Source organism: Streptomyces sp. NPDC006872, assembly GCF_040635845.1.
Classification (GTDB): Bacteria; Actinomycetota; Actinomycetes; order Streptomycetales; family Streptomycetaceae; genus Streptomyces.
Map to the genome: position 1 here is coordinate 54,936 of NZ_JBEYIL010000015.1, position 221,949 is coordinate 276,884.

General features: G+C 71.2%; 206 protein-coding genes, 1 tRNA gene, 1 pseudogene and 1 riboswitch (1 of these 209 cut by a window edge). Of the genes and pseudogenes, 83 read left to right on the top strand and 125 right to left on the bottom strand.

Annotated elements, in window-relative coordinates; all coding sequences use genetic code 11:
• Together ABZ725_RS36155 and ABZ725_RS36160 are read left to right on the top strand one after the other, a co-directional pair.
• A protein-coding gene (locus ABZ725_RS36155; RefSeq protein ID WP_358806643.1) for a glycoside hydrolase family 15 protein crosses the window boundary here: on the top strand, positions 1–579 show its final stretch. It extends 1,209 nt beyond the left edge of the window; 579 of the gene's 1,788 nt are visible here — the last part of the coding sequence; its start codon lies off the left edge, out of view; it ends in the stop codon at positions 577–579.
• A gap of 5 nt (positions 580–584) precedes the next feature.
• The gene (locus ABZ725_RS36160) at positions 585–1,340 is read left to right on the top strand and encodes an SDR family oxidoreductase (protein ID WP_358806644.1); all 756 of its coding nucleotides are present in this window, start codon (positions 585–587) and stop codon (positions 1,338–1,340) included.
• Between the two features lie 47 nt (positions 1,341–1,387).
• On the opposite strand, the gene amaP is transcribed toward ABZ725_RS36160, so the two are convergent.
• The 5 genes from amaP to ABZ725_RS36185 are packed head-to-tail and all read right to left on the bottom strand — an operon-like array spanning position 1,388 to position 3,740.
• Positions 1,388–1,966, bottom strand: a complete 579-nt coding sequence (gene amaP, locus ABZ725_RS36165; protein ID WP_358806645.1) for an alkaline shock response membrane anchor protein AmaP — start codon at positions 1,964–1,966, stop codon at positions 1,388–1,390.
• Positions 1,967–1,971: 5 nt separating this feature from the next.
• Positions 1,972–2,610: a DUF6286 domain-containing protein gene (locus tag ABZ725_RS36170; RefSeq protein WP_358806646.1), complete on the bottom strand. Its 639-nt coding sequence runs from the start codon at positions 2,608–2,610 to the stop codon at positions 1,972–1,974.
• A complete protein-coding gene (locus tag ABZ725_RS36175) occupies positions 2,607–3,023 on the bottom strand; it encodes an Asp23/Gls24 family envelope stress response protein (RefSeq protein WP_358806647.1) in 417 nt (138 codons plus the stop codon). Before ABZ725_RS36175 ends, ABZ725_RS36170 begins: the two co-directional genes overlap by 4 nt.
• A gap of 5 nt (positions 3,024–3,028) precedes the next feature.
• Positions 3,029–3,214: a hypothetical protein gene (locus ABZ725_RS36180; protein WP_351764570.1), complete on the bottom strand. Its 186-nt coding sequence runs from the start codon at positions 3,212–3,214 to the stop codon at positions 3,029–3,031.
• A 43-nt stretch (positions 3,215–3,257) separates the two neighbouring features.
• Positions 3,258–3,740, bottom strand: a complete 483-nt coding sequence (locus ABZ725_RS36185) for an Asp23/Gls24 family envelope stress response protein (protein WP_351908336.1) — start codon at positions 3,738–3,740, stop codon at positions 3,258–3,260.
• A 96-nt stretch (positions 3,741–3,836) separates the two neighbouring features.
• On the opposite strand from ABZ725_RS36185, the gene ABZ725_RS36190 reads away from it, so the two are divergent.
• A complete protein-coding gene (locus tag ABZ725_RS36190) occupies positions 3,837–4,556 on the top strand; it encodes a nucleopolyhedrovirus P10 family protein (RefSeq protein WP_358806648.1) in 720 nt (239 codons plus the stop codon).
• Between the two features lie 210 nt (positions 4,557–4,766).
• On the opposite strand, the gene ABZ725_RS36195 is transcribed toward ABZ725_RS36190, so the two are convergent.
• From ABZ725_RS36195 to ABZ725_RS36205, 3 genes are all read right to left on the bottom strand, one after another.
• Complete coding sequence (locus ABZ725_RS36195) at positions 4,767–5,570, bottom strand: enoyl-CoA hydratase/isomerase family protein (RefSeq protein ID WP_358806649.1); 804 nt, start codon at positions 5,568–5,570, stop codon at positions 4,767–4,769.
• 119 nt (positions 5,571–5,689) lie between these two features.
• Positions 5,690–5,911: a helix-turn-helix domain-containing protein gene (locus ABZ725_RS36200; RefSeq protein WP_004002281.1), complete on the bottom strand. Its 222-nt coding sequence runs from the start codon at positions 5,909–5,911 to the stop codon at positions 5,690–5,692.
• A gap of 347 nt (positions 5,912–6,258) precedes the next feature.
• Positions 6,259–7,857, bottom strand: coding sequence for an ABC-F family ATP-binding cassette domain-containing protein (locus ABZ725_RS36205; RefSeq protein WP_358806650.1), 1,599 nt, complete (start codon positions 7,855–7,857; stop codon positions 6,259–6,261).
• A 248-nt stretch (positions 7,858–8,105) separates the two neighbouring features.
• Here ABZ725_RS36205 and ABZ725_RS36210 point away from each other — a divergent pair, with 248 nt between their 5' ends.
• Positions 8,106–8,519: a VOC family protein gene (locus ABZ725_RS36210; protein ID WP_358806651.1), complete on the top strand. Its 414-nt coding sequence runs from the start codon at positions 8,106–8,108 to the stop codon at positions 8,517–8,519.
• A 27-nt stretch (positions 8,520–8,546) separates the two neighbouring features.
• Here ABZ725_RS36210 and ABZ725_RS36215 read toward each other — a convergent pair whose 3' ends face one another.
• From ABZ725_RS36215 to ABZ725_RS36225, 3 genes are all read right to left on the bottom strand, one after another.
• Entirely contained in the window at positions 8,547–9,983 is a 1,437-nt protein-coding gene (locus ABZ725_RS36215; protein ID WP_358806652.1) for a hypothetical protein, read from the bottom strand.
• Positions 9,984–10,174: 191 nt separating this feature from the next.
• Positions 10,175–11,329 (bottom strand): alpha/beta hydrolase, encoded by a 1,155-nt coding sequence (locus tag ABZ725_RS36220; protein WP_358806653.1) that lies wholly within the window; start codon positions 11,327–11,329, stop codon positions 10,175–10,177.
• A 94-nt stretch (positions 11,330–11,423) separates the two neighbouring features.
• On the bottom strand, positions 11,424–12,155 hold the full coding sequence (locus ABZ725_RS36225; RefSeq protein ID WP_358806654.1) for a class II aldolase/adducin family protein: 732 nt from the start codon (positions 12,153–12,155) through the stop codon (positions 11,424–11,426).
• Between the two features lie 122 nt (positions 12,156–12,277).
• On the opposite strand from ABZ725_RS36225, the gene ABZ725_RS36230 reads away from it, so the two are divergent.
• From ABZ725_RS36230 to cobI, 10 genes are all read left to right on the top strand, one after another.
• Complete coding sequence (locus ABZ725_RS36230) at positions 12,278–13,051, top strand: lysozyme (protein WP_358806655.1); 774 nt, start codon at positions 12,278–12,280, stop codon at positions 13,049–13,051.
• Between the two features lie 153 nt (positions 13,052–13,204).
• Entirely contained in the window at positions 13,205–14,413 is a 1,209-nt protein-coding gene (locus ABZ725_RS36235) for an inorganic phosphate transporter (protein WP_358806656.1), read from the top strand.
• A gap of 34 nt (positions 14,414–14,447) precedes the next feature.
• Positions 14,448–14,669: a hypothetical protein gene (locus tag ABZ725_RS36240; RefSeq protein ID WP_358806657.1), complete on the top strand. Its 222-nt coding sequence runs from the start codon at positions 14,448–14,450 to the stop codon at positions 14,667–14,669.
• 167 nt (positions 14,670–14,836) lie between these two features.
• A riboswitch (cobalamin riboswitch) is annotated at positions 14,837–14,972 on the top strand.
• A 98-nt stretch (positions 14,973–15,070) separates the two neighbouring features.
• Entirely contained in the window at positions 15,071–16,036 is a 966-nt protein-coding gene (locus tag ABZ725_RS36245) for a cobalamin biosynthesis protein (protein ID WP_358806658.1), read from the top strand.
• Entirely contained in the window at positions 16,033–17,544 is a 1,512-nt protein-coding gene (locus ABZ725_RS36250; RefSeq protein ID WP_358806659.1) for a cobyric acid synthase, read from the top strand. The genes ABZ725_RS36245 and ABZ725_RS36250 overlap by 4 nt, the downstream gene beginning before the upstream one ends.
• A complete protein-coding gene (gene cobN / locus ABZ725_RS36255) occupies positions 17,541–21,194 on the top strand; it encodes a cobaltochelatase subunit CobN (RefSeq protein WP_358806660.1) in 3,654 nt (1,217 codons plus the stop codon). The genes ABZ725_RS36250 and cobN overlap by 4 nt, the downstream gene beginning before the upstream one ends.
• Complete coding sequence (locus ABZ725_RS36260; protein WP_358806661.1) at positions 21,191–23,200, top strand: putative cobaltochelatase; 2,010 nt, start codon at positions 21,191–21,193, stop codon at positions 23,198–23,200. Before cobN ends, ABZ725_RS36260 begins: the two co-directional genes overlap by 4 nt.
• Positions 23,200–23,799, top strand: coding sequence for a cob(I)yrinic acid a,c-diamide adenosyltransferase (gene cobO, locus ABZ725_RS36265; RefSeq protein ID WP_351908366.1), 600 nt, complete (start codon positions 23,200–23,202; stop codon positions 23,797–23,799). Before ABZ725_RS36260 ends, cobO begins: the two co-directional genes overlap by 1 nt.
• A gap of 4 nt (positions 23,800–23,803) precedes the next feature.
• Entirely contained in the window at positions 23,804–25,213 is a 1,410-nt protein-coding gene (locus ABZ725_RS36270; RefSeq protein ID WP_358806662.1) for a cobyrinate a,c-diamide synthase, read from the top strand.
• Positions 25,198–25,959, top strand: coding sequence for a precorrin-2 C(20)-methyltransferase (gene cobI / locus ABZ725_RS36275; protein ID WP_358806663.1), 762 nt, complete (start codon positions 25,198–25,200; stop codon positions 25,957–25,959). The genes ABZ725_RS36270 and cobI overlap by 16 nt, the downstream gene beginning before the upstream one ends.
• Before the next feature lie 26 nt (positions 25,960–25,985).
• On the opposite strand, the gene ABZ725_RS36280 is transcribed toward cobI, so the two are convergent.
• Positions 25,986–26,714 (bottom strand): ZIP family metal transporter, encoded by a 729-nt coding sequence (locus ABZ725_RS36280; protein ID WP_351908372.1) that lies wholly within the window; start codon positions 26,712–26,714, stop codon positions 25,986–25,988.
• A 110-nt stretch (positions 26,715–26,824) separates the two neighbouring features.
• On the opposite strand from ABZ725_RS36280, the gene cobM reads away from it, so the two are divergent.
• From cobM to cobC, 6 genes are read left to right on the top strand one after another with little or no spacing between them, the layout of a single operon-like run.
• Positions 26,825–27,643, top strand: coding sequence for a precorrin-4 C(11)-methyltransferase (cobM, locus tag ABZ725_RS36285; protein ID WP_358806664.1), 819 nt, complete (start codon positions 26,825–26,827; stop codon positions 27,641–27,643).
• A complete protein-coding gene (gene cbiE / locus ABZ725_RS36290; RefSeq protein WP_358806665.1) occupies positions 27,640–28,905 on the top strand; it encodes a precorrin-6y C5,15-methyltransferase (decarboxylating) subunit CbiE in 1,266 nt (421 codons plus the stop codon). The genes cobM and cbiE overlap by 4 nt, the downstream gene beginning before the upstream one ends.
• The gene (cobJ, locus tag ABZ725_RS36295; RefSeq protein WP_358806666.1) at positions 28,902–30,605 is read left to right on the top strand and encodes a precorrin-3B C(17)-methyltransferase; all 1,704 of its coding nucleotides are present in this window, start codon (positions 28,902–28,904) and stop codon (positions 30,603–30,605) included. Before cbiE ends, cobJ begins: the two co-directional genes overlap by 4 nt.
• A 23-nt stretch (positions 30,606–30,628) precedes the next feature.
• The gene (locus ABZ725_RS36300) at positions 30,629–31,216 is read left to right on the top strand and encodes a precorrin-8X methylmutase (protein ID WP_358806808.1); all 588 of its coding nucleotides are present in this window, start codon (positions 30,629–30,631) and stop codon (positions 31,214–31,216) included.
• Positions 31,213–32,145, top strand: a complete 933-nt coding sequence (locus ABZ725_RS36305; RefSeq protein WP_358806667.1) for a sirohydrochlorin chelatase — start codon at positions 31,213–31,215, stop codon at positions 32,143–32,145. Before ABZ725_RS36300 ends, ABZ725_RS36305 begins: the two co-directional genes overlap by 4 nt.
• Entirely contained in the window at positions 32,135–33,229 is a 1,095-nt protein-coding gene (cobC, locus tag ABZ725_RS36310) for an Rv2231c family pyridoxal phosphate-dependent protein CobC (RefSeq protein WP_358806809.1), read from the top strand. Before ABZ725_RS36305 ends, cobC begins: the two co-directional genes overlap by 11 nt.
• Positions 33,230–33,304: 75 nt before the next feature.
• Here cobC and ABZ725_RS36315 read toward each other — a convergent pair whose 3' ends face one another.
• From ABZ725_RS36315 to ABZ725_RS36335, 5 genes are all read right to left on the bottom strand, one after another.
• A complete protein-coding gene (locus ABZ725_RS36315; protein ID WP_358806668.1) occupies positions 33,305–34,288 on the bottom strand; it encodes an SCO1860 family LAETG-anchored protein in 984 nt (327 codons plus the stop codon).
• Positions 34,289–34,484: 196 nt separating this feature from the next.
• Entirely contained in the window at positions 34,485–35,576 is a 1,092-nt protein-coding gene (locus tag ABZ725_RS36320; RefSeq protein ID WP_358806669.1) for an amidohydrolase family protein, read from the bottom strand.
• A gap of 21 nt (positions 35,577–35,597) precedes the next feature.
• Complete coding sequence (locus ABZ725_RS36325) at positions 35,598–36,392, bottom strand: amino acid ABC transporter ATP-binding protein (protein WP_358806670.1); 795 nt, start codon at positions 36,390–36,392, stop codon at positions 35,598–35,600.
• Positions 36,389–37,222: an amino acid ABC transporter permease gene (locus ABZ725_RS36330; protein WP_351908392.1), complete on the bottom strand. Its 834-nt coding sequence runs from the start codon at positions 37,220–37,222 to the stop codon at positions 36,389–36,391. The genes ABZ725_RS36325 and ABZ725_RS36330 overlap by 4 nt, the downstream gene beginning before the upstream one ends.
• The gene (locus ABZ725_RS36335) at positions 37,219–38,070 is read right to left on the bottom strand and encodes an ABC transporter substrate-binding protein (RefSeq protein WP_358806671.1); all 852 of its coding nucleotides are present in this window, start codon (positions 38,068–38,070) and stop codon (positions 37,219–37,221) included. Before ABZ725_RS36335 ends, ABZ725_RS36330 begins: the two co-directional genes overlap by 4 nt.
• Before the next feature lie 174 nt (positions 38,071–38,244).
• Between ABZ725_RS36335 and ABZ725_RS36340 the strand changes: the two genes are divergently transcribed.
• Positions 38,245–39,366, top strand: a complete 1,122-nt coding sequence (locus tag ABZ725_RS36340; RefSeq protein WP_358806672.1) for an aminotransferase class V-fold PLP-dependent enzyme — start codon at positions 38,245–38,247, stop codon at positions 39,364–39,366.
• 48 nt (positions 39,367–39,414) lie between these two features.
• Here the strand turns inward: ABZ725_RS36340 and ABZ725_RS36345 are convergent.
• The 3 genes from ABZ725_RS36345 to ABZ725_RS36355 form a co-directional block, all read right to left on the bottom strand.
• Positions 39,415–39,487: transfer RNA gene (locus tag ABZ725_RS36345), tRNA-Ser, on the bottom strand.
• 78 nt (positions 39,488–39,565) lie between these two features.
• Positions 39,566–40,939, bottom strand: coding sequence for a hypothetical protein (locus ABZ725_RS36350; protein WP_358806673.1), 1,374 nt, complete (start codon positions 40,937–40,939; stop codon positions 39,566–39,568).
• An 84-nt stretch (positions 40,940–41,023) separates the two neighbouring features.
• On the bottom strand, positions 41,024–41,497 hold the full coding sequence (locus tag ABZ725_RS36355) for a hypothetical protein (protein ID WP_358806674.1): 474 nt from the start codon (positions 41,495–41,497) through the stop codon (positions 41,024–41,026).
• 54 nt (positions 41,498–41,551) lie between these two features.
• Between ABZ725_RS36355 and ABZ725_RS36360 the strand changes: the two genes are divergently transcribed.
• The 5 genes from ABZ725_RS36360 (at position 41,552) to thpD (ending at position 45,547) form a co-directional block, all read left to right on the top strand.
• Positions 41,552–42,079: a DinB family protein gene (locus ABZ725_RS36360; RefSeq protein WP_358806675.1), complete on the top strand. Its 528-nt coding sequence runs from the start codon at positions 41,552–41,554 to the stop codon at positions 42,077–42,079.
• A gap of 258 nt (positions 42,080–42,337) precedes the next feature.
• On the top strand, positions 42,338–42,847 hold the full coding sequence (gene ectA, locus ABZ725_RS36365) for a diaminobutyrate acetyltransferase (RefSeq protein ID WP_358806676.1): 510 nt from the start codon (positions 42,338–42,340) through the stop codon (positions 42,845–42,847).
• Positions 42,848–42,914: 67 nt separating this feature from the next.
• On the top strand, positions 42,915–44,186 hold the full coding sequence (gene ectB / locus ABZ725_RS36370; protein WP_358806677.1) for a diaminobutyrate--2-oxoglutarate transaminase: 1,272 nt from the start codon (positions 42,915–42,917) through the stop codon (positions 44,184–44,186).
• Between the two features lie 57 nt (positions 44,187–44,243).
• Entirely contained in the window at positions 44,244–44,648 is a 405-nt protein-coding gene (locus ABZ725_RS36375) for an ectoine synthase (protein ID WP_358806678.1), read from the top strand.
• Between the two features lie 5 nt (positions 44,649–44,653).
• The gene (thpD, locus tag ABZ725_RS36380) at positions 44,654–45,547 is read left to right on the top strand and encodes an ectoine hydroxylase (protein WP_358806679.1); all 894 of its coding nucleotides are present in this window, start codon (positions 44,654–44,656) and stop codon (positions 45,545–45,547) included.
• A gap of 39 nt (positions 45,548–45,586) precedes the next feature.
• On the opposite strand, the gene ABZ725_RS36385 is transcribed toward thpD, so the two are convergent.
• The 4 genes from ABZ725_RS36385 to ABZ725_RS36400 form a co-directional block, all read right to left on the bottom strand.
• Positions 45,587–46,639 carry an aminotransferase class V-fold PLP-dependent enzyme gene (locus ABZ725_RS36385; RefSeq protein ID WP_358806680.1) on the bottom strand — a complete coding sequence of 351 codons (1,053 nt, stop codon included), beginning with the start codon at positions 46,637–46,639 and terminating at the stop codon, positions 45,587–45,589.
• 96 nt (positions 46,640–46,735) lie between these two features.
• Positions 46,736–47,452 carry a DsbA family oxidoreductase gene (locus ABZ725_RS36390; RefSeq protein ID WP_358806681.1) on the bottom strand — a complete coding sequence of 239 codons (717 nt, stop codon included), beginning with the start codon at positions 47,450–47,452 and terminating at the stop codon, positions 46,736–46,738.
• Between the two features lie 125 nt (positions 47,453–47,577).
• Positions 47,578–48,186: a DUF1349 domain-containing protein gene (locus ABZ725_RS36395; protein WP_358806682.1), complete on the bottom strand. Its 609-nt coding sequence runs from the start codon at positions 48,184–48,186 to the stop codon at positions 47,578–47,580.
• 205 nt (positions 48,187–48,391) lie between these two features.
• Complete coding sequence (locus tag ABZ725_RS36400; protein WP_358806683.1) at positions 48,392–49,921, bottom strand: aldehyde dehydrogenase (NADP(+)); 1,530 nt, start codon at positions 49,919–49,921, stop codon at positions 48,392–48,394.
• A 123-nt stretch (positions 49,922–50,044) separates the two neighbouring features.
• Here ABZ725_RS36400 and ABZ725_RS36405 point away from each other — a divergent pair, with 123 nt between their 5' ends.
• From ABZ725_RS36405 to ABZ725_RS36415, 3 genes are all read left to right on the top strand, one after another.
• Entirely contained in the window at positions 50,045–50,818 is a 774-nt protein-coding gene (locus tag ABZ725_RS36405; protein ID WP_358806684.1) for an IclR family transcriptional regulator, read from the top strand.
• 3 nt (positions 50,819–50,821) lie between these two features.
• On the top strand, positions 50,822–51,292 hold the full coding sequence (locus ABZ725_RS36410; RefSeq protein WP_358806685.1) for a GNAT family N-acetyltransferase: 471 nt from the start codon (positions 50,822–50,824) through the stop codon (positions 51,290–51,292).
• A gap of 96 nt (positions 51,293–51,388) precedes the next feature.
• A complete protein-coding gene (locus ABZ725_RS36415) occupies positions 51,389–52,846 on the top strand; it encodes a penicillin-binding transpeptidase domain-containing protein (protein WP_358806686.1) in 1,458 nt (485 codons plus the stop codon).
• 54 nt (positions 52,847–52,900) lie between these two features.
• Here the strand turns inward: ABZ725_RS36415 and ABZ725_RS36420 are convergent, their stop codons facing one another.
• Entirely contained in the window at positions 52,901–54,352 is a 1,452-nt protein-coding gene (locus ABZ725_RS36420) for an NCS2 family permease (protein WP_358806687.1), read from the bottom strand.
• Positions 54,353–54,609: 257 nt separating this feature from the next.
• Here ABZ725_RS36420 and ABZ725_RS36425 point away from each other — a divergent pair, with 257 nt between their 5' ends.
• From ABZ725_RS36425 to ABZ725_RS36435, 3 genes are all read left to right on the top strand, one after another.
• On the top strand, positions 54,610–55,173 hold the full coding sequence (locus ABZ725_RS36425) for a SigE family RNA polymerase sigma factor (protein ID WP_351908427.1): 564 nt from the start codon (positions 54,610–54,612) through the stop codon (positions 55,171–55,173).
• On the top strand, positions 55,170–56,051 hold the full coding sequence (locus ABZ725_RS36430) for a hypothetical protein (protein ID WP_358806688.1): 882 nt from the start codon (positions 55,170–55,172) through the stop codon (positions 56,049–56,051). Before ABZ725_RS36425 ends, ABZ725_RS36430 begins: the two co-directional genes overlap by 4 nt.
• Positions 56,052–56,136: 85 nt before the next feature.
• Entirely contained in the window at positions 56,137–56,970 is an 834-nt protein-coding gene (locus tag ABZ725_RS36435) for a pectate lyase (protein ID WP_358806689.1), read from the top strand.
• A 121-nt stretch (positions 56,971–57,091) separates the two neighbouring features.
• Here the strand turns inward: ABZ725_RS36435 and ABZ725_RS36440 are convergent, their stop codons facing one another.
• Positions 57,092–58,246 carry a right-handed parallel beta-helix repeat-containing protein gene (locus tag ABZ725_RS36440; RefSeq protein WP_358806690.1) on the bottom strand — a complete coding sequence of 385 codons (1,155 nt, stop codon included), beginning with the start codon at positions 58,244–58,246 and terminating at the stop codon, positions 57,092–57,094.
• 278 nt (positions 58,247–58,524) lie between these two features.
• Between ABZ725_RS36440 and ABZ725_RS36445 the strand changes: the two genes are divergently transcribed.
• Positions 58,525–60,738 carry a family 43 glycosylhydrolase gene (locus tag ABZ725_RS36445; protein WP_358806691.1) on the top strand — a complete coding sequence of 738 codons (2,214 nt, stop codon included), beginning with the start codon at positions 58,525–58,527 and terminating at the stop codon, positions 60,736–60,738.
• Here ABZ725_RS36445 and ABZ725_RS36450 read toward each other — a convergent pair.
• The 20 genes from ABZ725_RS36450 to ABZ725_RS36545 form a co-directional block, all read right to left on the bottom strand.
• A complete protein-coding gene (locus ABZ725_RS36450) occupies positions 60,735–61,532 on the bottom strand; it encodes an HAD family acid phosphatase (protein WP_358806692.1) in 798 nt (265 codons plus the stop codon). The genes ABZ725_RS36445 and ABZ725_RS36450 overlap by 4 nt on opposite strands.
• A 109-nt stretch (positions 61,533–61,641) precedes the next feature.
• Positions 61,642–62,757, bottom strand: coding sequence for a chondroitinase-B domain-containing protein (locus ABZ725_RS36455; RefSeq protein ID WP_358806693.1), 1,116 nt, complete (start codon positions 62,755–62,757; stop codon positions 61,642–61,644).
• 38 nt (positions 62,758–62,795) lie between these two features.
• Complete coding sequence (locus ABZ725_RS36460; protein WP_358806694.1) at positions 62,796–63,971, bottom strand: dienelactone hydrolase family protein; 1,176 nt, start codon at positions 63,969–63,971, stop codon at positions 62,796–62,798.
• Positions 63,958–64,992 carry a pectinesterase family protein gene (locus tag ABZ725_RS36465; RefSeq protein WP_358806695.1) on the bottom strand — a complete coding sequence of 345 codons (1,035 nt, stop codon included), beginning with the start codon at positions 64,990–64,992 and terminating at the stop codon, positions 63,958–63,960. Before ABZ725_RS36465 ends, ABZ725_RS36460 begins: the two co-directional genes overlap by 14 nt.
• A gap of 1 nt (position 64,993) precedes the next feature.
• Positions 64,994–66,112 carry a pectinesterase family protein gene (locus ABZ725_RS36470; protein WP_358806696.1) on the bottom strand — a complete coding sequence of 373 codons (1,119 nt, stop codon included), beginning with the start codon at positions 66,110–66,112 and terminating at the stop codon, positions 64,994–64,996.
• Positions 66,113–66,190: 78 nt separating this feature from the next.
• Positions 66,191–67,525 (bottom strand): pectate lyase, encoded by a 1,335-nt coding sequence (locus ABZ725_RS36475; RefSeq protein WP_358806697.1) that lies wholly within the window; start codon positions 67,523–67,525, stop codon positions 66,191–66,193.
• A 91-nt stretch (positions 67,526–67,616) separates the two neighbouring features.
• Positions 67,617–68,411 (bottom strand): rhamnogalacturonan acetylesterase, encoded by a 795-nt coding sequence (locus ABZ725_RS36480; RefSeq protein WP_358806698.1) that lies wholly within the window; start codon positions 68,409–68,411, stop codon positions 67,617–67,619.
• Positions 68,412–68,502: 91 nt separating this feature from the next.
• Positions 68,503–69,840: a sugar ABC transporter substrate-binding protein gene (locus tag ABZ725_RS36485; RefSeq protein ID WP_358806699.1), complete on the bottom strand. Its 1,338-nt coding sequence runs from the start codon at positions 69,838–69,840 to the stop codon at positions 68,503–68,505.
• A 91-nt stretch (positions 69,841–69,931) separates the two neighbouring features.
• The gene (locus ABZ725_RS36490; protein ID WP_358806700.1) at positions 69,932–71,956 is read right to left on the bottom strand and encodes a pectinesterase family protein; all 2,025 of its coding nucleotides are present in this window, start codon (positions 71,954–71,956) and stop codon (positions 69,932–69,934) included.
• Positions 71,957–71,989: 33 nt separating this feature from the next.
• A complete protein-coding gene (locus ABZ725_RS36495) occupies positions 71,990–73,513 on the bottom strand; it encodes a family 43 glycosylhydrolase (protein WP_358806701.1) in 1,524 nt (507 codons plus the stop codon).
• On the bottom strand, positions 73,510–74,364 hold the full coding sequence (locus tag ABZ725_RS36500; RefSeq protein ID WP_358806702.1) for a PmoA family protein: 855 nt from the start codon (positions 74,362–74,364) through the stop codon (positions 73,510–73,512). Before ABZ725_RS36500 ends, ABZ725_RS36495 begins: the two co-directional genes overlap by 4 nt.
• Positions 74,364–75,542 carry a Gfo/Idh/MocA family oxidoreductase gene (locus ABZ725_RS36505; protein WP_358806703.1) on the bottom strand — a complete coding sequence of 393 codons (1,179 nt, stop codon included), beginning with the start codon at positions 75,540–75,542 and terminating at the stop codon, positions 74,364–74,366. Before ABZ725_RS36505 ends, ABZ725_RS36500 begins: the two co-directional genes overlap by 1 nt.
• Positions 75,539–76,840, bottom strand: coding sequence for a pectate lyase (locus tag ABZ725_RS36510; RefSeq protein WP_358806704.1), 1,302 nt, complete (start codon positions 76,838–76,840; stop codon positions 75,539–75,541). The genes ABZ725_RS36505 and ABZ725_RS36510 overlap by 4 nt, the downstream gene beginning before the upstream one ends.
• An 8-nt stretch (positions 76,841–76,848) precedes the next feature.
• A complete protein-coding gene (locus tag ABZ725_RS36515) occupies positions 76,849–77,748 on the bottom strand; it encodes a carbohydrate ABC transporter permease (protein WP_358806705.1) in 900 nt (299 codons plus the stop codon).
• A complete protein-coding gene (locus ABZ725_RS36520; RefSeq protein WP_351908463.1) occupies positions 77,745–78,680 on the bottom strand; it encodes a sugar ABC transporter permease in 936 nt (311 codons plus the stop codon). Before ABZ725_RS36520 ends, ABZ725_RS36515 begins: the two co-directional genes overlap by 4 nt.
• 194 nt (positions 78,681–78,874) lie before the next feature.
• Positions 78,875–80,632, bottom strand: a complete 1,758-nt coding sequence (araD, locus tag ABZ725_RS36525) for an L-arabinonate dehydratase (RefSeq protein ID WP_358806706.1) — start codon at positions 80,630–80,632, stop codon at positions 78,875–78,877.
• Positions 80,629–81,540 carry a dihydrodipicolinate synthase family protein gene (locus ABZ725_RS36530; RefSeq protein WP_358806707.1) on the bottom strand — a complete coding sequence of 304 codons (912 nt, stop codon included), beginning with the start codon at positions 81,538–81,540 and terminating at the stop codon, positions 80,629–80,631. The genes araD and ABZ725_RS36530 overlap by 4 nt, the downstream gene beginning before the upstream one ends.
• Positions 81,537–82,211 carry a GntR family transcriptional regulator gene (locus ABZ725_RS36535; protein WP_351908469.1) on the bottom strand — a complete coding sequence of 225 codons (675 nt, stop codon included), beginning with the start codon at positions 82,209–82,211 and terminating at the stop codon, positions 81,537–81,539. Before ABZ725_RS36535 ends, ABZ725_RS36530 begins: the two co-directional genes overlap by 4 nt.
• Before the next feature lie 132 nt (positions 82,212–82,343).
• Positions 82,344–83,105, bottom strand: a complete 762-nt coding sequence (locus ABZ725_RS36540; RefSeq protein WP_358806708.1) for an MBL fold metallo-hydrolase — start codon at positions 83,103–83,105, stop codon at positions 82,344–82,346.
• A 95-nt stretch (positions 83,106–83,200) separates the two neighbouring features.
• Positions 83,201–83,794 carry a TIGR03086 family metal-binding protein gene (locus ABZ725_RS36545; RefSeq protein WP_358806709.1) on the bottom strand — a complete coding sequence of 198 codons (594 nt, stop codon included), beginning with the start codon at positions 83,792–83,794 and terminating at the stop codon, positions 83,201–83,203.
• Positions 83,795–83,913: 119 nt separating this feature from the next.
• On the opposite strand from ABZ725_RS36545, the gene ABZ725_RS36550 reads away from it, so the two are divergent.
• Positions 83,914–85,146 carry an MFS transporter gene (locus tag ABZ725_RS36550; protein WP_358806710.1) on the top strand — a complete coding sequence of 411 codons (1,233 nt, stop codon included), beginning with the start codon at positions 83,914–83,916 and terminating at the stop codon, positions 85,144–85,146.
• Here ABZ725_RS36550 and ABZ725_RS36555 read toward each other — a convergent pair.
• Both ABZ725_RS36555 and ABZ725_RS36560 read right to left on the bottom strand, forming a co-directional pair.
• A complete protein-coding gene (locus tag ABZ725_RS36555; protein WP_358806711.1) occupies positions 85,083–86,246 on the bottom strand; it encodes a hypothetical protein in 1,164 nt (387 codons plus the stop codon). The two genes, ABZ725_RS36550 and ABZ725_RS36555, sit on opposite strands and share 64 nt — an antisense overlap.
• The gene (locus ABZ725_RS36560) at positions 86,247–87,188 is read right to left on the bottom strand and encodes a 5-dehydro-4-deoxyglucarate dehydratase (protein WP_358806712.1); all 942 of its coding nucleotides are present in this window, start codon (positions 87,186–87,188) and stop codon (positions 86,247–86,249) included.
• 284 nt (positions 87,189–87,472) lie between these two features.
• Between ABZ725_RS36560 and ABZ725_RS36565 the strand changes: the two genes are divergently transcribed.
• The 3 genes from ABZ725_RS36565 (at position 87,473) to ABZ725_RS36575 (ending at position 90,692) form a co-directional block, all read left to right on the top strand.
• A complete protein-coding gene (locus tag ABZ725_RS36565) occupies positions 87,473–88,282 on the top strand; it encodes an NAD(P)-dependent oxidoreductase (protein ID WP_358806713.1) in 810 nt (269 codons plus the stop codon).
• A 265-nt stretch (positions 88,283–88,547) separates the two neighbouring features.
• A complete protein-coding gene (locus tag ABZ725_RS36570) occupies positions 88,548–89,318 on the top strand; it encodes a DeoR/GlpR family DNA-binding transcription regulator (RefSeq protein WP_358806714.1) in 771 nt (256 codons plus the stop codon).
• A gap of 153 nt (positions 89,319–89,471) precedes the next feature.
• Positions 89,472–90,692: a TerD family protein gene (locus ABZ725_RS36575; RefSeq protein WP_358806810.1), complete on the top strand. Its 1,221-nt coding sequence runs from the start codon at positions 89,472–89,474 to the stop codon at positions 90,690–90,692.
• A 104-nt stretch (positions 90,693–90,796) separates the two neighbouring features.
• Here the strand turns inward: ABZ725_RS36575 and ABZ725_RS36580 are convergent, their stop codons facing one another.
• The 7 genes from ABZ725_RS36580 to ABZ725_RS36610 all read right to left on the bottom strand — a co-directional run bounded on the left by ABZ725_RS36580 (position 90,797) and on the right by ABZ725_RS36610 (position 97,816).
• Positions 90,797–91,384 (bottom strand): helix-turn-helix domain-containing protein, encoded by a 588-nt coding sequence (locus tag ABZ725_RS36580; RefSeq protein ID WP_358806715.1) that lies wholly within the window; start codon positions 91,382–91,384, stop codon positions 90,797–90,799.
• Between the two features lie 130 nt (positions 91,385–91,514).
• A complete protein-coding gene (locus ABZ725_RS36585) occupies positions 91,515–92,393 on the bottom strand; it encodes a carbohydrate ABC transporter permease (RefSeq protein ID WP_358806716.1) in 879 nt (292 codons plus the stop codon).
• Positions 92,383–93,405, bottom strand: coding sequence for a sugar ABC transporter permease (locus ABZ725_RS36590; RefSeq protein WP_358806717.1), 1,023 nt, complete (start codon positions 93,403–93,405; stop codon positions 92,383–92,385). Before ABZ725_RS36590 ends, ABZ725_RS36585 begins: the two co-directional genes overlap by 11 nt.
• Before the next feature lies 1 nt (position 93,406).
• Positions 93,407–94,714, bottom strand: coding sequence for an ABC transporter substrate-binding protein (locus tag ABZ725_RS36595; protein WP_358806718.1), 1,308 nt, complete (start codon positions 94,712–94,714; stop codon positions 93,407–93,409).
• Between the two features lie 196 nt (positions 94,715–94,910).
• On the bottom strand, positions 94,911–95,954 hold the full coding sequence (locus tag ABZ725_RS36600; RefSeq protein WP_358806719.1) for a LacI family DNA-binding transcriptional regulator: 1,044 nt from the start codon (positions 95,952–95,954) through the stop codon (positions 94,911–94,913).
• A 147-nt stretch (positions 95,955–96,101) separates the two neighbouring features.
• Positions 96,102–97,127, bottom strand: coding sequence for a 1-aminocyclopropane-1-carboxylate deaminase (locus ABZ725_RS36605; RefSeq protein ID WP_351908494.1), 1,026 nt, complete (start codon positions 97,125–97,127; stop codon positions 96,102–96,104).
• Between the two features lie 14 nt (positions 97,128–97,141).
• A complete protein-coding gene (locus ABZ725_RS36610) occupies positions 97,142–97,816 on the bottom strand; it encodes a GntR family transcriptional regulator (protein WP_351908496.1) in 675 nt (224 codons plus the stop codon).
• 161 nt (positions 97,817–97,977) lie between these two features.
• On the opposite strand from ABZ725_RS36610, the gene ABZ725_RS36615 reads away from it, so the two are divergent.
• Entirely contained in the window at positions 97,978–98,613 is a 636-nt protein-coding gene (locus ABZ725_RS36615; RefSeq protein ID WP_358806720.1) for a TetR/AcrR family transcriptional regulator, read from the top strand.
• Between the two features lie 147 nt (positions 98,614–98,760).
• On the opposite strand, the gene ABZ725_RS36620 is transcribed toward ABZ725_RS36615, so the two are convergent.
• Both ABZ725_RS36620 and ABZ725_RS36625 read right to left on the bottom strand, forming a co-directional pair.
• Positions 98,761–99,963, bottom strand: a complete 1,203-nt coding sequence (locus ABZ725_RS36620) for a YbfB/YjiJ family MFS transporter (RefSeq protein WP_358806811.1) — start codon at positions 99,961–99,963, stop codon at positions 98,761–98,763.
• 50 nt (positions 99,964–100,013) lie between these two features.
• Positions 100,014–100,322 carry a muconolactone Delta-isomerase family protein gene (locus tag ABZ725_RS36625; RefSeq protein WP_358806721.1) on the bottom strand — a complete coding sequence of 103 codons (309 nt, stop codon included), beginning with the start codon at positions 100,320–100,322 and terminating at the stop codon, positions 100,014–100,016.
• A gap of 213 nt (positions 100,323–100,535) precedes the next feature.
• Between ABZ725_RS36625 and ABZ725_RS36630 the strand changes: the two genes are divergently transcribed.
• From ABZ725_RS36630 to ABZ725_RS36640, 3 genes are all read left to right on the top strand, one after another.
• Positions 100,536–101,471, top strand: coding sequence for a LysR family transcriptional regulator (locus ABZ725_RS36630; protein WP_358806722.1), 936 nt, complete (start codon positions 100,536–100,538; stop codon positions 101,469–101,471).
• 226 nt (positions 101,472–101,697) lie between these two features.
• Positions 101,698–102,411, top strand: coding sequence for an SDR family oxidoreductase (locus ABZ725_RS36635; protein ID WP_358806723.1), 714 nt, complete (start codon positions 101,698–101,700; stop codon positions 102,409–102,411).
• A gap of 44 nt (positions 102,412–102,455) precedes the next feature.
• Complete coding sequence (locus ABZ725_RS36640; RefSeq protein ID WP_358806724.1) at positions 102,456–102,827, top strand: nuclear transport factor 2 family protein; 372 nt, start codon at positions 102,456–102,458, stop codon at positions 102,825–102,827.
• A gap of 77 nt (positions 102,828–102,904) precedes the next feature.
• On the opposite strand, the gene ABZ725_RS36645 is transcribed toward ABZ725_RS36640, so the two are convergent.
• The 3 genes from ABZ725_RS36645 to ABZ725_RS36655 all read right to left on the bottom strand — a co-directional run bounded on the left by ABZ725_RS36645 (position 102,905) and on the right by ABZ725_RS36655 (position 108,042).
• On the bottom strand, positions 102,905–104,488 hold the full coding sequence (locus tag ABZ725_RS36645) for a TROVE domain-containing protein (protein WP_358806725.1): 1,584 nt from the start codon (positions 104,486–104,488) through the stop codon (positions 102,905–102,907).
• A 507-nt stretch (positions 104,489–104,995) separates the two neighbouring features.
• Positions 104,996–106,453, bottom strand: a complete 1,458-nt coding sequence (locus ABZ725_RS36650) for an alkaline phosphatase PhoX (protein WP_358806726.1) — start codon at positions 106,451–106,453, stop codon at positions 104,996–104,998.
• A gap of 152 nt (positions 106,454–106,605) precedes the next feature.
• Positions 106,606–108,042 carry a hypothetical protein gene (locus ABZ725_RS36655; RefSeq protein ID WP_358806727.1) on the bottom strand — a complete coding sequence of 479 codons (1,437 nt, stop codon included), beginning with the start codon at positions 108,040–108,042 and terminating at the stop codon, positions 106,606–106,608.
• A gap of 384 nt (positions 108,043–108,426) precedes the next feature.
• Between ABZ725_RS36655 and ABZ725_RS36660 the strand changes: the two genes are divergently transcribed.
• Entirely contained in the window at positions 108,427–110,253 is a 1,827-nt protein-coding gene (locus ABZ725_RS36660) for an endonuclease/exonuclease/phosphatase family protein (RefSeq protein ID WP_358806728.1), read from the top strand.
• Between the two features lie 94 nt (positions 110,254–110,347).
• Here the strand turns inward: ABZ725_RS36660 and ABZ725_RS36665 are convergent, their stop codons facing one another.
• Together ABZ725_RS36665 and ABZ725_RS36670 are read right to left on the bottom strand one after the other, a co-directional pair.
• Complete coding sequence (locus ABZ725_RS36665; RefSeq protein WP_358806729.1) at positions 110,348–111,082, bottom strand: SRPBCC domain-containing protein; 735 nt, start codon at positions 111,080–111,082, stop codon at positions 110,348–110,350.
• A 17-nt stretch (positions 111,083–111,099) separates the two neighbouring features.
• Positions 111,100–111,708: a helix-turn-helix domain-containing protein gene (locus ABZ725_RS36670; protein ID WP_358806730.1), complete on the bottom strand. Its 609-nt coding sequence runs from the start codon at positions 111,706–111,708 to the stop codon at positions 111,100–111,102.
• Positions 111,709–111,851: 143 nt separating this feature from the next.
• Here ABZ725_RS36670 and dapA point away from each other — a divergent pair, with 143 nt between their 5' ends.
• Complete coding sequence (gene dapA, locus ABZ725_RS36675) at positions 111,852–112,739, top strand: 4-hydroxy-tetrahydrodipicolinate synthase (RefSeq protein WP_358806731.1); 888 nt, start codon at positions 111,852–111,854, stop codon at positions 112,737–112,739.
• Between the two features lie 44 nt (positions 112,740–112,783).
• Here the strand turns inward: dapA and ABZ725_RS36680 are convergent, their stop codons facing one another.
• Positions 112,784–114,007, bottom strand: coding sequence for a WD40 repeat domain-containing protein (locus ABZ725_RS36680; protein ID WP_358806732.1), 1,224 nt, complete (start codon positions 114,005–114,007; stop codon positions 112,784–112,786).
• Positions 114,004–114,561, bottom strand: a complete 558-nt coding sequence (locus ABZ725_RS36685) for a SigE family RNA polymerase sigma factor (protein ID WP_358806733.1) — start codon at positions 114,559–114,561, stop codon at positions 114,004–114,006. Before ABZ725_RS36685 ends, ABZ725_RS36680 begins: the two co-directional genes overlap by 4 nt.
• Before the next feature lie 151 nt (positions 114,562–114,712).
• On the opposite strand from ABZ725_RS36685, the gene ABZ725_RS36690 reads away from it, so the two are divergent.
• Positions 114,713–115,216, top strand: a complete 504-nt coding sequence (locus tag ABZ725_RS36690) for a hypothetical protein (RefSeq protein ID WP_358806734.1) — start codon at positions 114,713–114,715, stop codon at positions 115,214–115,216.
• Positions 115,217–115,291: 75 nt separating this feature from the next.
• Here ABZ725_RS36690 and dapD read toward each other — a convergent pair whose 3' ends face one another.
• The 3 genes from dapD to ABZ725_RS36705 form a co-directional block, all read right to left on the bottom strand.
• Entirely contained in the window at positions 115,292–116,281 is a 990-nt protein-coding gene (dapD, locus tag ABZ725_RS36695) for a 2,3,4,5-tetrahydropyridine-2,6-dicarboxylate N-succinyltransferase (RefSeq protein WP_358806735.1), read from the bottom strand.
• 93 nt (positions 116,282–116,374) lie between these two features.
• Positions 116,375–116,911, bottom strand: coding sequence for a TetR family transcriptional regulator (locus ABZ725_RS36700; RefSeq protein WP_358806736.1), 537 nt, complete (start codon positions 116,909–116,911; stop codon positions 116,375–116,377).
• Positions 116,911–117,231, bottom strand: coding sequence for a multidrug efflux SMR transporter (locus tag ABZ725_RS36705; RefSeq protein WP_358806737.1), 321 nt, complete (start codon positions 117,229–117,231; stop codon positions 116,911–116,913). The genes ABZ725_RS36700 and ABZ725_RS36705 overlap by 1 nt, the downstream gene beginning before the upstream one ends.
• A gap of 374 nt (positions 117,232–117,605) precedes the next feature.
• On the opposite strand from ABZ725_RS36705, the gene ABZ725_RS36710 reads away from it, so the two are divergent.
• Positions 117,606–118,325, top strand: a complete 720-nt coding sequence (locus tag ABZ725_RS36710) for an AbfB domain-containing protein (protein WP_358806738.1) — start codon at positions 117,606–117,608, stop codon at positions 118,323–118,325.
• An 81-nt stretch (positions 118,326–118,406) separates the two neighbouring features.
• On the opposite strand, the gene ABZ725_RS36715 is transcribed toward ABZ725_RS36710, so the two are convergent.
• From ABZ725_RS36715 to ABZ725_RS36750, 8 genes are read right to left on the bottom strand one after another with little or no spacing between them, the layout of a single operon-like run.
• Entirely contained in the window at positions 118,407–118,739 is a 333-nt protein-coding gene (locus ABZ725_RS36715) for a metal-sulfur cluster assembly factor (protein WP_037743875.1), read from the bottom strand.
• Positions 118,736–119,203, bottom strand: coding sequence for a Fe-S cluster assembly sulfur transfer protein SufU (sufU, locus tag ABZ725_RS36720; protein ID WP_358806739.1), 468 nt, complete (start codon positions 119,201–119,203; stop codon positions 118,736–118,738). Before sufU ends, ABZ725_RS36715 begins: the two co-directional genes overlap by 4 nt.
• Before the next feature lie 16 nt (positions 119,204–119,219).
• Entirely contained in the window at positions 119,220–120,476 is a 1,257-nt protein-coding gene (locus tag ABZ725_RS36725) for a cysteine desulfurase (RefSeq protein ID WP_351918926.1), read from the bottom strand.
• Positions 120,473–121,237: a Fe-S cluster assembly ATPase SufC gene (gene sufC, locus ABZ725_RS36730; RefSeq protein ID WP_351918924.1), complete on the bottom strand. Its 765-nt coding sequence runs from the start codon at positions 121,235–121,237 to the stop codon at positions 120,473–120,475. Before sufC ends, ABZ725_RS36725 begins: the two co-directional genes overlap by 4 nt.
• Positions 121,238–121,244: 7 nt before the next feature.
• The gene (locus ABZ725_RS36735) at positions 121,245–121,565 is read right to left on the bottom strand and encodes a bifunctional 3-phenylpropionate/cinnamic acid dioxygenase ferredoxin subunit (RefSeq protein WP_358806740.1); all 321 of its coding nucleotides are present in this window, start codon (positions 121,563–121,565) and stop codon (positions 121,245–121,247) included.
• The gene (gene sufD, locus ABZ725_RS36740) at positions 121,565–122,749 is read right to left on the bottom strand and encodes a Fe-S cluster assembly protein SufD (RefSeq protein ID WP_358806741.1); all 1,185 of its coding nucleotides are present in this window, start codon (positions 122,747–122,749) and stop codon (positions 121,565–121,567) included. Before sufD ends, ABZ725_RS36735 begins: the two co-directional genes overlap by 1 nt.
• A 56-nt stretch (positions 122,750–122,805) precedes the next feature.
• Positions 122,806–124,230: a Fe-S cluster assembly protein SufB gene (sufB, locus tag ABZ725_RS36745; RefSeq protein ID WP_358806742.1), complete on the bottom strand. Its 1,425-nt coding sequence runs from the start codon at positions 124,228–124,230 to the stop codon at positions 122,806–122,808.
• On the bottom strand, positions 124,227–124,970 hold the full coding sequence (locus tag ABZ725_RS36750) for a metalloregulator ArsR/SmtB family transcription factor (RefSeq protein WP_358806743.1): 744 nt from the start codon (positions 124,968–124,970) through the stop codon (positions 124,227–124,229). The genes sufB and ABZ725_RS36750 overlap by 4 nt, the downstream gene beginning before the upstream one ends.
• Before the next feature lie 184 nt (positions 124,971–125,154).
• Between ABZ725_RS36750 and ABZ725_RS36755 the strand changes: the two genes are divergently transcribed.
• The 4 genes from ABZ725_RS36755 to ABZ725_RS36770 all read left to right on the top strand — a co-directional run bounded on the left by ABZ725_RS36755 (position 125,155) and on the right by ABZ725_RS36770 (position 128,825).
• Positions 125,155–125,955 (top strand): AAC(3) family N-acetyltransferase, encoded by an 801-nt coding sequence (locus ABZ725_RS36755; protein ID WP_358806744.1) that lies wholly within the window; start codon positions 125,155–125,157, stop codon positions 125,953–125,955.
• A gap of 87 nt (positions 125,956–126,042) precedes the next feature.
• Complete coding sequence (locus ABZ725_RS36760) at positions 126,043–126,966, top strand: ABC transporter ATP-binding protein (protein ID WP_358806745.1); 924 nt, start codon at positions 126,043–126,045, stop codon at positions 126,964–126,966.
• A gap of 50 nt (positions 126,967–127,016) precedes the next feature.
• Positions 127,017–127,748 carry an ABC transporter permease gene (locus ABZ725_RS36765; protein ID WP_358806812.1) on the top strand — a complete coding sequence of 244 codons (732 nt, stop codon included), beginning with the start codon at positions 127,017–127,019 and terminating at the stop codon, positions 127,746–127,748.
• A 66-nt stretch (positions 127,749–127,814) separates the two neighbouring features.
• Positions 127,815–128,825 (top strand): COX15/CtaA family protein, encoded by a 1,011-nt coding sequence (locus tag ABZ725_RS36770; protein WP_351918913.1) that lies wholly within the window; start codon positions 127,815–127,817, stop codon positions 128,823–128,825.
• 28 nt (positions 128,826–128,853) lie between these two features.
• On the opposite strand, the gene ABZ725_RS36775 is transcribed toward ABZ725_RS36770, so the two are convergent.
• The 4 genes from ABZ725_RS36775 to ABZ725_RS36790 form a co-directional block, all read right to left on the bottom strand.
• The gene (locus tag ABZ725_RS36775) at positions 128,854–129,606 is read right to left on the bottom strand and encodes a nucleotidyltransferase domain-containing protein (RefSeq protein WP_358806746.1); all 753 of its coding nucleotides are present in this window, start codon (positions 129,604–129,606) and stop codon (positions 128,854–128,856) included.
• An 18-nt stretch (positions 129,607–129,624) separates the two neighbouring features.
• Positions 129,625–130,731 (bottom strand): amidohydrolase family protein, encoded by a 1,107-nt coding sequence (locus ABZ725_RS36780; protein ID WP_351918909.1) that lies wholly within the window; start codon positions 130,729–130,731, stop codon positions 129,625–129,627.
• Between the two features lie 92 nt (positions 130,732–130,823).
• Positions 130,824–131,153: a hypothetical protein gene (locus ABZ725_RS36785; protein ID WP_358806747.1), complete on the bottom strand. Its 330-nt coding sequence runs from the start codon at positions 131,151–131,153 to the stop codon at positions 130,824–130,826.
• Positions 131,154–131,252: 99 nt separating this feature from the next.
• On the bottom strand, positions 131,253–132,170 hold the full coding sequence (locus tag ABZ725_RS36790; protein WP_358806748.1) for a heme o synthase: 918 nt from the start codon (positions 132,168–132,170) through the stop codon (positions 131,253–131,255).
• Positions 132,171–132,561: 391 nt separating this feature from the next.
• Here ABZ725_RS36790 and tkt point away from each other — a divergent pair, with 391 nt between their 5' ends.
• Genes tkt through pgl form a run of 5 tightly spaced genes read left to right on the top strand, consistent with a single transcriptional unit; the run spans position 132,562 to position 139,275 of the window.
• Positions 132,562–134,649 (top strand): transketolase, encoded by a 2,088-nt coding sequence (gene tkt / locus ABZ725_RS36795; RefSeq protein ID WP_358806749.1) that lies wholly within the window; start codon positions 132,562–132,564, stop codon positions 134,647–134,649.
• Positions 134,650–134,683: 34 nt separating this feature from the next.
• Complete coding sequence (gene tal / locus ABZ725_RS36800; RefSeq protein ID WP_358806750.1) at positions 134,684–135,802, top strand: transaldolase; 1,119 nt, start codon at positions 134,684–134,686, stop codon at positions 135,800–135,802.
• A 4-nt stretch (positions 135,803–135,806) separates the two neighbouring features.
• Positions 135,807–137,345: a glucose-6-phosphate dehydrogenase gene (zwf, locus tag ABZ725_RS36805; protein WP_351918901.1), complete on the top strand. Its 1,539-nt coding sequence runs from the start codon at positions 135,807–135,809 to the stop codon at positions 137,343–137,345.
• On the top strand, positions 137,342–138,496 hold the full coding sequence (gene opcA / locus ABZ725_RS36810) for a glucose-6-phosphate dehydrogenase assembly protein OpcA (protein ID WP_358806751.1): 1,155 nt from the start codon (positions 137,342–137,344) through the stop codon (positions 138,494–138,496). The genes zwf and opcA overlap by 4 nt, the downstream gene beginning before the upstream one ends.
• Complete coding sequence (gene pgl, locus ABZ725_RS36815; protein ID WP_351918898.1) at positions 138,493–139,275, top strand: 6-phosphogluconolactonase; 783 nt, start codon at positions 138,493–138,495, stop codon at positions 139,273–139,275. Before opcA ends, pgl begins: the two co-directional genes overlap by 4 nt.
• 39 nt (positions 139,276–139,314) lie before the next feature.
• Here the strand turns inward: pgl and ABZ725_RS36820 are convergent, their stop codons facing one another.
• The 13 genes from ABZ725_RS36820 to uvrC all read right to left on the bottom strand — a co-directional run bounded on the left by ABZ725_RS36820 (position 139,315) and on the right by uvrC (position 156,031).
• The gene (locus tag ABZ725_RS36820) at positions 139,315–140,193 is read right to left on the bottom strand and encodes a hypothetical protein (RefSeq protein ID WP_358806752.1); all 879 of its coding nucleotides are present in this window, start codon (positions 140,191–140,193) and stop codon (positions 139,315–139,317) included.
• A 131-nt stretch (positions 140,194–140,324) separates the two neighbouring features.
• Complete coding sequence (pgi, locus tag ABZ725_RS36825) at positions 140,325–141,974, bottom strand: glucose-6-phosphate isomerase (protein ID WP_358806753.1); 1,650 nt, start codon at positions 141,972–141,974, stop codon at positions 140,325–140,327.
• 59 nt (positions 141,975–142,033) lie between these two features.
• Complete coding sequence (locus ABZ725_RS36830; protein WP_358806813.1) at positions 142,034–143,227, bottom strand: MFS transporter; 1,194 nt, start codon at positions 143,225–143,227, stop codon at positions 142,034–142,036.
• 255 nt (positions 143,228–143,482) lie between these two features.
• Entirely contained in the window at positions 143,483–143,818 is a 336-nt protein-coding gene (locus tag ABZ725_RS36835; protein WP_003957010.1) for an RNA polymerase-binding protein RbpA, read from the bottom strand.
• 211 nt (positions 143,819–144,029) lie between these two features.
• Positions 144,030–144,266, bottom strand: coding sequence for a preprotein translocase subunit SecG (gene secG / locus ABZ725_RS36840; RefSeq protein WP_351918892.1), 237 nt, complete (start codon positions 144,264–144,266; stop codon positions 144,030–144,032).
• A 95-nt stretch (positions 144,267–144,361) separates the two neighbouring features.
• Positions 144,362–145,138, bottom strand: a complete 777-nt coding sequence (tpiA, locus tag ABZ725_RS36845; RefSeq protein WP_351918891.1) for a triose-phosphate isomerase — start codon at positions 145,136–145,138, stop codon at positions 144,362–144,364.
• A 6-nt stretch (positions 145,139–145,144) separates the two neighbouring features.
• Complete coding sequence (locus tag ABZ725_RS36850) at positions 145,145–146,356, bottom strand: phosphoglycerate kinase (protein ID WP_358806754.1); 1,212 nt, start codon at positions 146,354–146,356, stop codon at positions 145,145–145,147.
• A 134-nt stretch (positions 146,357–146,490) separates the two neighbouring features.
• Positions 146,491–147,501, bottom strand: a complete 1,011-nt coding sequence (gene gap / locus ABZ725_RS36855; protein WP_358806755.1) for a type I glyceraldehyde-3-phosphate dehydrogenase — start codon at positions 147,499–147,501, stop codon at positions 146,491–146,493.
• Positions 147,502–147,730: 229 nt separating this feature from the next.
• Entirely contained in the window at positions 147,731–150,685 is a 2,955-nt protein-coding gene (locus tag ABZ725_RS36860; protein ID WP_358806756.1) for a M14 family zinc carboxypeptidase, read from the bottom strand.
• 186 nt (positions 150,686–150,871) lie between these two features.
• A complete protein-coding gene (gene whiA, locus ABZ725_RS36865) occupies positions 150,872–151,861 on the bottom strand; it encodes a DNA-binding protein WhiA (protein WP_351920778.1) in 990 nt (329 codons plus the stop codon).
• The gene (gene yvcK, locus ABZ725_RS36870; RefSeq protein WP_358806757.1) at positions 151,852–152,919 is read right to left on the bottom strand and encodes a uridine diphosphate-N-acetylglucosamine-binding protein YvcK; all 1,068 of its coding nucleotides are present in this window, start codon (positions 152,917–152,919) and stop codon (positions 151,852–151,854) included. The genes whiA and yvcK overlap by 10 nt, the downstream gene beginning before the upstream one ends.
• Positions 152,916–153,923, bottom strand: a complete 1,008-nt coding sequence (gene rapZ, locus ABZ725_RS36875) for an RNase adapter RapZ (protein WP_351920775.1) — start codon at positions 153,921–153,923, stop codon at positions 152,916–152,918. The genes yvcK and rapZ overlap by 4 nt, the downstream gene beginning before the upstream one ends.
• Positions 153,920–156,031 carry an excinuclease ABC subunit UvrC gene (gene uvrC, locus ABZ725_RS36880; protein ID WP_358806758.1) on the bottom strand — a complete coding sequence of 704 codons (2,112 nt, stop codon included), beginning with the start codon at positions 156,029–156,031 and terminating at the stop codon, positions 153,920–153,922. The genes rapZ and uvrC overlap by 4 nt, the downstream gene beginning before the upstream one ends.
• A gap of 309 nt (positions 156,032–156,340) precedes the next feature.
• Between uvrC and ABZ725_RS36885 the strand changes: the two genes are divergently transcribed.
• From ABZ725_RS36885 to ABZ725_RS36895, 3 genes are all read left to right on the top strand, one after another.
• Complete coding sequence (locus ABZ725_RS36885) at positions 156,341–157,321, top strand: hypothetical protein (RefSeq protein ID WP_358806759.1); 981 nt, start codon at positions 156,341–156,343, stop codon at positions 157,319–157,321.
• A 143-nt stretch (positions 157,322–157,464) separates the two neighbouring features.
• The gene (locus ABZ725_RS36890) at positions 157,465–158,547 is read left to right on the top strand and encodes a LacI family DNA-binding transcriptional regulator (RefSeq protein ID WP_358806760.1); all 1,083 of its coding nucleotides are present in this window, start codon (positions 157,465–157,467) and stop codon (positions 158,545–158,547) included.
• Entirely contained in the window at positions 158,544–159,455 is a 912-nt protein-coding gene (locus ABZ725_RS36895; RefSeq protein ID WP_358806761.1) for a carbohydrate kinase, read from the top strand. Before ABZ725_RS36890 ends, ABZ725_RS36895 begins: the two co-directional genes overlap by 4 nt.
• Positions 159,456–159,515: 60 nt before the next feature.
• Here ABZ725_RS36895 and uvrA read toward each other — a convergent pair whose 3' ends face one another.
• Positions 159,516–162,593 carry an excinuclease ABC subunit UvrA gene (gene uvrA, locus ABZ725_RS36900; RefSeq protein ID WP_358806762.1) on the bottom strand — a complete coding sequence of 1,026 codons (3,078 nt, stop codon included), beginning with the start codon at positions 162,591–162,593 and terminating at the stop codon, positions 159,516–159,518.
• A 223-nt stretch (positions 162,594–162,816) separates the two neighbouring features.
• Here uvrA and ABZ725_RS36905 point away from each other — a divergent pair, with 223 nt between their 5' ends.
• The 5 genes from ABZ725_RS36905 (at position 162,817) to ABZ725_RS36925 (ending at position 167,097) form a co-directional block, all read left to right on the top strand.
• The gene (locus ABZ725_RS36905) at positions 162,817–163,503 is read left to right on the top strand and encodes a maleylpyruvate isomerase family mycothiol-dependent enzyme (protein WP_358806763.1); all 687 of its coding nucleotides are present in this window, start codon (positions 162,817–162,819) and stop codon (positions 163,501–163,503) included.
• 9 nt (positions 163,504–163,512) lie between these two features.
• Positions 163,513–164,169 carry an MBL fold metallo-hydrolase gene (locus ABZ725_RS36910; protein WP_358806764.1) on the top strand — a complete coding sequence of 219 codons (657 nt, stop codon included), beginning with the start codon at positions 163,513–163,515 and terminating at the stop codon, positions 164,167–164,169.
• Between the two features lie 368 nt (positions 164,170–164,537).
• Positions 164,538–165,422, top strand: a complete 885-nt coding sequence (locus ABZ725_RS36915) for an ABC transporter substrate-binding protein (protein ID WP_358806765.1) — start codon at positions 164,538–164,540, stop codon at positions 165,420–165,422.
• Positions 165,419–166,348 carry an amino acid ABC transporter permease gene (locus ABZ725_RS36920; protein ID WP_358806766.1) on the top strand — a complete coding sequence of 310 codons (930 nt, stop codon included), beginning with the start codon at positions 165,419–165,421 and terminating at the stop codon, positions 166,346–166,348. The genes ABZ725_RS36915 and ABZ725_RS36920 overlap by 4 nt, the downstream gene beginning before the upstream one ends.
• Entirely contained in the window at positions 166,345–167,097 is a 753-nt protein-coding gene (locus ABZ725_RS36925) for an amino acid ABC transporter ATP-binding protein (protein WP_358806767.1), read from the top strand. The genes ABZ725_RS36920 and ABZ725_RS36925 overlap by 4 nt, the downstream gene beginning before the upstream one ends.
• A 69-nt stretch (positions 167,098–167,166) precedes the next feature.
• Here ABZ725_RS36925 and aroQ read toward each other — a convergent pair whose 3' ends face one another.
• A complete protein-coding gene (gene aroQ, locus ABZ725_RS36930; RefSeq protein ID WP_358806768.1) occupies positions 167,167–167,640 on the bottom strand; it encodes a type II 3-dehydroquinate dehydratase in 474 nt (157 codons plus the stop codon).
• A 99-nt stretch (positions 167,641–167,739) separates the two neighbouring features.
• Here aroQ and ABZ725_RS36935 point away from each other — a divergent pair, with 99 nt between their 5' ends.
• Positions 167,740–168,786: a S66 peptidase family protein gene (locus tag ABZ725_RS36935; protein WP_358806769.1), complete on the top strand. Its 1,047-nt coding sequence runs from the start codon at positions 167,740–167,742 to the stop codon at positions 168,784–168,786.
• A 103-nt stretch (positions 168,787–168,889) separates the two neighbouring features.
• A complete protein-coding gene (locus ABZ725_RS36940) occupies positions 168,890–170,206 on the top strand; it encodes an MFS transporter (protein WP_358806814.1) in 1,317 nt (438 codons plus the stop codon).
• A gap of 74 nt (positions 170,207–170,280) precedes the next feature.
• Here ABZ725_RS36940 and ABZ725_RS36945 read toward each other — a convergent pair whose 3' ends face one another.
• The 7 genes from ABZ725_RS36945 to ABZ725_RS36975 all read right to left on the bottom strand — a co-directional run bounded on the left by ABZ725_RS36945 (position 170,281) and on the right by ABZ725_RS36975 (position 179,894).
• Positions 170,281–171,381 (bottom strand): ionic transporter y4hA, encoded by a 1,101-nt coding sequence (locus ABZ725_RS36945; protein WP_358806770.1) that lies wholly within the window; start codon positions 171,379–171,381, stop codon positions 170,281–170,283.
• A gap of 119 nt (positions 171,382–171,500) precedes the next feature.
• Positions 171,501–171,815 carry a hypothetical protein gene (locus ABZ725_RS36950; protein ID WP_358806771.1) on the bottom strand — a complete coding sequence of 105 codons (315 nt, stop codon included), beginning with the start codon at positions 171,813–171,815 and terminating at the stop codon, positions 171,501–171,503.
• Between the two features lie 126 nt (positions 171,816–171,941).
• Positions 171,942–172,943 carry a TerC/Alx family metal homeostasis membrane protein gene (locus ABZ725_RS36955; RefSeq protein WP_358806772.1) on the bottom strand — a complete coding sequence of 334 codons (1,002 nt, stop codon included), beginning with the start codon at positions 172,941–172,943 and terminating at the stop codon, positions 171,942–171,944.
• Between the two features lie 231 nt (positions 172,944–173,174).
• Positions 173,175–175,214: a TerD family protein gene (locus ABZ725_RS36960; RefSeq protein WP_358806773.1), complete on the bottom strand. Its 2,040-nt coding sequence runs from the start codon at positions 175,212–175,214 to the stop codon at positions 173,175–173,177.
• A gap of 57 nt (positions 175,215–175,271) precedes the next feature.
• Positions 175,272–175,850 carry a TerD family protein gene (locus tag ABZ725_RS36965; protein ID WP_358806774.1) on the bottom strand — a complete coding sequence of 193 codons (579 nt, stop codon included), beginning with the start codon at positions 175,848–175,850 and terminating at the stop codon, positions 175,272–175,274.
• Between the two features lie 161 nt (positions 175,851–176,011).
• Positions 176,012–178,150 (bottom strand): excinuclease ABC subunit UvrB, encoded by a 2,139-nt coding sequence (gene uvrB / locus ABZ725_RS36970; RefSeq protein WP_358806775.1) that lies wholly within the window; start codon positions 178,148–178,150, stop codon positions 176,012–176,014.
• An 877-nt stretch (positions 178,151–179,027) separates the two neighbouring features.
• Entirely contained in the window at positions 179,028–179,894 is an 867-nt protein-coding gene (locus ABZ725_RS36975) for an MHYT domain-containing protein (RefSeq protein ID WP_358806776.1), read from the bottom strand.
• A gap of 271 nt (positions 179,895–180,165) precedes the next feature.
• Between ABZ725_RS36975 and ABZ725_RS36980 the strand changes: the two genes are divergently transcribed.
• The 3 genes from ABZ725_RS36980 (at position 180,166) to ABZ725_RS36990 (ending at position 183,118) form a co-directional block, all read left to right on the top strand.
• Complete coding sequence (locus ABZ725_RS36980) at positions 180,166–181,038, top strand: glycerophosphodiester phosphodiesterase family protein (protein ID WP_358806777.1); 873 nt, start codon at positions 180,166–180,168, stop codon at positions 181,036–181,038.
• Between the two features lie 60 nt (positions 181,039–181,098).
• A complete protein-coding gene (locus ABZ725_RS36985; RefSeq protein ID WP_358806778.1) occupies positions 181,099–181,653 on the top strand; it encodes a methylated-DNA--[protein]-cysteine S-methyltransferase in 555 nt (184 codons plus the stop codon).
• Positions 181,654–181,780: 127 nt separating this feature from the next.
• A complete protein-coding gene (locus ABZ725_RS36990) occupies positions 181,781–183,118 on the top strand; it encodes an MFS transporter (RefSeq protein ID WP_358806779.1) in 1,338 nt (445 codons plus the stop codon).
• Here ABZ725_RS36990 and ABZ725_RS36995 read toward each other — a convergent pair.
• The gene (locus ABZ725_RS36995; RefSeq protein ID WP_351915785.1) at positions 183,109–183,549 is read right to left on the bottom strand and encodes a VOC family protein; all 441 of its coding nucleotides are present in this window, start codon (positions 183,547–183,549) and stop codon (positions 183,109–183,111) included. The two genes, ABZ725_RS36990 and ABZ725_RS36995, sit on opposite strands and share 10 nt — an antisense overlap.
• A 111-nt stretch (positions 183,550–183,660) precedes the next feature.
• Between ABZ725_RS36995 and ABZ725_RS37000 the strand changes: the two genes are divergently transcribed.
• Complete coding sequence (locus ABZ725_RS37000; RefSeq protein ID WP_358806780.1) at positions 183,661–184,569, top strand: pseudouridine-5'-phosphate glycosidase; 909 nt, start codon at positions 183,661–183,663, stop codon at positions 184,567–184,569.
• On the top strand, positions 184,554–185,597 hold the full coding sequence (locus ABZ725_RS37005; protein ID WP_358806781.1) for a PfkB family carbohydrate kinase: 1,044 nt from the start codon (positions 184,554–184,556) through the stop codon (positions 185,595–185,597). Before ABZ725_RS37000 ends, ABZ725_RS37005 begins: the two co-directional genes overlap by 16 nt.
• Positions 185,598–185,617: 20 nt before the next feature.
• Here ABZ725_RS37005 and ABZ725_RS37010 read toward each other — a convergent pair whose 3' ends face one another.
• Entirely contained in the window at positions 185,618–186,412 is a 795-nt protein-coding gene (locus ABZ725_RS37010; RefSeq protein ID WP_358806782.1) for a methyltransferase, read from the bottom strand.
• A gap of 234 nt (positions 186,413–186,646) precedes the next feature.
• Between ABZ725_RS37010 and ABZ725_RS37015 the strand changes: the two genes are divergently transcribed.
• Positions 186,647–187,774, top strand: coding sequence for a magnesium and cobalt transport protein CorA (locus ABZ725_RS37015; RefSeq protein ID WP_358806783.1), 1,128 nt, complete (start codon positions 186,647–186,649; stop codon positions 187,772–187,774).
• A gap of 109 nt (positions 187,775–187,883) precedes the next feature.
• Here ABZ725_RS37015 and ABZ725_RS37020 read toward each other — a convergent pair whose 3' ends face one another.
• The 3 genes from ABZ725_RS37020 to ABZ725_RS37030 all read right to left on the bottom strand — a co-directional run bounded on the left by ABZ725_RS37020 (position 187,884) and on the right by ABZ725_RS37030 (position 189,554).
• Complete coding sequence (locus tag ABZ725_RS37020) at positions 187,884–188,318, bottom strand: CBS domain-containing protein (RefSeq protein WP_358806784.1); 435 nt, start codon at positions 188,316–188,318, stop codon at positions 187,884–187,886.
• Between the two features lie 136 nt (positions 188,319–188,454).
• The gene (locus tag ABZ725_RS37025; RefSeq protein ID WP_358806785.1) at positions 188,455–188,856 is read right to left on the bottom strand and encodes a PPOX class F420-dependent oxidoreductase; all 402 of its coding nucleotides are present in this window, start codon (positions 188,854–188,856) and stop codon (positions 188,455–188,457) included.
• A 56-nt stretch (positions 188,857–188,912) separates the two neighbouring features.
• Positions 188,913–189,554 (bottom strand): uridine kinase, encoded by a 642-nt coding sequence (locus ABZ725_RS37030; protein ID WP_358806815.1) that lies wholly within the window; start codon positions 189,552–189,554, stop codon positions 188,913–188,915.
• Positions 189,555–189,636: 82 nt separating this feature from the next.
• On the opposite strand from ABZ725_RS37030, the gene ABZ725_RS37035 reads away from it, so the two are divergent.
• From ABZ725_RS37035 to ABZ725_RS37045, 3 genes are all read left to right on the top strand, one after another.
• A complete protein-coding gene (locus tag ABZ725_RS37035) occupies positions 189,637–190,350 on the top strand; it encodes a DUF2293 domain-containing protein (RefSeq protein WP_358806786.1) in 714 nt (237 codons plus the stop codon).
• Between the two features lie 119 nt (positions 190,351–190,469).
• On the top strand, positions 190,470–190,949 hold the full coding sequence (locus ABZ725_RS37040) for an anthrone oxygenase family protein (RefSeq protein WP_358806787.1): 480 nt from the start codon (positions 190,470–190,472) through the stop codon (positions 190,947–190,949).
• A 104-nt stretch (positions 190,950–191,053) separates the two neighbouring features.
• Positions 191,054–192,541 carry a glutamate synthase subunit beta gene (locus ABZ725_RS37045; RefSeq protein ID WP_358806788.1) on the top strand — a complete coding sequence of 496 codons (1,488 nt, stop codon included), beginning with the start codon at positions 191,054–191,056 and terminating at the stop codon, positions 192,539–192,541.
• Positions 192,542–192,612: 71 nt separating this feature from the next.
• On the opposite strand, the gene ABZ725_RS37050 is transcribed toward ABZ725_RS37045, so the two are convergent.
• Positions 192,613–193,113 (bottom strand): carboxymuconolactone decarboxylase family protein, encoded by a 501-nt coding sequence (locus ABZ725_RS37050; protein ID WP_358806789.1) that lies wholly within the window; start codon positions 193,111–193,113, stop codon positions 192,613–192,615.
• Positions 193,114–193,160: 47 nt separating this feature from the next.
• On the opposite strand from ABZ725_RS37050, the gene ABZ725_RS37055 reads away from it, so the two are divergent.
• A complete protein-coding gene (locus ABZ725_RS37055; RefSeq protein WP_358806790.1) occupies positions 193,161–194,621 on the top strand; it encodes a PLP-dependent aminotransferase family protein in 1,461 nt (486 codons plus the stop codon).
• A 170-nt stretch (positions 194,622–194,791) separates the two neighbouring features.
• On the opposite strand, the gene ABZ725_RS37060 is transcribed toward ABZ725_RS37055, so the two are convergent.
• From ABZ725_RS37060 to ABZ725_RS37070, 3 genes are all read right to left on the bottom strand, one after another.
• A complete protein-coding gene (locus tag ABZ725_RS37060) occupies positions 194,792–195,604 on the bottom strand; it encodes an SAM-dependent methyltransferase (protein ID WP_358806791.1) in 813 nt (270 codons plus the stop codon).
• Between the two features lie 86 nt (positions 195,605–195,690).
• Positions 195,691–195,966 carry a DUF397 domain-containing protein gene (locus ABZ725_RS37065; RefSeq protein ID WP_358806792.1) on the bottom strand — a complete coding sequence of 92 codons (276 nt, stop codon included), beginning with the start codon at positions 195,964–195,966 and terminating at the stop codon, positions 195,691–195,693.
• Positions 195,967–196,827 carry a helix-turn-helix transcriptional regulator gene (locus tag ABZ725_RS37070; protein WP_351915814.1) on the bottom strand — a complete coding sequence of 287 codons (861 nt, stop codon included), beginning with the start codon at positions 196,825–196,827 and terminating at the stop codon, positions 195,967–195,969. It abuts the gene before it with no gap.
• A 267-nt stretch (positions 196,828–197,094) separates the two neighbouring features.
• On the opposite strand from ABZ725_RS37070, the pseudogene ABZ725_RS37075 reads away from it, so the two are divergent.
• From ABZ725_RS37075 to ABZ725_RS37085, 3 genes and pseudogenes are all read left to right on the top strand, one after another.
• Positions 197,095–197,766 (top strand): annotated as a pseudogene (locus ABZ725_RS37075) (ATP-binding protein); the annotation flags it as partial.
• Between the two features lie 248 nt (positions 197,767–198,014).
• Positions 198,015–198,467: a hypothetical protein gene (locus tag ABZ725_RS37080; protein WP_358806793.1), complete on the top strand. Its 453-nt coding sequence runs from the start codon at positions 198,015–198,017 to the stop codon at positions 198,465–198,467.
• 279 nt (positions 198,468–198,746) lie between these two features.
• Positions 198,747–200,636: an ABC transporter ATP-binding protein gene (locus tag ABZ725_RS37085; protein ID WP_358806816.1), complete on the top strand. Its 1,890-nt coding sequence runs from the start codon at positions 198,747–198,749 to the stop codon at positions 200,634–200,636.
• Positions 200,637–200,681: 45 nt separating this feature from the next.
• On the opposite strand, the gene ABZ725_RS37090 is transcribed toward ABZ725_RS37085, so the two are convergent.
• Both ABZ725_RS37090 and ABZ725_RS37095 read right to left on the bottom strand, forming a co-directional pair.
• Positions 200,682–200,858 carry a hypothetical protein gene (locus ABZ725_RS37090; RefSeq protein WP_351915818.1) on the bottom strand — a complete coding sequence of 59 codons (177 nt, stop codon included), beginning with the start codon at positions 200,856–200,858 and terminating at the stop codon, positions 200,682–200,684.
• A 286-nt stretch (positions 200,859–201,144) separates the two neighbouring features.
• Positions 201,145–202,524: an amidohydrolase gene (locus tag ABZ725_RS37095; protein ID WP_358806794.1), complete on the bottom strand. Its 1,380-nt coding sequence runs from the start codon at positions 202,522–202,524 to the stop codon at positions 201,145–201,147.
• Positions 202,525–202,647: 123 nt separating this feature from the next.
• Between ABZ725_RS37095 and ABZ725_RS37100 the strand changes: the two genes are divergently transcribed.
• Positions 202,648–203,592: an endonuclease/exonuclease/phosphatase family protein gene (locus tag ABZ725_RS37100; RefSeq protein ID WP_358806795.1), complete on the top strand. Its 945-nt coding sequence runs from the start codon at positions 202,648–202,650 to the stop codon at positions 203,590–203,592.
• Here ABZ725_RS37100 and ABZ725_RS37105 read toward each other — a convergent pair.
• The 4 genes from ABZ725_RS37105 to ABZ725_RS37120 form a co-directional block, all read right to left on the bottom strand.
• Positions 203,589–205,496 carry an FUSC family protein gene (locus tag ABZ725_RS37105; protein WP_358806796.1) on the bottom strand — a complete coding sequence of 636 codons (1,908 nt, stop codon included), beginning with the start codon at positions 205,494–205,496 and terminating at the stop codon, positions 203,589–203,591. The two genes, ABZ725_RS37100 and ABZ725_RS37105, sit on opposite strands and share 4 nt — an antisense overlap.
• Positions 205,497–206,003: 507 nt before the next feature.
• The gene (locus ABZ725_RS37110) at positions 206,004–206,735 is read right to left on the bottom strand and encodes a hypothetical protein (protein ID WP_351915826.1); all 732 of its coding nucleotides are present in this window, start codon (positions 206,733–206,735) and stop codon (positions 206,004–206,006) included.
• A gap of 70 nt (positions 206,736–206,805) precedes the next feature.
• On the bottom strand, positions 206,806–207,615 hold the full coding sequence (locus ABZ725_RS37115) for a nucleotidyltransferase domain-containing protein (protein WP_358806797.1): 810 nt from the start codon (positions 207,613–207,615) through the stop codon (positions 206,806–206,808).
• A gap of 18 nt (positions 207,616–207,633) precedes the next feature.
• Complete coding sequence (locus ABZ725_RS37120; protein WP_358806798.1) at positions 207,634–208,017, bottom strand: hypothetical protein; 384 nt, start codon at positions 208,015–208,017, stop codon at positions 207,634–207,636.
• A gap of 227 nt (positions 208,018–208,244) precedes the next feature.
• Here ABZ725_RS37120 and ABZ725_RS37125 point away from each other — a divergent pair, with 227 nt between their 5' ends.
• Positions 208,245–208,520 carry a hypothetical protein gene (locus ABZ725_RS37125; protein WP_358806799.1) on the top strand — a complete coding sequence of 92 codons (276 nt, stop codon included), beginning with the start codon at positions 208,245–208,247 and terminating at the stop codon, positions 208,518–208,520.
• A 49-nt stretch (positions 208,521–208,569) separates the two neighbouring features.
• On the opposite strand, the gene ABZ725_RS37130 is transcribed toward ABZ725_RS37125, so the two are convergent.
• The gene (locus ABZ725_RS37130; RefSeq protein ID WP_358806817.1) at positions 208,570–209,283 is read right to left on the bottom strand and encodes an aspartate/glutamate racemase family protein; all 714 of its coding nucleotides are present in this window, start codon (positions 209,281–209,283) and stop codon (positions 208,570–208,572) included.
• Between the two features lie 23 nt (positions 209,284–209,306).
• A complete protein-coding gene (locus ABZ725_RS37135) occupies positions 209,307–210,785 on the bottom strand; it encodes an NCS1 family nucleobase:cation symporter-1 (protein ID WP_358806800.1) in 1,479 nt (492 codons plus the stop codon).
• A 153-nt stretch (positions 210,786–210,938) separates the two neighbouring features.
• Between ABZ725_RS37135 and ABZ725_RS37140 the strand changes: the two genes are divergently transcribed.
• A complete protein-coding gene (locus tag ABZ725_RS37140) occupies positions 210,939–211,604 on the top strand; it encodes a GntR family transcriptional regulator (RefSeq protein WP_358806801.1) in 666 nt (221 codons plus the stop codon).
• 134 nt (positions 211,605–211,738) lie between these two features.
• Here the strand turns inward: ABZ725_RS37140 and ABZ725_RS37145 are convergent, their stop codons facing one another.
• A complete protein-coding gene (locus tag ABZ725_RS37145; protein ID WP_358806802.1) occupies positions 211,739–212,422 on the bottom strand; it encodes a class I SAM-dependent methyltransferase in 684 nt (227 codons plus the stop codon).
• A gap of 176 nt (positions 212,423–212,598) precedes the next feature.
• Between ABZ725_RS37145 and ABZ725_RS37150 the strand changes: the two genes are divergently transcribed.
• Positions 212,599–212,865 carry a DUF6343 family protein gene (locus tag ABZ725_RS37150; RefSeq protein ID WP_351915838.1) on the top strand — a complete coding sequence of 89 codons (267 nt, stop codon included), beginning with the start codon at positions 212,599–212,601 and terminating at the stop codon, positions 212,863–212,865.
• Positions 212,866–212,905: 40 nt separating this feature from the next.
• Here the strand turns inward: ABZ725_RS37150 and ABZ725_RS37155 are convergent, their stop codons facing one another.
• From ABZ725_RS37155 to rpsA, 4 genes are all read right to left on the bottom strand, one after another.
• Complete coding sequence (locus ABZ725_RS37155) at positions 212,906–213,286, bottom strand: tetratricopeptide repeat protein (protein WP_358806803.1); 381 nt, start codon at positions 213,284–213,286, stop codon at positions 212,906–212,908.
• A 66-nt stretch (positions 213,287–213,352) separates the two neighbouring features.
• Complete coding sequence (gene coaE / locus ABZ725_RS37160) at positions 213,353–213,958, bottom strand: dephospho-CoA kinase (protein ID WP_358806804.1); 606 nt, start codon at positions 213,956–213,958, stop codon at positions 213,353–213,355.
• A gap of 145 nt (positions 213,959–214,103) precedes the next feature.
• A complete protein-coding gene (locus ABZ725_RS37165; RefSeq protein ID WP_351915844.1) occupies positions 214,104–215,042 on the bottom strand; it encodes a PAC2 family protein in 939 nt (312 codons plus the stop codon).
• Positions 215,043–215,327: 285 nt separating this feature from the next.
• On the bottom strand, positions 215,328–216,827 hold the full coding sequence (gene rpsA, locus ABZ725_RS37170) for a 30S ribosomal protein S1 (protein ID WP_351915846.1): 1,500 nt from the start codon (positions 216,825–216,827) through the stop codon (positions 215,328–215,330).
• 380 nt (positions 216,828–217,207) lie between these two features.
• On the opposite strand from rpsA, the gene ABZ725_RS37175 reads away from it, so the two are divergent.
• Positions 217,208–218,029, top strand: a complete 822-nt coding sequence (locus tag ABZ725_RS37175) for a class I SAM-dependent methyltransferase (protein ID WP_351915862.1) — start codon at positions 217,208–217,210, stop codon at positions 218,027–218,029.
• 37 nt (positions 218,030–218,066) lie between these two features.
• A complete protein-coding gene (hrpB, locus tag ABZ725_RS37180) occupies positions 218,067–220,592 on the top strand; it encodes an ATP-dependent helicase HrpB (RefSeq protein WP_358806805.1) in 2,526 nt (841 codons plus the stop codon).
• On the opposite strand, the gene ABZ725_RS37185 is transcribed toward hrpB, so the two are convergent.
• Positions 220,582–221,574, bottom strand: a complete 993-nt coding sequence (locus ABZ725_RS37185; RefSeq protein ID WP_358806806.1) for a DUF3068 domain-containing protein — start codon at positions 221,572–221,574, stop codon at positions 220,582–220,584. The genes hrpB and ABZ725_RS37185 overlap by 11 nt on opposite strands.
• Before the next feature lie 50 nt (positions 221,575–221,624).
• Positions 221,625–221,759 (bottom strand): SPW_0924 family protein, encoded by a 135-nt coding sequence (locus ABZ725_RS37190; RefSeq protein WP_351915852.1) that lies wholly within the window; start codon positions 221,757–221,759, stop codon positions 221,625–221,627.
• Between the last annotated feature and the right edge of the window lie 190 nt (positions 221,760–221,949).

Below are 221,949 nucleotides of genomic sequence, written 5' to 3' on the forward strand. Positions count from 1 at the left end.
AAGGTGATGGTGTGGGTGGCCGCCGACCGGGCCGTCCGCGCGATCGAGGAGCACCCCGAGCTGGGCGGCGACCTGGCGGGCTGGCGGGCGATGCGCGACGAGGTGCACCGGGAGGTGTGCGAGCAGGGCTACGACCCGGAGCGCAACACCTTCACCCAGTACTACGGCTCGGCCGACCTGGACGCCTCCCTGCTGCTGATCCCGCGCGTCGGCTTCCTGCCGCCGGACGACCCTCGGGTCGTCGGCACCGTCGACGCGGTCCGCGCGGAGCTCGGGCGCGGCGGCCTGGTACGCCGCTACAGCACGGAAGGCGCGACCGTCGACGGTCTGCCGGGCGCCGAGGGCGCCTTCCTGGCCTGCTCGTTCTGGCTGGCGGACGCGCTGCACATGACGGGCCGTACGCAGGAGGCGCGGGAGCTGTTCGAACGGCTGGTGGGCCTGGCCAACGACGTGGGGCTGCTGGCGGAGGAGTACGACCCGGCGGCCGAACGGCACCTCGGCAACTTCCCGCAGGCCTTCAGCCACATCGGCCTGGTGCACACCGCCTTCGCCCTGTTCGACGGCGAGGAGGCAGGATAGGGACCATGGATCTTGGACTGAAGGACCGGGTGTACGTCGTCACCGGAGCCACGCGCGGCCTGGGCAACGCCGCCGCGCGCGAGCTCGTCGCGGACGGCGCGAAGGTCGTGCTCACCGGCCGTGACGAGAAGCGCACCGCGGAGGCGGCCGCCGAGCTGGGGCCGAACGCCGTCGGCGTGGCCGTGGACAACGCCGAGCCGGAGGCGGCGGCCCGGCTCATCGCCGCGGCCCGGGAGGCCTTCGGCGGGTTCGACGGGGTGCTGGTGAGCGTGGGCGGGCCGCCGCCCGGGTTCGTCGCGGACAGCACGGACGAGCAGTGGCAGGCCGCGTTCGAGTCGGTGTTCCTCGGCGCGGTCCGGCTCGCGCGGGCGGCCGCCGCCGAGTTGGAGGCCGGCGGGGTCATCGGGTTCGTGCTGTCGGCGTCGGTGCACGAGCCGATCCCCGGGCTGACGATCTCGAACGGGCTGCGGCCCGGGCTCGCGGGGTTCGCCAAGTCGCTGGCCGACGAGGTGGGGCCGCGGGGGATCCGGGTGGTCGGGCTGCTGCCGTCCCGGATCGACACCGACCGGGTGCGGGAACTGGACGCCCTCTCGGCCGACCCGGCGGCCACCCGGACCGCGATGGAGTCCCGCATCCCGCTGCGGCGTTACGGGACTCCGGAGGAGTTCGGCCGGACGGCGGCGTTCCTGCTGTCTCCCGCCGCCTCCTATCTGACGGGCGTCATGCTGCCGGTGGACGGCGGGATGCGGCACGGGTTCTAGCCGGCCCTTCAGGGAACGGGAGGGGAGCGCGACCGGGCCGGCGGCGGTCAACTCACCCTTTCCGCCTTGTGCTTGGCCGCCTTCAGACGGACCTCGGCCGGCAGCGCCGCCAGCGCCGCCGAGTTCCTGGCGTGCGTCAGCGCGTGTGCCGTGAGCTCGTCGAGGACGGTCGCCGGGTCCACATGGGGTTCCAGCAGGAGCCGCACCCGTGCCTGAGGCGCCTCCCGCCGGCCCGTCAACGCCACGTGCGCGTGGGCGACGCCGGCCGCCCGGCCCGCCTCGCCCGTGAGCACGCCCTCCAAGGCGCGGCCCCGCAGCAGGGCTCCCGCGCCGTCGCCCGTGTCGACGAGGACCTCACCGAGCCGACGGCGGCGCAGGACCGCCGTCAGCCACCACAGGGCGAGCAGGACGAGCAGGGCCAGGGCGGCGATGACCGTCGGCCACCACCAGGCCTCGTCGCGCCAACGCGTGCGTTCGGCGGCGCTGAGGAGGACGTCGTGGCGTCCGTCGTGGATCCACCAGGACGGCGGGGAGACCCCCAGGCCGACGGCCAGCACCGCGCCGCCGACGGCCAGCAGCACCAGTCCGACCAGACCGAGGAGCACCCGGTTCACGGTCGCGGGCATCGCGCTCACCCCTTCTTCCCGGGTCGCCGCACATGGACCGAGAGCGCGGGCGGCCGGGTCAGGCCCAGGCCGCGGACCGCGTCGGTGAGGACGGTGTCCAGGTCGGCGCGCACGTCGTCCAGGTCGCGGAAGTGGCAGACCGCGCGGACGTCGGCCTTCCGGCGGCCGGTGCGGACCCGTACCGACTGCACGCCGGCGACCTCCATGGCCCGGTCGCGCAGCACCAGCGCGGCGGCGGCCCGCTGGAGCCCGGCGCGGACGTCGGGCTGCGGACGGTTCATCGGCAGGACGTCCCGCAGCCCCGGGGTGACGGCCAGGAGGATCAGCCATCCGCCGAGGGCCGCCGCGATCCCGGCGCCGACCAGCACCCAGATGTCGTCGAGGGGGCGCTCGGCGAGCTGCCGGGCGAGGTTCCGCCGCCAGGCCATGGCTTCCCGGTCGGCGCGGACGGCGGCGACGTCGTAGAGGAAGCCGCCCGCGACGACCAGCAGCGCCACCGCCACGATGCCGGCCGGCACGCGGCGCGCCGACCAGAAGCGGTGACCCGCGGGCCCGCCCCGACCGGGGTGCTCGTCCGGTGGCGGCGCCTCCTTCTCCAGAACAGGCGCAGTGCTGCCGCCCCGCAAGCTTCCGGGCTCGCTCATCGCGTCCTCCCGTGTGCCGTGCCGGGGGCCGATGTCAGGTGCAGCCGTTCGACCTGGACGGCGACCTCCGGAACTTCCATTCCCACCAACGCGCCTACCCGCTCGGTGACATGACGACGCACCTCATGACAACGGGCGCCGATGTCGGTCGGATAGTCGAGTTCCAGATGGATCCGGACGTGCGCGGCCTCGACGGGCGTCCCGCCGCCCGAACGCTGGGAGTGGGCGCGTACGACGACGGTGGCGTGCGGGCGCCCCGCGTCGGCCGGCAGCGGGCCGACCGCCTCGCGCGCGGCCTGGGCGGCGATCTTCGCCACGACCCGGTCGGCGATACGGGTCGCGCCGCGTTGCCCCGGCGGGACGACGGTGGAGCCTGTGCCGACGGCGTCGCCCCTCGCACTGCCCTCGGTCACGGACGTCACCGGCGCCGGTCGTCGCGGGTGCGGAAGAAGTCGCCGAGTTCCAGGTCCCCTTCCAGGAACCGGCCGACGACGAACCCGATGGCGCCCAGTGCCGCCACCAACAGGAAGGCCCCGAACCCGCCGAAGTACCCGGCGAAGCCCAGCGCCATGCCGGCGATCATGCCGACCACGGCCATGCTCAAGGTGCTCTCCCCTCGACGGTCCGGTCACCCGGCCGTGTGTGCGTCACTGGATCCGGGGCTCCGGCTCCTCGTCCTCTTCGTCGGGCAGCTTGACGTCGCTCACCGCGATGTTGACCTCGACGACCTCCAGGCCCGTCATCCGCTCCACGGCCGCGATCACGTTCTCCCGCACGGCCTGCGCGACATCGGCGATGGCCACCCCGTAGTCGACGACGATCTCCAGGTCGAGCGCGGTCTGCACCTCGCCGACCTCGGCCTTCACCCCTCGGGTCACGGACTTCGAGCCGCCCGGCACCCGGTCGCGCACGGCGCCGAAGGTGCGGCTCAGCCCGCTGCCCATCGCGTGGACGCCGAGCACGTCCCGGGCCGCGAGGCCTGCGATCTTCTCCACGACCCCGTCGGCGATGGTGGTCCGCCCACGGGTCGCCGGGGCCCCGCCGCCGCGCTTCACGGCCTTGCGGGTGTGCAGCGGCTCGGCGCCGCCTTCGGGGGTCTGCGTCCGGTTCTGTTCCGCCTGATCGGTCATCGCCGTAGGTCCTCACATCCGGTTCGGCTCTCGTCCCTTCGACCACGGTAAGCGCGGTTGCCCGACCGCGCTCAGGTCATGCGGCAGGCTGGAGCAATGACTGGGGACGGATGGACGAGCGCGGTACGGCATCAGCTGGGCCTCGGCAGGCTGCTCCCGCTGGGCGGACCGCGGGACGGCGCGTGGATCACGGAGGCGGCGGCGGAGGCGGTGCTGCGGCGGGCGGTGCGGACGGTGCCGGGCGTGCGGCTGGGAACGCTGCGGCTGGGGCCGGCGGATCCGGAGGCGGAGTTCGAGTCCGTGGTGCCGGCTCCGCCGAGCGGGCTGGCGCCGGGACCGTTGCGGGTGACGGCGGAGTGCGCGGCCGGGCCGTCCGAGCCACTGCCGACGGCGGCCTCCCGGCTACGGGACGCGTTGGCGGCGGCTGCGGCGGACCGGCTGGGGCTGGCGGTGTCGGAGGTGGACCTCAGGGTGACGGCCCTCCTGGACGAGGACCCGGGGGCCGAGCCCGAACAGTCCCCCGCGCCGGTACCGGCCGGGCCCGACCTGACCGGAGACGAGGCACTCGCGGCCACGGCGGCGCTGTCCGTGCCGGGCGTGACGGGTACGAGCGCCGTCCTCGGACGGGGCGTCCGCATCGAGGAGCACCAGGACGCGACCACCGCGGCCGCGCTGCCGCGCCGCCACGCGCGCGTGGAGATCACGGTCGCCGCGGACCGCCCGGCCCTGGCCGTGACCCGCGCGGTCCGCACAGCGGTCGCGGAGGCCCTGCCGGACCACCCGACGGTCGCGGTGCTGGTGACGGCGGTGAGCTGACGGCAGCCGACTTGCCGCCGCCGGCGGCGGCCGGCCGGCACCGGCGGGCTGACCGGCGACCACTGACGGCTCTGGCAGCGGCAGCCACGTCACGGCCGTCGGTCGGCCGCTGCCGTCGGCTTGCGGCGGGCTGCCGACAGTGGGCAGCCGGACGCGGTCGGTCGGGGGCGGTCAGTCGGACGCGGTCGGTCGGACGCGGTCGGTCGGGGGCTACTCGCCGATGCCGGCCAGGTCGCGCAGGCGGCGGGCCTGGGCGGCTCGTTCCGCGGCGCGCTGGTCGTCGTAGGTGCGGTCGCCCGCGCCGCGCAGGAGGGCCTTGGTCTCGATGACCGCCTCCCGGGGCGCGGCCAGGACGGCCGCGGCCAGCTCGCTCGTGGCCGCGTCGAGCTCAGGCGCGGGCACGGCGAGGTTGGCGAGCCCGGTGCTCACCGCTTCCTCCGCGTGCACGAACCGGCCGGTCAGGCAGATCTCGACCGCACGGCCGTAGCCGACCAGCGAGACGAGGGGATGCGTGCCCGTCAGGTCCGGCACCAGACCCAGGCTGGTCTCGCGCATGGCGAACTGCACGTCGTCGGCGACGACGCGCAGGTCACAGGCGAGGGCCAGCTGGAAGCCCGCACCGATGGCATGGCCCTGAACGGCGGCGATGGACACGACGTCGTTGCGCCGCCACCAGGTGAAGCCCTCCTGGAACTCCGCGATGGCGGCGTCGAGTTCGGCGTCGCCACTGCGTGCGAGATCGATGAAGGACCGCTCGCCCTCGATCCCCTCGGGCGTGAACATCTGCCGGTCGAGCCCCGCGGAGAAGGACTTGCCCTCGCCGCGCAGCACCACCACGCGGACGGAGCCCGGCACCAGCCGCCCGGCCTCGGCGAGCGCCCGCCACATCGCGGGACTCTGCGCATTGCGCTTGGCCGGGTTGGCCAGCGTCACCGTCGCGAGCGCGTCGTCGACGGTGAGCCGTACGCCGTCCTTGTCGAGCAGGGGAACGAGTTCCTGGTCGGGCGTGGCCATGGGGCGCCTCCGATGGGTGCGGTCAGCTAGCGGTCAGCTAAGTGACTGCACAGTAACCACCCGGCCGCTCGGAAGAACGACCGGGTGGCCACCATCGAAGCCGGTGGGCCGCCCGGGGGTCAGGACGAGGCAGCCTTCTTGCCTCGCGTCGCCCCGCCACGCCCACGAAGCGTGACGCCCGACTCGCTGAGCATCCGGTGCACGAAGCCATACGAGCGGCCGGTCTCCTCGGCCAGTGCTCGGATGCTCGCACCGGAGTCGTACTTCTTCTTCAGGTCTGCCGCGAGCTTGTCGCGCGCGGCGCCGGTTACCCGGCTGCCCTTCTTCAGAGTCTCGGCCACCCGTGCCTCCTCATGGGAAGTGCGCTCTGGTCCCCTCATGATCACCCCTCCGGAGCCCGATGGCCACCCATTCGGCAAGGTCCGTGCGACAGGGTTTTGACGACAGGAGCGCTCACCCACAAGTGGAATCTGTGATTCCACCCAGCGGCGTTCGTGGGGCCGAACGGGTTGTTCCGAGAAGTAGCAGGTCAGAGACGCGCAACGGCCGATCCCTTGTCGACAAAGGGATCGGCCGAGAAATCGATGTAGGACACACCTCGATACGAGGAGATCTCACACAGATGATGGATCACCGGTAGGCCGAATGATCCAGACGAATGATCCAACGCTGTGGATCACGCATTCGATCAGGCCAGAGCGACCAGATCCGCGTAGTCGGAGCCCCACAGGTCCTCGACGCCGTCGGGCAGCAGGATGATCCGCTCGGGCTGCAGCGCCTCCACCGCGCCCTCGTCGTGGGTGACGAGGACGACCGCGCCCTTGTAGGTGCGCAGCGCGCCGAGGATCTCCTCGCGGCTGGCCGGGTCGAGGTTGTTGGTCGGCTCGTCGAGGAGCAGCACGTTGGCCGAGGAGACCACGAGGGTGGCGAGGGCCAGCCGGGTCTTCTCGCCGCCGGACAGGACGCCGGCGGGCTTGTCGACGTCGTCGCCGGAGAACAGGAACGAGCCGAGCGTCTTGCGGACCTCGACCAGGTCCAGGTCGGGGGCGGCGGAGCGCATGTTCTCCAGGACCGTGCGCTCCGGGTCGAGCGTCTCGTGCTCCTGGGCGTAATAGCCGAGCTTGAGACCGTGACCGGGGACGACCTCACCGGTGTCGGGCGTCTCCACCCCGCCCAGCAGCCGCAGCAGGGTCGTCTTGCCGGCGCCGTTGAGGCCGAGGATGACGACCCGGGAGCCCTTGTCGATGGCCAGGTCGACGTCGGTGAAGATCTCCAGAGAGCCGTACGACTTCGACAGGCCCTCGGCCATCAGGGGCGTCTTACCGCAGGGCGAGGGCTCGGGGAAGCGGAGCTTGGCGACCTTGTCGGCCTGGCGGACCGCCTCCAGGCCGGAGAGCAGCTTGTCCGCGCGGCGGGCCATGTTCTGCGCGGCGACCGTCTTGGTGGCCTTGGCGCGCATCTTGTCGGCCTGCGAGTGCAGCGCGGCGGCCTTCTTCTCGGCGTTCTGCCGCTCGCGCTTGCGGCGCTTCTCGTCGGCCTCGCGCTGCTGCTGGTAGAGCTTCCAGCCCATGTTGTAGACGTCGATCTGGGAACGGTTGGCGTCCAGGTAGAACACCTTGTTGACGACCGTCTCGACCAGGTCGACATCGTGGCTGATGACGATGAAGCCGCCGCGGTAGGTCTTGAGGTAGTCGCGCAGCCAGACGATCGAGTCGGCGTCGAGGTGGTTCGTCGGCTCGTCGAGGAGGAGCGTGTCCGCGTCGGAGAACAGGATGCGGGCCAGTTCGACGCGGCGGCGCTGACCGCCGGAGAGCGTGTGCAGGGGCTGGCCGAGCACCCGGTCGGGCAGGTTGAGCGCGGCGGCGATCGTCGACGCCTCGGCCTCGGCGGAGTAGCCGCCCTTGGTGAGGAACTCCGTCTCCTGGCGCTCGTACTGGCGCATCGCCTTGTCGCGGGTGGCGCCGCTGCCGTTGGCGATCCGCTGTTCGTTCTCGCGCATCTTGCGGATCAGGGTGTCCAGCCCGCGCGCGGAGAGGATGCGGTCGCGGGCGAGGGTGTCGAGATCGCCGGTGCGGGGGTCCTGGGGCAGGTAGCCGACCTCGCCGGAGCGGGTGACGGCGCCGCCCGCGGGGATGCCCTCGCCGGCCAGGACCTTGGTCAGGGTGGTCTTGCCGGCGCCGTTGCGCCCGACCAGACCGATCCGGTCGCCCTTGGCCACGCGGAAGGAGGCGTTCTCGATGAGGATGCGGGCACCGGCGCGCAGCTCGATGCCGGAGGCGGAGATCACGGACAGACTCCAGTGCGGGGAAGTTGGCGGGATGGGCGGCTGAGGACGTTCCCGCCGTCTAATGCGCGAGGAGAATGGCCATGACGCCAGTCTAACGGGACCGTGCAAGGACTTTTTTCGGTTCTGGTGTTCGATCACGGATCGGGGGGCGTTCCCGGGGCACGGGTCGTTGTCAGTGCCGGGTGCCATGCTGGGCGAGAGGTGAGCAAGGCGACAGATCCGGCATGCGGCACAAGGGAGTGATCGGCATGGCAGGCACGAACGGCGGGCGTCCCAGCATCTACCCGACGGTGTTGTACGCCGACGCGAAGGCGGCGATCCGGCAGCTCACGGAGGCCCTGGGCTTCACCGAGCTGTCCGTGTACGAGGGGGAGGACGGCTCGGTGGTGCACGCCGAGCTGGTGCAGGGCAACGGCGCGGTGATGCTGGGCTCGAAGGGCACCGGCAGCGTCTTCGACACGGCGATGAAGAACGCGGGCACGACCGGCGTGTACGTCGTGGTGGACGACGTCGACGCACACCACCGGCGGGCCGTGGAGCACGGCGCGGAGATCCTGATGCCCCCGACCGACCAGGACTACGGCTCCCGGGACTACATGGCCCGGGACATCGAGGGCAACCTGTGGAGCTTCGGCACGTACGCGCCCGAGATACAGGGCTGAGAGCCCCGTCGGGGCTCTCCCGGGCGGTCAGCTGCCCCCGGTGTGCACCTGGAAGGCGGCCCGGCGGACGGCCTTGGCCAGCGCCGGGTCGGGGTGCGCGGCGGCGAGCGCCACCAGCACCTGCACCGTGCGCGGGTGTCCGACGGCACGCACCTCGGTCAGCAGGGCGGGCACGGTCGGCTGCAGCGCGGACTCCAGGTGCCGTACGAGCATCGGCGCCTCGCCGTGGTCGGCGACGGCCGCGGCGGTGTCGACCCACAGCCAGGTGGCCTCCTCCCGGGTGAGCACCTCGTGGGCGTCCTCCGGGTCCACGCCGTCGTGCTCGGCGAGCCACAGCAGCGCGTACGGCCGCAGGGCGGGCTCGTCGACGACCGCGCGGACGTCGGGCTCGGCGGGGGCGCCGACGACGCGCAGCGCCTCGAAGGCGAGGCCGCGCAGCAGGGCGTCGTCCCCGCGGGCCGCGAACAGCAGCTCGCCGACGGCGCTGCCGACGGTCCGGGCCGCGAGCCAGGCGCGGTACTCGGCGCGGGCCGCGTTCGGGCGGAGCTGGGCGCAGCCGCGGAGCATGCCCTCGGCCGACTGCTCGATGTTGCCGGCGGGGCTCTGCGCGGCGACGCAGATCTGCTCCAGCTTGACCCAGACCGCCCAGCTGCCCAGCGGGGTCAGCGTGGCCTGTCCGGTGCCGTAGGTGAGGGCGCCGACGGAGGCGAGGGCGTGCAGTGCCCAGTCGAGGAGGGGGGCGAGCTCGGCGTCCTGCGCGGGCTCCGCGGGGTCGGTGTCGGCGACGGGGACCGCGGCGAGCGGGGTCGCGGCTTCGGACCCGGCGCCGTAGGGGACCTCGCAGCGTTCGGTGCGCAGTTCGGTGACGCGCTGGCGCAGCAGGTCCAGGAGCTGTTCCACGGGGACGGGCCCGGCGGACAGCTGGAGGAAGGAGAGCACCTGAGGCATGGCCGAGACGACCTCGGCGACCGCGGCGGGCTCCTGGTCCGCGGGTTCCGGGGAGGCGAGCGACCAGGCGTCGAACAGGGCGACCCAGCCGCGCAGCACGGCGCTGTCGTCCCGGTCCCAGGCGCGCAGCCGCCAGCCGGGGCGGGCGCTGTCGCCGTGCACCTCGACGAGACCGGCGAGGCGGGCGGTGTCCCAGTCGGCGCGGATCCGATCCGTGGTCAGGCCCAGATCACTGGCCGCCCGTTCGGCGGTCGTGTCGGAGAGCGTGGCCTTGCCGTCGGTGGTCGCGGCGTCTCGGCCGGGGCCGAGGGCGTTGTCGGCCCAGCGGGCGACACGCGCCGCGGCGGCCAGTCCGGAGCGCGCCATTCTGGCCAGCTCAGCGGGGGCCGGGGTGCCCTCCGGCGGGCGGGGTGCAGGGCGGCGCGGGCGCCGCTCGTTCACAGCTGAGGGGGCGGCGGCCAGGGGTCGCGGGCGGACGAGTCGAAGCCTGGAGTCGCGCGGGATACGGGACGTCACGGGTGCAGTCTTCCGGTTGACGGTCCGAAAACCCAAACGGAATGTCACGGCGGGCTACGGGACTGGCCAACGCACGGGGTTCGGCGAGGGCCGGAGAGGCGTCTTCCGGCCAGTGGTACGGCCTTAAACGGAACCTCCGGGACCGCTCCGGGCGCATCGGCCGCGGGCTCACATGAGCGGTCGCCGCAGGGTCACATCAGTGGGGTGAGGAAGCGGCGGAGGGCCTCCTCGTAGGCCTCGGGGTCGGCGTTCCACATGGCGCCGTGCGGGGCGTGCGCGACGGTGTGCAGGGCGACCAGGTCGGGGCGGCGGTCGGCCAGGCGACGGGAGACGCGCCAGGGGGCGACGGTGTCGTCGGGGCCGTGCAGGATCAGGGTCGGGACCCTCAGCCGGGCCGGATCGGCGGCCGCGTCGCCGAGGTCTCCGGAGCTGCGGGAGCCGCCGTAGCTGCCGCGCAGGCTGGTGCGGCCCTCGGCGGCGCGGACGGCGAGCGGCAGCAGGGCGCCGGGAGTGTGCCGGGCGGCGGCGAGGGCCCGCAGCGTCGCCCGCCAGTCGAGGACCGGGGAGTCGAGCACGAGCCCCGAGACGAGGTCGCGCAGCCCCGAGTCGGCGGCGGCGCGCAGTGCCATGGTCGCGCCGGTGGACCAGCCGAGCAGGACGACGCGTTCGGCGCCGTAGCGCACGGCGTACCGCATCGCCGCGTCCAGGTCGCGCCACTCGGTCTCGCCGAGGTGGTTGAGACCGTCCGGGGACCGGGGCGCCCCGAGGTCGCCGCGGTAGGCGAGGGCGAGCACGGGGAAGCGGCGGCGGTGCAGAAAGGCCATGACGTTCAGCGCGTGTTCCCGGGTGGTGCCCAGGCCGTGCACGGCGATCACCCAGGTGCGCCGGGCGCCGGGGACGAACCAGGCGGGCAGGTTGCCCAGCTCGCCCGGGATGTCGATGTCGGCGTGGTCGAGGCCGAGGGCGCTGCCGGGGTTGCCGATGTGCAGGTTCGGGGTGAGCCAGACCGCGTCCCGGGGGTTCAGGGTGCCGTGCGTGACGCGTTCCAGGCGGCGTACGACGGTGTCGGCGGAGTGCGGGGCGGTGGGCAGGACGGCGCCGACGACCGCGTGGGAGCCGTTCCCGGAGAGCCCGTAGGTGCCGGGACGCAGGGCGGCCAGGTCGCGGGTGAGGGTGATCTGTCCGGCGGCCGTGCTGTGCACGGTGAGCCGGGGTTCGGTGGGCAGGGGCCGGCCGGGCGGCGCCTTCAGCGCGGCGTCGCTGGCGAACCGGCCGACGGCGACGCCGGCCGCGCCGGCGGCCAGGACTGCGGTGACGGCGGCGGCCGTCGCTCTGACAGTGCGCACCCGTCCAGTGTCCTGGCCATCCCTGCGAGCGGCCAGTGGTGCGGTCGGCGAGAGTGACGGGGGCCGGTGGGAGCAGGGCCGGTGGGGAGCAGGGTCAGGGCCGCTGCCCGTACCCCCGGAGCCGCTCCCCCGCCTGCGCCACCTGTTCCTCCGTCAGTAGGGTGGGGTTCCGGCCGGGCAGCGACGAGGCCGTCAGCCACAGGCGGCACATCCACTCCAGTTGGGCCGTGCGGTCATAGGCCTGGTCGAGGGTGGCGCCGTAGGTGAGGGTGCCGTGGTTCTGCAGCAGGCAGCCGGTGCGGTCCGCAAGGGCCTGGAGCATGTTCTCGGCCAACTCCTCGGTGCCGTACGTGGCGTAGGGGGCGACCCGGACGGGTCCGCCGAGCGCGGCCGCCATGTAGTGGACGCGGGGAAGCTCGGTGACGAGGGTCGAGACGGCCGTGGCGTGCACGGCGTGGGTGTGGACGACCGCCCCGGCGTCGGTGCCGCGGTAGACGGCGAGGTGCATGGGCAGTTCGCTGGTCGGGACCAGGCCGCCGAGCACCTGACGGCCGGTGAGGTCGACGCCGGTGACGTCGTCCGGGGCGAGCCGGTCGTAGGGCACGCCCGACGGTGTGACCAGCACGGTGTCGCCGACGCGCACGGAGACGTTGCCGGAGGTGCCGACGACCAGTCCGTCGGTCACGGTGCGGCGGGCCGTCGTCACGAGCGCCTCCCAGGCGCGGGCCTCCTCGGGGACCGCACGCCTCCCCCGCCGCTCCGCCGCACCCTGTGCGCCGTCCCCGGAGTCCCGGGCGTCCCCCTGCTCGCGCCGCTGCTCAGCCATGCCGCGCTCCTCCCCTTGAGGTGATTTGGCCGGAGATCGACGAACACCCACCGATATTCGTGGATCTTCCCCTAACCTCTGGTTCGTTTTCGTTTCGTGCACGCCGCCGTTCCGGGGGAATCATGGCTCGCGCCCACGCTCCGTCGCCCACGCCGTCCACGCCGTCCGGGTGTCGCCGCGGCCTCGCGTGGGCGGCCTGTGCCGTGGCGCTCGCCGCCGCGGGGACCGCGCTCGCCCAGGCGCCCGCCCGCGCGGCGGAGCAGCCGAGGGGGCATGACGTCTCGTCCCACCAGAAGACCGTCGACTGGCAGCGGGCGAAGGCCGCGGGGGCGGGGTTCGTCTACGTCAAGGCGACCGAGTCCACCTCCTACCGCAATCCGTACTTCGACGCGCAGTACGAGGGCGCCGGCGCGGTCGGACTGCTGCGCGGCGCTTACCACTTCGCGTTGCCGGACAAGGGCTCGGGCAAGGCGCAGGCCGCGCACTTCGTCGGCAACGGCGGCGGCTGGAGCACGGACGGCCGGACCCTGCCGCCCGCCCTCGACATCGAGTACAACCCCTACGGCGGCTCGAACAAGTGCTACGGCCTGACCAAGGCGCAGACGGTCGCCTGGATCAGGGCCTTCAGCGACGAGGTGCACCGGCTCATCGGCCGTCGCCCGGTGATCTACACGACGACCCACTGGTGGAATCTGTGCACGGGCGGCAGCAGCGCCTTCGCCGCGGATCACGCCCTGTGGATCGCCCGTTACCGGTCCGCCGACGCGGGCGTTCTGCCGGCCGGATGGTCGACGTGGACCTTCTGGCAGTACGCCGACAGCGGCAGCCTGCCGGGTGACCAGAATCTCTTCAACGGCTCCGCCGACGGGCTGCAGAGGTTCGCAAAAGGGGACTAGCCGTGCGGCGTCTGTGCCGCCGGCGGCACAGAGAAGAAACAGAGCCCCGCTCCCGCCCCAATGGACACCGTCAAGCCCCCTTCAGTTCACCTTCCGTTCACCCAGGTTACTTACGTTCAACCGGCCGATTACTTCGAACGATTGCCTGGGTAAATGGAAAGCTTCTCGCTGATCCTCGCGATTGTGGTGGTAACCGCACTCGCGTTCGATTTCACGAACGGTTTCCACGACACCGCCAACGCGATGGCCACGACCATCTCGACCGGTGCGCTCAGACCCAAGGTCGCGGTGGCCATGTCCGCCGTGCTCAACCTCGTCGGCGCGTTCCTCTCCGTGGAGGTCGCCAACACGATCTCCAAGGGACTCGTCGACGAGACGGGCATCCGGCCCGAGGTCATCTTCGCCGCACTGGTCGGCGCCATCCTCTGGAACCTGCTGACCTGGCTGGTGGGCCTGCCCTCCAGTTCCTCGCACGCCCTCATGGGCGGTCTGATCGGCGCCACCATCGCCTCGGCCGGCATGGGCGCGGTGCACGGCGACGCCCTGGTCACCAAGGTCCTGATCCCGGCCATCGCGGCCCCGATCGTCGCGGGCATCGCGGCGATGCTGGCGACCCGCCTGTCCTACACCCTCGGCAAGAAGGCCGACGGCAAGGCCGCGGCGAAGGGCTACCGCGCCGGCCAGATCGCCTCGGCCGGCCTGGTCTCGCTCGCCCACGGCACGAACGACGCGCAGAAGACGATGGGCATCATCACCCTCGCCCTCGTCGCCGGCGGCGCCGTGGCCCCCGACTCGGATCCGCCCACCTGGGTCATCCTCTCCGCGGGCCTCGCCATCGCGCTCGGCACCTACCTCGGCGGCTGGCGCATCATCCGCACGATGGGCAAGGGTCTGACCGACCTCCAGCCGCAGCAGGGCTTCGCCGCCCAGACCAGCGCGGCCACGGTCATCCTGGCCTCCTCCCACCTCGGCTTCTCCCTCTCCACCACCCACTCGGTCTCCGGTGCGGTGATGGGCGCGGGGCTCGGCCGCAAGGGCGGAGTGGTCCGCTGGTCGACGGCGACACGGATGTTCGTCGCGTGGGGCCTGACGCTGCCGGCGGCGGCCCTGGTCGGCGCGCTGGCCGAGTCCGTGACCGACCTGGGCGACTGGGGCACCGCGGTGGTCGCGATCTTCCTGGTGGCCTCCAGCGCGGCGATCTGGAAGATCTCGCGGCGCGAGGTCATCGACGCCTCCAACGTCAACGGGACGGAGGAGCCGGCGGCGATCCCGACGGCGCCGGTCACCGACAGCCTGACGGCCACCATCCCGTCCCCCGCAGCCACCGCCACGGCCGTCGAGCCCACGGCCCCGGCCGTCTGAGCCCGCGCACCCGGTACGAAGGAAGAGAAGCAGCATGAAGATCGACTGGGCGGCCCTGGGCTCCGTCTTCGGCGTCAGCCTCGTGGTCACCGTGGGTCTGGTGACCCTGTTCACCCTGGGCGTCATGGGCCTGTCGCGGCAGGAACGCGCAACGGCGGAGGGCGGCTCGGCCACCCTCGCGGTGACGGGCGCGTACGCGTGCTTCGTCGCCTGCGCGGCTGCGGTGGCCTACGGGATCTCGTTGATCGTGGCCTGACGCTCGGCCAACGGCACTCACCGCCCTGTGCGGCTCTTCGACGAGCCGCACAGGGCGGTCCGTTTTTTCCTCCGCGAGCCGGGTGCGAGTGGCGGCCGTCGTAGTGGCGGTGTGGGGTTCTGCACACTCTCCCCGCGCAGGTCAACGGCAAGTTGACGGCCGTTCCGGGCCCGTGGTGGACTGCCGGAGCCATCAACGGCGGTAGGAGAGGAAGCCGGTGCGAATCCGGCGCGGTCCCGCCACTGTCACCGGGGTAGTAAGCCCCCGGGAGCCAGGAACTCTCCCCGCCGGTCTAGTCGAACCAGGGCGCGGACACCCTGAGTGAGGACATATCGCTATGCTCGCTGGGCCGTTGAGGTACCGCACCGGTTCGCTGCCCGACCCCACGGCCGGCTGAGCCCGTGCGTGCCGATCGCGTCTTCGCGTACGGCGCCGCCGCCGGCCTCCTCGGCGATCTGTTCCTCGGCGATCCCCGCCGAGGGCATCCGGTCGCCGCCTTCGGGCGGGCCGCGGGTGGCGTGGAGCGGGTGTTGTGGCGGGATCATCGGGGGTGGGGCGCCCTGCACACCCTGGTGTGCGCCGGGAGCGCCGTCGGGCTGGGGGCTGCCGCCTCGCGCGGCGGACGGTCCTCCGCCGCCGTCTCCGTCGTCCTCACCTCCGCCGCCACCTGGGCCGTCGTCGGGGGCTCCTCCCTCGTCCGCGAGGCGCGGGGCATCGGGCGGGCCCTCGAAGCGGGTGACGTCGACGCCGCGCGGGAGCGGCTGCCGCATCTGTGCGGGCGGGATCCGCAGGCGCTGGACGCGGACGGGATCGCCCGGGCCGTGGTGGAGTCCGTCGCCGAGAACACCTCCGACGCCGTCGTGGGGGCGCTGGTGTGGGGGGCCGTCGGCGGGGTGCCGGGGCTGGTCGGGTTCCGGGCCGTCAACACCCTGGACGCCATGGTCGGGCACCGGTCTCCGAGATACCTGCGCTTCGGGTGGGCCTCCGCTCGGCTCGACGACCTGGCCGGGTGGCCGGGGGCCCGGCTGACCGCTGTGCTCGCCGCCGTGGCCGGGGACGATCCGCGCGGGGCCGTTCGGGCCTGGCGGGCGGACGCGGGCAGGCATCCCAGTCCCAATGCCGGGCCCGTCGAGGCGTCGTTCGCCGGGGCGCTCGGCGTGCGGCTGGGCGGGACCCTGTCGTACGGCGGCCGGGTCGAGCACCGGCCCGTGCTCAACGCGGCGGCCGGGCGGCCCGTCGTCGCCCGGGACATCGAACGTGCCGCGCGGCTCTCCCGCCGGGTCGGCCTCCTCGCGCTCGGCGTGACCGTCGCCGCGCGCGCTCTCGCCACGACGGTGAACGCGAAAGCGAAGGGGCGTACTTCATGACGGGCGGCGGTCTTCTGGTCGCCGGCACGACCTCCGATGCCGGCAAGAGTGTCGTCACGGCCGGGATCTGCCGGTGGCTGGTGCGGCAGGGGGTGAAGGTCGCGCCCTTCAAGGCCCAGAACATGTCCCTGAATTCGTTTGTGACGAAGGAAGGCGCCGAGATCGGGCGGGCGCAGGCCATGCAGGCCCAGGCCTGCCGGGTCGAACCGACCGCGCTCATGAATCCCGTGCTGCTGAAGCCGGGCGGCGAGCAGAGCAGTCAGGTCGTGCTGCTCGGGAAGCCCGTCGGGGAGATGAGCGCCCGCGGCTATCACGGGGGACGGCAGCAGAGACTCCTGGGAACCGTTCTCGACTGTCTCGCCGAGTTGCGGGGCACGTATGACGCGGTGATCTGTGAGGGGGCCGGTTCTCCCGCCGAGATCAATCTTCGGCGGACCGACATCGTCAACATGGGGATCGCCCGGAATGCCGGGCTTCCCGTCCTCGTCGTCGGCGACATCGATCGTGGCGGGGTCTTCGCGTCCTTCTTCGGGACCGTCGCGCTCCTCTCCCCCGAGGATCAGGCACTCGTCGCCGGGTTCCTCGTCAACAAGTTCCGGGGGGATGTGAGCCTTCTGGAGCCGGGCCTGGACATGCTGCTCGGGCTCACCGGGCGGCGGACCTACGGGGTGCTGCCGTTCCGGCACGGGCTCGGGATCGACGAGGAGGACGGGCTTCGGGTGTCGCTGCGCGGGACCGTGCGGGAGTCGAACGTCTCCCCGCCCGTCGGCGAGGACGTGCTGCGGGTCGCCGTCTGCGCGGTCCCCCTCATGTCCAACTTCACCGACGTGGACGCGCTGGCCGCCGAGCCGGGCGTCGTCGTGCGGTTCGTGGACCGGCCCGAGGAGCTCGCCGACGCCGACCTCGTCGTCGTCCCCGGCACCCGGGGCACGGTCCGGGCCCTGGAGTGGCTGCGCGAACGCGGCCTCGCCGAGGCCCTGATGCGCAGGGCCGCCGAGGACCGGCCGATCCTCGGCGTCTGCGGCGGCTTCCAGATCCTCGGCGAGCACATCGAGGACGAGGTCGAGAGCCGGCAGGGTCACGTGGAAGGTCTCGGACTCCTTCCGGTCCGGGTGCGGTTCGCCCGGGAGAAGACCCTCACCCGGCCGGTGGGGGAAGCCCTCGGCGAGGTGGTCGAGGGGTACGAGATCCACCACGGGGTCGCCGAGATCCTGGGCGGAACCGCCTTCCTGGACGGCTGCCGGGTCGGCCAGACCTGGGGCACGCACTGGCACGGCTCGCTGGAGTCGGACGGCTTCCGGCGGGCGTTTCTGCGCGAGGTGGCGGCCGCCGCGGGCCGCCGGTTCGTGCCCGCCCCCGACACCTCTTTCGCCGGGCTGCGCGAGGAGCAGCTCGACCGGCTCGGCGACCTGATCGAACAGCACGCGGACACCGACGCGCTCTGGCGGCTCATCGAGTCGGGCGCGCCGCAAGGACTGCCTTTCATTCCACCGGGAGCGCCCGCATGAGCACAGTGTTGTTGTTGTCGACCGCCGACACCGATCTGTTGGCGGCCCGGGCCGCTTCCGGCGCCGACTACCGGATCGGCAACCCGACCCGCATCGGCGTCGCGGACGAGTTGCCCGCTCTCCTGGACGGCGCCGACCTCGCCGTCGTCCGGCTGCTCGGCGGGAAGCGGGCCTGGGAGGACGGGCTGGCCGCGCTGAAGGCGTCCGGCATCCCGACCGTGCTGCTGGGCGGCGAGACCGTGCCGGACGCGGAGTTGATGGCCGAGTCCTCCGTGCCGGCCGGCGTGGTGGCGGAGGCGCTGCGGTATCTCGTCGAGGGCGGGCCGGCCAACCTGACCGAGCTGGCCCGGTTCCTGTCCGACACCGTGCTGCTGACCGGCGAGGGGTTCGTCGAGCCGCAGAAGATGCCGGAGTACGGCGTGCACGGCGAGCGGCCGTCTCTCGACGGGCGGCCGACCGTCGGCGTGCTCTTCTACCGGGCCCACGAGCTCAGCGGCAACACCGGATTCGTGGACACCCTGTGCGACGCGATCGAGTCGAAGGGCGCCAACGCCCTCCCCGTGTACTGCGGTTCGCTGCGCGGCGCGGACCCCGCGCTGTACGAGATCCTCGGCCGGGCCGACGCCCTGGTCGCCACCGTCCTCGCCGCCGGCGGCACGCACGCCTCGCAGGCCTCGGCCGGCGGCGACGAGGAGGCCTGGGACATCGGGGCGCTCGCCGACCTCGATGTGCCGGTGCTGCAGGGCCTTTGCCTGACCTCGTCGCACGCCGCGTGGATGGCGTCCGACGCGGCCGTGTCCCCGATGGACGCGGCGATGCAGGTCGCCATCCCCGAGTTCGACGGGCGGCTGATCACGGTCCCCTTCTCCTTCAAGGAGCAGGGCCCGGACGACGTTCCCGTGTACGTCGCCGACCCCGAGCGGGCCGCACGCGTCGCCGGAATCGCCGTACGGCACGCGCAGTTGAAGCACAAGCCGAACGCCGAGAAGAAGCTGGCGCTCGTGTTCACCGCCTATCCGACCAAGCACTCGCGGGTCGGCAACGCGGTCGGACTCGACACCCCGGCGTCCGCGGTGCGGGTGCTCGACGCGCTGCGGGACGCCGGATACGCGGTCCAGGGACACCCGGACAACGGCGACGAGCTGATCCACCGGCTCATCAACGCCGGTGGCCACGACGTCGAATGGCTCACCGAGGAGCAGCTGGCCGCCGCTCCCGCGCGGGTGCCGCTCGCCGACTATCAGGCGTGGTTCGACCAGCTCGACCCGGAGTTGCGCAGCGGGATGCTCCAGGCGTGGGGCGAGCCGCCGGGCAGCCTGTACGTCGACGGGGACGACATCGTGTTGGCCTCCCTGCAGTTCGGGAACGTCGTCGTGATGATCCAGCCGCCGCGCGGCTTCGGCGAGAACCCGATCGCGATCTACCACGACCCCGACATGCCGCCGTCGCACCACTACATGGCCGCCTACCGCTGGCTGGACAACAGCTTCGGCGCGGACGCCGTCGTCCACATGGGCAAGCACGGCACGATGGAATGGCTGCCCGGCAAGGGACTCGGGCTCAGCGGCGGCTGCGCCCCGGACGCCGTCCTCGGCGAACTCCCGCTCATCTACCCCTTCATCGTCAACGACCCCGGCGAGGGCACCCAGGCCAAGCGGCGCGGGCACGCCACGGTGGTCGACCACCTCGTGCCGCCGATGGCGCGCGCCGACACCTACGGCGACCTGGCCAAGCTGGAGCAGCTCCTCGACGAGTACGCGCTCGTCTCCGACCTGGACCCGACCAAGGCCCCGGCCGTGCGGGCGCAGATCTGGACGCTGGTGAAGGCCGCCGAGCTGCACCACGACCTGCATGTGGACGACCAGCCGGACGACGAGGCCTTCGACGAGTTCGTCATGCACATCGACGGCTATCTGTGCGAGATCAAGGACGTACAGATCCGGGACGGCCTGCACATCCTCGGCGGCGGTCCGGTCGACGAGGCGCGGGTGAACCTCGTGCTGGCCGTGCTGCGGGCCTCGCAGGTGTGGGGCGGCACGGCGAACGCCCTGCCGGGGCTGCGGGCCTGTCTCGCCGAGCACTTCGGCCTGGTGGAGAAGGAGCTGCTGGCCGAGCCGGGCGCGCCGGTGAAGGCGCCGGTGGAGCTGACCGACCTGGTCGAGGGTCCGGCCCGTTCGGCCGCCGACGCCATCGACCTGCTGGAACAGCTGTGCCGCCGGTTCGCGGAGGGCATGGAGGAGCGGGGCTGGGCGACGGCCGCGGTCCCCGCGCTGGTACGCGAGGTCGTCGGGGTCGAACTCCCGGACGCCGTCGCGGTGCTGGAGTTCGCCTGCACCGAGGTCGTGCCGCGGCTGGCGAAGACGACCGACGAGATCGACCACATCCTCAAGGCCCTCAACGGCGGTTACGTCCCGGCGGGCCCGTCCGGCTCGCCGACCCGCGGGCTGGTCAACGTGCTCCCGACCGGCCGCAACTTCTACTCCGTCGACCCCAAGGCCATTCCGTCCCGGCTGAGTTGGGAGGTCGGGCAGGCGCTCGCCGACTCCCTCGTCCAGCGCTACCTCCACGACACCGGGGAGTATCCGAAGTCCGTCGGCCTGACGGTGTGGGGCACGTCCGCGATGCGCACCCAGGGCGACGACATCGCCGAGATCCTGGCGCTGCTGGGCTGCCGCCCGGTGTGGGACGACGCCTCGCGCCGGGTCACCGGCTTCGACGTGGTCCCCCTGGAGGAGCTGGGCCGGCCGCGCATCGACGTCACGGTCCGTATCTCCGGGTTCTTCCGGGACGCGTTCCCGCACGTCGTCGGGCTGATCGACGACGCGGTGCGGAGGGTGGCCGAGCTGAACGAGCCCGTCGACCAGAACTTCGTGCGCGCCCACGTCGACGAGGACGCCGCCGAGCACGGCGACCGACGGCGCGCGACGGCCCGTATCTTCGGCTCCAAGCCGGGGGCGTACGGGGCGGGGCTGCTGCCGCTGATCGACGCCCGCAACTGGCGCTCCGACGCGGACCTCGCCGAGGTGTACGCCGTCTGGGGCGGCTACGCCTACGGGCGCGGGCTCGACGGGCGGGCGGCGCGCGGGGACATGGAGACGGCGTTCAAGCGGATCGCGGTCGCGGCGAAGAACGTCGACACCCGCGAACACGACCTCGTCGACGCCGACGACTACTTCCAGTACCACGGCGGCATGGTCGCCATGGTCCGGCATCTGACGGGGGCCAACCCCGAGGCGTACGTGGGCGATTCGGCGACCCCGGACCATGTGAAGACCCGCACGCTCGGCGAGGAGACGCACCGGGTGTTCCGTGCCCGGGTGGTCAACCCGCGCTGGATGGCGGCCATGCGCCGGCACGGCTACAAGGGCGCCTTCGAGATGGCGGCGACCGTCGACTACCTCTTCGGGTACGACGCCACCGCCGGGGTCGTCGACGACTGGATGTACGAGAAGCTCAGTGCCGAGTACGTGTTCGACCCGGAGAACCAGGACTTCATGAAGAAGTCCAACCCATGGGCGCTGCGGGGCATCACCGAGCGGCTCCTCGAAGCCGCCGACCGCGGGCTGTGGGCGGAGCCGGACGCGGACACGCTCGAGCGGCTGCGCGCCACCTACCTGGAGCTCGAAGGCGATCTGGAGGGCGACAGTTGAGTACCCCGTTCCCGTTCACGGCCGTGGTCGGTCAGGACGATCTGCGGCTCGCGCTGCTGTTGAACGCCGTGTCCCCGGCGGTCGGCGGTGTGCTGGTGCGCGGCGAGAAGGGCACCGCCAAGTCCACGGCCGTGCGGGCGCTTTCGGCGTTGATGCCCACGTTGGACGTCGTCTCCGGGTGCCGGTTCTCCTGTGATCCCGGCTCCCCCGACCCCGCCTGCCCGGACGGGCCGCACGAGCCGGGGGCGTTCGAGTCCCGGCCGGCCCGGATGGTCGAGCTGCCGGTCGGCGCGTCCGAGGACCGGCTGGTCGGCGCGCTCGACATCGAGCGGGCGCTAGCCGAGGGCGTGAAGGCGTTCGAACCCGGGCTGCTGGCCGACGCGCACCGCGGCATCCTGTACGTCGATGAGGTCAACCTGCTCCACGACCATCTCGTGGACCTGCTGCTGGACGCCGCCGCGATGGGCGCCTCCTATGTGGAGCGCGAGGGTGTCTCCGTCCGGCATGCGGCGCGGTTCCTGCTCGTGGGGACCATGAACCCCGAAGAGGGCGAGCTGCGGCCGCAGTTGCTCGACCGGTTCGGGCTGACCGTCGAGGTGGCCGCCTCGCGGGAGCCCGACCAGCGGGTCGAGGTGGTGCGCAGGAGGCTCGCGTACGACGACGATCCGGAGGGCTTCGCGGCGCGCTGGGCCGACGAGGAGTCCGCCGTACGGGCGCGGATCGTGGCGGCGCGGGAGCTGTTGCCGTCCGTGCGGCTCGGCGACGGGGCGCTCCGGCAGATCGCGGCGACCTGTGCGGCCTTCGAGGTGGACGGCATGCGCGCCGACATCGTGATGGCGCGGACGGCGGTCGCGCTGGCCGCCTGGGCCGGGCGGACCGACGTGCTCGCCGAGGACGTACGGCAGGCGGCGCTGCTGGCGCTGCCGCACCGGCGGCGGCGCAACCCCTTCGACGCGCCCGGCATGGACGAGGACAAGCTGGACGAGACGCTGGAGCAGTTCGCGGGCGAGGACGAGGACCCCGATCCCGACCCTGATCCCGGCGGGCCCGGCGGCGGGGACGGCGGGCAGCCGCCGCCGTCCGACGGGGACGGCCCCGAGGGCGGTGACACCGCCGCGCGGCCCGAGGCCGGGGAGGGCGGGGAGCCGCAGCCCTCCGGCGCCGGGGAGCAGTCCGCCGTGCGGGCCGCCGAGCCGTTCCGTACGAAGGTGCTGAGCGTGCCCGGGATCGGCGAGGGGGCCGCGGGGCGGCGGTCGCGGGCGCGGACCGAGCACGGACGGACCACCGGGGCCCGGCGGCCGCAGGGGGCGCTCACCAAGCTGCACCTGGCGGCGACCGTGCAGGCCGCCGCTCCGCATCAGCGGGCGCGGGGCCGGTCCGGGCGCGGGCTGGTGATCCGGCGGGACGATCTGCGGCAGGCGACCCGGGAGGGGCGGGAGGGCAACCTCGTGCTGTTCGTCGTGGACGCGTCCGGGTCGATGGCCGCCCGGCAGCGGATGAGCGCCGTGAAGGGGGCGGTGCTGTCGCTGCTGCTCGACGCGTATCAGCGGCGGGACAAGGTGGGTCTGGTGACGTTCCGGGGGGCGGCGGCCGAGGTCGCGTTGCCGCCGACCTCGTCCGTCGACGCGGCCGCCGTCCGGCTGGAGTCGCTGCCCACCGGCGGGCGGACGCCGCTGGCCGCCGGGCTGCTCAGGGCGCATGACGTGCTGCGGGTGGAGCGGCTGCGCGATCCCGCGCGGCGGGCGCTGGTCGTGCTGGTCACGGACGGGCGGGCCACCGGTGGGCCCGAGCCGGTCGCGCTGGCCGGTCGGGCGGCCCGGCTGTTCGCCGCGGAGGGCGTCGCGTCCGTGGTCGTCGACTGCGAGTCGGGGCCGGTGCGGCTGGGGCTCGCGGCGCAGGTCGCGGGTGAGCTGGGCGGCAGCGCGGTGACGCTCGACGAACTGCGGGCGGAGTCGATCGCCGGGCTGGTCAGGGACGTTCAGGGGACTTCGAGGAGGGCCGCGTAATGCCGCAGGGGCAACCGAGTGTGGTGCCGGACGACGGGCTGACGACGCGTCAGCGACGGAACCGGCCGCTCGTCGTCGTGCACACGGGCATCGGCAAGGGCAAGTCGACCGCGGCCTTCGGGCTGGCGTTGCGCGCCTGGAACCAGGGCTGGCCCATCGGGGTGTTCCAGTTCGTCAAGTCGGCTAAGTGGAAGGTCGGCGAGGAGAACGCGCTGCGGGTGCTGGGCGCCTCCGGCGAGGGCGGGTCCGTCGACTGGCACAAGATGGGCGAGGGCTGGTCCTGGGTGCAGCGGGACTCCCAGATGGACAACGAGGAGAAGGCCCGCGAGGGCTGGGAGCAGGTCAAGCGGGACCTCGCCGCCGAGACGTACAAGCTGTATGTGCTCGACGAGTTCGCGTACCCGATGCACTGGGGGTGGGTGGACGTCGACGAGGTGGTGGAGGTGCTGCGGGAGCGGCCCGGGACCCAGCATGTGGTGATCACCGGGCGGAACGCGCCCGAGAAGCTCGTCGAGGTCGCGGATCTGGTGACGGACATGTCCAAGGTGAAGCATCCGATGGACGCCGGTCAGAAGGGGCAGAGGGGCATCGAGTGGTGACGCCGTGCTGACCTCCCCCTCTTCCGTCCCTCGGCTGGTCATCGCCGCGCCCTCGTCCGGGAGCGGGAAGACCACCGTCGCCACGGGGCTGATGGCCGCGTTCGCCGCGCGGGGGCTCGCCGTGTCCCCGCACAAGGTCGGGCCGGACTACATCGACCCCGGGTATCACTCACTCGCCACCGGGCGGGTGGGGCGGAACCTCGACGCGTATCTGTGCGGGCCGGAGCTCGTCGCTCCGCTGTTCCTGCACGGGGCTCGGGGGTGTGACATCGCCGTCGTCGAGGGGGTGATGGGGATGTACGACGGGGCCGCGGGGGAGGGTGAGCTGGCGTCCACCGCGCATGTGGCGAAGCTGCTGCGGGCGCCGGTGGTTCTCGTGGTCGACGCGTCGTCCCAGTCGCGGTCGGTCGCCGCGCTGGTGCACGGGTTCGCTTCGTGGGATCCGCAGGTGCGGGTCGGGGGCGTGATCCTGAACAAGGTCGCCTCGGACCGGCACGAGGAGTTGCTGCGGGAGGCGTTGGAGTCGGCCGGGGTGCCCGTGCTGGGCGCCTTGCGGCGCGCGCCGCAGGTGTCCACGCCCTCTCGGCACCTCGGGCTGGTTCCTGTCGCCGAACGGCGGGGGGCTGCGGTCGACTCCGTCGGGGCGATGGCGGCGCAGGTGTCGGCCGGATGTGATCTGGAAGCGTTGCTGGGGCTGGCGCGGAGTGCGGGTGCGTTGTCGGGTGCGGCGTGGGATGCGGCTGCGGTTGTGGGGGCTGCCGCCCCCAGGCCCCCGCTTCGGCCCGAAGGGCCTCGTCCTCAAGCGCCGGACGGGCTGGTGATCGCCATCGCCGGAGGTGAAGCGTTCACCTTCTCCTACGCCGAGCACACCGAACTCCTGACCGCCGCCGGCGCCGAAGTCGTCACCTTCGATCCGTTGCGCGACGAGTCCCTCCCGGAGGGCGCCGCCGGGCTCGTCGTCGGGGGCGGTTTCCCCGAGGTGTACGCCGCCGAGCTGTCCGCCAACGAGCCCCTGCGCAAGTCCGTCGCCGCCCTCGCGGAGTCCGGCGCTCCCGTGGCCGCCGAGTGCGCGGGCCTGCTGTATCTGTGCCGGGAGCTGGACGGGCAGCCGATGTGCGGTGTGCTGGACGCGACCGCGCGGATGGCCGAACGGCTCACCCTCGGCTATCGGGACGCCGTCGCCGTGAGCGACAGTGTGCTGGCACCGGCCGGGACGCGGATGCGGGGGCACGAGTTCCACCGGACGGTCGTCGAGCCGGGGGCTGGTGCGGCCCCCGCGTGGGGGGTGCGTACCCCCGAGCGGCGGGTCGAAGGCTTCGTACAACAAGGTGTGCACGCGAGTTATCTGCACACGCACTGGGCGTCCGAGCCCGGTGTGGCCCGTCGGTTCGTGGAGAGGTGCCGGACGTCATGAGCAGCATGAGCAGCGTGGGCAGCAGGCTGGTCGGGGTCGGGGTGGGGCCCGGGGATCCGGAGCTGGTGACCGTCAAGGGCGTGAACGCGCTGCGGGCCGCCGAGGTCGTCGTCGTGCCCGTGATGGACAGCGGTGAGCGGGGGCGGGCCGAGGCCACGGTGCTGCACTACGTGCCCGAGGACAAGGTGGTCCGGGTCGTGTTCGCGCTGAACGAGCGGTCCGACCGGGCGCGGCGGGAGGCCGCGTGGGACGCCGCCGGGGAGCGGGTCGCCGAGTTGTTGCGGCAGCACGGGAGCGTCGCCTTCGCGACCATCGGCGACCCCAACGTGTACTCCACGTTCACCTATCTCGCGCAGACCATCCTGGGCGCGGTGCCCGAGGTCGTGGTCGAGACCGTCCCGGGCATCACCGCCATGCAGGATCTGGCCGCGCGGTCGGGCGCCGTGCTGACCGAGGGCACCGAGCCGTTGACGCTCGTGCCGGTGACCGCGGGGTCGGCGGTGCTGAAGGACGCGCTGGCCGGGCCGGGGACGGTCGTCGCGTACAAGTTCGGGCGGCAGGCCGCCGAGGTCGCCGAGGCGCTGCGGGAGACCGGGCGGCTCGGGGACGCCGTGTGGGGGTCGGCGCTCGGGCTGGCGGACGAATCCATTCGGTCGGCCGAGGAGTTGGACGGGGAGCCGCTGCCCTATCTCTCGACGCTCATCGCGCCCGCGCGGCGGGACGGCGGTCGGGGCGGCAAGCTGTGAGACCGGGGATGGCGAGGGCTCGGGTCTCAAGCGGCCAGGCCCACCACCAGCCAGATGAAGGCCGCGCCCGCGATCGTGCACAGCACGGTCGAGCGGGCGGGGTGTTCGTGGTGGGCCTCGGGGAGGATCTCGGCGGCCGCCAGGTACAGCAGTGCGCCGCCGAAGAAGCCCAGATAGCCGCCGAGCAGTTGCTCCGGGATGGTGACGAAGGCCGTCGAGGCCGCGCCGACGACCGGTGCGGCCGCGTCCGCGACCAGCATGGCCTGGGCCTTGCGGCGGGCGTTCCCGTAGAGGCTCGTGATCGTGTAGGTGTTGAAGCCGTCGGCGAAGTCGTGGGCGATGACCGCGACCGCCACGGCGGCGCCCATGCCGCCGCCCACCTGGAAGGCCGCGCCGATCGCGATGCCGTCCATGGCGCTGTGGCCGACCATCGCCGCGGCCGCCGTCAGGCCCACCTCGGGGGTCCGGCCGTCATGCTCCTCGGCGCCGTGGGCGGCCTGGCGCACCGCCAGCAGGCGTTCCACCAGATGGGCCAGCAGGAAGCCCGCCACGAAGAGCAGCAGCGCGGCCGGGACGCCGAAGACCTCGGTGCCGGCCGCCTCCAGTGCCTCCGGCAGCAGGTCCAGGCCGACCACGCCCAGCATCAGGCCGCCGGCCAGGCCCAGCACCAGGTGGCGGCGGTCGGTCACGCGTTGTGCCGTCCAGCCGCCGGCCAGCGTCATGAGGAACGCGCCGAGCGCGACGAAGACCGCCATAGGCCCTTGCTATCCGATGAACCCCCGATCGCGCACATCCGGCCACGGCCCTGACATCCGTTACGACCCGTTGCGACCCGTTGTGATCTGCTAAGAGAGGACCTGAATCCATGGCCGATGCCCCCACCGGCAAGGTGACCTTCGTCGGTGCCGGCCCCGGCGCCGCCGACCTGCTGACGTTCCGTGCCGCGCGTGCCATCGCGGAGGCCGACATCGTGATCTGGGCCGCGAGCCTGGTCCAGGCGGAGGTTCTCGAACACGCGCGCGAGGGTGCGGAGATCCTCGACTCGGCGACCATGTCCCTGGAGGACGTCGTCGCCGTGTACGAGCGGGCCCGGCGGGAGGGGCTCAAGGTCGCCCGTATCCACTCCGGCGACCCCGCCCTGTGGGGCGGGACCCAGGAGCAGCTCGACCGGTGCCGGGAGATCGGCGTCGGCACCGAGATCGTCCCCGGCGTCTCCTCCTTCTCGGCCGTCGCGGCGCTCGCCCAGCGGGAGCTGACGATCCCCGAGGTCGCACAGTCCGTCGTCCTCACGCGGCTCGGCGGCGGCAAGACGCCGATGCCGCCCGGCGAGGAGGTGCGGGAGTTCGCCAGGCACGGCACCACCATGGCGATCTTCCTGTCGGCGGCCCGCAGCGGGCAGCTGGTGCGGGAGCTGCTGGAGGGCGGCTATCCGACGGCCACCCCGGTCGTCGTCGCCTACCAGGCGACCTGGCCGGAGGAGCTGGTCGTGAAGTGCACGATCGAGACGCTGGAGGAGACGGTCAAGGAGCACAAGCTCTGGAAGCACACCCTCTTCCTGGTCGGCCCGGCCCTCGACGCGCACGGCACCCGCTCGCACCTCTACCACCCCGGTCACTTCCACGGCTATCGCAAGGCCGACCCGCAGGCCCGCCGGGCGCTGCGCGAGCGGGGTGCCAGTACGTGATCACGGTCATCGGGACCGGCACGGGTGCGGCCCCGCCCGGCCCGGAGCAGCTGACCGGCGCCGAGCTGGTCGTCGGCGGACGGCGGCACCTGGACGCCGTGCGGGTCCCCGAGGGCGCCGAGCGGATCGTCCTCGGTCCGCTCGCTCCCGCCCTCGACACGATCGAGGAGTACGACGCGAAGGACCGGGCCGTGGTCGTGCTGGCCTCGGGCGACCCCGGGTTCTTCGGGATCGTGCGGGCGCTGGCCGAGCGGTTCGGGGCGGCGCGGCTGGAGGTACGGCCCGGGGTCTCCTCCGTGGCCGCAGCCTTCGCGCGGCTCGGGCTGACCTGGGAGGACGCCGTCGTCGTCAGCGCGCACGGGCGGGATCCGCGGACGGCCGTCAACGTCTGCCGGGCGCATCCGAAGGTCGCCGTCCTCACCGGGCCGGGCGCCGGGCCCGCCGAGCTGGGGGCCGCCCTCGCCCGTAGCGCGCCCGGGCGGGCGCTCGTGGTCGCCTCGGCCCTCGGCGACCCGGAGCGCGAGCGCGTCGAGCGGGTCTCCCCCGCCGACGCGGCGGCCCGCGACTGGGGGACGGCGGTGAGCGTCGTCCTGTGCCTGGACGAGACGCGCGTGCTCGGTCCCGTGCGGACGCTGGCCGGGGCCGGGGGCGGCGACCGGCCGGCCGGGTGGGCGCTGGACGAGGGCGACTTCGCGCACCGCGACTCGATGATCACCAAGTTCGAGGTGCGGGCGCTGGCCCTGGCCCGGCTCGGGCCGCGCACCGGCGACCTGGTCTGGGACGTGGGGTCGGGGTCGGGGTCCGTGGCCGTGGAGTGCGCACGGCTCGGCGCCGCCGTCAGCGCGGTCGAGAAGGCGGCGGACGGGGTCGGACGTGTCAGGGCCAACGCCCTCGCCCACGGCGTCGACGTGCATGTCGTCCATGGCACCGCGCCGGACGCGCTCGCCGAACTCGACGATCCCGACGCCGTGTTCGTCGGGGGCGGGGGGCGCGAGCTGCCCGACATCGTCGCCGTGTGCGCGCGGCGGGCCCGACGGACGGTCGTGGTCGCCATGGCCGCGCTGGACCGGGTGCCCGCGGTGCGCGGCGCGCTCGCCGACGCCGGGTTCGGCTGCGACGGGGTGCTGCTGCAGTCCTCGCGGCTCGCACCGCTGCCGGGCGACGTGACCCGGCTCGCGGCCACCAATCCCGTGTTCCTGTTGTGGGGCGCCAGAAGCCCCGTCGACACAAAACCCGTTGAACGAGAAGGAGTTGCTCAGTGATCGGCCTCATTTCCGCCACCGCGGCGGGGGCGGCGGCACGCGACCGGCTGGCCGCGGCGTGGCCGGACCGCACGCGCGTGTACGACGGCCGCGCGTACGACGGCGTCGGGGACGCCGTACGGCGGGCGTTCGCGGAGTGCGAGCAGCTCGTGTGCTTCCTGGCGACGGGGGCCGTCGTACGGCTCGTCGCGCCGCTGCTGTCCGACAAGGCGTCCGACCCGGGTGTGGTGTGCGTCGACGAGGCCGGGCGGTTCGCCGTCTCGCTGGTCGGCGGGCACGAGGGCGGCGCCAATGAACTCGCCCTCGCCGTGGGTGGGTTGCTGGGCGCCGAGCCCGTGGTGACCACGGCCACGGACGCCGTCGGCATCCCCGGCCTGGACACCCTCGGCCTCCCGGTGGAGGGCGATGTGGCCGGCGTGACACGGGCCCTGCTGGACGGGGAGCCGGTCGCGCTGGCCGCCGAGACGCCGTGGCCGCTGCCGCCGGTGCCGTTCGCGGAGCGCGGGGCGTACACCGTGCGGCTGACGGATCGGGCCGTCGAGCCCGATGCGCGGGAGGTGCTGCTGCGTCCGCCGTCCCTGGTCGTGGGGGTCGGCGCGTCCAAGGGTGCTCCGGTCAATGAGGTGCTCGCCCTGGTCGAGGGCGCGTTGCGGGACGCGGGACTGTCCGTCCGCAGTCTCGCCGAGCTCGCCACCGTGGACGCCAAGCGCGACGAGCCCGGCATCGTGGAGGCCGCCGCGCGGCTCGGGGTGCCCGTGGTGACGTACTCCGCCGAGGAGTTGGCCGGCGTCGAGGTGCCGAACCCGTCCGACGCGCCGCTCGCCGCCGTCGGCACCCCGTCCGTCGCCGAGGCCTCCGCACTCGCCCGGGGCGGTGAACTCCTCGTCCCCAAGCGGAAGTCGCAGCGGACGGACGGGCAGCCGGCGATGGCGACCTGTGCCGTCGTACGGCGGCCGGGGCGCGGGCGGCTCGCGGTGGTCGGGCTCGGGCCCGGCGCGCGGGACCTGCTCACCCCGCGCGCGAAGGCGGAGCTGGAGCGGGCCGCGGTGCTCGTCGGGCTCGACCAGTACGTGGACCAGATCCGCGACCTGCTGCGGCCCGGCACCCGGATCCTGGAGTCGGGGCTCGGGGCCGAGGAGGAGCGGGCCCGCACAGCCGTCGAGGAGGCCCGGCGCGGACAGGCCGTCGCGCTGATCGGCAGCGGGGACGCGGGCGTGTACGCGATGGCCTCCCCCGCGCTCGCCGAGGCGTCCGACGACATCGACGTGGTGGGCGTGCCGGGCGTGACGGCCGCGCTCGCGGCCGGGGCGATCCTCGGTGCGCCGCTCGGCCACGACCATGTGTCCATCAGCCTGTCCGACCTGCACACGCCGTGGGAGGTCATCGAGCGGCGGGTGCGGGCGGCGGCCGAGGCGGACATCGTCGTCACCTTCTACAACCCCCGCTCCCGGGGCCGCGACTGGCAGCTCCCCAAGGCGCTGTCGATCCTCGCCGAGCACCGGGAGCCGACGACGCCCGTGGGCGTCGTGCGCAACGCCTCCCGGCCGGACGGCACCAGTCGGCTGACCACGCTCGCGGAGCTCGACCCGGCGTGGGTGGACATGATGACCGTCGTGACCGTGGGCAACACGGCGACCCGGGACATCGCGGGACGCATGGTGACCCCGCGCGGCTACCGCTGGCAGGAGGAGCCCAAGTGAGCCCTGTGGACCGTGTGGACCGTATGGACCGCGTGATTCATCCGATCGAGGAGGAGTCCTACCGGCGGCTGCGCGCCCGGCTGGACACCTCGCACTTCCCGCCGTTGACCCGGGCGGTCGTGGAGCGGGTCGTCCACTCCGCCGCCGATCTGGAGTACGCGAGCGATCTCGTCCTGGACGAGGGCGAGTTGGCGAAGGCGCACACCGCGCTGCACGCCGGGGCGCCCGTGGTCGTGGACGTCGAGATGGTGGGCGCCGGGATCACCCGGCGGGAGACCGTCTGCCGTCTCAAGGACGCCGTGGCCGGGCCGGGGCTGACCCGTTCGGCGCACGCGATCCGGCTCGCCTACGAGCAGGTCGGCCCCGGCGCCCTCTGGGTGATCGGCAACGCGCCGACCGCGCTGGAGGAGTTGCTGACCCTGGACGCGGCCCCGGCCCTCGTCATCGGCCTGCCCGTCGGCTTCGTCGGCGCGGTCGAGTCCAAGGCCGCGCTGCGCGAGAGCGGGCTGCCCGCCGTGAGCAACGTGTCCGAGAAGGGCGGCTCGGCGGTCGCCGCCGCCGCGCTCAACGCCCTGCTGTACCACCCCGTTTCCACCGAGGAGAAACCGTGACCACCCCGCCCCCGCCCGCCCTGCTCATCGCCGGCCACGGCACCCGGGACGAGGCCGGAGCCGAAGCGTTCCGCGACTTCGTACGGGAGCTCGGGCGCCGCCACCCCGAACTGCCCGTGGCGGGCGGCTTCATCGAGCTGTCCCCGCCGCCGCTGGGCGACGCGGTGACGGAGCTGGTGGAGCGCGGCGTACGGCGGTTCGCCGCCGTCCCGCTGATGCTGGTGTCCGCCGGGCACGCCAAGGGGGACATCCCGGCCGCCCTCACCCGCGAGAAGGAGCGGCACCCGGGGATCTCCTACACCTACGGCCGTCCGCTGGGCCCGCACCCGGCGCTGCTGAACGTGCTGGAGCGACGGCTGGAGGAGGCGCTGGGCACCGTCGGGCGCACGCCGGACGACCTGGCCGACGTCACCGTGCTGCTGGTCGGGCGCGGCTCGACGGACCCGGACGCCAACGCCGAGGTCCACAAGGCCGCCCGGCTGCTGTGGGAGGGGCGCGGATACGCGGGCGTGGAGACGGCGTTCGTGTCGCTGGCCGCGCCGGACGTGCCGAGCGGCCTCGACCGATGCGTGAAGCTGGGCGCGCGGCGGATCGTCGTCCTGCCGTACTTCCTGTTCACCGGGATCCTGCCGGACCGGGTGCGGCAGCAGACCGAGGGGTGGGCGGCCGCGCATCCGGAGGTCGAGGTGCGGTCGGCGGACGTCATCGGTCCCGAGCCGGAGCTGCTCGACCTGGTGATGGAGCGGTACCGGGAGGCCGTCAAGGGCGATCTGCGGATGAACTGCGACTCGTGCGTGTACCGGATCGCGCTGCCGGGCTTCGAGGACAAGGTGGGGCTGCCGCAGCAGCCGCACTTCCACCCGGACGACGACGGCCACCATGACCATCACGGGCACCACCACCACGGCGGACACGCCCATGCCCACTGACCACGCCGCCGAGCACACCACCGGGCCCACCACCGGACACGACCTGCGTCACCACGGGGACTCGGAAGTCCGGGACGACGGGGCCGAGTTGATCGACCTCGCGGTCAACGTCCGTGCGGACACACCCCCGTCCTGGCTGCGCGAGCACATCGCCGGCTCGCTCGGCTCCCTGGCGGCCTACCCGGACGGGCGGGCCGCGCGGGCGGCGGTCGCGGCACGGCACGGACTCCCGGTGCAGCGCGTGCTGCTGACGGCGGGCGCGGCCGAGGCGTTCGTCCTGCTCGCCCGCGCACTGAAGATCCGTCAGCCGGTCGTGGTGCACCCGCAGTTCACCGAGCCCGAGGCGGCGCTGCGGGATGCCGGCCACACCGTGGGCCGGGTGCTGCTGCGGGAGGAGGACGGCTTCCGGCTCGACCCGGCGGCCGTCCCCGAGGACGCGGACCTGGTCGTCATCGGCAACCCGACGAACCCGACGTCGGTCCTCCACCCGGCGGAGACGATCCGGCGACTGGCCCGGGTCGGGCGGACCCTGGTGGTCGACGAGGCTTTCATGGACGCGGTGCCGGGCGAGCGGGAGGCCCTCGCCGGGCGGACGGACGTGCCCGGTCTGGTGGTGCTGCGCAGCCTGACCAAGACCTGGGGGCTGGCGGGGCTGCGGATCGGCTACGTCCTCGCCGCGCCGGAGACGATCGAGGAACTGGAGCGGGCGCAGCCGCTGTGGCCGGTGTCCACGCCGGCGCTGGCGGCGGCGGAGGCGTGTGTGGCGCCGCGGGCGCTGGCGGAGGCCGCGCACGCGGCGCACCGGGTCGCCGCCGACCGGGCGCATCTCGTCGCCGGTCTCGAGGAGTTCGCCGCCGACGGGGTGCGGGTCGTGGGACCGGCCGACGGTCCCTTCGTCCTCATACGGCTGCCCCGGGCCGCCGCCGTCCGCCGGCATCTGCGCAACCTGGGGTTCGCGGTCCGGCGCGGGGACACCTTCCCGGGGCTGGACGAGGAGTGGCTGCGGCTGGCGGTCCGGGACCGGGCGACGGTGAACCGGTTCCTTCAGGCGCTGGACCAGGCCCTGGCGCTGACTCGGGCGTGAGGAGACTGAGGGGATAGGGCGGGGCCGCGGACATCGGGGGGACATTCCGGTGTCCGCGGCCTGCGGCTCGTCCGGTCAGCCTCGGCGGCGGGCCAGCACCGCCGCTCCCCCGCCCGCGAGCAGCAGCGCCGCCGCGCCGCCCGCGATGTACGGGGTCGCCGAACTGCCGCCGGTCTGCGCCAGGTCCGCCTGTGCGGGCGCGCTCTGGGCCTTGACGTCACCGGCGGGGGCGGCTCCCGGCTCGGCGGCCTGCTCCTGCGGCTGCTCCTGCGGCTGTTCCTGCTCCTGCGTCTGCTCCTCTTCCTGTTCCTGGTCCTGTTCCTTCACCGGGGGTGTCTCACAGGTGGCCTTCGCGAGGGTCAGGGTGCCGGTGACCTCGGCGACGTTGAGGCTCAACGGGTTGACGGAGACGGTGAGTTCGAGGGCGGTCGCGGCGGCCGTGCGCGTGGTGGTCTCCCGTTGGGAGAGGTCCAGGCGGACCTCGCCCACGCCCGGCACCTTCACGTCCGTCGTGCCGCCCGCGCTCACCGACACCTTCTTGCCCAGGACCGTCACCGAGCCGAGCAGGTTGGAGGCGGCGACCGGGGCCTTGCCCGCCTCGCAGGTCGCCTTCGAGGTGACCGTGCCGACCTCGATGAGGGAGAGCAGCGGGAGGCCGGGGACGTGCAGCCTGGCGTGAGCGAGGCGGGTGGAGGCCTCGGCCTTCGTGTCGTCGACCGTCGCCTTGGCCTCGGCGACGTCCGCGCGCAGGACGCTGAAGGGCTTTCCGCCGTCGACGCCGTTCAACTCGGCCGTCAGCGCGGTCTTTTCGGCGCTCTGCGGCGCCTGCACCTCGTTGAGGGAGACGGCGAGCGGAACGTCGACGGTCTTGTCGAGCAGGGCCACGTCCAGGCCGGTGCGTAGGACGGACGCGCTCGCGCGGCCCTGGCCGTCGGTCGCGTGGGCGGTGCCCGCACCGGCCAGGGCCGCGGGACCTGCGGCCAGGGCCGTGGCCGCCGCCACGGCGGCGACGCGCCGGGTACGGGCGCGTGCGGGCATGCGGAAGGTGTTGCCGTTCAAGGGTGGGACCCCCAGAAGAGACGCTTCGGGACCTCGCAAGAATCGCGTACGAAGGGTGAACGGTCAGCAGGCCGACGCGAGTTCACTCCAACGTGAGTTTTCCGTGCACATCTTCGAATCCCCCAGCACGTACGTTCTCCACATTCCCCCGCGCCCCACGCCCCTCGCGCCCTCGCGCCCCCACGCCCCGGTGCCCTCAGCCCACCACCCGCCCGTTGAGGACCACCCGGCGCGGCGCCGCGAGCACGCCCACGTCCGCGCGCGGGTCCGTCTCGTAGACGACGAGGTCCGCCGGGGCGCCCTCCTCGAGACCGGGGCGTCCGAGCCACTCGCGCGCGCCCCACGTGGTCGCCGAGAGCGCCTCCAGCGGCGGGATGCCCGCCGTCACCAGTTCCGCGACCTCCGCGGCGACCAGGCCGTGCGGCAGCGTGCCGCCGGCGTCCGTGCCGACGAAGACCGGGATGCCGGCGTCGTAGGCGGCGCGGACGGTGTCGTAGCGGCGCTCGTGGAGCCGGCGCATATGGGCCGACCAGTTCGGGAACTTGGCCTCGCCGCCCGCCGCGAGCTGCGGGAACGTCGCGATGTTCACGAGGGTGGGGACGATCGCGACACCGCGCTCGACGAACAGCGGGATCAGGTCCTGCGTCAGGCCCGTCGCGTGTTCGATGCAGTCGATGCCGGACTCGACCAGGTCGCGCAGCGAGTTCTCGGCGAAGCAGTGGGCGGTGACGCGCGCACCGAGGCGGTGGGCCTCGGCGATCGCCGCCGCGGCCGCCTCCCGGGGCCAGCTGGGGGTGAGGTCGCCGGCCTCGCGGTCGATCCAGTCGCCGACCAGCTTGACCCAGCCGTCGCCGCGCTCGGCCTCCCGGGCGACGTAGGCGACCAGGTCGTCGGGCTCGATCTCGTGCGCGAAGCCGCGGATGTAGCGGCGGGTGCGCGCGATGTGCCGACCCGCCCTGATGATCTTCGGGAGGTCCGCGCGGTCGTCGACCCAGCGGGTGTCCGAGGGCGAGCCGGCGTCCCGGATCAGCAGGGTGCCCGCCTCGCGGTCGGTCAGCGCCTGCTTCTCGGCGACGCCCGGCTCGACCGGGCCGTGCGGCCCGAGACCCACATGGCAGTGGGCGTCGACCAGGCCGGGCAGCGCCCAGCCCGCGACGGTCCGGACGTCGCGGGCGCCGACGGGACGGTCGTAGGAGATCAGCCCGTCGACGACCCACAGCTCGTCGCGGACGTCGTCGGGCCCGGCCAGCACCCGGCCCTTCACATGCAGCACCGCGTGAACGCTCATGCACCGCACCCTAGTGACCGGCTAGTCGCTCTTGCCCACCTGGTCCGAGGTCTCCTCCTCCACCTCGGCCATCGCCGGGTCGAGGAGGCGGGAGAGGAAGTGGCGGGTGCGCTCGTGGCTCGGGGCGCCGATGACCTGAGCGGGCGCGCCGTCCTCGACGATCACTCCGCCGTCCATGAAGACGACCCGGTCGGCGACCTCGCGGGCGAAGGTCATCTCGTGGGTGACGACCATCATCGTCATGCCCTCGTTGGCGAGCATCCGCATGACGGCCAGGACGTCCCCGACCAGCTCGGGGTCGAGCGCCGACGTCGGCTCGTCGAACAGCATCACCTCGGGGCCCATGGCGAGGGCCCGGGCGATCGCGACGCGCTGCTGCTGGCCGCCGGAGAGGGAGGCGGGGTAGGCGTCCGCCTTCTCCGCCAGGCCCACGCGTTCGAGGTTCTCGGCGGCCACCTTCGCCGCCTCCGCCTTGCCGCGCCGGAGCACCCGGCGCTGCGGCAGCGTGAGGTTCTCGGTCACCGACAGGTGCGGGAAGAGGTTGAACTGCTGGAAGACCATGCCGATACGGCGGCGGACGGCGTCGATGTCGACGTCGGGGTCGGTGAGTTCGGCGCCGCCGACGAAGACCTGGCCCTTGGTGGGCTCTTCGAGGAGGTTCACGCAGCGCAGCAGCGTCGACTTGCCCGAGCCGGACGGGCCGATCACGCACACGACCTCGCCCCGGCCGATCTCCAGGTCGATGCCGCGCAGCACCTCGTTGGCGCCGAAGGACTTGTGCAGTCCGCGTACTTCGATCTCTGCAGTGCTGCTCACTTGGTGGCCTCCTGGGCCTTGGCCTCCATACGGCGCACGACGAAGCCGAGCGGGATGGTCACCAGCAGGTAGCAGAGGCCGGCGACGAGGATGGGCGTGGAGTTGGCCGTCGTACTGGCCAGGTCGCGGCCGTACTTGGACAGTTCGCGCTCTTCCAGGGTCACGCCCAGGAAGAGGACCAGCGAGGAGTCCTTGAAGAGGAGGACCAGTTCGTTGGTGAGGGGCGGGAGGATGATCCGGAACGCCTGCGGGATGACGATCGAGATCATCGCCCGGGCCGGCGAGAAGCCCAGCGAACGGGCTGCCTCCAGCTGCCCCTTGGGGACGGCCTGGATGCCCGCGCGGATCGTCTCCGCCATGTAGGCCGCGGCGACCAGACCGAGGGCGAGGGCGACCTTGCCGTAGGTGCCGCCGACGATCTCCGTGCCCGGGAAGGCCAGCGGGACGGCCACGCCGATGAAGATGAAGATCAGCAGGGCGGGCAGACCGCGGAAGATCTCGATGTAGATCCCGGCCAGCCAGCGGTACGGGCCGACGGAGGAGAGCCGCATCAGCGCGATGACCATGCCGAGCGCCAGTCCGACGGCGAAGCCGGACACCGTGTAGAGCACGGTGTTCTTCAGCGCCAGCGTGATGACGTCCGGGAACATCTCCTTCGCGATGCTCCACTGGGCGAACTGGTTCTTCAGCCTGCCCCAGTCGGCCGAGGCCGCGAAGGCGATCACGGCCGCGACGAAGACGACGTACTGCGCGCCGCGCGAGAGGCGACGCTTCTGGCGTCGCGTCAGCCCCTTCCTCCTGGGCTGGAGTGGTACGTCCGTGGAGGTCATGACGCGGCGGGCGACGCGGCCGAGTCGTCGTACGGGCCGATCCACTTCTCGTACAGCGTCTTGTACGTGCCGTCCGACTTGGCCGCACCGAGCGCCTTGTTGATCGCGGCGAGGAGCCCCGCGTTGCCCTTCTTCACCGTGAAGCCGTACTGCTCACCGGTGTTGATGTTGTCCGCGACCTCGAAGGCGGCCGCGTTCGCCTTGTCCTTCAGCCAGCCCTGGACCACCGGGTAGTCGATGACGACGGCCTTGACCTGACCGGAGCGCAGACCGTTGAGGACCGCGTCGGAGGACTCGAAGGAGACCGGGTCGAAGCCCTCCTTCTTCGCGTAGTCCTCGCCGGTGGTCTGCGCCTGGGTGCCGAGCTTGGCGTTCTTGGACTTCACGTCGGCGAGCGAGGTGAGGCCGGCCTTCTTGTCGACCAGGAGGGCCTGGGTGGCCTCGAAGTAGGGGTCGGAGAAGTCGACGTTCTTCTTGCGCTCGTCGGTGATGGTCATGCCGGCCGCGGCCACGTCGCACTCGCCCGAGTTGAGGAAGGCGCCGGTCTTGAAGTTCTCGAACGGCGTGTCGAGGATCTCCTGCTTCACGCCCAGGTCCTCGGCGACGAGGTCGATGAGCGACACGTCGAAGCCCTGCACCTTGCCGTCGATCTCCGACTGGAAGGGCGGGTAGGGCAGGTGGGTGCAGGTGGTGAGCTGGCCCGCCTTGACGAGCTCGACCCCGCCGGCGGCGGTCTTGGAGCCGCTGCCACCGTCGTCACTGGAGGTACAGGCGGACACGAGCAGCAGCCCGGCCGTCGCGGTGGTGGCGGCCAGAACGCGGGTCCGGCGCCCGGAGAGGGTGTTCACGGCGGGCCTTCCTGTAAGAGAACTATGAGTTCCGATTATAAGGAGAAGTTTGAGGCGCTCAAACCAAACCGATGGCTACGGGGCGGTTCGACCTACGAAGTCATCGATCCGGAAGGTGGGTACATCGATCCGGAAGGTGGGTACAGGGGCGGTTACTCTCGTCACCCATACCCCGTGAGCAAAGAGAGCACCGCCGTGACACACCCGTTCCTCGATCTGTCCCCGCTGAGCGCCGCCCACTTCGCCTCGATCGAGGACCGCGTGGCCCGTCTGCTGGACACCCGGCAGGACGTCGTGATCATGCAGGGCGAGGCGCTGTTGCCGCTGGAGGGCGCGATCAGGGGGACCGCCGGTCCCGGCACGGTGGCGCTGAACGTGATCACCGGTCCGTACGGGCAGACCTTCGGCGACTGGCTGCGGGACTGCGGCGCGAAGGTGATCGATCTCGCGGCGCCCTTCCACTCGGCTGTCACGGCCGCGCAGATCCGGGCGGCCTTCGCCGAGCACCCGGAGATCGACTTCGTGTCGCTGGTGCACGCGGAGGCGGCGACCGGCAACACCAACCCGGTCGCCGAGATCGGCGAGGCGGTGCGGGAGCACGGCGCGTTGTTCTACCTGGACGCGGTCGCCTCGATCGGCGCGGAGCCGGTGCTGCCGGACGCGTGGGGCGTGGACCTGTGCGTGATCGGGGCGCAGAAGGCGATGGGCGGCCCGGCGGGTGTGTCGGCGGTGTCGGTGAGCGAGCGGGCGTGGGCCCGGATGGCCGCGAACCCTTCGGCCCCGCGCCGCTCGTACCTCTCCCTCCTGGACTGGAAGCAGCGCTGGATCGACGGCGGCCGCAAGACCCTGCTGCACGCGCCGGCCCAGCTGGAGATGCTGGCCCTGGAGGCGTGCGTCGAACGGATCGAGACGGAGGGGCTGGAGACGGTGATGGCCCGGCACACGTCCGCCGCGGCGGCGACCCGTGCGGGCGCGGTTGCCCTGGGCGGCGGTCTGGAGCCATACGTCCACGACGCGGCGGACGCGGCCCCGGTCGCCACGACGCTACGCACCCCGCCCGGCGTGGTGGCGTCGGAGCTGGTGGCCCGAGCGCTGGCCGGCGACCCCACGCTGCCGCTGGCCGCGGGCGGGGGCGCCCTGGCCAAGGAGATGATCCGGGTCAACCACTACGGCGCCGACGCGACGACGGACGTCGTCCAGGCATGCCTGACCGCACTGGGCACCGCCCTGACGGAGAAGGGGCTGGCCGTGGACCTGCCGGGCGCACTGCGCGCGGCGGCGGAGGGCCGGCGGTAGAAGTCGGACCGGGGGCAAGAGCGGCGAACTCTTCAAAAGTCGTGAAGACGACGAGGGCAGGATTCGAACCTGCGTCCACCCGGGATTCGAGCCGGGCGCTCCTCCGCAGAGCTTCCTCGTCGTCGGTGTGATCATTGCCGCGGCCGCCGCATGGGTCAACTGCTTTACCGTCGCGGACCCGTGCGTGCGGTGGCGTCGATCACCACCATTCCTGGGCGGCGGCACGTTGGTGCTTGCCGGAGAAGATCCCGGCCGACCGCAGCGCACTGGCCGTCAGCGGGTCGGCGACGGCGACTCCGTGGACCAGTTCGGGCGTCCGCCGGAACGCGACGGCTTCGACTGCCGGTCTGGGGGCGGTCCAGGCGCCGGACACCGGGTCCACTCGATACCGGGCGCAGGCTGCCTCGACGAGTGAGCGTGGGCATTCCTTCTCACCCCTGAGCACTTCCCAGGGCAGCGGAAGCTCTGCCCAGACGTAGGTGTCCGGATGCAGCCCCCCGCCGCTCATGCGGTGCCAGTACGCCACGTCGGCCGCCATCAGTCGGGGCACCTTGCCGGGACAGAACCGGTCGAGGAGCTCGTCCTGGCCCAGCTCGCTCAGCAGCGCGAACCAGTGGGCCCGGGCCGTGTTCCACGCCTGTGCGGCCTGGTTCCACGTGGACGAGTCGTCGCCACGGCGCACGATCATCGTGTCCCGTTCGAGTGGGTGCCGGTTCCAGGCGTCCTCCAGCAGGTCGGCGACCTGGCGCAGGAAGCCGTTCCACCGCAGCAGCAGGTGCGTGAGGTCCTGGTCGGACACATGGGCCAGCACTTCGGCCGTGGGGTGCACGTGCGCGACGGCGTACCAGCACGTCCGCTCGGGGAAGTTCCGCAGCCGCTGGAACAGGGCCGCCGCGACCTCGTCGTAGGCCTGACGCTGCCGACCGTTGGTGAAGACGCTGCGCATGTGACCACGCGCCGTGAGGTACGCGATGAAGGCGGCCGTGTCCGGGTCGGTGGCGAACAGTTCGTACGGCAGGACGTGGGCGAGCGCGCCTTTGCCGGTCAGGGTCACTTCGCGGCGGCGCTGCTCGTGAATGACCCGGGCCAGTTTGGCTTCCATCCTGCGCAGCAGCCGGAAGCGCTTGTTGTACTGGCGCTTGGAGATCTCGCCGAGGCCCGCCGCCGTACGCTCCGCCCGGTCGAGGCGGTCCCTGCCGAAGTCGTTCTGCCCGTACGAGCGGCCGATCTCCTCGCCTGCCTGTCGGATCACCGCCTCGATGCGGGCCGGATCGTCCCCGGCGTCGCCCGGGAGTTCCGGCACGTTCGTGAACAGGGTTGCCGCTCGCAGGAGTTGTCGTTGCGCGCCGACGGGGCGGGCGAACTCCTCCCGCATGGAGGTGTAGCCGTGCCAGAGGTTGCGCAGCGAGTGCTCGGCGGCCTTGGCGAGCGCCGCCTCGGTCGCTGTGTCGAGGTCGGTCTCCTGCGCGGCGTAGAGGTCCTGGACGAGCCGGGCCACGTCTTCCGGACGCTTGCGCAGGGTGAGCGAGGTGTGCAGTTCAAGAAGCAGTCGTTCGACTACGGGCGACGGCATGGACCTCACCGTGCCATCGACACGACCAGGTCTCCACCGAATATCCGCCTGCGGCCCCTCGCTTCCCCTACTACGGGCTTCGATCTACAGACTTCGATCGGAGAGGACCGATGGGGCCACGCCCGAGGCGATGAGTCGTGCCTCCGCCCGGTTGGCGAGTCGCTTGTAGCGCGGCCAGACGGGGATTCCTGGAAACATGCCGTCCCGATGCTCGACGAAGGGTGCGGCGGCGTACTTCAACCGGCCCAGAGCCGGGGCCCAGAGCTCCAGGAAGTCCTCCTCGTCCACGTATTTCTTCTCGCAGTAGTACGCGGCGACGTCCAGGGCCGCCAGGGCCCGGTTGGCGAGTTCGTAGTCGAGCGGGCCGAGGTCCTCGACCGCGCCTTGCCGACGGTAGAGGTCGAACAGCACCTTCCGCCCTCTCTGTAATTCCGGAGAGATGAGCGTTTCGTGCAGCCTCAGGAACACATCCCGTTTGTCCGTCCGTGTCGCGTAGAGAACGGCGAGGCCGCTCACGAGCAGGGCGACGACCGAGATGACGAGTCCCGCGATCTGCATGTCCGACTCCCATCACCGGTGATCGATGTCAGTCCCCCGTGCCATCCTGCCCCGATGACCACTGACACACCCCACACCCTCCCCGACGGCCGACCCGTCCCCCTCCTCACCGGTGATGAACTCCCCATGCTGGAGAGCTGGTTGGAGTTCCATCGGAGCACGCTGGTGCTGAAGTGCGCCGGGCTGGACGACGAGCAGGTGCGGCAGGCCTCCGTCGAGCCGTCCGCGTTGACCCTGCTCGGGCTGGTCCAGCATCTCGCCGAGGTCGAACGGAACTGGTTCCAGCGGGCGTTCGCCGGACTCGACGTGCCTCCGGTCTTCGAGGACGCGAGCGGGTACGCGCTGGACGCCGGACGGGGGCTCGAGGAGGCGTTGGCCGTCTGGCGGCGGGAGATCGCGCGGGGGCGTGAGCTGATCGCCGGGCGGTCGCTGGACGACACCGGGCGGATCCTCGACGGGCCGATGGCCGGCGTCGAGGTCAGCCTGCGCTGGGTGCTCATCCACATGATCGAGGAGTACGCCCGGCACAACGGGCACGCGGACATTCTCCGGGAGCGTATCGACGGAGTCACCGGAACCTGAATTCACGGTGACTCAGGAATTCTCTTCCGGTTTCTTTGCGAGGATAGCTTTCCCGAGTTCTTCTGCCCGGATTCCCCGCTGCTAAACACGGGGAATTTCGGGCCGGTTCCGGGCGCGTGACGCATTGCACAATGAGTACGCTATGGGTGTTTTGTGTAGGTGGAAACCGCGCATATCAGGCAGCTGTCCGGGCGGCATCACGGAATCACCACGGCCCCTCCATGCGTTATTGAATTTCCCTGGGTAAGTTCCATCCGCATGACTGCCGCACAAGCAGACCTATGTATCGACCGTCCGTCGATGGCCGACGGGGCCGCGCTGTGGCGTATCGCCAAGGAATCCGGAACGCTCGATCTGAACTCGTCCTACAGCTATCTGCTGTGGTGCCGGGACTTCGCCGCCACCTCGGCGGTGGCGCGGACCGAGGGCGGCGAGCCGATCGGGTTCGTCACCGGTTACATACGGCCCGAGGACCCGCGCACCCTGCTGATCTGGCAGGTGGCCGTGGACGCCGCGCACCGCGGGCGGGGTCTCGCCGCGGCCCTGCTCGACGGGCTCACCGCGCGGCTCGTCGCCGACCGCCCGCTCGTCACCGTCGTCGAAACCACCATCACCCCGGGCAACACCGCCTCCGAGCGGCTGTTCGCCTCGTACGCCGCCCGGCATGACGCGCCCGTCAGCCGCGAGGTGCTGTTCGGCGAGGAACTGTTCCCGGACGGTCCGCACGACCCCGAGGTCATGTACCGGATCGGCCCCCTGTCCCGCTGAGCCGGCCCCTTCACCCCCCCCACACCCCACACCCCCCCACACCCCCCACACCGAGGAGTGTTTCGTCGTGAGCATCACCCAGCCCGACCTCAGCGTCTTCGAGACCCTCGAGTCCGAAGTGCGCAGCTACTGCCGCAGCTGGCCCGCCGTGTTCGACCGTGCGCAGGGCAGCCGCATGTACGACGAGGACGGTCATCGGTATCTCGACTTCTTCGCCGGCGCCGGGTCACTCAACTACGGCCACAACAACCCCGTGCTCAAACGGGCGTTGGTCGACTATCTGCTGCGGGACGGCGTCACGCACGGGCTCGACATGTCGACCGTCGCCAAGCGGTCGTTCCTGGAGACGTTCCAGGATCTGGTGCTGCGCCCGCGTGAACTGCCGTACAAGGTCATGTTCCCGGGCCCGACCGGCACCAACGCCGTGGAGTCCGCGCTGAAGCTGGCGCGGAAGGTGAAGGGGCGCGAGGCCATCGTGTCGTTCACCAACGCCTTCCACGGGATGTCGCTGGGGTCGCTCGCCGTGACCGGAAACGCTTTCAAGCGGGCCGGCGCCGGGATCCCGCTGGTGCACGGCACGCCCATGCCGTTCGACAACTACTTCGACGGCCAGATCCCCGACTTCCTGTGGTTCGAGCGGCTGTTGGAGGACCAGGGGTCGGGGCTCAACAAGCCCGCCGCCGTGATCGTCGAGACCGTGCAGGGCGAGGGCGGCATCAACGTCGCGCGTCCGGAGTGGCTGCGTGCGCTCAAGGAGCTGTGCGAGCGGCAGGACATGCTGCTGATCGTCGACGACATCCAGATGGGCTGCGGGCGCACCGGCGCGTTCTTCTCCTTCGAGGAGGCCGGGATCGTCCCGGACATCGTCACCGTGTCCAAGTCGATCAGCGGCTACGGACTGCCCATGTCGCTCTGCCTGTTCAAGCCGGAACTGGACGTGTGGGAGCCGGGCGAGCACAACGGCACCTTCCGCGGCAACAACCCGGCCTTCGTCACCGCCACCGCCGCCCTGGAGACCTACTGGGCCGACGGGTCCGCGATGGAGAAGCAGACCCGGGCGCGTGGCGAGCAGATCGAGCAGGGACTCATCTCGATCACCGAGGAGAACCTGGCCGACGTCAAGGAGTACCGGGGCCGCGGTCTGGTGTGGGGCCTGGAGTTCCACGAGAAGGCGCGGGCCGGGCGGGTCGCGGAGCGGGCCTTCGAGCTCGGGCTGCTGATCGAGACCTCCGGCCCGGAGAGCGAGGTCGTCAAGCTGCTGCCGGCCCTGACCATCACCCCCGAGGAGCTGGACGAGGGCCTCAGCATCGTCGCCCGCGCGGTGCGGGAGACCGTCTGACCTCCTCGGAACCCGCGACACGAACACCGTCACCTACCTGGGAGGCATCGCACCACCGTGATCGTCCGATCGTTCAAGGACATCGAAGGCACCGACCGGCATGTGCGGGCGGCGTCCGGCACCTGGGAGAGCAAGCGCATCGTCCTCGCCCGGGAACGCGTCGGATTCTCGCTGCACGAAACGATTCTGTACGCCGGCACCGAGACGTCGATGCGGTACGCGAACCACATCGAGGCCGTCGTCTGCATGGCGGGCGAGGCCGAGCTGACCGACCACGAGACCGGGCGGACGCACCGCATCACGCCCGGGACCATGTACCTCCTCGACGGGCACGAGCGGCACACGCTCCGCGTCCAGGAGGACTTCCGCTGCCTCTGTGTGTTCAACCCGCCCGTGACCGGACGGGAGGACCACGACGAGAACGGCGTCTACCCCCTGCTGACCGAGCCCGAGGAGGTGTGAGCAGCATGACCATGTCCACGCTCACCGATCTGTACCCCACCCGCGGCGCCGCGGAGGCGGCCGTCCCCCGCAAGGACCCCGTCGTCTGGGGCGCCCCCGACGCCCCGGGCCCGATCCCGACGGCCGGCCTCCAGACGTACGAACGCGACGGCTTCCTCGCCGTCGAGAAGCTGATCAGCGACGACGAGGTGACCGTCTGCCGGCGGGAGCTGGAGCGGCTCGTCGCCGATCCGGCGATCCGGGCCGACGAGCGGTCGATCGTCGAGCCGCGGTCCAAGGAGATCCGGTCCGTCTTCGAGGTGCACAAGCTGAGCCCCGTCTTCGCCGCCCTCGCCCGCGACGAGCGGGTCGCCGGGCGGGCCCGGCAGATCCTCGGTTCGGACGTGTACGTCCACCAGTCCCGGATCAACGTCAAGCCGGGCTTCGGGGCCGGCGGCTTCTACTGGCACTCCGACTTCGAGACCTGGCACGCCGAGGACGGGCTGCCGAACATGCGGACGGTGTCCGTCTCGATCGCGCTGACCGAGAACCTCGACACCAACGGCGGCCTGATGATCATGCCGGGCTCGCACCGGACGTTCCTCGGCTGCGCCGGGGCCACCCCCGAGGACAACTACAAGAAGTCGCTGCAGATGCAGGACGCGGGCACGCCGTCGGACGAGGCGCTGACCGAGATGGCGAGCGAGTACGGCATCCAGCTCTTCACGGGCGAGGCCGGTTCCGCGACCTGGTTCGACTGCAACTGCATGCACGGGTCCGGCGACAACATCACGCCGTTCCCGCGCAGCAATGTGTTCCTCGTGTTCAACAGCGTGGAGAACGCGGCCGTGGAGCCGTTCGCGGCGCCGATCCGGCGGCCGGAGTTCATCGGGGCCCGGGACTTCACCCCGGTCCGCTGACGGCTGTGGACCTCGGCCCCCCGGCTGCCGGCCGGGGGGTCAGCCCGCGAGCACGTCCAGCAGGCGATCGACGTCCGCGGGCGTGTTGTACAGGTGGAAGGCGGCCCGCAGGTTGCCCGCGCGGTTGGAGACCTCGATGCCCGCGGCGCTCAACTCGGGCTGGCGGACGCCGAGTCCGGGCACGGAGACGATCGCGGAGCCGGGCGCGGGCACCGGCTGGTGGCCGAGGCCGGCCAGGCCCGTGCGGAAGCGGTCGGCGAGGGCGAGGTCATGGGCCTGGACGGCGGCCACGCCGAGTTCCTCGACGAGGTCGAGGGAGCGGCGCAGACCGGCGTACGTGAACAGGGCGTGGGTGAGGTCGAACCGCCGGGCGGAGTGGGCGAGTTCGGTGACGGGGCCGTAGCAGCTGTCCCACGGGTTCTCCCCCGCGACCCAGCCCGCCAGCATCGGCGTCAGCCCGCCGAAGTCCTCCGGGACGACGAGGAACGCCGCTCCGTGCGGGCCGAGCAGCCACTTGAAGGCGACCGAGGCGGTGTAGTCGTACGCGTCGGCGTCCATCGGCAGCCAGCCGGCGGCCTGGGAGAAGTCGACGTAGGTGCGGGCTCCGTGCGCATGGGCCGCCTCGCGCAGTGCGGGCAGGTCGGCGATACGGCCGTCCGCGGACTGGGCGGCGCTGACGGCGACCAGCGCGGTGCCGGGCCGGACCGACTCGGCGATCCGCTCCAGCGGGACGGCGCGGACCTTGAGGTCGCCGCGGACGTGGAACGGGTTCAGCACGGAGGTGAAGTCGTCCTCGACGGTGAGCACTTCCGCGCCCGCGGGGAGCGAGGCGGCGATCACACCGGTGTGCGCGGCGACCGAGACGCCGAGCGCGACCCGGTCGGTCGGGACGCCGGCCAGCCGGGCGTACCCGGCCCGGCAGGCCTCCACGTCCTCGTACAGCGGAGTCAGCGGCCGACCCTCGGCCCGCAGCAGCGCCGCCGCCTGCAGGGCGGCGACGGTGCGGGCCGGCAGCAGGCCGTTGCTCGCGGTGTTCAGATAGGTGTTCTTCGGGGCGAACTCGGCGCGGACGAGGGTCTCGAACGTCTCCATGGCTCAACTGTGCGGCCGGGAGAAGTCGCAGTCCATTGCGAATTCCTACGTGGAACCCCTAAGCAACGCTTATGGCTCCGCTCCCACCTGCGCTTCTCAGGTCTGGGGCACGGCGCAGCCGTCCGGGCCGCAGGCCTGAGCGCCGCCGTCGTCGATCAGCTTCAGCGGGGAGCGGTCGCCCCAGGCCTGGGTCAGCGCCTGGGCGAAGACCTCGGCGGGCTGGGCGCCGGAGACGCCGTAGGCGCGGTCGAGGACGAAGAAGGGCACTCCGTTCGCACCGAGCTGGGCGGCCTCGCGCTCGTCGGCGCGGACCTCGTCGGCGTAGGCGGTCGGGTCGGCGAGCACCTTGCGGGCGGCCTCGGCGTCGAGCCCGGCCTCGACGGCCAGCTCCACGAGCCGCTCGTCGCCCTCGGAGAAGACGGACCGCTCCTCGGCGAAGTTCGCCCGGTAGAGGATCTGGATCAGCTCGTCCTGCCGGCCCTGCTCCTTGGCGAGGTGCAGCAGCCGGTGCATGTCGAAGGTGTTGCCGTGGTCGCGGTCACGGGTGCGGTAGTCGAGGCCCTCGGCGGCGGCCTGGGTGCCCAGGTTCTCCTCGCCGGCCTGCGCCTGCGCCTCGCTCATGCCGTACTTCTTGGTGAGCATCTTGATCACGGGCTGGACATCGCTCTTGGCACGGCCGGGGTCCAGCTCGAAGGAACGGTGCACCACCTCGACCTGGTCGCGGTGCGGGAAGGCCTCGAGCGCCTTCTCGAAGCGGGCCTTGCCCACGTAGCACCAGGGGCAGGCGATGTCGCTCCAGATCTCGACGCGCATGTCTCGGCTCTCTTCAGGTCGGGTGACTGATGTATCCGGTGACTGATATATCGCGTGACCGAATATATGAGTGAACCTTCAATCAGCTCGTTTCATTCCCGCCGTCTCCCCGCGCCGAGTCACGCTCAGCTTCCGTCCCTCAGGTCGTCCGGCCAGTCGGTCCGGAACTCGAGGTGGTCGTAGGTCACGACGCACCCCTCCCCCATCGGCGACTGCGTCATGAAGCCGACCAGAGCGGCGCCGGTCTCCTTCTCGTCACCGAGCGTGAACAGCCGGACGAAGGTCCAGCGCTTGCCGTCCCGGGAGGCGTGGAAGGCGAAGGCACGGCCGGTGCGGCTCACCCGCAGCCAGACCGAACTCCCCTCCACGGTGAAGGAGTTGGCATCGTCGGAGTGCCCCCGGGTGACCACCGTGCAGACGGTCGCCACATCCGGGGAGTACTCCAGACACAGCTTGGCCCAGGCCCGCTCGCCGACCTGGACGTACAACGCCCCCGCGTCGAAGGCCCAGTTGAACCCCACGGTGACGCGGGCGATCAACTGGAAGTCCCCCTCGGGCGCGCCGAGCAGCCGGGGCGCGTCGGCGGCGGGGTCCAGCGCCTCCCCGGTGGGCGGCACGAACCGGTCCTGCCGGGCCCCGGCCCACCCGGTCAACACCCCGCCCTCGTGGGACCAGTGCCCGTCGGGCCCATAGGTACGGAGGGGAAAAGGCAGTTCGGGCAGCGTGACGTCCATGCACTGATTATCCAGGGGGAGGACGCCCACTTGCTTGGGGGCGCGGGGAACTGCGCGGCCAGCCCCCTACCGGCCCGCAGCCCGCAAACAACCGCACCCCCAACGGCGCACCCCCAACGGCGCACCCCCAACGGCGCACCCCCAACGGCGCACCCCCAACGGCGCACCCCCAACGGCGCACCCCCAACGGCGCACCCGCGGAGCGCTACCGCTCCAGGCGCCCGTTGAACCGCCGCGGCAGCCCCAGCTCGTTCTCGTCCCGAAGCTCCACCGGCAGCAGCGCGGCGGGCGTGTTCTGGTACGCGACCGGCCGCAGCCACCGCTCGATCGCCGTACCGCCCACCGACGTGGACGTCGACGTCGTGGCCGGGTACGGCCCGCCGTGGTGCTGGGCCGGCGCCACGGCGACGCCCGTGGGCCACCCGTTGACCAGCACACGCCCGGCCAGCGGGGTGAGCTCCGCGAGGATCTCCACCCCGCGCCCCTGGCCGGCGGCCTCCCCCTCGGACAGCTGCACGGTCGCCGTGAGGTTGCCCGGCAGCCGCGACAGCACCGCCTTGACCTCACCCTCGTCCTCGTAGCGGGCCACCACGGTCACCGGCCCGAAGCACTCCTCCAGCAGCAGGTCGTGCGCACCCTCGGCGGTGAGCCGGGACGCGGGCACGGTCAGGAACCCCGCGCTGACGGTGTGCTCGCCGCCCGCGCCGGGCGTCACCGGCGACTCCACGTCGGCCAGCTCCGCGCGCTCGGCGACCCCGGCGATGAAGTTGTCCCGCATCCGGTGGTCGAGCAGCACGCCCGCGTCGGTGTCGCTGACCGCGTCCGTCAGCGACTTGACCAGCCCGTCGCCGGCCGCGCCGGAGGGCACGAGCACCAGGCCCGGCTTGACGCAGAACTGGCCGACGCCCATCGTCATGGACCCGGCGAGTCCGGCGCCGATGTCCTCGGCGCGCTCGACCGCGGCCGCCTCGGTCACCACGACGGGGTTCAGCGAGCCCAGCTCGCCGTGGAACGGGATCGGCACCGGGCGGGCCGCCGCCGCGTCGAACAGCGCGCGGCCGCCCCGGATCGAGCCGGTGAAGCCGGCCGCGGCGACCAGCGGGTGCTTGATCAGCTCGACGCCGGCCTCGAAGCCGTGCACCAGACCGAGCACGCTCTCCGGGATGCCGTGCTCGGCGGCCGCCGTGCGCAGCACCTTGGCGACCAGCTCGGACAGCGCCGGGTGGTCGGGGTGGGACTTGACGACGACCGGGTTGCCGGCCGCCAGCGCGCTCGCGGTGTCGCCGCCCGCGACGGAGAAGGCGAACGGGAAGTTGGACGCCGAGTACACGGCGACCACGCCGAGCGGCACCTTGTAGCGGCGCAGATCGGGGATGGGCGGGGTGGCGGCGCCGTCCGGGTGGTTGACGACGACGTCGAGGAAGGCGCCCTCGTCGACGATGTCGGCGAACGCGCGCAGCTGGTAGCAGGTGCGGGCGAGCTCGCCGTTCAGCCGGACCGGGCCGAGCGCGGTCTCGGCGTCGGCCACCTCGACGAGCGTGTCCTTGGCCGTCTGCAGCCGGTCGGCGGCGGAGCGCAGGAACGCGGCGCGGACGGTGCGGTCGGCGAGGGAGGCGCGCGCTTCGTGCGCGGCGCGGACCACGGTGTCGACCTCCTGGGCCGTTGCCTCCACCGCAACCTGTTCACGCTGCTTCCCGGTTCGGGGGTCGACACTCCAGACTGGTGCTGCTGCCACCGCGGGTCCCTCCACGTTTGGTACTGGCTCATTCACCAGGGTCGTTCGATATACTGAACGCTGTCTCTGATGATGAATATGCTGTCGGAGCGTATTTCCCGTCGAACGAAGGGGTCAAGGGCGATGTCGGCTGGCGAGACGGGGGGCGGAGCGCAGGTCAAGTCCGCAGTGCGGACGGTTGAGCTGCTGGAATACTTCGCCGGCCGCCCCGGAATGCATTCCCTCGCGTCGGTCCAGGAGGCCGTCGGATATCCGAAATCCAGTCTCTACATGTTGCTGCGCACGCTCGTCGAGCTCGGCTGGGTCGAGACGGACGCGACGGGCACGCGGTACGGCATCGGCGTACGGGCGCTGCTCGTCGGCACGTCGTACATCGACGGCGACGAGGTGGTCGCGGCGGCCCGGCCGACCCTGGACCGGCTCTCGGACGACACGACGGAGACGATCCACCTGGCGCGGCTCGACGGCACGAACGTCGTCTACCTCGCCACCCGCCAGTCCCAGCACTACCTGCGTCCCTTCACCCGGGTCGGCCGCCGGCTCCCCGCGCACTCCACCTCCCTCGGCAAGGCGCTGCTGAGCACGTATCCCGACGAGCAGGTCCGCAAGATGCTCCCGGAGACGCTGCCGGCGCTGACCGAGCACACCATCACCGACCGGGAGAAGCTCATCGAGGAGCTCCACCAGGTCCGTGACCAGGGCTTCGCGGTGGACCGCGAGGAGAACACCCTGGGCCTGCGCTGCTTCGGTGTGGCGATCCCGTACCGCACCCCGGCCCGGGACGCGATCAGCTGCTCGGTGCCGGTCGCGCGGCTCACGCCGGCGCACGAGCAGATGGTCAAGGACGCCCTGTTCGACGCGCGCGACCGGCTGACACTGGCGACCCGTAGGCTCTGAGGCATGCTGATCGATCTGCGTCGAGTACACGACAGCGACCTGCCGGTGTTCTACCGTCAGCAAAACGACCCCGAGGCCCTGCGGATGGCCGCCTTCACCCCGCAGGACCCGGCCGACCGGGACGCCTTCGACACCCACTGGGAAAAGATCCGCGCCTCGTCCGCCGTGCTGCGCACGATCCTGGCCGACGGGGACGTCGTCGGCAGCGCGGCGGTGTACGGGGAGCCGGGCGAGCGCGAGGTGACGTACTGGGTGGACCGGGCGTACTGGGGCCAGGGCATCGCCACGGCCGCGCTGGCGGCGCTGGTCGCCGAAGTCCCGGAGCGTCCGCTGTTCGCGCGGGCGGCCGCCGACAACGCCGGTTCGCTGCGCGTCCTGGAGAAGTGCGGCTTCCGCGCCACCGCCCGGGCCGCCGGGTACGCGAACGCGCGCGGGGCGGAGATCGAGGAGATCGTGCTGCGCCTGGAGAGCTGAACCGGCCGCAGACGCCCTGATGGTCAGATGAACGGACGATGAGAAAACGGGCGGGCGGGAACGAACCGTTCCCGCCCGTTCGTCCTTCTGTTCGCAATGAACAAGACGATCAGGCGCGCCTCGGTCTTCGCGCTGCTGCTGGTGTTCGCCCTGCTGCTCCGGGCGACCTGGGTGCAGTTCTACGAGGCACAGGCGCTCGCGGACGACACAGACAACCGGCGCAACGCGATCGAGACGTACTCGGAGCCGCTGGGGAACATCATCGTGGCCGGAGAGGCGGTCACCGGCTCGGCCGCCACGACCAGCGGCGACCTCAGATACAAGCGCACGTACACGGACGGCGAGCTGTACGCGGCGGTGACGGGCTACGCCTCGCAGAGCTACGCCCCGACCCAGCTGGAGGGCATCTACGCGGACCTGCTCAACGGCACGGACACCCGTCTGAAGACCGTGCTGGACACGGTCACGAACAAGCGGGCCGACCCGGGCAACGTGATCACCACGATCGATCCGGACGTGCAGAAGGCCGCGTACGACGCGCTCGGGGACAAGAAGGGCGCGGCCGTCGCGATCGACCCGACGACCGGCCAGATCCTCGCGGTCGTGTCGACGCCGTCGTACGACCCCTCGTCGCTCACCGACGCCAACACCGCCGGGACGGCCTGGAAGTCGCTGAACGCGGACTCCGACAAGCCGCTCACCAACCGGGCGCTGCGCCAGCCGCTGGCCCCGGGCTCGACGTTCAAGCTGGTGGTGGCGGCGGCCGCGCTGGAGGACGGGCTGTACTCGTCGGTGGACGAGAAGACCGACAGCGAGGACCCGTACACCCTGCCGGGCACACGGACGGTCCTGGCGAACGAGAACACGTCCGCGCCCTGTGAGAACGCCACGATCCGGGTCGCGCTGCAGTACTCCTGCAACAACGTGTTCGCGCACATGGCCGTCGAGCTCGGGCAGGACAAGGTCAAGGCGATGGCCGAGAAGTTCGGCTTCAACGACGAGAGCCAGGACGTGCCGGTGCGCGCGTACCCGAGCGTGTACCCGTCCGACATGGACGAGTCGTCCACGGCCCTGACCGGCATCGGCCAGTTCGACGTGACGGCGACCCCGCTGCAGATGGCGATGGTGTCGGCCGCCATAGCCAACGGCGGCAAGCTGGTCTCGCCGCACATGGTCTCGCAGATCACCAACGGCAGCGGCGATGTCCTGACGGACTACGACGACGAGGCGTCGACCACGCAGATCGTCAGCTCCTCCACCGCCGAGCAGTTGCAGTCGGCGATGCAGACGGTCGTCGAGAAGGGCACGGGCACGAACGCGATCATCAACGGCGTCACCGTCGGCGGGAAGACGGGCACGGCCCAGAACGGCGAGAACAACAGCAAGGCTCCGTACGCCTGGTTCACGTCGTACGGGAAGTCCGACTCCTCCGACAAGCAGGTGGCCGTGGCGGTCGTGGTCGAGCAGTCGGACGCGGCCCGCTCAGAGGTGAGCGGCAACGGCCTGGCGGCCCCGGTGGCAAAAGCCATGATGAAGGCGGCGCTGGAGAAGTAGACGTGAGGGGCGGCCCCTTCCGGAAGCCGCCCCTCACCTCACTGCCTCAGAACCTCACTTCACGCCGAGAACCTGCTCGATCGGGTCGATCGCGAAGTACACGACGAACAGCGCCGAAGCCCCCCACAGCAGCCAGTGGACCTCCTTCGCCTTGCCGAGCACGGTCTTGATGAGGACGTAGGCGACGAAGCCCGCGCCGATGCCGTTGGTGATCGAGTACGTGAACGGCATCACGGCGATGGTCAGGAACGCCGGGATGGCGATCTCGTACTTGTCCCAGTCGATGTTCTTGACCTGGGTCATCATCAGGAAGCCGACGGCGACCAGGGCCGGGGCGGCCGCCTGGAGCGGGACGATGGTGAGGATCGGCGTCAGGAACAGGGCGAGGGCGAACAGACCGCCGGTGACCAGGTTGGAGAAGCCGGTGCGCGAACCCTCGCCGACGCCGGCCGCCGACTCGATGTAGGAGGTCGCGGAGGACGAGGAGGCCGCGCCGCCCGCGACCGCCGCCGCGCCGTCGATGAGCAGCACGCGGCCGAGGTTGGGCACCTGCCCCTTGTCGTCGAGGAGTCCGGCCTCGGCGCTGATGCCGACGACGGTGCCCATGGTGTCGAAGAAGTCGGACAGCACGAGCGTGAAGACCAGCAGGACGACGGTGACGGCGCCGGTCTCGCCGAACGCGCCGAACAGGCTGAAGTGGCCGAGGAGCCCGAAGTCCGGGGTGTCGACGATCTTGTCCGGCAAGGACGGCGTCGTCAGGCCCCAGGACTTGATGTCGGCGATCGAGTTGATGACGATCGCGAGCACCGTCATGGTGACGATGCTGATCAGGATCGCGCCCCTGACCTTGCGGGCGAGCAGGCCGACGGTCAGCAGCACGCCGAGGCAGAAGACCAGGACCGGCCAGCCCGAGAGGGTGCCGGTGCCGCCGAGCTGCACGGGGACGGTCGTGCCCGCGACGTCGGGGATACGGGTGACGAAGCCGGCGTCGACAAAGCCGATGAAGGCGATGAACAGGCCGATGCCGACGCTGATCGCCTGCTTCAACGCCTGCGGGATGGCGTGCATGACGGCCTCGCGCAGACCGGTCACCACCAGCACGCAGATCAGCAGACCCTCCAGCACGATGAGACCCATCGCGTCGTCCCAGCTCATCAGCGGGGCGATCTGGAAGGCGACGACCGCGTTGAGGCCGAGGCCCGCGGCGAGCGCGAGGGGCAGGTTGCCGGCGACGCCCATGATGATCGTCATGACCGCGGCCACCAGGGCGGTGGCGGTGGTGAGTTGGACGGCGTCGAGCTGGTGCCCGAACTTGTCCTTGGCGCTGCCCAGGATGATCGGGTTCAGGACAAGGATGTAGGCCATGGTGAAGAACGTGGCGAAACCGCCGCGTATCTCCCGGCCGAAGGTGGATCCTCGCTCGGAGATCCTGAAGAACCGGTCGACGCTGTTCACCGCAGGTGGCGGGGCAGTTGGCCGGTCGGCCGCCTTCTTCGTCTCGGACATGGCTGGTACTCCTAGGTGCCTGGATGATCTGTGTGCGGATGCTGGCTGGATTGTTCCCTTGTTGAACCGTCTTCAGGTTTTCGCCGTGTTACGGAATCGGGCCCCCACGCAGCTTCCCGAGGTCACACGATGTTCGAACCCCCGTACCAATCCAGGAGTTGGATCACTGCTACGCTTCCGGATCTCGCCCGGCTCCTACCCGGGAAATCCGCAGGTCATCCACATGACATGCACAGTCACGCGAGAAGAGGTCACCCGTGGGCACAGTCGTCGACGACGCCGCCTCCGTGGAATTCCATGCCTTCTTCGACCGCCACTACGCCGAGCTGTCCCGGCTCGCCCACCTGCTGACCGGTGAGGCCGACGCCGCCGACGACCTGGCGGCGGACGCGCTCCTCGCGCTGTGGAACCGCTGGGACCGGGTGCGGGCGGCCGACCATCCGGTGGCGTACGCCCGCGGTGTCGTCGCCAACCTCGCCCGCACCCGCATCCGCAGCGCCGTCCGTGAGCGCCGCAGGATCGCGCTGTTCTGGTCGCAGCGCGAGGAGAAGACGGAGAACCCCGACGTCGCGGGCGTGGTGGACGTACAGTCCGCGCTGCGTAGACTTCCGTTCCGCAAACGGGCCTGTGTGGTGCTCCGGCACGCCTTCGACCTCTCGGAGAAGGACACCGCGCTCGCCCTGGGGGTCTCGGTGGGTACGGTGAAGAGCCAGACCTCGAAGGGGATGGCCGAGTTGCAGAAGCTGCTCGGCGCCAAGGGAACTCCGCTCAAGGTGCCTGCGATGGTACGCACCGGTCAGACCGGAGGAAGGGACCGATGACGATGCAGCGGGACGTGCACGACGAACTGCGCGCCCGGCTGCACGAGGCGGCCGAGGCGCACGAGCCCGACCGGGCGCGCATCCTGGCCCGGGTCGAGCGCGGCATGGCGGGGCAGGCACAGGGGCAGGACCGGTTCGATCACCGGGCGACCCGCCCGGCCCTGTGGGGCTGGACGCGGATCGTCGGCGCCACGGCGGCGGTCGCGGGCATGCTGGCGATCGGCGGCTACGCGGTGGCCTCCGCGGTGAAGGACGACACCACCCCGGCGCAGCAGACGGTCTCCGTCTCCTCGCCGCCGGTCGAGTCCCCGGACGCGACGAGCCGCCCGCCGGCCTCGCCGAAGGTCACGCCGAGTGCCGGCACGGGCGCGAAGGACCCGGTGCAGCCGAGCACCTCCGCGCCGAAGAGCTCCGCCGCGACGCCCTCCGCGCCCGCGGCCACGCTGCTGCCGGGCACCAGCGACGAGGAGGACGGCCCGCTCTGGTCGGACGGCTCGGTCGACCCGCACAGCAACGACTTCTGGGCGCAGAGCAACATCACGCTGAAGTCGTCCGAGGTGCTCACCGAGCTCACCGTGCAGTTGAAGGTCGCGCAGACCGGCGGTGTCTCGTCGGCCGGCGCCTGGCGCTCACTGCCCGAGGGCGACTTCACGTTCACGGTGGCCGAGCAGGACGGCTTCCTGGTCTACACCTGGGTGCTCAAGGAGGGCCGTACGGTCCCCGTGGGCGAGTGGGTGTTCGCCGGGCAGTACGACCACGACCGCGGCGGTCGCGACGCGAAGGACGACACGTACGCGGCCACCGGCACCTCGGACAAGCAACAGGGTTCCGTGGGCGGCGACTTCGCCTCCCACGAGAGCGACGAGGGCGACTCCTGAAAAACTTCTGAAACCGCGGCAACCCTTTCCTCACCGGTGACGACCACAAGGCGCAAGAGTCACCACGCACTTGAGGATTCGGTACATGACTGCTGCTCCAGCACAGCCGCGCGTCCGGCACCGCCGCAGGCTCACCCGTCGGCGGGCGCTGATCGCGGGGTCCACCGCCCTGGGCATCACCGGCGCGGCGATCGTCACCACGACGCTGCTGTCCACGGCGGGCGCCGCGTCCGTCTGGCCGACGGCCAAGGGCAGCAAGGCGGTCTCCTCGACGATCAAGGTGTCGGGGACCTACGACGGCAAGCTGAGGAAGTTCTACGGCTCGGGCGCGCTCGGCACCTCCGACCAGGACGAGTCGCAGGGCGCGATCTTCGAGCTGGCCGACGGCGCGGTCCTGAAGAACGTGATCATCGGAACCCCGGCCGCGGACGGCGTCCACTGCAAGGGCTCCTGCACGCTGCAGAACGTGTGGTGGCTGGACGTCGGTGAGGACGCGGCCAGCTTCAAGGGCAAGTCCGCCTCGTCCGTCTACCGGGTCATCGGCGGCGGTGCGAAGAACGCCGACGACAAGGTGCTGCAGTTCAACGGCGCCGGCAAGCTGACCGTCACCGGTTTCCGGGTCGAGAACTCCGGCAAGCTGGTGCGCTCCTGCGGCAACTGCAAGACGCAAGTCAAGCGCACGATCGTGCTGAGCGACATCGACGTCGTGGCGCCCCTGAAGGCGATCGTCGGCGTCAACGCCAACTACGGCGACACGGCCACCCTGTCGAAGATCCGTATCCAGGGCGACCCCAAGAAGAAGACCAAGACGTGCGTCCGCTTCAAGGGCAACAGCAGCGGCAAGGAGCCGACCGAGATCGGCACGGGCGCGGACGGAAAGACCTGCAAGTTCGCGTCGTCCGCCATCACCTACAAGTAGCTGCTGCTCACGCTCTCGGGCTCCCGGTTCGCCCTGGGCGGCCTGGGCCGTGCGCCCCGCCCCCTGCTCATCGCTCCGGTGAGCAGGGGGCGGCGGCGTCCGGCGCCGAGTCGGATGTCCGTCAGTTCATGGTGGATCCGATGGTCGTGGACCCGGTGGTGAGAAACGTCGTCGTCGGCAACGACCCGCCCGATCCGCGCCCGGCGTACGCGGAAGTCGCGTCCGTCGACTTGAACGCCGGCGTCGACACCCCGCCGTCCCAGTTGTTGGCCGCGGAGACCGCGCCCGACCCCAACTTGGACAACCCGCCCTTGTTGCCGACCGCAAGGTTCCGGGCCAGCCGGGCCTTACCCGTGGCGAAGTAGAAACCCGCCTCCGCGTTGGCGTACGCGGTGTTGCGGTTGAGGACGATCGCCCCGGTGTTGGAGTTCTCGGTGAACCCGTTCAGCGTGTTGTCCCAGGCCGCGTTGTTGTTGACGACGTGAGCCACCGCGACTCCCCCGCCGCCCAGCTTGAACCCGTTGCCGTTCCCCTCGAACGCGCTGTCGCTCCACCGGTTCTTCCCGTTGCCGAAGGCCCACGAGTGGTCGATGGTGACCGAGGTGGAGAACTGCCACAGGTCGAGCCCGTCGTCCGAGTTGTTGTAGAGGCGTGCGCCCGTGATCCGGTTGCCGGTCCCGGAGCCGAACTTGACGGCGATGCCGTCGGCGTTCTGCCCGTGCCCGGCGGCGTCGTAGTTGCCGTAACTGTCCAGGTTCTGCACGAGGTTGCCGACCGTGTTGTCGCCGCGGAGCGTGAACCCGGAGTCTCCGTTGTTCGCGGTGACCAGGTTCTTGAAGATGCCGCCGGTCGACGAGGTGACGACGAACCCCTGGGCCGGGGAGGACTGGAAGGTGAGGTTCTGGACGGTCCAGTAGCTGCCGTAGATCCCGGCGAGCCAGGAGCCGGCGGGCAGCTTGGAGCCGTCGATCTTCACCTTCTCGCTGCCGTAGGCCTGAAGGGTGATACGGGCCGAACCGGTGCCGCTGGCCGTCGACTTGAGGGTGGCCGTCGGGTAGTACGTGCCCGCGCGGACCTGGATGACGGTGCCGGCCGTCGCGTTCTTCACGGCCGACTCGAGCTGCGCGGTGGTGGACACCGTGACCGTCGAAGAGGCGGCCTCCGCGCCGCCGTTGGACAGACCGAGGTAGACGCCGCCCGCCCCCGCGGAGACGGCCACCGCGGCGGCGATCGACAGGGTGCGCGTTCTGCGGTGGCGTCCGGTGCTCAAGCGCACGGGGCGTTCCTTTCGCTGAGGGTGCTGGAAGGAAACGGGCCGGAGGGGCCGCCCCGGCCCGTTTCCGCACACCAGTCGCCGCCAGGCCGGGAAAGGGTTGCCGCGTCCGGCGAAAGAGATCGAAACTTTCGCTCCCTTCCCGCCCTGCCCCCACCGATTGACGCCCCGTCTTCCACTGGTGACACTCCGAAGGCACCACACCCCACAGAAACACCCAAGAGAAACCCTGGAACACCCCGGAAACACCCGGAAACCCCCACACTCACACAGGATGTGTCATGCGCCGCCTGGGTACCGTCCGCACACTGCTCCTGGCACTGTTCCTCGTCTTCCTCACCCTCCTCACCGCCCCGCCCAGCACCGCGACCTCCGGAGCCCCGCCCGTGACCCACCCGAAGTACGCCGGCTATCTCTTCGCCTACTTCACCGGCGAGGGAACGGCCGACGGCGAGCAGATCCGCTACGCGCTCAGCCGGGGCAACGACCCGTTGCACTGGCGGGAGTTGAACGGCGGCAGCCCGGTCCTGACCTCGACCGTCGGTGAGAAGGGCCTGCGCGATCCGTTCGTGATCCGCTCCCCCGAGGGCGACAGGTTCTTCCTCATCGCCACCGACCTCAGGATGTACCGGTACAGCAGCGGCGACTGGGACCATGTCCAGCGCCACGGCAGCAAGTCGATCATGATCTGGGAGTCGACCGACCTGGTCCACTGGACCGACCAGCGGCTGGTGCAGGTGGCCCCCGACAACGCGGGCAACACCTGGGCCCCGGAGGCCTATTGGGACGACAGCCGCGGCGAGTACGTCGTCTTCTGGGCGTCCAAGCTGTACGCCGACGACGACCCCGAGCACACCGGCTCGACGTACAACAAGATGCTGTACGCGACGACGAAGGACTTCCGTGCCTTCAGCGCGCCGAAGGTCTGGGACGACCCGGGCTACTCGGTCATCGACTCGACGGTCGTGAAGCACAAGGACAGTTACTACCGCTACACGAAGGACGAACGGGACCCGACCTCCAGCTCCCCCTGCTCCAAGTTCATCACCGGAGAGAAGTCGACGAGCCTCACCTCGACGCAGTACGACTTCGTCGCGGACTGCATCGGCAGCGGCTCGATCAGCCGGGGCGAGGGGCCGACGGTCTTCAAGTCCAACACCGAGGAGAAGTGGTACCTGTTCATCGACGAGTACGGCGGCCGCGGCTACGTCCCCTTCGAGACGGCCGACCTCGACTCGGGCCGCTGGACCCTGTCGAGCGACTACCAGTTGCCCGCAAGTCCCCGCCACGGCACGGTACTTCCGGTCACGCAGGCCGAGTACGACCGGCTGCTGGCGGCCTACCCGAGCACTCCGACGTCGGTCGTGGACGCGACGGCGAAGGACCAGAAGGGGTACGCCGTCGTCACGGAGGCCTCCTCGAAGGTCGTCCTGCCGATGCGGCCCGGCGCGGACCTCTCGCGGCTGGCCCCGCAGCTGTGGGTCGGCGAGGGCGCCTCGGTGAGCCCCGGGTCCGGTACCCGCCGCGACTTCCGCAAGCCGCAGACGTACACCGTGACGTCCGCCGACGGCACCGAGCGCACCTGGACGGTGGAGGCGGTTCGGACCGGAAGTCCCGTCCTGCCAGGGCTCAACGCCGACCCTGACGTGCACTATCTGAACGGCGAGTACTGGATCTACCCGACGACGGACGGCTTCCAGGGCTGGGGCGGCACCCGGTTCAAGGCGTACTCGTCGAAGGACCTCGTCCACTGGAAGGACCACGGCGTCATCCTGGACCTCGGTCCGGACATCGCCTGGGCGGACAAGTACGCGTGGGCGCCCGCCATCGCCGAGCGGGACGGCAGGTACTACTTCTACTTCTGCGCCGAGCAGCAGATCGGCGTCGCGGTGGCGGACTCCCCCGCCGGTCCCTTCACGGACGCTCTGGGCAAGCCGCTGGTGGCGAAGGGCGGTGCGTGGAGCGGCCAGATGATCGATCCGGCGGTCTTCACGGACGACGACGGGCAGGCGTATCTGTACTGGGGCAACGGGCACGGGTATGTCGTGCCGCTCAACGACGACATGGTGTCGTTCGACCCGGCGAAGGTGCAGGACATCACCCCGGAGAACTTCCGCGAGGGGTCCTTCGTGGTCGAGCGGAAGGGCACGTACTACTTCATGTGGTCCGAGGACGACACCCGCAGCGAGAACTACCACGTCGCCTACGCGACGGGACCGTCCCCGCTCGGCCCGTGGACCAAGAGGGGGACGATCCTGTCCAAGCGTCCCGAGTACGGCATCCTCGCCACCGGCCATCACTCCGTGGTGAACACGCCGGGCACCGACGACTGGTACATCGTCTACCACCGGTTCGCCCTGAACGGGCCCGGCAAGGCGGGCGGGGACGGCATGCACCGCGAGACGACCGTCGACCGCATGGAGTTCGCGGCCGACGGATCGATTCTGCCGGTGCTGCCGACCCTGGAGGGGATCAAGCCGGCCAGGAAGAACTAGCTGACGAAGTACGTCGGGTTCGGGAGCTTGTACGTCTTGTCGGCGTAGCCGCCCTCGAGGTCCGAGTACTGGTCACCGAAGTTGGCGACGATGTCGTACCCGAGGTCCTGCTCGATGTGCTTGCGGGTGCCGGACTTGTACTGCACGGTCGTGCAGGTCCAGGTGCCCGGCGTGGCGCAGGCGCTGAGGTAGGACGGCGGGTTGGCCTTGTCCTTGAGGAACACATGGTCGGCGTCGAGGTTCACATCGGCGCCGATCTTGTTCAGGTTCGCGACGGCCGCGGAGCGCTGCGCCTCGGACAGGCCCGAGTTGTAGAAGACCTCGACGCCCTTGGCCTCGGCGTACCGGACCAGCTCGGCGCTGCCGAAGACGCCCGGGCGGTCGGCCTTGTTCACGTAGTCGGCCCAAGTGGTCGAGTTGTACGTGTAGTTGGTCTTCTTCTCGTAGTCGAGGCTGAGCAGCAGCGTGTCGTCGATGTCGAAGACGACCGCGGGCTTGTCGCCCTTCTTCAGCGCCTTGCGGGCCGCCTTGTCGATCTGCTGCTTGGCGGCCTTGTCGAGCTTCGCCAGGTCCTTGGCGTACTGGCTGCTCGTGGACGCCTGGTAGACGCCGTTGGCGTCGACAGTGGTGCCGTAGTAGGTGTCGATGTCCTTGACCAGGAGCCCGATGTTGTAGGGCTCGTGGGTGCTGTTCGCGGTGGACTGGCCGGCCGTGGCCGCCCCGGCGCCGTAGAGGCCGGCACCGGCGACGGCACACGCGGCGGCAATGGCCGCGATACGCAGTGGCTTATGCATGACAGAGGTTCTACGCGCGTCACCCCGGTGGGCGCGAGACCCGTTGCCTGATCGATACCTCCTTCACAGGCAAAAATCGGGTCAAGCGCCCCGGTGGGTGGACGACTGGTCAGTCCATCGTGGCGCCGATGGTCGTCGAGCCCGTCTTGAGGAAGTTCGTCGTCGGCAGGGTGCCGCTGGAGCTGCGGGCGTTGTACGTCGTCGACGCGTCCGTGGAGATGAAGGACGGCGTCGCGATGCCGGAGTCCCAGTTGTTGCCGGCCGAGGTGACGCTCGAGCCCTTGCTGACCGAGCCGCCGCCGTTGCTCACCGCCAGGTTCTTGCCGAGCTTTGCGGAGCCGGTGGCGAAGTAGTAGCCCCACTTGCTGTTGGCGTAGGCGGTGGTGCGGTTGATGACGATCGCGCCGGTGTTGGAGTTCTCGGTGAAACCGTTTCCGGCGTTGCCCCAGGCGGCCGAGTTGTTGACGACGTGCGCGACGACCTCGCCGTCGCCGCCCAGCTTGTAGCCGTTGCCGTCGCCCGCGAAGGCCGAGTCCGACCAGCGGTTGACGCCGTTTCCGAAGGACCAGGTGTGCTCGACGGTGACGGGCGACGAGAAGGACCAGAAGTCCAGTCCGTCGTCCGAGTTGTTGTAGAGGCGGGCGCCGGTGATGAGGTTGCCGGTGCCGGAGCCGTACTTCACGGCGATGCCGTCGGCGTTCTCGCCGTGGTTCGCGGCGTCGTAGTGGCCGTAGGAGTCGATGTTCTTGACCGTGTTGTTCACGGTCCCGTCTCCGGTGAGGGTGAAACCGGAGTCGCCGCCGTTGATGGTCTTGATGTTGTTCCAGTTGGTGCCGGTGCAGGACTGGCAGACGACCGCGCTGTCCGGGGAGTTCTGGAAGGTCAGGTTGGAGACGTTCCAGTAGTCGGCGGTCAGCTTGAAGATCCAGTCGCCGTCGGGGAGCGACGAGCCGTCGATCTTCACCGTCTCCGAGCCGTACGCGGTGAGCGTGATCGGCGAGGAGGAGGTGCCGTTGGCCGTGGACTGGAGGGTGGCCGTCGGGTAGTAGGTGCCGGCGCGGACCTGGATGACGGTGCCTGCGGTGGCGTTCTTGATGGCGTTGGAGAGGTCGGTCGAGTTACTGACGACCACGGTCGCGGCCTGCGCCTGGGTGGGGAGGACGACGGCGAGTCCGGCGCCCAGGGTGAGGGCGGCGAGAGCGCTGAGAGCGGTACGACGAGACATGGAGTGCGGTCCTTTCTCGTACGGGCGGGGAGGGTGATTCACAACAGGACGGAGTCGAGCCAGGTGAAGACCTCGTCCTGCATGCGGTCGACGAAGACATGGCCGAGGTCGGGCCAGGTCTTCAGATGCAACCGCCCCTCGGCGTGACGGGAGCGCCAGACGGCGCGCAGCTTCTCGTGGGCGCTGCGGACACCGTCGGCGGGGAACAGCGGATCGAGTCCGCCGTCGAAGAACAGCATCGGCCTGGGTGCGGCGATGCTCGCCACGTCGGGGAAGTCGAGGAACCGGGGAAGCCCCGGGTGGAGCAGGTAGTACGAGGACTGCCCGCGCAGGGTGTTGTTGCCGGGCGCCATCATTTCCTTGAGGCCGGTCATCCAGCAGACGGCCGCCGCGGCCGCGAGGTCGTCGCTGAGCGCGGCCGTCTGCCAGGCGCGGAAGGCGCCCATGGAGAACCCGACGGCCGCGATCCTGCCCGGGTCGACCCGGTCGAGGCCGGCCAGGAATCCGGCGGCACGGGCGTCCTCGCGGGCCATGAGTCCGGCGAGCGAGGAGCCGAGGTTGTAGAAGTTGGAGGCGAGGGCCTGCTGTTGGTCGTAGCCGAGGGGGCCGCGGTCGCCCCAGCCGAGGGCGTCCGCGCAGAGCACGACATATCCGCGCCGGGCCAGCTCGTCGCCGACGAACCGTCCGCTGAAGTACCGCTGCGACCAGCCTTGCGCCGAGGCGAGCCGGGTGTCGTCGTACCAGGGACGGACCAGCTTCTCCTTCCCGATGTCGAACTTCGCCCCGTGGTCGTGCAGCAGGAGCACGGCCGGGAAGGGGCCGGGGCCGTCCGGGGTGAGGAGCACGGCGCGGACGCGTTCGTGGTGGGTGAGGGAGAGGGTCACCAACTCCCCGGTGTAGCCGTCCTGTTGCTGCCGCCCGCTGAACTCGGGGGCGTACGGGGTCCGGTCCGGGTCCACCCTGCCGACGATCAGCAGTTCCTCGACCTTGGCGCGGGCGGCCCGGCGCCAGGCGCGGAAGTCGCGGATCGGGGAGTTCCCCCAGGCCAGGGGGAAGGTCAGCGCGGCCTTGAGGGCGGGGTGGAAGTCGGGCAACGGACCGTCCACGACGGCGGCCTGTGCGGGTGTGGCGGCGGCTCCTCCCGCCAGCAGCGCGGCCCCGGTCCCGGCCACGAACGCCCGCCGCCCCAGCGCCGCCGGGTCATGGGCGGCCATAGGGCTGCCAGTCCCCGAGATAGGTGCGCCGGGTGTGCGTGGCCGCCTCTTCGGCGGTCAGTTGCGGACGGTTTTCGGGAACCGTTGTCACCGCGCCCGGCCCGGAGTTGGCGTGCTCTCTGAATCGCATGGTCTGCCAGGGGTAGGCGTCGCGCATGTTGACGTAAGGGGTTACGGCGTCGATCCCGGGGCCGATCCAGGTGTCCCGCACGACCAGCGAGGGCCAGGCGGTCGTCTCGTACGACGGCACCCAGGGCCGGGCGATCTTGTACGCCGCGTCCTCGGCGCCGGAGGTGATCCGGCCGCGCAGGGCGAGGAACCCGTAGGGGTTGGCCCGGGCGGTGGCCGGGGCGAAGACCATGCCCTTGGGGGTGAAGGTCACGTCCCGCTGGAGCGTGTGGAAGTGGCAGGCGTCGAAGACCGTCCGGCCCCGCCCGAAGACGAAGTCGACGTCGCCCTCGATGTAGCAGCGGTGGAAGTACTGCCGGTCGAAGGCGTCCAGCGCGGTGGTGTCCGCGAAGAGGGTGTCCTGGTGGGCGAGGAGGCGGACGTTCTCGAAGTGCGTGCGGTCGCCGGTGACATAGGCGGCCACGGCCTGGGTGCCGGTGATCTCGGGGTGGTCGGCGCGCAGCCAGTCGTTGGCGAGGGTGAGGTCGCGGACGGTGAGTCCGGGCGCGGCGGAGGTGAAGGTGGCGGAGCCCGCGGTGCCGTAGGTGCCCGAACCGTCGGGCCTCTGCGTCCCGTTGGCGTTGTCGTGGACGAGGACGGCGGCGCGTGGGTCGCGGCAGGCCCCGCGCAGGGTCAACTCCCCTTTGCTGGCGGGGATGTTGACGACCTCGCGGTAGGTGCCCGGGTGGACGACGATGGTCCAGCCGGGGCCGGTCACCGCGTCGACGGCCGTCTGGAGGGAGTCGCCGGGGCGGACGTGCAGGACACGGCGGGCTCCGGTGGCGAGGGCGGGGGTCGCGCCGGCGGCGATCAGCCCTCCGGCCATGCTCGCAAGAAGAGTGCGTCGGCGCATGTCAGCACGTGTCCTTCCACGGTCGCCAGTCGCCGAGGTAGGTCTCGCGGGTCGCCGACTCGGCCTGTTCTCTGGTGAGTTGGGGTCGGTTCTCGGGGACGGTGACGATGGCGCCCGGGCCGGTGTTGCGGTACTCGGCGAAGCGCTGGCTCTGCCAGGGGAAGGCGTCCGACATGTTGGCGTAGGGGGCGATCGCGTCGATGCCGGGGCCGAGGCGGGTGTCCCGCACGGTGAGCGAGGGACGGGCGGTGGTGTCGGAGCTGGGCACCCAGGGGCGGGCGAGCTTGTAGTGGGCGGCGGGGGCTTCGCTGCTCACCCGACCGCGCGTCACCAGGTAGCCGAGCGGGTTGGCGCCCGCGGTGGAGGGAGCGAAGACGAAGCCGTACGGGGCGGCCGCCAGGTCGGTGCGGTTCAGGGTGCGGAAGTGGCAGTCGTCGTACACCGCGGTCGCCCGGCCGAAGACGAAGTCGACGTCGCCCTCGACATAGCAGTCCGCGAAGTACTGGCGGGCGAAGACGGTCAGCGCGCGGGAGTCGGCGTACAGGGTGTCCTGGTGGCCGAGGAAGCGGCAGTGGTGGAAGGCGGAGCGGTCGCCCTGGACCTTGATGGCGACGGCCTGGGTGCCGGAGATGTCGGGGTGGTCGGCGCGCAGCCAGTCGTTGGCGAAGGTGATCCAGCGGGCGGTGAAGCCGTCGGCCTGCACGGTCGTGGTGGCCGACCCGGTGGTGCCGTAGGTGCCGCCGCCCGGCTTGGGGGTGCCGGCGGCGTTGTCGTAGACGATCACTACGTCTTTCGCGTTCTCGGAGGCGCCGATCCAGGTGGCCTCGGTGCGGGTGACGTCGAGGGCGACCGTCTCCCGGTAGACGCCCGGGGCGAGGACCAGGGTCCAGCCGCTGCCGGTGGCTGCGGCGACGGCGTCCCGGACGAAGGTGTGGTCGCCCCGGCCCAGCGGGTCGACGTACAGGGTCCGGCTGGTGAGCCGGGCGGCCGGTGAGCCGTAGCGGCCGAACGGGCGTCTGCCGGCGGCGGCCCGCGCGGGCTGTGCGGCGAGACCGAGCACGGTGGCCGTGCCGGCGACGGAGGTCGCGGCGAGGAACCGCCTTCTCGAAACGGGATGCATGCGGGTGCTCCTTGGTGGCGGTGCTGAGGGAGCCGGGGCGGAGCGAGGCGCCGCCCCGGCAGCCGTGGGGGACGGGGATCAGCCCAGGCGTCCCGCGCCCGCGCCGCAGTCGACGATCCGGGGGACCGACCTGGCGGGGTCGACCTTGGTGCGCAGGGTCGGCGTCCAGCCCGCGCCGGATTCGAGGGTCTCGGCGGGGATCTCCGCGTTGTGCACGGCGATCAGGTCGGTGAGCGTGCCGTTGACGTAGTTGTCGGCGGCGGTGACCGGCGCCACGTTCCACCGCTTCAGCACCTTGGCCGCGCTGACCCCGGTCGGCAGCGTGAACGCGTTGTGCTCGGCGACGAGTCGGGACTCCTTGCCGATGCCGAAGCTGTAGGCGAAGTCGCCGTTCGCGACGAAGTGGTTGTTGTAGGAGTCGACCTGCCCGAAGCGGACCCGGGGCGCGCGCTCGACCAGGTTCGAGAACAGGTTGTGGTGGAAGGTCACCTTCAGATGCCCTCGGTCGCCGACGGCCGTCGACTCGCTGTCGCTGTTGCCGACGAGGATCGTCTTGTCGTGCTCGGTGAAGACGTTCCAGGAAGCGGTTACGTAGTCGGCGCCCCGCACGATGTCCAGCTCGCCGTCGTGCTGCTGGTAGAGCATCCCGAAGTAGGTGGGCGCGGCGCTGTCCGGGTGCGAGCCGTCGGTGAACGTGTTGTGGTCCAGCCACACATGCGTGGAGCCGTAGACGACGGCGGTGTCGTACTCGGAGTTCCAGTTGCCCTTGGCGCCGTCGGTCGGGTCCCACTGCGGGAAGCAGTCGATGGGCGACTCGAAGGCCAGGTTCCGGACGATCACGTTGTCGACGGCCTTGATCTGCAGGCTGACGCCCTTGAACCCGGCGTTCCTCCCGATGCCCACGATGGTGGTGTTGGCGGGGATGTTCGCCTTGATGGCCTTGTCCTGGGCGGCGGCGGAGGCGCGCCGCAGGCCCTCCGGGCTGTCGTCGGGCTCGGCGCTGAGGTCGGTGTCCAGGCCCCAGGCCTCGGGCGAGTACCTGGCGAGGTAGGCGTCGAAGTCGTAACCGGTTGCGGCGAAGGCGTCACACCCTTCCGCGACGGCGTCGATGACGCCCTTGACCTTGATGATCTTCGGGGTCGAGCCCCCGGCGGCGAGGGCCGCCTTGAACTCGGCCCAGGTGGTGACGGTGTAGACGTGGTCGGCGTCGGCGGCCGATCCGCCCGTGGTCCCGGTGCCGTACGAGGCCCAGCCGTCGTTCGCGGCGAGGACCTGCCGGCCGAGGTCGCGGGCGGCGGAGCGGGAGGTGGATTCCGCCTGGGCGGCGGACGCCGTGCCGGTGACGGACAGCACCAGCGCGGTGCACCCCACCAGCGCACCAATGACGCGTCCATGACATATCTGTGTACGCACTGTGCGAGTCTCCTCTTTGCTGCGAGAGCGGTTGCGCGAACGGTTGCGAAAGCGGTTACGAGAGCGGTGAGGACAGCTGTTGTGAGAGCGGTTACGACAGCGACTCGGGCCAGCTGATCCAGGACGTGGGGATCTCGTCGTTCAGCCGACGGACGTCACACGGCGCGAGCACCCGGGTTCGCAGCAACTCCCGCGTGACGAGCCGCGCCACGGCGATCGCGCCCGGCGGATTGAAGTGCGTGTTGTCCTGTTCGGTCGCGGTCCAGTTGAAGTACGTCTTGGTCTCCTCGACCCCGAGCTCCTGCCACAGCGCGAGGGACAGGGCCTGGACGTCCAGCAGCGCCACCCGCTCCGCCGCGGCGAGCGCACGCATCGCTGCGGGGTACTCGCCGTGCGTCGGCAGGGCGTTCCCGTCCGCGTCGAACCTGCGCCGCTCGACGGGCGTGGCGAGCACCGGTCGCGCGCCCTTCGCACGGGCTCCGCCGATGTACAGGCGCAGATAGTCCTGGTAGGTCGTCCAGGGTTCGGTGTAGCGGGTCGGGTCGGTGGTCTTCTCGTCGTTGTGCGCGAACTGGATCAGCAGGAAGTCCCCCGGCCGGATGGCCGCGAGGACGGCGTCGAGCCGGCCTTCGTCGACGAAGCTCTTGGAACTGCGTCCGTTCACCGCATGGTTGGCGACGGGCCGGTCCGTCTGGAGGAAGAAGGGCAGCGCCATGCCCCACCCGGTCTCGGGCGCGGCGTCGGCGTACTTCTGGGCGGCGGTGGAGTCACCGGCGATGTAGAGCGTGCGGGGCCGGCCGTGGGCTTCGGCGGTACCGGCCGCGGCAAGCGAGAGGGGTACGGCGGCAAGGGCCGCCGAGGTGACCTGTCTGCGGGTAAGAGACAACGAACGTCCACCTCAAGTTTTTTTGGGGGCGCGGGGAACTGCGCGACCGGCCACAACGGACCCGCAGTCCCCCGCGATCGAAGCCATGCGACTACGCGTGGTTCTTCTTCCAGTCGGCCTGCGCCGTGTTCAACTGCTCAGCCACCGTGTCCAGGAAGTCCTTCGCGCTCATCTTCCCGAGCAGCACCTTCTGGAAGTTCGGCTCGTTGTCGGCCTTCGAGATCGTGTTCCAGTCGGGCAGGTAGTAAGGCAGCTGCACGATCTTCGTGGTGGTGCCCGCCAGCGCCTCGGCGGCCAGCTTCGTCGCCTCGGACTCCTGCACCCAGCTGTCCTGCGCCGCCTCGAGGTTCGCCGGCACCTGGCCCGCCGTCTTGTTCCACTTGCTGTTCGACTCGTGCGACGCGGCGAACTCGATGAACTTCCAGGCGGCCGCCTTGTTCTTGCCGGACTTGAACAGCCCGAGTCCGTCGACCGGGTTGGAGACCTGCACGCGCGTGCCGTCGTCCTGCGTCGGCGCGGGAATGCCCTTGAACTTGCCGGCCAGCGCCTTCTGGTGGTCGCCGTAGGAGCCGAGGTTGTGGCTCAGCATGCCGATGGTGCCGGAGTCCCACTGGGCGACCATCTTGGTGAAGTCGTTGTTGACGTCGGCGGCCGGTGTGTCCTTCTTGTACAGGCCGACGTACTTCTCCAGCGCGGCCACGTTCTTGGGGTCGTTGAGCGTGGTCTTGTCACCGTTCCAGAACGCGGTGATGCCGCTCTGCCCATAGGTGGCGTCCAGCGCCTGGGCGATGGATCCGGCGCCGCCGCGGATGGTGTACCCGAACGCGTTCTTGTCCTTGTCCGTCAACTTGTCGGCGGCCGCGTAGAACTTCGTCCAGGTCGTCGGCGCGTCCAGCCCCGCCGCCTGGAACAGGTCGGTCCGGTACCAGAGGGTGCCGTTGTTGGCGGAGGTCGGCACGGTGTACGTCTTGCCGTCGACGCCGGCCGCCTTGACGCCGTCGAGGAACTTGGCGTTGAGCTGGCTGTTCAGCGGGCTCTTCGCGATCCGGCCGTCCAGCGGTTCGAGGGCGCCCTGCGCGGCGATCTCGGCGAGCATGGCGGTGCCCACGCCGCCGACGTCGGGCAGTCCGCCGCCCTGGATGGCGGTGTCGTACTTGGACTGGACGCTGTCGGAGGGCACACCGACGTACTTCACCTTGATGTCCGGGTTCGCCTTCTCGAAGTCGGCGATGATCTCCTTCCAGACATCGGTACGGACACCGCCGTTGTTGTCCCAGAAGGTGATCTCGCCCTTGCCGGAGCCGTCGCCTCCCTTGTCCCCCGCGGCGCCGCTGCCGTCGTCGCCGCAGGCGGTGGCGGTCAGCGCGAGCACGGAGCCCAGGGCGACGGCCAGGGCGGCGCGCCTGCTTCTGCGGATGCTGCTCTTCATGTGATCGGCTCTCTTCTTCTGGATCCCGACGGAGATATGAAGTTGTGGGGGGTCAATGGGTGGGGCAGTGGGTGGGGCTGTGGAGGTGAGGTCAGTGGGCGGTGCCGGTGCGGGCGGACGGCGCCCAGCCGTCCGTGCCCTTGAGGTAGTTCGCGACGGTGTACGCCTTCGCGTCGGCGTCGCTCAGCTGCGGCCGGTCGGCCGAGACGGTCGCGCCGGGCCCGTGGTTGCGGTACTCGGCGAACCGCGCGTCCCGCCACGAGAACCCGCTCATGTCGGTCCACGGCGTGGACTTGACCGCCGCCGGCAGCTCGGTGTCGCGGATCAGCACCTGCGCGACCGCCGCCGGCTCCCCGCCCGGATGCCACGGCCGTCCCAGGTGGAAGGAGTCGGCCGGGGCGTCGCTGACGACCTTCGACCTGGTGATGAGGAACCCGTACGGGTTGCCCGTCCACGTCGAAGCGGCCGTCAGGTAACCGTTGTTGGTGGTCGATCCGCGACTCAGCAGCCGGATGACCGAGCGGTCGATCACGGTCGTGGCCCGCCCGTAGACGAAGTCGACGTCGCCCTCGACATAGCAGTCGCGGAGGTAGACCCGGCTGACGGTGGTCAGCTTGGGGCTGTCGGTCATCAACGTGTCCTGGTTGCCCAGGAAGGCGGTGTTCTCGAAGACGATCCGGTCGCCGGTCGTCTTCATGGCCAGCGCCTGCTCGCCGTCGAGTTCGACCGCGGCCTCGTCGAAGTCGTTGCTGAAGGTCAGGTTGCGGGCGGTGACGTCGTTCGCGGCGATCCGGACGGTGGCGCTTCCCGTCGAGCCCCCGTACGCGGCAGGCGTGTCGTGGACGATGACGGTGTCCGAGCGATCGCGTCCGGTCCCCTGGAGCAGGATGTTCGGCTTGGTCGCCGGGACGAAGACCTTCTCGCGGTACGTGCCCGGCGCGACGGCCACGGTCACGGCGTCGGCGTTGCCCTCGGGCACGGCGTCGACGGCGGACTGGACGGTCGGGTAGTCGGCCGGGACGTGCAGCGTCACAGCGGCGCCGATCCGCTTCTGCGGTCCGGAGAGCCGGGTGACCAGCGCGGGAACCGCGGCCGCGGGATCCAGCCGGTAGGCGTAGAACTCCCGCGGATCGAAGGCCGCGCCCCATGCGTCGGTCCGTCCACCGGTGTTCTTCAGGATCGACCCGCGCTGCACCAACTCGGCGGTCGCGTCCGCCTGATAGGGGTGCTGGACACCGTCGTAGTAACCGTTCTCGATGACCATCTTCGTGTGGCCCCGCGACCAGTTCCCGTACGTCCACACCGGGTCCCCGTCGACGACCTGCGCCGAGATGTAGTTGTTGTACAGGTGGGCGTAGGCGCAGTTGTCCGCCGAGGGATTGCGCTGTTTCGTGCCGGTGAACCAGTTGTGGTCGATGGTGATCTGGGTGAGGACGTTGGTCGTCCAGCCGATGCCGAACGCCTTGTTGTGGTTCGTGAACCGGTTGTAGGAGACGGTGATGTACTGGCTGTCCTTGCGGATGTCGAGCAGCCCGTCGCCCATGTGCGTGAAGCGGTTGTGGTCGATCCAGACGTGGTCGACGGTGTCCATCTGGATCGCGTCGAAGTCGGTCGTCTTGCCGTCCCAGTCGCCCTCGACATAGGAGTCGCGGATCGTCAGGTTGCGGATGATCACGTTGTGCGTGCCGGGGTTCAGGTGCAGTTCGCCGTGCACGATCTCGCCGGTGTCGCCGACGCCGATGATCGTCTTGTTCGAGGTCACGACGATGTCGGAGCCGAAGGGCTCGACGGCCACCGCGCCCTTGACCCGGATGACGTACGGCTCCTCGGCGGCCGCGTACCGCGCCAGCGAGGCCTGGTCGGCGACGGTGACGACCTTGCCGCCGGCGCCTCCGGTGGTGCCGCCGGCGAGCGAGGCGAAGCCATGGGCCCGGTCGGTCCAGCGGGCCGCCGAAGACAGAGAGGCGTCGGCGGCCACCGGGCCGGCGGCGGCCACCGGCTCAGCGGCGGCTGTCGCCTCGCCGACCGCGCCCAGGCAGAGAGCCGCCACCAGGCCGACGACGGCCGCCAGGACCGCACCCGGTCTCGGCAAGCGCTTGCTAGGGAAGTGCGTCATTGCGGCTCCCAACAGGCGTACAGGAAAAGTGAGTCAGAGAGGTCTGATCCGGAACTCGTCGAACGAGGCCGCCCCTGCGTGTCCCGTCCCGACGGGTGCGAGGGCGAAGAGGCCGAGCAGGGCGCCGACCCAGCGCCAGGGGGTGGCGGCGAAGACGGGGCCCGAGTACCGCAGGCCCTCGCCGTCGCCGACGTCGTAGGCGAACCGGCAACGGGCTCCGGAACCGATTTCTATGCGCAGTCGCGCCCGGCCCTCGGGGGCGAGCCGTGGGTGGGCCGCGTCCCGCTCCTTTTCCGCAACCGGTTCCGCGAAGCGATGCACGAGGTGGACGGCGCCGTCGGCCTCCCGCTGGAGGCCGATCCAGCCGAAGGCGTCCCCGAGGACCGCGAGGCCGGCGCGTGCTCCCGGTTCCTCGCTGTGCAGCCGCAACTCCACCTCGACGGCGGACGGGAGCCCGGGCAGGCGCTGGGTGAGCACGTTCGGCAGGGTGCGCAGATCGTGCGCGTCGGCCGTCCGTACGCAGGTCAGGCGCAGTCCGTCGGCGGAGTGCTGGGGGGCGAAGCCGTCCTGTGGGTTGGCCGTCCACGACCACTGGCGGCCGAAGCGTCCGCCGGGGAAGTCGTCGTCGGTCGCGGGCGCGGCGGGCGGCCCGGCGGGCAGGTCGGGCCGCCGGTGCTCCAGGACGGGGGCGCCCTCGTCGCCGATGACCGGCCATCCGTCCGTCCCCCAGCGCATGGGCTGGAGGTGGACGACCCGGCCGTAGGCGCCGCGCTGCTGGAAGTGCAGGAACCAGTCCTCGCCGGACGCGGTGCGCACCCAGCCGCCCTGGTGGGGGCCGTTGACCTCGGTGTCCTTCTGTTCCAGGACGATCCGCTCCTCGTAGGGGCCGAAGAAGTCCCGTGCGCGCAGCGCGCCCTGCCAGCCGGTCTCCACTCCGCCGGCGGGCGCGAGGATCCAGTACCAGCCGTCGTGCCGGTAGAGCTTCGGTCCTTCGAGGGTGAACCAGCCGGGGATCCGGTCGCCTTCGACGATCACCTTGCCCTCGTCGAGGACGGCCGTTCCCTCCGGGTGCATCCGGTGGCCGGTGAGCCGGTTCTTGACGCCGGCCCGGGACTTCGCCCAGGCGTGGACCAGGTAGGCCTCGCCGGTCTCCTCGTCCCACAGGGGGCAGGCGTCGATGAGCCCCTTGCCCTCCTTCACCAGGTGCGGACGGGTCCAAGGGCCCCGGATCTCGGGCGCGTTGACCTGGAAGATGCCCTGGTCGGGGTCGCCCCAGAAGATCCAGAAGCGGTCGTCGTGGTGCCGGAGCGAGGGCGCCCAGACGCCGCAGTCATGGCGCGGGGTCCTGAACTCGTCGGCCGGTTCGAGGCGTTCGAGGGCGTGTCCGACCAGCGTCCAGTGGACCAGGTCGCGCGAGTGCAGCAGCGGCAGGCCGGGGGCGCGGCCGAAGCTGGAGGCGGTGAGGTAGAAGTCGTCGCCCACGCGCACGACGTCCGGGTCGGACCAGTCGGCGTTCAGGATCGGGTTCGTGTACGTCCCGGGCTGCTCGTCCGTCACTGGCTGACCGCCTTCCTGACCAGTGCCGCCGCTTCGCCGCGGCCCAGGCGGCCGTCGGCGACGACGGTGACGATCCGGCGGACGGCCGTCTCGCCGGGCGGGATCGGCAACCGCTCGGCCGAGGCGAGCGAGGAGCCGACGCCCGGGTACTCGGCGGTGCGGACGAACCAGGGGTCGCGGCGGGTGGCGTCGGTGGCGCCCGCGAAGACGAGCGTCCAGCCGGCGCCCGCCAGGGCGAGCCAGTCGGCGCGGGTCCCGTGGACCGAGGCCTCGCCCTCGGCGCCGGCGGTGAAGACGTCGGGGGCCGCGTCCTCCTTCCGGGCGCGCCAGAAGAAGCCGCCGTAGGCCGCGCCGGGGCGTCCGTTCGTCGCCGGGCTGCCGATGGACAGCGGTGCGGAGGTGACGTTGGTGAGGGAGAAGGTGAAGTCCAACGCCCAGGCGGTGTCGGTGAGTTCGGTGGCCGCGACCGTACGGCGCTCGCGCAGCAGCTCGGTTCCGGAGGCGACCCAGCGCAGCTCCTCCACGAAGCCGTCGGGGTCGCGGAGTTGGAAGGAGCCGTGGCGCTGGGCGCCGTGGTTGTCGAGCTCGGTCGGGCCCTGGTCACGGACGTAGGTACGGCCGCCCCAGAAGTTGTGCCCCTCGACGTCGGGTACGGCTACACCGACGCCGAGGTGGTGTGAGTGGTCGGCCGGACTCAGTTCGGTGACCGCCGTGCCGGCCAGGGTGGTGACGGGGTGCAGGTAGGGGCGCGGGGAGAGCCGGGCGGGCAGCTCGGGCCGGGTGACGTACCGGCCGACCGGGCGGCCGGCGACACGCAGGACGACCGGTGCGTCGGGTGCCGGTGCGGTCATCAGGGGCTCACCTCTTTCGGATGCGCGGTCGTGAACGCCCAGGGGGCGCCCAGTTCGGAGTAGAGGGCGAGGGTGTCGGCGGCGGCCGCGACGAGCCCGTCGATGCCGGGGACGACGCGTCGGTCCTCGTCGGGCAGCAGATGCCAGGCGTCGTCGGGCAGTTGCACGGGATCGGGGGCGACCCGGATCGCCTCGACGACCCGCATGAACGACTCGGTGGCGGTGGGCGGGACGAGCAGCCGTGCCCCGTCGGTGAGGTGGTCGACGAGGTTCTCCAGCAGGTCGGTGCTGCCGTACTCCAGCTCCTCGGGGCCGTGGTCGGCCCGCTGGAGCAGCACGCGGTCCTGCTTGTACCAGTAGGTGATCCGGCCGCGGCTGCCGTGGACGACGACGTACGGGTCGTCGGGGTCCTCGGCGCACAGCGTGGCCGCGACGACGATCCGGAGGCCGTCGGCCGTGGTGACGCGGACGCAGGAGGTGTCGTCGGAGGCGATGGCGTTGGCGTGCGCCAGTTCTGTCTCGATGCCGGTGACGTCCTCGGCGCGGGTGGCGCCGGCCAGCGCGAGGGCGGTGGCGACGGCGTGCGCGAGCGGGTTGGTGAGCGCCCCGTCGATCACGTCGACGCCGTTCAGCCGCCGCTTGCCCGCCCAGGGCGCCCTGCGGTAGTACCCCTGCGCACGCGCCCAGGCCCCGGCGCCGCCGACGCCGTCCACGGCGCCGATCGCACCGTCGTCGATCAGCTTGCGGATCGCGGGCACGGCGTGCGAGCCCAGCGACTGGAAGCCGATCTGGCAGACCACGCCCGCCTCGGCGACCCCGTCGGCCATCCGGCGGAACTCGGCGTAGGACGGGGCGGGCGGCTTCTCCAGGAGCAGGTGGACTCCCTTGCGGGCCGCGATCAGGGCCAGGTCGGTGTGGGTCGGGATCGGGGTGCAGATCACCGCGATCCGGGCGCCGGTCGTGTCGAGGAGCGTGCCGAAGTCGGCGGACTGCTCGGGGGCGCCGAGGCCCTCGGGGATCTCGGCCGGGGTCAACGGGGTCAACTCGCAGACGCCCGCCAGCCGGACGATCCCCTTGTCCTGGAGCCGTCGGATGTTGTCCAGGTGCCAGCGGCCGTGGCCGCGCGCGCCCGCGAGAACGATCGGGACCGGTGCGTTCATCGGTTCTGCGGTGCTCATGGGATCCTCCCTGCGCCCGCGCCGCGTGCCACCTCGCGGTCGGCTGCCGCGGCGCTGTCGATCTTTCCGTGCAGGGTAGGCGTCCAGCCGACGTCCGCCGTGAGATCCCGCTCGCTGCCGCTGTTGTAGGCGTTGTGGATCGCGAGGAGATCCACGGGCCAGCCGTTGAAGAGGGTGCCGGTCTGGTGCAGGGCGGTGCCGTTCCAGCTCTTGACCAGGTCGGCGACCTCCACGTGCCCCGGGGTGTGGAAGGCGTTGTTCTCGGCGTAGATCGCGGACTCGGTCGACACGCCGAGCGAGTACCGGTAGTCGGCGCCCTCGGGGACCACGTACCGGTTGTCGTACAGGTGCACCTGACCGAAGCGGACGCGCGGGGCGCGCTGGACGACGGACTCGAACTGGTTGTGATGCACGGTTACCCGGAGTTTTCCGCGGTCGCCGGTGGCGGTGTCGCCGCTGCCGATGAGCATCGCCTTGTCATGGCCGACGAACCGGCTCCAGGAGACGGTGACCAGGTCGGAGCCGTTGGTGATGTCGAGCAGGCCGTCGTGGCGGAGGTAGTTGCGGGCGAAGTAGGTGGGCTCGTCCTCGTCCGGGTGGCCCTGGTCGCTCGCGGTGATGTGGTCGACCCAGACATGGGTCGCGCCGGTCAGCCAGATGTTGTCGTACGCCGTCTTCCAGTCGCCGAGGCCGCCGGTGTTGGGCTGCCAGACGGGGAAGCAGTCGTAGGCGTCGCGCAGGTCGAGGTTGCGCAGGATGACGTTGTCGGCGTTCCTGACCTGGAGGCTCGCGCCCTTGAGGACGGCTCCTCGGCCCAGGCCGACGATGGTGGTGTTGGAGCCGACGGGCAGCACGATCCGCTCGGCCTGCTGCGCGGCCGACGCCTGCCGGGCCTCCTCCTGCGGGCCGCTCGGCTTGGCGGCGCCCCAGGTGCGGGGGTCGTAGGCGGCCAGGTAGGCCTTCGGGCTGTAGCCGTCGGTGGCGTAGTCGGCGCAGTCCAGGCGGTCGCCGTCGTCGTCGGTGTTGGCGTCGATCGTCCCGGCGATCCTGATGATCTTCGGGGTGTCGCTGCCGCCGTCGAGGGCGCGGACGAGTCCCGCGCGGTCGGTGACCGTGTGGACGTGGGCGTCGTCGGCGGCCGCGCCTCCGGTGGTGCCTGCTCCCGCGGAGGCCCAGCCGTCGTTCGCCGGCAGGGTGTCGCGGCCGATGTCCCGGGACTCGGCGCGGGCGGGCACGCAGAGGGTTCCCAGCACCGCTGCCAGGACAGCGATCCGACGGAACCTCACCCCGTTCCTCATCCCGTTCCTCATCCCTTCACCGCCCCCGCGCTGAAGCCCGTGATCAGCCACTTCTGGATGAAGGCGAAGACGATCACCACGGGGACGGCGGCGATGATGCCGCCGGCGGCCAGCGCGCCCAGGTCGACGCTGTCCCCGCTCATCAGGGTGTTGAGGCCGACCGGAATCGTCTGCTTGCTCTGGTCGGAGAGGAACATCAGGGCGAACAGGAAGTGGTTCCAGGCGTGTACGAAGGCGAAGGAGCCGACCGCGATCAACCCGGGCCGCAGCAGGGGGAGGATGACGATCCGGAAGGCGGTGAGCCGGTTGCAGCCGTCGACCCAGGCGGCCTCCTCCAGGGAGTACGGCACGTTCCGGATGAAGCCGCTGATCAGGATCATCGAAAGAGGCAGCTGGAAAACGGTTTCGGCGATGATGACACTCGCCAGCGAGTTGATCATCTTCAGCTCGGCGAAGATCTGGAAGAGCGGCACGAGAAGCAGTGCGCCGGGCACGAACTGGGTGCACAGCAGGGCGAGCATGAAGCCGCGCTTGATCTTGAAGTCGAAGCGGGCCAGGGCGTAGCCGCCGGCCAGGGCGACGCCGGTGGTGAGCAGCAGGGTCGCCACCGCGGTGATCACGCTGTTCTGGAAGTAGATCCCGAAGTCACGCTCGTTCCAGACCTTCTCGAAGTGCTCGGAGGTCATCGGCCAGGGCACGAGCGAGGTCGAGCCGGCCGGGCGGAGCGCGAAGAGGAGGATCCAGTAGAAGGGGACGAGGGTGAAGACCAGGTAGATCGTCAGGGGGAGGTAGATCTGCCAGCGCGGGGCTTCGTCCCAGGCGTGCTTTCTCTTGGACGGCCGTCGGTCGGCGGCTTGGGGCAGGTGCACGGGGACGGGCCTGACCTCGGTGGCCTCCTTGGTGATCACTTGTCGCCTCCTCCGAACTTGCTCAGCCGCAGATAGACCATCGAGCAGAAGAGCAGGATCACGAACGCGACCGTGGTGAGGGCGGACGCGTAGCCGAAGTTGTGTGCGTCGACGCTGGTGTTGGCGATGTAGAGCGGAAGGGTGGTGGTCTCCCCCGCCGGGCCGCCGCCGGTGAGCGTGTACAGCAGGTCGACGTTGTTGAACTCCCACACCATGCGCAGCAGCGTGGACAGGACGATGGCGTCCTTCAGGTGGGGCAGGGTGATGTACCAGAACTGCTTGACGCGGCTGGCGCCGTCGACCTCGGCGGCCTCGTACAGGTCCTTGGACACGGACTGGAGGTCGGCGAGGATGAGGATCGCGAAGAAGGGGACACCGCGCCACAGGTCGGCGACGACCACCGCCGAGAAGACGGTGGAGGTGTCCGAGAGCCAGCTGGTCCCGTACTCGCCGATGCCCATGTCGGCGAGGTAACGGGTGATGCCTGTCTGCGAGTTGTAGAGCAGCACCCAGATCGCGGAGGTCAGCACGCCGGAGACGGCCCACGGGGAGAAGACCAGTGCGCGGCCGAGCGAGCGGCCGACGAAGGTCTGGTTGACGATCAGCGCCAGCGCCAGACCGAACAGCAGCTGCAGTCCGACCTCGACGAAGACCCACTTGGCGCTGAAGGTCAGCGTGTCCCAGAACTGCGGGTCGTCGGTGAAGATCTTGACGAAGTTGTCGAAGCCCGCGAAGCCGTTCCGCCACGGCTTGGTGGGGTTGTAGTTCTGCAGGCTGTAGTAGAAGACGCTGATGACCGGATAGGCGATGAAGCCCACCATCAGCAGGGCCGCCGGCGCGATCAGCAGGTACGGCAGCCTGCGCGGCGTGGCGGAGGCACGGCGCCGCCGCCCGGGCGCGGGCGGTTTCGCCACGGCTGCGGCTTGGGCCATGACTGTTCTCCGTTCTCAGTTACGTCGTGCGTGCGTGGTGCGTGCGTTCGTCGTGCGTGCGTTTGTGGTCCGTGCGTGGTGCGTGCGTACGTTTGCGGTCCATGCGTGGTGCGTGCGTCGCGCTCGTGCTCGTGCTCGTGCAGGAAGCGCTTTCCCCCTGTACAGGCGTGTGCGCTGCGATGCTTGCCGTGGCTTCAGCCCGCGTACGGGTCCGCGACCTTGCCCGGGCGGGCCAGGAACTCGAAGTCGCAGCCGGTGTCGGCCTGGGTGATCTGTTCGTTGTAGAGCGCGCCGTAGCCGCGCTCGTACCGGGTGGGCGGCGGCGTCCAGTCCGCCCGGCGTCGCGCCAACTCCTCGTCGTCCACGTTGAGTTGGAGCGAGCGGGCCTCGACGTCGAGGGTGATCGAGTCGCCGGTGCGCACCAGGGCGAGGGGTCCGCCGACGTACGACTCGGGCGCGATGTGCAGCACGCACGTGCCGTAACTCGTCCCGCTCATCCGGGCGTCGGAGATCCGCACCATGTCCCGGACGCCCTGCTTGAGCAGGTGGTCGGGGATGGGCAGCATGCCGTACTCGGGCATGCCCGGGCCGCCCTTGGGACCGGAGCCGCGCAGCACCAGCACGGTGTCGGCGGTGATGCCCAGCTCCGGGTCGTTGATGGTGCGTTGCATGGTCCGGTAGTCGTCGAAGACGACCGCGGGGCCGGTGTGCTTGAGCAGGTGCGGCTCGGCGGCGATGTGCTTGATGACGGCGCCGTCCGGGCAGAGGTTGCCGCGCAGGACGGCGACCCCGCCCTCGTCCGCCACCGGGTTGTCCCGGTGGCGGATGACGTCGTCGTTGTGGACCTGGGCGCCGGCGAGCTGTTCGCGCATCGTGTCGTACGAGACGGTCGGGCGGTCCAGGTGGAGCAGGTCCGGGATCCGGGAGAGGAAGCCGGGCAGGCCGCCCGCGAAGTGGAAGTCCTCCATGAGGTATGTCCGGCCGCCGGGGCGGACGTTGGCGAGGACGGGGACGGTCCGGGCGATGCGGTCGAAGTCGTCGAGGGTGAGCTTGACGCCGGCCCGGCCGGCCATGGCGATGAGGTGGATCACGGCGTTGGTGGAACCGCCGAGGCCCAGGACGGTCGTCACGGCGTCCTCGAAGGCGTCGCGGGTGAGGATCGACGAGAGAACACGGTTCCGGTGGACTTGTTCGACGATCCTCATGCCGGATTGCGCGGCCATCCGATCGTGCCCCGAGTCCACGGCCGGAATGCTCGACGCGCCCGGAACCGTCACGCCCAGCGCCTCCGCCGCGGCCGTCAGGGTGGACGCCGTGCCCATCGTCATGCAGTGGCCCGGTGAGCGGGCGAGGCCGTTCTCCAGCTCGGCCAGCTCGCAGTCGCCGATGAGACCGGCCCGCTTGTCGTCCCAGTACTTCCACATGTCGGTGCCGGAGCCGAGGACCTCGTTGCGCCAGTGGCCCGGCAGCATGGGCCCGGCCGGCACGAAGACCGTCGGCAGGTCGACGCTGGCGGCGCCCATGAGCAGTGCGGGAGTGGTCTTGTCGCAGCCGCCCATCAGGACGGCCCCGTCGACCGGGTAGGAGCGCAGGAGCTCCTCGGTCTCCATCGCGAGCAGGTTGCGGTAGAGCATCGGGGTCGGCTTCTGGAAGGTCTCGCTGAGCGTGGAGACCGGGAACTCCAGCGGGAACCCGCCTGCCTGCCATACGCCCCGCTTGACCGCCTGGGCGCGGTCACGGAGGTGCACATGACAGGGGTTGATGTCCGACCAGGTGTTGAGGATCGCGATGACCGGCTTGCCGAGGTGTTCCTCGGGCAGATAGCCGAGCTGGCGGGTGCGGGCCCGGTGGCTGAAGGAGCGCAGGCCCTCGGCGCCGTACCACTGGTGACTTCTGAGGTCCTCGGGACGCCGTTGAGGAAGATCGCCGGGAAGATCGTCGAAGCGCTTCATATGGACCATCCGGCTGCTATGGCGGCGACCTCGGCCCGCTCGCCCTCGGGCAGCATCCGGCTCGGCGGGCGGACCTCCCGGCGACACAGGCCAAGGGAGGCAAGGGCTTCCTTGACGACGGTGACGTTGTTCGCGGAGCCGCCCGCCGCCCTTAGCTCCTCGAAGCGCCTGATCTGTTCCCACACTTTCATCGCAGCCGGATAATCCCCTGATCGAAGCGCTTCGATCATGTTCAGCGAAACAGCCGGGGCGACGTTCACGAGCCCCGAGGTGAATCCGGTGGCGCCCGCGGAGAAGTAGGAGGGGGCGTACGGCTCGGCGAGACCGGCGACCCAGACGAAGCGCTCCAGACCGGCGTCGCGCGCGAAGGCGGCGAACCGGGAGGCGTCCGGGACGGCGTACTTGACGCCGATGACGTTGGGACAGTCGTCGGCGAGTTCGGCGAGGCGTTCGCCGAGCAGTTGCGCGTTGCGGATGTACGGGACGACCCCCAGCTCGGGCACCGCCCGCGCGATCTCCCGGTGGTAGTCGACCCAGCCGCTCTGCGAGACGTAGGGGTGGACGGGCTGGTGGACCATCACCATCTGCGCGCCCAGGTCACGGGCGTGCCGGGCGGAGGCGACGGCGGTCGGCACATCGTGGCCGACGCCGACGAGGATCGTCGAACGCTCCCCCGCCTCATCGATCGTCAGTTCCGTGACGAGCCGCCGCTCGTCGGGGGTGAGGGCGTAGAACTCGCCGGTGTTGCCGTTCGGGGTGAGGGTGGTGATCCCGCCGTCGAGCAGTCGGCGCAGCAGGGCCCGGTGGGCTTCGCCGTCGACGGAGCCGTCCTCGGCGAACGGGGTCACCGGGATCGCCACCACGTCGGCCAGGGCCGCCCGCTGGGTCTCGAACGCCACGCTGCTCATTCCTGACCTTCCTGTTCAGGTAGCTGTGCCTCTCGGTCGATCTCGGGGAACGCCCGGTGCACGAAGGACGCGATGTGGGCGTGCAGGGCGCGGCCCGCGCCGTCCGCGTCGCCGGCCAGGGCGAGCCGCAGGATCTCGCGGTGCTCGCCGGCCTCCCGTTCCCAGGAGGGCGAGGCGGCCCAGGCGACGGCGGAGACCAGGGCGGCCTGGTCGCGGACCTCGTCGAGCATCCGGCCGAGCAGCGGGTTGCCGCACGGCAGATACAGGGCGCGGTGGAACTCCCGGTTGGCCAGGGACCGTTCGGCGGTGTCGGTCGCCTCGTCGGCCCTGGTCAGCGCGGAACGCGCGGCGTCCAGGGAGGCGCCTCGGCGCACGGCCCGCTTGAGCGCCTCGGGTTCGAGGAGCAGGCGTACGTCGTAGACCTCGCGCGCCATGTCCGCGTCCACCATGCGCACCGTGACGCCCTTGTACTGGCTCATGACGACCAGTCCGGTGCCGGCCAGGGTCTTGAGCGCCTCGCGCACCGGGGTCTTGGAGACCCCGAACTGCGCGGCGAGCTCGGTCTCGACCAGGGCCTGACCGGGCGTCAGCCGCCCGGTGAGGATGCGGCGTTTGATCTCCTCCAGCACGTATTGCGTGCGGGACGGGATCGGCGTGGGCACAGAGGTCATGCGCGCCTCTCGGATCTCACGGATCTCGGGATCGGATCTCGCATATCGCGTCTCATATATGACGTACGAAGTACGACGGGTTGAAGGTAGGAGCAGCCCTGTGTTTCGTCAATGCTTCTGACAAAGGAAGCTTCAGAACGGGATGGTCTCGCCCTCGCGTGCCGTGCGGGTGGGCCCTCCGAAGGCGGTGGCGGCCCGGGCGGTCGCGTCCTTGCGGTTCAGCGTGGGTCCGACGTGGGTGATGTACAGCTCGCGCACCCCCGCCTTGCGGGCGGCCTCGCCGGCGTCCTCCGGCGTGAGATGAACCTGCGGCTCGCGTTCGCCTTCGCGATGCCGGTCGATGTCCGCCTCGCACAGGAACAGCTCGGCCCCGGAGGCGAGTTCGGTGAGCGCGTCGCACGGCCCGGTGTCTCCGGAGTACGCGAGGACACTGCCCTGGCACTCGACCCGCAGCCCGTACGCCTCGGTGTCGTGCGCCATCCGGCGCGAGCTGAGGCGCAGGTTCCAGTGCCGTACGGTGTGCCCGTCGAACAGGGCCCTGAAGTCGAGGTACTCGCTCAGGAACCGTACGTCCGGCCGGCCGAAGAAGCCCGCCATGCGCCGGGCGCAGTCGAGCGGCGCGTACACCGGGATCGGGGCCGGCGGGGCCATCCCGCCGTAGGCGAACGCGTAGGCGGCGGCCAGGAGATCGGCGCTGTGGTCGACGTGGAGGTGGGAGATCCAGATCGCCGTAAGCCGGTCAGGGTCCGTATGCCGCTGCAACTCCGCGAACGATCCCGGCCCCGCGTCCACCCACACCTCGGCTCCCGCGCCGCGCAGCAGATAGCCGGAGCAGGGGCGGCCGGGCCCCGGGTGCGGAGAGGCGGTGCCGAGAACGGTGAGGCTGAGGGGCATGCTCGGGAGCGTACGTTTCGACCCCACCGCACGCGCCCCGTTTACGCGTACGCGCCCTGTTTACGTCCGTCTGTGGCGGCCGCAGGGTGCGTCGGTCAGCGCGTCCATCCCGGGGCACGGCCACTCAGGCCGACCGTACGGTCGAGCAGGGGGGCGTCTCCCGGAACCTCGACGACGGGGCCGAAGATGCCGTCTCCGCGGTCGTTCTCGGCCGCCGCGGCGGCGAGGAAGTCGTGCGCCGCCGACAGCGCCGCCGGGTCGGGCCGGTACTCCTGGCCCGTGGCCCGCGCCAGGTCCCAGCCGTGGATCACCAGTTCGTCGACGGCGACGGCGGCCGCGATCGCGCCGGGCAGGTCCACACCGCCCGCGCGGGTCATGCCGCTCCAGGCCGTCGGGTCGCGCCAGGCCTCGGCGAGGTCGTCGAGCGCCTCGGCGAGTTCCTCGCGCCAGCCGGGGCCGATGTCCGGCAGGGCGGTCGCCGGCGGGGTGTCGGTGGTGGGGCCGAGGTCCTTGCGGGCTGCGTCACGGAAGGCGACGGCGAGGCCGGTCAGATGTCCGAGCAGGTGCCGGACCGCGTAGTCCGGGCAGGGCGTCCCGTCCGCGAGCCGCTCGTCGCGCACCGCCTGCGCGAGGAGCGCCACGATCCGGGTCTGGGGTCCGAGGTCGAGGGTGATCGTCGTGTAGGTCATACAGGGTGGACCGGCGGCGGCCCGCGAACTCATCGGTGCGGCGCCGCGAACTCCCGGCCGCGCTTCTAGGGCATCTGCCCGATGCCCGGGTGACCGCCTTAGAACCACGATGACCAGGCATGACGAAGAACTGGTCCGTGGTGCGCGTGCTGCGGGACCGCGACGCGGGGCTCTATCTGGCCGCGTCGGTGGTCTCCGGGTTCGGCACCTCGGCGCTGTGGCTGGTGTCCGGGGTGTGGGTCAAGGACCTCACCGGCTCGAACGGGCTTGCGGCGCTGTGCGTGCTGGCGCTGTGGCTCCCCACCCTGTTCGGCCCGCTGCTGGGCACCCTCCCCGATCGCACTCCCCGAAAGCCCCTGCTGGTCGCGCTCAACCTGGGCCCGGCGGCCCTGCTGCTCACCGTCCTCGCCGTGGACTCCCCCGGCCGGCTGTGGCTGCTGTTCACGGTGCTGGTGCTGTACGGCGCCGCCTCGGTGGTGGCCGACGCGGCCGAGTCCGCGCTCGTCGCCGGCGCCGTCGCACCGGAGCTGCTCGGCGACTTCAACGGGCTGCGCACGACGGCCGTGGAGGGCATGAAGCTGGTGGCCCCGCTGGCGGGCGCGGGCGTCTACGCGACCTACGGCGGCCCGAGCGTGGCGCTGCTGGACGCGGCGAGTTTCGTGTGCGCGGCGGGGCTGTACGCGTGCGTGCGGGTCCGCGAGGAGCGCCCGGAGCCCGCGACGGGCAGTTGGCGGGCGCGGACGGCCGAGGGCGTCCGCTTCCTCCGGGGGCACCCGGCGCTGCGTCCGCTGGCCGTGGCGGGCGGTACGACCATGCTGTTCGCGGGGGTCAACGGCGCGTTGGTCTACGCCGTCGTGGAGGGCCTCGGCCGCTCCCCCGCGTTCACGGGCGTGCTGTACGCCGTCCAGGGCGCCGGTTCGGTCGTGGTCGGGCTGCTCTCGGGGCCCGCGCTGCGGTGGCTGGGCGAGCGCCGGTTCGCGGCGTGCGGGATCGCCCTGACGGCCGTCGCGGTGGCCGTGCGGGCCGTCCCGTCGGAACCGGTGGTCCTGGTGTGCGCCGCCGCTATCGGGGCCGGGCTGCCCTGTGTGCTGATCGCCGCGCTGACCGCCGTCCAGCGGGAGACTCCGGACGCGCTGCTGGGCCGGGTCGCCGCCACGGCCGGCACCCTGCTGTACGCGCCGAACGTCTTCGGTCTCGCGGCGGGCGCCGCGCTCGTCGAACTGGTGCCGTACCAGCCGCTGTTGGTGCTGTTGGGCGTGACGCGGCTGGTGACGGTCCTGCCGCTGTTTCAGCGCGCCGCGAGCGCCTCGCGCACGGCGGCCAGGTCTCCGTCCGACGCCAACCCGGCGTGATACAGCCGGATCTGCGTCGCCCCGAGCTCCTTCGCCCGGGCCGCGTCGGCCGTGAGGGTCCCCGGGCTGCCGCCCATGCCGGAGACGACGCCGAGGTTGGCGGCGATGACCGCGCCCTCGCGGCGCTGCTCGGCGAAGGGCGTGAGCAGGCCGGGCCCGCCCGCGCAGGGCACCACCACACCGTCCGCGACGGACAGGATGTGCGCGGGGTCGACGCCCGGGTTGGCGCCCACGTGGTAGCTCACGGGGTCGGCGTGCAGCAGGACCTGGAAGCCGGCGGGCGCGGCGGCCCGGACGGCGGCGACGGCCGTCTCCTGGAGGGTGCGGGCGGTTTCGTCGCGCCACGCGCGCGTGGCCGCCGCCGTCTCCTCCCCGAGGAGCTTCTCGACGGCTGCCCAGCCTCCGTCGTCCGGCGCCCCCCGCCACAGCGGCTCCAGCGCCTCGCGGACGGCGGCGGCGAGCGCGTCGGCGTCCAGGCCCCGGGCGCCGTAGCCGGAGCGGCAGTCGGGGCAGAAGCAGAGCGCCATCAGGTACTGGCCGGTGTCCCCGAGGCCGACGCCGCCGGTCTTGTCGTGGGCGTGCAGATGCTGGAGGCCGTACCAGCCGAGGGACTCCAGTTCGGTGCCGCCCGCGCCGGGGCGCACGGCGGCCTCGGCGGCGAGGTCGACGAGGTACGCGCGCGTGGCGGGCTGGGCGATGCAGGGGGCCCACGGGTAGCGGTCGCCGTAGGCGTTGACGACCGAGGTGTCCGGATGGTCGGCGCCCAGGCGGGAGTTGTGCGCGAGGACCACCCAGGTGTGCACCTCCAGGCCCGCGTCCGCGAGCGCCTCGGCGGCCTCTGCGAAGGCGTCGCCGGGGGCCCAGTCGCCGGCCGGGTACGGGCGCAGGGCGCGGCCCTCCCAGCGGTCGTCCGGCGGGTACAGCACGGCCGCGTGCTCGGCGGTGACGATGCGGTGGCGCGGGTGGCGGGGGGTGAGGGCGCGGGTGGAGTGGTAGGCGGCGGCGAGGGTCACCTGTTCCACTCCGAGCGCGGCGGTCCGGGCCGGGGCCTCGGGATCGCCGATGACGTCCCAGGGGTAGACGAATGTCGACGCCTTCACCTACTTGTCCTCCTCCAGCAGCGCGCAGCCGCGTTCCAGCATCCGGGCGAGTTGTTTGACGTGATCCTCGCTCGGTTCGTGCAGCGGCGGGCGGACTTCGCCGACGTCGAGACCGCGCAGCCGGACACCGGCCTTGACGAGGGAGACGGCGTAACCGCGGCCCTGGGCGCGCAGTTCGACGAACGGCCGGTAGAACCCGTCGAGCAGGCGGCGGGCGGTGCTCTCGTCGCCGGTGGTGAGCGCCCGGTGGAAGGCGAGGGCTATGTCGGGGGCGAAGCAGAACACGGCCGAGGAGTAGAGGGTGACGCCGAGGGCCCGGTAGGCGAGCTGGGTGAGCTCGGCGGTCGGCAGGCCGTTGAAGTAGAGGAAGTCGCCGGGGACCTCGGTGCGCACGGCGCTGATGATCCGCTGCATGAGGTCGAGGTCGCCGAGGCCGTCCTTGAGGCCGATGATCCCCTCGGTGCGGGCGAGTTCGACGACGGTCTCGGGGGTGAAGACGGCGTTGTCGCGCTGGTAGACGATCGCGGGCAGCGCCGTCGCGGCCGCCACCGCCCGGTAGTGCTTCAGCAGACCCTCCTGGGCGGCCACGACGAGGTAGGGCGGCAGGACGAGCAGGCCGTCCGCCCCGGCCCGCTCCGCGAGCCTCGCGTAGCGCACGGCGAGCGCGGTCCCGTAGCCGGCGCCCGCGACGACCGGCACCCGCCCGGCGGTCTCCTGCACGGCCGCTCGTACGCAGGCCTCGAACTCCTCCGGTGCGAGCGCATGGAACTCCCCGGTGCCGCAGGCCGCGAAGACGGCGGCGGCGCCCGCCTCCACCCCGTGGCGGACGTGCGTGCGGTAGACGTCCAGGTCGAGGGAGCCGTCGGGGCCGTAGGCGGTGACGGGGAAGAAGAGCGGTCCGCTGGGGACGCGGAGGCGGGCGGCGAGCGGGGCTGACGTCACAGGCTCTCCCGGGTCCATACGCTCATGATTCCCGAGAATCACAAGCATCACGAGCAGTCCATATTCTTGAGCAGCGTCCATATTCCTGAACAAGCTCACGCTAAGGTGCCCGATCGAGCCCGGTCAAGCGCGCCAACCCCCGAGACACCAGCAGTTTTGGCACCCCTGCAGGACACTTGACGAGCACCGCCGCCGCTCCTTAGCGTGTCCATGAATGTGAACCTCGGCCATGCATGTGCCCGCTGGCGGGGGTGCCCGCTCAAGTGATCCAAGGAGACCCGAGGATGCCCGCACCGCGCACCGTCCTGCTCACCGGCGCCGCCGGCGGCCTCGGCACCCTGATGCGGGACCTGCTGCCGGCCTACGGCTACGAGCTGCGCCTGCTCGACCTGCGCCCGATCGACGGCGAGCCGGCGGCGATCGTCGCGGACCTGGCCGACAGGGAGGCGGTCCGGGAGGCCGTGCGGGGCGTCGACGCGATCATCCATCTCGCGGGCATCTCGCTGGAAGCCCCGTTCGAGAAGATCCTCAAGGCCAACATCGAGGGCACCTACCACCTGTACGAGGCGGCCCGCGAGGAGGGCGTCGGCCGTGTCGTCTTCGCCTCCTCCAACCACGCGGTCGGCTTCACGCCCCGCCCCGACGGCGACGACCCGCTGATCCCGATCGACGCCCCGCACCGCCCGGACACCTTCTACGGCCTGTCCAAGTCCTTCGGCGAGGATCTCGCCCAGCTCTACTGGGACAAGCACGGCCTGGAGAGCGTCTCGGTGCGCATCGGCTCCTGCTTCGCCGAGCCGACCAGCGTGCGCATGCTGTCGGTGTGGATGAGCCCGGCCGACGGCGCCCGCCTCTTCCACGCGGCCCTGACCGCCGAGAACGTCGGCCACACGGTGGTGTACGGCTCCTCCGCCAACACCCGGCTGTGGTGGGACCTGAGCACCGCGCGGGCGCTCGGCTACGAGCCGCAGGACGACTCCGAGCCGTACGCCGAGAAGCTGATCGCCGAACAGGGCGAGCTGGACCCGGAGAACATCGCCCACGCCTACCTGGGCGGCCACTTCGTCAGCGATCCGCCGATCTGGCCGTACTGACCGGAGAACGGACCTCGCGAACGGCGGGCGGGCACCGAACGGGCCCGCCCGCCGCCGTGTCCGGGGCACCCGCCCTGCCCGATCCCACCCGCCGCACGGCCGCCCCGCAGGTCCGAGCCGGGCAGGCCGCAGCGCGAACGGGCCCACCCGGGCCGTATCGGGCCCGCAACAGGCCTGGTCAGTGCCGCGCACCCGCTGTAGAACTTCCCCCATGGGCCCGCACCGGGCCCGAACGGGCGAGACAGCGGGAGAGCGAGGTGAGGGCATGACCCCGAGAACGGCGGAGGAGCGCCAGCGCGAGATCGTGCGCACCGCACGGGCCGCCGGCTCGGTCGACGTCGCCGCGCTCGCCGCCGAACTGGGCGTGGCCAGGGAGACCGTACGACGGGATCTGCGCGCCCTGGAGGACCACGGCCTCGTCCGCCGTACGCACGGCGGCGCCTATCCCGTGGAGAGCGCCGGCTTCGAGACGACGCTCGCCTTCCGCGCCACCAGCCACGTCCCCGAGAAACGCCGGATCGCCGCCGCGGCGGCCGGGCTGCTCGGGGACGCCGAGACGGTCTTCGTCGACGAGGGCTTCACCCCGCAGCTCATCGCCGAGGCGCTGCCCGGGGACCGGCCGCTGACCGTGGTCACCGCGTCCCTGCCGGTCGCGGGCGCGCTCGCCGAGACCGGCAACATGTCCGTGCTGCTGCTCGGCGGCCGCGTGCGCTCGGGCACCCTGGCCACCGTCGACCACTGGACGACGAAGATGCTGGCCGGATTCGTCGTCGACCTCGCCTACATCGGTGCCAACGGCATCTCCCGCGAACACGGTCTGACCACCCCGGATCCCGCTGTCGGCGAGGTCAAGGCGCAGGCCGTGCGGGCGGCCCGGCGCACGGTCTTCGTGGGCGTGCACGCCAAGTTCGGGGCGGTCAGCTTCTGCCGGTTCGCCGAGGTGGGCGCGCTGGAGGCGATCGTGACCAGCACGCTGCTTCCGACGGCCGAGGCACACCGGTACTCACTGCTGGGACCTCAGGTCATCCGGGTCTAGGCGAGCACGCCCAGCGAAACGAGTTCGACGAGCAGACCCACGCACCCACAGAACGCCTCCGCGTGCTGGAGCGGGTGGCCGAGGCCGGACCCGATTGGCCGCCGGGTAAGGGAACGGCAAAGTGGGCCCGATCGTTCACGAGGCATGACAGCTATGACCCCCGGCTCGAACATCCCACTCCCCGTCGCCCGAGTGACGGTGGACGTCGCCGCACCGGTGCGGCTCGACGTTTCGGGCCTGCTGCTCACCGGCGACGGCAAGGTGCGCTCCGACGACGACTTCATCTTCTACAACCAGCCCGCCGGCCCGGGCGTCACGTACCGCTCGGGCGGCGGCACCGCGCCCGACGCGATCACGGTCGACACCACCGCCCTCCCCCCGGGCATCGAGAAGATCGTCGTCACCGCGAGCCCGGACGCCGCGGGGCAGACCTTCCAGGGCGTCGAACCGACGGCGACGATCCGCGGCGCGGACGACAACAGCGTCCTGGCCACCTTCACGCCCCCGCAGCTCGGCAACGAGACGGCGCTGGTCGTCGTGGAGATCTATCTCCGCAACGGCGCCTGGAAGGCCCGCGCGGTCGGCCAGGGATACGCCAACGGCCTGGCCGGCATCGCGACCGACTTCGGCGTCACGGTGGAGGAGCCGACGCCGGCCGTCCAGACCCAGCCGGTCGCCCCGCCGCCGCCCGTGCAGGCGCCGGTCGCTCCGCCTGCCCCGGGCTGGGACCCGCGCACCGCCACGCCTCCGCCGCCCGCCGCTCCCCCGGCCGCGCCCGCCGCTCCCCCGGCCACCGGAAAGATCAACCTGGACAAGGGCCGGGTCAGCCTGCAGAAGAACCAGACCGTGTCCCTCGTCAAGGGCGGCCGCCCGCTGCTCTCGCAGGTCAAGATGGGTCTCGGCTGGGAGCCCGCGTTCCGCGGCAAGGACATCGACCTGGACGCCTCGGTGATCGCCTACGGCCCCCAGCGCAACCACATCGACAGCTGCTACTTCGGCAAGCTCTCCATCGTCAACGGCGCGATCAAGCACTCCGGCGACAACCTCACCGGCGAGGGCGGGGGCGACGACGAGGTGATCGTCGTCGACCTCGGCCGCCTCCCGCAGGAGGTGAGCGGTCTGGTCTTCACGGTGAACTCGTTCTCCGGCCAGAAGTTCACCGAGGTCGCCAAGGCCTACTGCCGGCTGCTGGACGCCGCGACCGGCGAGGAGCTCGTCCGCTTCGACCTCACCGGCGCCGAGCCGCAGACGGGCGTGCTGATGGCCAAGATGATCAGGCAGTTCTCCGGCGAGTGGGAGATGACGGCCATGGGCGACTTCGTGAAGGCGCGCACGGTCCGCAACATGGTGAAGCCGGGGGCGCAGGCGCTGTAGTCGGCCGCACCCGCAGTCACGCAGGCCGACGGGCGCCCGCCACCACCGGGGCGCCCGCCACCGTCACCAAGTGGGCCGCAGCCGTCACGAGTGGGCCGCCGCCGTCACCGCGTGGACCGCAGCCCCTGTGCCAGCAGCCCCTCCGTCAGCAGCGACACATACCGGCGGATGGCGCCGCCGTCCCCGTTCGCCAGCTCCGACGCCGTCGCCACCCCGTGCGCGAGCCGCAGCACGTCGATCGGCTCGACGTCCGCCCGCAGGGTCCCCTCCCGCTGCGCCGCCCCGACCAGCCGGGCCGCCGCCGCGTTCATGTTCGTGCCACAGGCGGTGACCGCGGCCGCGCTGCCGTCCGTGACGGCCGAGCCCAGCAGGGACTTCATGCCACGGACCTGGATCGTGCCGACGCACAGCTCGTTGAGCCACGCCACCAGCGCCTCGCCCGGCGGGAGCTGCGCGCCCAGTTCGTCGGCCCGTGCGGCGAGCGCCTCGACGCGGTCGAGGTAGGCCGCCTCCAGCAGCGCCTGCCGCGTCGGGAAATGCCGGTACAGCGTGCCGGAGCCGACGCCCGCCCGCTTGGCGATGTCGTCGAGGGAGGCGCCCTCCCCATGCTCGGCGAAGGCCTCGGCCGCCACCTTCAGCAAGCGCTCGTAGTTGCGGCGAGCGTCCGCGCGCATGGGTCTTCCTTGCGTCATCCAGCTGACTCCTTGCGAACCGGGGACTCTCTCGGGCGACCGGGTCCTGTCGCGCTGTCCGCATGGTCCACCAGATCACGCAGTGACACCAGACGGGCAGCAGCCCGGGGCCGCCCGTCCGGTGCCGGGTTCACATCTTCGTCGCCCCCGCCGCGAGGTCCCGCAGGAAGTGGCGCGCGCCGATCAGGAAGACGATGATCAGCGGGATCACGCTCATCAACGCCCCGGCCATCACCAGGGAGTAGTCGGTGTTGTAGAGGACGTTGAGGTTGGCCAGGGCGACCTGGAGGGTGACCTTCTCCGGGTCGATCATGACGACCAGCGGCCAGATGTAGTCGTTCCAGATGCCGATGAACGTGAAGATGCCGAGGAACGCCAGGGCCGGCCGGAACAGCGGCAGCGCGATCTGCCAGTACAGCCGGAAGAACCCGGCGCCGTCGATCCGTCCGGCGTCCAGCAGTTCGTCGGGCAGCGAGTTCTGCGCGTACTGGCGCATCCAGAAGATGCCGAAGGCGTTGGCCGCACCAGGGACGATCAGCGCCTTCAGCGAGCCGGCCCAGCCGAACTCGGCCATGGTGACGAACTGCGGCACCAGCGACAGCTGCGCGGGAATCATGTACGTGATCAGCAGCATGCCGAAGAGGAACTTCTTCGCCGGGAACTCGTACTTGGCGAACGCGAACGCGGCCAGCGAGTCGAAGAACAGCACCAGCACGGTCCCGAACACGGCGACCACGATCGTGTTGAACAGCGAACCGAAGAAGTCCACCGTGTCGAGCACCCGCCGCATGTTGTCCAGCAGATGTGGGCCGGGCACCAGCTTGGGCGGATAGCGGTAGATGTCCTGGGTGGTGCCGGAGGCCATCACCACCAGCCAGTAGAAGGGGAAGAGCGAGATCAGCACACCGAGCAGCAGCGCCACCCGGACGCAGATCCGGGTGAACCTGCTGCCGGCGCCGATGGCGAGCCCGGCGTTGCCGGTCGCCCGGTCATGGGAGTCAGCGGCCACTGCGGGCCCCCTTCCTGCGCAGCAGCTTGGGACGGTCGTCGCGGTCGGAGCCGGAGACCAGCCGCCAGTTGACGACGGTGAACACCGCGATGATCGCGAAGAGGAGCCAGCCCATCGCGGCGCCGTAGCCGAACTGGTGGTCCCTGAACGCCTTCTGCCACAGATAGAGCACGATCGTCATGCCCTCCTGGCCGGGTCCGCCCGTGGTGCCGACGTCGCCGGACTGGAAGAGCACCTGGGACTCGGTGAAGATCTGCAGGCCGTTGATGGTGGAGGTGACGGCGGCGAAGAGGATCACCGGCCGCAGCTGCGGCACCACGACCCGGAACAGGGTCTGCCAGCTGTTCGCGCCGTCCACGCGGGCGGCCTCGAAGTGCTCGGTGGGGATGGCCTGGAGACCCGCCAGGAAGATCAGGGCGTTGTAGCCGACCCACCGCCAGATGATCATGATGGACAGGGCCGACTTGATCCCCCACTCGGAGGACAGCCAGCCGACGCCGTCCAGGCCGACCGCCCGCAGCGCCGAGTTGGCCAGGCCGCCCTGGGCGAAGACCGAGCCGAACACGATGGTCATGGCGACCATCGAGGTGACGTTGGGGACGAAGTACGCCACCCGGTACGCGCCGGTGAAGCGGACCTGCGAGTGCAGCAGGAACGCGAGCACCAGCGCCAGGAACAGCATCGGCACGGTGGACAGGAACCAGATCTCGAAGGTGTTGAGCACCGAGTGCCAGAACACCGAGTCCTCGATCAGCCAGCCGTACTGCTTGAGGCCGACGAAGCGCATGTCGCCGATGCCGTCCCAGTCCTGGAAGGACAGGTACAGGGAGAAGACCACCGGGAACGCGCCGAAGACGGCGAACAGCGCGTAGAACGGGGAGATGGCGAGGAGCGGCGGGACGACTCGTCTGCGCCCGCCCGGCACACCGGAGCGGACACCGCCACGACTACGGCGTCCAGGGCGCCGCTCGTCGGCCGGCGGCGCGCCCGCCGGATCGAGAATCGTGGCCATGTCAGCTCACCCCCAGCCGGGACAGCGTGGTCTCGGCGGTGTTCACGGCGTCCCGCCAGGCCCGGTCGGCGTTCTTGCCGAGCGTCTCCACATTGGTCAGCTCCTGGAAGAACGGGGTGTTGGCGGTCTCCTCGTAGGGGCTGAAGTAGACGACCGGGGCCTTCTGGGCGGCGGGGCCGAAGACGTCGATGGGCCGCTGACCGCCGAAGAAGGGGTCGGCCCGGTGCATCGCGGGGTCGGCGTAGGCGGCCGGAGTGGTGGGGAACAGGGATATCTCCTGGTAGCTCTTGAGCTGGTTCTCCGGGCCGAGCAGCCACTTCAGGAAGGCGAAGGCGCCCTCCGGGTCACGGCAGTAGCGGGTCAGGGTGAGGTACGAGCCGCCGTAGTTGGCCGGGCCGTCCGGCATGGTCGTCAGCCGCCAGGCGCCCGACGTCTTCGGCGCGGTGTCCTTCAGTCCGTTGATCGCCCACACCGCGGTGGTCATGGTGGCGATCCGGCTGCCGCTCATGGCCGCGTTGTAGTCGGGCGTGCCGTCCCTGATCCGGGCGCTGAGGCCCTGGCGGAGGATCTCCAGGGACAGGTCCCAGGCACGTCTGACGTGCGCCTGGTCGCCGATGAAGCGGTTGTCGGCGTCCACGAACTGCTTGGTGCTCTGGAGCAGGATCTGCTGGAAGACGTTGCCGACGTTGCTCACCAGGTACGGCTTGCCGGGCGCCTTCGCCCGGAGCGTCAGTCCGGTCTCGAGGTACTTCTCCCAGGTGGAGGCGGCCTCGGCGACCTCCTGCGGCTCATCGGGCAGTCCGGCCTTCGCGAAGAGGTCCTTGCGGTAGTAGAGCGCGGTGGGACCGGCGTCCAGGGGGAAGCCGATCATCCGGCCCGACGGGGTGAAGCAGCTCTTCCACTTCCAGTCCAGGTACTGGTCGCGGACGCTCTCGGCGCCGACCGTCCGCAGGTCCAGGAACTCGTTCTCGTCGGGGAAGAACGTGGCGAGGTTGTCGGAGTTCGCGACCGTCAGGTCCGGCACATAGGCGCGGGCGGCCAGACTGGTGCGCACCTTCGAGTCGATGTCGCCGTCGGGGATCTGCGCGCCTCTCACCCGCACCCCCGGCACGCCGGGCACGGCGCGCGCGGCGGTGGAGAGCAGGGTCTCGCTCAGCGCGCCCTTCCAGTACCACAGGCTCAGGTGATCCGTGCCGGCCGAGGCCGAGCCGCTGCCGGCCCCGCATCCCGACAGGCCCAGGAGGGCGCCGCCGACGCCGCCGAGGGAGGCCCCCAGCAGACGACGGCGGGACAGCGTTCGGTGTTCCATCACGCACTCGCTTCACGAGAAGGGGAAAACGCGAGGACAACGATGTCGGCGGATGGTTCCGGGCTCTGGCCGACACCGTCAGACGGGCCGTGAACGTTCACGTGAACGTTGCCGTCGAGTATTGGGGCGGCCGAAAACCACTGTCAAGACACGTACATCGGCAATGTGTTGACACCGTGTCAGTGCGGGTGGCCGGTCAGGCGGAGGCCCGCACCACCAGCTCGGGGATCACCCAGGCGTCCGCGCCGCTCAGCGGTTCCTGGCCCGCGCGCAGCCGGGCCACCTGCTCGACGGCCAGCCGTCCCAGCCGGCGTTTGTCCAGGTGCAGGGTGGTCAGGGCGGGCTCCACCAGCTCGCCCAGCGACAGCCCGTCGAAGCCCATGACGGCGAGGTCGTCGGGGATCCGCCGGCCGCGACGGCGGGCGGCGCGCATCGCGCCGACGGCGATCAGGTCGTTGAAGCCGAAGACCGCGGTGATCTCGGGCCGGGCGTCCAGGAGGCGCTCCATGCCCGCCTCGCCGCCTGCCACGCTGTGCTCCGGAGACAGCACGATCCAGCTGTCGTCGACGGACAGGCCGTGCCGCCCGACCTCCGCCAGGAACGCCTCCCGCCGGGCACCCGGCACGGTGAGCCGGTCGCCGTCCACCATGCCGATCCTGCGGTGGCCCGCGCGCACCAGATGGGCGATCCCCTGCTCCAGACCGGCCGCGGCGTCGATGCCCACGGCCGCGAACCGGGTCTGCTGCGGGCCGCGTTCGAGCAGCACGAGCGGCACCCCGCCGAGGTGCCGGGCGAGGACCTCGTCCTCGTTCTTGAAGTAGCCCACGACCGCGTCCGCCTGGTGGGACAGCACGTCGAGCGCCTCACGCTCCCTGGCGTAGTCGATGCGGGAGTCCCACACCACGACCTGCCAGCCGCGCTGCTCGGCGGCCTCCAGCACCCCGGCGGCCACCTCGGGGAAAAACGGGTTCATCAGGTCCGGGATCACCAGCCCGGCCGTCACCGCCCCCTTGCGGACCAGCCCCCGGGCGAACCGGCTCGGGCGGTAGTTCAGCAGCCGCGCCGCCTCCAGCACGCGTTCCTTGGTGGCCGGGTCGATCTCGCCCTTGTCGTTGACGGCCCGGGAGACCGTCTGGCGCGAGACTCCGGCCAACTGTGCGACGTCATGGATGGTGGCCCGGCGGCTGGGACCGCCGGACTCGTCGACACGCGGCTCCCGCGGCTGATCGTCGGCCCACACGCTGTGCACTGTATCCGGCCATCACGTGAATGCTCCCCTGTCGTCCGGCGGGGGCGCCTCGCGGGCGACGGCCGGAGTCCCGGGTCGGAACACGCACTGCAGCCGGAGTCCCGGGCCAGAACAGCGCGCTGCAGCCGCAGTCCCGGGTCAGAACAGCGCGCTGTAGCCGTTGAGCGCGGGCTGGCCGCCGAGGTGGGCGTAGAGCACGGTGGAGTCCGCGGCGATCTCGCCGCCGGCGACCAGGTCGATCATCCCGGCCATCGACTTCCCCTCGTACACCGGGTCGGTGACCATTCCCTCGGTGCGTGCCGCGAGCCGCATCGCGGCCAGGGTCGTCTCGTCCGGGACGCCGTAGACGCCCGCGTGCCAGCGCTCGTCCAGCTCGACGTCCTCGACGGTCAACTCGCTGCGCACGCCGATCAGTCGACCGGTGCGGTGGGCGATGCGGGCGACCTGCTCGCGGGTCTCGGCGGGCTTGGCCGAGGCGTCGATGCCGATCACCCGGCGGGCCCGGCCGCCCGCCTCCTGCAACGCGGCGAACCCGGCGACCATCCCGGCCTGTGTCGAGCCGGTCACCGAGCACACGATCACGGTGTCGAAGAAGACGCCCGACTCGCGTTCCTGTTCGGCGACTTCGTACGCCCACCCGGCGAACCCGAGCCCGCCGAGCGGGTGGTCGGAGGCACCGGCCGGGATGGCGTACGGCTTTCCGCCCGCCTCCTCGACGTCCCTGAGCGCCTGCTCCCAGCTCTCCTTGAAGCCGATTCCGAACCCGGCCCGGACGAGCCGTACGTCCGCTCCGGCGAGCCGGCTGATCAGGATGTTGCCGACCTTGTCGTACACGGAGTCGGGCCAGTCCACCCAACTCTCCTGCACCAGCACGCACTTCAGCCCGGCCCGGGCGGCGACGGCCGCGACCTGACGGGTGTGGTTGGACTGCACCCCGCCGATCGACACGAGCGTGTCGCACCCCTGCGCGAGCGCGTCGGCGACCAGGTACTCCAGTTTGCGGGTCTTGTTCCCGCCGTACGCGATCCCGGAGTTGCAGTCCTCCCGCTTGGCCCAGAGGGCGGCTCCGCCGAGGTGGGCGGTGAGCCGTTCCAGCGGGTGGACCGGCGAGGGGCCGAAGAGGAGGGGGTAACGCTCGTACGAGGAGAGGGACTTGGGGGACATGGAGCCTCCTTGGCTCAGTCGGTGTCGGCCGGATCGGCCGGGTCGGCCATATCGGCCAAGTGGGCCAAGTCGGCGAGGGTCCGCCAGATCTCCGCCGTGACCCGGACCGCCTCGTCCACGTCACCGTCGGCGCAGGCCTCGATCAGGCGTCCGTGCAGTCCGGCCGAACGGCAGGTGCCGCCCTCGCCGAAGCGCCGGCGCTCCAGCCGCCGGATGAGCGGGGTGTAGCGGGCTACGGTGGCGGCGGCCGCGCGGTTGCCGGCGGCCCGGACGAGGATGTCGTGGAGTTCGTCGTCGGCGCGCAGGGCGGCGTCGACGTCACCGGCGCCGACCGCGGCCGTGAAGCGCTCGTTGGCCGCGCGCATGCCTTCGACGTCCGCCGCGAACAGCCGGGGCACCGCGACCCGGGTGACCAGCTCGTGCATCGCGCCGACGACGGCCGCCGCGTCCCGTACGTCGGCCGCGACGACCGGGGTGACCCGCGTGTAGCTCTGCGGCTTGCTCTCCAGCAGCCCCTCGTCGACCAGCCGCGCGAACGCCTCCCGCACGGGCGCCCGGGACAGTCCCAGCCGCTCCGCGAGATCGGCGTCGCGGACCACCGTGCCGGGGGCGATGTCCCCGGCCACGATGGCGTCCCGGATCGAGGCGTAGGCGCGGTCCCTGAGGAGGGTGCGGGGTACGGCTTCCATGAACTGAAATGTTAGATATCAGTCTGCCGGGCGGCAAGGGCCCGGCTCGCGAAGAGTCCGGCCGGCGAGGAGTCCGGCTCGCGAGGCGTCCGGCTCGCGCCGTGCAGGACAGGTCCGGTAGCCGCCCGGTCCAGTAGACGACCGGTCGTACACTCGATGTCATGGGACGGACCAGCGATGCCCGGGAGAAGATCCTCAGCGCCGCGCAGACGCTGATCGAGCTGCGCGGCTACTCGGCGCTGGGGGTGGCCGAGATCTGCAAGACCGCCGGGGTGCCCAAGGGCAGCTTCTACTACTTCTTCGAGTCCAAGGAAGCGCTCGCGCTGGCCGTCGTCGACGAGCACTGGGCGGAGCAGCGGCGGGCGTGGACGGCCGTGCTGACCGGTGCCGCGGAACCGCTGCAGCGGCTGCGGCGGCTGTTCGAGGAGACGGAGGCCGGGCAGCGTGCCGGGCAGCGGGGCTGCGGAACCGTGGCGGGGTGCCTGTTCGGGAACCTCACGCTGGAGCTGAGCAACCAGACGGAGGCCGTCCGCGTCCGGCTCCAGGAGATCTTCGAGGCGCAGGTCGAAATGGTCGAGGCGGTCGTCGCCGAGGCGCTCGGGCGCGGTGAGATCAGTGTCGCCGACACCGGAGCGGCCGCACGGGCGGTCGTCGCCCAGCTGGAGGGCCAGGTCATGTTCGCCAAGCTCTACAACGACACCGACCGGCTCGGCCCCCTCTGGGAGAACTGCCTGGCCCTGCTGGGCGCGGCACGCGAACCACGGGTGAGCCCGGCCGGGACCGGGGCCGGGGCCTGACGGCCAGTCCGGCTGACGATGGACAGCGGACGGCTGACGACCGACAGCTGACGGCTGACGGCTGACGGCTGACGGCTGACGGCTGACGGCTGACGGCTGACGGCTGACGGCTGACGGGAGGCCGGTCGCCGTCCGAAGGCGGTTTCGTCAGGCGTCGCCTTGGTTCGTGGCCGGTTGCCGGGGCGTGGGCCGTCGTCGTGTGCGGGTGGCGGCTGTGGGGTGCCGAAGGCCGACGCGCAGCGCCGCCGCGGCCACCGCGGACGTGAGGACCACCACGGCGGCCAGGAGCAGTGCCGGGCGGTAGCCGTCGCGCAGCAGTGGGGTGACGGCCAGTGGGCCGAGGATCTGGCCGACGGAGTAGCCGACGGTCAGCAGCCCGACCGAGCGGTGGACCTGAAGCCGGGCGCCCGTGGCCAGGGCCAGCGTGCTGATCCCGATGAAGGTCGCGCCGAACAGCACGGCGGAAAGCAGGGCCGCCGCGACACCGCTCACCAGGGCGGGCAGGGCGATGCCCAACGCCTGCACGACCAGCGCGGCGAGCAGCAGGTCGTGCAGGGGCCGGCGGCGTCCGAGCCTGGTCCACAGCGCCGAGGACGGCACGGCCGCCAGGCCGACCAGCACCCAGGCGCCGCTGCCGACCCAGCCGGGCGAGGTCTGTGCGACCGCGGCGACCAGGAAGGTGCCGGCGACTATGTACCCGGTGCCTTCCAGGGTGTAGGAGGCGAGCAGGACGGCGAACCAGCGACGCCGGTGCCTGGTCGCGGTCGGACGCCCGACCCCCTCCCCGACCGATACCGCCGATACCGGCGGTATCACCGGTACCGCCGACGCCGTCGATGCCGTCGCCGCGGGGAGTTCGAGGCGCAGTCGCCATGCCGCACCGGCGAGGAGGGCGGTGAGTGCGGCCGAGGCCCACCAGACCGCCCGCCAGTCGGCGACGGGACTCAGGCCCAGGACGAGCAGGCCGGACGCCGCGATACCGGCGCCGACCCCGCCGAAGGCCCAGCCGGGCAGGTGCGCCGGATGCCCGCGCAGGAGGCCCAGTACGGAGGTCACCGCGATGACGAACACCAGGGCGCTGGCCACCCCGGCGACCAGCCGCAGCCCCAGCCACACCGTCGTGCCGTGGGTGACCGGCATCGCGGCCAGACTTCCGGTCAGCGCGACCAGGGACGTGCGCAGGGCGGCCGGTGAGCGGACCAGTCCGGGGATCAGGGTGCCGGCGAGCGCTCCGCCGAGATAGCCCACGTAGTTGGCGGTCGCCAGGTGCGCACCGGCGCTCGCGGACAGTCCCGCCTGCGTCTGCATCAGCGGCAGGGCCGGCGTGTAGACGAAGCGGCCGACTCCCATGCCTGCGGCCAGCGCGGCCGCCGTCCGGGCGACATGACCCCAGGGAGCCTTCACGGCCTGCCGTCGGCACCGTCCCGGCCGGGGTCGTTGGGGTGGGACTCGAGCGCGGTGACGATGAGGGTCATCCACGGGCGCAGCGGCAGCGTGCCGAGCACCTTCTCGTGGAGTTCCGCCTCGTCGGCGGCGCGCCAGACGCCGATGCTGCGCAGTTCGCCGACCGGCCGCCACAGTCGGGCCAGGTGACCGGTGGCGGCCAGTTCGCGAGCCCGGACGGCTTCGGCGGCGCGCCGTTCGTCGACCTCGTTCTGGCCGGTGCCCTCGGGGACGGTGGTGGTGATCTCGACCAGGAACTCTCTCATGGTCCTGCTCCGCTCGGTCATGTCAGTTCAGTTCAGGTCAGTTCAGGCCAGGCCAGGCCAGTACAGGTCAGGTTCTCGGCGGATCGGATCGCGGCGGCCGGATGCCGTCGCGCTTCGCGATCCCATCGTCCGCCCGGCACCGCGCCGGCTGCCACGACCGCCGTACTCCCTGCTGGTAGGAACAGCCTCCTACCGGCCCGCCTCGGACGTAGCATGGCGGGCGTGGAGCTGCGCCAACTGCGGTACTTCGTCGCCGTCGCCGAGGAGCTGAACTTCGGGCGGGCCGCCGAGCGGCTCCTGATCGCCGGTCCGTCCCTGTCCCAGCAGATCAAGGCGCTCGAGCGCGATCTCGGCGTGCGCCTCTTCGACCGCGACCGCCGTTCGGTGTCGCTCACCCCGGCCGGCTCCGCCCTGCTCCCGCACACCCGCGCCCTGCTGGAACGGGCCGACGACCTCCAGGTCCGGGCACGCCGGCTGTCGGGCTCGCAGCCGGTGCGCCTCGGGTACGTCAACTGGCTTCCGGCGGACCTGACCCGACGCACCTCCGCGGCGGCCCAGGTCCACGTCGACGCATGGGTCGCGCCCTCGCACACCCAGGCCGCCCGGGTCGCGGACGGCAGCCTCGACCTCGCCGTGTGCTGGGTGCGCAACGAGGATCTGAAGCGGCACGGGCTGCGGGCCCGGCTCATCGGCGCCGACCGGCTCTACGCCGTCGCCACGGGCGCCGACACCACGGACGTGCCGGCCCGGGACACCGACGTCCTCCTCGACGACGACGTCATCTCCTGGGCGTCCTGGAACGTCTACGCCGAGGAGTTGGCGGAGGCCGGCGGGGCCCGTGAGGTGCGCATCTCCGACGGGGCGGTGACCGGTCCCGCCTTCTTCGACCATGTCCGCCGCTGCCGTCGTCCGATCGTCAACTGCCCCAAGGGGCAGACCGCTTCGCTGCCGTCCGACCTGGTCCGCCGGGAGATCGTCGCGCCGAAGGTGTACTGGACCTGGTCCCTGGTCCGGCGCGAGACGGAGGAGCGTGCGGAGGTCCTCGCCGTCGTCGACGCCCTGTGTGAGGGCGTCGACGCCGACGCCCTCGGGATCCACGCCCCGGACGCCTGGCTGCCCGCCGACGACCCGTACGCACTCCCCCGCTGACCCGTACCGACCTGCGCTGACCTGCGCTGACCTGCGCTGACCTGCATTGGGAGCCTGCTCCTCCCAGGCGGGAGGAAACAGGTCCCGACCAGGGCCCTCCTGACCTTTGACGTCGACCGACGAGCGACTTACGTTCTAAATAGTCGACCGGTCGGCTAGTAGCAGGCGAGTACCGGTCCAGTCGTCCCATCTCATCGCATCGCATCGCATTCAGGAGAAGATCACCATGAGCGTTCAGCACCAGAAGGTCGCCGTCGTCACCGGCGCGTCGCAGGGCATCGGCGCCGGACTGGTCGACGCCTACCGCAAGCTCGGTTACGCCGTCGTCGCCACCTCGCGCACCATCGCGCCCTCCGACGACGCCGACCTCGTCACCGTCCAGGGCGACATCGCCGACCCCGCCACCGCCGAACGCGTCATCGCGGCCGGCGTGGAGCGGTTCGGCCGGATCGACACGCTGGTCAACAACGCGGGCGTGTTCGTCGCCAAGCCCTTCACCGACTACACCGCGGACGACTACGCCACGGTGACCGGCGTGAACCTCGACGGGTTCTTCCACATCACCCGACTGGCCGTCGAGCGGATGCTGGAGCAGGGCGGCGGGCACATCGTCAGCATCACCACCAGCCTCGTCGACAGCGCCGACTCCAGGGTGCCCTCCGTGCTGGCCTCGCTGACGAAGGGCGGTCTGCAGTCCGCGACCAAGTCCCTCGCCATCGAGTACGCCGCTCGTGGCATCCGCGCCAACGCCGTATCGCCGGGCACCATCAAGACGCCGATGCACGCCGAGGAGACGCACGACTTCCTGGCCGCGCTGCACCCCGTCGGCCGGATGGGCGAGCAGAGCGACATCGTCGACGCGGTCGTCTACCTGGAGAACGCCCCGTTCGTCACCGGCGAGATCCTCCACGTCGACGGCGGCATGAGCGCCGGCCACTGACCGACCCGAACGCCCGCACCGAACGACCCGACCGGGAGAACCCCATGACCAGCACAGCAGACGACGAGACGGTCCTCCGCGGCGTCCTCGACCGGTGGAAGACGGCCGTCGACCGGCACGAGTCCGAGCAGGTCGCCGCCCTGTTCACCGAGGACGCGATCTTCCAGGGCCTGCACCCCTACAGCGTGGGGCGGCCGGGAGTCGAGGACTACTACGCCTCCCAGCCGCTCGGCATGACGGCCGACTACCGGATCCTGGAGACGAGACGCCTCGCCGACGGGCTCGTCCTCGGCTACCAGAGCGTGGACTTCGCCTTCACCGACCGGCCCACGCTCTCCGTCCACCTCGCGGTCGTGGTGAAGCGGGTGGCGGCGGACTGGTACATCAGCCACTACCAGGTATCCCGCCTCGGCTGACCGCGAGGCCGGTCGCAGGGCCGACCACAAGGCCGGCCCTGCCACCCGGCCCTGCCACCCGGCCCTGAGACCGGCCGTCAGGCAGCCCAGGGCCAGTCGGCGTTCCGGGCCGCTTCCAGCAGGGGCACCATCCGGAAAGCCGCGTCCGAGAGGCCGCCGAAGGTGTGGCGGTTGGCCTTTCCGGACGGACCGTGGCCCGCTCGGTAGCCGGCCAGGTTCCAGGTGTACACCGGGATGTGCGCCGGGATCTGCTCGGTCGGGTCGCCGTGGTGGTTGTAGGCGTACTGCTCGTCGGTGACGATCAGCACCCGGTCCTGGCCCCGGTAGTGCGCGCGGATCGCCGAGGTGGTGTCGGTGCCGCCCAGGTCTCCGAAGCGACCCAGGATCTTCAGCACCGACTCGCCCTTGTCGAACGTCAGGCGGCGGCTGTTGGTGCCGAACTCGACGAGGTCCGCGTCCGCCGCCCGCAGCGCGAGCGCCGTGCCGAAGATCGCCGCCGCGTCGGCCCGGTTGAGCTCCGAGCGGTCCGACAGCCGCGAGTAGAACATCGAGCCCGAGCGGTCGACGAGCACCAGCGTGCGGCCGGGCAGCGCGGGCACGTTGGCCAGCGAGTGGCCGAGCGCCTGCTCCAGCGGGTACGCCCAGCGCAGCGAGGGCGCGTGCTGGTAGGCGGCGAGGTACCGGAACGGGAACTGCCGCGAGCGCGCGACCTCCGCCGGGTCGCTGATCTTCGCCGCGACCCGTGCCGCGACCTCGTCGGACACCCCGGCCTGGTCGAAGTTGCGCAGGTTGCGGACCAGCGCCATCGCACCCATCGACGGAATCACCGCCTCCCAGGCCGCCTTGTCCATCGGGCCCTGCAGCCAGCCCGCCAGCGCCTCCCAGGTCATCCCGGCCGCCGCGAGCCGTTCGGCCCCGGCCGGCGAGGTGACCACCGCACGCCGGTCCTCGACGGGCAGCGCCATCAGCTCGCGGTGCGCGGTCAGGACCCGGTTCGAGGCGGGCGGCACGGCGGTGTCGGGGTTGTGCCGGCGGTCCAGGGCGTACTGGAACAGCTCGCCCTGCCACGGCTTGTCCGGGTCCGGCGCCGCGTGCACGAGGTTGAGGATGTCGCCGAAGCGGTAGCCCTTGGACGCGGTGTCGTACTTCAGCAGCGACTTGCCCCCGTACAGCCGTCGGACGGCGTCGGCGACGCCCCGCTTGACGGGCTTGGGGACGTTGCGGCCGTACACGCTCGTCCAGTAGGCGAGCAGCTCGCCGGGCTCGTCGGGCCGCTGCAGCACGGAGTCCACGACCTGCCGGTTCGACGGACCGTCGGTCGCGCCCGCGTCGAGGCGCGCCTTGACGTACTCGGCGGCGCCGACGACCGCGGCCGTACGGAGGTTGCCCGCGCCGCGCAGCCAGCCGAGCAGGCCGGCCGTCCAGGACGGGTCGCTGACGGCGAGCTCCCGCACGAGCTTCGCGAACCGGTCGTCGCGGTCGGCGCCGGACTCGTAGAAGGTCTTCTGGGAGACCAGGTTGGAGACGGCGAGCAGGAAGAGCTCGGAGCGCGCGTCCCGCTCGTGGCCGCGACCGCCCTGGTGGGTGCGGAGCACCCGGCCGGTGGTGGTCACGGGCGAGGTGGGCTGGGCCTTGGTCGCACGGACGTTGAAGCGAGCCATGATGAATTCCCCCGAATTCGTCGGACGACCTTTCGGTCGCGTTTCGGAGGGAGGCGCAGCAAAAGGAGGGTGCCCGAGGTCGAAGTCGACTGCGGTTGCTTATAACTGGCGCGTCTTCCGTTCCGCCACACCGCCCGAAGCGATGACGGGATTTGAACCCGCACGGGGATTCTCACCCCACCAGCTCCCGAAGTATCCGCCGCCTGCGCACCGGGCACCCACCATGTGCTGCGCCTCCCGAGATCAATTCGGCGGCGGCCTGGATTCTGTGAAAGAGAAGTAGCCGCAGCCTGCGCACCGGGAGGTGCATGAAGTTGTGGTGTCCAGAGTTCAGGTCGGCGGAACCGACATTAGGTGCTCTAACCCCTGAGCTACACCGGCGCGTTGTACCGGTGGCGGGACTCGAACCCGCGGCCGCCCCATTATCAGTGGAAGTAGGTCCTGCCTTCGCACCTGGACGTGCATCACTCTAGGAGGCGTGCCGCGGGACGGGCGAACGAATTAAATTCAGCCGCGCTTCTGCCGCTTCCAGGGGCCGGTGATGGCCAGCATGATTCCCGGGTCCTGGATGTTGGCGAACAGGGTGTGGCCGTCGGGGGAGAAGGTCACGCCGGTGAACTCGCTGTAAGCGGGCTCGTCCGCGGTGCCCATGTTCAGTTCGTTGCGGGCGATGGGGTAGGTGCGGCCGCTGTCGGTGGCGCCGAAGAGATGCTGAACGCCCTCGCCGTCCTCGGCGATGACAAGGCCGCCGTAGGGGGAGACGGTGATGTTGTCGGGGCCGTCGAAGGCGCCGTCGACGGACGGGTCGGGGTTCACGCCGAGCAGTACCTTCAGGGTCAGCGTGCGGCGCTTGGGGTCGTAGAACCAGACGGCGCCGTCGTGGTGGACGGGGCTCTCGTCACGGGCGTAGGAGGAGACGATGTAGGTGCCGCCGTCGCCCCACCACATGCCCTCCAGCTTGCGGGCGCGGGTGACCTGCCCGTCGGCGAACTGCTTGCGGACGGGCACCGACTTGGCGTCGCGGTCGGGGACGTCGATCCAGTCGACCCCGTACACCGTGCCGATCTTCGTGGCGCGGGAGAGGTCGTCGACGAACTTGCCGCCGGAGTCGAAGCACTTGAAGGCCTGCAGGACGCCGGCGTCGTCGGCGAGGGTGCGCAGCTTGCCGCGGCCGTGGTGGAAGCCGGCCGGCGGGGTCCAGCGGTAGAGCAGGCCGTTGGGGCCGGAGGCGTCCTCGGTGAGGTAGGCGTGGCCGCGCTTGGGGTCGATGACGACGGCCTCGTGCGCGTAGCGGCCCAGCGCCTTGATCGGCTTGGGGTTCCGGTTGGCGCGGCGGTCCTCGGGGTCGACCTCGAAGACGTAGCCGTGGTCCTTGGTCATGCCGTTCTGGCCGGCCTTGTCCTCGGTCTCCTCGCAGGTGAGCCAGGTGTCCCAAGGGGTGCTGCCGCCCGCGCAGTTGGTGGAGGTGCCGGCGATGCCGACCCACTCGGCGACCCGGTTGCCGGGGCGTACCTCGACGACCGTGCAGCCGCCGGAGGCCGCCGGGTCGTAGACGAGGCCCTCGGTGAGCGGGACGGGGTGCTTCCAGGCGGCGCGCGGGCCCTTCAGCTCGTGGTTGTTGACGAGCAGGGTCGCGCCGCGCGGGCCGCAGAAGGCGGCGGTGCCGTCGTGGTTGGACGGGGTGATCTCGCCGGACTCCAGCTTGGTCTTGCCGCTGTAGGTGACGATGCGGTATTCGAACCCGGCGGGCAGCGCGAGGATGCCGTCGGGGTCGGGGAGCAGCGGCCCGTAGCCGACCCCGTGGTGCCCGGTCGCCGACGCCTGCGAAGCGTCCGCGGTGTCTTCGACGTCCGTGGACGCGAGGGCGTTCGGCGCGGTGGCGAGGGCGCCGACGCTGCCCGCCAGCGCGACCCCGGCTCCGGTGATCGCGGAGGTTCTGGCGAAGTCCCTGCGGGTGAGCGACATGGTGTCTCCTGAGACGGTGGAAGTGCCGTGGAGGGTGGCGAACCTCGGTCCGGCGACACCGTCCCGCCCATGCCTGAACGGGAGTTGAACGGGGGGCGACTTCAGCGGACCCGCTTCCGTGAATCCGGTCCGGGGGCGCCCGCGGGAAGCCGTCAGCCCCCCTGCTGCGACCGCGCCTTGAACGCCGCCTTGCGCGCCTCCTTCGCGATGCGCTTGTCGGGGTGCAGACGGCCCATCGCCTCCAGGACGTCCGGCGTCGCCGGGTGATCGACGCGCCAGGCCGCCGCGAAAAAGCCGCTGTGCTGCTGGGCGAGCCCCTCGACGAGGGCCTGGAGTTCCTCGGAGTTGCCCTCGGCGGCGAGCTGGGCGGCCAGGGTGTCGATGGTGAGCCAGAAGACCAGGTCCTCGGAGGGGGCGGGTACGTCCGCCGCGCCGAGCTCGCTCAGCCACACGCGCGCGAGACCGCCGAGCTCGGCGTCGTCGAGGACCTCGCGCACGGCGGGTTCGGCCTGGGCGCCGACCAGCGAGAGGGCCTGCTGGCAGCGCAGGCGGCGCAGCGGTGCGCCAGGGTCCGAGCCGCGGGCGGCGGCCAGCAACTCCCGGGCGGCGGCGAGGGGCTCGCGGTGGGTGAGCCAGTGCTCGGTCTCGGCGAGCGCGGCGCGCGGGCCGTAGCCTGCGCTGCCGTCGAGGAGGGCGTCGGCGCCCTTGTCGGCGAGGTCGCCGACGGCCGGGGCGTCGAAGCCGGCCTCCAGCAGCCGGGCCCGCAGCCCGTAGAGGCCGAGCGGGGTGAGCCGGACCATGCCGTAGCGGGAGACGTCGGTCTCGTCGACCGGGGCGGCGGGCTCCGCGGCCCCGTCGTCGGGATCCGCCATCAGGGCCTCGTCGACGGGCTGGTAGACGACGAGGCCGATGGGCTCCAGGAGCCGGAACTGGTCGTCGAGCCGCATCATCGCGTCCGAGACCTGTTCCAGGACGTCGTTGGTGGGCTCGTCCATGTCACCGGGGATGATCATGGAGGCGGCGAGCGCGGGGAGCGGGACGGGGCCGTCGCCGGGGCCCTCCTCGTTGGCGGTCAGCAGGTAGAGGTTGCCGAGCACGCCGTCGAGGAACTCGGCCTCGGCCTCGGGGTTCCAGTCGAGCCGGGAGAAGTCGACCTGGCCACCCTCGTCCATCGCGTCCATCAGCTCGTCCAGGTCGGGGACGGCCGCGTCGGCGAGCACGGTCTCCAGGGCGCCGAGCCAGACGGCGAGGATGTCGTGCGGGGAGCCGCCGGTCAGCAGGGCCAGTTCCTCGCCGGTCGTGACGGTGCCGGCCTCCTCGTCGACGACCTCCACGAGCCCTGCGTCCACGGCGACCCGCCAGGCCTCGCTCGCGTGGCCGGCGGCGTCCTCCCCGGTCAGTCCGAGCGCGTCCGCGGCGGCCGCGAGCTGTTCCTCGACGAGGCCGCCGCCCGCGTCGACCCGGGTGTCGGGGCCGGCCCAGCGGGCGAGCAGGGCGGCTCGGGAGAGCAACGGCGTGGACAGCGCGTCGCGCGCCAGCTCCGCTTCGGGGTGCAGCCGCACCGGCGGCAGGGGGGAGCTGTCTGACATCGGCTGGTTCTCCTAGGGCGCGTGTGCCACCGGCCCGCTGGGCACTGGGCCCGCTGGGGCACTGGGCCACTCAGCCTAGACGGATATGGACCCATGCCGCCCGGTTCATCTACCCGTCGGGCTGCGTACATGGCTGAAACCTTGACAAGTGGACTGACCAGGCACGAGATTGACGCGCGTAGAAATTCACTGGACACCTGTTCACCGTATTTTCTGCTCGCGGTATTTTCTACGCGCGTCGCGCTCCGGTCACCGGTCGCGGCCCCTCGACCCCTGCACCACCCTCGTTCCACCCGGCTCCACCCAGCTGCACCTAGTTCCACCCTCGTTCCACCTCGTTCCACCCTCGTCCCGGCGCTCACGTACGTCCCCGGAGGGATTCCGTTGCCGAGCAACAAGTCCGCGCGTCTCGCCGCGCTCACCGTCGCCGCCGTCTGTTCCGCGGCCTCCACCGTCGCCCTCACCGCACCCGCGCACGCGGACACGGTGGCCGTTCACGACATCCAGGGCACGACCCGGATATCCCCGTACGCCGGCAAGGCGGTCACGGGTGTGGCCGGAATCGTCACCGGCGTGCGCACCTACGGCTCGTCCAAGGGGTTCTGGATCCAGGATCCGAACCCGGACGCCGACCCGGCCACCAGTGAGGGCGTCTTCGTCTTCACCGGCTCCGCCCCCAAGGTCGCCGTCGGCGACTCCGTCACGGTCACCGGCACGGTCTCGGAGTTCGTGCCGGGCGGCGCCTCGACCGGCAACCAGTCGATCACCGAGATCACCAAGCCGACGGTGACGGTGCTCTCCAGCGGCAACGCGGTCCCGGCCGCGACCGTCGTGAACGCGAAGTCGGTGCCGGCCGCGTACGCCCCGGCCGGCGACGCCGCCGCGAGCAACTCGGTCAACGGCCTCACCCTGGAGCCGAAGAAGTACGCCCTGGACTACTACGAGTCCCTCGAGGGCATGAACGTCCAGGTCGCCGACGCCCGTGTGGTCACCGCCACCGACCCGTACACCGAGCTGTGGGTCACGGTGAAGCCGCGCGAGAACACCACCCGCCGCGGTGGCACGCTGTACGGCTCCTACACCTCGCAGAACACCGGCCGGCTGCAGATCCAGTCGCTCGGCGCGACGGCGGACTTCCCCGTCGCGAACGTCGGCGACACCCTCACGGGCGTCACCGCGGGACCGCTCGACTACAACCAGTTCGGCGGTTACACGCTCGTCGCCAACACGATCGGCACGCTGAAGAGCGGCGGTCTGGAGCGGGAGACGACGCAGAAGCAGAAGAAGGGCGAGCTGGCGGTCGCGACGTACAACGTCGAGAACCTGGACCCGTCCGACGCCACGTTCGAGGAGCACGCCTCCGCGATCGTGAACAACCTGAAGTCGCCCGACATCGTGTCCCTGGAGGAGATCCAGGACGACAACGGCGCGACGAACGACGGCACGGTCGCCGCCGATGTGACGGTCGGCAAGCTGATCGACGCGATCGTGGCCGCGGGCGGCCCGAAGTACGACTGGCGCTCGATCGACCCGACGAACAACACCGACGGCGGCGAGCCGGGCGGGAACATCCGTCAGGTGTTCCTGTTCAACCCGCAGCGGGTCTCCTTCACCGACCGCGCGGGCGGCGACGCGACCACCGCCGTCGGCGTTGCCAAGGTGCACGGCAAGGCGCAGCTCACCGCGTCCCCCGGGCGGATCGACCCGGCGAACACGGCCTGGGCGAACAGCCGCAAGCCGCTGGCCGGCGAGTTCGTCTTCCGCGGCCGCACGGTCTTCGTGATCGCCAACCACTTCAACTCCAAGGGCGGCGACCAGGCACTGCACGCGCAGTACCAGCCCGTCGCGCGCAGCTCGGAGACCCAGCGCCACCAGCAGGCGACGCTGGTCAACGCGTTCGTCAAGGACATCCTCGCGGTGCAGAAGAACGCCGATGTCATCGCGCTCGGCGACATCAACGACTTCGAGTTCTCCGGCACCGCCCAGCTCCTGGAGGGCGACGGCGCACTGTGGTCGGCGATCAAGTCGCTGCCGAAGAGGGAGCGTTACACCTACGACTACCAGGGCAACCAGCAGGTCCTGGACCAGATTCTGATCAGCAAGTCGATCAAGCACGGCCGTGACTTCGAGTACGACAGCGTGCACATCAACTCGGAGTTCCACGACCAGATCAGCGACCACGACCCGCAGATCCTGCGCTTCGAGCCGTAGGTCCCGGTGCCGGATCCTGATCCGGCTTCGGCTTCGGCTTCGGCTTCGGCTTCGGCTTCGGCTTCGGCTTCGGCTTCGGCTTCGGCTTCGGCTGTCAACTGGGCTGGCTGAACACTCCGTTCAGCCAGCCCTGCCATGCGTCCTCGTTCGCCTTGCCGTCGGCGTCCGGCGCGAAGTCGTGGATGCTGACGCCGACCGGCGCGCCCCAGTGGTTGCGCCCGAAGACGCGGATCAGGGCGGTGTCGGTGCGCAGCCCGATGAAGTACGCGTTGCGGTAGTCGAGCACGGCGTCGAAGCCTTCCGGCCCGCTGACGCTCACCCGGTCGCCCACGCGCGCGTCGTCCGCGAGCCCGAGCGCCGGCCCCACGGCGGCGAAGGCGTCGGCCGCGGTGGATCCCGCGGGGCCGTCGAGCTGGGCGAAGGTCACCGGGCGGGGCGCGAAGTGGACGAGGTACTCGCGCAGGGTGTGCAGATAGAAGTCGGTGTGCTTGGCCGCGCCGTCGTACTGGTTGTCCCAGTCGTCGACGAAGATCCCGCTGTGCACGTACCGCACCCAGGCGCGGCGTCCGCCGTCCCGCGGCTCGACGACGTGTTCGAGCTGGTTCACGCTCTGGACCGAGAAGCCGACGTCCTCGCTGCGGACGGTGAGGTGGTGCGGCGGGTCCCAGGCGGTGACGGTCGAGCCGAAGGCCGCCGTGCCGCCCACCTTGGGCTCCGGGGCCTCCATCGGCCACAGATACCCGCCGGTGCCGTTCGTGATCGCCTCCCACACCTCCTCGGGCGTGGCGTCGACCTCGAACTCACGGACGATCTCGAATTCCTTGGACATGGTGACTCCTGTGCTGACTACTGGTCCAGTTCCGGGGTCGGCTGGTCCTTGACGGTGGGGTGTACGGCGACGACGATCCGGTGATCGCGGCCGCCCTCTGTGTCGGGGGCGTCGTACTTGCGGATGAGCGCGCCGACGCCCGCCGTCAACTCCTGGATGAAGGCGGCCCGTTCGGCTGCCGAGGCGAAGCGCACCTCGCCGTCGAGCGCATAGGTCGCCAGCCGCTTGTTGGCCTTGGTCGCGCCGGTGATCAGCGAGCCGACGTCCCGCACCAGGCGGGCGCCGAGCGCGAGCAGCCAGCGCGCGGAGAGCTGGTCGCGGAAGCGGTCCGGGTCCGGCTGCACCGCGGCGAGGGCCAGCGGCGAGATCACGTACGAGGCGGCGGTCGCCTGCATCAGCCGCTCGGTGACATTGCCCTTGCGGCGCTCGCCGGCGAGCTCGACCAGGCCGTGCCGCTCCAGCGCCTTGAGGTGGTAGTTCACCTTCTGCCGCGGCAGCCCGACCTTGCCGGCCAGCATCGCGGCCGACGCGGGCCCGGCCGCCAGCTCGGCGAGCAGCCTGGCCCGTATGGGGTCCAGGGAGACGGCTGCGGCCTCGGGGTCCTCGATCACGGTGACGTCCAACATGCGTCCACCGTCTCACCGAAAACTTTTTTTGTCCAGGAGGCTTGAGTTTTCGGCGAGAGATTGCAGAACTTACAGAGTCACTTATCAATACTTCGTAGAAAAATTAAGTAGAGCTTCACTGTGGCGCGGCCGAGACTACTCCCATGACGACAGACAGCCCCTTCGGCCGCACCCTCTGCGCGATGGTCACGCCCTTCACCGGCTCCGGCGCGCTCGACCTCGACGGAGCGCAGCGGCTCGCCGACCGGCTGGTGTCGGCCGGCTGCGACGGGCTGGTGCTCTCCGGGACGACGGGCGAGTCGCCGACCACCTCGGACGCCGAGAAGGCGGAACTGGTCGCGGCGGTACGGGAGTCGGTGGGCGACCGGGCGTCGATCGTGACGGGGGTGGGCACGTCCGACACCCGCCACACCCTCGAACTCGCCGCGGCCGCCGAGAAGGCGGGCGCGGACGGCGTCCTGGTGGTCAGCCCGTACTACAGCCGGCCCCCGCAGGACGCCCTGGAGGCGCATTTCCGGGAGGTCGCGGACGCCTCCGGGCTACCGGTGATGCTGTACGACATCCCCGGCCGCACCGGCACCCGGATCGAGCCGGAGACGGTGCTCCGGCTCGCCGAGCACCCCCGGATCGTCGCGGTCAAGGACTGTTCCTACGACTTCCTGGGCGCCCAAAAGGTGCTCGCCCGCACCGGGTTGGCGTACTACGCGGGCTGCGACGAGCACAACCTCGCGCTGTACGCGGTCGGCGGGGCGGGCTGTGTCAGCACGGTCGCGAACATCGTTCCGGACCGACTCCGCGCCGTCCTCGACGCGTTCGACGCGGGAGACACCGCCGAGGCCGCCCGGCTCCAGCAACGGGCCACCGAGCTCGTGGAGCTGGTGATGGCCTCGGGCCTGCCCGGCACCGTCACCGTCAAGGGGCTGCTGAACGACCTCGGTCTGCCGTCCGGTCCGGTCCGCGCGCCGCTGCGGCCCGCCGACCGGGACACGGTGGGCGGGCTGCGCGCGGCCTACGAACGTCTCGTGGCCTGACCGGCCCGGCCGCCGCTCACGGCCGGACCCCGGGCGAGGGCCAGTCAGCGGTCCGCAAAGATCGGCGTCCAGCGTCCGACGGTGTTGTCCTTGGGCGACCGGAAGTCGCTGAGCGGGACGACCTTGTCGCTGCCGAGCGTCACCAGCACCAGCCGATTGTGGAACTCGTCGCCGTCCGCCCCGACGTCCCAGGCGATGAGCGAGGAGTCGTCGGCCCAGGCGAGCAGTAGCTGGCCGCGCGTCTCGGTGAGCTTCTTGCCGGTCTTGGGGTCCAGGATCCAGGAGGACGACTTGTACTTCTCGGCCGCGAAGGGACCGGCGAGCTTCTTGCCGTCGGGCGAGAAGTAGGCGGCGCCGTCGACGTACCACTCCACGTACCGCCCGTCGGCGGGCGGGGCGACCTTCTTGCCCTGCCGGTCGTAGTACTGGTAGCCCGGCGCCATGGGCATGCCCGACCAGATGAGGCTGCCGTCCCTGGTGAAGACGAAGTCCTGGCGGCTGTTGAGGAAGTCGATCTCGCCGAGCTTATTTCCCGTCTTGAACTCGACCTCCCTCCAGGAGCCCTTCCCGGAGGCCACGTCGAAGACGTAGAACCCGGTGCGGGAGCCCTGCTGGACCTCGTACGAGTCCGTGGGGCCCGCCAGCTTGACCCGCAGGTCGGGGTTCTCGCCGTAGGTCGTCGCCACGAGTTCGCGGCCGTCGGGGGAGAACGCCAGCCCGCCCACGGCGTGGTCGACGGCGATCCACCGCTTGACCTCGCCGCTGGCCAGGTCGAGCAGGCCGATCCGGCTGACGGGCAGGTTCTGCTCCAGGACGGCGGCGGTCCGCAGGCCGGGGGCGACGGCGACCCACGACCACTTGGTGGTCTTCTCGTACTTCTGCGTCGTCGGGTTCAGCAGCCAATAGGTGCGCGTCGTGACCGACCACTGTGCCGACTGCGGGACGAGGGTCGTCGTGTAGTAGGCGGCCAGCGCCGTCCGCCCGGCGGCGATCAGGTCGCGCGGCGGCGACTGGTCCGGGTGGGCGCTGATCCTGGTGGGCGCCGGGACGTCGGCGGGGCGGACGTCGGTCGTGCCGGAGCCCTCCAGCGTGGGCACCGCCACGGCGACGACCACCACGGCGACGGCCGCGGCCGCCACGGTCGCGAACCTCCGGGTGCGGCGGCGCCGGCGCAGGGCGAGCACCCGGTCGGCGAGGCCGAGCCCGGTCGGCTGCTGTTCGTCGGCCTGCTCGCGCAGGGAGTCACGGACGAGTTCGTCGACGTTCACGGGCGCACCTCCGCGGGCGAGAAGTCGGGGGACGGCGCCTGCTCGGCGGCCGCCGGGCCGAGAGCGGCCAGTTCCGGTGCGAGGGAGCGCAGCCGGGCGAGGGAGCGGTGGGTCGTGGACCGCACGGTGCCCACGGAGCAGCCCAGGATCGCGGCCACCTCGGCCTCCGGCAGGTCCTCGAAGTAGCGGAGCACGAGCACGGTGCGCTGGCGCGCGGTCAGCCGGGACAGCGCCGCGCGCATCACCACGCGCAGTTCGGCGGCCGAGGACGCGTCCGGGCCGGCTCCGCCGTCCGGCGGCTCGGCGACGCTGACCTCGCGCCGGGGCCACTTCAGGCGCCAGCGGCTGATCTGCTGCCGGTAGAGGACCTGGCGTACATAGGCCTCGGGTTCGTCGATGCGGTGCCAGCGGCCGGCCGCCTTGGCCAGGGCGTTCTGGAGCAGGTCCTCGCCGGCGTGCCGGTCGCCGCCGCTGAGCAGGACGGCGGTTCTCAGCAGCGCCGACGACCTGCTGTCCACGAAGTGTCGGAAGCTCTCCAGCGCTTCGGCATCCATCGTCACCTTCACTCTTCCCCCGGGAGCGGACCTGGTGTCCGGCCCCTGTGTCCCTTGTGACGCGTGCGGCCCGCTCCCGCTATGCCTGCGCTCCACGGCGGCGCACAGAAAATTCCGGCGGGCACCGGTCCGGCTTCCGTACGGTGGCCGTATGAGTCGGCCCCTGCTCTATCTCGACGTCGACGGCCCCCTGAACCCGTACGCCGCCAAGCCCACCAAGCGGCCCGCGGGCTATACGACGATCAGGGCGTCCGTGGGCCGGGCGCGGCCGCTGCGGGTCTGGCTGAACCCCGAGCACGGCGCGGCCCTCCTGCGTCTCCCCTACGAGCTGTGCTGGGCCACGACCTGGATGGCCGAGGCCAACCGCTGGATCGCCCCGGTGATCGGTCTGCCCGAGCTGCCGTACGTCGACTTCGGCAAGGTGCTGTTCGCCCACCGGTCCGACGGCGTCCACTGGAAGACGCAGACGATCGTCGCCCACGCGGCGGGCCGCCCCTTCGCCTGGGTGGACGACGAACAGTCCCCCGCCGACACGACCTACGTCACCGCCCACCACCCGGCGCCGGCCCTCCTGCACCACGTGAGCCCCCGACTCGGCCTCCGCGACGAGGACTTCACGACCCTGACGGAGTTCGCGACGGGCCTGCCCGCATGAACCGGCCCCCATGGGGGCCGCATGCCGAAGCGCCCTTCCGCCGGCGGCGAGAGGGCGCTTCGGCATGCGGGTCGATCAGTTGTGGCTGTGCAGGATCTCGTTCAGGCCGCCCCACACCGCGTTGTTCGGGCGGGCCTCGACCGCGCCGGTGACCGAGTTGCGGCGGAAGAGGATGTTGGAGGCGCCGGAGAGCTCGCGGGCCTTGACGATCTGGCCGTCGGGCATGGTGACCCGGGTGCCCGCGGTGACGTAGAGGCCGGCCTCGACGACGCACTCGTCGCCCAGGGCGATGCCGACGCCCGCCTCGGCGCCGATGAGGCAGCGCTCGCCGATGGCGATGATGACGTTGCCGCCGCCGGACAGCGTGCCCATCGTGGAGGCGCCGCCGCCGATGTCCGAGCCGTCGCCGACGATGACGCCCGCGGAGATACGGCCCTCGACCATCGACGTGCCGAGCGTGCCGGCGTTGAAGTTGACGAAGCCCTCGTGCATGACCGTGGTGCCCTCGGCGAGGTGCGCGCCGAGCCGGACCCGGTCGGCGTCGGCGATCCGGACCCCCTTGGGGGCGACGTAGTCCGTCATCCGGGGGAACTTGTCGATGGAGGTGACCTGGAGGTGCAGGCCCTCGGCGCGGGCGTTCAGCCGGACCTTCTCGATGTCGTCGACGGCGACCGGGCCGAGCGAGGTCCAGGCGACGTTGGCGAGGTGGCCGAACATGCCGTCCAGGCTCTGCCCGTGCGGCTTCACGAGCCGGTGGGAGAGCAGGTGCAGCCGCAGGTAGACGTCGTGCGCGTCGAGCGGCTTGTCGTCGAGGGAGGCGATGACCGTGCGGACCGCGACGACCTCGACGCCCCGACGGGCGTCCGGACCGGTCGCCTTCGCCGCGCCCTCGCCGAGCAGCTCCACCGCTTTGTCCGCGGACAGCCGCTCGGTGCCGGACGGGCCGGGCTCCAGGGCGAGCGCGGGCGCGGGGAACCAGGTGTCGAGAACCGTGCCGTCGGCGGCGATCGTGGCGAGGCCGGCGGCCACGGCGCCGGTGGTGCGAGGAGCAGTCATATCGGTCATGAGGGCAACCTAACCGGCCGGGGGCCGCAGAGGCGAACCCGCACAGCGGTGTCTCAGCAAGCGGGCCGGCAACCCCTCCCACCTCGGGAGTTCCTACGGCATCAGCCGCGCCAACGCCTCCCGCGCGTACCCCTCGTCGTAGGGCACGTCCGTCAGCAGCACCTGCAGGCAGATGCCGTCCATCAGCGCGAGCAGCGCGCGTGCGGTGAGCGGGTCCGTACGGCGCACGAGGAGGGCGCTGAGGTCGTCGGCCCACTCGGCGGCGACGGGACGCAGCGCGGGGCGGCGCAGGGCGGCCAGGTAGAGCTCGTACTCCAGCTCGACGCCGGTGCGGTCGCCGGCCAGCCATTCGCCGAGCAGTCCGGCCAGTTCGGTGGGCAGGTCGACGCGTGCGTCCGCCAGCCCGCCGCGCGCCGCGACCACCTTGGCGAAGCCCTCGTTGGCCTGTCGCAGGGCGGCGATCATCAGCTCGTCGAGGGTGGCGAAGTGGTACGTGGTGGAGCCGAGCGGCACATCCGCCTCGGCGGCGACCGAGCGATGGCTGAGCCCGCTCAGGCCCTTCTCGCCGACGACCCGGATCGCCGCGTCGATGATCCGCTGCCGCCGTTCGGGGTCGTAGCGGCGGGCCATCAGTGCGCGCCCCCGAGGTTCAGTACCACCACTCCGCCGATGATCAGCAGGATGCCCGCGACCTTGGTGAGCGTCAGGGACTCGCCGAACAGGGCCAGGCCCAGGACGGCGATGGCCGCGGTGCCGGCCCCGGACCAGATGGCGTACGCGGTGCCGATCCCGACGCTCTTCAGGGTCTGGGCGAGGAGAAGGAAGGAGACGACGTAGCCGACGGCCGTCAGCAGCGAGGGCCAGAGCCTGCTGAAGCCTTCGCTGTACTTCATGGCGGTCGTCGCGGCCACCTCGGCGGCTATGGCGCCGGCGAGTGTCAGATATCCCATGCGTACGAGTGTACACAACGATGCGTACACCCGTACACATCGCTGGAGACATCGTCGTACACATCGGCACACACCCGATATCGCCCTTGTCCCAACTGGCCGCAGAGTCGAAAGCGTTATGGAAAGCGCTCCCCCAAACGGCTGAACGTGAGACACAGGTTCCACTACTGTTTCACCGTTCACATACCGGGCCATCGCAGCCGCGGCAGCCGCCAGAAGCGCCGCTGGAGGAACAGCGCATGCCAATAGACAAGTCCCGGCCGTCCCAGGAGCAGCCTTGGGAGAACGGCTGGGCCCCGGACAGTTCCCGGGCCCCCGGAACACGACGCCTTTGGTTGGCCGGCGGTCTCGCCGTGGCCACCATCGTGGCGTGCGTGACCGCAATCGCCTTGAACGACAAGCCTGTTGACGACGAGAAGGCCGCTGCCCGCGAGGGACAGACCCTGTCGGACGACGAGACGGCGGGCGGTCTGATCTCCTTCGCCACGCCCTCCGCGAGCGCGTCGTCGACGCCGACGGCGGGGAAGAGCGGCACGTCTGTGTCCGCGTCGCCGAAGACGTCGGCCTCGTCCTCGGCCTCGTCCTCGCCCAAGCCGCAGGGCAGTTCGACGCCGCACACCTCGGCCGCACCCTCCGCGTCACCGACGAAGAAGCCTGCCGACCCCAAGCCGACCTCCATCCGGCGCTCGGTCCGCTCGGTCAACTACCCCGACCGCTACTGGCATGTCAGCAACGGCGTGGTGAAGCTCGACGCGCCGCGCGGCTCGGAGTCCCGCGCGGACTCCACGTTCACCGTCGTCGCGGGCCTGACCGACAGCTCCTGCTACTCGTTCAGGACGTCCGACGGCGACTACCTGCGGCACCGCAACTTCATCCTGCGTTCCGAGCGCAACGACGGCTCCACCCTGTTCAAGCAGGACGCCACCTTCTGCTCCGTGCCGTCCTCGTACTCGGACGCCGTGATGCTGGAGTCGGTCAACTACCCCGGCCGCTTCCTGCGCCACCAGAACTTCGCGCTGCGCCTGGACCCGTACGGCTACAACACGAGCAACCGCTCGGACTTCTCGTTCCGCGTGGTGGCGGCCCTCGGCTGAGCCGAGCCGAACCCGCACACGGATGGGGCCCCCGGCGCACGCCGGGGGCCCCACTCATGTCACGTCTCTCAGATCACGTTCTCAGACGTTGAACCCGAGCGCGCGAAGCTGCTCGCGGCCGTCGTCCGTGATCTTGTCCGGACCCCACGGCGGCATCCAGACCCAGTTGATGCGCAGCTCGTTGACCAGGCCGTCGGTGGCGGACTTCGCCTGGTCCTCGATGACGTCGGTCAGCGGGCAGGCCGCCGAGGTCAGGGTCATGTCGATCGTCGCGATGTTCGCGTCGTCGATGTGGATGCCGTAGATCAGCCCGAGGTTGACGACGTCGATGCCCAGTTCGGGGTCGACGACGTCGTACAGCGCCTCGCGGAGTTCTTCCTCCGAGGCCGGCTTCATCTCAACGGTCTCGCTCATGCGGTGTTCCTTTCGGCGTCGGCTCCGCCCAGGGCCTGGGCCGTCGCGTCCTTCCATGCCATCCAGCTGAGGAGGGCGCACTTGACCCGGGCCGGGTACTTGGAGACGCCGGCGAACGCGACCGCGTCCTCCAGCACCTCCTCCATCGCGTCGTCGGGCTCGATCCTGCCCTTGGACTGCATCAGCTCCAGGAAGGTCTCCTGGATCTTCTGCGCCTCGGCCAGGCTCTTGCCGACCAGGAGTTCGTTCAGCACGGACGCGCTCGCCTGGCTGATCGAGCAGCCCTGGCCCTCGTACGAGACGTCCTCGATCTTCGTGCCGTCGTACTTCACGCGCAGGGTGATCTCGTCACCGCAGGTCGGGTTGACGTGGTGCACCTCGGCGTCGCCATCCCGCAAGCCCCGCCCGTGCGGGTGCTTGTAGTGGTCCAGGATGACTTCCTGGTACATCGAATCCAGCTTCACGATCTCAGCCAGCCCCTCAGCCGAAGAAGTTCCGTACGTGCTCCAGACCGTCGACCAGAGCATCGATCTCGGCCGGTGTGGAGTACAGATAGAACGACGCTCGCGTGGTCGCGGGAATTCCGTAGCGCAGGCAGACGGGTCGCGCGCAGTGGTGTCCCACCCGGACCGCGATGCCCTGCTCGTCCAGGACCTGGCCCACGTCGTGCGGGTGGATGTCGCCGAGCGTGAAGGAGATCGCCGCGCCCCGGTCCTCGGCCGTGGTCGGGCCGATGATCCGCAGGTCGGGGACCTCGGCCAGCCGCTTCACCGCGTACTCGGTGAGCGCGTGCTCGTGCGCGAGGATCTTGTCCATGCCGATCGCGGACAGGTAGTCGATGGCCGCGCCCAGTCCGACCGCCTGCGCGATCGGCGGGGTGCCCGCCTCGAACTTGTGGGGAGCGGGGGCGTAGGTCGAGGAGTGCATCGACACGGTCTCGATCATCTCGCCGCCGCCGAGGAACGGCGGCAGGTCCTCGAGCAGCTCCTGACGGCCCCAGAGGACGCCGATGCCGGTCGGGCCGCACATCTTGTGGCCGGTGAAGGCCACGAAGTCGGCCTGCAGGGCCTGCACGTCCATCGGCATGTGCGGAGCGGCCTGCGAGGCGTCGATGCAGACCAGCGCGCCGACCTCCTGCGCACGGCGGACTATCGCCTCGACCGGGTTCACGGTGCCGAGGATGTTCGACACCAGCACGAAGGAGACGATCTTCGTCTTCTCGGTGATGATCTCGTCGATGTTCGACAGGTCGAGCCGACCGTCGTCGGTCAGGCCGAACCACTTCAGCTTCGCGCCCGTGCGCTGCGACAGCAGCTGCCACGGCACGATGTTGGAGTGGTGCTCCATCTCCGTGATGACGATCTCGGTCTCGTGGTCGACGCGGTAGGGCTCGTCGGCCCAGCCGAGCATGTTCGCCACGAGGTTGAGCGATTCGGAGGCGTTCTTGGTGAAGATCACCTCGTCGCGGCTGGGCGCGTTGATGAACGCGGCGACCTTGTCCCGCGCGCCCTCGTACAGCGCCGTGGCCTCCTCGGCGAGCACATGCACACCGCGGTGGACGTTGGCGTTGTAGCGCTCGTAGTACTCGTTCAGGGCGTCCAGCACCTGGCGCGGCTTCTGCGAGGTCGCCGCGTTGTCCAGGTACACGAGCTTCGCGCCGTCGTGGACCTGGCGGTCCAGGATGGGGAAGTCCTTGCGGATCGCCTCTGTGTCGAGGAGGCCCGGCAGCTGTGTCACTCGGATGCGCCACCCTTCGTGTAAGCCTCGTAGCCCTCGTTCTCCAGCTTGTCCGCGAGCTCGGCGCCGCCGGACTCGACGATGCGGCCGCCGGAGAAGACGTGGACGTAGTCGGGCTTGATGTAGCGCAGGATGCGCGTGTAGTGCGTGATCAGCAGGGTGCCGACCTCGCCGGTCTCGCGGACGCGGTTGACGCCCTCGGAGACGATGCGAAGGGCGTCGACGTCCAGACCGGAGTCCGTCTCGTCGAGGATCGCGACCTTCGGCCTGAGCAGCTCCAGCTGAAGGATCTCGTGGCGCTTCTTCTCGCCGCCGGAGAAGCCCTCGTTGACGTTGCGCTCGGCGAAGGCGGGGTCCATGTTGAGGCGCTGCATGGCCTCCTTGACCTCCTTCACCCAGGTGCGGAGCTTGGGGGCCTCGCCGCGGATGGCGGTGGCGGAGGTGCGCAGGAAGTTCGACACGGAGACACCGGGAACCTCGACCGGGTACTGCATCGCCAGGAACAGGCCCGCGCGGGCGCGCTCGTCGACGGACATCTCCAGGACGTCCTCGCCGTCGAGCAGCACGGTGCCGCCGGTGATCGTGTACTTCGGGTGGCCCGCGAGCGAGTAGGCGAGCGTCGACTTGCCGGAGCCGTTCGGGCCCATGATGGCGTGCGTCTCGCCCTGCTTCACGGTGAGGTCGACGCCCTTGAGGATCTCCTTCGTGGCGTTGTCGGCCTCGACGGTGACGTGCAGGTCGTGGATTTCAAGCGTTGCCATGGGTTCCTCAGGACTCCTGGGTGAGGGAGACGAGCACGTCGTCCCCTTCGATCTTTACGGGGTAAACGGGTACGGGGCGCGTCGCGGGAAGGCCGGACGGCTTGCCGGTGCGCAGGTCGAAGCTGGAGCCGTGCAGCCAGCACTCGATCTGGCAGTCCTCCACCTCGCCCTCCGAGAGCGAGACGTTCGCGTGGGAGCAGATGTCGTGAATGGCGAACACCTCCCCCTCGGTACGGACGACCGAGACCGGCGTGCCGTCGAGTTCCACCCGCTTCGGGGTGCCCTCCTCCAGCTCGCTGAGTCCGCAGGCGCGTACGAAGGCGGCCATCAGACGGTGGCCTCCAGCTCGGTCTCGATCTTGGCGAGCAGGCGCTCCTCGATGTCGTCGACGCCGATCTGCTGGACCAGCTCGGCGAAGAAGCCGCGGACCACCAGGCGTCGGGCGTCGTCGGCCGGGATGCCGCGGGCCATCAGGTAGAAGAGCTGCTCGTCGTCGAAGCGGCCGGTGGCGCTCGCGTGCCCCGCGCCGACGATCTCGCCGGTCTCGATCTCCAGGTTCGGCACGGAGTCGACGCGGGCGCCGTCGGTCAGCACCAGGTTGCGGTTCATCTCGTAGGTGTCCGTGCCCTCGGCCTTGGCCTCGATGAGCACATCGCCGATCCACACCGCGTGGGCGCCCTCGCCCTGGAGCGCGCCCTTGTACATGACGTTGGACTTGCAGTGCGGGGTGTTGTGATCGACCAGGAGGCGGTGCTCCTGGTGCTGACCGGCGTCGGTGAAGTACAGGCCGAAGAGCTCGGCCTCGCCACCGGTGCCCGCGTAGGTGACACGCGGGTGCAGGCGGACGACGTCGCCGCCGAAGGTGACCACGAACGACTTGAAGGTGGCGTCGCGGCCGATCAGCGCGTTGTGCTGCGCCACGTGCACGGCCTTGTCGTCCCAGTCCTGGACGGAGACGACGGTCAGCTTGGCGCCGTCGCCCAGGAGGTAGTCGACGCCCGCGGCGAGCACGGCGTCACCGGTGTGGTCGATGATGACGACGGCCTCGGCGAAGGCGCCCAGCTCGATGACCTGGTGGCCGTAGGAGACCCCGCCCTCGCCGTGCACGGCGATGCGGATCGGCTCGGTGAGCACGGTCTCCTTGGGGACGGTGATCACACCGGCCTTCTCGAACGCGGAGTACGCCTGGGCGGCGACGCGGTCCACCGGGGCGCCGGCCCTGCCGAGGCGCGGGTCGGCACGGTCCACGAGCTCGACGGTGACGCCCTCGGGGGCCTCGACGGCGACCTTGACGCCCTCGCCGACCGCGACGGCGGTGCCGTCGTGCAACCCGCGCAGCCGCTCCAGCGGGGTGAACCGCCACTCCTCCTCGCGGCCGTGCGGGACCGGGAAGTCCGCCACGTCGAAGGACGGGGGCGCGCTCATGCGCGTGGCGACGGTCGACTCGGCGGCCACCGCGATCGATCCGGCGGTGGTGGAGGACCCCACCGTGGAGTTCTGAGCCTCAGCCATGGCTGTCGTAGTGCTCGCTTTCTGAAGTCAAGAAATGTGCTGGCCGAAGGGCGGGGTCAGCCGACCGCGCCTTCCATCTGCAGCTCGATCAGCCGGTTGAGCTCCAGCGCGTACTCCATCGGCAGCTCCTTCGCGATGGGCTCGACGAAGCCGCGCACGATCATCGCCATCGCCTCGAACTCGCTCAGACCACGGCTCATCAGGTAGAAGAGCTGGTCCTCGGAGACCTTGGAGACGGTCGCCTCGTGGCCCATGGACACGTCGTCCTCACGGACGTCCACGTAGGGGTACGTGTCGGAGCGGGAGATGGTGTCGACGAGCAGCGCGTCGCACAGCACGTTCGACTTGGAGCCGTGGGCGCCCTCGCCGATCTCGACGAGACCGCGGTAGGAGGTACGGCCGCCGCCGCGCGCCACGGACTTCGACACGATGTTGGAGGAGGTGTTCGGCGCCATGTGGACCATCTTGGAGCCGGCGTCCTGGTGCTGGCCCTCGCCCGCGAAGGCGATGGAGAGGGTCTCGCCCTTGGCGTGCTCGCCCATCAGGTAGACGGCCGGGTACTTCATCGTCACCTTGGAGCCGATGTTGCCGTCGATCCACTCCATGGTCGCGCCCTCGTACGCCACGGCGCGCTTGGTGACCAGGTTGTAGACGTTGTTCGACCAGTTCTGGATGGTCGTGTAACGGCAGCGGGCGTTCTTCTTGACGATGATCTCGACCACGGCGCTGTGCAGCGAGTCCGACTTGTAGATCGGGGCCGTACAACCCTCGACGTAGTGCACGTACGCGCCCTCGTCGACGATGATCAGGGTCCGCTCGAACTGGCCCATGTTCTCCGTGTTGATACGGAAGTAGGCCTGCAGCGGGATCTCGACGTGCACGCCCTTCGGCACGTAGATGAAGGAGCCGCCCGACCACACCGCGGTGTTCAGCGACGCGAACTTGTTGTCGCCGACCGGGATGACGGTGCCGAAGTACTCCTTGAAGAGCTCCGGGTGCTCCTTCAGCGCGGTGTCGGTGTCCAGGAAGATGACGCCCTGCTCCTCCAGGTCCTCGCGGATCTGGTGGTAGACGACCTCGGACTCGTACTGGGCAGCGACGCCCGCGACGAGGCGCTGCTTCTCCGCCTCGGGGATGCCGAGCTTGTCGTACGTGTTCTTGATGTCCTCGGGCAGGTCCTCCCAGGACTCCGCCTGCTTCTCCGTGGAGCGCACGAAGTACTTGATGTTGTCGAAGTCGATGCCCGAGAGGTCGGAGCCCCAGTTGGGCATGGGCTTCTTCTCGAAGAGCCGAAGGCCCTTGAGGCGGAGCTTCGTCATCCACTCGGGCTCGGACTTCTTCGATGAGATGTCCTTGACGACATCGTCGTTGATGCCGCGCTTGGCAGAGGCACCGGCCACGTCGGAGTCGGCCCAGCCATATTCGTAGTTGCCCAGACCCTCGAGCTCGGGGTGGGCAGTCTCCTCGATGGGGAGCGTCATGCGGGGTTCCTCCCGGCGGTACTTGCAGATGCGTGGTGAGTGGCTGTGGAAACTTTGGGGATGAACGTCGTGCAGACGCCGTCGCCGTGGGCGATGGTCGCCAGTCGCTGGACGTGGGTGCCGAGCAGCTGGGAGAAGATCTCGGTCTCCGCCTCACAGAGCTGCGGGAACTTTTCCGCGACATGGGCGACGGGGCAGTGGTGCTGGCACAGCTGCTCGCCGACCGGTGCGCTGCGCGCCGTAGCAGCGTACCCGTCCGCGCTCAGGGCCTTGGCCAGGGCTTCGGTGCGCTCCTCGGGGGCGGCGGCCTCGATCGCCTTGCGGTACTCGGCGGCCTGTTCGGCGATCCGCGCGCGGGCGAAGGCGACGACCGCCTCCTCCCCGCCGAGCCGCTCCTGGATCCAGCGCAGGGCGTCGGCCGCGAGCGTGTCGTAGGACTGGTCGAAGGCGTCGCGGCCGCAGTCGGTGAGCACGAAGACCTTGGCCGGGCGGCCGCGGGTCCGCGCTCCGTACACCCGCTGCTCGCGGGCCTCCACGACGTCGTCGGCGACCAGCGCGTCGAGGTGGCGGCGGACGGCGGCCGGGGTGAGGCCCAGTCGTCCGGCCAGTTCGGTCACCGTCGACGGGCCGTGGTCCAGGATGGACCGCGCGACCCGGTTGCGCGTCGAGCGCTCTCCGGTCGCGAGCTCCTCCTGGGGGGTCCCTGTACGGGTCTCCCGAGCCTCGCCGACGTTTTTCACAACACCATTGTTGCTTAATTCCTCAGAGGCAGGCAAGCCGCGCCCGGACGACCGGGCGGTGCCCTGCGTCACTTAGGCATACCTAATCTGACCTGCACAAACGATCTTTGATCGATCAGAGCGAGCACCGACGGCCGATTAAATCACTGGCCCCCGAAGCCCTCCGCGAGGACACTGCCGGACCATGCCCACACCACCTCCCACCGGCCCACTTGTCACCCAGGACACCCTGACGGCGGAGCTCCGCGCACTGGGCGTCGAACCCGGCGAGATCCTGCTCGTGCACTCCTCGCTCAGCTCACTCGGCTGGGTGTGCGGAGGCGCCGTCGCGGTCGTGCGAGCGCTGCTCGACACGGTCGGCCCGGACGGCACACTCGTGGTCCCCACCCAGTCCGGCGACCTGTCCGACCCCGCCCTGTGGAGCAATCCGCCGGTCCCCGAGCAGTGGTGGGAGCGGATCCGGGCGAGCATGCCCGCCTACGACCCCCTCGTCACCCCCTCCCGCGGCGTCGGCGTGATCCCGGAGACGGTCCGCACCTGGCCCGGCGCGCTGCGCAGCGGCCACCCGCAGACATCGTTCGCGGCGCTCGGGGCGCGGGCCGCGGAGGTGGTCGAGGGCCACTCCCCCGACTGCCGGCTCGGCGAGCGCAGCCCGCTGGCCCGGCTGGAGAAGCTCGGGGCACGCGTGCTGCTCCTGGGCGCCGGCTACGACACCTGCACCAGCTTCCACCTGGCCGAGTACCGGATACCGGCCCCCGTCGTCACGGTGGGCCGGCCGGGAGCCGACGGCGGCTGGGAGGCGGTGACCGAGGTGTCGATCGACTCCGACCGCTTCGACGAACTGGGCCACGACTTCGAACGCGACCGTGCCGTCGTCCGGGGCAGGGCGGGCGCGGCCGACGTACGGCTGTTTCCGGTCGCGGACGCCGTGGCCTACGCCCAGCGGTGGCTGCCCCTGCACCGGTCCCGCGAGGACGAATTCTGAACACGCCCGCCGCAGCCGCCGTCGCGAATGGCCGCTTCCCGTACCCCCCGGTCCGAGCCCCCGTCCGCGAACCTAGACTCTTGAGCCATGCGAAGTGAGCCTGTCGTCCAGGTCCAGGCCCTGGTGAAGCGGTACGGGACGAAGACCGCGGTGAACGGCCTCGACCTGACGGCCGGGCCGGGCGTCACCGCCGTCCTCGGACCCAACGGCGCCGGCAAGACGACCACGATCGAGACCTGCGAGGGGTACCGCAAGCCGGACTCCGGCACGGTGTCCGTCCTCGGCCTCGACCCGGTGCGACAAGCCTCCGACCTGCGCCCCAGAATCGGGGTGATGCTCCAGTCGGGGGGTGTGTACTCGGGTGCGCGGGCCGACGAGATGCTCCGGCACGTGGCCGGGCTGCACGCCCACCCGCTGGACGTCGACGCCCTCGTCGAACGCCTCGGCCTCGGCTCCTGCGGCCGCACGACCTACCGTCGCCTCTCCGGCGGCCAGCAGCAGCGCCTCGCGCTGGCCATGGCCGTCGTCGGCCGCCCGGAGCTGGTGTTCCTGGACGAACCGACGGCCGGCCTCGACCCACAGGCCCGCCGCGCCACCTGGGAGCTCGTACGGGACCTGCGGGCGGACGGCGTCTCGGTCATCCTGACCACCCACCACATGGACGAGGCCGAACAGCTCGCCGACGACGTCGCGATCATCGACGCGGGCCGGGTCATCGCCCAGGGCTCCCCCGAGGAGCTGTGCCGCGGCGGCGCCGAGAACACCCTGCGCTTCACCGGCCGCCCCGGCCTCGACGTCGCCTCGCTGCTCAAGGCCCTGCCCGCCGACAGCGGCGCCGCCGAGCTGACCCCGGGCTCCTACCGGGTCAACGGCAAGGTCGACCCGCAACTGCTCGCCACGGTCACCTCGTGGTGTGCGCAGCACGGGGTGATGCCGGACCGGATCTCGGTGGAACGGCACACCCTCGAAGACGTCTTTCTTGAGCTGACCGGCAAGGAGCTGCGCTCGTGACCGCCACTGGCACCTACACCCCCCGGCCCGGCGCGGCCCCCCTCCCCCGCATGATCGCGACGCAGGCGGCGCTGGAGACGAAGATGCTCCTGCGCAACGGCGAGCAGCTGCTGCTCACCGTGGTGATCCCGGCGCTGCTGCTGGCCCTGTTCGGCAGCGTGGACATCGTCGACACCGGTGCGGGCAAGGCGGTGGACTTCCTCGCCCCCGGCATCCTCGCGCTCGCCGTGCTGTCGACGGCGTTCACCGGGCAGGCCATCGCGACCGGCTTCGAACGCCGCTACGGGGTGCTGAAGCGGCTCGCCGTCTCGCCCCTGCCCCGCTGGGGCCTGATGACGGCGAAGACGCTGTCGGTGCTGGTCACGGAGATCCTCCAGGTGATCCTGCTGACCGCGATCGCCTTCGCGCTGGGCTGGGACCCGCACGGCGCTGGGACATTCAAAGGCGTGCTGGCCGTGCTGCTCCTGCTCGTCCTGGGCACGGCCGCCTTCTCCGGCCTCGGTCTGCTGATGGCGGGCACCCTGAAGGCCGAGGCGACGCTGGCCGCGGCCAACCTGGTCTTCCTGCTGCTCCTCGTGGGCGGCGGGGTGATCGTCCCGCTCGACAAGTTCCCGCCGACCGCCCAGGACGTGCTCGGCCTGCTCCCGATCACCGCCCTCTCCGACGGCCTGCGGGACGTCCTCCAGCACGGCGCGGGCATGCCCTGGGGCGACCTGGGGATCCTGGCCGGGTGGGCGGTCGTCGGACTCGCGGCGGCGGGGAAGTTCTTCCGCTGGGAGTAGCCACGAGCAGCGGAGACCGGCGACACGGGGGACCCTCGTGAAAGCGTGCACAAGCGGCCGCCTACGATGGGACGCGTGCCAAAAGTGACCCGTGCCGACGCCGTAGCCGCCGTGCGCAACCCCCTCGTCTTCATCGCCGCACGCTGGACCCCCACACCCCGGACGGTTCAGCGAGCGGCCCTCTTCGCGCTCGTGATGTCGGTGGTCATCGTGGTCACCGGCGGTGCCGTCCGGCTCACGGGCTCCGGCCTGGGCTGCCCGACCTGGCCGAAGTGCACCGACGACTCGCTCACCGCGACCAGCGCGATGGGCTTCCACGGCGCCATCGAGTTCGGCAACCGCATGCTGACGTACGTGCTCTGCGCCGCCGTCGGCTGGGCGATCATCGCCGCGCGCTCGGAGAAGCCGTACCGCCGGAGCCTGACCCGGCTGGGGTGGGCGCAGTTCTGGCTGGTGATGGGCAACGCGGTCCTCGGCGGGATCGTGGTGCTCGTCGGCCTCAACCCGTACACGGTCGCGGCGCACTTCCTGCTCGCCTCGGCGCTCACCGCCGTCGCCACGCTGATGTGGCAGCGCACCCGGGAGGGTGACGCGGCGCCCAAGCCGTTGGTCGGCGCGTCCGTGCAGCAGCTGGTGTGGTTCCTGGTGGTCGCCTCGGCGCTGCTGATCGCCGTCGGCACGGTGGTCACCGGCTCCGGTCCGCACGCCGGCGACTCCAGCGAGGTCGAGCGGATGCCGCTGGACTGGGAGACGGTGGCCAAGCTGCACGCCGTGCTGGCCTGGATCGTGGTGACGCTGACCTTCGCCCTGTGGTTCGTCCTGAAGGCGGTCGACGCCCCCAAGGGCCCCCTGGACCGCACCCGCGAGCTGTTCCTGGTCCTCCTCGCCCAGGGCGCCATCGGCTACGTCCAGTACTTCACGGACCTCCCGGAGGTCCTGGTCGGCGCGCACATGTTCGGCTCGTGCCTGGTGTGGATCGCGGTGCTGCGCGTACTGCTGGCGCTGCGCGAACGCCCCCTGACGACGATCGACCTGCCGGGCCCGGCGACCGAGGCGACGGTCGGCACGCGCGCGTAGACCCGCGCCTGCTTCGGCCTTACGCGCTTCAGCCGTACGTCTTCACGAGGTCGTCGATCGCCGGTCCCAGGTAGCCCCGGGTCAGCTCGCCCCGGCGGTCGAGCCATGGCCCGTCCGGCTGCCCCGGCCGCCCGTACCGGCGTCGCTCGATGTCCTCGACGACCTCCACCGGCGCCCCGAGCCCGGGCAGCGCGTCCAGTGCCTCTCGCTTGGAGACGAGCCGGCCCTCGCGCAGGGTGACGGTGGCCCGGGCGTACGTCAGCAGCCCCAGGTCGACCCAGACGTCACGGTGCCAGAGGTCTGCCTTGTCGAGCGCGGGCCGCCAGAAGTCCCGCTGGTCGCGGACGACGAAGTCACCGAGTTCGCGGTCCGTCACCGGCGGGAGGAGGGCGCGGGGCGACTGCCCGTGCAGCACCCGGCCGAAGTCGTGCAGTTCGCGCCGGGTCACCGGGGTGACGGTCCGCCGGAACAGCTCGCCGTGGGCCCACGTCAGGTGCCGCCGCCCCGGCTCTGCCGCCCTGGCGGGGGTCAGGTAGGTGCAGTGCAGCTGCGGGGCGAGCGGCTCGCCGCGCAGCCGGGCGTGCAGCCGGGCCAGGTCCCACACCGCGCGCGGGGTGAGGGGTCCGGCCGGCACCGCGACGAGGTCCAGGTCGCTGCGGCCCTCCTGGTAGTCGCCCCCGGCGAGCGAGCCGTGCGCCCAGACGGCGACCGGGCCCGCCGGCGACAGCTCGGCGAGCTCGGCCAGGAAGCGTTCGAGCAAAGCGTCCGTGCGGGTCGTCATCCGCCCAGTCTGTCCAGCTCACCCCAGCCCGTACACCCTGCGCGCGTTGCCCGCCGCGATCAGGCCCGCCACCCGCTGGGCGTCCGTCAACGACCACGCGCCCTCCGCGACCCAGGTGCCCAGCACCCGGGCCAGGGCCTCGCGGAACAGCCGTGCCCCGACCACATGCAGCTCGGGCAGCCCCTGGGCCCCGCTGGAGAACAGGATCTTGCCGAAGGGGGCCAGTTCCAGGATCTCCGCGAGGATCGTCCCGGCGCGGGCGCCGGTCCGTACGAGGGCCGCGCCGGAGTCCGCGTACACATGCGAGAAGACTCCGGCGAGATGCGCGGCGTGCCGGTGGTACGGGTAGCCGTGCAGCAGGACGAGGTCGGTGCCGAGGCCGGCCGTGGCGCGGACGAAGTCGGTGAGCAGGACGGGGTCGGTGCGGTCGATGCGCGCCCCCGGCGCCCCGAGTCCCGCGTGCAGTTGCAGCGGCAGGCCCGAGGCGACGGCGATCCACAGCAGGTGCCGCAGCAGCACCGGGTCGCTCAGCTCGCCGCCGACCCGGCGCGCGGCCAGCCAGCGGCCCGCCGCACCGCGCACCTCACCCGGGCCGGGCGGTTCGGGCGCGAGGGCGAGGCCGTGCCGGACGCCCGCGACGGAGGTGAAGGCCACGGCGTTCGCGGCGGCCGCGTGGACCGCCTCGGCGAGGTTGGCGAGGAAGGACTCGACGGTGCCGGAGGTGTCGGCGACCTGCTCCGCGAGAAGTTCCAGCCGCACGATCTCGCGCGCCTCGGCGGCACCCGCGGAGGCCAGCTCGCCCGGTCCGGTGAGGTCGCCGGGCAGGCCCGTGTCGACCAGATACGTCGTGATGCCGCTGCCGCGCAGCAGCCGGCGGCCCGATTCCAGTACGCCGAGTTCACGACGCCGGGCGAGATAGCGGGCGGGCGGCGCGTGCGGTTCCAGGCCGAGCAGCGGCGGACACCAACGGCGTACCGCGAACCCCGTCTGGGTGTCGAAGAGCGTCGTGCCCGGGGCGGGCGGGCCCTCGGTGCGGGCCAGCTGGGCCTCGAACGTGCCGAGACCCAGCTCCGTTCTCAGGACGCCGTGGCAGTACTGGTCCACCAAGGACGGCGTTTCGATCATCCGGACTCCCCGGGAGCTGGACCACGTCGCTTCCACGGGGCCTAACGGGTGACCGGGGTGTCAGGTGTTGCTGCGCAGCCGTTTGTTGCTGCTCAGCCGTTCTTCGGTCCGCCGACCTGGATGCCCGCCATCCGGGTCCACTCGTAGCGGCCCGTGGTCACCTTCGACGCGAACTCGCCGTCGAAGGACTCGTGGACGGTGATCCCGGCCTTCTCGACGGCCTTCTCGGCGACCGCGACCGAGGGGGCCACCAGGTCGCCCCAGCCGCCGTCCTCGCCGACGAGGACGATCCGGGCGCCGCGCTCGCCGATGTACGCGACCTGGCCCTCGGCCCCGCCGTGCTCCTTGGAGAAGGCGCTGATCTGCTTGGCGAGCCGCGTCGCGGTGCGCTCGGCCTTCACGTCCTGCTTGGTGTCTGCCATGGCCAGGATGCTACCGACGGGTAGATCGAACGGCGACGGCCGGGGTGCGTGGCCTTGACCACGCACCCCGGCCGTCGCACGGACCGGCTCAGTGACCCGTCAGCGCAGGAAGGGGTCCACCGCGACCGCCACGAAGAGCAGCGACACATAGGTGATGGACCAGTGGAACAGCCGCATCTCCTTCAGCTTCCCGCCCGTGCTCTCGGCCTTCGCGCGGTTCTGCAGCGCGTGCGCCTCCCACAGCCACCAGCCGCCGGCCACCAGCGCGACCGAGGTGTAGAACCAGCCGGTGTAGCCGAGCGGGGTCAGCAGCAGCGAGACGACGACCATCACCCAGCTGTAGAGGACGATCTGCTTGGCGACGACCTTGTTGGAGGCGACGACCGGCAGCATCGGCACGCCCACGCGCGCGTAGTCGTCCCGCACCTTCATGGACAGCGGCCAGTAGTGCGGCGGCGTCCAGAAGAACATGACGAGGAAGAGGACGACCGGCGCCCAGGACATCGAGTTCGTCACGGCCGACCAGCCGATCAGCACCGGCATGCAGCCGGCGATGCCGCCCCACACGATGTTCTGCGAGGTGCGCCGCTTGAGGATCATCGTGTAGACGACGACGTAGAAGAGGAGCGCGCCGAGGGCGAGCCACGCCGACAGCCAGTTGACGGTCAGACCGAACAACAGCGTCGAGACCACCGCGAGGGTGAAGCCGAAGGCGAGGCACTCACGCGGGCTGACCATCCCGGTGACCAGCGGACGCTGCGAGGTGCGGTCCATCAGCGCGTCGATGTCACGGTCGATGTACATGTTGAGCGCATTGGCGCCGCCCGCGGAGAGGTAGCCGCCGAGGCAGGTCAGCACCACCAGGCCGAGGTCCGGAACGCCCTGCTGCGCCAGGAACATCACCGGGACGGTGGTGATCAGCAGCAGCTCGATGATCCGCGGCTTGGTCAGCGCCACGAATGCCTTGACCCGGGCCCCGAACGGCCGCCGGCTCGGGCTCTGGCTCGTCCCGATCATCCCCACTGGACGGGATTCAACGGCCGTCACGCACACCCCTGACAGAGACTCCCAGCAAGCCCGCGGGTGTGAACTCCCCGTAAAGGCTCGCGCGTACCACGCCACTGTAGACGTTGCCCATACCCCGACATTCGCGGGGGTGGGGTCGTGTTGGGAGGCGGCCCCGGAAGAGCTGATCGGCACTCCGTTGAGCACTCGTACGAGCGCCTCCGTATTCACATGCCGAACAGGAAACACACCGGTCGGGAGGCGGATCCCGAAGACTCCCGGCAGTCTGGAATGACTCGAAAAATTGCACGTTCTGACGGGGGTAGGCTCGACAACGGCCGGTGGGCGCCGCGTGCACCGGCATTCGACATGCGTGACATGTGGAGAGGAGCCCTGACCCAGGGTGAGCACCAAGCCGACCACCACAGACCTCGAGTGGACCGAGTTGGACCAGCGGGCCGTGGACACCGCCCGCGTCCTGGCCGCCGATGCCGTACAGAAGGTCGGCAACGGCCATCCCGGTACGGCGATGAGCCTGGCGCCTGCCGCGTACACCCTCTTCCAGAAGGTGATGCGGCACGACCCGGCGGACGCCGACTGGGTCGGCCGCGACCGCTTCGTGCTGTCCGCCGGCCACTCGTCCCTGACCCTCTACACCCAGCTGTACCTGGCCGGCTTCGGCCTGGAGCTGGAGGACCTGAAGTCGTTCCGTACGTGGGGTTCGAAGACCCCGGGTCACCCGGAGTACGGCCACACCACCGGCGTCGAGACGACGACCGGCCCGCTGGGCCAGGGTGTCGCCAACGCCGTCGGCATGGCGATGGCCGCCCGCTACGAGCGCGGTCTGTTCGACCCGGAGGCCGCGCAGGGCGAGTCGCCCTTCGATCACTTCGTGTACGCGATCGCGGGTGACGGCTGTCTGCAGGAGGGCATCTCCGCGGAGGCGTCCTCGATGGCCGGCCACCAGAAGCTGGGCAACCTGGTCCTGCTGTGGGACGACAACCACATCTCGATCGAGGGCGACACGGAGACGGCCGTCTCCGAGGACACGGTCAAGCGGTACGAGGCGTACGGCTGGCATGTGCAGCGCGTCGCCCCGAAGCCGGACGGCGACCTGGACCCGCACGCCCTCTACAACGCGATCGAGGCCGCGAAGCAGGTGACGGACAAGCCGTCCTTCATCGCGATGCGCTCGATCATCGCCTGGCCCGCCCCGAACGCGCAGAACACCGAGGCCGCGCACGGCTCGGCGCTCGGCGACGACGAGGTCGCGGCCACCAAGCGCGTCCTCGGCTTCGACCCCGAGCAGTCCTTCGAGGTCGCCGACGAGGTCATCGCCCACACCCGCAGGGCGCTCGACCGGGGCGCCGACGCGAAGGCGGACTGGGAGAAGTCCTTCCAGCTGTGGCGCGACGAAAACCCGGCGCGGGCCGCCGAGTTCGACCGCATCGCCGCGGGCGAGCTGCCGGCCGGCTGGGAGGAGAAGCTCCCGGTCTTCGAGCCCGGCAAGGGCGTCGCCACCCGCGCCGCGTCCGGCAAGGTGCTCCAGGCGCTCGGCGCGATCATCCCCGAGCTGTGGGGCGGCTCGGCCGACCTCGCGGGCTCGAACAACACGACGATCGACAAGACGTCGTCCTTCCTCCCCGCGGACAACCCGCTGTCGGAGGCGGACCCGTACGGCCGCACGATCCACTTCGGCATCCGCGAGCACTCCATGGCCGCGGAGATGAACGGCATCGCGCTGCACGGCAACACCCGTATCTACGGAGGCACCTTCCTGGTGTTCTCCGACTACATGCGCAACGCCGTCCGGCTGTCCGCGCTGATGCACCTGCCGGTGACCTACGTGTGGACCCACGACTCCATCGGTCTCGGCGAGGACGGCCCCACCCACCAGCCGGTCGAGCACATCGCCGCGCTGCGCGCCATCCCCGGCCTGAACGTCGTCCGCCCGGCCGACGCCAACGAGACCGCGATCGCCTGGCGCGAGATCCTCAAGCGCCACACCAAGGTCTTCGGCAAGGGCGCCCCGCACGGTCTGGCCCTCACCCGCCAGGGCGTGCCGACGTACGAGTCCAACGAGGACACCGCGCGCGGCGGTTACACGCTGTTCGACGCCTCGGGCGGCACGCCGGAGGTCATCCTCATCGCGACCGGCTCCGAGGTGCACATCGCCGTCGAGGCGCGCGAGCAGCTGGAAGCCGACGGTGTGCCGACGCGAGTCGTGTCCATGCCGTCCGTGGAGTGGTTCGAGGAGCAGGACCAGGCGTACCGGGACAGCGTGCTGCCCCCGTCCGTCAAGGCCCGCGTCTCGGTCGAGGCGGGCATCGGACTGACCTGGCACAAGTACGTCGGGGACGCCGGTCGCATCGTTTCCCTGGAGCACTTCGGTGCTTCCGCCGACGGCAAGGTCCTCTTCCAGGAGTACGGCTTCACTGCCGAGAACGTGGCCGCGAAGGCCCGGGAATCCCTCACCGCCGCCCAGCGCTGACGCTCACATACGACACGTAGGAGATGCAATTTCCATGACAGACGCACTCAAGCGCCTCTCCGAGGAGGGCGTCGCGATCTGGCTGGACGACCTGTCGCGCAAGCGGATCACGTCCGGCAACCTCGCCGAACTGATCGACCAGCAGCACGTCGTGGGCGTCACCACCAACCCGTCGATCTTCCAGAAGGCGATCAGCAGCGGCGACGGCTACGAGCAGCAGCTCGCCGACCTCGCCGCCCGCAAGGTCACCGTCGAAGAGGCCATCCGCATGATCACGACGGCGGACGTCCGGGACGCCGCCGACATCCTGCGCCCGGTCTACGACGCCACCGGCGGCCAGGACGGCCGGGTGTCGATCGAGGTCGACCCGCGCCTGGCGCACCACACGGCGCCGACGGTCGCCGAGGCCAAGCAGCTCGCCTGGCTGGTCGACCGGCCCAACACGCTGATCAAGATCCCGGCCACCAAGGCGGGTCTGCCGGCCATCACCGAGGTCATCGGCAACGGCATCAGCGTCAACGTCACGCTGATCTTCTCGCTGGAGCGCTACCGCGAGGTCATGGACGCCTACCTGGCGGGCCTGGAGAAGGCGCAGGCCAAGGGCCTGGACCTGTCCCTGATCCACTCCGTGGCGTCGTTCTTCGTCTCCCGCGTCGACACCGAGATCGACAAGCGGCTCGACGCGCTCGGCACCGACGAGGCCAAGGCCGCCCGCGGCAAGGCCGGCGTCGCCAACGCGCGGCTCGCCTACCAGGCGTACGAAGAGGTCTTCTCGAACGGCCGCTGGGCCGCGCTGGAGAAGGCGGGCGCCAACAAGCAGCGTGCGCTGTGGGCCTCTACCGGTGTGAAGGACCCCGCGTACAAGGACACCCTGTACGTGGACGACCTGGTGGCGCCCAACACGGTGAACACCATGCCGGAGGCGACCCTGTTCGCCACCGAGGACCACGGTCAGATCACGGGCGACACGATCGCCGGCACCTACGAGCAGGCCCGTGCCGAGCTCGACGCCGTCGAGAAGCTCGGGATCAGCTACGACGACGTGGTCCAGCTGCTCGAGGACGAGGGCGTCGAGAAGTTCGAGGCCTCCTGGAACGACCTGCTCAAGTCGACCGAGGCAGAGCTGGAGCGCCTCGCCCCCTCGGAGGGCTGACACCTTGGCATCTCTTGCCGGATCCGGAGCCAACCCGCTCCGTGACCCCGCAGACCGACGGCTCCCGCGTATCGCGGGGCCGTCGGGCCTGGTCATCTTCGGCGTCACGGGCGATTTGTCCCGGAAGAAGCTCATGCCCGCCGTGTACGACCTCGCCAACCGGGGTCTGCTCCCGCCGGGCTTCTCGCTGGTCGGGTTCGCCCGCCGCGAGTGGAAGCACGAGGACTTCGCACAGGAGGTCCACGACGCGGTCAAGGAGCACGCCCGCACGCCCTTCCGCGAGGAGGTCTGGCAGCAGCTGGTCCAGGGCATGCGCTTCGTGCAGGGCGTCTTCGACGACGACGACGCGTTCGAGCGGCTGCGCTCGACGATCGAGGAGCTCGACAAGGCGCAGGGCACGGGCGGCAACTTCGCCTTCTACCTGTCCGTGCCGCCGAGCTCCTTCCCGGTGGTCATCCAGCAGCTGAAGAAGCACGGGCTGGCCGACCAGGAGGGCGGCTCCTGGCGCCGCGCGGTCATCGAGAAGCCCTTCGGCCACGACCTCGCCTCGGCCGAGGAGCTCAACAAGGTCGTGCACGAGGTCTTCGCCCCGGACCAGGTCTTCCGCATCGACCACTACCTGGGCAAGGAGACCGTCCAGAACATCCTGGCGCTGCGCTTCGCCAACACCATGTTCGAGCCGATCTGGAACCGGTCCTTCGTGGACCATGTGCAGATCACCATGGCCGAGGACATCGGCATCGGCGGCCGGGCCGGCTACTACGACGGCATCGGCGCCGCCCGTGACGTCATCCAGAACCACCTGCTCCAGCTGATGGCCCTCACGGCCATGGAGGAGCCGGCCTCCTTCGACGCGGACGCGCTGGCCGCCGAGAAGACCAAGGTGCTCGGCGCGGTACGGCTGCCGAAGGACCTGGGCCTGGCCACCGTGCGCGGTCAGTACGCGCCCGGCTGGCAGGGCGGCGAGAAGGCCGTCGGCTATCTGCAGGAAGACGGCATCGACCCCAAGTCGAAGACCGACACCTACGCGGCCATCAAGGTCGAGGTCGACAACCGCCGCTGGGCGGGCGTCCCCTTCTATCTGCGCACCGGCAAGCGGCTGGGCCGCCGGGTCACCGAGATCGCGGTGGTCTTCCAGCGGGCCCCGCACTCCCCGTTCGACTCCACGGCCACCGAGGAGCTCGGCGCGAACGCGATCGTCATCCGGGTCCAGCCCGACGAGGGCATCACGGTCCGCTTCGGCTCGAAGGTGCCCGGCACCTCGATGGAGATCCGGGACGTGTCGATGGACTTCGCCTACGGCGAGTCCTTCACCGAGTCCAGCCCCGAGGCGTACGAGCGCCTCATCCTCGACGTGCTGCTGGGCGACTCGAACCTCTTCCCCCGCACAGAAGAGGTCGAGCTGTCCTGGAAGATCCTCGACCCGATCGAGCAGTACTGGGACAAGCACGGCAAGCCCGCCCAGTACCAGTCGGGCACCTGGGGGCCCGTCGAAGCCGACGAGATGCTCGAGCGAGACGGACGGAGCTGGCGCCGGCCATGAAGATAGACCTCACGGACACCACTGCCAGCAAGATCAACAAGGCGCTGGTGAAGGGCCGCCGGGCCATCGGCACCCCCGCCGTCGGCATGGTGCTCACCCTCGTCGTCGTGACGGACGAGGAGAACGCCTACGACGCCCTGAAGGCGGCGGGCGACGCGTCGCACGAGCACCCCTCGCGCACGCTCGTGGTCATCAAGCGGGTCTCGCGCTCGGCCCGGGGCCGCACCGACTCCCGCCTCGACGCCGAGGTGCGGGTGGGCGCGGACGCGGGCACCGGCGAGACGGTCATCCTGCGGCTGTACGGCGAGGTCGCCGACCACGCCCAGTCGGTCGTCCTGCCGCTGCTGCTGCCGGACGCGCCGGTGGTGGTCTGGTGGTCGGTGGACGCCCCGCGCGATCCGGCGGGCGACCCGCTGGGGGCCCTGGGCCAGCGCCGGGTCACCGACAGCTACGCGGCCGAGAAGCCCATCAACGAACTGCGGGCGCGCGCCGAGAGCTACGAACCGGGTGACACCGACCTGGCGTGGGCCCGGATCACCCCGTGGCGCTCGATGCTGGCCGCGGCCCTCGACCAGATCTCCTGCGAGATCGTCTCCGCCGAGGTGGCGGGCGAGGAGTCCAACCCGAGCGTCGAGCTGCTCGCCATGTGGCTCGCCGACCGGCTCCATGTGCACGTCCGGCGCGCGGTCTCCGCAGGTCCCGGTCTGACCCAGGTCCGGATGGAGACCACCGCGGGCCCCATCACCCTGCACCGGTCGGACGGCGCGATGGCCACCCTGGCGCTGCCGGGCCAGCCCGACCGCGCGGTGGCGCTCAAGCGGCGCAACACGGCCGAGCTGCTCGCGGAGGAGCTGCGCAGGCTCGACCCCGACGACACCTACGCGTCCGCCCTGCGCTTCGGGGTGGACCGGCTCGGCGGGATCCAGTCGGCGGAGGAGCGCGCCGAGGAGCGGGCCGGGGCGGGCGCTCAGCCCACGCCGGCCCTCCCGGTCCGCGGGGTGCCGGAACCGGCGGCGGCCGCCCGGAAGCCCGCGCCGACCGCGTCGGCCGAGCCGGCCGCCGAGCCGGCCGCCGCGCCGTCGGGCGCCGGTGACGCGGACCGGCCCACTCCGGCGCAGATGCCCCCGGTCAGGAAAGCGGATCCGCAGTGAGCACTCCCCAGCTGGTCGTGCACCGCGACAAGGAGCTGATGGCGCAGGCCGCCGCGGCCCGCCTGATCACGAAGATCGTGGACGCCCAGGCCTCCCGGGGTCAGGCGTCCGTGGTCCTCACGGGCGGCCGCAACGGCAACGGTCTGCTGGCCGCGCTGGCCGCGGCGCCGGCCCGCGACGCCATCGACTGGGGCCGTCTCGACCTGTGGTGGGGCGATGAGCGGTTCCTGCCCGAGGGCGACCCGGAGCGCAACGTCACCCAGGCCCGCGAGGCCCTGCTGGACTCCGTCCCCGTGGACCCGAAGCGCGTGCACGCCATGCCCGCGTCCGACGGTCCCCACGGCGCCGACGTGGAGGCGGCCGCGGCCGCCTACGCCGAGGAGCTGGCCCGCGCGGCCGGCCCCGAGAACCACGGCGCCGTGCCCACCTTCGACGTCCTGATGCTGGGCGTCGGCCCGGACACCCATGTGGCCTCGCTCTTCCCGGAGCTGCCGGCCGTACGGGAGACCGAGCGCACGGTGGTCGGCGTCCGCGGGGCGCCCAAGCCCCCGCCGAACCGGGTCACCCTCACCCTCCCGGCGATCCGGTCGGCCCGTGAGGTGTGGCTGCTCGCGGCCGGCGAGGACAAGGCGCAGGCCGCGGCGATCGCCCTGTCCGGCGCGGGCGAGATCCAGGCCCCCGCGGCGGGCGCGCAGGGCCGGGCCCGCACCCTGTGGCTCCTGGACACCGCGGCGGCCTCCCGGCTCCCGCGGTCGCTGTACCCTCCCGCGTCTCCCTGACGCACTCGCCCGGCAAGCCCCGCAACGGAACCCGTACGGTCAACCGCCGTACGGGTTCTGTCCGTTGTAGGGCTGGTAGGGGCCGCCGCCGTACGGGTTCTGCGGCGGCGGGGCGTACGGCGCCCCCTGGGGATGACCGTACGGATGGCCGTACGGATGGCCCTGCGGCGGGACCGGGGGCGGCGCGGCCGCGGACGCCTGCGGCAGGGTGGCCGGGTGGGCCGAGAGGCGGATGCCGTAGCGCCGCTTGAGCCGGCGCGTCTCCAGCAGGGCGATGCTCGTCACGGTCAGCGGCGCGCCCAGGATGAAGACGATGCCCATGGTGAGGCTCAGCCCGTGCAGGTCGCCCGTGACGAGGTCGGGGAGAGCCATCAGCCAGGTCGTCACCGTGGCGAGCAGCGGAGGCAGGGACCGGTGGACGGCGGCCGTGCCGAAGAAGTTCCCGGAGACCTGCACCGCTCCGTAGATCACCATGCCGGTCAGCCAGAGCGCGGCGAAGCCGAGCGGCACCAGCCAGAAGCCGCCGAGCGTCATCGTCCCCTGCCACAGGAACACCAGCCCGACGACCGAGCCGATGAAGAACAGCAGCAGCTTGAGCGAGTTGAGGAGCGGCACCCGCATCTGGCGGACGGTCCCGGTACGCCGCCACACGAAGAGCATCACGCCGACCGTCAGCGGCGTGATGAAGAGCACGACGACGGACGCCGTCAGCATGTTCTCCAGCACTTCTTCGAAGGCGAACTTGCGCTGCACGAAGGTGTACACGCCGAAGGCCGCGACGGCTCCGGCGATGATGCGTGCCTTCTTGAGCCGATCCACGGACGGATCGACCGACGCCGGGATCCACACCGGGTGGTACAACGCCTGCGCCACCTGTTTCGGCTGCAGGATCGACCGCATCGACAGTCTGTCGCTCATCCAGTTCCCGCGCGTGCCGGCCAACTTCCACTCCCCCGAGTCGTCGCTGCGTGATCCTCGCGGATTTTACGGGAAGCGGACGGACTCCCGCCGCCCGCTTCCCCGTTCCTTCCCGCGTCGGCTACCGGCCGCTACCGGCCGCGCAGTTCCCGGTACCTGGCCACGAGTGCCTTCGTCGACCCGTCGAGCCCCGGGACGTCCGCGCCTTCCGTCAAGGCCGGCTCGATGCGCTTGGCGAGGACCTTGCCGAGCTCCACGCCCCACTGGTCGAAGGAGTCGATGTTCCAGATCGCGCCCTGCACGAACACCTTGTGCTCGTAGAGGGCGACGAGCTGGCCGAGGACCGAGGGGGTCAGCTCACGGGCCAGGATCGTGGTCGTGGGGTGGTCGCCCTTGAACGTCTTGTGGGCCACCAGTTCCTCGGGCACGCCCTCCGCGCGCACCTCCTCCGGTGTCTTGCCGAAGGCCAGCGCCTGGGTCTGCGCGAAGAAGTTCGCCATCAACAGGTCGTGCTGGCCCTCCAGTTCGGCACTCAGTTCGGCGGACGGCTCGGCGAAGCCGATGAAGTCGGCCGGGATGAGCTTCGTGCCCTGGTGGATCAACTGGTAGTAGGCGTGCTGCCCGTTGGTGCCCGGGGTGCCCCAGACGACGGGGCCGGTCTGCCAGTCGACCTCGCGGCCGTCCCGGCCGACGTACTTGCCGTTGGACTCCATGTCCAGCTGCTGCAGGTAGGCAGCGAACTTGGACAGGTAGTGGCTGTAGGGCAGCACGGCATGCGACTGGGCGTCGTGGAAGTTGCCGTACCAGACGCCCAACAGGCCCAGCAGCAAAGGCACGTTGGACTCGTCGGGGGCGGTGCGGAAGTGCTCGTCGACAAGGTGGAAGCCGTCGAGCATCTCGCGGAAGCGGTCCGGGCCGATGGCGATCATCAGCGACAGGCCGATCGCCGAGTCGTAGGAGTAGCGGCCGCCGACCCAGTCCCAGAACTCGAACATGTTGACGGTGTCGATGCCGAAGTCGGCGACCTTCTCGGCGTTGGTCGACAGCGCCACGAAGTGCTTGGCGACGGCCGCGTTGTCGCCGAGCGCGCCCAGCAGCCAGGTGCGGGCCGAGGTCGCGTTGGTGATCGTCTCGATGGTGGTGAACGTCTTGGACGCGATGATGAACAGCGTCTCGGCCGGGTCCAGGTCGCGGGTGGCCTCGTGCAGGTCGGCGCCGTCCACGTTCGACACGAAGCGGACCGTGAGGTCGCGGTCGGTGTAGCCGCGGAGCACCTCGTAGGCCATCGCGGGGCCCAGGTCGGAGCCGCCGATGCCGATGTTCACCACGTTCCGGATGCGCCGACCGGTGTGACCGGTCCAGGCGCCGGAGCGGACCCGGCCGGCGAAGTCGGCCATCTTGTCGAGGACGGCGTGCACCGCCGGGACGACGTTCTCCCCGTCGACCTCGATCACCGCGTCGCGAGGGGCGCGCAGCGCGGTGTGCAGGACCGCGCGGTCCTCGGTGGTGTTGATCTTCTCGCCGCGGAACATGGCGTCCCGCAGGCCGAAGACATCGGTGGCTGCGGCCAGCTCGCGCAGGTGGCGCAGCGTCTCGTCGGTGACGAGGTGCTTGGAGTAGTCGATGTGCAGGTCACCGACCTGCAGCGTGTACCCGGCGCCGCGCTCGGGGTCGGCGGCGAACAGCTCCCGCAGCCGCACCTCGCCGAGTTCCTCGCGGTGTTTGGCCAGAGCGGTCCACTCGGGCGTCTGGTTGAGCCTCGTACGGCCGTCTGCGTTCATGTCGGACTTCAGCCCTCTTTCCTCATCTGTCCTTGCCCCGCGCCTCTCAACCTAGTTGATCAGGAGGGGACGTCAGCCGTCGCGGCACCGTCGTACGGGGCAACAACAGGTACGTCCGCCTTGCCCGCGGGTATCAACGCGGCGACTGCGAGTGCGAAGAGCAGAGCCGCCAGCAGTGCGGGCGTGTTGAGGCCGAAGGCCCGGGCGGCCGCTCCGCCGAGCAGCGCGCCCAGCGGCGCGCCGGAGGTGGAGGCCGTCCGGAAGGCGGAGGCGATACGGCCCACCATGGACGCGGGGCTGCGCTGCTGCATGAGCGTGACCTGGTTGACGTTCCACACCATGTTCATGATGCCGAGCAGCAGCATGCCCACGAGCAGCGCGCCGAGGTGCCGAACCGTGCCCATGAGCAGCAGTGACACCGTCTGGACGCTCCCGCCGAGCAGCAGGGCCCGGGCCCGCCCGACGCGGCCCGCGATCCGCTGGGCGACGAAGCCCCCGACGAGGCTGCCGAGCGCGTACACGGTCATCGCCGCGGCGAACTCGGTGTCGCCCGCGTGCAGCCAGCGCGTCACATGCAGCACCAGCGTGGCGATCAGGGCGCCCATGCCGATGTTGCACAGCAGGGTGGCCAGGCAGATCGACCGCAGGACGCCGTCGCCCCACAGGTGCCGCAGGCCTTCGCCGATCTCCGCGCGCAGGGTGCTGCCGGCGGGGCGCGGCTCGCGCTCGGGCGGTCGTATCCGCAGGGAGGCCACCAGGGCGGCGGCCAGCAGATAGGTGCCCGCGTCGGCCGCGAACGGCAGGAAGGCGCCGACGCCGAGCAGCAGCGGCACGACCGGGCCGGCCAGCAGACCGCCCGCGAGCTGTTGACCGGTCATCAGGCGGGCGTTGGCCCCGCCGAGGGTCTCGGCGTCCACCAGGGAGGGCAGCAGGGCCGTGGCGGCGTTGTCGAAGAGCGTCTGAAGGGTCGTCAGCAGGAAGGCGAGGGCGAGCAGCAGCGGGATGGAGGCGTGCCCGAGGGCCACGGCGAGCGCGAAGGCGGCGACCAGCAGACCGCGCACGGTGTCCACGGCCCACATCGCGCGCCGCTGGTCCACCCGGTCGGCGACGGCCCCGCCGAGCAGGCCGAACAGCAGCCACGGGAGGTAGGCGCAGGCGGTCACGGAGGCGATGACCAGGGGATCGTCCGTGAGTTGGACGGCGAGCAGGGGCAGCGCGGTGGTTCGCAGCGCGTCCCCGAAGCGGGAGATCACGGCGGCGCTCCACAGCCGCCCGAACCCCCCGCGCCACGCGGGCGCGCGCACCCCCGCCGTACCGACCGCCGTCACAACTCCCCCTCCCGGTTCGCGGGTTCACCGCGAGACACGGGAACCGCTGTGAAAACCGTAGAGGGCACCACTGACAATCGGCCCGCGAAGCAGCGTCTGCCTCGGGTCGGATCGGATCGGGGCAGCGTGAAACAGGTCCGGCCAGGCGCCCTGGGGCGCCCGGCCGGTCCTGGAAAGTCGCTAGATCTCGCCCCGCAGTTTGGCGAGCGCTTCGGCGAGGATCGCCTCGCCGTCCGCGTCGCTGCGCCGCTCCCGCACATAGGCGAGGTGCGTCTTGTAGGGCTCGGTGCGCGGCGGGTCCGGGGGGTTGTCCCGGTCCTGTCCGGCGGGGAATCCGCAGCGGGGGCAGTCCCAGGTGTCGGGGACCTGCGCGTCGCTGGCGAAGCTGGGCTGCGTCTCGTGTCCGTTGGAGCACCAGAAGGAGATGCGCAGACGGGGCGCGGACTCGCCCCGCTCGGCCTCGCCCATCGGCCCCGCCCCGACCCGGCTTCCTCGGATCGCGTTGCCACTTGCCACGGTCGTAACTCCCTGCGTGATGGTGCCGCAAAGCGAGTCGGCGTTTCGCTTCGCTGCGAGCGCCTCAGTCTACGTAAGGCCCAACGCGCGTCCAGTGATTCGAGTTACAGCTCCCACACCTAGACGCAAGCCCCATGATAGGCCGCGCTCAGCTGCGCGTACCGAACATGGGGCCTTACGTACCGGATTGTGCGTGCCTGTGCGACGCTGATCAGCTGTTCGTCTTCATCAGCAGGCCGAGGACGATGATGGAGGCGAACCACAGCATGCCGACCACGACGGTGATGCGGTCGAGGTTGCGCTCGGCGACCGAGGAGCCGCCGACGGAGGACTGCATGCCGCCGCCGAACATGTCGGAGAGGCCGCCGCCCTTCCCCTTGTGCATCAGCACCAGCAGCATCAGCAGCAGGCTGAAGACGATCAGGGCGATCGAGAACCCCAAAACCACGGCTGGACCAACTTCCTCGGAATCGGATAACGACGGGGGCACGGCACGACGGCCATGCCCCCGCAAGGGTACGACGGATCGCCGCTACCGCATACTCACTGGTCGCGGAAGCGCACGATCTTGACGAACTCGTCGGTGTCCAGCGAGGCGCCGCCGATCAGCGCGCCGTCGATGTCGGCCTGCGCCATGATCTCGGCGACGTTGCCGGACTTGACGGAGCCGCCGTACTGGATGCGGACGCCGTCGGCCAGTTCCTGGCTGTAGAGCTCGGCGAGCTTGGCGCGGATGGCGGCGCAGACCTCCTGCGCGTCCGCGGCGCCGCAGACCTTGCCGGTGCCGATGGCCCACACCGGCTCGTAGGCGATCACGACGGACTCGGCCTGCTCGGCCGGGAGGTCCTTCAGACCGCCCTCGACCTGGGCGAGGGTGTGGGAGACGTGGTTGCCCGCCTCGCGGACGTCCAGCTCCTCGCCCACGCACAGGATCGGGGTCAGACCGTGCTTGTAGGCGGCCTTGACCTTGGCGTTCACGACGTCGTCGGTCTCGTTGTGGTACTGACGGCGCTCGGAGTGGCCGATGGCCACGAACGTGCACTTCAGCTTGGCGAGCATCGGACCGGAGATCTCGCCGGTGTAGGCGCCGGAGTCCTGCGCCGAGATGTCCTGAGCGCCGTACTTGATCTTGAGCTTGTCGCCGTCGACCAGGGTCTGTACGGAGCGCAGGTCGGTGAAGGGCGGCAGGACGGCGACCTCGACGGCCTCGTAGTCCTTGTCGGCCAGGGCGAAGGCGAGCTTCTGGACGTGGGCGATGGCCTCGAGGTGGTTGAGGTTCATCTTCCAGTTGCCCGCCATCAGCGGCGTGCGAGTGGTCATACGGGGTCAGTCCTCCAGTGCGGCGAGGCCGGGGAGCGTCTTGCCCTCGAGGTATTCGAGGGAGGCGCCGCCGCCGGTCGAGATATGGCCGAATGCGTTCTCGTCGAAGCCCAGGATGCGGACGGCCGCGGCGGAGTCGCCGCCGCCGACGACCGTGAAGGCCGGGGAGTCGACGAGGGCCTGGGCGACCTCTTTGGTGCCCTCGGCGTAGTCGGGGTGCTCGAAGACGCCCATGGGGCCGTTCCAGAAGACGGTGGCGGCGTCGGCGAACTTCGAGGCGTACAGCTTGCGGGTCTCGGGACCGATGTCCAGACCCTCCTGGTCGGCGGGGATCGCGTCCGCGGCGACGGTGGCGGGGTTCGTCGGGGCCTTGGCCTTCAGGTCCGGGAACTCGGTGGAGACGAGGACGTCGACGGGCAGGACCAGCTCGACGCCGGTCCGCTCGGCGCGCTCGAGGTATTCCTGTACGACCGGGACCTGGTCCTCCTGCAGGAGGGAGATGCCCACCTCGTGGCCCTGGGCCTTGAGGAAGGTGTAGGCCATGCCGCCGCCGATGAGGATGCGGTCGGCCTTGCCGAGGAGTTGGTCGATGACGGCGAGCTTGTCGGAGACCTTGGCGCCGCCGAGGGCGACGACGTAGGGCCGCTGGACGTCCTCGGTGAGCTTCTTCAGGACGCCGACCTCGGTGGCGATGAGGAAGCCGGCGGCGTGCGGCAGCCGGGCCGGGAGGTCGTAGACCGAGGCGTGCTTGCGGTGCACCGCGCCGAAGCCGTCGCCGACGTAGACGTCGGCGAGCTCGGCGAGGCGATCGGCGAAGGCGCCGCGCTCGGCGTCGTCCTTGGCCGTCTCGCCCGCGTTGAAGCGCAGGTTCTCGATGACGGCGACCTGGCCGTCGGCCAGGCCCGCGACGACCGAGCGCGCGGAGTCGCCGACCGTGTCGGTCGCGAAGGCCACGGCGGAGCCGAGGAGCTCGCCCAGCCGGGAGGCGGCGGGGGCGAGGGAGAAGGCCGGGTCCGGCGCGCCCTTGGGACGGCCCAGGTGCGAGGCGACGACCACCTTGGCGCCCGCGTCCGCGAGGGCCTTGACGGTGGGCAGGACGGCGCGGATACGGCCGTCGTCGGTGATGGCGCCGCTCTCGAGCGGCACGTTGAGGTCGGCGCGGACGAAGACCCGCTTGCCTGCGACGCCTTCGGCGAGAAGTTCGTCGATCGTCTTCATAGAGAGGGCTCCCGAGGAGGACTTGTCGTGCTCGTGATCGTAAGAGGGCTGATCTGTACGTGAGTCAGGGCCCGGACGGCGCGTCCCTGCGCCGCCCGAGCCCTGTGCTCACATCGAAGTGCCTGATCCGACGATCAGAGCTGGCCGCCGACGAAGACCGTCAGGTCGACGAGGCGGTTGGAGTAACCCCACTCGTTGTCGTACCAGCCGAGGATCTTCACCGTGTTGCCCTCCTGAACCATGGTCAGGGAGGAGTCGAAGGTGCAGGAGGCCGGGTCGCCGACGATGTCCGAGGAGACGATCTCGTCCTCGGTGTAGGCCAGGTAGCCCTTGAGGTCGCCGTCCTCGGAGGCCTTCTTGAACGCGGCGTTGACCTCGTCCTTGGTGACCTCGCGCTGCAGCGTCACGACCAGGTCGGTGGCCGAGCCGGTGGGGACCGGGACGCGCATCGCGATGCCGTCGAGCTTGCCCTTGAGCTGCGGCAGGACCAGGGCGGTGGCCTTCGCGGCGCCCGTCGTGGTCGGGATGATGTTCTCGGCGGCGGCGCGGGCGCGGCGCAGGTCCGAGTGCGGGAAGTCCAGGATGCGCTGGTCGTTGGTGTACGCGTGGACCGTCGTCATCAGACCCTTGACGATGCCGAAGTTCTCGTCGAGGACCTTGGCCATCGGCGCCACACAGTTGGTGGTGCAGGAGGCGTTGGAGATGACGTGGTGGTGCGCCGGGTCGTACTTGTCCTGATTGACACCCATCACGATGGTGATGTCCTCGTCCTTGGCCGGAGCCGAGATGAGGACCTTCTTGGCGCCGCCGGCGATGTGCTTCGCGGCGTCGGCCTTCTTCGTGAAGATGCCGGTCGACTCGATGACGATGTCGACGCCGAGCTCGCCCCACGGGATGTCGGCGGGGTTGCGCTCGGAGAGCACCTTGATGGTGTGACCGTCGACGGTGATCGTGTCGGCGGTGTGCGACACCTCGGCCTTGAGGCGGCCCAGGATGGTGTCGTACTTCAGGAGGTGTGCGGTGGTCGCGGTGTCACCCAGGTCGTTGACAGCCACGATCTCGATGTCAGCACCCTGCTCCAGCAGCGCGCGGAAGTAGTTACGACCGATGCGGCCAAAGCCGTTGATGCCTACGCGGATCGTCACGAACCGATCTCCTCGTTGATACACCGGCTATGCGGTGCCGGCGAGCTGTATTTGGGATGTCCCCGACCACCCACGACCCTACCTCTCCGCGGGCCCCGTGGTGACATCGAGTCGCCCCATACACGGCAGGACGGTCCGTACCCGCCAGTAGGGGTACGGACCGCCCGGGCCTGAAGGCCTCGTCACTCGATTTGATCTCGAACTTTCACACGGGGTTGACTGTGGCGTGTCACCCCTCAAGTGAGTCGAGAGCCTTTCCGATGAGCGCTTTTCGGTCGGCCGCCGAGGTCAGGTGCTCCAGGCCGAAGCCCAGCAGCACGGTGTCGTCCGTGGTGACCGCTCCATAGGTCTGGAAGAGGGTGCCGGTGCGCGTCCAGTCCTTCAGGACGGCCGGGCTGCCCGCGGGCGGACCGCCGACCTGCCAGGCGCCGAGCGAGGTCTCGAAGCCCTCGGTCCCGGTGGCCGTGCCGCCGACGACCAGCGAGGCGTCGTCGGCGAGGAGGCCGTGGCCGCCGCTGCCGGGGTCGGTGACGTAGGAGATCGAGACCTCCACCTTCTTGCCCGCGTACGCGCTGAGATCGAAGTTCACCTGCTGCCAGCCGCTGGAGGCGCCGGTGAGGGCGTTCCAGGAGCCGGTGGCGCCGGTGGCGGTGCAGCCGCCCGAGGCGACGGTGAGGTAGTGCCGCAGCCACGGGTGCTCGCCGACGTAGAAGCCGGCCCCGCACTCGGCCGGCACGACGGCACTGGTGGCGCCGCCCGCCTCGGGGAGCGTGGTCCAGTCGTCGGCGCCGACCGTGTGGACCTCGACGATCGCGTTGTCGTAGCCGGGCTCGGTGTCCCACAGCAGCCGGGTGCGCAGCGCGGGGGCGCTCGCCGCGCCGACACCCGTGAGGTCGATGGTGCGGATGAGGCGCTTGTAGGCGTCGTCGGTGTGCACCGCGGCGGCCATGTACGAGCCCGCGTACGGCCCGTACGGGTTGACCGTCCCGGCGAACTGGCCGGCGCCCGCGCTCGCGAACTGCGGGTGTGTGGCGACGGGCAGTTCGTCCGAGGTGACCCCGTAGGTGCCCGCCCTGTCGAGCGGGTTGCCGGCCGCCGGGCCGAGGGCCCCGCTCAGGCCGCCGAGCTTGCCGGAGCCGGTGAAGCCGGTGGCGCCGGGGGTCGACGTACGGGAGTAGGCGCCCAGGTAGTACTGGCTGAAGTCGTCCGACGGCGTGCCGTCGCCGAGGTCGACCGCGCCGCCCGCCCGCTCGCCCGCCTCGATCAGCTTGCCGCCCTCGTTGAGGAAGGCGCGCAGTTCGAGCTGGGTCGGATTGCCGGGGACGCTCGCGCCCGTGTAGTGGACGACCGTGCCGAAGTGGCTCAGCACGCCGAGCGCGTCGGGCACGCCCTGCGTGGCGACGTCCCAGACGATCGCCCTGCGGCCGTTGGCCTTCAGCGCGTCGACGTAGGTCTGCGCCTGCGTGGCGGCGGCGCCCTCCTCGGCGACGACGAGGGTGTCGGCCTTGGGGCGTGCGGCGACCGTGTAGGTGAAGCGCGAGCTGGAGACCTTCTTGCCGTCCTTGGTCTCGCCCGTGAACCACACCTCGACCTTGTCGCCCGGTTCGCCGTCTCGCACCTTGGCGCGGTACTCGTCGAAGTACAGGTTGTCGTCCCCGCCGTAGGTCTCGCCGCCCTTCCAGGCCCTCAGCGCCTGGTCGTGCGTACGGCCGCCGTTGACGCGGTACTTGAGCTCCTTGTCGCGGATCGCCTTGCGTGCGACGACGGAGACCTCCTGGTCGGCGCCGCGCGAGTAGGACGTGGTGAACGGCGCCGGGGTGAAGTCGGCGGCGCTCCGGCCGATCGAGGACTTCGGCTGGTCGGGGCGGGCCGCGGACTCGGCGACGGAGAGCGCGAACGGGACGTTCTTGGCGAACTCGTCCTGGATCAGCTTCTCGTCGTCCGGGAAGTTGAAACCCGACTGGCAGTCGGACGCGTTCCACTGGTCGTTCGGATCGATGTCCGACGCGGTCTGGCACGTCGACATCTCCGGGGTGAACATCGCCGTGCCGTTGACGTTCGCCGCGTGGCCGTCCGCCTCGCCGTTGGTCGTGTACAGCTCCGAGGCCACCTGCGGGCGGTAGCCCGGGATCGCGGAGTCGTCGGGGGTGCCGGCGAGCGCCTTGTAGACGACGTCGTCCGGGGTGTCGGTGGCGACCTGCCAGCCGACGCCGTAGAGGATGAGTTCGGCGGCGGAGTGGTAGTTGACGCCGTAGGTGAAGCCGATCCGCGCCTCGAACGCGTCGAGCGCCTTCGTCTCGGGCTCGGAGCCGGGGCTCGCGCCGCGGTAGGTCTGACTGGTGGGGTTGGGGGACGAACCCTCGTCGTCGTAGCCCCACTTGTAGGCGAAGTTGCGGTTGAGGTCGACGCCGTCGCCGGTGGTGATCGCGCCGTCGCCGTTGACGTCCCGCAGGTTCTTGCGCCACAGCCGGTTGTCGGTGCTCTGGAAGGTGTAGTCGTAGCCGTCGGGGTTGGCCGACAGGACGAACCACAGCTCGGTGGAGTCGACGATCTTCTTGATCCGCTTGTCGGTGCGGTAGTTGTCCAGGTAGTGGTGCATCAGCCGCCGGGTCATCTCCGGGGTGATCCACTCACGGGCGTGCTGGTTGGACATGTACAGCACCGCGGGCTTGGCGCCGTCCTTGGAGCTCTTCGCGTTCTTGGTCAGTTTGACCGCGAGGATGTCCTGGCCGTTCACCGTCTTGCCGAGGGAGACGACCTTGGTGAGGCCCGGGTTCTCCTGGCCGGTGCGGAGGATCTCCTCCCGCAGGCCGCCGGTGCCGCTGTAGGGGCGGAACACCCCGTCCGAGGCCGCCTTCAGACGGCTCTCGGTCCGGGCGGAGAGGGTGTGCTCGGTGAGCTCGACCCCTTGCTTCCCGAGTTTCTTCGCCTGTTCGTCGGTCAGGAACACCTCGACGGTGGCGGTGCCCTGCTCGGGAGCCTGTTCGCTCAGTTCGTGGCCGTCCTGGCCGGCCGCCAGCAGCAGGGGCACCTGCTGCTTGGTGACCTCGGCGCGGAAGACCTTGACCTCGTCCGGGTCGGGCGTGGGTGAGCTTCCGGGCTGTGCCTGGGCGATGGGTGCGAGTGCCGCTCCGCCGAGCAGCAGCGCGCCGACGGCGAGGATCGATCTCGCTCTGCGTCTCATGAAACCCCCTGGCGTGAGTTCGCCACGGCAGCGAACTCTGCCAGGCTCATGACAGTTCATGATCCAGTCAAGAGCGCCTCAAAGCCCCGCAAATGCCGGTGGTGGGGGGGGGGGGGGGGGGCCCCCCCCGCGGGGGGCGGGGGGGGCCCCCCCCCCCCCCCCCACCACCGGCATTCTGACGGGTGATCAGCCGACCAGATTGTCGGCGAGGTCCTCGCTGAGGTTGGCCTCCGTGCCCGGGATGCCGAGGTCGGAGGCACGCTTGTCGGCCATCGCCAGCAGCCTGCGGATACGGCCGGCGACCGCGTCCTTCGTCAGCGGCGGGTCGGCGAGCGCGCCGAGTTCCTCCAGGGAGGCCTGCTTGTGATCCATGCGCAGCCGGCCGGCCGCCGCGAGGTGCTCGGGCACCTCCTCGCCGAGGATCTCCAGCGCGCGCTGGACACGGGCTCCCGCGGCGACGGCGGCGCGCGCCGAGCGGCGCAGGTTGGCGTCGTCGAAGTTGGCGAGCCGGTTCGCCGTGGCACGCACCTCACGGCGCATCCGGCGCTCCTCCCAGGCCAGCACCGACTCGTGTGCGCCGAGGCGGGTGAGCAGCGCGCCGATCGCGTCGCCGTCGCGGACGACGACCCGGTCGACGCCGCGCACCTCTCGGGCCTTCGCGGCGATGGAGAGCCGACGGGCCGCGCCGACCAGCGCGAGCGCCGCCTCCGGGCCCGGGCAGGTCACCTCCAGGGAGGAGGAGCGGCCGGGCTCGGTGAGCGAGCCGTGCGCCAGGAAGGCGCCGCGCCAGGCCGCCTCCGCGTCGCAGGTCGCGCCGGAGACCACCTGCGGGGGCAGACCCCGGATCGGGCGGCCGCGGCCGTCGACGAGTCCCGTCTGCCGGGCCAGCTGGTCACCGCCCGCGACGACCCGCACGACATAGCGCGAGCCGCGGCGCAGACCGCCCGGGGCCATCACGATCAGCTCCGAGCTGTGGCCGAAGATCTCCAGGATGTCCCGCTTGAGCCGACGGGCCGCCATCGCCGTGTCCAGCTCCGCCTCGATCACAATGCGCCCGCTCACCAGGTGGAGGCCGCCGGCGAACCGCAGAATCGCGGAGACCTCCGCCTTTCTGCAGCAGGTCCGGGTGACGGGAAGCCGGGAAATCTCATCCTTCACCGCTGCCGTCATCGCCATGGGCCGATCCTTCCATGCATCCGAAAAATACGGTCGTACGCGGCGGCCAACAACTCCGGGTCGTGCCTCGGGGTTCCGTCGGGCCGGGCCACCGGCGCCAGCTCGACCGCGGCCCCGAACCGTTTGGCGGCGTCGGTCAGCGAGTCGCGGTCGGGCACGGCGGCCTCGTCGGCCAGCACCACGTCCAGGGCGAGTTTAGGGGCGTGTCGTCCCAAAACCTCCAAATGACGCTGCGGGGAGAAGCCGTCGGTTTCTCCCGGCTGCGGGGCGAGGTTCAAGGAGAGCACCCGGCGGGCCTTGGTCTCCATGAGCGCGTCGAGCAGACCGGGCACCAGCAGGTGCGGCATGACCGAGGAGAACCAGGAGCCGGGCCCGAGCACCACCCAGTCCGCGTCCAGGACGGCGGCGACGGCCTCCGGGACGGCCGGCGGGTCGTTCGGCACCAGGTGCACGGACTGCACCTCGCCGGGCGTCAGCGCCACGGTCGCCTGTCCCCGGACGGTGTCGATGTCGTCCGGCCGCAGCGGATCGTGCCCCTTGACCAGCGCCTGGAGCTCCAGCGGCACGGCGGACATGGGCAGCACCCGGCCCTGCGCGCCGAGCAGCTTGCCGACCAGGTCCAGGGCCTGCACATGGTCGCCGAGCTGCTCCCACAGGGCGACGATCAGCAGATTGCCGACCGCGTGGCCGTTGATCTCGCCCTGCGACTGGAAACGGTGCTGGATGACCCGGGCCCAGGTCTGGCCCCAGTCGTCGTCGCCGCACAGCGCGGCCAGCGCCTTGCGCAGGTCACCGGGCGGCAGCACGCCCAGTTCGTCCCGCAGGCGGCCGCTGGAGCCGCCGTCGTCCGCCACCGTGACGACGCCCGTGAGGTCGCCGGTGATCCGGCGCAGCGCCGTGAGCGAGGCGGACAGACCCATGCCGCCACCGAGGGCGACGACCTTGGGCTGGGTGCCGCGGCGGCGCGGTTTGCCGCCCCGGGCCTCGACCGGCCGGCCCGCGCGCCCCTCCAGGGCGACCCTGCGCAGCCGACCGAGCCGTGGAGTACGTCCTGTCATTCCCGTCCCATGTCCCGGTGCACGACCACCGTCTCCACGCCCTCGGCCGCGAGGCGCGCGGCGAGCTTCTCCGACATGGCCACCGAGCGGTGCTTGCCGCCCGTGCAGCCGACCGCGATGGTCACATAGCGCTTGCCCTCCCGGCGGTAGCCCGCGGCAACCAGCTGGAGGAGCTCCGCATACCGGTCGAGGAACTCCTTCGCGCCGGGCTGGTTGAGGACGTACGCCGAGACCTCCTCGTTGAGGCCGGTGTAGGGGCGCAGCTCCGGGACCCAGTGCGGGTTGGGCAGGAAGCGCATGTCCACGACCAGGTCGGCGTCGACCGGCAGGCCGTACTTGAAGCCGAAGGACATCACGGTGGCCCGCAGCTCGGGCTCCTCGTCGCCCGCGAACTGGGCGTCCATCTTGGCGCGCAGCTCGTGCACGTTGAGGCTGGAGGTGTCGATCACCAGGTCGGCGTCCCCGCGCAGCTCGCGCAGCAGCTCGCGTTCGGCGGCGATGCCGTCGACGATGCGGCCGTCGCCCTGGAGGGGGTGCGGGCGGCGCACGGACTCGAAGCGGCGCACGAGGGCGTCGTCGGAGGACTCCAGGAAGACGATCCGCCGGGTGACGCCCTTGGTCTCGAGGTCGGCGAGGGACTCACGGAGGTTGTCGAAGAAGCGCCGGCCGCGGACGTCGACGACCACCGCGATCCGCGCCACGTTGCCCTGGGAGCGAGCGCCCAGCTCCACCATGGTGGGGATCAGGGCGGGAGGGAGGTTGTCGACGACGAACCAGCCGAGGTCCTCCAGACACTTGGCTGCCGTCGAGCGACCCGCCCCGGACATGCCGGAGATGATCACCAGCTCGGGGATGGCCGCCTCGGGGATCCCGGGCGGCGTGACGTCCGTACTCACCTGTGCTCCGTCTTCGTGGCGTGCTTCTTGCCGGGGGCTGTCGGCGGCCCCGGGGTCCGGGGGCGCCTGTTCTCTCTGGGCTGTGGGGTGTGCATCGTGCTCGGTCATGTCTCCTGCCCCAGTCGTTCTTCCGGGGCGCCCGCCGTCACGGGATCTCCGGGGGGACCCGCCGTCGTATCGGGTTCCTCGTCTTCAATGATCTCTCCGGTCGCGGTGTTCACGGCGGGAGCGGGCGGCGCCGCCTGCGCGAGGGCCGCGGCGATGGTCTCGGCCGTCTTGCGGCCTATGCCGGGGACCTCGCAGATCTGGTCGATCGTCGCAGCCCGCAGCCTCTTCACCGACCCGAAGTGCTTGATCAGCGCCTGCTTGCGGGTCTCGCCGAGGCCCGGCACCTCGTCCAGCGGACCGGCGCGGAAGCGCTTGGCCCGCTTGGTGCGCTGGTAGGTGATCGCGAAGCGGTGGGCCTCGTCGCGGACGCGCTGCAGCAGGTAGAGGCCTTCGCTGCTGCGGGGCAGGACGACCGGGTCGTCGTCGCCGGGCAGCCAGACCTCCTCCAGGCGCTTGGCGAGGCCGCAGACGGCGACGTCGTCGATTCCCAGTTCGTCCAGCGCCCGCTTGGCGGCCGCGACCTGCGGCTGTCCGCCGTCGACGACGACGAGCTGGGGCGGGTAGGCGAACCGTTTGGGACGGCCGTCGTCCTCGGTGAGGGTGCCGGCCAGGACGGTTTCCATGGCGTCGGCGTCGGCATCGGCGCCGGCGGTGAGCGGGACGCCGTCCGTGAGCGGGGGCTCGCCGTCGGTCCACTCCCCCGTCTTGCCCTTCTCGGCGATGTAGCGCCGGAAGCGGCGGGTGATCACCTCGTGCATGGAGCGGACGTCGTCCTGGCCCTCGAAGCCCTTGATCTGGAAGCGGCGGTACTCGCTCTTACGCTGCAGACCGTCCTCGAAGACGACCATGGAGGCCACGACGTCGTCGCCCTGGAGGTGCGAGATGTCGTAGCACTCGATCCGGAGCGGGGCGCTGTCCAGGTCGAGGGCCTCGGCGATCTCCTCCAGGGCACGCGAGCGCGTGGTCAGGTCGGAGGCCCGCTTCGTCTTGTGCAGGACGAGCGACTGCTGTGCGTTGCGCTCGACGGTCTCCATCAGGGCCTTCTTGTCGCCCCGCTGCGGGATGCGCAGCGACACGTTGGACCCGCGGCGCTCGGTGAGCCACTCCTGGACGGGCAGCGCGGGCTCGGGCAGGGCGGGGACCAGCACCTCCTTGGGGACGGAGTCGCCCCGCTCCTCGCCGTACAGCTGCTGAAGGGCGTGCTCGACGAGGGCGCCGGTGGTGACGTCCTCGACCTTGTCGGTCACCCAGCCGCGCTGGCCGCGCACGCGCCCGCCGCGGACGTGGAAGATCTGGACGGCCGCCTCCAACTCGTCCTCGGCGACCGCGATCAGGTCGGCGTCGGTCGCGTCCGCGAGCACGACCGCGTTCTTCTCCATGGCCTTCTTCAGGGCCTCGATGTCGTCGCGCAGGCGGGCGGCCCGCTCGTACGCCATCTCCTCGGCCGCCTCCATCATCTGCTTCTCCAGACGGCGGAGGTAGGCGCCGGTGCGGCCGGCCATGAAGTCGCAGAACTCGTCGGCCAGTTCGCCGTGCTCCTCGGGGGTGATCCGGCCGACGCAGGGCGCGGAGCACTTGCCGATGTAGCCGAGCAGACAGGGCCGGCCGGTGCGGGCTGCGTTCTTGAAGACACCCGCGGAGCAGGTGCGCACGGGGAAGACGCGCAGCAGCAGGTCGACCGTGTCCCGGATCGCCCACGCGTGCGCGTACGGCCCGAAGTACCTGACGCCCTTCTTCTTGTGGCCGCGCATCACCTGCACGCGCGGGAACTCCTCGTTCATCGTGACCGCGAGATAGGGGTAGCTCTTGTCGTCGCGGTACTTGACGTTGAACCGGGGGTCGTACTCCTTGATCCAGGAGTACTCCAGCTGCAGCGCCTCGACCTCCGTGGACACCACCGTCCACTCCACCGACGCGGCCGTGGTGACCATCGTGCGGGTGCGCGGGTGAAGGCCTGCCACGTCCTGGAAGTAGTTCGCCAGGCGCTGGCGCAGGCTCTTCGCCTTTCCGACGTAGATCACCCGGCGGTGCTCGTCGCGGAATCGGTACACCCCGGGAGAGTCCGGGATCTGTCCCGGCTTGGGGCGGTAGCTGGAGGGGTCGGCCATGTCTCACACCCTACTGGCGCGGAGTGACACTCCGGCGGGGCTGTGGACAACGGCAGGGGTCTCCGGCAGGGCTGTGGACGACCGGGCACAGCAGGGACGGGCCCGAGGGCAGCGACTCGGCCACACGCACGTGCCACTCGGGCATCAGGTGTTGTCGGGACTTGGTCAACACGCTTCAATGCGGGGGAACTCGGGGCCCTGAAGGGCGCCTTACGGATGTGAAGGAGCTGCTGCGTCACGGGCAAGACCCCGACCACCCACGCGAACGGTCCGACCAGCCGTCGTGAGCATTCACAGAAAGGCCCCTGCATGCCGCACGCCACACAGCACGCGGACGCCGCCGTCGTCGCCGCGACCACCGCGGAACTGGACACGGCCCTGCGAGGCGGCCCCTTCCACGTGGCGCTGCGTGCCGCGATCGCCGCCCGTGGACTGCCGCTGCAGCGCGTCCAGCATCATCTGTCGCGCTACGGGGTCAAGGTGGGCGTGACGAGCCTGAGCTACTGGCAGCAGGGCGCCCGGCGTCCGCAGCGCCCCGAGTCGTTGCGGGCGGTGCGTGCGCTGGAGGAGATCCTGCACCTGCCGGACGAGTCCCTGATCCGGCTGCTCGCGGACGCCGACGGCGGGAACGGCGGCAACGGCGCCACGACGGCCGGGCAGTCCGCGGGCCGCTCCTACCGCTCGTTCCTGGAGGCCACCGGCGCTCTCGAACAACTGCTCGTTGAACTGGAGTGCCCCGTCGACGGCGGACTGCACACTCTCGGCCACCATGAGCGGGTCCGCATCGGGGCGCGCCGTGAGCTCCTGGGGCGCGAGTCGCAGCACATCGTGCGCGCCCACCGCGACGGCGTCGACCGCTTCGTGGCCGTCCACCACGGCGACCCCGGGTGCGCACCGGAGCGGATGGCGGTGCACGCCCTGGAGAACTGCCGGGCCGGTCGCGTCCGCCGCCATCACGACACCGGCGTGCTCGTGGCCGAGTTCCTCTTCGACACCCGCCTGCGGGCCGGCGACACGTTCCTCTTCCGCTACGGCGTGGAGGACGGGACCGCCGACGTGTGCCGCGAGTACGTCCGCGGCTTCGGTGCGGCGGGCGGCCAGTACGCCCTCCAGATCCGCTTCGACGAGCACGCCCTGCCCGTGCGCTGCCACCGGTTCACCCAGCACTCGGCGGCGGCCCCGCGCGGCGGCCGCCAGGAACTGCCGATCAGCGGCCGACACCGTTCGGTGCACCTCGTGGAGCCGCGGGTGCGGTCGGGCATGGTGGGCATCGGATGGGACTGGGAGTGAGTTCGCGTGACTGTTCGCCCGACCGTTCGACTGACGTAAACGCTTGCGCAATCGTTTACGCAGGGCGCTGAATGAGATAGCTTCCCGCCGGAAGGACGGGCACGGGCCCGGACTGCGGGGCCCCAGGAAGGCGAGGCGACCGGATGCCGACCATGGCCGACGTCGCACGGCACGCGGGAGTGTCCGTGGCGACCGTCTCGCACGTGCTCAACGACACCCGTCCGGTGCTCCCCCACACCCGCCAGGCCGTCCTCGACGCCATCGACGAGCTCGGCTACACGCCCAACACCCTCGCCCGCTCCCTGGTGACCTCCCGCACCCGTTCCATCGGGCTCGCGGTGTCGGCGATCAGCAATCCCTACTTCACGGAGATCCTCCAGGGTGTCGAGGCCGGCGCCCTGGAGCAGGGGTACAGCCTCCTGATCGCCGATCCGCACGACGAGCCCGAGCACGAGCGCAAGGTCGTCCAGCTCCTGCACGAGCGCCGCGTCGACGGCCTGATCGTCGCCCCGTCCGCCGACCCGCGCGGCCTCCTCTCCTACCTCACCCGCCACGCCGTGCCGACCGTGCTCCTCGACCGTGTCGTCGACGCGGCGGCGGACGGCGCTCCCCGCTTCGACCAGGTCTGCGCCGAGAACGCCGCACCGACGGCCCGACTGGTCGCCCACCTGGCCGAACTGGGCCACCGCCGCATCGCCCTGGTCGCCGGCCTGCCCGGCCTGAGCACCACCGGCGAACGGATCTCCGGCTACCGGCACGGCCTCGCCGCCGCCGGGCTCCCCTACGACGAGCGTCTGCTGGCCCACGGGGACTCCGCGTCGGCCGGCGCCGAACGAGCCACCGCGGCCCTGCTCGCCCAGGCCGCGCCGCCCACCGCCCTCGTCACCGCCAACAACGCGATGACCATCGGCGCCCTGCGCGCGCTGCGCGACCGCGGCCTCTCCGTGCCCGAGGACATCGCGCTGTGCTGTTTCGACGACTTCGCCTGGGCGGACGTGTTCTCCCCCCGGCTCACCGCGATCGCCCAGCCCAGCCGGGACCTCGGCGCCCTGGCCGTCCGGGTGCTGCTCGAACGCCTCGCCGCGCCCGACCGCCCGGCCCGGACCGTACGGCTCCCCTGCACCTTCGTCCATCGCATGTCGTGCGGCTGCACGGACGGCACAAGCACCGATGGCTCCGACAGCTCCGATAGCTCCGATAGCTCCGAGGAAGGATCCGCCCTGTGATCGTCGTTGCCGGTGAGGCCCTGATCGACCTGGTACCGCAGGGCACGGGCGCCCTCGCGGGGCTGCAGCCGGCACTCGGCGGCGGCCCCTACAACACCGCGGTCGCACTCGGCCGCCTCGGCTCCCCCACGGCCTTCTGCTCGCGCACCTCCTTGGACGCCTTCGGCGAGGCGCTGCTCGACAGACTGCGGGAATCGGGCGTGGACGTGTCCGCGGTGCAGCGCGGCACCGAGCCGACCACCCTCGCGGTCGCCACGGTCGACGGGGACGGTTCGGCCGCATACTCCTTCTACGTCGACGGCACCGCCGACCGGCTGTTCACGGCCCCGGCCGCGCTGCCCGCAGGGACGCGTGCGGTGTCCTTCGGCACCTGCTCACTCGTCCTGGAGCCGGGTGCGAGCGCGTACGAGGAGCTGATGCGGACCTCCGCGGCGCAGGGCCTGTTCACCGCGCTCGACCCGAACATCCGGCCCGGGCTGATCCCGGACGCCGACGCTTACCGGGCCCGCTTCAAGAGCTGGCTGCCCTCGGTGTCCCTGCTCAAGCTCTCCGAGGAGGACGCCCGGTGGCTGGGCGGCACCCCGCACGAGTGGCTGTCCGCCGGGCCGGCGGCGGTGGTGCTCACGCACGGCAGCGCCGGACTGAGCGTCTTCACCCGCGACGGCTCGATCCACCCCGTGCCCGGCGAGGAGGTCGAGGTCGTGGACACCATCGGCGCCGGGGACACCGTGAACGCGGCGCTGCTGCACGGCCTCGCGCTGCGCGACGCCCTGTCCCCCACCGCCGTCGAGTTCCTCGGTGCCGACGACTGGACGCGGTTGCTGCGGTTCGCCGCACGCGCGGCGGCGATCACCTGTTCCCGGGCCGGTGCGGAACCGCCGTACGCCTCCGAGGTGGGCGAGCTGTAGGAAGAACGGACGGCGCCCCACGGGGAGTTCCCGCGGGGCGCCGTCCTTTCGCGCGTGGTGTCAGGCCTTGGCCGCCCGCGTCGACTTCGTCGTCTTCTTCGCGGGCGTCGCCTTCGTCGTCGCCCCGGCGGCCTTCTTCGTCGCCGTGTCGTTCGCGGCGGCGGACTTGGCCGTGGCGGTCTTGGCGGTCGCCGTCTTGGCGGTCGCCGTCTTCCGTGCCGGCGCCGTCCTGGCCGCGACCGTCTTCTTCGCCGCCGTCTTGCGCGGGGCCTTCACCGCAGCCGCGTCGCTGATGCGCTCGGCGCCGAGGACCTCCCGGAGGAACTTGCCGGTGTGGCTGGTCGACACCGCGGCCACCTCCTCCGGCGTGCCCTCGGCGATGACGAGGCCGCCGCCGGCGCCGCCCTCGGGGCCCATGTCGACGACCCAGTCGGCGGTCTTGATCACGTCGAGGTTGTGCTCGATGACGATGACCGTGTTGCCCTTGTCGACCAGGCCGGCGAGGACCGTCAGGAGCTTGCTGATGTCCTCGAAGTGCAGACCCGTCGTCGGCTCGTCCAGGACGTAGACCGTGCGGCCGGTGGAGCGGCGCTGGAGCTCGCTGGCGAGCTTGACGCGCTGGGCCTCACCGCCGGACAGGGTGGTCGCGGACTGGCCGAGCCGGACGTAGCCGAGGCCGACGTCCTTCAGGGTGTTGAGGTGGCGGGCGATCGAGGGGACGGCCTCGAAGAACTCCGTCGCCTCCTCGATCGGCATGTTCAGGACGTCGGCGATGGACTTGCCCTTGTAGTGGACCTCCAGGGTCTCCCGGTTGTACCGGGCGCCGTGGCAGACCTCGCACGGGACGTAGACGTCCGGGAGGAAGTTCATCTCGATCTTGATCGTGCCGTCGCCCGCGCAGTTCTCGCAGCGGCCGCCCTTGACGTTGAAGGAGAAGCGGCCGGGCAGATAGCCGCGGACCTTCGCCTCGGTCGTCTCCGCGAACAGCTTGCGGACGTGGTCGAAGACGCCGGTGTACGTGGCCGGGTTGGAGCGCGGGGTGCGGCCGATGGGCGACTGGTCGACGTGTACGACCTTGTCGACGAGGTCGTCGCCGTCCACGCGCGTGTGCCGCCCGGGAACGTTCCGGGCGCCGTTCAGCTCGCGGGCCAGGTGCGTGTACAGGATGTCGTTGACCAGCGTCGACTTGCCGGAGCCGGACACACCGGTGACCGCGGTGAACACGCCCAGCGGGAAGGACACGTCGATGTCCTGCAGGTTGTTCTCGCGGGCGCCGTGCACGGTGAGCCGGCGGGACGGGTCCTGCGGGCGCCGGATGTCGGGCAGCGGGATCGCCTTCTTGCCGGACAGGTACTGCCCGGTCTGCGACTCGGCGTTGTCGAGCAGTTCCTTGTAGGAGCCGCTGTGCACGACGTTGCCGCCGTGCTCGCCGGCGCCGGGGCCGATGTCCACGATCCAGTCGGCGACCTTGATGGTGTCCTCGTCGTGCTCGACGACGATGAGCGTGTTGCCCATGTCCCGCAGCCGGACGAGGGTCTCGATCAGCCGGTGGTTGTCGCGCTGGTGCAGACCGATGGACGGCTCGTCGAGGACATACAGGACGCCGACGAGACCGGAGCCGATCTGGGTGGCCAGGCGGATGCGCTGGGCCTCGCCGCCGGAGAGCGTGCCGGCCGCGCGGTTGAGCGAGAGGTAGTCCAGGCCGACGTCGACCAGGAACCGCAGCCGCTCGTTGACCTCCTTCAGGACCCGCTCGGCGATCTTCTTGTCGCGGGCGTCGAGCTTCAGCTCGCCCAGGAAGTCCGCGCAGTCGCTGATGGACATGCCGGAGACCTCGGCGATGGACTTGTCCATCACCGTGACCGCGAGGACGAGCGGCTTCAGGCGCGTGCCCTCACAGGTGGGGCAGGGCACCTCGCGCATATAGCCCTCGAAGCGCTCACGGCTGGCGTCGCTCTCGGACTCGCTGTGCCGGCGCTTCACGAACGGGACGGCGCCCTCGAAGGGCGTCGTGTAGACGCGCTCGCGCCCGTACCGGTTGCGGTAGCGGACCTCGATCTGCGTCTTGTGGCCGTACAGCAGGGCCTTCCTGGCCCGCTGCGGCAGGCCCGCGAAGGGGATGTCGGTGCGGAAGCCGAGCGCTTCGGCCAGGGCGCCGATCAGCCGGCCGAAGTAGTCCTTGGTGTGCCCGTGCGACCAGGGGTGGATGGCGCCCTCGTCGAGGGACTTGTCCTCGTCCGGGACGATCAGCTCGGGGTCGACCTCCATGCGCGTGCCGATGCCGGAGCAATCGGGGCAGGCGCCGAAGGGCGAGTTGAAGGAGAACGAGCGGGGCTCGAGCTCCTCGAAGGACAGATCGTCGTACGGGCAGTACAGGTGCTCCGAGTACATCCGCTCGCGCTCGGGGTCGTCCTCGGGAAGGTCGACGAAGTCGAGCACGACCATGCCGCCGGCCAGGCCGAGGGCGGTCTCCACCGAGTCGGTGAGCCGGCGCTTGGCGGACTCCTTCACCGTGAGGCGGTCGATGACCACCTCGATGGTGTGCTTCTCCTGCTTCTTCAGGGTGGGCGGGTCGGACAGCTGGATCGTCTCGCCGTCCACCCGCGCGCGGCTGTAGCCCTTGGTCTGGAGATCGGCGAACAGGTCGACGAACTCTCCCTTGCGCTCGCGCACCAGCGGCGACAGCACCTGGAAGCGGCTGCCCTCGGGCAGTTCCAGCACCTTGTCGACGATGGCCTGCGGCGACTGGCGCGTGATCGGCCGGGAGCACTCGGGGCAGTGCGGCTTGCCGATGCGCGCGAAGAGCAGCCGCAGGTAGTCGTAGACCTCGGTGATGGTGCCGACCGTGGAGCGCGGGTTGCGCGAGGTCGACTTCTGGTCGATGGAGACGGCCGGGGAGAGGCCCTCGATGAAATCGACGTCCGGCTTGTCCATCTGGCCCAGGAACTGGCGGGCGTAGGAGGAGAGGGACTCGACATAGCGCCGCTGTCCCTCGGCGAAGATGGTGTCGAAGGCCAGCGAGGACTTGCCCGACCCCGACAGGCCCGTGAAGACGATGAGCGAGTCGCGTGGCAGATCGAGCGAGACATTCTTGAGGTTGTGCTCGCGCGCGCCACGGACGATGAGACGGTCGGCCACGCCGGTCCGCACCTTTCTTGAGAGAAGTGACAGGGGCGGGGCCCCCGTCTTTTTCAGACTAGGGGGAGCCACTGACAACGCCGGTCGGGATTCACCGGTTCACAACAATCCCCGGCCTTCCAGCATGCCCGACGCCGCCACCGACCATATAGCACGTGCATTCGATTTGCGGGCCAGAGCTGCCACCTTCACCCGAAGGGGTGGCGGGGCTAGGGTCAGCAGCATGATTGATCACGCTCATGACCTGGAGTCTGTACGTGCCGCGACCGAGCGACTGCTCACCGAAGTCGGGGCACTGGACAACGCATCGGCGGCCGAGCCGTCACGCCTGCCCGGCTGGAGCCGTGGCCATGTGCTCGCCCACATCGCCCGCAACGCCGACGCCCTCGTGAACGTCCTGGAAGGGCGCCCCATGTACGCCGACGCGCACGTGCGCGACGCCGACATCGAGCGGGACGCCCCTCGCCCTCTGGACGTGCAGCTCGCGGACCTGCGGGAGAGCGGGGTCCGCTTCCAGGAGGCGGGAGCGGCACCCGCGGACTGGTCGCGCACGGTGCAGCTGCGCAACGGGGTGGTCGACGCGGCGGCCCGCGTGCCCTTCCGACGGTGGGTGGAGGTCGAGCTGCACCACGTGGACCTCGGCATCGGTTACGAGCTGGAGGACCTGCCGGAGGAGTTCACCGAGCGGGAGATCGAGTTCCTCGCGGAGCGGTTCGACGGACATCCCGACGTACCGCCGACCCGCCTGACGGACGCCTCGCGCGTGTGGAGCACGGGCCGCAAGGCCGACGGGCCCGAGGTGACCGTCACCGGCTCCCCCGCCGACCTCCTGGGCTGGCTCGCGGGCCGCCGTGACGGATCCGGACTGACGGTCGACGGCGGCACGCTCCCGGCCCTCCCCCCGCTATAGGCTGCCGCCATGACGTACAGCGGAGAGGTGACGGTCGGCGGCCCGGCCGACGTGCACGAGCTCAAGGACCTCATGATCACCAAGATCGCGGTCGGCCCGATGAACAACAACGCCTATCTGCTGCGCTGTCGGGCCACGGACGAGCAGTTGTTGATCGACGCGGCCAACGACGCGGAGGCCCTGCTCGGCATGATCGGCGACGACGGCATCGCGTCCGTCGTCACCACGCATCAGCACGGCGACCACTGGCAGGCGCTCGCCGAGGTGGTGGCAGGCACGCACGCGCGTACCTACGCCGGCCGGCAGGACGCCGAGGGCATCCCCGTGCCGACCGACGTCCCGGTCGACGACGGCGACGTCATCCGGGTGGGGAACGTGAGCCTCACCGCACGCCATCTGGTCGGGCACACGCCCGGCTCGATCGCCCTGGTCTACGACGACCCGCACGGCCACCCCCACGTCTTCACCGGCGACTGCCTCTTCCCCGGGGGCGTGGGCAACACCCGCAAGGACCCGGAGGCGTTCGCCAGCCTGATCCACGACGTCGAGACGAAGATCTTCGGCGCGCTGCCGGACGAGACCTGGGTCTATCCGGGACACGGCAACGACACCACGCTGGGCGCGGAGCGGCCGCACCTTCCGGAGTGGCACGCGCGCGGGTGGTGAGCCGAGTCGCCCATGCAGTGAGCTGTCCATGCAGTGAGCCGTCCATACAGGGGGCGCGCGTTGCCGAACGCGCGCCCCGTGTGAATCGCGCGCACGCGCCGACCCTCTGCACGCGCTCCCCGCACACGTCGTTGCGCGGTCAACTGGTGGCAGCCCCGCGCGGGATGACGGCTCCGGCGCGGATCGGGCCGCCGGTCCACGATCCCCGCCCTCGGCCGGCGGCCCAGGCGCTCAACCGACCGGGCGACGCGACCGGGCAGGACACAGTCCTCACGACCTGTTCACGAGACTGCAACACCCGTTCCCACTATGCGAACAACTGATGGTGTGACCTCGACAAACAGGGATTTGGCTGCCACTCTCCCGCCATGTCTCTCGCCCCTCGTGTTCTGCGCCGCGCCGTGGCCGGCGCCACCGTAGCCCTCCTCGCGACCGCCGTCGGCTGCGCTCCGCAACCGGAGGACAAGGCGGCCACCACGCCTTCCGCTTCGAGCACGGACGCCTGCGCCAAGGGCAAGCTGGCCACCGAGACCTCCGGCAAGCTGACCATAGGGACCGACGAGCCCGCGTACGAGCCGTGGTTCAAGGACGACAAGCCGGCCAACGGCGAGGGCTTCGAGTCCGCGGTGGCGTACGCCGTCGCGAAGCAGCTCGGCTACGACAAGAGCGCGGTGGTCTGGCAGAGCGTGCCGTTCAACAAGGCCTTCGCGCCGGGCGAGAAGACCTTCGACTTCGACATCAACCAGGTGTCGATCAGCGACGAGCGCAAGAAGGCCGTGGACTTCTCGTCGGGCTACTACGACGTGCGGCAGGCCGTCATCGCCCTCAAGGGCACGAAGGCCGCGAGCGCGACGACCATCGCCGACCTCAGGGGCCTCAAGCTGGGCGCCCAGGTCGGCACGACCAGCCTCGACTACATCGACGACGTGGTGAAGCCGTCCCGGCAGGCGGCCGTGTACGCCAAGAACGACCAGGCCAAGTCCGCGCTGAAGAACGGTCAGGTCGACGCCATCGTGGTCGACCTGCCGACCGCCTTCTACATCACCGCCGCCGAGGTGACCGACGCCGAGATCGTCGGCCAGTTCGAGAACCAGGGCGCAGCGCCGGAGCAGTTCGGGCTCGTACTCGACAAGGGCAGCGCGCTCACGGCCTGCGTGACCGCAGCCGTGGACACGCTCCGCAAGGACGGCAGCCTGGCGAAGATCGAGCAGCAGTGGCTCTCCGACGCCGTCGACGCCCCGGTGCTCAAGTGACGGTCACCAAGGACGAGTCCGGCCGGGAGGGCGCGGACGGCAAGGACGACCTGTCCGGGGGCGGTGACGGCGCCGGTGACGGGTACGCCCCGTCGCAGCGGCGGCTGGAGCGTGACCGCTACAGACGCGCGCGTGCCCGCCGCGCCACGGCGATCGCCGCGCTCTCGACCCTGGTCACGGGTGTCGCCCTCTACTTCGTCGTCGTCGGCGCGCCCGGCTGGCCGCGTACCAAGGAGACCTTCTTCAACGGGCAGTACGCGCGCGAGGCGCTGCCCAAGGTCCTCGAAGGGCTGTGGCTGAACGTCCGGCTGCTGCTGGTCTGCGGCGCCGCGGTGCTGGTGCTCGGCATGCTCATCGCCGTGGCCCGCACGCTGCGCGGCCCGGTGTTCTTCCCGCTGCGGGTGCTGGCGGCGGCGTACACAGACTTCTTCCGCGGTCTGCCGCTGATCATCAACCTGATGATCGTGGTGCTGGGCGTCCCGGCGCTGAGGCTGCAGGGCGTGACCGTGGACCCCGTGCTGCTGGGCGGTGCGGCGCTGACGCTGACGTACTCGGCGTACGTCGCCGAGGTGTTCCGCGCCGGCATCGAGTCCGTGCACCCCTCGCAGCGCGCCGCGGCCCGCTCGCTGGGCCTGTCCAACCGGCAGGCGCTGCGGTACGTCGTGCTCCCGCAGGCGGTGCGCCGGCAGGTGCCGCCGCTGCTGAACGACCTGGTGTCGCTGCAGAAGGACACGGGTCTCGTCTCGATCGGCGGCGCGATCGACGCCGTGCGTGCGGCGGACATCATCGTGGGCCGAAGTCTGAACTACACGCCGTACATCGTCGCGGGGCTGCTCTTCGTGGCCCTGACCATCCCGATGACCCGCTTCACGGACTGGGTGACGGCCCGGATGGACCGTCAGCGGGCGCAAGGAGGAACGACATGAGCGACGCTCCGGTGCTGCGGATGGAGTCCGTCCGCAAGACCTTCGGCGACTCCGTCGTCCTGCGGGACGTGGACCTGGAGGTCGCCCCGCACACGGTCACCGCGCTGATCGGGGCCTCCGGCTCCGGCAAGTCCACGCTGCTGCGCTGTGCCAACCTCCTCGAGGACGTCGACGACGGCGCGATCTGGCTGGACGGCGAGGAGATCACCGACCCGCGTGTCGACCAGGACGCGGTACGGCGCCGGATCGGCGTGGTCTTCCAGGCGTACAACCTGTTCCCGCACATGACGGTGCTGGAGAACATCACGCTCGCCCCGCGCCGCGTGCACGGCGTCGCCCGCGCGCGGGCCGAGGAGTACGCCAGGGAGCTCCTGGAGCGGCTCGGGCTGGCCGGCAAGGCGGACGAGTACCCCGACCGGCTCAGCGGCGGCCAGCAGCAGCGGGTCGCGATCGTGCGCGCCCTGGCCGTGCGTCCCCGGCTGCTGCTGCTCGACGAGATCACGGCGGCGCTGGACCCGGAGCTGGTGGGCGAGGTCCTCAACGTCGTCCGCGACCTGAAGGGCGACGGCATGACCATGGTGCTGGCCACCCACGAGATGGGCTTCGCGCGCGAGGTGGCCGATCAGGTCTGCTTCCTGGACGGCGGGGTCGTGCTGGAGCGCGGCACCTCCGAGCAGGTCTTCGGCGACCCGCAGCAGGAGCGCACGCAACAGTTCCTGCGGCGGATCGTCGAAGCCGGCCGCCTCTGAGGCGCTGCGAGGCGCCTCAAGGGGCCGCGGTAGGCCGCAAGTAAGGGGCGTACGCCTGGAGGCCGGTCGTTACGCGTCGGTCTTCCCCGCGCCCGCGAGTGCGGCGACGCGCTCCACGCCGAACACGTATCCCTGCACCCCGCAGCCGGCGATGACGCCGTCGGCGCGCAGCGAGACGTACGAGTGGTGCCGGAAGGCCTCACGCCGGTGGATGTTGGAGATGTGGACCTCCAGCACCGGCAGGCCGTCGCAGGTGTTGAGGGCGTCCAGGATCGCGACCGAGGTGTGCGAGTAGGCCCCCGGGTTGATCACGATGCCGCAGTGGTTGAGCCGTGCCTCGTGGATCCAGTCGACCAGTTCGCCCTCGTGGTTGGACTGGCGGAAGTCCACCGTGCCGCCGTGCGCGGCCGCAGCCTTGACGCACAGCGCCTCGACGTCGGCGAGCGTGTCGGAACCGTAGATCTCCGGCTGACGCTGGCCCAGGAGGTTCAGGTTGGGGCCGTTCAGGATCATGATCGGGGCGTTGGCCAGGGTGCGGGGCACGGTTCCTCCGGTCCGTTCGGGAGCGATCCGTCGGGGACCGCCGCTCAGACCGGTTTATCACGGTGAAACCGCAGGGCAGCAGGCCGTACCCTCCCCGACATGACGACGCCCTCGTATCCCCCCAAGCCCTCGCCCGGCGACCGCATAGCCGTCCTCTCGCCCTCCGCGGGCCTGCCGCAGCTCTTCCCGCGCCCCTTCGAGCTGGGCCTGGAGCGGCTGCGTGAGGACTTCGGCCTGGAGCCGGTCGAATACCCCACGACGCGCAGGATGGGGACGACGCCGCAGGAGCGCGCCGACGACATCCACGCCGCGTTCGCGGACCCGGACGTCAGGGCGGTCGTCGCGTCGATCGGCGGCGAGGACCAGATCACCGTCCTGCCGTTGCTGGACCGGGAGTTGCTGCGGGCGAACCCGAAACCGTTCTTCGGGACGAGCGACAACACCAACCTGCTGGCGTTCCTGTACAACGCCGGCATCGTCGGCTACCACGGCGGGAGCGTGATGTGCGAGTTCGGGCGGCCCGGGGCCCTGCACCCGCGGACCGCCGACTCGCTGCGAGCCGCGCTGTTCGCCTCGGGCCCCTACGAGCTGCGGCCCGCCGAGCGCTGGAACGACGTCGACCGTGACTGGGCCGACCCGGCGACCTTCGAGGCGGAGCCGGAGAGCCGGCCGGGCGAGGGTTGGAGCTGGGTCAACGCCGATCGCGTGGTGGAGGGCCGCAGTTGGGGCGGCAACCTGGAAATCCTGTCCTGGCTGCTGATGGCCGACCGTGAGATCGCGCGCGACCCGTCGGTGTACGACGGCGGCGTGCTGTTCCTGGAGACCTCGGAGGAGCTGCCGAGCGCCACGGAGGTCTTCCGGATCCTGCGCAACATGGGCGAGCGCGGCCTGCTGCGGCGTTTCCCGGCGCTGCTGATGGCCCGCGCCAAGACGTGGTCCTTCGAGCACCCCAACAGCCCGCAGGAGGGCGCCCGTTACGCTGCCGAGCAGCGCGAGGCGGTGCAGCGCGCGCTGAAGGCGTACGCCCCGGACACCCTGGCCGTCTTCGACGTGGACTTCGGGCACACCGATCCCCAGCTCGTCATCCCCTATGGCGGCACGGTCCGCGTCGACGGTCCCGCGCGGCGCATCACCGTCGTCTACTGAGGCTCCCGGAGGCGGGCCGCGCTCCCACGCGCCCCCGTAACCCGTGGTCACCGTGGGTAGTTGACGCGGCATGCACGACGTACACACCGTGAAGACGCCCTCCATGCCGCGACTCGCGGCCGCCTCGCTCGCCGGGACCGCCATCGAGTTCTACGACTTCTTCGTCTACGGGACGGCGGCCGCGCTGGTCCTGGGGCCGTTGTTCTTCCCGACGTTCTCGCCGCTCGCGGGGACGCTGGCCGCGTTCGCGACGTTCGGCGTGGGGTTCGTGGCCCGGCCGCTGGGGTCGGTGCTGTTCGGACATGTCGGGGACCGGCACGGGCGCCGGCCGGTGCTCGTCGTCTCCCTGCTGCTGACCGGCGCCTCGACGGTCGCGGTCGGCTGCGTGCCGGCCTACGACACGATCGGTGTGGCCGCTCCCCTGCTGCTGCTCGTCCTGCGTTTTCTGCAGGGGCTGGGGCTCGGCGGGGAGTGGGGCGGCGCGGTGCTGCTGACCGCCGAGCACGCGCCCGCCGAGCGGCGCGCCCTGTGGTCGAGCTTCCCGCAGGTCGGGCCCGCGGTGGGTTTCGTGCTCGCCAACGGGGTCGTGCTGGTCCTGTTGGCGACGCTGACCGAGGCGCAGTTCACGCAGTGGGGGTGGCGGGTGCCCTTCTGGGCGGCCGGGGCGCTGGCGGTGCTCGGGCTGTGGCTCAGGTCGTCGTTGCCCGAGAGCCCTCGGTTCCTGGAGATCGACGACCACGCGCGCGTGCCGCTCGTCGAGGTCGTGCGCGACCACTGGCGGCTCGTCCTGCTGACCGCCGGCGCACTGTCCGTCGGGTACGCGATCTTCTATGCCGTGACGACCTGGTCCGTGGCGTACGCGACGGAGCGGCTCGGGGTGACCCGTACGGTCATGCTGGCCTGCATCCTGGCCGCCGTGGTGGTGAAGGGGGCGCTGACGCCCCTGATGGCGCTGCTCGGCGACCGCTACGGCCGAAGGCCGCTGTGCCTCGCCGGATGCGCGGCTGCCGCGCTGTGGATGTTCCCGATGGTCGCGCTGCTCGCGACCGGCGAGCCGCTGCCGATGTTCCTCGGCATCCTGGGGGCGCTGGTCGCGTTCGTCACGATGTTCTCGGTGATCGCGGCGTATCTGCCGGAGCTGTACGCGCCGCGCGTGCGCTGCACCGGTGCGGCGGTCGGCTACAACCTCGGCGGCGTCCTCGGGGGCGCGCTCACGCCGATCGTGGCGACGGCCCTCGCGGAGCACTCGGGGCGGGTTCCGTGGGGCGTGGGCGCGTATCTGACGGGGGTCGCGCTGCTCAGCCTGGGCTGCTTCGCACTGCTGCCGGAGACCCGGCCGGTGCCGGGACAGGTGACGGGGCACGCGGCGGGGCCGGGGCCGGTGGCGGCGACCGAGACGGCCGCCGGGGAGTGCGCGTAAACGCGTGGGTAAACGCTTGCGCAAACGTCTACGCACGCGTTTACGCAAGCGACTGCGCAAGCGTTTACGTGCCGCTACGGGTTGATCGCCAGTTCCAGGTACGCGGCGAACAGCACGAGATGGACGCCGCCCTGCAACGGCGTGGCACGGCCCGGGACCACCGTCAGCGAGCTGACCACGATGGTCAGTGCGAGCAGCACCAGATGGGTGGAGCCGAGGCCGAGGACGAGCGGCCCGGAGAGCCAGACGGAGGCCAGGGCGACCGCGGGGATCGTCAGACCGATGCTGGCCATCGCGGAGCCGAGCGCGAGGTTGAGGCTGGTCTGCACCCGGTCGCGGCGGGCGGAGCGCAGCGCGGCGATGGTCTCGGGGAGCAGCACCAGCAGCGCGATGATCACTCCGACGACCGCCTGGTGGAGACCCGCGGCCTCGACTGCGGACTCGATGGTGGGCGAGACGCCCTTGGCGAGGCCGACGACGCCGATCAGTGCCAGGCCGAGCAGCCCGAGGCTGATCAGGGCGGTCCGGGAGCTCGGGACGCCCGCGTGGTCGTCCACGCTGATGACGTCTCCCTGCCGGGTGACGGGCAGGAAGTAGTCGCGGTGCCGGACGGTCTGCGTCGCCACGAACAGGCCGTACAGGATCAGCGAGGACAGTGCGGCGAAGGTGAGCTGGACGGAGGAGAACTCCGGGCCCGGTTTGCTGGTGGTGAAGGTCGGCAGGACCAGGCTGAGCGTGGCCAGGGTCGCGACGGTCGCCAGGGCCGCGCCGGTGCCCTCCGGGTTGAAGATCGCCGTGCCGTGGCGCAGGGAGGCGACCAGCAGGCACAGGCCGACGATGCCGTTGCAGGTGATCATCACGGCCGCGAAGACGGTGTCCCTGGCCAGGGTCGAGCTCTTGTCGCCGCCGTCCGCCATCAGCGTGACGATCAGGGCGACCTCGATGATCGTCACGGCGACCGCGAGGACGAGGGAGCCGAAGGGTTCACCGACCCGGTGGGCGACGACCTCCGCGTGGTGCACGGCGGCCAGTACGGCTCCGGCGAGGACCAGGGTGACCAGTGCGACGACCGCGCCGGACAGGTCGCGTCCCCAGGTCAGAGCCAGCAGGACGACCGCGAGCGCCGGCACGAGGGATGTCCACCGGGTCGTGACCGGCCTGAGCCGAGCGATCATGCAGCGATCGTCGCAGAGCCGTACGGGCTTCGCATTCCGGCCCGTACGGCCCCTGCGGCTGCTACAGCCCCTGCGGCGACCGACGTTGCATGAACTCGGCCGTCACCTGAACTCGGCCGTCACCTGAACTCGGTCGTGTCCTCGACGTCGCAGTCGGTGAAGGACGGGGGCCTGGTGCACAGTGCGGCCATCCGCTCCGCGAACTTGCCCGTCTCCGGGTCTTCGCTGTTGCGCATGGCCTCGTCGTAGGAGTCGAACTCGATCACCACGAGGTAGCGGTCGGGGCGGTTCCTGTCCTTGAGGACGAGGCGGCGGGTCGGGCCGTCGGCCCGATCGGTGAGGCGTTGCTCCCCTTCCTCGGCCAGGGCCCGCATCTCGTCGATGCTGTCGGTCTCGAACTCGACGATCTGTACGAACCGCTGCGATGTGCTCATGGTGCCTCCACCCGTATCCGGCGTCTTCGTACGAAAACGCCCAGCTCCCAACGAAGCACCGGGAGCGGTGCTCGGCAATGCGCCGCGCACCGCTCCCGGGGGTGGTTGTTCCTACGTCGTCCGTGGTCAGGCCTCGATGCTGTCCTTCGGAGCGCCTTCGCCCACCGTCTGCGCCGCCTCGGCCGCCGCCTGCTTCTTCGAGGCTCGCAGGCTGGTGAGCGTGGTGACGATCAGGACGGAGCAGATGACGCCGAGCGAGACCGGGATGCTGATCTCGGGCACGTGCACCCCGGACTCGTGCAGGGCGTGCAGCACCAGCTTGACGCCGATGAAGCCCAGGATGATCGAGAGGCCGTAGCTGAGGTGGACCAGCTTCCTCAGCAGGCCGCCGATGAGGAAGTACAGCTGCCTGAGGCCCATCAGGGCGAAGGCGTTGGCCGTGAAGACGATGTACGGGTCCTGCGTCAGGCCGAAGATCGCCGGGATGGAGTCGAGGGCGAAGAGCACGTCGGTGGAGCCGATCGCGAGCATGACGACCAGCATCGGGGTCATGACCCGCTTGCCGTTCTGCTCGATCCACAGCTTCGTGCCGTGGTAGCGGTCGGCGACGCCGAAGCGCTTCTCCACGGACTTGAGCAGCTTGTTCTCCTCGAACTCCTCTTCCTCCTCGCCGGAGCGGGCCTCCTGGATGAGCTTCCAGGCGGTCCAGATCAGGAAGGCGCCGAAGAGGTAGAACACCCACGCGAAGCTCGCGAGGATCGCGGCGCCCGCGGCGATGAAGATCGCCCGCAGGACCAGGGCTATGAGGACGCCGACGAGCAGAACCCGCTGCTGGTACTGCGACGGGACCGCGAACTTCGCCATGATCAGGACGAACACGAAGAGGTTGTCGACGCTGAGCGACTTCTCGGTGATGAAGCCCGCGAAGAACTCGCCGGCGGGCTCACCGCCGCCGAAGATCAGCAGACCGAGTCCGAAGAGCCCGGCCAGGGCGATCCAGACGACCGTCCAGATCCCGGCTTCCTTGATGGACACGTCGTGCGGTTTGCGGCCGATGAAGAAATCGACCGCGATGAGGGCGGCAAGGCCCGCGATGGTCAGGACCCATAGGGCCAGGGAAACATCCACTGCGCCTCCGGCAGTACGTAACGGCAGGTAATCAGCGTCGTCGCGCTGCCGGAGGTCTCTTCCACCCGATCCATCAAGGACGGGCCGACGCCCCGGGATCGACTCTGATCCGTATTGACGGGTACGCCGCAGCAGGGAGTACTCCCCTCCGTGAGGAAAACAGTACCCCAACCACCAAGAAAAGGTAAAGCGATTGGCAAAAGAAAGACCAAGTCCCCTGGTCAGGGTCCTTTACGTGTTCTTGGGGCGAGCCATCGCCAGCTGGGTGAGGACCTGCTGGAGCACCCGGCTGCCGGGCGGCACGAGAGCCGGTTCATACGTCCAGGCGTGTCCCACCCAGGGGTCCGCGAGGTGATCGTCGGGCACTGGTGTCAGCCGTAGCAGCCCGCGCCACAGCGGGTCCAGCAACGGACCGTAACCGTCGGCGTCCTCCCGGTCGGCGACCATCATCAGGTGCACGCCGACCGACGGGCCTTCGTCCGCCAGGTAACGCAGCTGGGTCACGGCGCGGTCGTCGAAGCCGTGCGGGAAGTCGTTGACGACCAGGAGCTGCTGGGACGTGTCGAAGCCGGGCGGCAGCGAGTCGGCCGCGCCGCCACGCACCGCCATCTGCACGAGGTCGACGCGCTCGGTGAGCCGGCCCAGGACCGTGGCGACGCCTGCCGCGCCGACCGCGGGCGGGCCCGCGAGCACCCCGCTCTGCACCAGCGGTGCGAGTTCCCGGGCGCCCGAACCGGCCGGGTCGATGACGTGCACGGTGAACTCGCCCGCCGGATGCACGGCCAGCAGCCGGGCCGTGTGCGCCACCGCCGACTCCATGGCGAGGCGCCGCAGTTCGTGGGAGTCGGCGAACGATCCGTCGGACGCCGACATGCGCCCGCTGTCGATCCACAGGCCACGCTCCAGCGGGAGCCGGACCAGCATCGGGACGCGCAGCGGCTCGCTCTCGGGCAGGTGAAGATCGCCCAGGCGCAGGGCCATGGGCATCTCCATGGGGACGCGGTAGGCGTGCCAGACAGGGTTGTCCCAGCGCGCGAACGCCGCGGGCAGCGCCGGTTCGACGACCTCGGCCTCGGCGGCGAGCTGGGCGAGATCCCGGTCCAGCGCCTCCCTGGCCTGGTCGACGAGTTGGCCGTGCTTCGCCTGCGCGGCCTCGCGGGCGGCGTCGCCCTGGCCGCCGATCCTGCTGCGCGGGTCGGACAGGGCCTGGTCGAGCTCCTTCTCCATCCGCGTGTCCGCGAAGTCGACCGCGCTGCGGAAAGCGGCGGCGGAGCGCGCCAGGTCCTCGAACATGCCCCAGGCCTGGTTGTAGAGCCGCTCCTCCATGGACCAGCCGGTCGCGTCGCCCGCCACGGGCCGAGCGGGCTGCCCGGGCTGTGCCGGGGGCGCGGTGGGCGGCGGGGTCGGAGCCGCGTTCCGCCGACGGGGGTGGCTGTAGTCGATCGGACCGCCGGTGGAGGGGGTCGGCGTCGGCTGGGTGGCGGCCGGGTCCGCCGGGGCGCCCGGCGCGGAGCTCGGCGGGTAGCCCGGTCCCGAGGGTCCCTGCGGGTTCTGGGCTGCCCCGTACGGGCCGGCGCCGCCCTGGGTGCTCTGGGCGCCTTGAGCGCCCTGTGCCCCGTACGGTGAGCCGCTCTGGTCCGGACCGAGCGCGGACGCGGCCGCCTGCCGGGAGCGGTCGGCGTCGGCCGTACGCGGTGGCGGGGCCGGCACCGAGCGGGCCAGGCCCTGGGCCACGGCATCGTTGATACCGGCCGCAAGCTGGTGCGCCTGCGACAGGCCCTGGTCGGTGAGGAGTTCGGCGAGACCGCCTGCGTAGCCCTGGCCGACGGCGCGCACCTTCCAGGCGCCCTGCCGCCGGTACAGCTCCAGCGCGACGACCGCCGACTCCGCGTCCAGGCCGGTGATGGTGTAGGTGGCGATCTCGGTGCCGTCGAGGCCGGTGACCGCGACGAACGGGGAGGCGAGGGAGCCGAAACTGGCCGGCCCCCCGACCCCCGTGGGCAGCGCGAGCAGGATGTTGACCCGGTGCACGGCCGCCGGCATGGCGTCCAGGTCCACCGCGAGCCGGTGGTCGGCGGCCGCCTGCCGGGAGACCTCCAGCCCGGGCAGTGCGGGCACGCCGGGGTGCACCACCCACTCGACGCCGTGGACCTTGCCGGTCTCGTCGCCGAGCGTGGCCACCGCCGCGACGGGCTTGCCGGCCGAGACCCGGATCTCGAGCCGGACCTGGGAGAGCGGGTGGTTCTGCCCCCGCGCCAGCTCGGCCGTCATCGCCTGTCGTCCCCCTGCGTCGCGTGTGTCGGTGTCGTCGTGTGCCGCTCGTGCGCCTTACAGCGCCGGCAGGATCGCGGGCATCAGGTCCTGGAAGGTGCGGCCGTTGGCCGGGGTGCCGAGGGCCGTCATGTTCCAGCCGCCGCCCACCCGGTGCACCTTCGCCATGATCTGGGCCGTGTAGGCGCCGCCGCCCGCGAGCGTGTAGCGCGCGAGCTCCTGGCCGTTGGTCTCGTCGACCAGACGGCAGAAGGCGTTCTGCACCTCCTGGAACGTCTGGCCGGTGAAGGAGTTCACGGTGAAGATGATCTGGTCGATGTGGACCGGAACGCGCGAGAGGTCGACGAGGATCGCCTCGTCGTCGCCGCCCTGGCCGACACCGCCGACGAGGTTGTCACCGGTGTGACGGACCGAGCCGTCGTCGCTCACCAGGTGGCGGAAGAAGACGACGTCGACCGGCTGCTTGTCCGCGAACAGAACGGCGGAGGCGTCGAGGTCGATCTCCCGGGTCCGGGAGCCGAACAGGCCGCGCCGCGGGGCCGCCTGCCAGCCGAGACCCATGCGCACCGCAGTCAGGCTGCCCCCGTCGTTCTTCTGCAGACTGATGGCCTGACCCTTGGTCATGTTGACGGTCACGCGCTGATTCCCCTCTCGAACTGTCCCCTGTTGCCGCGGCGCCCGCGGTTGACGGAAACCCTACGCAAAAGCACTGACAGTGCCGTACCCAGGCCCGCACTTTGTGTCGGTCTTGCAACACAGCGCGTGCGTGGCCGGGGCACAGCAACCGCACGAGCCCGTCAGGCCAGACCCGCCTCTCTCATCTGGCGCAGTTCCTTCTTCATTTCGGAGACCTCGTCGCGGATCCGGGCGGCGACCTCGAACTGGAGGTCCGCGGCGGCGGCCCGCATGCGCTCGGTCATCTCCTCGATCTGCTCGGCGAGTTCGGCCGCGGGGCGGTCGGTCGGCACCGTCGCCTTGCCCTTGGCCGCCTTGGACTTGGCGCCCTTGGCCGCCTTGTCGCCGAGGGAGGGCACCGGGGCCTTGGTGCCCCGTCCGTCCTTCTTCGCGCGGTAGCCGGAGCCGAGCAGCTGCTCCGTGTCGACCTCCTCGCGGGAGATCTGCGCGACGATGTCGTTGATCTTCTTGCGGAGCGGCTGCGGGTCGATGCCGTTCGCCGTGTTGTAGGCGACCTGCCTCTCCCGGCGGCGGTTGGTCTCCTCGATGGCCCGCTCCATGCCCGGGGTGATCTTGTCGGCGTACATGTGGACCTGGCCGGAGACGTTGCGCGCCGCGCGGCCGATGGTCTGGATCAGCGAGGTGCCGGAGCGCAGGAAGCCCTCCTTGTCGGCGTCGAGGATCGCCACCAGGGACACCTCGGGCAGGTCGAGGCCCTCCCGCAGCAGGTTGATGCCGACCAGCACGTCGAACTCGCCGGCACGCAGCTCGCGCAGCAGCTCGATACGGCGCAGCGTGTCGACGTCACTGTGCAGGTAGCGCACCTGGATGCCGAGTTCGAGGAAGTAGTCCGTGAGGTCCTCGGCCATCTTCTTGGTGAGCGTGGTGACCAGGACCCGCTCGTCCTTCTCGACGCGCTCCCGGATCTCGTGCACCAGGTCGTCGATCTGGCCCTCGGTGGGCTTGACGACGACCTCCGGGTCGATGAGGCCGGTGGGGCGGATGATCTGCTCGACGACGCCGTCCCCACGGGAGAGCTCGTACTTGCCGGGGGTCGCCGACAGATAGACGGTCTGCCCGATGCGCTCCTGGAACTCCTCCCACTTCAGAGGGCGGTTGTCGAGGGCGGAGGGGAGCCGGAAGCCGTGGTCGACGAGGGTGCGCTTGCGGGAGGCGTCTCCCTCGTACATGGCGCCGATCTGCGGGACGGTGACATGGGACTCGTCGATGACGAGCAGGAAGTCGTCCGGGAAGTAGTCCAGCAGGGTGTTCGGCGGGGAGCCGGGCAGGCGGCCGTCGAAGTGCATCGAGTAGTTCTCCACGCCGGAGCAGGAGCCGATCTGGCGGAGCATCTCGAGGTCGTAGGTGGTGCGCATCCGCAGGCGCTGGGCCTCCAGGAGCTTGCCCTGCTTCTCCAGTTCGGCGAGGCGCTCGCCCAGCTCCTTCTCGATGTCGTTGGCGGCCCGTTCGAGGCGCTCGGGTCCCGCGACGTAGTGGGTGGCCGGGAAGACGTACAAGTGCTCGTCGTCGCTGATGATCTCGCCGGTGAGCGGGTGCAGGGTGGACAGGGCCTCGATCTCGTCGCCGAACATCTCGATGCGGACGGCGAGTTCCTCGTAGACCGGGAAGATCTCGATGGTGTCGCCGCGCACCCGGAAGGTGCCGCGCGTGAACGCGAGGTCGTTGCGCGTGTACTGGATGTCGACGAAGCGGCGCAGGAGCTGGTCCCGGTCGAGTTCGTCACCGACCTTGAGGGGGACCATCCGGTCCACGTACTCCTGCGGGGTGCCGAGGCCGTAGATGCAGGAGACGGAGGCGACCACCACGACGTCCCGCCGGGTGAGCAGCGAGTTGGTCGCGGAGTGGCGCAGGCGCTCGACCTCCTCGTTGATCGAGGAGTCCTTCTCGATGTAGGTGTCCGACTGCGGGACGTACGCCTCGGGCTGGTAGTAGTCGTAGTACGAGACGAAGTATTCGACCGCGTTGTTCGGCAGCAGTTCGCGGAACTCGTTCGCCAGCTGGGCGGCCAGGGTCTTGTTCGGGGCCATCACCAGGGTGGGGCGCTGGAGCTTCTCGATCATCCACGCGGTGGTCGCGGACTTTCCGGTGCCGGTCGCGCCGAGCAGGACGACGTCCTTCTCACCTGCCTCGACGCGCTTGGCCAGCTCGGCGATGGCCGCCGGCTGGTCACCGCTGGGCTGGTAGGAACTGACGACCTCGAAGGGCGCCACCGTGCGTTCGATCTGGGAAACGGGCCGCATGACATCCACCGTACGGCCCCCCACTGACAACGGGCCCCGATCAGGCGTTCCAGGGCCCCGACCCGAAGCTTCGCGGGGCCCGACCCGAGGTTTGCCGGGTCCCGGCCGAGCGGTTCCGGGAGCCCGGCGGCTCGGCGGGACCCGATCCGGCGGTTCCGCGGGGCCCGGCCCGGCGGCTCGGCGGGACCCGATCCGGCGGTTCTGCGGGGCCCGGCCCGGCGGCTCGGCAGGACTCAGCCCGGCGGTTCTGCGGGGCCCGGCCGGCGGTTCCGCGGAGCCCGGCTCGGCGGCTTGGCCGGGCCCGGCTCGGCGGGTTCACAGAGCCGGGCCCGGCGGCTCGGCAGGACCCCGCCCGGTGGCTTCGCAGAGCCCGGCCCGGCGGCTCGGCAGGACCCCGCCCGGCGGTTCCGCATGACCCGGCCTGGCGGCTTGGCAGGACCCGGCCCGGCGGGTTCACAGGACCCCGCCCGGCGGCTTAGCAGGTGCCGATCAGGGGGTCTGGGGGCCGGCCCACTGCGTCGGAGGGGCCGGCCCGGCCGCTTCACGGCGTCCGGACCAGCGGGTTCTCCGTGTCCGACCCCACAGCCCCGCGGGTGCCGAACGGGGGTCCACGGCGTCCGGCCCGGCGCTTCCGGGTGCCCTGCCCGGCGGTCCCCCGGCGCCCTGCCCGGCGATCTCCCGGCTTCCCGACCAGCAATCTCCCGGCACCCCGACCAGCAGTCCCCCAGCGTCCCGACCAGCAATCTCCCGGCACCCCGACCAGCGATTTCCCGGCGTCCCGACCGGCCGATCTCCCAGCGGTGGCGTCGCTACCTGTCAAGCGGTCCGGGGGCCGACCCCCGGGCTTCTCACGTGCCGGCCGGCGGTACTGCGGGGGTCAGCGGTTCTGGGGGGTTCGGGAGTCGCGGTGTGTCACCTTGCGGCGGCTGTGGAGCTGGGAGCGGCGCGAGGGGTGCGCGGCCGGCGGGTGCGCCGGGACGCCGGGCTTGTGCTCGGCGGGGGTCCAGTCGGGCTTGCCCATGACCATCAGCGGGTCGAACATCACGACGAAGCCCGCGAGGCAGAGGAAGGCGAGGGGGCCGATCAGCATCGGCGCGAGGAGCGCGGCGGGCGAGTCGCCCGCGGTCGGGGCCTCGGTCGTGTGCAGATGGACCCTGAGGGCGGCCATGCCGGTGTAGTGCATGCCGGTGACGGCCAGCCCCATGACCAGGCTGGCGCCCACACTCCACAGGAAGCCCCTGACCTGCCCCGCGGCCCACAGGGCGGCGGTGGCGGCGGCCATGGCTATGGCGACGGAGGCGGCGACGGTGAGCGTGTTGTATTCGAACTTGCCGTCGAATCGCATTCCGGCCATGCCGAGATAGTGCATCGACGCGATGCCCAGGCCGGTGATGGTGCCTCCGGTGAAGAGCGCGGATCCGGTCGCGCCCTTGTAGCCGACGATGAAGATCCCGATGCCCACCATCAGGATGGCGACGCCCAGGCTTGCGAAGGTCAGGGGTTTGTCGTAGTGGATCGGGGCGCCTTCGACCGTGAAGCCGATCATCGCCACGAAGTGCATGGTCCAGATGCCGGAGCCGATGGCCGCCGAGCCGAGGGCGAGCCACCCGGGGCGCCAGGTCTGGGCGACGAGCAGGGCTCTGGTGGTGCAGCGCAGGCCAAGAGCACCGCCGAGGCAGGCCATGAGGTAGGCCACCAGCGGTGTGACGAGTCCGTAGCTGAAACCGTCGACCGTGCCTTGCATGCGCGGTTGCCCTTCGCCCTGTTGCTCGATTTCCCTGAAACGCGCCTCCCAGGACCGCTGAGCGCGGTCAAGGCTGAGAGAGAGTATGACTCCCACCGGAATGGTCGAACGATTTTCCGGCAAAGAAACACGCCCTTACCCCACATGTGCGGCACCGGTGAGCGACGTCGGGCGTCCCCCTCCATTCTGTGGCCATCCCGCACTTCGCCGTCGTCGACCCTCTGCTGTCACAGTTGAGCTGTAGGTGATCGCCCCGACGCGAGGAGTACGCATGCACGCACGCGTAGCCGCCGCCATGGCCACCGCCGTCCTCGGCACCGTCGCCCTTCTGCTCCCCGTCCCCGACGCGCGGGCCGGCATAGCCCTGCGGCCCTTGGTGATAGCCCACCGGGGCGCTTCCGCCCTGGCTCCCGAGAACACACTGGAGGCCGTCGACGAGGCCGCCGCGCTGGGCATCCGGTGGGTGGAGAACGACGTCCAGCGCACCAAGGACAGCGAGCTCGTGGTGATCCACGACGACAGTCTCCGCCGTACGACCGACGCCGAGGCGGTGTTTCCCGGCCGCGCTCCCTGGAAGGTGAGGGACTTCACTGCGGCCGAGATCGCACGGCTCGACGCGGGAAGCTGGTTCGGTGCCGCGTACGCGGGCGCGCGCGTGCCGATGCTGGAGGAGTACGTCGACCGGGTCGAGCGCAACCACCAGAAGCTGCTCCTGGAGATCAAGAACCCCGAGCTGTATCCGGGGATCGAGCAGCAGACCCTGAAGCTTCTGAGCAACGAGGGCTGGCTCGACGTGCGGCACCTCGCCGACCGGCTGATCGTGCAGAGCTTCAGCGTGGATTGTCTGCGGATCGTGCACGCGTCGAAGCCGGGGGTGCGGACCGGTCTGCTCGGTGTGCCGGCCGTCGCGGACCTGCACCGGTACACGGACTTCGCCGACATGATCAATCCGTCGTACGCCTCCTTGTCCGAGGAGTACGTATCGGCCGTGCACGCGCTGACCGGACCGCACGGCACACCGATGGAGGTCTTCGCCTGGACCGTCGACGACGCCGCGACCGCACGTACCGTCGCCGGGTACGGCGTCGACGGCATCATCACCGACAAGCCCGAGGTGGTGCGGCGAGCCCTGTACCGGTACTGACGTCCGAGGGCGTGGCGGCGGCCCCGGGGCGTTGTCAGTGGCAGGTCGTACGGTGGGCGCATGGACAGCCATGGGCAGTACGAGCAGCAGGTCGTGTGGACCGTCGTCGGCACCGACATCGGTCCGCTGCTGCTGGCGGCGACCCACGAGGGTCTGCTCAACGTCGTGTTCCACGCCACCGACAGCGTGCGCGACCAGACGCTCGGCCGGCTCGCGAGCCGACTGGGCACGGAGCCCGTCGAAGCGCCCGACTCCCCTCTGCTGGCCGAGGCGATACAGCAGGTCAAGGCCTACTTCGCGGGTGAGCGACGCGACTTCGAGCTGCCGCTGGACTGGTCCTTGATCTCGGGTTTCAACCGGCAGGTGCTGCGCGAGCTCGCGTCCGGAGTCCCGTACGGGGCGGTCGTCGGCTACGGCGATCTGGCCAGGCGGGTGGGGCAGCCGGGGGCGGCGCAGGCGGTGGGCGTGGCCATGGGCTCCAACCCCCTGCCGGTCGTCGTGCCCTGCCACCGGGTGGTCGAGAGCGACGGCGGCCTCGGCGGGTTCGGCGGCGGTCTGGAGACCAAGCGCAAGCTGCTGGCTCTCGAAGGGGTTCTGCCCGAACCGTTGTTCTGAATTCCGGACGACGGTCCTGACCGGCCTCCGCAGGGGGTCTGGGCGGTGTGGACCGCAGGGGGGAGACTGCGCCGGTGACCACATTCTCCGCGCGCCGGTTCGGCCGCGCAGCGGTCAGGCACGAGCCGTGACCGGCGTCGGGCGCGCCGCCGTGGGGCCCGTCGACGCCGATCGTCTGCCCGCCCTGCGGCGGCGTACGACCGCGGTGCTGGTCGCGAGCCAGATCCTCGGCGGGCTCGGCGTCGCCACCGGCATCGCGCTGGCCACCGTGCTGGCCCGGCAGATCAGCGGCACCGACGCGCTGTCCGGGCTCGCGCCCACCGCGACCGTCACCGGCACGGCCGTGTTGTCGATGCCGATGGCCGCGCTGATGACCGCGCGCGGGCGGCGGCCGGGGCTGGTGCTCGCCTACCTGGTGGGCGCCCTGGGCGCCGGTGTGGTCGTGGTGGCGGCGCGGGTCGGCAGCTTTCCGCTGCTGCTGTGCGGCCTGGCCGCCTTCGGCGCGGCCTCCTCGGCGAACCTGCAGGCCCGGTTCGCCGCCGCAGACCTGGCCGAGCCGCACCACCGGGCCCGGGCCATCTCCAACGTGGTGTGGGCGACGACCCTGGGCGCGGTCCTGGGCCCGAACATCGCCGCGCCCGCCGGCCGGAGCGTCACCGGGCTCGGGATACCCGCCACGGCGGGCCCCTTCCTGTGGGCGGCCGGGATCTTCGTCATCGCGGCGGTCGTGGTGGGCGTGCTGCTGCGCCCCGACCCGCTGCTGACGGCCCGCGCGCTCGCGCCGGAGGAGGAGCGGTCCCCGGAAGCCCGTTCCCTGCGCGCCGGGCTGACGGCCGTCGCCGCCTCGCCGCGCGCGCGGCTGGCGCTCGTGACGGTGACCGTGTCGCACACGGCGATGGTCTCGGTCATGTCGATGACCCCGGTCGACCTCGCCCACCATGGCGCGGGCATCGATCTGATCGGGCTGGTCATCAGTGGGCACATCGCGGGCATGTACGCGTTCGCGCCGCTGATGGGCCGGCTGGCGGACCGGGTGGGGCGGCTCTCGGTGGCGGGGCTCGCGGCGGGGCTGCTGGCCGTTGCGCTGTTCCTGGCGGGGACCGCCGGCGACAGCCACGGGCAGATCGCGGCCGGGCTGTTCGTGCTCGGCCTGGGCTGGTCGGCAGGGCTGGTGTCCGGTTCCGCGCTGCTCACGGACGCGGTGCCGCAGTCCGCGCGGGCTGCCGCCCAGGGGCTGTCGGACCTCGCCATGAACACCTCGGCGGGCGTCGGCGGAGCGATCGCCGGGCTCGTGGTCGCGCAGGCGAGCTACGCGTGGCTCAACCTCGCCACGGCGGGTCTGCTCGTCCCGCTCGCCGCCCTGGTGCTGCTCACCCGCGGCAGGAGCCGCCGCAATGGAAAGGGGAGCGGGGAGGGGAACGGGACTGCTGCTGCCGACAGCCCGACCGGCGTGCGTCAGTCGTAGTGGCGTGCCTCGATGACGTTGCCGTCCGGGTCGCGGAAGTAGAAGCTGCGCTCGGCCTCGCCGCGGGCGCCGAAGGAGCCGTGCGAGACGTCCGAGACGGGGACCGCGCGCTCCTCCAGGCGGGTGCGGAGGGCGTCGAAGTCGCCTTGTGGGAGGGCGAGGCAGACGTGGTTCACGGGGTGTCCGGAGCTGTCTGCGGCGCCGGGGAGCATCTTCATGCGCTCCGCCATCGACAACGGCATGAGGTCGAGCAGGGCCTCCTCGTTGACGCGTACGGAGGGAAAGGGTTCTTCGCCGGCGGCGAACTCCGGGAGTCGCACCGGCTCCAGGCCGACGGCCTTCTCGTAGAAGTCGACGGCGGCGATCGGGTCGCGCACCCAGAGGACGACGTGGTCGAGTCGTGTCGTGCCGGGTGTCGTGTTGTCGGTCATGTTGTCGGTCATGCCACCCAGGCTGGTGTCGTCCCCCACAGGTCGCAAGGGTTTGACCGGGCGCGTCGGCTGCCAGAGATGAGGGGAGACCGACGGACAGGAGGCGGGCGCGTGGTGCTGGTGGTGTCGGAAGAGGTGCGGGACGCGGTTGACGCGCGTCGACCCGTGGTGGCCCTGGAGTCCACGATCATCTCGCACGGGCTGCCCCGCCCGCGCAACCTGCAGGTGGCACTGGAGCTGGAGGCGGTCGTACGCGCGCAGGGCGCCGTGCCGGCGACGATCGCCGTGCTGGACGGACGGCCCCATGTGGGCCTGGACAAGCAGCAGCTGGAGCGGGTCGCCAACGAGGACGGGTTCCGCAAGCTGGGCCATCGCGACCTGCCGCTCGCGGTGGCCTCGGGGGCGAGCGGGGCGACCACGGTGTCGGCGACGGCGCTGCTCGCGGCACTGGCGGGCGTGCGGGTCTTCGCGACGGGCGGACTCGGCGGAGTGCACCGGGAGTGGACGCTCACCCAGGACGAGTCGGCCGACCTGGGGCTGCTGGCGAGCACCCGGATCACGGTGGTGTGCGCGGGGGTCAAGTCGATCCTGGACGTGCCGGCGACCCTGCAGCGGCTGGAGACGCTGGGAGTCGCGGTCGCCGGCTACGGCACCGACCGTTTCCCCGGGTTCTATCTGTCCGACTCGGGGCATCCCGTGGACTGGACGCTGCACACCCCGCAGCAGGTGGCCGATGTGATGCGGGCCCAGGACGCGCTCGGGGCGCCCGAGTCGGCGCTGATCGTCGCCAACCCGGTTCCCGAGGAGGAGCAGCTGGATCCCGAGTTGCACACGCGTGTGCTCGCCGACGCGCTGCACGCGTGCGAGGAGGCCGGGGTCAGCGGCCAGGGCGTCACGCCGTTCCTGCTCGACTATCTGGTCCGGCACACCGACGGCGCGTCCCTGAGCGCCAATCTGGCTGCGGTGCGCGGCAACGTACGGCTGGCGGCAGGGATCGCGACGGCGTGGGCCCGGACATGACCGGGCGGCCCGACGGCACCGAGCGATCCGACGACCGGGGCTCGCAGGACGGCTGGGGCGCGCAGGGCCGAGAGGGCGCGCAGGGCGGCGGGGCGCTGCTGGTCGTCGGGGACGTCGTGACGGACGTCATCGCCCGGTATCGGGGCCCGCTGGCCTCGGGGACGGACACGGCCTCGGTGATCCGAACTCTGCCGGGCGGCGCGGGCGCCAACGTGGCCTGCTGGGCGGCCCACTGGGGGTGTGCGGACGTACGGCTGCTCGGCCGGGTGGGCGCGGACTCCGCGGCCTGGCACGAACGGGAACTGATCGCCTGCGGGGTGCGGCCCCGTCTCGTCGTCGACCCGCAGGCGGCGACCGGGACGGTGATCTGCCTGGTCGACACGGATGCCGCGGCCGAGCGGACGTTCCTCACGGACAGCGGCGCGGCCCTGCGGCTCGAACCCGACGACTGGTCGGACGCCCTCCTGGACGGGGTCGGCCGCCTGCATCTGTCGGGCTACCTGCTGTTCTCGGAGTCCGGGCGGGCGCTCGTGCGCACGGCGTCGGCGTCGGCACGCGCGCATGGGGTGCCGGTGAGCCTGGATCCGGCGTCGGCGGGCTTTCTGGTGGAACTGGGCGTCGAGCGTTTCCTGACCCTGGTGGAGGGGGTGGACGTGCTGCTGCCCAGCCGCGACGAGGCCTGTCTGCTCACGGGGCTGCTCGACGGGGCGGCTGCGGCGGCCGACTTGAGCCGGCATGTTCCGCTGGTGGTGTCCAAGCAGGGGGCGGAGGGCGCGCTGGTGGCCCGGAACGGCACCGTGCTCGCCCATGTACCAGCCGCTCCGGCGGCTCCCCGGGACACGACGGGCGCCGGCGACGCTTTCACGGGAGCGTTCCTCGCCGCGCTGCTCGCGGGCGCCGATGTCCGGGACGCGGCGGCGCAGGGGTGCCGGGCGGGGGCTCGGGCGGTGGAGCGTGTGGGCGGCAGACCGGCCACGTCGGGCGACGGCGACACGGCGTCGACGGCTCGCCCTGCCCACGTCGGCTGAGGGCGCCGAGCCGGCCCCTTCTACCCCTTTCGCCCCCACGCCGAGATCATCGGCGCCGTCGCCAGGTCCATGTTGCCGGAGGCGACGTTCGCGAGGTGGCGGTCGATGTCCTCGTCGGTCGCGTGGCCTGTCCTGACGAGTTCGTCGCGGATCTGGCGGACCGTCGCGGACTCCAGCGCGGCGCAGACGGGCGAGGTGATGGGGAAGTAGGCGTCGGCCTCGACCCGGCGCAGCCCGGCCTCGCGGAGCAGCCGCGGGAGCTTGCGGCCGTAGGAGAGGTCGGCGCCCCGGCCGGCGAGGAGTTTGCGGAAGCCGTGGCGCAGACGGTTCGCCAGCTGCTGTTCGGGGCCGTGCTCGTCCGGGCAGAGCAGGGGCTGCAGGGCGGGGTCGGCGTCCTCGACGAGGAGCCGTCCGCCGGGGCGCAGGGCCTTGACCATCGACCTCAACGCCCGCTCCCGCTCCGGCACATGGACCAGGACGAGTCGGGTGTGAATCAGGTCGAAGCCCTCCATCGGCGGTTCGTCCGTGCCGAGGTCGTGGACGCGTACGTCGACCGGTGGGCGGGCGACCGACGTCAGCCGGGAGGTGTCGATGTCGGTCGCGAGGACCTTGCCCGTCGGGCCGACCTTCTTCGCCAGCCAGGACACCACGGAGGTGCCGCCGGCGCCGGCCTCCCAGCAGCGCCAGCCGGGTCCGATCCCGAGCCCTTCGAGGTGACGGAACGTCGTGGGATCGAAGAGGGCGGCGAAGGCGTCGAAGCGTTCCCCCGCCTCCAGCCGCCGGTTGTCGAGGAGGTACCCGTCGGGTCGCGTCATACGGCGATCATCCCAGCAGTCCCGCTTGTCGGACGTGGCCGACGCGGCCGGGGATCAGCGCCGAGAACGGCGTGCGGACGGTCTCGCGAGCAGTCCGAAGTCCCGTCGTCCACAGGCGGGAACAAAACGGAACCTTCCGTTTCCACAGGCTTACCCAGGGCATACGCGGGCCTGGCAGACTGGCGCGCCAGGGCGCAAAATGCGGCGCGAGGAGATCCACACAAGGAGACCCAGATGACCATGGCAGGGAATCTGCGGAAGGTCACCGGCCTGGGAAGGGGCGGCGGCCTGCGCAGGGTGGCTCGGTTGTCCCGGCGGCTGCCGCGGGTCGACCTGAGTCACCACTCACGATCCCCGCTGGGGTCCTCGGTGGTGAACTGCGTGACGTACCAGGGCGGCGTCCGGGCGTCGCGCGGCGGGGATCTGGTCGACACCGTGGAGCGGGTGCGCAAGAACGGCCACGGTTTCGTGTGGCTCGGACTGCACGAGCCGACGAACGACGAGTTCGCGGGCATCGCCGAGCTCTTCGAACTGCATCCGCTGGCGGTGGAGGACGCCGTCGAGGCCCATCAGCGGCCGAAGGTCGAGCGGTACGGCGAGACCTTGTTCGCGGTGTTCAAGACGGTCTGCTACGTCGAGCACGAGGAGCTCACGGCGACGAGCGAGGTGGTCAACACCGGCGAGATCATGGTGTTCGTCGGCCGGGACTTCGTGATCACGGTGCGCCACGGACGGCACGGCTCGCTCGGCCCGTTGCGCGAGGAGCTGGAGTCCGACACGGCTCAGCTGGCCAAGGGCCCGTCGGCGGTGCTGCATGCGATAGCGGACCACGTGGTGGACGACTACCTCAACGTCATCGACTCCGTGCAGGCGGACATCGACCAGGTCGAGACGGACGTGTTCGCGGCGAACGGCGCACGGACGGACCCCGGGCGTATCTACCAGCTCAAGCGTGAACTCCTGGAGCTGAAGCGGGCGGTGGTGCCGCTCGGCCGTCCGCTGCTGGACCTCGCGGACCGGCCGACCCGGGTGGTCGATCCGGAGATACAGGCGTACTTCCGGGACGTCTCCGACCACCTGTTGCGGGCCACGGAGCAGCTCGCCGCCTTCGACGAACTGCTCAACTCGATCCTGCAGGCGCATCTGGCGCAGGTCACGGTCGCGCAGAACGAGGACATGCGGAAGATCACGGCCTGGGCCGCGGTGATCGCCGTGCCGACGATGGTGTGCGGGATGTACGGCATGAACTTCGACCACATGCCGGAACTGCACTGGAGGTTCGGCTACCCCATGGTCATCGGCGTCATAGGCGTCGCCTGCTCGGTCCTGTACCGCGGCTTCCGGCGCAACGGCTGGCTCTGAGCGACCAGGCCCGTGACCGCGGCCCGTGACGGCGGCCCGTGACGGCGGTCAGCCCGCGGCGGTGGTCAGCCCGTGACGGTGGTCAGCCCGCGGCTGACAGTGATGGCGGTCAGTGGCGGGCGGGGCCGGTCATGGCGTAGACGTTCTCGGCCCAGGTGGCGATCTGGTCCTCGGTCAGGTGCCGGGCGAGGTCGGCCTCGCTGATCATGCCCACGAGGCGCTTGTTCTCGATGACGGGCAGCCGGCGGATCTGGTGGTCCTGCATCTCCTGGAGCACCTCGCCGACGTCGGCGCCCGCGTCGATCCAGCGTGGTGTGCCCTGGGCCATCTCGCCGGCGGTGACCTTGGCCGGGTCATGGCCCATGGCCACACAGCCGACGACGATGTCCCGGTCGGTGAGGATGCCGCAGAGCCGCTCGTCCTGGTCGCTGATGGGCAGCGCCCCGACGTTCAGATCGCGCATCAGCTGGGCGGCGCGGTCGAGGGTCTCGTGGGCGGGGATCCACTGGGCGCCCCGGTGCATGATGTCTGCGGCGGTGGTCATGAAGTGCCTCCCGGTGCCGGACAGCCGGCGCGGCGCGGGCGGGCGCCGCTTGTCCCGGCACGCTACATTCTCGCCGCGCCGCCAGGCGCCCGCACCCGGAAGGCGACGCCGGGACCGGAACGGCGCGCGGAGGACCTCAGACGGAGAAGCCCACGATCTTGTGCGGGACGACCCGGACGATCACGCGGACCTCGTCGTCCTTCTCCGCGGGCGGGTCGATGCCGAGGTATTTGTGCGACAGCTCGTGCGGGAGCCGTTTGTCCGGGTCCGGGAGGATCTCGGCGAGGCCGCGGATCTCGACCGAGGTGTACGGGTCGGCAAGATCGAAGACCGAGAGGCTGACGCGGGCGTCACGACGGAGGTTGCGCACCTTCTGACGGCGGTCGGTGGAGGAGAAGAGGACGGTGTCGCCCTCGCGCTTGATCCAGACCACAGAGTTCTGCGGGGCTCCGTCGGGGCCGAGGGTGGCGACGCCGGCGAAGTTCTTGCCGTCGAGGAGAGCACGGACGGAGTCGGGGAAGGAGACCGAGATCGACATGCCCACCAGACTACTTACATGCACATGCATTTAAAAGCGGGTTGCCCCGGCTGAAATCAGCCACTCCAGGCCGGGCGGCGAGGGTCGTCCGCGCGGACGACGACATCGGCCGTGACGGCCGGATCGGTCTCCTGGACGTAGCGCTCGAAGGCGGGCAGCGTCCAGTGGTCGGCTTCGGGGGTGCGCCGGCGCAGGGCGGCCGGGGAGAGGAGGACGTGAACGGTGAAGTCGAACGGGAACCAGTGCCGCAGGAGCAGCGGCCCGTGCAGCAACAGGAAGCCGCCGGGCGGGAGTTGGACGTACGGGCTGCGGGTGGCGCGGTCGGTGACGGGGTCCCGGAGGTCGGGCAGTATCCGTCCGCCGCCGTCCGGTTCGAGGGGGTTGAACACCTCGCGCCACAGGGCGCCGGTGTCGAACCAACCGTCGTAGTAGGCCTCCACGTCGTGACGGCCGTACTCCAGGCGGAGGGAGGCGGGTCGGAGGAAGCCGTGCGTGTCCACGACACGGGAGGGTCGCCCGCGGGTGCGCAGCGCCTCGGCGACGCGCTCGGCGAGGTCTCCGGGACGGGCCGCCGGGGCGCCGTCGAAGGCGATACGCGGCCAGGGACTGCCGTCGTCCGGCTTCAGGTCGAGCAGCCGCTGGGCGAGAAGGTCGCCGAGCCGTTCCCAGGTGATCGCTTCGAGTCGCACAACATTCATCATGCGCCAGACGACGAACAGAGCGGAGGACACCGGACGATGACCAGGTGCCGCCGTGCCCACCAGGGGGAATGAAGCCCGTATGGCAACCGAAGCCCTCCCCACTCCTCCTGCTCCACCGCCCCGTTACGGGCTTCTCGTCGTCCAGCCGCTTCGGCGGACGCACTGCGTCGGATGCCGTCGCGGGCCGCTGTCGATGCTGATCCTGGAGGACGCCGCGCCGCGCTGCCTCGACTGCGCCGATCTGGGGCATCTGGTGTTCCTGCCGCGCGGTGACACGGCTCTGACCCGCAGATCGCGGGAGGAGAGCGGGCTGTCCGCGGTGGTGGTCCGGTTCAACCGGCGCAAGGGCCGCTACGAGCGGCAGGGCGTCCTCGTCGAGGAGGCGGGACTCCGACGGGCCGAGGAGCGGTGTCTGGCGGACGCCGAGGCACGCCGGCGGCGCCGGGTGCGGGACGCCGGGCGTCGGGCGGCACAGGACCTGCGGTTCGCGGAGGCGTTCGCCGCGGAGATCCTGCGGCTGTTTCCGCGCTGCCCGGAAGACCGGGCGCACGGGATCGCCGCGCACGCCTCGCTCCGGGGCAGTGGCCGGGTCGGGCGCAGCGCCGCCGGGCGGGCGCTGGCCGAGGGGCCGGTCGTCTCCGCGGTCGTGGCGTCCGTACGGCATCTGGACACGCCGTACGACCGGCTGCTGATGAGCGGCGTGCCACGGCACGAGGCACGCCGCCGGATCGCGGCGGACGTGGAGGCACGGCTAAGGATGTGGCGGGACGGGTCCGCCGCACAGCAACGGTGACGTCCGCGCATGTCGACGCGCGTTTCGGACATGGTCACCGATCATGAAGGGGATTTCACTTGAGGTGACGGACGGTACCGGGCAAGATCTCCGCTCGACGGGTGGGAGTTGACGTTGTCATGATCGATGGACCGTATCTGGTGCTCGCCGTCCTGGGCGCTGTGGTGACCGCTGTGATGGCCGGGGTCTTCTGCGCCTTCTCGGTCCTGGTGATGCGAGGGCTCGCCGCGCTGCCGCCGGCGCAGGGCGTCGCGGCGATGAACGCGATCAACTCCTCGGCGATGACGCCGGCGTTCATGGTGCTGTTCCTCGGCTCGGCGGCGGTGTGCACGGTGATCGCCGTGGTGACGTTCGTGCTGTGGCCGGACCACGGGACGGTTCACCTGCTGCTGGGCAGCGGGCTGTACCTGTGCGGCTCGTTCGGCGTGACCGTGATGGCGAACGTGCCGCGCAACGAGGCGTTGATGAAGCTGGATCCGGGCACGCCGGAGGCCGTCACGTACTGGCCGGCCTATGTGCGTGGGTGGACGAGGTGGAACCATGTGCGCGCGGTCGCCTGCACGGCCTCGGCGGTCGTGTACATGCTGGCGATGGTCTGACACCGCTTCGGCTCTGCGGGGGTGGCCGACGGGACGTATCGTGGCCGAAAGAGTGCCGCCCGATGACGCTCGGCCTGTTGTACGCGTAGGCGAGGAACACGCCCATGGCCGATCCCAAGGGATTCATGACCACACCCCGCCAGGACTGGCCCCGCCGGCCGGTCGAGGAGCGGGTCCGGGACTGGGACGAGGTGTACGTCCCGGGGGCGCTGCTGCCCCTGATCAGCAGACAGGCCGACCGGTGCATGGACTGCGGCGTACCGTTCTGCCACGAGGCCTGTCCGCTCGGCAATCTGATCCCCGAGTGGAACGACCTGGTGTCGCGGGAGGACTGGCGGGCGGCGAGCGACCGGCTGCACGCGACGAACAACTTCCCCGAGTTCACCGGCCGGTTGTGTCCGGCGCCCTGCGAGGCCGGGTGTGTCCTCGCCATCAACCAGCCCGCTGTCACCATCAAGAACGTCGAGGTGGCCATAGCCGACCGGGCCTGGGCCGACGGTCTCACGCCGCCGCGGCCGCCGGACCGGTTGTCCGGGAAGACGGTGGCGGTGATCGGTTCCGGGCCCACCGGGCTGGCCGCGGCACAGCAGCTGACCCGGGCCGGGCACACGGTCGCGGTCTACGAGAAGGACGACCGGGTCGGCGGGCTGATGCGGTACGGGATCCCCGAGTTCAAGATGGAGAAGCGCCATCTGGAGCGCCGGATCGAGCAGATGCGGGCGGAGGGCACGAGGTTCCGTACGTCGACGACCATCGGGCGGGATGTGATGGCCGCGGATCTACGGACGCGCTACGACGCCGTGGTGATCGCCACCGGGGCGACCGAGTGGCGGGAACTGCACGTTCCGGGGCGGGAGTTGACCGGTATCCAGCAGGCGATGGAGTATCTGCCGCTGGCCAACCGGGTGTGCGAGGGGGACCTGGCGAAGTCCCCGATGTCCGCCGCCGGAAAGCACGTCGTGATCGTCGGCGGCGGCGACACCGGTGCCGACTGTCTGGGCACGGCGGTGCGCGAGGGCGCCGCGTCCGTGACCCAGTTGGACATCTACGCGCAGCCCGGCGTGGAGCGCGACGAGGACAGCGATCCCTGGCCGACGTATCCGAAGATCTACCGGCTCTCGGCGGCGCACGAGGAGGCGCGCGATCTTCAGTCCGCGCCAGCGGCGGACGCGGACGCACGCCTCTTCGCCGCGTCCACGCTCCGCTTCACCGGCGACGACACCGGGCACGTACGGGCGCTGCACCTCGTCGAGGTCGACGCGCGACGGCGGCCGGTGGAGGGCACCGCGCGGGCGCTCCCCGCCGACCTCGTGCTGCTCGCCCTCGGCTTCTCCGGGCCGGACCGGGAGGACGGGCTCGTCGAGCAGCTCGGGCTGACGCTGGAGCCGCGCGGCACGATCGCGCGGGACGCCGACTTCGCGACGAACGTCCCCGGCGTCTTCGCCGCGGGGGACGCGGCGCGCGGGCAGTCGCTGATCGTGTGGGCCATCGCGGAGGGGCGGGCGGTGGCGGCGGCCGTCGACCGTCGCCTCACGGGAAGTTCACGGCTGCCGACGCCCATCGGCCCGTACGACCGACCGATGGGCGTCTAGGACCTGCACGGGCTCGGGCAACCGGCACCGGCACCAGGACGCGCAGGGCGGACGGCTCAGGGGCGGACGGCTCAGCGGCGCTCGTCCGTCCCGGCCGTCTTCGCCGTCGCCAGGGCCACCCGGTTCCAGGTGTTGATCGTGCAGATCAGGGCCAGCACCTGGGCCAGCTCCTGTTCGTCGAACCGGGCGGCGGCCTCGGCGTAGACGTCGTCCGGGACGCCTCCGTCGGCCACCCGTGTGACCGCCTCCGTCAGGGCCAGGGCCGCCTGTTCCCGCTCGGTGAAGAAGTGGCGGGCCTCGCGCCAGACGGCGACCATGTGCAGCCGGTCCTCGCTCTCGCCGGCCTTGCGGGCGTCGTTCGTGTGCATGTGCAGGCAGTACGCGCAGTGGTTGAGGTGGGAGGCGCGGATCTGGATCAGTTCGACGAGGGCCGGGTCGAGGCCCTGGCGGGCGGCGGCGTCGAAGCCGATCAGGGCGCGGAACGCCTTGGGGGCGGCCTTCCCGAAGTCGAGGCGAGGCATCCGGGTGCTCGTGGTGTCGGCGCCGGCGTTCGTGTACGTGTTCGTCGTCATGTCCACCAACCTACGAGCCGAAAAGACCCGCTGTAGGGTGCATTTTCATGGTGGATTCATGGGTCAATTCCGCTGAGCGGATCGGTGCCGACCTGCACCTGGAGCTGGCCGGTCCGGGAGGGCGTCGAGCCGCGCTCATCGGGGCGTTGCGCGAGGCCGTGCGCAGTGGGCGGCTCGCGCCGGGGACCCGGCTGCCGCCGTACCGTTCGCTCGCCGCCGACCTGGGCGTCGCCCGCAACACGGTGGCCGACGCGTACGCCGAGCTCGTCGCGGAGGGCTGGCTGACCGCCCGCCAGGGCTCGGGCACGCGGGTCGCCGACCGCGCCGAGCCGCTGCGCCGCACCGAGCGGACGCCCGGAAGAACGCCGCTACGCGCGCGTGGCCCCCGGCACGACCTTCGGCAGGGCACCCCGGACGCGTCGGCGTTCCCCCGCGCGGCCTGGCTGGCCTCCTACCGGCGGGCGTTGCAGCAGGCGCCCAACGAGGTGTTCGGGCCCGGCGATCCCGCCGGGCGCCGGGAGCTGCGCGAGGCCCTGACCGAGTACCTGGCACGCGCGCGTGGCGTGCGCACCGAGCCGGAGCGGATCGTGGTCTGCTCCGGGTTCGCGCACGGGCTGCGCCTGCTGTTCGGCCCGGCCGGCGGCGGGGTGCTGCGCGGTCCGCTGGCCGTGGAGGCGTACGGGCTGGACTTCCACCGGGAACTGCTGACGGCGGCGGGCGTGCGGACGGTTCCGCTGCCCCTGGACGCGGACGGGGCCCGCGTGGAGCGGTTGGTCCGCGAGCGGGCGGTGCTGCTGACGCCCGCGCACCAGTTCCCGACGGGCGGGCCGCTGCACGCGAGCCGCCGGGCCGCCGTGATCGACTGGGCACGCGCGCGTGGCGGTGTGATCGTCGAGGACGACTACGACGGGGAGTTCCGCTACGACCGCAAGCCCGTCGGCGCGCTTCAGGGGCTCGACCCCGAGCGGGTGATCTACATCGGCTCGGTCAGCAAGAGCCTGTCGCCCGCGCTGCGGCTGGGGTGGATGGTGCTGCCCGAGCGGTACGTGGACGGCGTCCTGGCGGCCAAGGGCGAGCGGGAGGCCTGGGCGAGCGTCCTGGACCAGCTGAGCCTGGCCGACCTCATCGGGTCCGGGGCGTACGACCGTCATGTACGGCGCATGCGGCAGCGTTACCGCGGGCGCCGGGACCGGCTGGTCGAGGCGCTCGCCGCACAGGCTCCGCACGTCGAGGTCACCGGGGTCGCGGCGGGGCTCCACGCGGTGCTGCGGCTGCCGTCCGGCACGGAGCGGGCCGCGCTCAAGGCGGCCGCCTGGCAGGGCGTCGCCCTGGACGGCCTGGCCGCCTTCCGGCACCCGGCGACGGACAGGGCGACGGACATGCCGACGGAGGACGGACTCGTCGTCGGTTACGCGACTCCGCCGGAGCACGCGTACGCGGCGGCCCTGGACGCGCTGTGCCAGGTGCTGCCGCCGCCGGACACCCGGCAGGGTCCTGCCTCCGGATGAGGCTCCCCGGGCCGTCGACGCAGGGCCGACCACCCCCTCAGACCCCCGCACGACCCCCGCGCGGCCCGCGCCGAGCGAGGCCGGGCAGCCGCCGCTCACGGTGATCGCCGTGAGGCGTCCGGTGGACGCCCCACGGCGCATGCGGTCCCGGGTGCAGCCGGTAGCCGGACTCAGGGCTTGCGGGCCACCGCCCCGTAGCCCGGGATGACGCCGTCGTCCTGCCCCGGCACCGGTTCGCCGAGTTCGGGGTGCCACTCGGGCACCACCGCGACGCCGGGTTCGACCAGGTCGAGCCCGGCGAAGAAGCGGGCGAACTCCTCGCGGGAGCGCAGGGCGAGGGTGACGCCCGCCGCCTTGAGCTTCTCCGTGGCCGCCGCGGACTCCTCCGGGGAGAAGTCCGCGGTGGCGTGGGTCATCATCAGGTAGCTGCCGGAGGGGAGTTCGGCGAGCAGCCGGCTCACCAGCTCGTGCGCGCCGTCGTCGTCGGACACGAAGTGCAGCAGCGCGACCAGCGACAGGGCCACCGGCCGACTGAGGTCCAGGATCTTCCTGGCCCCCTCGACGATGGCCGCCGGGTCGCGGACGTCCGCCTGCAGGTACTCCGTGACCCCCTCTGGCGTGCTGCGCAGCAGGGCGGCCGCGTGGGCCAGGACGATCGGATCGTTGTCGCAGTAGACCACCCGGGCGTCGGGCGCGATCTGCTGGGCGACCTGGTGCAGGTTGGGCTCGGTCGGGATGCCCGTGCCGATGTCCAGGAACTGCCGGACGCCGTTCTCGGCCAGCCAGCGGGTGGAGCGGTGCATGAAGGCACGGTTGACTCGTGCCATCACCGGCACTCGTGGGTCGAGGGCGAGCATCTGCCGGCCCATCGCTTCGTCGACGGGATAGTTGTCCTTGCCTCCGAGATACCAGTCGTACATACGTGCGGGATGGGGCTTGCTGGTGTCGATCTCGACGGCGTCGGCGGGGTCCTGCCCGGTCATGAGGCACTCCGTAAACATGTGACGCGATTAATGATCAAGTCAGTACCAGAACAACGTCAGTACCAAAAAACAAAGGACAGATCCGGTCAGGACAGCAGGAAGTCGGCCTCCCCCGCCTTGGCTCCCTGGATGAAGGCCGTCATCTCGTCGGTGGTGTAGATCAGCGCCGGTCCGTCCGGGTCGGTGGACTGCCGGACGGCGATCCGGCCGTCGGCGAGCTTCATCGCTTCCAGGCAGTTGCCTCCGTTGCCGCCGCTCCACGGCTTGTGCCAGCCCTCGCTGCCCAGTTCCCGGGCCGGCATGCCGTTGTAGATCCGCTGAGCGCGGATCCGCGGCCTGGACTGGGTCTTGATGTGATTCATTCACAACTCCTTGCGGAGACCCCGGAGGATCTCCTTCGTGCGATGTGCTGTAGCGGCCTGCGCCGCCATGCGGTCCATGACCTCGAGGTGGGTCGCCACCTCGGTGCGGGCGTCGAGGTACACGGCGCCGGTCAGGTACTCGCTGTAGACCATGTCCGGAAGCTCCGGCATGGCGAATCGGAACAGCACGAAGGGCCCGTACGTGCCCGGATGCGGCCCGTTCTCGAACGGGGCGATCTGCAGCGTCACATTGGGCAGCTTCGCGGCCTCGAGCAGTTTGTCGATCTGCGCTCGCATCACCTCCGGGCCGCCCACCGGGCGGCGCAGCACCGTCTCGTCCATGACGACCCACAACCGGGGCGCATCGTGACGAGTGAGCAGATCCTGGCGTTGTATGCGCAGGTCGACGAGGCGCTCGATGTCCTCCGGCCGGGTCTGGCCGATGGCGCCGGACTTCAGGACACCGCGCGCGTAGTCCACGGTCTGAAGCAGTCCGGGGACGAAGTGCGGCTCGTACTGGCGGATCAGGGCGGCGGCGCCCTCGAGGCTGACGTGCATGGAGAACCAGCCGGGCAGCACGTCGTGGAACCGCTGCCACCAGCCCGGCTTGTTGGCCTCCTCGGCCAGCTGGACGAAGCCCTCGGCCTCGTCGTCGGTGATCCCGTAGGCCTTCAGCAGCAGCTGGAGGTACGGGATCTTGAGACTGACCTCGGCCATCTCCATACGGCGGACGGTGGCGGGCGCGACGCGCAGGATGCGGGCGGCTTCCTCGCGTTTGAGCCCGGCGCGTTCCCGCAGGTCCAGCAGGCGCCGACCGAGGACGACCTGTCCGACCGTCGGCGCGGACCGCGGTTCGCTCACGCTCCACCTCCACGAAGAGCCCGGCCGGCCGCGCGGGGGCTTGCGCGCGCCCCGACCCGGCCGGTCACGAAAAGAATCCCGACAGCCCTACGGCGCCGCTCGAAGACCGACTCGAAGATCTGTACGGATGCGTACGGATCTTCGGTGATCCCAATTGGCGCCGTCCTGCGTGCTGTTGCGAGCAGTGTGCCACGGCCCCCCACCGCGTCACACAGCACTCTGCATTTTTCAGAGTGACACTTGCCAAGTGTTCACGGCGGGGCGATAGTGGCAAGCGTGATTCCGTCCGCGCCCTTAGGAACAGACGCCGCCGCAGGCCGCCCCCAGGGTCTCGGTGCCAGCGCGGGAGCAGGCCCCGACCAGGCCGCTGCCGAGCGCCGGTTCCGATTCGAACTGGCCGCCCATCCGGGTTCCCCCGCCCAGGCCAGACGCCTGACGAGGGCCCGGCTGATCGGCTGGTCGGTCTGCGAGGACACCTGCGACACCGCCGTCCTGGTCGTATCCGAGCTGGTCACCAACGCGATCGTGCACACCGCGAGCGACGTCGTCGTCTGCGAGTTGCACGACGGCGGCGACCTGGTCCGCATAGCCGTGCGCGACGAGGGTTGCGCGCCGGGTGAGCCGCACCCCTCCCCACAGCGTCCCGAGGAGGAGCACGGGAGGGGACTGCTCCTCGTCGAGGCCCTCTGTCAGGCCTGGGGCGCCCAGGAGCACGGGCCCGGCCTGCTGGTCTGGGCCGACCTGCCCCGCCAGGCGGCCGCCCTGCCCGCCCCCGTCGAACCGCACCACGCCGATCTCGGCGAGTTCCTCGACGCGTTCGACGACTCCGACGACGACCGCGCCGGGCCGCACCTCGACCCCGCGGCGCCTCGCGACGACCTCGGCTGGGGCGCCCCGCCGAAGCCGGGACCGTCCGACGGCCCGGGCGACGAGGACGAGCACGCCGAGCAGCGCCACCGCGCGCCGACCGTGCCCCGGCCGCACCCCGCCCCCGGATCCATATCCCGATCCACCTCCATACCCGGCGGTCTGTCCCCCCGGGTGGCGCCCCAGTGGCACCGTGCTCCCGACCACGACGGGCCCGACTGGCACCACGGCCCCGACGGGCGCGAGGGCCGCCCCGGATGGACGCCCGGGCGCTCCGCCGCCCCCCTGCCGTTCGAGCACGGTCGCGAGCGGGGACGCATATGAGGGCCAGGCCCGGTCCCGCACCGGTGCTGACCCTCGACACGCTCGTCCGCCTGAGGCGCGGGCCGGGCGGCGACCCCGCCCCCACCCCCGGACCGCTGCGCCGACTGGCCGTGCCCGACGGCATGACGGCCCCGCTGGGCTGTGACGCCGTCTCCGCCCCCGCCCACCTCGGCCCGCTGCTGATGCCGCGGCTGCCGCGCATGGGCTGCGTCTACGCCGACCAGGCGCACTGGTGGTGGCTGGTGCCGTCCGACTCCGACTACGCGCTGGAGTGGCCCGCCCCCGCGCGCTACGCCACAGGCGCGATCCTCCCGGACTCCCCGCACGTCCCCGGCCTCATCCACCGACCGGACGGCACGCTTCCGTACACCCCGCCGATCCCCCTCTACCTGGCGCTGTGCCGCCTCACGGGCACGACGCCCACCTGGTCACGGCCGATCAGCGCCTGATCCCGCCCGCCCTTCGCGAGGCGGCCGCGGCGGCGTCCCCGGCGCACGCCCGCGCGCCCCGGCTCTCCCTTCCTGCGCCCTGCCCGCACGCGTCTCGTCCCGCGATAGTGGCCGTCGTCCACGATCGCGACCGGGAGGCTGACGGTGGGGCAGGCACGGCAGACGGACAGCGCGGACAAGACGGGCAAGGCGGCGAAGGCACGGAAACCACAAGGTCCCGACGAACGTGACGTGTCGGAGTCGGAACGGCTGCTCTTCGGCGGCCCGCTCCGCTACGACATGGGCTGGAACCAGCACCGGGACGCCTTCCTGGAGCTGAACTTCCGCGCCATGGTGACCCGGCTGCCGTCCCTGCTCGCCGCCAGCCTCCGCCTCGCCCGGCAGGCCGACCCGAGAGCCGCTCGCGTCGTGCTGTCCGCCGAGATCGCCCGGGGCGTGGCCCAGGCGATCGCACTGCTCGCGACGAACACCGTGCTGGGCCGGCTGATCGACGACGGCCCGATCGAGGACCGGCTGCGCGGTGCCGCCCCCGCGCTGGCCGTGATGGGCGCCGTCCTGCTGATCGGGGCGCTGCTGCGGGCCGCGTCGACGTACGCCACCGGGCGGCTCGAGCCCAAGGCGGAGCGGGTGGCCACCGAGCTGTACCTGGAGCGGGCGGCCGCGGTCGAGCTCGCCGCGATCGAGGATCACGCCTTCCACAAGCTGCTGGACACCGCCCAGTACGGCGCGTCGTCCGCCCGCCGGATGATCAGCTACGGCGCACGCGTGGTGAACGCGATGATCTCGCTGGCCGCGGCGGCCGGCGTACTGACCGTGCTGCATCCGCTCCTGCTGCCGCTGCTGGTGACGATGACGCTGCCGTCCGCCTGGAGCGCCCTGACGAACGCCCGGCGCCGCTACGAGTCCTTCCACACCTGGGTGCAGCACGCGCGCGCGGGACACCTGATCGCCAGTCTCCTCACCGAACCGGCGGCGGCGCCCGAGATCCGCGTCCACGGGGTCGGCCCCTTCCTGCTGCGGCACTTCCGCGCCATGTCGGAGACGGCGGAGGCGGAACAGGCCCGGCTGGCCCGGCTGGCGGCCCGCACCGGCCTGTTCGCGGCGACCTGGACGGGCCTGGCGACGCTGGCGACGTACACCACGCTCGGCGGGCTGCTGCTCAGCGGGACGATGGCGCTGGCCGTGGCGGGCACGGCCGTCATCGCGATCCGCAGCGGCTCGGCGAGCCTGAACACCCTTGTCCTGGAGGTCAACCAGCTGCACGAGGAAGCCCTGTTCGTGGGCGACCTGCAGCGGCTCTACGTCGAGGCGGCCGAACGGGCGATCCCGGTGGGCGGTGCGGCGCTTCCGGAGGATCCGCGCGAGATCCGCTTCGAGAACGTCACGTTCGGCTATCCGGGCGAGTCGACGCGGCCGGCCCTCGACGACGTCACGCTCTCCCTCCCGCTCGGCCGGATCATCGCGCTCGTCGGCGAGAACGGGTCCGGCAAGACGACCCTGGTGAAGCTGCTGGCCGGGCTGTACAAGCCGGACCGGGGGCGGATCCTGTGGGACGACGTGGACGCGGCGGACGCGGACCGGAGCCAACTGGCCGAGCGCGTCGCGATGGTGGCGCAGGACTTCAAGCGGTGGCCGTTCACGGCCCGGGTCAACATCGCCATCGGCCGGTCCGGCGCACCGCTCACCGAGGAACGGCTGGCCGCCTCGATCGCCGAGGCGGGCGCCGAGGAGGTGGTCGCGGACCTGCCGCGCGGTCTGGACACCCTGCTCGCCCGGCACTTCAGCGGCGGTCACGAGCTGTCCGGCGGCCAGTGGCAGCGCCTCGGCATCGCGCGCGCGGCCTACCGGCGCGGACGGATCCTGATCGTGGACGAGCCGACGGCGGCGCTGGACGCCCGGGCCGAGCTGGAGGTCTTCGAGAAGATCCGCGCGCTGGCGGACAGCGGCCAGACGGTGGTTCTGATCACCCATCGGCTGGCGTCGGTCCGGCACGCGGACCTGGTGCACGTCCTGGACCAGGGCCGGCTGGTGGAGTCCGGGACCCCGGACGAGCTGTTGGCGGGCGGCGGCGTCTACTCCGAGCTGTACGCGCTGCAGGCCGAGCAGTTCACCGCGCAGGCACCGGTGCCGGTGCCGGTGTCCGTGCCCGCCCCGTCACAGGCGGGCTGACGGTTCACCGCATGGCTTCACTGCGTGGCTTTTCACCGCATGGCGTCACTGCGTGGCGTCGCCGCCCCGGACGACCACCAGGAACGTGTCCGTGGCCAGGTCCATGACGACCTCGGCGGGCAGCCCCTCCATGCGCCGCGCGTGGGCGAATTCCTCCGCGGGCCACGAACCACGCGGCCCGCCTGCGGGAAAGCGCTGGAGCACGGTTCGCCCGTTCACCATCTCGCACCTCCGATAAGCGTCGTACTTGTAGGAGTTAACGCTCCTCGGAGGCCGTACGCCTCGCCCAGTTGCGGGACTGAGACGTAGTTGACACGGGTTCAACGCAGAGTGTGAGAATCCGGTTACCTTACGAACATCTCGGGCACCCTCCGTGTCAGAACTCGTACTTGTCGTGATACCGCAGGCGTGCACGGCCCGCGGGCGCCCCGAGGCTCGACGCCCAGCCCGTCGAGGCCGCGCGCCACTGCGCGCGAGACGATCTCCGGAACCTGGTCTGCGGGTCCGGCTATGTGTCGTAGTCCTGGATGCGGCGGCCGTGGCTGCGGTCGAGGAGCGCGGGCATCCGCCGCCCGAGCGCCTCGACGACCTCCGGCACGTCGATCGTCAGCAGCTCGCGGTCGCGCATCAGGATCCGTCCGTCCACGATCGTGGTGCGCACATCGCCGGAGCGGGCGCTGTGCACCAGGGTCGCGGCGAGGTCGTGGACGGGCTGGGTGTGCGGTCCGGTGAGGTCCACGAGGACGATGTCGGCGCGTCGCCCGGGCGCGATGGAGCCCACCTGGTCGGCGAGTCCGACGGCCTGTGCACTCTGGAGCGTGGCGTGGTGCAGGGCCTGCCGGGAGGTCAGCCAGCGCGGGTCGCCGGTGGTCGACTTCTGGATCAGCGCGGTGAGCGCCATCGCCTCCCACACGTCGAGGGAGTTGTTGGAGGCGGCCCCGTCGGTGGCGAGTCCGACGGGTACGCCGATCTCGCGCAGGGCGCGGACGGGGGTGGTGGTGGGCCAGCCGAACTTGAGGTAGCCGCGGGGCGCGCTCGCCACGGCCGTACGGCCACGCGCGCGTGCGAGGACGGGCAGGTCGCGCTCCAGGATGCCGGTGCCGTGCGCGATGAGGACGTCCGTGTCGAGGACGCCGGTGCGCTCCAGCACCTCGATGGGGGTGACGCCGTGCCGGGCGAGGCTGGTGTCGGCCTGGTCGCGGTTCTCGGACGCGTGCAGGTGCACGGGCAGGCCGTGTGCGCGGGCTAGTTCGGCGGTGGCGGCGAGGTCGGCGTCGGTCACGGTGTAGGGGGCGTGCGGGGCGAGGGCGGTGGTGATGCGGCCGCCGGCGCCGCCGCGGTGCCGCAGCGCGAACTCCAGCGACTCCTCGCGGCCCCGGTCGCCCTGGGAGGAGAAGTAGGCCTGCCCCAGGTGCGCGCGCATCCCGCACTCGGCGACGACCGCGGCGACCGCGTCCATGGCGAAGTAGTGGTCGGCGAAGCAGGTGACGCCGCCGCGGATCATCTCCGCGCACGCCAACCGCGCGCCCGACTCGACGTCCTGCTCGGTGAGGTTGGACTCCACGGGCCAGACGACGTCGTTGAACCACTCCTCGGTGGGCAGGTCCTCAGCGAGACCGCGCAGGGCCACCATCGGGGCGTGCGTATGGCAGTTGACCAGGCCGGGCATCGCGACCTGCCCGCGCGCGTCGATGCGCTCACCGGCGGCGAGCCCGGCCGCCTCGGCGGTGCTCGTAACGTCGTCCACGACACCGTCGCGGACGACGATCGCGGCGTCCTCCCGGAACACGACGCGTTCGTCCTGGTCGTGGGTGAGGACGGTGCAGCCGGTGATGACGAGGTCCGCGCCACGGGCCGGACCCGGGGCGGGCGTCGGAGAAGGCGTCATCGCGTCAACGTACGGCGGTGTCATGCCCAGGCGTGAGCCGTGGCCCGCATCTCGTCCCGAACCTGTCGCCTTCTCCCGGCGGCCGGGCACCCTGGCCACGACGCCTCCTGGAGGGAGCCCGGCATGCTCCTCGGCACCTGGAACCTCGAGAACCTGTACCGGCACGGCAGCCCGTTCGGCCCCAAGGACAAGGCCGCGTACGAGACGAAGCTCGCCGCGCTCGCCGCCGTCGTCACCGCGCTCGACCCGGGCCTGCTCGGCGTGCAGGAGGTCGGGGAGCCGGAGGCGCTGGCGGACCTGCTGGAGACGGTGGGCGGCACCTGGCACACCGCGCTGTCCGCGCACCCCGACGGCCGCGGCATCCGGGTCGGGGTGATCAGCCGCACGCCGCTGGAGGTGCTGGCCGACACGCGCGCGTACCCGACGGGACTGCTCCCCGTGCAGAGCGACGACTCCGGGGCGACCTCGGCCGCGACGGGCCGCGGCCTCCTGGCGGTGGGGACGACGACGGAGGCCGGGCCGCTGCGCGTCGCGGTGGCCCATCTCAAGTCGAAGTTGCTGTCCTACCCGGGGGATCGTTTCTTCCCGCACGACGAGGGCGAACGGGCCCGCTACGGCGCCTACGCCCTGTATCGGCGGGCCGCCGAGGCGACGGCGCTGCGCGCGCTCGCCGACGACCTCCTGGCCGGCGACGGCCGGGAGCGGGACGTGGCGGTGCTGGGCGATCTGAACGACGAGGTGCAGGCGGCGACCACGCAGATCCTGCTCGGCCCGCCCGGCTCGGAGATCGGCACGCCCGGGTTCGAGGCGCCCGACAAGGGGGACGCGGCCCGTCTGTGGGACGTGGCCCCGCTGATCCCCGCCGACCGGCGCTACTCGCGCGTCAACTCCGGCCGCCGCGAGCTGATCGACCACATCCTGACCAGCCACCGCCTGGTCCACCGGCTGACGGCGGCGGGCACGGGGACGGAGGCGGAGCTGCGGCTTCCGTCGGTGGGCGCGAGCCCGGCGCCCCGCCGGAACGAGCCGGGGTCGGACCACGCGCCGGTGTGGGTGCGGATCGGTTAACGGGCCTGCCGTACGGCGTGGGCGTGGACGGCGACCGACAGAGTGGGCAGTGATGTCGGCAGTCCCACCCGTTCCCGCCCTGCGGCGAGTTCGTCGAGGAGTTCGGCGAGCCGCTGCCGGTGCCGGGAGGTGAGCCGGCCGGTGTCGTCGAGGTGGACGGCGCAGGCGGTGGTCGTGTCGACGAGCCGTTCCAGGACGGCGGCGACCTCGTCCGTGCCCTCCGAATGCCGGGCGAGGGCGGGCAGTTCGTGGGCGGCGAGGGCGCTGGCGGCACGGGCCTCGGCGAGCGTGCGGTAGGCCTCGCGGCGCAGGGTCCAGCGGGCGGCGCGGTCGTCGGGGCCGTCGAGGACATGGGTGAGGTAGGCGTGCGCGGCGCCCTCGGCGGCGGCGAGCCGGGCGCGGACGTGTCCGCCCCGCTCCCCCGGCATCGGCAGATGTCCGAAGATCAGCACGATCGCGCAGGCCAGCAGGGTCTCCACGATCCGGCTGACGGAGGCCTGGGGCTCGCCGCCGACCATCACCAGGGACAGTACGAGCACGGTGACGACGGCGGTCTGGGCGGCGAAGTGCCGGGTGGAGACCGGTATCAGCGCACCGCAGAGGGCGACCAGCGCCACGAGCCCCTCCGGCCGGGGCAGCACGGCGGCGAAGCCGGCGAAGAGCAGCGCCCCGAGCACGGTCCCCGCGGCCCGGCACAGCACCCGGGACACCAGCGGCCCCAGGTCGGGCTTGACCAGGAACACGGCGGTGGCGGGCAGCCAGTACCAGTGCGTGTGCTGTCCGTACCAGTGGGAGTGGTGCAGGGCCTGGGCGACGGCGACACTGGCGCCGAAGGAGAGCGCGACCCGGAGCCCGTACTCGCGCCCGCCGGCCCCGAACGCGGTGCGCAGCAGATCGCGGGCGCTGCGCCGGCGGGTGTGCAGGTCGCCCCCGCCGCCCTGGTCGAAGGCGTCGGCGGCGTGCAGCAGGGCGTCGTCCAGGGCGCGCAGCGCGGGAGCGGACCGGGAGGGCGCGGGCAGCGGCCCGGTGTGCGTGTTCTCGCGGACGGCGGCGGCGAGCCGGCGGGGCCCGGCGCAGGCCCGCTCGGCGACGGGCTCCCCGGCCCAGGCGAGCGCGGTCGCGGCCTCCGCGAGGGGCAGCGCGGCGGCGTACTGGGCGTGCAGCCGCCGTTCGGCCGAGGAGCTGGCGTGGCGCCGTAGCCGGGGCCCGGCGAGGGCGTCCTGGGCGTGGTCTAGGGCGGCGGTGAGCGCGGCGCGGCGGGCCGTGGCGGCCTCGGTTCCGGAGGCGTCGAGCAGCTCCGCGACCGCGTCGTACACGCGGGCCACCGCGTCTCGTTCCCCGTCGAACCGGAAGTCGCCGGTCATCGCGCCGGGCGTGGGCAGCGCGAGCCGCAGCGCGACCAGCCACCCGGCCCCGGCGAGGAAGGCGAGAGCACGGGTCCAGCCCGATTCCGGCACCGGCATCCCGGCCCCGATCGCCGCGCCGACCAGCAACTGCGTGCCCGCGCCGGAGGCTACCGGCCCGAGGGCGCTCATCCCGCCGGCGAGAAGCCCGAGGCCGGTGAGGACGGCCGTCAGCGCGACGGCCCCGATCTGGTCCCCGGCGTACGTCCCGACGAGCAGTCCGCCCGCTCCCGCGAGCGCCGGCGCGCCGAGCCGCCGGACGGAGGCCCGTCGGCTGCCGGGCCGGTCGTTGATCCCGGCGAGCATGGCGGCGATGGCCGCGACGACCCCGAGGCCGGTGCGATCGACGAGGACGGCGGCCAGCAGGAGGGGTCCGGCCGCCAGCGCCCCGCGGGTGACCGCACTCCAGGGGACGGGCCCGCGCTGGGCGCGCAGGGCGTGGGCGAGCCAGGGCGGCAGGGTGGTGAATGCGCGAGCGGGAATGTGCGGGCGCGGGGACACGAAGCTCCTGTCGTGACGAGGGCGGGGTGTGCCTTCGGGCGACGACGGCCGGGGCGGTCAGCGATGAGCTGCAGTGTCCACCGTAGGGGGAGATCCTGGAGAGAGGGGGGCGCTTGCGTTTCGGCGAGGTGACGCTTCGCCCGAAACCCGCGTTCTTTATGAACGCAATTCCGTTCGCGGCCCCGGAAACGGGAGCGGGACCGGGGGCGTAGCCTGCCCCCGGCCCCTGAAGAGCCGCCCATGTCGCACACCGGCCCACTTGAGGACCCAGGTCAGTCGTGATGTCGTCGCGTCCTGCCTTTGGACCACCGCGCATCGAGCTGCGCGGGCCGGACTTGAACCGGCAATTCGACGTCCGGGGGCCTGGGCCCGGTCGGTCCGGCGATCGGCGGCGAATGCTGAGTCTGGAGCGAGAGTCTGAGATTCATTGATCGTCATGACAAGCTTCAGCTTCAGTTTGCGCTCCTCGCGCACCCCGGCCGCAACGGGCCGGGGGGTCTGAAAGGGTTACTCGAAAAGGTAACCGAACACCGCGTCCCCCACCCGCTGGTCCACGACGTCGACCCCGTTCGCCTCCTCCCGGGCGAACTTCACCGCCTGCTGCAACTTCTCGAGGCGGGACAGGAGTTCGTTGACACGACGAGCGGGAAGGGCTCCGGAGAACTTCACGGTCGTCCAGTAACCGACCGGCACGTCCTCGTAGTACACCTCGACCTGCGCCGGGTGCTTGTCGGTCGCCTCCGCCTTCACATGGTTGCGGGGCACCTTCTTGGTGCGCAGCGTCCGCACCGGCTCGGTCTTCCAGGCGTCCGTGGACGGGTCCTGCACCCAGGACTCGGAGGCGTCGAGGACCGGCAGCCTGCGCACGAAGGCGTTGAGGTCGACGAGCTGCTTCTCGAGGAAGAGCAGGTAGGACACGGGGACTTCGGCGACGAGGACCCGCCCGTCCACCTTCACATCCGCTCGGGCGGCGCAGTTGGCCCAGTCCTTCGTGGCGGTCACGTCGAACAGCCGGGTCAGCGTGGCCGCGGTCTCCCGCAGCACGTCCTCGGCCTGCACCTGCACCCGGGTCGACTCGGGCGGCAGCTGCTCACCCTCCTCGTCCTTGGGCTGGTAGGTCCGCGAGATGCCGGCCAGCAGCGCGGGCTTCTGCAGCCCGTGCTGAGCCGTGGTCAGGTCCTGGTGAGCCTTGGACTTGATGCCCTTCTCGACTGCGATGATCTGATTGAGTTTCGCCACGAGACGGACCGTAACAACGGTGACTCCCCTTTCTCCAATGGTTATCCGCTTTCTCCCCTTGGTTGTCCGCCTACTCGCGGGCCGCCCGCACCCGCTCGGCGAAGAACGCCTCGGCCTGTGCGACGGTCTCCGCCGGCGCAGCCCCGGCTCCGTCGGGGTCGGCGCTCCCCACGAGTGCGACGAACTCGTCCACATCCCGTAGTCCGGCCCGTTCCAGCAGCCGTTTCTCGTTCGTCACCCACTCCCCGCGGGCCGCCAGCACCGCGTGTCCCACCTGTGTCGCCGCAACGGCGAGCGCGCCGGCGATCTCGGTGCGCCGGCCGGCCGGCGCATGGTTGGCCCTGGCGTAGGCGAGCGTGGCGCGGGCCGTTCCGTGCCAGCGTTCGCACGCGGCTCGGCGCAGCTTCGCGGGGTAGGACGCGGGCCGCGGCAACTCACCGCTCAGCACCTGGTTGATGGCCAGCTCGGCGACCACCAGATAGCTCGGAATCCCCGCGAGATGGAACATCAACGGCTCCACCCGGAACCGCCCTTCCTCCGCCTCCGCCGCCTCGTGCTCGACGACGTCGAGATCCCGGTAGTGCACGTCGACCCGCCGCTCGTCGATCGTCAGCCAGGCGCCCCCGTTGAAGACGCCGCCGCCCCACCCGCCGACCTCCGACACCTCCCCCTCCCAGCCGAGGGCGCGCAGGTCGCCGGGGTCGAAGGACCCCCGGTAGTAGACGGCCAGGTCCCAGTCGCTGTCGGGACGGTGAGTGCCCTGCGCGCGTGAACCGCCGAGCGCGACGGCACGCACGGCGGGGAGGGCGGCGAGACGGGCGGTGACATCGCCGAGGAAGGCATCGTCCGTGCGGGAGGGGGAAGACGGGGCGGAGGGCATCGGTTTCAGTGCTCCGGTTCAGTAGTCCCACAGGTTCGCGTGGCGGTGGCGGGTCGGCAGGTGGTCCAGTTCCTCGGCCACGGAGAGGAGCGCGCCGGGCGGGGCGGCGCGAAGGCGGTTGCGGGCGGTCGAGCGGAACACCGACAGTGCGGCGCGCGCCCGGGACTCGTACGGGCCGTCGACCTTCTCGTTCAGGCTCCGGGGGTAGGTGTGGGCGCGAAACGCGTGCACCAGCGGGTCCGGGACCGGGCGACGCCGTTCACGACGTGCACGGGTCAGTTCCTGTGCGCTGTAGCGAAGGTCGCTGAGACGGTGGCCGACGATCGTGCCGGCGAGTGCGTACGGCCGGTAGGCAGGATGGAGGCGGTGTCGTGGGCGGACGTGATGGACGGTTCGGGACATGGCAGACCTCCGGGGGCCCGCCGGGACTTCCGGCGTGGCCCCTAAGAAGTCCGCCGCCGTGAAACGACCGAGGTGCTTGCTCCTGCTCCGCATGGAAGGAAGCGTGGTGAACGGGGACGGGGGTTGTCCAACGGTTTCCGGCGCGAGGCGATTGTCAGTGGTGCGCGTTTCAATGGGAGGTGTCGTCACGGAGCGTCACGACCGGAGTGCGTCGGGGGGAGCAGGTCTTGGACAGGTACGTGGAGGACGGACGGCGGTATGTGTCGCTGGCGGGACTGCGGATGCGGGGCTGGACCGGCGCGCTGGTGCACCGGCTGCTGGGGACGCCGGACCGGCTCAGCATCGATCCACGCGCGCGGGCCGCACCCCAGCTGCGCCTCTATCGCGTCGAGCGGGTCGAAGCGGCCGAGCGCAGCGAGGAGTTCCTGAAGGAGTGCGCCCCGCGGGCACCTGCCCCACCGGCGCCTGCCCCACGGGCCCACGGCCGCGGGGAGTCCCCTTGATCACCCTTGAACACCCTTGAACACCCGTGATCAACCGACCGACCGCGCGCTACTGCGCCCGCCAGAGCCTCCGCTTCGGCACCGGCTTGGCGAAGCTGCCCACCCGGCTGGTCGTCAACCCCAGCCCGACGAGCGCCTCCGCCAGCTTCACCGCCGCTCCCACCCCGTCCACGACCGGAAGGCCCAGCTTGTCCCCCACCATGCGCTGCAGCCCCGTCATCCCGGCGCATCCCAGCACCAGGACCTCGGCCCCCGCCTCCCGGGCCCGTTCGGCGGCCGCCAGGAAGGCCGTCCGGGTGCGGTCGGTGTCGGCCAGGTCGAGAACGCCCAGCCCGGTGCCCACGACGGCGGCGCAGTTGCGGCCCACTCCGGCCAGCTCCAGGCTGTCCTCGATCTGGCCGCAGGAGCGCTCCAGGGTGGTCACTACCCCGTACCGGCGCCCCAGCAGACAGGCCAGATGCGCCGCGGCCTCGGTGATGTCGACGACGGGCACGTCCACCAGCTCGCGTACGCCCTCGCGTCCGTGCTCGCCGAAGCCGGCCATGACGACGGCGTCGTAGGGCGGTCCGTCGAAGGTCCGCAGCGCGTCCATGACGGCCGCCGCGGAGAGGTAGCTGTCGAGCCAGCCCTCCGCGGACTCGGGCCCCCACCCGGGGGTCAGCCCGCTCACGGCAGTGCCCGGGCCTGCCGCGGCCCGGGCACCTCGCACGATCTCCTCGGTCATCTCCCGCGTGGTGTTGCAGTTGGTGACGACGATCCGCACGTTCCGCTCACTGCGCACGCTGCTCAGACCTCCGCGGGCTTCTCGACGGCGGCCACGGCACCTGCCGTCCGCTCGCTGCGGCACAGCAGCAGATAGAGGCCGGCGCCGAGGGCCGTCCCGATGAACCAGGAATAGGGAGCCACATCGCTGAACGTCTTCACCAGCGCGAGCACCGCCGCGACCGCGGCCGAGGGGAGGAACGCCCACAGAGCCTTGGGGTTGACGCCCTTGCGGTAGTAGTAGCGGGAGCCGGGGGTGGCGTCGAACAGCTCGTTCACATCGACGCGGCCGCGCTTGACCCAGTAGTAGTCGACCATGATCACGCCGAACAGCGGTCCGAGGAAGGCGCCGAGTCCGCCGAGGAAGTAGTTGACGACCGTCGGGTTGGAGAACAGGTTCCACGGGGTGACCACCAGGGCCGCGACCGTGCTGATCATGCCGCCCACCCTGAAGGTGATCTTCTGCGGCCAGACGTTGGCGAGGTCGTACGCCGGCGACACGAAGTTGGCGACGATGTTGACGCCCATGGTGGCCACGGCGAAGGTCAGCGCGCCCAGGACCAGAACCCAGGTGTTGCCGACCTTGGCGACCAGCTCCGCCGGGTCGGTGATGGCCTCGCCGAACACCTCCAGCGAGCCGGCGGTCACGATCACGGAGACGACCACGAACGCCGTCGAGTTGAGCGGCAGGCCCCAGAAGTTTCCGCGGCGGACCGTCCTGTAGTCGGGGGCGAAGCGGGAGAAGTCGCAGAAGTTCAGCATCAGCGTGCCGTACGTGGCGAGGATCAGGCCGATCGCGCCGAACCACTGCCGCCACTGCTCGCCCACGGAGACGGGGTGCGGGGTGCTGGTGAGCGAGATGGTCCAGCCGGCCTTGGACAGGACCCAGATCGCCAGCGCGATCATCACGAGCCAGATCGCCGGGCCGCAGAAGTCCTGGAACTTGCGCACCGACTCCATGCCCTGGCTGATGATCAGCGCCTGGATCAGCCACAGGGACACGAAGGAGAGCCAGCCGAGCGCGTCGAGGCCCAGGAAGGAGCTGTGCGTCCAGGACTCCAGTCCCGGCCAGGCCGCCAGCAGCATCACGTTGACGGCGACGGAGGCGAGGTAGGTCTGGATGCCGTACCACATGATGGCGATCACGGCGCGGATGAGAGCCGGGATATTGGCGCCCCAGACGCCGAAGCTGATGCGACTGACCACCGGGAAGGGCACGCCGTGCCGCTGGCCGATCTTCCCCATCCAGTTCATGCCGATGTAGATGAGCACGAAGCCGACGAGAAGGGAGGTGAAGACCTGCCAGACGTTCATGCCGAGGACGAGCAGGCCGGCGGCGAAGGTGTAGTTGCCGAGGTTGTGGACGTCCGACATCCACAGGGCGAAGAGGTCGAAGACCTTCCAGGTGCGCTTGTCGGCGGGCGCGAGGTCTTCGTTGGTGAGCCGGGGGTCGGGGACGAACGCTGGGGCGTCGGTGGCTTCGGCGCTGTCGGCGAGGGACACGGGGCCTCCTTGGGCAAGGGGACGGAGGAGGACTACTGGCCGGGTCTTTTGGTATACCAAACTGCCGACATAGTCCCGCCGTCAAGCATTCCGACCGATGTCCGTCCCGTTACGGCTCCGTAAAAGCCCCATCGCATCGGCGAAGATGGGCCCATGACGAAGATCGAACCGCTCGGAGCGGTGCGCGAGCGCGTCCTCGGAACCCTGCGGCAGGAGATCATCGCCGGCCTGCTCCGCCCCGGGGACCGGCTCGTCGAGCGCGAGCTGGCCGACCGGTTCGGCGTCTCCCGGGTCCCTGTCCGGGAAGCCATCCGGGCACTGGTCGTCGAGGGCTTCGTCCACTTCGAGACCCCGCGCCGCACCGTCGTCCGGCCCCTGAGCCCCACGGACGTCAAGGAACTCTTCGAACTGCGTGAGGCGTTGGAGGTGTACGCGGCGGGACTGGCCGCGATCCGGGCGACCCCTGAAACCCTCGCCGAACTGCGCGAACTACTGGCGAGCGCGGCGAGCGCCACCGAGGCCGGGGACGCGGAGGCGATCACCGACATCAACACCCGCTTCCACGACCGCCTCCTCGCCATGGCGGGGAACACCCTGCTCATCTCGGTCATGGAGCCGGTCGCCGGCCGCCTGCAATGGCTCACCCGGCGCAACGAGGAATGGCCTCAACTCCTCACCGAGCACCAGGAGCTCTACGACGCCATCGCCTCCGGCGACCCCGACCGCGCCCGCGCCCACGCCCTGCACCACGTACAGGCCAACTACCGCTCCACGGTCCGGCACCTCTTCGGAGACCTCTCCGAAGCACCGTCCGCCTAGACCCTCCCGACTCTCCCGACGCTTCGGACCCTTCGGACGCTTCGGACCCTGCGTATGGCCGGCCGTCGCCGCTGCTTACGGCAGTCCCGCCGCCGCCCCTGCCCCTGCCCTGACGGGCGTCCTGCTCCCCGCGCCTACTCCCCCACCGGCACGACTCTCACCCAGATCCGGTCCTCTGTCAGGTACCGGTCCACGCGCAGGCCCGTCTCCGCCAGGGCCTCCTCGAACTGTTCCTTGGTCAGGGGGCGGGTCCGGAAGGTCTGGGTCCATACCGCGTCCGGGAACTCGTACTCCGCGCGTACGGAGTGGACGCCGTCCTCGATCGGCCCGGCCGAGCTGATGCGTAAGGTGAAGCCGCTCGGGTCGACGCGCTCACGCGGCAGCGCGGTGTGGTAGTCCTCTCCCTCCCGTTGGATCAGCACGCACCCGCCCTTCGCGAGATGCCGTGCGCAGGCGCGCAGCATCCTTCGCCGTATCTCCACGTCGCCGTTGTGCACGAGGAACGACGCGAGCATGACCACGTCGAACGTCTCTTCCAGGTCGAGGTCCTCGACCGGGCTGCATATCGTGCGCGCCCCGCGGACTCGCTCCAGCATCTCGGCGGACTCGTCCACCGCCGTGACCGTGAAGCCGCGCTCCAGCAGGGCGTGGGTCACTCGCCCGGTGCCGCTGCCCAGCTCCAGGATGTGTGCGCCTGCGGGCACCGCCGCGGAGATGACCTCCGGCTCGTTCCCCACGGGCAGGCGCGAGTAGAACTCGACCGCGCAGCCGTCCGGCGTGATCGCGCCGGGACCGGTTCCTTCGTATCCCTCTCGCATTTTTCGCTTCATGCCAGTCCAACGGCCGGGCTTTGCGGGGCCGTTCCCGTCGCTCGTCAGTTCACTCGTTCGAGGGAACACGTTGTGTTCGAGCTCCGCAGGGGGTGAGAACTCCGGGCCTCTCTGGAGAACGGCCGGGGCGAAGAGTACGTTGCAGAGTAGGAGCGGTGATCGGGATGCGTACGGGCAGTGAGCCGACGACAGCGCGCAGTGCGCTGCGGATGCGTCTGTGGCTGACCCTGTGGGGACTGGCCTGGGCGATCTTCGGGACGGCCGCGTTCGCGCTCGCGGGGCGCCCGGGCTGGGCGGCGGCGTGCGGGATGCTGTGGGTGGTGGTCACCGTCGATCTGACGTTGGTCCTCCGGCACATCCGGCAGGGCCCCCACTATCAGCCGGGCCGCGACATCCCGCCGTACCGGCCGCCGGAGCACCGTCACCCCTGACCGTCGGGGTCGGGGTCACCCCTGGCCGTCGGGGTCGGGCTCAGGTCTCGAAGCGGGCGGCCTTCAGGTACTGCGGGTTCGGGTCCAGCGCCGCGGCCAGTCGGAAGTGGCGCTTGGCCTGGTCGCCGCGGCCCTGCCGCTCGTAGGTGCGGGCGAGCGCGAAGTGCGCGAACGCGTTGTCCGGCTCCCGCTCCAGGACCACGGTGAACTCCAGCTCGGCGGGCCGCAGTTGAGCGGCGGCGAAGAAGGCACGCGCGCGTAGCAGCCGGGCGGCGGTGTTCTCGGGGTGTGCGGCGATGACTCGGTCGAGCAACTTCACCGCGCCCCGCGGGTCCCGTGCGGCGAGCAGATGCTCGGCGGCACGGAAGTCGATGACGTGCGTCTCCGGAGTACGTCCGGTCGAACCTGCGGTATCGGGCACGGAAAAATCCTTCCCTGGCTCGGTGGATTCAACGCACGGAGCGAGGACCGCTATTCCGGACAGGCCCTAGCGCGGCGCGTGCGCTCTGCGCACGAGGTCGGACCACACGTCCTTCACGCGCCGTTCCAGTTCGGGCAGCGGTACGTCGTTGTCGATCACGATGTCGGCGATCTCCCGGCGCTTCTCGCGTGTCGCCTGGGCGGCCATGCGCGCGCGTGCGTCGTCCTCCGTCATACCGCGCAGCCGGACTAGCCGGTCGAGCTGGGTCTCGGTGTCGACGTCCACGACGATCACGAGGTCGTACAGGGCGGCGAGGCCGTTCTCGGTGAGCAGGGGGACGTCGTGCACGACGACGGAGTCCTCGGGGGCGGCCGTCTCCAGCTCGTGGGAGCGGGCGCCGACGAGGGGGTGGACGATCGAGTTGAGGAGCGCCAGCTTCTCGGGGTCGGCGAAGACGATCGAGCCGAGCCGGGGGCGGTCGAGGCTGCCGTCCGGGGCGAGTACGTCCTCGCCGAAGTTCTCTACGACGGCCGTGAGACCCGGGGTCCCCGGCGCGACGACCTCGCGTGCGATCCGGTCCGCGTCGATCAGTACGGCCCCGCACTGGACGAGCAGCCGTGACACCTCGCTCTTGCCGGCGCCGATCCCGCCGGTCAGGCCCACCTTCAGCATGACGGGAAGCTTAGGGCCTGCCGGTGACAATGGACCCGGCAGGACCCGCAGGACCCCCAGGACCACCAGGACCCGGTGCGGCCCACCGCCCCTTCCGCGCCTCCCCTTGCGCGCCGTCCCCTCCGTGCCGCCCCTTCCGGGGCGGTCAGCCCTCGCCTTCTCGCTCCGCGAGGAAGCGTTCGAACTCCAGCCCGATCTCGTCCGCCGACGGGATGTCGACGGGTTCGGCGAGCATGTTGCCGCGGGTCTCGGCCCCGGCGGCGGCGTCGTACTGGTGTTCAAGGCCCTGGACGAGGGAGGTGAGCTCTTCGTCGCCCTCCTGGATCTGGCGGTCGATCTCGGTCTGGGTGCGGTGCGCGTCCGTGCGCAGGGCGTGCGCGATGCTCGGCAGGACCAGGCCGGTGGCCGCCGTGACCGCTTCCAGGACGGTCAGGGCCGCGTCCGGGTACGTCGAGCGGGCGATGTAGTGCGGGACGTGCGCGGCGACGCCCAGGACGTCGTGGCCGGCCTCCATGAGGCGGTACTCGACGAGCGCCTCGGCGCTGCCGGGGACCTGCGCCTCGTCGAAGGGGCTCCGGTGGCCGGGTACGAGGTCCGTACGGTTGCCGTGCGGGGTGAGGCCGACGGGGCGCGTGTGGGGGACGCCCATGGGGATGCCGTGGAAGGTGACCGACAGGCGGACGCCGAGCCGCTCCACGATCTGCTTCACGGCGACGGCGAAGCGCTCCCACTCGACGTCCGGCTCGGGGCCGGAGAGCAGCAGGAAGGGCGCGCCGGTGGTGTCCTGCACGAGCCGCACCTCGATGGCCGGCTCTTCGTACTCGGTCCACCGGTCACGCTTGAAGGTCAGCAGCGGGCGGCGGGCGCGGTAGTCCACGAGCCGGTCGTGGTCGAAGCGGGCGACGAGTTGGTTGGGCAGCGAGTCGAGCAGTCGGTCGACGATCTGGTCGCCGGTCTCGCCCGCGTCGATGTATCCGTCGAAGTGGTAGAGCATGACAAGGCCGGCCGACTCCTGTGCCAGCGCCATGTCGACGACTGCCAGGCCTTTCGGCTCCCATGCGTACAAATCCTGCGGATCAAGCACTTGGACCGCTCCTCCTCGTGTTCCTACTGCACAACGCGCGTGGAGGCGTGGGCATTCCCGTCCGACGTCCTTGATCAGCCGAGTCTCAGCGCCTTTTCATGACGCGCCGGCCGAGCCCAACTCCCTTGAGGGGCGCGGGGAACTGCGCGCGACCGGCCCCCGTCGGCCCCCACCGGCCCGCGGCCGACGGGACGGGCCGTCGGGACGGGCCGACGGCAACGCTGAAGGCCCGCACCTCGAAAGGTACGGGCCTTCAGTCAGCTGCTGAAGATCAGCGGCTTGCGATCAGCTCTGGCCGCCGGCCAGCTTCTCGCGGAGCGCTGCGAGCGCCTCGTCCGAGGCCAGCGCGCCGGAGGTGTCGGCGCCCTCGGAGGAGTACGAACCGCCGCCGCCACCGGCAGCAGCCGGAGCAGCAGCCTCGCCGCCCTCGGCCGCAGCGGCCTCGTCGGCCTCGCGGGACTTGATGACCTGAGCCTGGTGCTGCTCGAAGCGCGTCTGCGCCTCGGCGTACTGGTGCTCCCAGGCCTCGCGCTGGGTCTCGTAGCCCTCGAGCCAGTCGTTGGTCTCGGGGTCGAAGCCCTCGGGGTAGATGTAGTTCCCCTGGTCGTCGTACGACGCGGCCATGCCGTACAGGGTCGGGTCGAACTCGACCGAGGCCGGGTCGGCACCGAAGGACTCGTTGGCCTGCTTCAGCGAGAGGCTGATGCGACGGCGCTCGAGGTCGATGTCGATGACCTTGACGAAGATCTCGTCGTTGACCTGGACGACCTGCTCCGGGATCTCCACGTGGCGCTCGGCCAGCTCGGAGATGTGGACCAGACCCTCGATGCCCTCGTCCACGCGGACGAACGCACCGAACGGAACCAGCTTCGTGACCTTGCCGGGCACGACCTGGCCGATCTGGTGGGTGCGGGCGAACTGCTGCCACGGGTCTTCCTGCGTCGCCTTCAGCGACAGGGAGACACGCTCGCGGTCCATGTCGACGTCGAGGACCTCGACGGTGACTTCCTGGCCGACCTCGACAACCTCGGACGGGTGGTCGATGTGCTTCCAGGAGAGCTCGGAGACGTGGACGAGACCGTCGACGCCACCGAGGTCCACGAACGCACCGAAGTTGACGATCGAGGAGACGACGCCGGAGCGGACCTGGCCCTTCTGCAGGGTCGTGAGGAAGGTCTGGCGGACCTCGCTCTGGGTCTGCTCCAGCCAGGCACGGCGGGACAGGACCACGTTGTTGCGGTTCTTGTCCAGCTCGATGATCTTCGCCTCGAGCTCCTTGCCCACGTAGGGCTGGAGGTCGCGGACGCGGCGCATCTCGACGAGGGAAGCCGGCAGGAAGCCACGGAGGCCGATGTCGAGGATGAGTCCACCCTTGACGACCTCGATGACGGTACCGGTGACGATGCCGTCCTCTTCCTTGATCTTCTCGATGGTGCCCCAGGCGCGCTCGTACTGGGCGCGCTTCTTCGAGAGGATCAGGCGGCCTTCCTTGTCCTCCTTCTGGAGAACAAGGGCCTCGATCTCGTCGCCGACCTTGACGACCTCATTGGGGTCGACGTCGTGCTTGATCGAGAGCTCGCGGCTCGGGATGACACCTTCGGTCTTGTAACCGATGTCGAGGAGAACCTCGTCCCGGTCAACCTTGACGATGACGCCGTCGACGATGTCACCATCGTTGAAGTACTTGATCGTCTCGTCGATAGCGGCGAGGAATGCTTCCTCGTTACCGATGTCGTTGACCGCAACCTGCGGGGTGGTGGCGGTGGTCTCGGTGCTGCTCGTCATGTGGGAAAGGGCTCCGGTACGGACATTGAAGTCGTAGGTACTGCTACGCCGGGAGCCCGTGTCGCTCTGAAGAAGCCGGACAGCCAAGGAAGCGTCACACCAGTGAACTGGTGGCGACGCCTCGACAACCGAGGGGACATGCAACAGATGCGAGCGCAGCCTGCTAGGTCTGAGGTGCGCAGGCCCGCAGCGCAACTTGTAGCATACGGGGGCAGCCGGACAGGGTCAATGCGCGAAGGCGCACACCCGGGGCGGATCGCCGCAAACCCGGCACAAAACCTTTCTCCTGAGGCCACGCAGGCCGCAGGAAGCCCCTTCGGTGACACCTGAGCGGCACCGTCGGGCGGGTTGCACGGAAGAGTACGACGAGGGAGCCGATCATCCAAGAGCCCAGATCGTCCGAGCCGGCCTTCGAGCCGGAAGCCACCCGACGTGACGCCGACGTCACGGAGAGTTCCCGGGCCAACCGGGGCTGGTGGGACCGCAACGCGGACGAATACCAGATCGAGCACGGCACCTTCCTCGGCGACGACCGCTTCGTGTGGGGTCCCGAGGGCCTGGACGAGGTGGAGGCCGAGCTGCTCGGCCCGCCGGAGGAACTGAAGGGGAAGTCGGTCCTGGAGATCGGCGCCGGCGCGGCCCAGTGCGCGCGCTGGCTCGCCGCGCAGGGCGCCCGGCCGGTCGCCCTGGACCTCTCCCACCGCCAGCTCCAGCACGCACTGCGCATCGGCGGGGCGTTCCCGCTGGTGTGCGCGGACGCGGGCGCGCTGCCCTTCGCGGACGCCTCCTTTGACCTGGCCTGCTCGGCGTACGGGGCGCTGCCCTTCGTCGCCGATCCGGTGCTGGTCCTGAAGGAGGTGCGGCGGGTGCTGCGGCCGGGCGGCCGTTTCGTGTTCTCGGTGACCCATCCGATCCGCTGGGCGTTCCCGGACGAGCCGGGGCCCGAGGGCCTGTCGGTGTCCTCCTCCTACTTCGACCGCACTCCTTATGTCGAGCAGGACGACCAGGGCCGCGCGGTGTACGTGGAGCATCACCGCACGCTCGGCGACCGGGTCCGCGACATCGTGGCGGGCGGCTTCCGGCTGGTGGACCTGGTCGAGCCGGAGTGGCCGGCCTGGAACTCGTCGGAGTGGGGCGGCTGGTCCCCGCTGCGCGGCAACCTGATCCCGGGGACGGCTGTCTTCGTCTGCGAGCGCGACTAGCGTCGGGCGGCTCCGGGAGCCGTACGACACTAGGGGCGTGACCCCCCGTGACGACGCCTTGGACGCGCTGCCCGTGCGCGCTGTGCTGCCCGCCCTGACCGACGCCCTGGAGGGGCACGGCACCGCCGTCCTCGCCGCGCCGCCCGGCACCGGCAAGACGACGTTGGTGCCGCTGGCGCTGGCCGGGCTGCTGGGCGAGGGGTCCGCGCGGCGGGTGGTGGTGGCCGAGCCGCGGCGGATCGCGGCGCGGGCGGCCGCCCGGCGGATGGCATGGCTGCTGGGCGAGCGGCCCGGGGAGAGCGTCGGTTTCACCGTGCGCGGGGAGCGGGTCGTCGGACGGCACACGCGTGTGGAGGTCGTCACGACCGGTGTGCTGTTGCAGCGGCTGCAGCGCGATCAGGAGCTGACGGGCGTCGACGTGGTGATGCTGGACGAGTGCCACGAGCGGCATCTGGACGCGGACACGTCGGCCGCGTTCCTGTGGGACGTGCGCGAGACGCTGCGCCCGGAGCTGTGGCTGGTGGCCGCTTCGGCGACGACCGACACGGCCGGGTGGGCGCGGCTGCTGGGCGGGGCGCCGGTGGTGGAGGCCCGGGCGGCCGCTTTCGACGTCGAGGTGGTGCATGCGCCGCCGGCCCGTCCGGTGCGGCCGCCGCACGGGATGCGGGTGGATCCCGCGTTGTTGACGCATGTGGCGTCGGTGGTGCGGCGGGCGCTGGCCGAGCGGTCGGGGGACGTGCTGTGCTTCCTGCCGGGCGTCGGGGAGATCGCGCGGGTCGCGGGTCAGCTCGGTGTGCCGGCCGGGGTGGACGTGCTTCAGGTGCACGGGCGGGCGCCGGCGGCCGTGCAGGACGCGGTGCTGGCGCCCGGTGCGCGGCGCCGGGTGGTGCTGGCCACCTCGGTGGCGGAGTCCTCGCTGACGGTTCCCGGGGTGCGGGTGGTCGTCGACTCGGGGCTGGCGCGGGAGCCGCGGGTGGACCACGCGCGCGGGCTGAGCGCGCTCACGACGGTTCGGGCGTCGCAGGCGGCGGGACGGCAGCGGGCGGGCCGGGCCGGGCGGGAGGCGCCGGGTGCGGTGTACCGGTGCTGGGCGGAGGCCGAGGGGGCCCGTCTGCCGCCGTTCCCGTCCCCTGAGATCAAAGTGGCCGATCTGACGGCGTTCGCCCTCCAGGCGGCCTGCTGGGGCGATCCGGAGGCGTCCGGGCTGGCGTTGCTGGATCCGCCGCCTGGCGGGGCGATGGCGGCGGCGCGGTCGGTGCTGACGGCGATCGGCGCGGTGGACTCGGTCGGCCGGGCCACTCCCAGGGGGTTGCAGCTGGCCAGGCTCGGCTTGCACCCCCGGCTGGGGCGGGCGTTGCTGGACGGGGCCGCTGTCGTCGGGGTGGAGCGGGCGGCGGAGGTCATCGCGCTGCTGAGCGAGGAGGCTCCTCGGGAGTACGGGGACGATCTCGCGGCTGCCCTGCGCAGTGCGCGGCGCGGGGGTGACGCCTACTCCGGGCGGTGGCGTTCGGAGGTCCGGCGGCTGCGGGCCGTCGTCGCCACGGACGGTTCCCGCCCGCCTGTCCGTGGCCCTCTTCCGGGGGAAGGCGAGGTCGAGGGCTCGGTGGGCCTCGTCGCGGCCCTCGCATTTCCCGAGCGTCTGGCCAAGGCCGACGGCGGTTCGTACCTCATGGTCTCCGGTACCCGGGCCGAGGTCCGCGAGGGCACCGATCTGCGGGGCGCTTCCTGGCTCGCGGTCGCCGTCGCCGACCGGCCTGTCGGCAAGGGGCACGCGCGTGTGCAGCTCGCGGCGGTCGTGGACGAGGCGGCGGCCCGGCTCGCGGCCGGTGTGCTGCTCGACGAACGGGACGAGGTCCGCTGGGCCGACGGGGACGTCGTGGCGCGGCGGGTCGAGCGGCTCGGGGCGGTGGAGCTGGCGGTGCGTCCGCTGCGGAACGCCGACGCGGCGCTCGTGCGCGGTGCGCTGCTCGACGGGCTGGAGAAGGAGGGGCTGAGGTTGCTGCGGTGGTCGCCGGAGGCGGGCGTCCTGCGGCAGCGGCTCGCGTTTGTGCGGCGCCGTCTCGGGGAGCCGTGGCCCGACGTCTCGGACGCGTCGCTGCACGCGCGTGTGGACGAATGGCTGGAACCCGAGCTGAGCCGGGCCCGGCGGCGCAGCGATCTGGGGCGGATCGACGCCGGGGCGGCGCTCGGCAGGCTGCTGCCGTGGACCTCCGGCGAGGCGGCCCGGCTGGACGAGCTGGCGCCCGAGCGGATCGCCGTTCCGAGCGGGTCGAGAATCCGGGTCGACTATGCCGACCCCGAGCGGCCGGTGCTGGCGGTGAAGCTGCAGGAGATGTTCGGGCTGGCCGAGACGCCCCGGGTCGCGGGTGTGCCGGTGACGGTGCATCTCCTCTCCCCCGCCGGGCGGCCCGCGGCGGTCACCGCCGATCTGGCCTCGTTCTGGAAGGACGGTTACAAGGGGGTGCGGGCGGAGTTGCGCGGCCGGTATCCGAAGCATCCCTGGCCCGAGGATCCGGCCGGCGCCGAGCCGACGCGGTTCACCAATGCGCGGCTCAGGCGGTGACGGGCTGCGGTGCGGCGGGTCGGTCGGGGGTCGGCTGCCGTGGGCGGCGGGCGCGCGCCTCCAGGTAGAGGGAGAGGGGCAGCAGCAGGACGCCCAGCGTCAGGAAGCCCCAGGGCAGGTAGGACGTGAGCAGCAGGACCAGGTTGCGGTTGGACTTGACCACGGACAGGGTGTGTTCGATGTAGTCCTCACGCATCTTGACGTGGCCGGCGAACGCCGTGACCTTCTCGCGGCCTGCGAGCAGGGTGCCGCCGCGCAGTTCCTCCTGGTGGATCTCCTCACCGTAGACGGGCGCTCCGGTGACCGGTTCGACCCAGAACTTGCGGACCGTGGTGTACCAGCGGGTGGTGCCGGTCTTGGCGATGTCCTCGGGGGTGATGCCCGCGACGGGCATGGTCTTGGGCATCGAGACCTTGGTCCAGGGGACGGTCTGCTCGAAGTAGTAGACCTCCAGGCCGCGGAAGGTCTGGGTGCCCTTGTAGTGGATGGGGGCCGTGGTGCGGGTCTGGGCGTCGAAGTACTGGTAGTCCCGCTTCTCCGTCAGGAACGGCCACTTGAACTCGATGCCCTCGCGGCGGACCGGGTCGCCGTCGACGGACTCGCCGGTGGCGTGGACGGGTTCCTGTGTGTGGGCGTCGAAGATGTAGCGCTCGGGGACCTTGGAGACCATCTTGCCGTCGGGTCCCTGGATGTAGGACAGGCCGTCCCAGACGACGACGTCCCGGCCTGCCGTCTTCTCTATCTTCTCGGAGGCCTCCACGTTGCCCTTGAGGGTCTGCACGATGGTGACCTTGGGGACGGTGCGGGCGACCAGGCCGTCGTAGTCGAGGAGGGTGGCGTTCTTCGCCTCCAGGACCATGGTCTGGTATTCGTTCGCCGGGATCTTGGCCAGGCGCGGGAAGGCGTACCAGCGCAGCATCGGGGACAGCGCCGCGAAGAACACGGCGAGGGCGAGCAGGATCAGGGCGGCCTTGCGGCGCATCTCGGCCTCCTTCGCGAGCGGAGCGGGCGGGCGGTGGGCGGTCGGCCGTCCTACGGGTGGGCGGGGACCGTCGTCAGCATGGGTTTCGGGGAGGTCTTGGCGGTCGGCGTGCCCAGCGCGGTGAGGGTGAGGACCAGGGCGACCGCGACGGCCAGGCCGGTCGCGGCGGCGATCAGGGCACGCATTCGGGCCTCCCGACGTAACTGACAGGTCGTCAGGTCCGGCACGGTAGCAACGCGCGCGTGAGATGAGAACAGGTCGTGCACGACGACGGCGGCGGGGGCCCGCGCCCGGGGGGGGGGGGGCCCCCCGGCGGGGGGGGGGGGGGGGTTTTTTTGGGGGGGGGGGGGCCCCCCAACGGGGGGGGGGGGCGGC

Excerpts from the sequence above, each read along its gene's own strand:
- ABZ725_RS36460 (WP_358806694.1), bottom strand. The coding sequence starts at position 63,971 with ATGGCCGCCCATGACCCGGCGGCGCTGGGGCGGCGGGCGTTCGTGGCC.
- ABZ725_RS36690 (WP_358806734.1), top strand. The coding sequence starts at position 114,713 with ATGAGTCGGCCCCTGCTCTATCTCGACGTCGACGGCCCCCTGAACCCG.
- rpsA (WP_351915846.1), bottom strand. The coding sequence starts at position 216,827 with ATGACGAGCAGCACCGAGACCACCGCCACCACCCCGCAGGTTGCGGTC.
- ABZ725_RS36240 (WP_358806657.1), top strand. The coding sequence starts at position 14,448 with ATGAAGATCGACTGGGCGGCCCTGGGCTCCGTCTTCGGCGTCAGCCTC.
- cobO (WP_351908366.1), top strand. The coding sequence starts at position 23,200 with ATGCCGCAGGGGCAACCGAGTGTGGTGCCGGACGACGGGCTGACGACG.
- ABZ725_RS36685 (WP_358806733.1), bottom strand. The coding sequence starts at position 114,561 with ATGGATGCCGAAGCGCTGGAGAGCTTCCGACACTTCGTGGACAGCAGG.
- ABZ725_RS36820 (WP_358806752.1), bottom strand. The coding sequence starts at position 140,193 with ATGAGCGACAGACTGTCGATGCGGTCGATCCTGCAGCCGAAACAGGTG.
- dapD (WP_358806735.1), bottom strand. The coding sequence starts at position 116,281 with ATGACCGATATGACTGCTCCTCGCACCACCGGCGCCGTGGCCGCCGGC.
- ABZ725_RS36485 (WP_358806699.1), bottom strand. The coding sequence starts at position 69,840 with ATGAAGAGCAGCATCCGCAGAAGCAGGCGCGCCGCCCTGGCCGTCGCC.
- ABZ725_RS36975 (WP_358806776.1), bottom strand. The coding sequence starts at position 179,894 with ATGCAAGGCACGGTCGACGGTTTCAGCTACGGACTCGTCACACCGCTG.
- ABZ725_RS37140 (WP_358806801.1), top strand. The coding sequence starts at position 210,939 with ATGACGAAGATCGAACCGCTCGGAGCGGTGCGCGAGCGCGTCCTCGGA.
- tal (WP_358806750.1), top strand. The coding sequence starts at position 134,684 with ATGACAGACGCACTCAAGCGCCTCTCCGAGGAGGGCGTCGCGATCTGG.
- ABZ725_RS37020 (WP_358806784.1), bottom strand. The coding sequence starts at position 188,318 with ATGACCACCGCCGCAGACATCATGCACCGGGGCGCCCAGTGGATCCCC.
- cobC (WP_358806809.1), top strand. The coding sequence starts at position 32,135 with ATGCCCACTGACCACGCCGCCGAGCACACCACCGGGCCCACCACCGGA.
- ABZ725_RS36890 (WP_358806760.1), top strand. The coding sequence starts at position 157,465 with ATGCCGACCATGGCCGACGTCGCACGGCACGCGGGAGTGTCCGTGGCG.
- ABZ725_RS37035 (WP_358806786.1), top strand. The coding sequence starts at position 189,637 with ATGGCAACCGAAGCCCTCCCCACTCCTCCTGCTCCACCGCCCCGTTAC.
- sufB (WP_358806742.1), bottom strand. The coding sequence starts at position 124,230 with ATGACGCTCCCCATCGAGGAGACTGCCCACCCCGAGCTCGAGGGTCTG.
- ABZ725_RS36905 (WP_358806763.1), top strand. The coding sequence starts at position 162,817 with ATGATTGATCACGCTCATGACCTGGAGTCTGTACGTGCCGCGACCGAG.
- ABZ725_RS36850 (WP_358806754.1), bottom strand. The coding sequence starts at position 146,356 with ATGAAGACGATCGACGAACTTCTCGCCGAAGGCGTCGCAGGCAAGCGG.
- ABZ725_RS36790 (WP_358806748.1), bottom strand. The coding sequence starts at position 132,170 with ATGATCGGGACGAGCCAGAGCCCGAGCCGGCGGCCGTTCGGGGCCCGG.
- ABZ725_RS37190 (WP_351915852.1), bottom strand. The coding sequence starts at position 221,759 with ATGCGTGCCCTGATCGCCGCCGCGACCGGCCTGGCCGTCGCGGTCGCC.
- yvcK (WP_358806757.1), bottom strand. The coding sequence starts at position 152,919 with ATGACAGGACGTACTCCACGGCTCGGTCGGCTGCGCAGGGTCGCCCTG.
- thpD (WP_358806679.1), top strand. The coding sequence starts at position 44,654 with ATGACCATGTCCACGCTCACCGATCTGTACCCCACCCGCGGCGCCGCG.
- ABZ725_RS36415 (WP_358806686.1), top strand. The coding sequence starts at position 51,389 with ATGAACAAGACGATCAGGCGCGCCTCGGTCTTCGCGCTGCTGCTGGTG.
- ABZ725_RS36910 (WP_358806764.1), top strand. The coding sequence starts at position 163,513 with ATGACGTACAGCGGAGAGGTGACGGTCGGCGGCCCGGCCGACGTGCAC.
- ABZ725_RS37090 (WP_351915818.1), bottom strand. The coding sequence starts at position 200,858 with ATGGTGAACGGGCGAACCGTGCTCCAGCGCTTTCCCGCAGGCGGGCCG.
- ABZ725_RS36615 (WP_358806720.1), top strand. The coding sequence starts at position 97,978 with ATGGGACGGACCAGCGATGCCCGGGAGAAGATCCTCAGCGCCGCGCAG.
- ABZ725_RS36170 (WP_358806646.1), bottom strand. The coding sequence starts at position 2,610 with ATGAGCGAGCCCGGAAGCTTGCGGGGCGGCAGCACTGCGCCTGTTCTG.
- ABZ725_RS36430 (WP_358806688.1), top strand. The coding sequence starts at position 55,170 with ATGACGATGCAGCGGGACGTGCACGACGAACTGCGCGCCCGGCTGCAC.
- ABZ725_RS36700 (WP_358806736.1), bottom strand. The coding sequence starts at position 116,911 with ATGGCCCGCCGCTACGACCCCGAACGGCGGCAGCGGATCATCGACGCG.
- ABZ725_RS37095 (WP_358806794.1), bottom strand. The coding sequence starts at position 202,524 with ATGACGCCTTCTCCGACGCCCGCCCCGGGTCCGGCCCGTGGCGCGGAC.
- ABZ725_RS36960 (WP_358806773.1), bottom strand. The coding sequence starts at position 175,214 with ATGACGGCCGAGCTGGCGCGGGGGCAGAACCACCCGCTCTCCCAGGTC.
- ABZ725_RS36350 (WP_358806673.1), bottom strand. The coding sequence starts at position 40,939 with ATGCCGTCGCCCGTAGTCGAACGACTGCTTCTTGAACTGCACACCTCG.
- ABZ725_RS36395 (WP_358806682.1), bottom strand. The coding sequence starts at position 48,186 with ATGGACGTCACGCTGCCCGAACTGCCTTTTCCCCTCCGTACCTATGGG.
- ABZ725_RS36490 (WP_358806700.1), bottom strand. The coding sequence starts at position 71,956 with ATGACGCACTTCCCTAGCAAGCGCTTGCCGAGACCGGGTGCGGTCCTG.
- ABZ725_RS36500 (WP_358806702.1), bottom strand. The coding sequence starts at position 74,364 with ATGACCGCACCGGCACCCGACGCACCGGTCGTCCTGCGTGTCGCCGGC.
- ABZ725_RS37030 (WP_358806815.1), bottom strand. The coding sequence starts at position 189,554 with ATGAATGTTGTGCGACTCGAAGCGATCACCTGGGAACGGCTCGGCGAC.
- ABZ725_RS36410 (WP_358806685.1), top strand. The coding sequence starts at position 50,822 with ATGCTGATCGATCTGCGTCGAGTACACGACAGCGACCTGCCGGTGTTC.
- ABZ725_RS36540 (WP_358806708.1), bottom strand. The coding sequence starts at position 83,105 with ATGCCCCTCAGCCTCACCGTTCTCGGCACCGCCTCTCCGCACCCGGGG.
- ABZ725_RS36235 (WP_358806656.1), top strand. The coding sequence starts at position 13,205 with ATGGAAAGCTTCTCGCTGATCCTCGCGATTGTGGTGGTAACCGCACTC.
- ABZ725_RS37045 (WP_358806788.1), top strand. The coding sequence starts at position 191,054 with ATGGCCGATCCCAAGGGATTCATGACCACACCCCGCCAGGACTGGCCC.
- ABZ725_RS36915 (WP_358806765.1), top strand. The coding sequence starts at position 164,538 with ATGTCTCTCGCCCCTCGTGTTCTGCGCCGCGCCGTGGCCGGCGCCACC.
- amaP (WP_358806645.1), bottom strand. The coding sequence starts at position 1,966 with ATGCCCGCGACCGTGAACCGGGTGCTCCTCGGTCTGGTCGGACTGGTG.
- ABZ725_RS36630 (WP_358806722.1), top strand. The coding sequence starts at position 100,536 with ATGGCGGGCGTGGAGCTGCGCCAACTGCGGTACTTCGTCGCCGTCGCC.
- ABZ725_RS37080 (WP_358806793.1), top strand. The coding sequence starts at position 198,015 with ATGAGGGCCAGGCCCGGTCCCGCACCGGTGCTGACCCTCGACACGCTC.
- cobM (WP_358806664.1), top strand. The coding sequence starts at position 26,825 with ATGGCCGATGCCCCCACCGGCAAGGTGACCTTCGTCGGTGCCGGCCCC.
- ABZ725_RS36390 (WP_358806681.1), bottom strand. The coding sequence starts at position 47,452 with ATGCGCGTCGAGATCTGGAGCGACATCGCCTGCCCCTGGTGCTACGTG.
- uvrB (WP_358806775.1), bottom strand. The coding sequence starts at position 178,150 with ATGCGGCCCGTTTCCCAGATCGAACGCACGGTGGCGCCCTTCGAGGTC.
- ABZ725_RS36160 (WP_358806644.1), top strand. The coding sequence starts at position 585 with ATGGATCTTGGACTGAAGGACCGGGTGTACGTCGTCACCGGAGCCACG.
- ABZ725_RS36190 (WP_358806648.1), top strand. The coding sequence starts at position 3,837 with ATGACTGGGGACGGATGGACGAGCGCGGTACGGCATCAGCTGGGCCTC.
- ABZ725_RS37100 (WP_358806795.1), top strand. The coding sequence starts at position 202,648 with ATGCTCCTCGGCACCTGGAACCTCGAGAACCTGTACCGGCACGGCAGC.
- ABZ725_RS36280 (WP_351908372.1), bottom strand. The coding sequence starts at position 26,714 with ATGGCGGTCTTCGTCGCGCTCGGCGCGTTCCTCATGACGCTGGCCGGC.
- tpiA (WP_351918891.1), bottom strand. The coding sequence starts at position 145,138 with ATGACCACTCGCACGCCGCTGATGGCGGGCAACTGGAAGATGAACCTC.
- ABZ725_RS37065 (WP_358806792.1), bottom strand. The coding sequence starts at position 195,966 with ATGAATCACATCAAGACCCAGTCCAGGCCGCGGATCCGCGCTCAGCGG.
- ABZ725_RS36455 (WP_358806693.1), bottom strand. The coding sequence starts at position 62,757 with ATGTCTCGTCGTACCGCTCTCAGCGCTCTCGCCGCCCTCACCCTGGGC.
- ABZ725_RS36605 (WP_351908494.1), bottom strand. The coding sequence starts at position 97,127 with ATGTCCCCCAAGTCCCTCTCCTCGTACGAGCGTTACCCCCTCCTCTTC.
- ABZ725_RS36330 (WP_351908392.1), bottom strand. The coding sequence starts at position 37,222 with ATGACCTCCACGGACGTACCACTCCAGCCCAGGAGGAAGGGGCTGACG.
- ABZ725_RS36885 (WP_358806759.1), top strand. The coding sequence starts at position 156,341 with ATGCCGCACGCCACACAGCACGCGGACGCCGCCGTCGTCGCCGCGACC.
- ABZ725_RS36980 (WP_358806777.1), top strand. The coding sequence starts at position 180,166 with ATGCACGCACGCGTAGCCGCCGCCATGGCCACCGCCGTCCTCGGCACC.
- ABZ725_RS36770 (WP_351918913.1), top strand. The coding sequence starts at position 127,815 with ATGGGACGCGTGCCAAAAGTGACCCGTGCCGACGCCGTAGCCGCCGTG.
- ABZ725_RS36505 (WP_358806703.1), bottom strand. The coding sequence starts at position 75,542 with ATGAGCACCGCAGAACCGATGAACGCACCGGTCCCGATCGTTCTCGCG.
- ABZ725_RS36935 (WP_358806769.1), top strand. The coding sequence starts at position 167,740 with ATGACGACGCCCTCGTATCCCCCCAAGCCCTCGCCCGGCGACCGCATA.
- whiA (WP_351920778.1), bottom strand. The coding sequence starts at position 151,861 with ATGGCGATGACGGCAGCGGTGAAGGATGAGATTTCCCGGCTTCCCGTC.
- ABZ725_RS37040 (WP_358806787.1), top strand. The coding sequence starts at position 190,470 with ATGATCGATGGACCGTATCTGGTGCTCGCCGTCCTGGGCGCTGTGGTG.
- ABZ725_RS36510 (WP_358806704.1), bottom strand. The coding sequence starts at position 76,840 with ATGAGGAACGGGGTGAGGTTCCGTCGGATCGCTGTCCTGGCAGCGGTG.
- ABZ725_RS37010 (WP_358806782.1), bottom strand. The coding sequence starts at position 186,412 with ATGACGCGACCCGACGGGTACCTCCTCGACAACCGGCGGCTGGAGGCG.
- ABZ725_RS36670 (WP_358806730.1), bottom strand. The coding sequence starts at position 111,708 with ATGTTGGACGTCACCGTGATCGAGGACCCCGAGGCCGCAGCCGTCTCC.
- ABZ725_RS36580 (WP_358806715.1), bottom strand. The coding sequence starts at position 91,384 with ATGACGCAAGGAAGACCCATGCGCGCGGACGCTCGCCGCAACTACGAG.
- ABZ725_RS36530 (WP_358806707.1), bottom strand. The coding sequence starts at position 81,540 with ATGAGCAGCGTGGCGTTCGAGACCCAGCGGGCGGCCCTGGCCGACGTG.
- ABZ725_RS36785 (WP_358806747.1), bottom strand. The coding sequence starts at position 131,153 with ATGGCAGACACCAAGCAGGACGTGAAGGCCGAGCGCACCGCGACGCGG.
- ABZ725_RS36760 (WP_358806745.1), top strand. The coding sequence starts at position 126,043 with ATGCGAAGTGAGCCTGTCGTCCAGGTCCAGGCCCTGGTGAAGCGGTAC.
- ABZ725_RS37115 (WP_358806797.1), bottom strand. The coding sequence starts at position 207,615 with ATGCCCTCCGCCCCGTCTTCCCCCTCCCGCACGGACGATGCCTTCCTC.
- ABZ725_RS36195 (WP_358806649.1), bottom strand. The coding sequence starts at position 5,570 with ATGGCCACGCCCGACCAGGAACTCGTTCCCCTGCTCGACAAGGACGGC.
- ABZ725_RS36620 (WP_358806811.1), bottom strand. The coding sequence starts at position 99,963 with ATGGGAGTCGGCCGCTTCGTCTACACGCCGGCCCTGCCGCTGATGCAG.
- dapA (WP_358806731.1), top strand. The coding sequence starts at position 111,852 with ATGACGACAGACAGCCCCTTCGGCCGCACCCTCTGCGCGATGGTCACG.
- ABZ725_RS36470 (WP_358806696.1), bottom strand. The coding sequence starts at position 66,112 with ATGCATCCCGTTTCGAGAAGGCGGTTCCTCGCCGCGACCTCCGTCGCC.
- ABZ725_RS36640 (WP_358806724.1), top strand. The coding sequence starts at position 102,456 with ATGACCAGCACAGCAGACGACGAGACGGTCCTCCGCGGCGTCCTCGAC.
- opcA (WP_358806751.1), top strand. The coding sequence starts at position 137,342 with ATGAAGATAGACCTCACGGACACCACTGCCAGCAAGATCAACAAGGCG.
- ABZ725_RS36210 (WP_358806651.1), top strand. The coding sequence starts at position 8,106 with ATGGCAGGCACGAACGGCGGGCGTCCCAGCATCTACCCGACGGTGTTG.
- ABZ725_RS36360 (WP_358806675.1), top strand. The coding sequence starts at position 41,552 with ATGACCACTGACACACCCCACACCCTCCCCGACGGCCGACCCGTCCCC.
- ABZ725_RS37025 (WP_358806785.1), bottom strand. The coding sequence starts at position 188,856 with ATGTCGATCTCGGTCTCCTTCCCCGACTCCGTCCGTGCTCTCCTCGAC.
- ABZ725_RS36945 (WP_358806770.1), bottom strand. The coding sequence starts at position 171,381 with ATGATCGCTCGGCTCAGGCCGGTCACGACCCGGTGGACATCCCTCGTG.
- ABZ725_RS36355 (WP_358806674.1), bottom strand. The coding sequence starts at position 41,497 with ATGCAGATCGCGGGACTCGTCATCTCGGTCGTCGCCCTGCTCGTGAGC.
- ABZ725_RS36230 (WP_358806655.1), top strand. The coding sequence starts at position 12,278 with ATGGCTCGCGCCCACGCTCCGTCGCCCACGCCGTCCACGCCGTCCGGG.
- ABZ725_RS36405 (WP_358806684.1), top strand. The coding sequence starts at position 50,045 with ATGTCGGCTGGCGAGACGGGGGGCGGAGCGCAGGTCAAGTCCGCAGTG.
- ABZ725_RS37060 (WP_358806791.1), bottom strand. The coding sequence starts at position 195,604 with ATGACCGGGCAGGACCCCGCCGACGCCGTCGAGATCGACACCAGCAAG.
- ABZ725_RS36940 (WP_358806814.1), top strand. The coding sequence starts at position 168,890 with ATGCCGCGACTCGCGGCCGCCTCGCTCGCCGGGACCGCCATCGAGTTC.
- ABZ725_RS36610 (WP_351908496.1), bottom strand. The coding sequence starts at position 97,816 with ATGGAAGCCGTACCCCGCACCCTCCTCAGGGACCGCGCCTACGCCTCG.
- ABZ725_RS36420 (WP_358806687.1), bottom strand. The coding sequence starts at position 54,352 with ATGTCCGAGACGAAGAAGGCGGCCGACCGGCCAACTGCCCCGCCACCT.
- ABZ725_RS37120 (WP_358806798.1), bottom strand. The coding sequence starts at position 208,017 with ATGTCCCGAACCGTCCATCACGTCCGCCCACGACACCGCCTCCATCCT.
- ABZ725_RS36995 (WP_351915785.1), bottom strand. The coding sequence starts at position 183,549 with ATGACCGACAACACGACACCCGGCACGACACGACTCGACCACGTCGTC.
- ABZ725_RS36185 (WP_351908336.1), bottom strand. The coding sequence starts at position 3,740 with ATGACCGATCAGGCGGAACAGAACCGGACGCAGACCCCCGAAGGCGGC.
- ABZ725_RS36385 (WP_358806680.1), bottom strand. The coding sequence starts at position 46,639 with ATGGAGACGTTCGAGACCCTCGTCCGCGCCGAGTTCGCCCCGAAGAAC.
- araD (WP_358806706.1), bottom strand. The coding sequence starts at position 80,632 with ATGAAGCGCTTCGACGATCTTCCCGGCGATCTTCCTCAACGGCGTCCC.
- sufD (WP_358806741.1), bottom strand. The coding sequence starts at position 122,749 with ATGGCTGAGGCTCAGAACTCCACGGTGGGGTCCTCCACCACCGCCGGA.
- ABZ725_RS36535 (WP_351908469.1), bottom strand. The coding sequence starts at position 82,211 with ATGACCTCTGTGCCCACGCCGATCCCGTCCCGCACGCAATACGTGCTG.
- ABZ725_RS37145 (WP_358806802.1), bottom strand. The coding sequence starts at position 212,422 with ATGCGAGAGGGATACGAAGGAACCGGTCCCGGCGCGATCACGCCGGAC.
- ABZ725_RS37185 (WP_358806806.1), bottom strand. The coding sequence starts at position 221,574 with ATGCGCCGCAAGGCCGCCCTGATCCTGCTCGCCCTCGCCGTGTTCTTC.
- ABZ725_RS36650 (WP_358806726.1), bottom strand. The coding sequence starts at position 106,453 with ATGTCGCTCACCCGCAGGGACTTCGCCAGAACCTCCGCGATCACCGGA.
- ABZ725_RS36595 (WP_358806718.1), bottom strand. The coding sequence starts at position 94,714 with ATGGAACACCGAACGCTGTCCCGCCGTCGTCTGCTGGGGGCCTCCCTC.
- uvrC (WP_358806758.1), bottom strand. The coding sequence starts at position 156,031 with ATGGCCGACCCCTCCAGCTACCGCCCCAAGCCGGGACAGATCCCGGAC.
- pgi (WP_358806753.1), bottom strand. The coding sequence starts at position 141,974 with ATGAACGCAGACGGCCGTACGAGGCTCAACCAGACGCCCGAGTGGACC.
- ABZ725_RS36625 (WP_358806721.1), bottom strand. The coding sequence starts at position 100,322 with ATGAGAGAGTTCCTGGTCGAGATCACCACCACCGTCCCCGAGGGCACC.
- coaE (WP_358806804.1), bottom strand. The coding sequence starts at position 213,958 with ATGCTGAAGGTGGGCCTGACCGGCGGGATCGGCGCCGGCAAGAGCGAG.
- ABZ725_RS36225 (WP_358806654.1), bottom strand. The coding sequence starts at position 12,155 with ATGGCTGAGCAGCGGCGCGAGCAGGGGGACGCCCGGGACTCCGGGGAC.
- ABZ725_RS36925 (WP_358806767.1), top strand. The coding sequence starts at position 166,345 with ATGAGCGACGCTCCGGTGCTGCGGATGGAGTCCGTCCGCAAGACCTTC.
- ABZ725_RS36565 (WP_358806713.1), top strand. The coding sequence starts at position 87,473 with ATGCCCGCACCGCGCACCGTCCTGCTCACCGGCGCCGCCGGCGGCCTC.
- ABZ725_RS36765 (WP_358806812.1), top strand. The coding sequence starts at position 127,017 with ATGATCGCGACGCAGGCGGCGCTGGAGACGAAGATGCTCCTGCGCAAC.
- ABZ725_RS36445 (WP_358806691.1), top strand. The coding sequence starts at position 58,525 with ATGCGCCGCCTGGGTACCGTCCGCACACTGCTCCTGGCACTGTTCCTC.
- ectA (WP_358806676.1), top strand. The coding sequence starts at position 42,338 with ATGACTGCCGCACAAGCAGACCTATGTATCGACCGTCCGTCGATGGCC.
- ABZ725_RS36645 (WP_358806725.1), bottom strand. The coding sequence starts at position 104,488 with ATGGCTCGCTTCAACGTCCGTGCGACCAAGGCCCAGCCCACCTCGCCC.
- ABZ725_RS36715 (WP_037743875.1), bottom strand. The coding sequence starts at position 118,739 with ATGAGCGAGACCGTTGAGATGAAGCCGGCCTCGGAGGAAGAACTCCGC.
- ABZ725_RS36735 (WP_358806740.1), bottom strand. The coding sequence starts at position 121,565 with ATGGCCGCCTTCGTACGCGCCTGCGGACTCAGCGAGCTGGAGGAGGGC.
- ABZ725_RS37085 (WP_358806816.1), top strand. The coding sequence starts at position 198,747 with ATGGGCTGGAACCAGCACCGGGACGCCTTCCTGGAGCTGAACTTCCGC.
- ABZ725_RS36635 (WP_358806723.1), top strand. The coding sequence starts at position 101,698 with ATGAGCGTTCAGCACCAGAAGGTCGCCGTCGTCACCGGCGCGTCGCAG.
- ABZ725_RS36520 (WP_351908463.1), bottom strand. The coding sequence starts at position 78,680 with ATGGCCCAAGCCGCAGCCGTGGCGAAACCGCCCGCGCCCGGGCGGCGG.
- ABZ725_RS36705 (WP_358806737.1), bottom strand. The coding sequence starts at position 117,231 with ATGGGATATCTGACACTCGCCGGCGCCATAGCCGCCGAGGTGGCCGCG.
- ABZ725_RS36550 (WP_358806710.1), top strand. The coding sequence starts at position 83,914 with ATGACGAAGAACTGGTCCGTGGTGCGCGTGCTGCGGGACCGCGACGCG.
- ABZ725_RS36755 (WP_358806744.1), top strand. The coding sequence starts at position 125,155 with ATGCCCACACCACCTCCCACCGGCCCACTTGTCACCCAGGACACCCTG.
- sufC (WP_351918924.1), bottom strand. The coding sequence starts at position 121,237 with ATGGCAACGCTTGAAATCCACGACCTGCACGTCACCGTCGAGGCCGAC.
- ABZ725_RS36450 (WP_358806692.1), bottom strand. The coding sequence starts at position 61,532 with ATGCATAAGCCACTGCGTATCGCGGCCATTGCCGCCGCGTGTGCCGTC.
- ABZ725_RS36435 (WP_358806689.1), top strand. The coding sequence starts at position 56,137 with ATGACTGCTGCTCCAGCACAGCCGCGCGTCCGGCACCGCCGCAGGCTC.
- ABZ725_RS36320 (WP_358806669.1), bottom strand. The coding sequence starts at position 35,576 with ATGAGCGTTCACGCGGTGCTGCATGTGAAGGGCCGGGTGCTGGCCGGG.
- ABZ725_RS37055 (WP_358806790.1), top strand. The coding sequence starts at position 193,161 with ATGGTGGATTCATGGGTCAATTCCGCTGAGCGGATCGGTGCCGACCTG.
- ABZ725_RS36780 (WP_351918909.1), bottom strand. The coding sequence starts at position 130,731 with ATGATCGAAACGCCGTCCTTGGTGGACCAGTACTGCCACGGCGTCCTG.
- ABZ725_RS36545 (WP_358806709.1), bottom strand. The coding sequence starts at position 83,794 with ATGACCTACACGACGATCACCCTCGACCTCGGACCCCAGACCCGGATC.
- ABZ725_RS37015 (WP_358806783.1), top strand. The coding sequence starts at position 186,647 with ATGACCATGGCAGGGAATCTGCGGAAGGTCACCGGCCTGGGAAGGGGC.
- rapZ (WP_351920775.1), bottom strand. The coding sequence starts at position 153,923 with ATGACCGAGCACGATGCACACCCCACAGCCCAGAGAGAACAGGCGCCC.
- ABZ725_RS36465 (WP_358806695.1), bottom strand. The coding sequence starts at position 64,992 with ATGCGCCGACGCACTCTTCTTGCGAGCATGGCCGGAGGGCTGATCGCC.
- ABZ725_RS37050 (WP_358806789.1), bottom strand. The coding sequence starts at position 193,113 with ATGACGACGAACACGTACACGAACGCCGGCGCCGACACCACGAGCACC.
- ABZ725_RS36250 (WP_358806659.1), top strand. The coding sequence starts at position 16,033 with ATGACGGGCGGCGGTCTTCTGGTCGCCGGCACGACCTCCGATGCCGGC.
- ABZ725_RS36950 (WP_358806771.1), bottom strand. The coding sequence starts at position 171,815 with ATGAGCACATCGCAGCGGTTCGTACAGATCGTCGAGTTCGAGACCGAC.
- ABZ725_RS36300 (WP_358806808.1), top strand. The coding sequence starts at position 30,629 with ATGGACCGCGTGATTCATCCGATCGAGGAGGAGTCCTACCGGCGGCTG.
- ABZ725_RS37150 (WP_351915838.1), top strand. The coding sequence starts at position 212,599 with ATGCGTACGGGCAGTGAGCCGACGACAGCGCGCAGTGCGCTGCGGATG.
- ABZ725_RS36860 (WP_358806756.1), bottom strand. The coding sequence starts at position 150,685 with ATGAGACGCAGAGCGAGATCGATCCTCGCCGTCGGCGCGCTGCTGCTC.
- ABZ725_RS36985 (WP_358806778.1), top strand. The coding sequence starts at position 181,099 with ATGGACAGCCATGGGCAGTACGAGCAGCAGGTCGTGTGGACCGTCGTC.
- ABZ725_RS36775 (WP_358806746.1), bottom strand. The coding sequence starts at position 129,606 with ATGACGACCCGCACGGACGCTTTGCTCGAACGCTTCCTGGCCGAGCTC.
- ABZ725_RS36590 (WP_358806717.1), bottom strand. The coding sequence starts at position 93,405 with ATGGCCACGATTCTCGATCCGGCGGGCGCGCCGCCGGCCGACGAGCGG.
- cobN (WP_358806660.1), top strand. The coding sequence starts at position 17,541 with ATGAGCACAGTGTTGTTGTTGTCGACCGCCGACACCGATCTGTTGGCG.
- ABZ725_RS36570 (WP_358806714.1), top strand. The coding sequence starts at position 88,548 with ATGACCCCGAGAACGGCGGAGGAGCGCCAGCGCGAGATCGTGCGCACC.
- ABZ725_RS36575 (WP_358806810.1), top strand. The coding sequence starts at position 89,472 with ATGACCCCCGGCTCGAACATCCCACTCCCCGTCGCCCGAGTGACGGTG.
- ABZ725_RS36655 (WP_358806727.1), bottom strand. The coding sequence starts at position 108,042 with ATGTCAGACAGCTCCCCCCTGCCGCCGGTGCGGCTGCACCCCGAAGCG.
- ABZ725_RS36665 (WP_358806729.1), bottom strand. The coding sequence starts at position 111,082 with ATGTCCAAGGAATTCGAGATCGTCCGTGAGTTCGAGGTCGACGCCACG.